Genomic DNA, 229,947 nt, shown 5'->3' on the forward strand with positions numbered 1-229,947 from the left:
TACTTCGCTGCCAGCACCGGCTGATAAGCGCGTAATTGCGCTAACGCATTCTGCAATGCCTGCTGTACCTGCGGCATGGCTTCCAGTTCCATCACGCTTTTCTCGCGCAATTGCTCGCCCGTCAGTTTCAAATCATCCAGCTTCAGGTATTTGAATTCAAAGATAAAATCTTTCAGGGTGGCGTAATGGCGCATACTGGGGCGGATAATCATCACCAGATCGGAATAACGCCGTTGCAGTGCGGTTTCCGAATCCATGATGTACCAAGTGTCGTTGAACAGCAGGGTTAGGAAAGCCGTTTTTACCGTCAGTTCATTGCTCCAGCAGTAATCACGGTTGCTGAACACGGCAAAGTATTTGCTCTCCATGAAATCTGCCAGCGGCTGCAAATTGGCGGTCTGGTAAAACTTTTCCGCTAGGCTTTCTGCTAACTGGTCATCCTGCGGGCGCGGCAAAGCATGGCGTTTCAAGCGTTCCACATACAAACCACGGATGACCAAATTCGGTACGCCCAGTACTAGCTTGCCTAATTCGCCAATGTCGCGGATGGTCAGTACGCCGAAAAAGTACAGTAATGAAAGCATATAGCGGCTGTCTTGTTGCACTTCCCGCAGTTTTTCTACACCAAACTGGTTTTCCAGTTCCTGCAACATGACAGGGTGTTCGTCATTCATAATCTGGTCAATGATGCTATGCCCGTTGGGTAATGCCGCCATGTAGCGGATACGCCCCGCATCCATTGCCAGATTGCCATCCAGAATCTTGCGGGGTGGTTCACATTCCTGTTGGTAGTGGCGCAGAAAATAGAAACACAGCGTTGGGTTATACATCAACGGGCGTTCGGTACGGTGGCAAAAGCGGTAGCCATTGTAAAACTGCCGCAGGGTTTCTAACACGCTAGCTTGTTCGGTTTGATCCTGCCCACATTCCGTCAATACTTGTGCGACCAAGGGGGTCAGTTCTTCCTGTGTCAAGCCGCACAATTCATTGAAGCGTGGTTCAAGGTAAATGCTGGTGGCGACGTTATAACCGCTGGTCATGTCACTCAATACCACCGGAGATACGCCGGTAATGAACACGCGGGAAATCTTCCCTTCGGAGGCGCTGGCTTTGATGATCTTGAACAGTGTTTTGAGAATGCCTTCGCCTTCCAATAAATCGAGGTAACGCTGTTTGTTGGCGGCATTTTGCATCAGCACGTCATTGGCGAAATTGTCGTATTCGTCGATCAGTAGGTACAGGCTGTGACCGCTGTTTTGTACTGCATTGCACAGCGATTCAAACGAAGCAATCGCGTTATCCGCATAAAGCTGTGGCGTTGCCGTGAGGTATGCTTGGTAATACGTCAGAAAGCCTTGGATAGCGATATTGACATGCGCAAATAGGTTACGTTTGATCTGCTCAATATCCCCTTGCGCCGACACTTTGGAAAAATCCCAACGCAGGATCAGGTATTGGTTGTGTTCTGGCGTAGGCTGTTGCCCAATCGCTAAATCCCCAAACAGGGTGGCGAATTCCCCCGCTGTTTTGACATCGTAATAATTTGCCAGCATCGACAACAGTAGCGATTTACCAAAACGGCGTGGACGCAGGAAAATGAGTTGCTCTCCTGCTTTTTCTATTGAGGGAATACTAGCGGTACGGTCAATGTACAGCATGTTTTGGATGCGGATACGCTGAAAGTCGCTGATGCCGTAGGGGAATTGAATCATACGTTCGTACTGCTGCTTGCCAAGAGTCGATGCTTCAAGTGTAGCATAGAGGCTGTCCCATCCCTTGTGTTAGAATCTTGGCAAACTCACGCGTAGATCAACGAACACAGGTTTAACTATGACCGAACGCACCGCCAGTGTGGCACGCAACACGCTCGAAACCCAAATCCGCATCACCATTAACCTTGATGGCACGGGCAAAGCCCGTTTCGATACGGGCATTCCTTTCCTCGAACACATGCTCGATCAAGTGGCACGCCACGGCATGATCGACCTCGACATCGAATGCAAGGGCGACCGCCACATCGACGACCACCACAGTGTCGAAGACATCGGCATTACCTTGGGGCAAGCCTTTGCGCAAGCTGTGGGCGACAAAAAAGGCATCCGCCGTTACGGGCACGCTTACGTGCCGTTGGACGAGGCATTGTCTCGCGTGGTCATCGATTTTTCCGGCAGACCGGGGCTGGAACATCAGGTGGAATACCCGCGCACCAACATTGGCGCGTTTGAAACGGATCTGTTTTACGAATTCTTTCAAGGCTTTGTGAATCACGCGCTGGTCTCGCTGCACGTCGATAACCTCAAAGGGCGCAATTCGCACCACATTGCTGAAACCGTTTTCAAAGCCTTCGGGCGGGCGCTGCGCATGGCGTTGGAACTCGACCCACGCATGGCGGGGATTATGCCATCCACCAAGGGGAGTTTGTAATGATTGGTAAATTTTATTAGTTATTTTCCACATAACGAAAAAAATAGTGCTATTATTCCGAATAAGAAACAAATTTGCGGAAATTTTTGCATGAAAAATATTAAAGATACTCTGATTCAACGTATGGCTGTCGAGTTTGGCAGTCCTTTCCTGAATGCGCTAGAGGATCGTGTTACTGCTAAATTTCAGGCATCGCTGAATTATGCCAATAGTCACTATTCACCAGAAATGCGTCCTTACGTGGTGGGCAATATGCAACATGCGCATATCGTGGATGAAGTTGTCGGAGCAGCGGTAGCTTGTGGGTTGAATGCCTTTCTTGCACCCACAAATCCGAAGGGACATCACTATGCCAAAGTAACTTCAGATAGCTTCATTTTAGGTTGTATGCGTGAACGTTCAAAAAACTGGAATACAGCTAAGCACAAGCAAGAATTGGGGAAACTGAATGAAGCGGTAGAGCCCTTCACTCTGGATATGTTTGAAGTCTCCCAGATTGGAGTAGACCCCAATAGAATTTTTGTAGTGGCAACGGTTGCCGTCAATCCGCAGCAACCTACTTTACCCTATGTTATGTTTGCAGTACCTTTTTCTGATTTGAAGAATTTTCACATGCGGGCAAGTTTGGATGAAATACGGGTTGCCTGTCATGGCAATACGTTGTCACCAGCAGATTTAGAGCCCTTACCATTCCTGAAAAAGCGTCTTGGTGACATTGAGGGTGGCAACACTGCCGGGTAAGCTGTGGGAGGAATGATGATATGCGTATCGGTGTAGCAGGTTTTCAAAGCCAGCGGTTAGTACAGGCACGTACTGTGAGGGGTTTAACCCAAACTGCTCTCAGTGCCATTAGTGGCTGTTCCAATGCGTCCCTGTCCAAGTGGGAAAGGGGGGAGCAACTTCCAGAGCTTGCTGCACTGGAAAAGGTGGCGGCTGCGTTGGGAATGCCGACGGCGTGGTTTCTTAAACCCCTGCCTGACTATGGGGATACCAGCTATTTCTTCCGCTCTAGCATTGCGCTGACCAAAGAAGCCAGAAATGTTGCTGAAGGTCGTTTGAAATGGGCATACGAACTCTCACAGGTAATACAAGAATGGGTGGGCTGGCCTACGCTCAATTTGCCCGATTCTTTGTCCCGCAAGGAAGCACTTTCCCTGACAGATGAGGAAATCGAAGCACTTGCCGTTACTTGTCGCCAGCACTGGCATTTGGGTTTGGGGCCAATTGACGATGTTATCCGTATTGTTGAAGGTTCGGGCGTTCTGACTGTGCGTGAGCCATTAGGGTATATCAAAATGGATGGTGTATCCCATTGGTTTGAACCAGAAGGTCGCCCTTACATTTTCATTGCGGCAGATAAGGCAAGTGCCGTGCGCAATCGCTTTGATGTCGCTCATGAATTGGGACATCTCATTATGCACCATTATTTGACCCCAGCCGATAACACCCGTTTGTATCACGAGTTGGAGCGCCAAGCTCACTTGTTCGCTAGCGCGTTCCTGATGCCAGCCGACAGTATTTCGGTAGAATTGGCTTGCCCTACATTGGATACCTTGCTGGTGCTGAAACGGCGTTGGAAAACGTCTATTGCAGCTATGATCATGCGGGCAAAATCCCTCAATTTGTTGGATGATGCTTATACTACCCGCCTGTGGAAAAACTACAGTGCCAGAGGTTGGAAACGTAGTGAGCCATTGGATGATGAACTGCAACCAGAATTACCACGCCTGCTGCCACGCGCCATTAAACTGCTGCTGGAAGAAGGTGGATTTAGCAAGGCGCAACTATTAAGTACCATTGGTTTGCCTGCGTCTGATGTGGAAGCCTTATGCCAGTTGTCGGAAGGTTATCTGCGTGAGAATTTTGGCGCGATTATCCAGCTCAATATACCAACATTGCGTAAGCGAGATCATCTGTCTGGCAATCGCAGTACAAGTACTCGCAGTGATACGTCAAATGTTATTTCGATGCCTGTCCGATAAAGGTATATTTATGGCTAAATCATGCTTGAAGAGAATAGTTAATGCAAACCATCACGATTATTGACTACAACATGGGCAATTTGCACTCGGTGGAACGTGCCGTTGCCCACGCCGCAGGCACTAATGCTAACGTCGTCATCAGCGCTGACCCCGATGTGATCGTCAAAGCTGACCGCGTGGTATTTCCGGGGCAAGGCGCGGCGCGTGACTGTATGCGCGAACTCGAAACCCGTGGCATGGCGGAAGTGGTGCGCGAAGTCATCCGCACCAAACCGTTCCTCGGTATTTGCATGGGAATGCAGGTATTGATGCAACATTCTGAAGAAAACGGTGGGATCGAATGCCTCGGTTTGTACGAAGGCAATGTGCGCTATTTCGGTACAGTACATCAGGAAATCGGCGTGCGCTTGAAGATTCCGCAAATGGGGTGGAATCAAATTTGGCAGCAGGTAGAACACCCGCTGTGGAAGGGCATTGCCGACGGTTCTCGCTTCTATTTCGTGCACAGCTATTACGTTGAACCCGTCACCCCCGATTTGATTGCGGGGGCGACGGAATACGGTATCAGCTACGCCTCGGCGCTGGCTAAGGACAATGTGTTTGCGATTCAGGCACACCCGGAAAAATCGGCGGACGATGGCCTGAAGTTGCTGGAAAACTTTGTCAATTGGCAGGTTTAGGGCTTGCCGCTTGCTGTTCTTGCTGCAATTGTAACTGCCACTGCTGGGCAGATTCGCGGATAGCGTTTTCCTCCGTGGTGGCGGCTCTGCCGTAGTACGCGGCGGCTTCGGCAAGATCTTTTTCGATACCCCAGCCGTTATGGTATGCCCGCCCTAGCCACAATTCTGCACCCTTATCGCCTGCCTTGCTTTCGGCTTGCAGAAACTCAACACAACTTTTTTGCCGTGCTAAGTCATTGCTGCTCAAACTGGCGCTGATGCTGTCAAGCGAGGGGATTTCACCCACGGTACTGCAAGTGGGGGCAGCGGCTGGCGCTGGTATGGGCGGTGCTAACGGTTGCGGTGTTGCCTGTGCAATGGGGGCGACTGCTGCCGTTGGTGTGGCAGGTTTAACAACCGTGGTTTTTTGGGCAAACCAGCCAAACGAAAATAAGTAGCTGCCGATGAGAATGGCAAACAGTGCGGCAATAATTAGGATTTGGGTGATCCAGAAACGGTCGAGTTTCACGGCGTCTCCTTGGCTTTGGGCATGATCAGGACATCACCCATTTCTAGCAAGTTGGGGTTGGGGATGCGGTGTTTATTGAGTTCCCACAGGGTTTTCCAAGCGGTCGCTGTGCTCAGTTTCGCGGCAGCAATTTTGCCGAGCGTATCACCGGATTGGATGGTGTAGGTATTGCTACCTTCCGGTACTTCCTTGGATATTTTGAAGGGTAAATAGTGTTTGATCAATTCTGCATACTCACTGGATTCCTTGATTTTCAGGAGTGCTGTGTTGACAGCAGTACGCATGTCATCGTTACCTTGTTTTATACCAATGGCGTAGGTGCTGTCATTCAGGTTGAAGGCGGCAATTTGCAAACTACTGCTAAATGGCTTGATTTCTTCAACTGTAAAGGGGTAATCGTAAATAATGGCATCGACATCCCGTTTTTCCAAATGATGAAACCAGCCGACACCTTCGTAAGTCACGAGGGCTTTTTTGTCGGGAATATTGTCGTTGATCCACTTAATAACAGCAGGGTCTTCGTAAGCGCCGATGGTCTTACCGCGTAGCTGTTTGATGTTTTTGATCCGGCTACCACGCGGCACAATCAGGCATTGCCCGAAATCCAGATAGCTCGCTGACCATGCGATCCCCTCAATGGAATCATCAGGGATGTAGCCGCCCATCACCATGTCAGCCTTACCTTCAACGGCTAAACTAGGCAGCTTAGAATAATCATCTTCAACCGCTTTCACGGTTGGAATGCCTAGCTCTTTGGCAACTAGTAGCGCCAAATGGTAATCGAAGCCGTCTTCTTTGCCTTCCTCATTGACCCAATACATAGGCGGAAAATCCGGTTCTACCGCTACACGTAGCACACCTGCTTTTTTTGCAGCCGCCAATACGTTGCCGGATTCGGTGGACTGGGCGGTTGCAGTAGGGGAGGTTGGTGGCAGTGGCGGTGGTACAGCAGCCGTTAATTCGGTGGCAAAACACAATAGTGCGACACTGCAAGACCAGATAACTTTCCGCATACCGAACTCCCGTTTGTTATTACTCGTTGACACGTTGAGATTATAAGGTGAATGCTCGTCGGCTCGGTGTTGACAAGATAAAAGGTCGATTTATCGGGGTGAGGTGATGGCGTTCACTATACTCAAAGGAACAGCGCGTTTTAGCGGAGGTTTCGGGCGGGCAGATTGCGGCATATTCAGAACAACACCTTCTTGCCCAATGGGAGACCCATCAGGTTAGATACAATCCAGAATGGTATCAGGGTCATTCATTAACTCTTCTTGAATTAAATACTCCCCTAACAGGTCTGGCTGAAGGTAACTGAACAGTCCCCCCTTACCCAAACGCACTAAATTTGCGACACTCCCCCGATGACCCAACAACTGAAAGACCACAGCCTCAAACAGCTTAACAGCCAGTACCTTGCCAAGCTCACGCCGGAGGAACTGCTGCACCTGTCGACCAAGTTGTTGCATGACCTGAAAGAAGCGCGGGAACAGATCAACCAAAACTCCAACAACTCCTCCAAACCACCCAGCAGCGGTTTCCCGTGGGAAACGTCACCCAAAACGGTGGCTTTGCCCGAAACAGAAGGGGTGGGTGCAGCCAGAGGAAAGCCAACCCCGGAACCAGAAGCTGTGGCGGGCACAAAGCCAGCCCAACCAGCCAAACGCAAAGCGGGTAAACAACCCGGCGCACCGGGTTATGGTCGGGTATGGCATCCGCCCATCAATGCAGACGAACACCATTACCCCAGCCGATGTGAAGCCTGTGGCAGGTCCCTGGATGCGGCTGTCTCCCGTATTTATACCGCCTATGACAGTGTGGACATCCAGTTTGGCACGGATGGGAACCCCGGACTGACCGTCATCACCACCCGCCACCACCTTCACGATAGCGTATGCACCTGCGGTCATGTGAGCCGCCATATCCCGCATCGCCAAGCTCCCGACCCGTTATACCCGGAGGTTGATGTGGGCGAGTGGCGGCTGATTGGGGGCAATCTGGCGGCACTTATTGTCCACCTACGGCTGCGCTCACGCTTGTCACTGCGTGGCACACAAGAACTGTTGCGGGAGGTGTTGGGCATTCCCCTAAGTGTCGGGGTGTTGCAGCAATGTTTTGAGGAAGCAGCCGCGAGTGCTTCTCCATTGGAAGATGCCTTGGTGGAAGGGCTGTTGGCAGAAGCCACCGCTGACGGCGGGGTGCTGTATATTGATGAAACCTCTTGGAAAGAGCGTGGCGAAGCCCTGTGGCTATGGACATTCGTCACCACCCTCAGCGTTTGTTTCTACGTAGGGCAGCGCACCATTGAAATGCTCGACAACGTGATTAGCCCCCACTTTGGGGGCTGGCTGATGAGTGATGGCTATGCCGCTTACCGCCACCACCCCAAACGCTTGCGTTGCTGGGCGCACCTGATCCGCAAAGCCCGTGGGCTGGCAGAATCACTGGACAAAGACGGGCGGACGTTTGGCAACTTCACCCTCGCTTGGCTGAGGGTATTACAGGACGACATTTACGCTTGGCGGGCAGCAGGCGGCACGGTGGGGACGCAAACCGACGTGATCCGTCAACGCCATCAGGCAAAACTCCTGGAATTCAGGGCATTATGCTTGATCCATGCCGTATCTGCCCATGACAAGACGGCGGCACTGGCGAAAGAGTTCATCAATGATTGGGATGCCATTTTCCGAATCCTTGACCACCCGTGGCTTCCCTTGACCAATAATGAGGCTGAGCGGGCGTTGCGCCATTGGGTGATCCTGCGCAAAACCAACCATGGCACAAAGAGTGCTACGGGGAGCCGTGCGTTTGCCATGCTGGCCAGCATCATCGGTACTTGCCGCAAACGTGGACAGTCTGCCTTGGCTTATCTTGCCAGTGTTATTACCGCTGCCCGCGCTGGCTTTGCCCTGCCCGCTTTACCGCAAGGGGTGGGGATGTGATCAATTACGGCTGAAGAGGCTCAATATAATTACAGGGCTGATTTTCATCGACAGCAGTAGCCTGATGGCAGGGGTAGATACCGTGTAGCAAATCTATGATTGCCCGTCGTTCGTGGTATTTGCTTTCCATTAAAAGCGGGATATTACTCAAAATTCGTTCGGCACTTTGTTTGTCGGGTACGCCACCGATCAGTGTTATTTTCGCCATCGCTGTCCCAATGGCTTTGTGGAGACTTTTGGGCAGCATCTGCTCGTAAGCCTGTCTCTCCCAAAAGTGCCGTTCACGGTTTAGGATGACCTCTAAAATGCTTTGGAGTCCTTGACTGGCTTGCTTACCATCAACATTGATCAATGCCTGCATATGCAATAATAAGACACGCTCAAAATGTTCGGCTTGAATATCCGCAGGCATGTCTAGTGCAGGATCACATTGCAAACGTTGGGCAAAGTGTTTTGATGCAAGCAGGAAGGATTCCTCCCGATCCCTCAGCCTCAAAAATAATGGGCGCAACACGATCCAAGAGGTCGCTTGCCCCATCAGTAAGTCACCGACACTTTGCCCCGCTTGTTTGAGGATACTCCACCAGTCTGCTGCTGCTCTTGCCAACAAGACCACCCGAACCTTGGTGTTTACCCGTAATGCGGCGGCGAGCAACATCAACACTTCATTTCGACGGGTTTCAGCATAGTCGATTACAATGAATGCTGGTGTTTCCAGCATTGCCAGCCAATCAAAACGTTTCTGTCCCTCTCCTTCTGTTGTGCCATGGCGTAGAAAACCGGTTGCCCAGTGGTACTGTTTTTTTAGTTGTTGGCACTGTTCACTCGCCAAGCGGGTTTTACCCATGCCGCCGGCACCCGTATAAAGTCGTACTGCCACTGGGTTATCATCCAGACACCATGTCATCAAGTCATTCAGTTCCTGTTCCCGCTGGTGGAAGGGCACAATAGCGTATTCGGCTTTTAGCAATGCGCCCGGTGGTGAATAGTGAGCATTCCATTGCAATGGAGTGGGATAGATGAGTTCCGGGAAGATGGGAGGCAGTAACGCTTCATAATTACTCAAACCTAAAAATTCTGCCAATGTCATGGCCTTGTTTTTATCCAGTTTGATGCCATTCCAAGCATTCTTAGGCGTCGTTGGTTCTGTTGTAATGTCAGAAGGTTGAGCGATATGACGTATAAACTCCCTTTCAAACGCAGGCAAGCCCTTCATTCCACGGCTTGCTGCGAGCTGCCTTACTTTCAGAGCATCCAGTGTGACACTGCGTTCACGTTTACGGACACTTGCCTTAGCCGTTGTATCAGGCATCATCTCTCTCCGGTTCTGTGAACAAAGTTTGATTCCATCACTGCCAACTGTTGAGACAATTCAGCAATCTCAGCCGTATTATCCATATTACCCAGTACCTCCCTTAATCTTTTTGCCGTTTGCAGAAAATTCGGATCATCCGCCTCAAACTGAGCCTTGCACAAAGTCTGCAACATCAGCAATAAATCATCATAACCTTCTTCTGTTTCCTCAATAATTTGCCATTGCCATGATAATGCCTGCTGTAAACTGCTGATAGCCAAATCGGCTTGCCCACAAGCGTGAGCCATACTCCCCCGGTTAAGCAAAGCCAATGCCTGATTGGTACGCATGTTCAAGGTTAAAGGTTCTGGCAACTCACCATAGAGTTTGACAGCTTGATTGGCACTATGCAGTGCTTGTGTGGTGGATTCGCTGGCTTGCAAAAATCCCAAATTAGTCCATGCATCAGCAAGATCAATTTTATAGGCAGGTACTTCATCAAGCGGTAATGCTTCCAACAGTGCAATGGCTTTTTGTGCTGCTAGGATGGCTTCAGCATTACGTCCGATCCGGTTTAATAGGGTAGACTGGAGATTAAGCAGATCTGCCATACGTTGCCCGTCAATCTGTGCATATTGCTGGGCATGGGCAATGATTTTATCGGCCCAATTCAAGGCAATATCGTATTGTTCTGACTCAATCAAGGATGAAAGGCGCACTTTGGCAACTTGGTGGTAGGCTGGTGGGTGTGCTTCTTTCAGATAAGCGGGACTACTATCCCAATAAGCAAGTGCTTCATCTGCACTGGCTAACGCTGCCGGATAATTTTCCAGTTGCTCATAAATCGCCGCCAATGTACCTAAAGTAACCGCTAAATCAGTGTGGAAGACATCATCGTTTATTGTTAGACGGCGGTAGAGGCGAATACAGGTAGTGATACTCCTTTGCGCTCTGAAAATGTCACCACTTTGCATTCTGGCGTTGCTTAAGGTATTTAATGCCATTGCTACATTGGCAGTATTGCCGGGTAGGTTACGGTAAAGGCATAGTGTGCGGTGGGCATCACGGATTGCTTCATCGTGACGGAACAAGGCCAGATAAACTTCGATGCGGTTATTCAAGGTAGCCGCTAGATTTGTGGTGAAACGGGCGGGAAATTGCCTGAAAAGGGGTTCTAGTATGGCTACGGCTTGATCCATTTTTTGTTGGGCAGCATCTAGCTTCCCAATAGTCAGATCTACAATCCCCATATTACTCAACAAATTACTATAATGGCTGGCAAATGCATGGGGGCGATACTGATAAAGCTTGGTGAGTTCATTAAGGGCTTCGGTGGAGGCAGCTTCAGCCGCTTCCTGATTTCCTAAACGGCCTTCCAGCATCGCGAGGGTTTCCAGTGTATCAATATGTTCAAGTCCATATCTGTCCTTAGCATGGTTTGACAAATCACGGATAATGATCAAGTTATCGCGTAGCAGGTCAGTAGCTATATCAAGCTGGTCTATCTGCTCATAACACCCAGCCAAATTGTGTAAAATGCGGTGTTGGAGATAGATGTGTTCCATGGATGGGTTAGCAATTTGCTTGATGAAATAGTCTGCTTTAGCACCTGCATCAATGGCCTCACTGATGCGTTCCTGCATCTTGTAATAAGAGCTCAGCACTAATAAAACGTTGGCATATTGAGCAATATGTCCGGCGGGATCAGTTTCGTACAATAATCGGTAGCCTGTGGTCACTTCCTGTTGTACCAACAGGGCATCCTCCATCTGTCCAACGTGCATCAGGCATTCTGAAAGGCCGAACAGACTTTGCAAAAATTGGGTATCCAGTACGTCCATACCATTACGTTGGTATAAACAGGCGCTCTCAAACGCGTGGGCTAAGGCTGTTGAACGTTCGCCTATATCTGCTAAAGCGGCAGCATAAGTGCCAGTTGTTTCCGCGATTAATGCCCAATCATCGGGGTGCTTTGCTTTTGCCAGTTCCGCCGCCCGTTTGGCAATGACTGTATGAACTTCACGTAGAGAAATCGTATTGGCAGGCAGCGATTCGTAAAGTTCCAATAGCAAATCATCGTTGGGGGAGTTGGTTAGGTACTCCGCTATGATTTGTCCAATGGGATCGCCTGTTTCCTGAGCGACCGCTAATGCAGGTAACAGGCACGAATCACCGTATTTTCCAAAGAATAAGCGTAAATAGGCGACATTATCCGAGTTGGTTTCACAAATGCGCGTAAGCCTAGTGAGGGCAGTTGTTAATTCATGGTGCAAGCTTTTCACAAATATCTAATTAAACCAAATAGTCAAGCTCTCAAGCGAAAGAAAAGGTTAATATTATCGAAGATAATATTAACCTTAATGCATGATCAATGCCTACCACTATCGCCTTGGTAAGTATCATGATAAATCATACCTTGTGTGAGTATACAAGTTGTAACCTTAAAATGGTTATCTAGCATTATCTGCATATCGTCGTATTTCCGTTAGGACTAATGACATCATGGCAATCTTGTTTTCCGATTGATCCACTACATCCTGTAATGAATAAAAAACAATATATTAATAAAATAAATTTAGCTTTCATATTTGCTCTCCAAAAACAATAACTATTTCGATGCAGCATCGGTTGTTGGATTATTCGCGGCACTTATTAACATACCAGCCAGTCCAATCGCCATAATAATTCCACCTAGTCCATCCATCATTTTTGAAGGTGGTTCTAGATTAGTCGTAGTGGTACTGCTACCATCTTTCCCTGTTGTTACTACAGCTTGAGTGCTGCACCCATAATTACAGACCATCATTGAAAGAATGATAGCAGTTGAAATAAATTTTTTCATAAAACATCTCTATTATAAAAATTCGATGAATTTGTCGTATAGTATTTCCGACAAATAGCCCTATGGTTTTTTTGTAAAATATAATAAAACGAAGATGAAAGACTTAAAAATTAAGGTTTGTAGTACCCAATAATTTTAAGTTCTGCGGCTGCCTTCTCTATCGTTGTAGAACTTGCCCGACGTTCAGTCTTTTTGCCTTTAGTAAAATTGGTCTCTGTAATTCTAATTGCACCCGTATCAGCAGAATGGCATCCTTCTACTACAGCAACATGACCATGGACATCAAAACTAGTGCTATCAATAATAGCTACCGAACCTGCTGAACAGGTCTGGTTATTTATAATTTTCTTTTTACTTGCCCAGTCAGTTAATCCAGTAGGCAATGAAGGTACGCGACCTCTTGCATAAGCAACACACTGACTAGCATCATTTCCAAGAACTTTTGTGGTAATTTCAGCTTCAACAGTTGTTGCAGTAAGCAATGCGGGAATAATAAGATATAGCGATTTCACGAGTTTCATTATCATCACTTTAAAAATTAATTTAGCCAAACAATATTCATTTAAATACTTGATTATTAATAACATTAATAAAGAAAAAATAATATGGAACGTGCTATTTTCAAGTATTTAATGATTAAATAACAACTTATTTACCACTTCAATGTGTGATTAATTTATTGTCTGTTGGTTAATATAAACTGAACTGATGAGAAGTCTAGTGTGGAAATTTTCACATAGTGAGTGACTATAAATTGACCTATAATAAAAGGTATGATGGGATTTGGCTTACGCGAAACGAGAGCTACTTTAACTGATCGAGAATATTCAATAACCCAACAAGGTACAGCAACTTGTCTTTGGTTATTTTGCCCAGTCTGTTACGCATTCCGTCCAGTATGTTGGTGGCGTAGAAGTAGCTGATGTCCGTTGAGTCTTGGATATTCTTGAATGGCTTGCCTGAGGCAAGGTAACGGAGCACGACGATCTCTTTAGACTTCAGGCTGGCGAGCAGGGGAAGAATGAATTTGTGCGGGAGACTGGCATCCGCAAAGTTAATGTCATGGAACAGTTTGGTGCAATGGATCAGTGTATCCAGGCGTTCCTGTTTGAGTACCTGAAAGGCATGATCTTTTTCTGAACTGACAATACTCGCTCCGGCTGCACCACGTTCATCGAACATGGTTGGGATGGAGATAGCGTTGATGATGCCGTAATCTTCCCGGGCAAGCTGGATCAGGTGCTTTTCATCTGGGTTGAGTTGGGCTTGTGTCTCATGCTCTCGCCAGTCCATTGGCTGGATATCGCCTCCCAAAACCTTTCTAACGGTGAAATCCTGTTGATCCAGTCGCTCGGCTTCATAATGTTGTAGAAATTCTGTCGAATAAGTCGCCGTATGGAGAAAAATGGCAGGTATATCTGTGAATGCTTCCCACTGAGCGCGAGCGGCGAAAGTGTAGGTTGCTCCTTCAAACCCCAGCAATTGCAGGTATTTTTCATAAATCTGAAAACGCTCTTCAAGCGTGTTGGTAGCATATAGTTCTGCGATATAGTTGCCTAAAAGGGCATGATCAACACTCATGAATGACACTCTCGCGTATGGGAAAAGGGCGGCAGGATTCCTGCCTACCGCCACACTACATCAAGTTAGGTTGTGGTTAACCGTTCTTACGTAACACCAAAAAATTTAGCCCTCCCCGAAAGTGCCGTTGATGACATTCTTCGACGCGAAAGCCTAGCTGTTGAACTTGACTGACTAGATCACCCATGCTGATGAAGTGGGCTTGGGGGTTTGTTGCCAGTTTCAAGTTATAAGCCTTGTAAGCTTCAAAATCAGGGTGTGCCAGCAGTTCTTTCCAAGCATCCCGTGCCAGTTCCGCCAGTTCCAATTTCCTGTTGGGGGTAGCCAACACAAAAACTGCGCCGGGGGCTAATATCGTGAAAACATGTGTCAGCACTGCCACGGGATCAGACCATGAGTAATAGCTTTGAATGGAAACCCCTGAGGTAAATTGTCGGTTATCCACATCCTCTATTTTGCCATGGCGAATAGTGAAAGCAGGGCATTGCAGGTTGTTTAGAATCCAACGAGCCATTGATACCATTTCTTCAGCATAATCCACCCCTGTATAAGACACTACCCGCTCTTCATCTAGTAACAATGGGGCAATCTTTGCACTACCACAACCGCAGTCTATTACATCCCCTGATAAATGCAAACAGGCTTCACGATAGACTTCCAATTGCATGGAAGTAGTGACGGATGCAAATAATCGGGCATAGTTATCCCATTCTTGCATGAGATAAGGTGGTTGGTTGGTTAATGTCGGTGTGTTCATATTCAAATCTCCCCCCAAAATTTGAGGAATGTTGGAATAACTTTCTGTACACGGCATTCCAGCAAGGAAAAGCGGTAACCTGTCCCATAGGTGAAGCCAATGTCATCCAGCAAGATGTTGGCCCCGGCTGTTTTTTGATACAGGCTGACGTTCTTGTCACGGATGATGAAGATCAGCGAATCAATCCCATACCCTGCTGCAATCTCATAGTAGGTGTAAAAATAGGCAGGCAAGATGCCGCGAGCCTCACGGGTAATGGTAAACTTGCTGGATTCAGCGACTACCAATCCCTGTTGGCGCAATTTGTCGATTGCTGGCTTGACGATCTCATCGGCCGGAAGCCCAAATGGACCATCAAACGCAATCCGCCCGGTGCTGGTCAATTCTCCCGCCTGATTTTGGCTATACAACACACAAGCTGTGCCATCATAAGCATCATCCTTAAAATGCGTGACACCCGGATAAAGTTTGCTGTACTCCGCTTCTCTGAGTTTCCATACTGCCTTGAATTCTGCCTCAGTAGTGGCGATTTTCAGGCGTTCTGGCACTTGCGAAAGTGCCAGTTCTGTCATCATTACTTGCATCTGGATCTCCTTGAACTAGTAGGTGATCCCAAGCGCTTGGTCTCTGTTTCATTGCATATGCTGGGGTCAGTATGCATTTCTAGAAACGGTCTGTGAGGACAGATAAGCAGTCGTTAAGTCAGATAAGAAGAAAGATCATAGACATGGTGCATCAGACATAAGGGATAATATGCCTGATGGTAATCGGAATGTTGGTGGGAATTTTATGTAGGAAAATAGTAATAACTGCCAACACAAGGAGACGGGTTTCCACGGGGTAACGTAATCCACGGGTGGCGGGCTTGCCGTGGCAAATGCTGAGGTCGATGGTGATACGACGGTTGTGTGCATTCATTCGCAGTCCCTCAGGTACTTTTCAAAAAGCATATCACAATGCCCAGTGGCTCATACGCATAGCACTAAATTGACTTCCTCCCCTCCCTAAAGGAAGGGGATTCCTAATTCATCGAGAACCGGACGAATACACCGAAATGCACGCGCCACTGACATTCTCTCCAAAGGCTAACACCGCCAGTCCGGCGGCTAAAATATTGCGGGCAGCGTTTACGTCACGGTCGTGGATTGCCTTGCATTCAGGGCATTCCCAGACACGTACTGCCAATAGCAAACGATCAACTACACATCCACAACCACTGCACCGCTTACTGGAAGGGAAGAACCTGCCGATTTCGACATATGTTCTTCCCGCCCAGCTTGCTTTGTATGCGAGTTGGCGGGTGAATTCCCCCCAACTTGCATCGGCAATGTGCTTGGCTAATGTTGGATTCTTAATCATGTTCTTCACGGCGAGGTTTTCGGCGCAAACCACTTGGTTCTCGTTAATCAGTTTGCGGGACAGCTTGTGCAAGTTGTCCGAACGGCAATCGGCGATTTTCGCGTGAATACGGGCAACCTTGCGTTTGGCTTTCAGCCGGTTCTTGCTGCCGAGTTTCTTCTTGGCAAGACGACGTTGGTATTTCGCCAGTTTAGCCGCGTATTCTGCGGTATGGCGGGGATTGCCGGATTTAAAACCGTCAGAAGTGACGAACAAATCCTTAATACCCACATCAATGCCCACCTTTTTATCGGTAACGGGCAACAACGTGGAGTCGAATTCACACAGGCAAGACACGAAGTAGCGCCCTGCATGATCTTTGGAAACGGTGATGGTGGTTGGGTCAGACGGAAGCGGCTGACTCAATTTAATCGCCAATGGCTGAGCACACTTCGCCAGCTTCAATTCACCGTTCTTAAAGGTAAACGCGCGGTAAGTGAATTCGGCTGATTGGCGGTGCTTTTTGGATTTAAAGATGGGATATTTCGCACGACCTTCAAAGAAGTTTTTGAACGCGGTTTGCTGATTTCGCAAGCATTGTTGCAGCGGGACACTAGAAACATCGTTTAGAAACAGGGACTCAGGCAGTTTTTTGATGGCAGTCAATCGAGCGTTTGCGCCCATGTAACCAATTTTTTCTTGAGTCTGATCATAAGCATCCGTGCGGTAACGCAAAATGCTGTTGTACACGTAGCGCACACAACCAAAGGTTTGTGCCAGCAATTTTTCTTGTTGCTGGTCGGGATAAAACCTGAACTTGTAGGCGCGTTTCGTTTGCATGGCTCTCAGTATAGTTGATGCGGTGAGTTATGCGTGTTTAACCAAGATAGCTTAACGAAAGAGGAGCGAGAAGAGGGTCGGCTACCGCCGACGCACTATCCCTCCCCGACCTAAAGGACGGGGTATCTCGCGCAAGATGGATGAAACGCCACGCTGCCAATCCTACGCACTGTCACCAAATCCGTTTGCCCGCAAGTGGGCTATCTGCCACCGACGTAAATATCCAAGTTTGCGAGTGCGGTTGGAGCGTGCCACAATGATCATGTACCTCGTTAGCGGAGAAATCTCATGCAATTGACGTTCGATATTCCAGAAAAATTCTTTGCTTATCAAACACCCAAAGAGCTTATACGCCTCCTCAAACTGAATACGGCGATTGATCTTTATCGGCGCGGCAAACTCTCGGCTGGTGCTGCTGCTGAATTCGTTGGCGACCTTGACCGTTATGAATTCCTCTACGAATGCCGCCAACGTGGGATTGAGCCACAAACCTACGACAATGTTGAAGAACTGCAAGCTGAAATCGACAACATTCACGCCGCTCGCTGCTGAGGCAAATGCACATCGACCACGATTTCCGAATAAGGCGTAAACACCTTGCCCTGTGCATCGCGCTCAATTGCCAGCCACTCCATCAAACGTTCCACATCGTTATGCACATTCTTGTAATCGCGCTGCAAGGTGCGGGCAAGTTCGGCAATGCTCATCGCGCAGTGTTCGCGCAACGTTGCCAACATGTGTTTACCCCGCCCTACGCATGAACGATCAAGCTATCCCTCGTCAGTTCGATGAAACGCGCGTCCGCAAAAGCCGCCTCGATTTTCCCCAGGTTGTTCAGGAATAAGGTTTTCAGCTCATCGTTGTGGATGTTGCCTGTTGATACCAACAGCAACTTCCACGGCTGATCTTTTAACCAGAATGAATCCACGAAATCAGCATCTTTGGTGACAACAATTCGCTCTTCTGCAAGCGAAAGGTCGTTGATGAACTGATCAGTCGTTCGATTTGCTTGCGGTAAGCCCAAGGTATGGCGCGTATCGTAACCTGCGTCCTTAAGCTGGATTGCCAACTTGCGTGGCAAATGTGCATCGACCAGAAACTTCATGCTGCCAATGCCATTTCAATGCGCTTAACTTGGGAAAGACGGGCGGCATACGCCAGCACTGCCAGCAAATCCTCGCGTTCCAAGTCTTCGTAGTCATCCAGAATCTCATCGAGACTCATGCCCGCGCTGAATAGCTCCAACATGGTTTCCACAGGGTAACGTAACCCACGGATGGTTGGTTTGCCGTGGCAAATGCTGGGGTCTATGGTGATACGGTTGTGTGCATTCATTCGCTGTCCCTCAGGTGCTTTTCAAAAAGCATATCACTTGGATGTGTAACATGATGGATATAAAATACACTAACCCATCCTATCCAAACGAGTATTGTTGAATGGCTCATTTGTATGAAATGCAAAATATACCTTCTGTCGACCAGTATGTCGTTGGACTCACAAAAATCCAGTCATCAATAACTGACTTGCACATCAAAGCCTTTCAAGCCCATTACCAAGCACCCAATTATTCAGCAACAGCCAAACAGATTGCGTTTTGGGCTGGCATTTCTGGTGGACACACTCAAATCAATTTGCTTTACGGTAAACTGGGACACAAGCTTTGCGACGAATTGGGTATCAAACCTGATCTGCGCCCTGATAGCACTCATCGTTGGTGGTCAGTCTGGTCATCAGGATGGCAAACACCTAAGGGATTTATCTGGAAACTTCTTCCACCAGCAGCGGAAGCATTTGAACAATTGGGCTGGGTTGAAACGGCAGTCTTTGCTTCTACGGATGAAGTCATTTCCAATGAAATCTTGCTTGAAGGTGGCTTATACCGCATAGCAGTAAACGCCTATGAACGCAACCCAAAAGCGCGTCGCCAGTGCATTGCTGCACATGGGACAACTTGCTGTCTTTGTGGCTTTAATTTTGGCAATATCTACGGCAAAGCTGCTGAAGGTTACATTCATGTTCACCATGTACGCCCACTCTCTGAAATCAAGGCTCAATACACCATCAATCCTGTCAAAGACTTACGACCTGTCTGCCCCAACTGCCATGCCGTTTTGCACATGCGTAGCCCCGCATATAGCATCAATGAAGTGAAAGTGATGCTAAGTCATTCAGAATCAAAAGGATAGCAGGAATCCCTGCTCATCCCTCTCACCCACAACAACTACAATTCCTCTTATACTTCTCCATCTTCCCAATCCCCGGATTAAACGTATTGGTTGGATCGAGCTTTTTGTAAAACTCCCGCAAGCCACTTTCCGCCTCATACAAATGCCCGACATTATGCTCCGCCGGATACTTCGCCCCCCGCGCATCCAGCAACGCCAACATCGCCTTTTTCACCGCATGGGCATCCGCACCCTTTTTCAAAATGTAATCCTGATGGAAAACATGGCACATGAAATGCCCGTAATACAACGTATGTTCAATCTGGCTACTAACATGCTCCGGCAACTGTTCCACCCAATCCGCATCATTGCGCCGCAAGGCAATATCCAACGCCAACATCTCGCCAACCCGATCACTGAACAAAGTCTGGTAACGGATCGCAGCACCCGCCGCCGCAAACCGCTGCAAGAAAGCCTTACTCGCCTCCTGCGGCGTACACTCAAAATACGCGCCCGCATTGCCCGCATCCGCAAAGAATTCCGGCAAAAACGCCTGCGCCTCGGCAATCCCGCCCTCACTCATTTTCAGAATCAAGTGATGCTCATAACGGTCACGGAACTCCAGCAAACGATCCGGTAAATGCTGCGGAAACAAACGGCTTGCCCCCTGCATCACCCGATCACTCAAATATTTCGGCAACAATGGCAGCTTATTTAAGGTCGCATCGGTACGCCCCTTGTACGCAAACAGTTTGGGCATCACATCCGTCCCCAACTTCTCAATCGTCAGAAACGTATCCTTGCCGTACTTTTCCGCAATATTGAAAATGTCGCGGTGCATGTATTCGCCCACTTCCGGCACATTCGCAAACTGGCTGAGGATGTGCCGACGCAAGCGCGTCAACACCTGCGGGTCATTCGTGCCGATGTAAAACGCTTGTTCCTGCTGCACCATCGGAAACGTATCCAACCGCACCGCAAACACCGCCAATTTTCCCGCGCACCCGCTGGCTTCAAACAAACGGCTTTCATCGGCATTGAAACGCGCCGGTGTCGCCGCATCCACATCGCGCAACCGCGCCACGTAGTCGCGAGCCGATGCCAGCTTACCGCCGTCATCCACCCCGTCTTTCGCAAAATCGCCAGACTCCAGCCGCGTAATCATCTCCTCCGGCGACTCGCCCAACGCAATCCCCAAATGGTTAACCATTTCCAGCTTGCCCTGTTCATTCACCCGCGCAAACAACGCCATTTCGGTGTAAGCAGGGCCACGCTTGACCAGCGCCCCACCCGAATTATTCGCCACCCCGCCAACAATCGACGCGCCCAGACACGACGAGCCGATCACCGAATGCGGCGCACGCTTCAACGGCTTGAGCAACTTTTCCAGCTTGTGCAACGTCGCACCGGGGAAACTCAACACCTGTTCACCGCCATTCAGCAGCACCAGATCGTCCATTGCCAGCGTATTGATCACCACCACCTCACGGTCGTAATCGTCCCCGCTGGGGGTCGAGCCTTCGGTCAGACCAGTCTTCGCCGCCTGCATAATGATGATGGTATTTGCCTCGACACAGGTTTGTAACACTTGCCACAAATGCAACAGCGTTTGCGGAAACACCACCGCCAAGGCCGTGCCACAGCCCGACCGGAAGCCGCTGCGGTAGTACTCGGTTTTACGTGGGTTGGTGGCAATGTTGGCTTCACCAACAATTTCGGCTAATTGCTGCACGAGTGCATGGCTGGGCATTAAGTTTCTCCTCTCGATAATCCTGCTTACTGGTCTTACCAAATTATCACGAATTTAGGTGGTAACGCTATAAAATCATTGACAATCCGTCAGTGCTGCCCATAGTATCGCAAAACTGGTAAGTTGGTAATACCAAATGACCCGTTTCGGAGGAGATTTTACCGCTAAGCTCGTTCTCTATGGAGGAGACCCCCTATGCAAACTTGGGCGCAAGTCTATGACCCGCTAGGCAATATCTGGCTGTCCAGCCTGATTGCTTTGATTCCTATCGCTTTTTTCTTCATGGCACTCACTGTATTGCGCATGAAAGGGCATATCGCTGGCACGATTACCGTGGTGCTGGCGTTGGCAGTTGCCATACTGTTCTACCAAATGCCTGTACCGATGGCGTTGGCATCTGCCGGATATGGCTTCCTGTATGGCTTGTGGCCGATTGCATGGATCATCATTACTGCGGTTTTCCTTTACAAAATCACCGTAAAAACGGGGCAGTTTGATATTGTCCGCAGCTCGGTGCTATCGGTAACGGAAGACCAACGTCTGCAAATGTTGCTGGTCGGCTTTGCTTTCGGCGCGTTCTTGGAAGGTGCGGCAGGCTTTGGTGCACCCGTTGCGATTACCGCCGCGTTGCTGGTTGGTTTAGGCTTTAACCCGCTGTATGCCGCCGGTTTGTGTTTGATTGCGAATACCGCTCCGGTAGCATTTGGTGCAATGGGTATTCCCATCACCGTGGCTGGGCAAGTCACTGGGCTTGATCCATTCCACATTGGGCAAATGGCAGGTCGTCAATTGCCGTTGCTCTCAGTCATCGTGCCGTTCTGGTTGGTGGCGATTATGGATGGCTGGCGCGGTATCAAAGAAACCTACCCGGCGATTTTGGTGGCAGGCGTTACCTTCGCTGTGACCCAATTCCTGACGGCTAATTACATTGGGCCTGAACTGCCGGACATCACCTCTGCGATCGTGAGCTTGATCAGCTTGACCCTGTTCCTGAAAGTGTGGAAGCCGAAAAACATCTTCCGTTTCCCCGGTCAAGAACGCACCAAAGCGCAACAAAAAGCTGAACCAATCCATTCCGCTGGCGCAATCATCAAAGCGTGGTCGCCGTTCGTTATCCTCACCGTGATGGTGACGATTTGGAGCTTGAAACCCTTTAAAGCAATGTTCGGTAAAGACGGCATGTTGGAAAGCTGGGTATTCAAATTCTCCATTCCTTACCTCGACAAACTCGTCACCAAAATGCCGCCGATTGTTGCCGAAGCCAAGCCCTATGAGGCGATGTACAAGTTTGACTGGTTCTCCGCGACGGGTACTGCCATCCTGATTGCTGCCATTATTACCCTGTTCGTCTTGCGCATGAAACCGCTGGAAGGGCTGCGTACTTTTGGCGAAACCATCAGCGAATTGAAACACCCGATCTACACCATCGGCATGGTATTGGCATTTGCGTTCATTGCTAACTACTCCGGCTTGTCTGCAACCTTGGCGTTGCTGTTGGCGGGTACTGGCGCAATGTTCACCTTCTTCTCACCGTTCTTGGGCTGGTTGGGTGTGTTCCTGACAGGTTCAGATACGTCATCCAACGCGCTATTCTGTAGTTTGCAGGCGAATACCGCGCATCAAATCGGCGTGCAAGACACCTTGCTGGTAGCAGCGAATACCACGGGTGGCGTAACCGGCAAGATGATTTCACCGCAATCCATCGCGGTCGCGTGCGCAGCAACCGGGTTGGTGGGCAGAGAGTCGGATCTGTTCCGCTTTACGCTCAAACACAGTCTGATGTTTGCAACCATCGTGGGTATTATCACTACGCTGCAAGCGTATGTGTTCCCGTGGATGATCCCTTGATTGGGTGATTAAAACCCCCTACACTCGGTCTTATCAAAATTGGTAAGACCAGAGTGCATGAAGAAGACCAGACTTTCCGACCAGATTGCCGAGCAACTCGAAACCATGATTGCTACGCAGGGACTCAAACACGGGGATCGTTTACCCGCCGAACGCCAATTGGCTGAACAATTGGAGGTATCACGCCCGTCGTTGCGTGAAGCCATCCAGAAATTGATCAGCAAGGGCTTGCTGGTCAGTCGTGCTGGTGGTGGGACGTTTGTGCAACAAGCTACCCAAAATCATTGCGCCGATCCGTTGGTGGCACTGTTTCGTGATAACCCCGAATACCGTTTCGACGTGCTGGAAATCCGCCACGCGCTGGAAGGCAATGCCGCGTGGTATGCCGCGTTGCGGGCGACGGATGAGGATAAAGCCAATATCCGCGCCCATTTCGAGCAGATGATTGCGCTGCATGGCAGTGATGACCCGATGGACGAAGCGCGTGCCGATGCGGCGTTTCACTTATCCATCGTCGAAGCCTCGCACAATCTGGTACTGCTGCACGTCATGCGTGGCTTGTTTGAACTGCTGCAAAACAGCATTTCGCACAATCTGGATAAGCTCTACACCATTCCACGGGTGTTTGAGCCGCTCAAAGACCAGCACCGTGAACTGATGGAAGCCGTGGTTGCCAGTGACCCCGAACGCGCCCGTAAAGCTGCGCAAGAACATCTGGCTTTTGTGGAAGATTCCCTCAAAGACATCGACGCTGACGAAGCCCGCAAGGTGCGTTCGCTGCGTCACCTAACACTCGTTGGAAGGTAGGCTCTAATGGCAACAAAACCCGATACCATCTACTTCTTTGGCACTTGCCTCGTCGACCTGATGTACCCGCAAGCGGGTGTGTCGGCGATGCAATTGATCCAACGTGCGGGGGTGAAAGTCATTTTCCCACCCGCACAAACCTGTTGCGGACAACCCGCCTGGAACTCCGGCTACCGCGACGAAGCGCGTAGCGTGGCACGGGCGCAACTCGCGCTATTCCCCAAACCCATTCCCATCGTGATTCCGTCAGGCTCGTGTGCGGGCATGATGAAAGTGCATTACCCCGAATTGTTCGCAGGGCAGCCTGACGAAGCGCAAGCGGCGGATGTCGCCAGTCGCGTGTACGAACTCACCGAATTCCTCGTCGATGTGTTGCACATTGAACTGCACGATTTGGGCGAACCTGTGACAGTGGCGGTACACACCTCCTGTTCTGCCCGCCGTGAAATGGGCGTTGCCGACAAAATCGAATCCTTGCTGGGGCAACTCAGCAATGTGCAACGGGTAGAACATGCCCGCAAGCTGGAATGCTGCGGTTTCGGTGGCACGTTTGCAGTGAAAGAACCGGAAATTTCCGCCGCGATGGTGCTGGATAAAGTGACCCACATCCGCAATACCGGCGTGGATCGTTTGATCAGTCAGGAATGCGGTTGCTTGATGAATATTGGCGGGGCAATGGCAAAGCAGGGGGATGCGATTCCACACCAGCACATTGCCGAATTTTTGTGGGAAAGAACCGGAGGGAACGCAGCATGAGCAGCGAATTCCGCAATACTGTCCGCGCTAACCTCGCCAAGCCCGAAGTCCGCGCCAATTTCTACCGCGCGATGGATGGATTGATGACGCGTCGCCTCGACCAATTCCCCGACAAAGCCGAACTGGAACGCTTGCGCACCCAAAGCATGGCAATCCGCGCCAATGCCTTGAGCAAATTGCCGGAATTGCTGGAAACCCTCGAAGCCAACCTGACCCGCAATGGCATTCAGGTGCATTGGGCTGAAACCACTGACCAAGCTAACCAAATCGTGCTGTCGATTTTGCAAAAGCATAACGCCAAGTCGATTATCAAAGGCAAGTCGATGGTGTCGGAAGAAATGGGCTTAAACCATTTCCTCGAAGCCTTGGGCATTGAAGCCTTGGAATCGGATTTGGGTGAATTCATTATCCAGCTCGATCACGAAGCGCCATCGCACATTATCATGCCCGCGATTCACAAAAACCGCATACAGATTGCCAAGCTGTTCCACGAAAAATTCCCCGACATTCCCTACACCGAAGACGTGGATGAGCTGACGCAAACCGCTCGACGTATTTTGCGCGACAAGTTTTATGCCGCACCCGTGGGGCTTTCCGGCGTGAACTTCATGGTGGCGGAAACCGGCACGTTATGTTTGGTGGAAAACGAAGGCAATGGGCGGATGTCGACCACCGCGCCGTCGGTGCATATCGCGGTCACGGGCATTGAAAAAGTCGTGGAAAGCCTGAGCGATGTGCCGCCACTGTTGAGCATTTTGACGCGCTCGGCGACGGGGCAACCGATTACCACTTACTTCAATATGATTTCCGGCCCGCGTAAGCCGGGGGAAAAGGATGGTCCCGAAGAGGTGCATCTGGTGTTGCTGGATAATGGGCGTTCCAATATTTACAGTGACCCAGAATTGCTGGCGACGCTGCGTTGCATTCGGTGCGGGGCGTGTATTAACCATTGCCCAGTGTATGTGCGCATTGGTGGGCATAGTTATGGCACGGTGTATCCGGGGCCGATTGGTTCGATTTTAGAACCGCAAAAAGCCGGGTTGGATGTGCATGGCGAATTGGCGCAAGCCTCAACCTTGTGCGGCGCGTGTAGCGAAGTTTGCCCGGTACGCATTCCGATTCCGAGTATTCTCAACCGCTTGCGTTATGACGGGGTGCGCAGGGATACCGCCAATACCAACACCGTGGGTTCGGGTAAACGCCGTACTTTGAGTGAAGCAGCGACATGGAAAACCTGGGCGTGGGCAGCAACGCATCCGACGATTTACCACGCCGGTTCGACGCTGGCGACGCGCTTCAAAGGCATGTTACCGACCAATTTGGGCGCGTGGACGACGGTACGTAGTGCGCCAAAATTGGCAGAATCCACCTTGCACCAACAGGCAAAAAATCTGGGAGTCGACCATGAGTAATACTGCACGCGCCAATATTCTCGCTCGTTTGCGCGAACCGCAACGCCCGGAGTGCGGCTTTAGCGAACGCGATTACCTGAGCCGTTACGATTGGGATACGGCGGAACGGGTACGCCGCTTTACCGAACGCATGGTCGCAGTACGCGCCGAAGTGCATCACACCACACCCGAAACGTGGCTGGATGTGGTCAGTCAGGTGTGTGCAGCCAAGGGTTTGAATAACCTGTTGGTTTCGCCGGAAACCGTGCTGGGTAAACAGCTTCACGCACAAGCCGAACGCTTTCCCACCCTCAAAACCTACGACCATCCAATTGAAAGCTGGAAACAGGAGCTGTTTTACGGGATAGATGCGGCGTTTACGGGCACGTATGGCGGGATTGCGGAAACGGGAACGCTGATCGTGATGCCGAGTGCGGATGAGCCGCGTTTGATGTCGCTGGTTCCTCCCGTGCATATTGCGGTTCTGGAAGTGGCGAAGCTCTACACCACGTTTGCGGAGGCTGTGCAGGCGCAAGGCTGGGTGCAAGCGGGAATGCCAACCAATGCGTTGCTGATTTCGGGGCCGTCGAAGTCGGCGGATATTGAGCAGACGTTGGCGTATGGTGTGCATGGGCCGAAGGAGCTGGTGGTGATCTTGGTGTGAATCCTGATTCCCCCTTTATCCTAAAAGATTAAAGGGGGAATCATTTTTTATTTTTCAATATATTGTTCAAGTTTCTTTGTTACAGTGTTGGCGTCCATGAAAATATCAGCTAAGGGAAAAGTAAATCCCATCCCTTTCAGTCCTCCTCCTACATCTTCCCATTCGCCAGTATTAATATTTTCATCATCTATCTCTCCAGATGCATCCCATAATGTTTCAAATGACTCTTTCGAAGATTTGATAGGTTTGAAGGCATAAACACCTACATAAGCATCACCAAACGGCAGAGAAACTGGATCAGGAACTCCTTTTACATTTAATGCTTTTAAATTATCTTTCGAAAAATTATCATCTGTAATTAATGCAAAAGATAAACCTAAGTCATGAATGGATGATTTATCTCCAGAGGTTTTCCAATAAATGTGTGACGATGTAAATAGTGGAACAAAATCCCAGGCCCACTTACTACGTAATTGATCACATCCCCACCCCTTGCGGTAAAGCGGGCAGGGCAAAGCCAGCGCGGGCAGCGGTAATAACACTGGCAAGATAAGCCAAGGCAGACTGTCCACGTTTGCGGCAAGTACCGATGATGCTGGCCAGCATGGCAAACGCACGGCTCCCCGTAGCACTCTTTGTGCCATGGTTGGTTTTGCGCAGGATCACCCAATGGCGCAACGCCCGCTCAGCCTCATTATTGGTCAAGGGAAGCCACGGGTGGTCAAGGATTCGGAAAATGGCATCCCAATCATTGATGAACTCTTTCGCCAGTGCCGCCGTCTTGTCATGGGCAGATACGGCATGGATCAAGCATAATGCCCTGAATTCCAGGAGTTTTGCCTGATGGCGTTGACGGATCACGTCGGTTTGCGTCCCCACCGTGCCGCCTGCTGCCCGCCAAGCGTAAATGTCGTCCTGTAATACCCTCAGCCAAGCGAGGGTGAAGTTGCCAAACGTCCGCCCGTCTTTGTCCAGTGATTCTGCCAGCCCACGGGCTTTGCGGATCAGGTGCGCCCAGCAACGCAAGCGTTTGGGGTGGTGGCGGTAAGCGGCATAGCCATCACTCATCAGCCAGCCCCCAAAGTGGGGGCTAATCACGTTGTCGAGCATTTCAATGGTGCGCTGCCCTACGTAGAAACAAACGCTGAGGGTGGTGACGAATGTCCATAGCCACAGGGCTTCGCCACGCTCTTTCCAAGAGGTTTCATCAATATACAGCACCCCGCCGTCAGCGGTGGCTTCTGCCAACAGCCCTTCCACCAAGGCATCTTCCAATGGAGAAGCACTCGCGGCTGCTTCCTCAAAACATTGCTGCAACACCCCGACACTTAGGGGAATGCCCAACACCTCCCGCAACAGTTCTTGTGTGCCACGCAGTGACAAGCGTGAGCGCAGCCGTAGGTGGACAATAAGTGCCGCCAGATTGCCCCCAATCAGCCGCCACTCGCCCACATCAACCTCCGGGTATAACGGGTCGGGAGCTTGGCGATGCGGGATATGGCGGCTCACATGACCGCAGGTGCATACGCTATCGTGAAGGTGGTGGCGGGTGGTGATGACGGTCAGTCCGGGGTTCCCATCCGTGCCAAACTGGATGTCCACACTGTCATAGGCGGTATAAATACGGGAGACAGCCGCATCCAGGGACCTGCCACAGGCTTCACATCGGCTGGGGTAATGGTGTTCGTCTGCATTGATGGGCGGATGCCATACCCGACCATAACCCGGTGCGCCGGGTTGTTTACCCGCTTTGCGTTTGGCTGGTTGGGCTGGCTTTGTGCCCGCCACAGCTTCTGGTTCCGGGGTTGGCTTTCCTCTGGCTGCACCCACCCCTTCTGTTTCGGGCAAAGCCACCGTTTTGGGTGACGTTTCCCACGGGAAACCGCTGCTGGGTGGTTTGGAGGAGTTGTTGGAGTTTTGGTTGATCTGTTCCCGCGCTTCTTTCAGGTCATGCAACAACTTGGTCGACAGGTGCAGCAGTTCCTCCGGCGTGAGCTTGGCAAGGTACTGGCTGTTAAGCTGTTTGAGGCTGTGGTCTTTCAGTTGTTGGGTCATCGGGGGAGTGTCGCAAATTTAGTGCGTTTGGGTAAGGGGGGACTGTTCAGTTACCTTACTACTAGGTCGAGTTTTCTTTGTACATACCCTATCTGTATTCAATGGCCCCCAATGAATAAAATTACTACAGCCAAAATTATTGGCTACAGAATCAAATATTGGCAAGATTCTTTGGTAAAAAGCTACCGAAATGCGATGGGCATTTTGTATCTGATTAACGAGTAGTTCAGCATCTTCTTGGGTTATTTCCGCCATAAATCAATCCTTAGCTTGCTTTGTATCGCAGCTTTAAATAAAGGGTAAAAACAATTGTCAACTTGTTTATCTTCAGCTTTTTTTATGCTGAGTGAAGTTGACTGCATTTTTGATATATTTAGTTTGGCTTGTTTTGCCATCTTCAACATATCGGAGAACGGCCTTGGTCTTTCTGTTAGTCCGAATAATGCAAGTGAGCTTAACCAGTCTATATAAACTCGACTATCCCGACTTGTTGTATTGTCGTGCAAAATTGCAATTCCATGTTGCAATGTCTCCCAACTCAAACTCTTAAGTGAAATTAAAATCTCTTCGTCTGCATATTCTTGCTCTACTTCTTGCAATATGGATTGGTTTATTTTCGAGTTACCACCTAAAGAAATAAAGTATATCTTTTCAGGCTTATCCCACTCGTCATCCTTAAGTAGAGCGGTAATTTCATTACGCCATTGGTCAGGATTTTGCTGTCCAGCGAAAGGCGGCTTTACTTCAATCAATATTAATGCATTTTCATAACTGATGATTACATCAGGTTCAACATGTCTACGTTCTTTAATTCCTTTTAACTTTGACCAAAATATGGTTTCTTGGTAATCCCCTAATTCATCCACATGTTCTTTGGGTAAAAATATATTGAGAAAGTCTCGTTCCCCTTGTTCTGATAAATAGGGAAAACGCCCAAAAATAGTGGCCGTTAACAAGTCTTCACGTTGACGAAAAACTTCACGCCAACTTTGATCTTCACCATCAATTGAAATTCGCCCTGCTTTACCATGTAGAACGGCGGCTAACATAATAATTCCTTATGATTTGCCATGAGGTATATTGATTGATTTGTGGACAAAAATCAATCTTAAACGAAGCTGGTAGTGAAATGCCTAATCAGAGGTTTGATCTAGCCCAGCAAACCCGGACACCCCAAGAAGTGAGTACACTATACTCGACACTTGAGGTAAAAGATGAAACCAAGCAAACCAACAACCAAGCCTTACACACGGCGTTCCGCAAGCTACAAAGATGAAGCTCTGAAATTGGCGGATCGAATCGGTTACGCGGAAGCAGCCCGTCAACTTACAACCGTAACCGCTTACACAGTACCTTGGGCTATCTCAGCCCGTTGGACTTTAAAGCACAATTCCTCACAAGTTGAGGTGTCCGGGTTTAATGGGCTAGATCAGTTTCTGACGTATTTGACTTCCTCCCCTCCCTGAAGGAAGGGGATTCCTAATTCATCGAGAACAGGACGAATACACCGAAATGCACGCGCCACTGACATTCTCTCCAAAGGCTAACACCGCCAGTCCGGCGGCTAAAATATTGCGGGCAGCGTTTACGTCACGGTCATGGATTACCTTGCATTCAGGGCATTCCCAGACACGTACTGCCAGCGGCAAGCGATTGACGACGAATCCACAGCCACTGCACTGCTTGGTGGAAGGAAAGAACCTGCCGATTTCGACATACGTTCTGCCCGCCCAATTGGCTTTGTACGCGAGTTGGCGGGTGAATTCTCCCCAACTTGCATCCGCAATGTGCTTGGCTAATGTTGGGTTTTTAATCATGTTTTTCACGGCGAGGTTTTCAGCGCAAACCACTTGGTTCTCGTTAATCAGTTTGCGGGACAGCTTGTGCAAGTTGTCCGAGCGGCAATCGGCGATTTTCGCGTAACTGAACAGTCCCCCCTTACCCAAACGCACTAAATTTGCGACACTCCCCCGATGACCCAACAACTGAAAGACCACAGCCTCAAACAGCTTAACAGCCAGTACCTTGCCAAGCTCACGCCGGAGGAACTGCTGCACCTGTCGACCAAGTTGTTGCATGACCTGAAAGAAGCGCGGGAACAGATCAACCAAAACTCCAACAACTCCTCCAAACCACCCAGCAGCGGTTTCCCGTGGGAAACGTCACCCAAAACGGTGGCTTTGCCCGAAACAGAAGGGGTGGGTGCAGCCAGAGGAAAGCCAACCCCGGAACCAGAAGCTGTGGCGGGCACAAAGCCAGCCCAACCAGCCAAACGCAAAGCGGGTAAACAACCCGGCGCACCGGGTTATGGTCGGGTATGGCATCCGCCCATCAATGCAGACGAACACCATTACCCCAGCCGATGTGAAGCCTGTGGCAGGTCCCTGGATGCGGCTGTCTCCCGTATTTATACCGCCTATGACAGTGTGGACATCCAGTTTGGCACGGATGGGAACCCCGGACTGACCGTCATCACCACCCGCCACCACCTTCACGATAGCGTATGCACCTGCGGTCATGTGAGCCGCCATATCCCGCATCGCCAAGCTCCCGACCCGTTATACCCGGAGGTTGATGTGGGCGAGTGGCGGCTGATTGGGGGCAATCTGGCGGCACTTATTGTCCACCTACGGCTGCGCTCACGCTTGTCACTGCGTGGCACACAAGAACTGTTGCGGGAGGTGTTGGGCATTCCCCTAAGTGTCGGGGTGTTGCAGCAATGTTTTGAGGAAGCAGCCGCGAGTGCTTCTCCATTGGAAGATGCCTTGGTGGAAGGGCTGTTGGCAGAAGCCACCGCTGACGGCGGGGTGCTGTATATTGATGAAACCTCTTGGAAAGAGCGTGGCGAAGCCCTGTGGCTATGGACATTCGTCACCACCCTCAGCGTTTGTTTCTACGTAGGGCAGCGCACCATTGAAATGCTCGACAACGTGATTAGCCCCCACTTTGGGGGCTGGCTGATGAGTGATGGCTATGCCGCTTACCGCCACCACCCCAAACGCTTGCGTTGCTGGGCGCACCTGATCCGCAAAGCCCGTGGGCTGGCAGAATCACTGGACAAAGACGGGCGGACGTTTGGCAACTTCACCCTCGCTTGGCTGAGGGTATTACAGGACGACATTTACGCTTGGCGGGCAGCAGGCGGCACGGTGGGGACGCAAACCGACGTGATCCGTCAACGCCATCAGGCAAAACTCCTGGAATTCAGGGCATTATGCTTGATCCATGCCGTATCTGCCCATGACAAGACGGCGGCACTGGCGAAAGAGTTCATCAATGATTGGGATGCCATTTTCCGAATCCTTGACCACCCGTGGCTTCCCTTGACCAATAATGAGGCTGAGCGGGCGTTGCGCCATTGGGTGATCCTGCGCAAAACCAACCATGGCACAAAGAGTGCTACGGGGAGCCGTGCGTTTGCCATGCTGGCCAGCATCATCGGTACTTGCCGCAAACGTGGACAGTCTGCCTTGGCTTATCTTGCCAGTGTTATTACCGCTGCCCGCGCTGGCTTTGCCCTGCCCGCTTTACCGCAAGGGGTGGGGATGTGATCAATTACATTTTCGCGTGAATACGGGCAACCTTGCGTTTGGCTTTCAGCCGATTCTTGCTACCAAGTTTCTTCTTGGCAAGACGACGTTGGTATTTCGCAAGTTTAGCCGCGTATTCTGCGGTATGGCGGGGATTGCCGGATTTAAAACCGTCAGAGGTGACGAACAAATCCTTGATGCCCACGTCGATACCCACTTTTTTATCGGTGACGGGCAGCAACGTGGCATCACATTCACACAGGCAAGACACAAAATAGCGCCCTGCCTGATCTTTGGAAACGGTAATGGTGGTGGGGTCAGCGGGAAGCGGCTGACTCCATTTAATCCATCTCCTTATACACAAGTTCCCAAGCTGATGTAAGATAAGCAATTTACACCCATGAACTGGTCATCTAGCGAACTCACCGATCTTGATTTGGGAGACAAGCGCCTCGAAACACGCGCAGCCCATATTCTCAACGCCATGCTAAAAGTGCCCCAATCCAGTATCCCCAAGGCTTGCCAGAGTTGGTCAAGCACCTTGGCGACGTACCGTTTCTTCTGGAATGAAGCGGTGAGCCATGATGCTTTGATGGCATCCCACTTTGAAGCGACAGAGTGCCGAATTCGTCAACAAGACTCGCGGATTATCCTGTGTATTCAAGATACGACCGAACTGGACTTCAATGGACAGGAAACCGAGGGCTTGGGGCGGTTATCCTACGATAAGCAACGCGGGATGTACCTGCATCCGACCTTGTGTATTACCCCAGAACGTTTGCCGTTGGGCATCACCGATACGTGGATGTGGTCACGGGGATTGAGCAAAGCGGCCGACCAAGCCAACCCCAGCATCAAAGAAAGCCGTCGTTGGATTGAAGGGTATGAACGGGTAGCCGAACTGGCGGCACGCTGCCCTGAACACCGCTTCATCTATGCTGGCGACCGTGAAAGCGACTTTTACGACTTGCTCCAACGGGCGCAAGCCTTGAATTACCCGGCTGACCTGCTGATACGGGCGCAACATAACCGTGCATTAGGAGATGACCTCAAACTGTGGGATGCCATTGAGCAACAACAGGCGTTGACCCGTATCACCTTTACCAAACCGCGCAAGCAGGGTGAAAAGCCCCGCAAAGTGGTACAAGAAATCAAGGTGTTACGTTATACCTTGCGTCCCAAGAGTCAGCATCCGATGCTATTGACCTTGGTTCAAGCCAAAGAAATTAACCCACCCGCCGGAAAATCGCCCCTCATTTGGCGTTTAGTCACCAACCGTTGTGTGGAAACAGCCGATGCTGCCTGTGAACTTATCGACTGGTATCGAGCGCGTTGGGAAATCGAAATGTTTTTTGATGTCCTGAAAGTTGGCTGTCGCGTCGAAAAACTGCAACTGGAGACCAAAGAGCGCATCGAAAAAGCCCTCGCGCTCTACATCATGGTGGCTTGGCGGATTATGTTTCTGATGCGGTTGGGGCGTACCTGCCCAGAACTTCCGGCTGATCTGGTGTTTGACCCGCTGGAATGGAAAGTATCCTTCCGGCTCGGCAAAAAAGCACTACCCGATGGCATACCTACCCTCAATCAAGTGATCCGCAATCTGGCAGAACTGGGTGGCTTTTTGGGCAGAAAATCCGATGGCGAACCGGGGGCTAAAAGTATCTGGTTGGGCTATTCACGAGTGCTGGACTGTATTTATGGTATTCAGATGGCTAGTGAGTTGGGAATGGATTGATTTGTGTATAAGGAGATGCATTTAATCGCCAATGGCTGCTCACACTTTGCCAGCTTCAGTTCATCGTTTTTAAAGGTGAATGCTCGGTAAGTGAATTCAGCCGACTGGTGGTGTTTTTTGGATTTAAAAACAGGGTATTTCGCCCGACCTTCAAAGAAATTTTTGAACGCGGTTTGCTGGTTTCGCAAACATTGTTGCAGCGGAACACTGGAAACGTCGTTCAGAAACAGGGACTCAGGCAGTTTTTTGATGGCAGTCAATCGGGCGTTTGCGCCCGTGTAACCAATTTTTTCCTGAGTCTGAGAATAGGCATCGGTGCGGTAACGCAAGATGCTGTTGTACACGTAGCGCACACAACCGAAGGTTTGCGCTAGCAGTTTTTCTTGTTGCTGGTCGGGGTAAAACCTGAACTTGTAGGCGCGTTTCGTTTGCATGGCTCTCAGTATAGTTGATGCGGTGAGTTATGCGTGTTTAACCAAGATAGCTTAACGAAAGAGGAGCGAGAAGAGGGTCGGCTAGCGCCGACGCGCTATCCCTCCCCGACCTAAAGGACGGGGTATCTCGCGCAAGATGGATGAAAATACCAAGTGGTGATATTAATCTGAGGGATGCGTTACTATTGTGCGTATGAAACCCTTGCTCCTCATCCTGTTATATGGTCTATTGATCTTTTCAACGGCGAATACTCCGGCTGTTGAGCAAGCCTCGTTCACCACCAGTATTGTTCTGACCCAATCAGAACAAACATGGCTCGAACAACGCCAAGGCGCCCCCCTACGCTACTGCTTCAGCCCCGTCTGGAAACCCTATGATTTCTTTGAGGATGGCAAGCATAAAGGCATTTTTGCCGATTACGTGCACCTTTTTTCCAAACGGTTGAATATCCCTGTGCAGCCAGTGTTGAGCAGCACTTGGGGCGAAGCCTTGCAGTTTGTTCGCGAAGGCAAGTGCGATTTCCTTTCTGGAGCAGTCAAAACCCCAGAGCGTGAAGATTTTTTGTTCTTCACTATGCCCTATTATCAAACGGCGCATGTTTTGCTCGCTAAATCCGGTCGACCGTTTGTCCAGTCGCTGGCGGATATTGCGGATCAAAAAATCGTTATTCCGACCAGAGGGGCAATTGGGACACAGTTACGCCAAAATTACCCAAATACCACCTTTATTGAAGCGGAAACCCCTGATGAGCTGTTTGCAATGGTTGAAAACGGTAAGGCTTATGCTGGGGTTGCTTCGTTTGCGCATGGCATCCAGATTATCCAGCAGGGGCTGTATAACTTAAAAATCATCGGCAAACTCGATTACGATTACCCCATTTCGGTTGCGGTGCGTAAGGATTCCCCGCCATTGCTGGGCATTATGCAAAAAGCCGTCGATTCCCTCACACAAGCCGATCACGATGCTATCAAGCTTAATTGGAATTCGGTCTATGTGGTTGAAACGACGGATTATTCCTTGCTGTGGAAACTCGTTATCGGCGCAAGCCTGATTTTGCTGGGTAGCATTTACTGGAACCGTAAACTGACCCGTTTGAATACGGTGCTTCAACAAGCCAAGGAAGCCGCAGAACGCGCCAATCAGATCAAAAGCGAGTTTCTGGCAAATATGAGCCATGAAATTCGCACGCCCATGAATGCGATGATCGGCTTGGGGTATCTGCTACAACAAACGGATTTGACCGCGCAACAAGACGATTACCTGAACAAAATGCAGTCATCTTCTAAGATGTTGCTGGGCATTATCGACGATATTCTGGATGTGGCGAAAATCGAAGTGGGTAAGCTCGAATTGCATTCCACCGCCTTTCGGCTCAGTAATGTGTTGCAACAAATGACGTATTTGTTTGAAGAGCAGGCGCGGCAAAAAGGCTTGGAATTTCAGATTCAAGTCGCCGAGGATGTGCCCACCTGCTTGGTTGGCGACCCACAACGCCTCGCACAGATTTTGTTGAATCTGGTGAGTAACGCAATCAAATTCACCGAAGCGGGCGAGATTTGTATTAGCATTGCATGCTTAGCGCCTGTTGATGGGAAATCCCGCCTGCAATTCAGTGTGGCAGATACCGGTATTGGCATTAGCGTGGCGCAACAGGCAAAGCTATTTCAACCATTTTCACAGGCAGATAGTTCCTTGTCCCGACGGCACGGTGGGAGCGGTTTGGGGCTGGTGATTAGCCAATCGTTGGCGCGGCTGATGGGCGGCAATATTACGCTGGAAAGCCAAGTGGGGCAGGGCAGCACGTTTATGTTTACCGTCGCGTTCACTGCTTGCATGGATCACACGCCTGCCAACCCCGCCGCTACGGCAGTTGCGGGCATCTTTAACACCGTGCAAGTGTTGCTGGTGGAAGATGACCCGATGAACCAGATGGTGGCGGGTGAATTATTGAAGCGATTAGGCGTGACGGTCACGGTGGCGAATAACGGCATCGAAGCCCTTGAAGCCTTGGGGAAAACCGCTTTCCACTTGATATTTATGGATATTCAAATGCCGAAGATGGATGGTTACGAAGCCGTTCGGCTGATTCGTCAACAGCATGAATGGCATCATTTGCCCATTATTGCCATGACTGCCCACGCCATTTCCACGGAACGGGATAAGTGCCTTGCAGCGGGGATGAATGATTACCTGACCAAACCCATTGACCCCGCCGGGTTGGCGGCGATGTTGGCGAAGTGGGTGGTGGTGTTGGGTCTGCCCCATGCTTAAAACGGGGCAGCCCATTAACCTTCGCGTTAGCTCTTCGTCCCACCAAACTTCCCAAATATATCCATCCACTGCTTAAACACATCCGCATTTCCTGCCACGCCTGGCTTGAAAAATGCCATAGGGTCGAAGCCTTCCACGCCATCCTGCATTTTCTTCAGCATTTGTGCCATGACTTCGCGGTTGAATTCCTGCACATCTGGCAAGCCCATCACGCGGCGCAGTTCTTCGGGGGTCATCTCGACGTTTACGGTGATATTCATACGTTACTCCCTTGGTTGCAATGTACTCATTCTGCCATAAATCCGTTAATCGCGTTTAGATTGCCTATACTCTATAAAACGCTTGCAAAGGAAACGGGCATCCATGACTGATACACCTCCACCGGCGGACGATCCTGCGCCACCTCCACCCTTGAGCATCGGTAAACGCTTACAGGCTTGGGTCTTGCATTCCCTCGATTTTATGCGGCTGCTGACTGAGCGCCTGATGGGATTTTTGCGGCTTTTCGCTACGTTGGGGCTGTTCTTGATGGTGCTTTTTGTCGTCGTTAAAGCGGTGGATAGCGCCAATTTGGTCTTGGTGAAAGCGTTCACCGTGCCACAAAGCATGAGCGCTAGCCACACTGACGCAGGGCGTATTATCGCCAATGCCCTCAAGCAAGAATTGTTGCTGGCGGAAAACGACATTTACGCCACCGTCAAACGCACCAGCCGCAATGGCAAAGTCAATATCGAAGCAGTGACCGGCAATAACGAAGACTATTTACTCGGCTCAAGCATTAAACTGCCCGAAACCGGCATTTCCATCAACGACGTGGTGGAATTCATCGGCAGCATCTTTGGGCGACGCAATATCACCGGCTCGGTCTACCAAGATCAAGGCAAGCTGTTCCTGCAAGTCGAACTTGATGGACGCATTTTCCACTTCGAGCGCAAGCTGGATGACCACGACCCCAAAGCCCTCAATATGGATTTGATTCGCGATATGCTACGTGAAAGCCGCACGCAATTGCTGAGTGTTGCTTCCGAAAGTCATAATCTGTACTTTTATTGCACGGGCGAGGCGGCTTCGTTGGAACACCCCGATAGCCAATTGAGCGAATGGTTCGACTACTGTTCGCGCTTGCAAAGCAGCCAAGTGACCCCCGAAACCCTCGAAACCCTGTTGCGCGACCTGCATTCCGCCCACGCCCGCCAATTGGCGAATGGCAATGACACCTTGAGGCATATTTTGGCGCAAACCATCGGCAGTGCCTTGGATAAAACCCGCTTGCTCTGCCCCGATTACCCCACCACCAAGGTCTGTAAAGCACCAACGTTGCCAGAAGTGGCGCAAATGTCGCTGAAATTGCCCGAACCGATGATTGCCGCCGCTGCACCGTCGTTGTACCCCGAATTGCCGGATGCACGGGCGTTTGAGCCGGAAACGCTGTCAATGCGCAGTATGATTCGGGTTGAACCCATGACTTATGATGTCGTTGAACCATTGGTGGAATTGCCATCGGTCAGGGCGTTGCAAGCGCAATGTGCTAGTCACGCGGCTGCTAAGCCGCAGGAAATACTGGCATCTAACCGTACTGAAAGCGATGCGACGCTGCTGTTCAACAATAATCGCCCAATTCAAGCCGTGGAAAAATACGCGCAAGCCATAGAGCAGAATTGCGGCAATGTGTTTGCGTGGGCCAATTTGGGCGTATTACTGGTATCCACTGAGCCGCCGTTACGCAGTGTGGATGAGGCGCAATTGGCACTGGAAATGGCTGTCAAATTGAACGATAAAATCGACTGGATTCAAAACAATCTTTGCATTGCCCGCGCATGGCTTGCACCCTTGGAATCGGTAGAAAAGATGATCAGCGATGAGGCTTGTACGACTGCACGCGGCTTGAACCCTGCCAATAAAGTCATTCTCGACAAGCAGTTTTATCTCGCGGTGGCGGATCGTTATCTCGTGGAAGGGCAATACGCGCAGGCGGCGAGTACGTATCAAATCGCCGTCAGTGCGGATCGCAAGCGCGATTGCAATACCAGCAAAGTCATCGACAAACTGGCGCTACTGGAAGCCGAGCATGGGGTAGCGGGGGCGAAGGCGGCAGCTTGCACGATTTTGCAAGATGCCGTGGCGTTGCCGGGAGGGAAAATTAGCGCGTGTGAGGCGAAACTAGCAGCGTTTCAGTGCCCGTGATCAGCCCTATCCTGTCCTTCTGCATGCCTCAGACTGGTTGTAACGGAGAACCAACTAATTTCCCTAGTACATCTGCTAAGCGTATGCCTGCCCAATCCCAATGGCGTTGAAAAGTGTATTGGGATTGTCCTTTTTTGCTCAAATGTTCACCCAGTCGGACAATATGCGGCGGCGGGTCAGTCAGGGTGAATTGTTGAATTTCATCAAAGAGGAGCGCTTCCATCAAAAAATAATAAGCAGGTAATAGGCTTTCAATGGGATGGGTGTAATAAAAAGGGCGCACTTGCTCAATGGCATAAATACTCTGGTATTGCTCAGGAAAATATTGTTTAGTCAGGGCTTGGTAAATATCGGGGGTTTTGCTTATACCGTCTGGTTCAAGACCAAACTGTAGGGCAATTTTTCGGTTAAATTCTTCCGCCGTTTGGTTAATGATGTCCATGCGTTCCTTGGCAAGTGAGGAGTTCCTATTGCCAGAGCAAGAAATATACCGTTTATTGACACCTGCTTGTTCAAATAGCAGGTACATGAGATCTTCACTCGTCCTACCACAACGTTCATAGAAGGGGTGTAAGAGTGCAAAATAGTATTGTGCAAAGCTAACAAGATTACAGATAGAGCTGTCATCTACGCTGGATAATAGTTCACTAACTTTGCGGGTATAGGCTGACAGTAACACTTGTAAGTTGCCTGAACGCGGCGCATTGAACCTGAAGTCTCCAAACCCGGCAGGGATGTCTCTAATTTCACCGGCAATGCGTGTTACCCGTTCCAACATTAAGCGACGGGTTTGAGAGGGGTAAAGCATGATGGCTTCATTGCCTGCCATCCCCAAAAAATGAATACAGCGAAGCTGGTCGATAAAAGATTGTGAGTACTGACTCACAATTTGCGGTACGAGTACATGAAAACGGTCAGATAAGTAGTGATCCTGCTCCGTCACGGATGTATGGGAATAATGGTTTTCTCCCGTGATGTAATCGTTTGACTGGTAAGAAAACTGGCTAGTAAATGCGTAAGTACTTCTGACATCACATTGCTGTAACCAAGTGACTGCTGTTTGCTCTGAAAATTGTCCTAACAGTTTGCTAAAGAAACAGTTAGCTGACACTAATACGTCCGTATACGGGCTAGTGTCTAAGAAGAAATGTGTCCAAAAATCGCGAATAGTTAGCCTATCATCGGCCGTGTTTTGTTCCATGGAGTGATCCCTCTAGTGATGTTCTTTTTGGTATTTTGCGCCGCAGTTGATACGCGCATCACGATTATAGAGGGGGTGTTGTTTTTTTTATGCCTTACTTCACTCAAAATGACAAATTTATTACATTTGATTAAAAATAGCTCAATTAGTCAGCAGTTCTTGTCATTTTCTCGAAATTGTCAACCATGACAGCAGCGAACCATCATGATACGTATCAAAGTTAATGGTTACATTTTGCTTGTTTATTCTGCTAATTAGTGGCAAGTTGTTACAATTCCTTCTTGATTTGTCCTTTGGCAACCACAGCTATGCTCTGGTTGCTTTTTTTGTGTTTTGGTTAATTGTTGGGGATCTGTGTGATTACATGGCAATAACGAATGTTTGTACTTGTCCGCGTTGTGTGTCGGCGGCACGACGTGTCCGTATCGGTTTTTGGCGGCGTTTGTTTTCAGGGGGAAAAGCGTATTACCGTTGTTATAACTGCGGACATCGCTTTTGGGCAAAAGGTTAACGACGATTGTTCACGGGTAAGAAGTTTGTATGACGAAACAACGTAAAGAGCGTGGGCAAATGCTTTTTGATGACGACCAACTGGTGCAGATGTCCGAAGAGATCGCGGCATTGCTGGTGAAACATTTGCCCGATGGCAAAATGGTAGCGTTAAGTGGCGAAGCGGCACGGATGAAAAGTGAAACTTGTGTGCAGATTTTTGGCTCTAACTCCGAGGGTGAGGCGGTATTCTCCATCAATGTGGTCTTCCGTCGTCCACCACCCCGCCATTTAAACGTGAAGTGTTTTACGCCTCGTGATGGTTAAGCATTAGTCATGTATGTGCAATACCGTATCTACTTCCAGAATGATTCTGTAATGGTATCTTTGAATAGCACCTTGGTGGAATTATTGGCGTTGCAGCTAGGGAAATATCCGCGTTCTGCGGAGGCTAAAGTTGCGGTGCAACGTTGGTTAGGGGCGGCGGTGCGGAAGCAGTTTGGGCATCTGGTTAGTAGAGATGATCCGGTTGAGGATTGGGCGCGGCTATGTCTTTCTGAAGCCGTGTTGGGGAAAAGGTACTAACAAGTTGGGTAAGAAGGCATCCAGCGTGGATGCCTTCCGTGGTCAATATTAATCCAAGCCTTGGCTGCTCAAGTAGTCTTCGTAAGTGCCACGGTAATCCACAATCGTGCCGTCGCCTTTCATGTCGAAAATGCGCGTGGCGAGTGAGCCAACGAACACCCGGTCATGCGACACGAACATCAGTGTGCCGTCGTAACGATCCAGACCGCCATTGAGGGATTCGATGGATTCCATGTCCAAGTGATTGGTGGGTTCGTCCATCAGCATAACGTTGGTGCGGGAAAGCATCATTTTGCCGAAAATCATCCGGCCTTTTTCACCACCGGAAAGTACCCGCACCGGCTTTTTCACGGTGTCACCGCCGAACAGCAAACGCCCTAAGGTGCCACGGTTTTGGGTTTCGGCATCTTCGCCTTCGTAGCCGCTTTTGCGCACGAAATCTGCCATCCAATCGGTGAGGCTGATGTCGCTTTTGAAGTCATCTTCGTGGTCTTGCTCGTAGCTGGAAATACGCACTTTTTCAGCCCACTTAATGCTGCCTTTTTGTGGCTGCAATTTGCCTTCCAGCAGTTTGAGCAAGGTGGTTTTACCCACGCCGTTTTCACCGATAATACCGACTTTTTCACCCGCTTCAATGGCGAAAGTGAAGTTGTTGATCAGCGGTTTTTCCATGCCTTCGTAGCCAAAAGTGAGGTTGTTGACCTCGACGGCGAAACGATGCAGGCGTTCTTTTTCGTCATACTCGAAGCGAATCCACGGGTATTGGCGGCTGGATGGTTTGATGTCTTCCGGCTTGAGTTTGTCGATCAGCTTACGACGACTGGTGGCTTGCTTGGCTTTGGATTTATTCGCAGAGAAGCGGCGCACAAAGTCTTGCAACTCCAGAATGCGGTCTTTGGCTTTGGCATTGGCATTGGCTTGACGTTCACGCGCTTGGGTAGAGGCTTCCATGAAGTCGTCGTAGTTGCCGGAGTAAATCTGGATTTTGCCGAAGTCCAAATCCGCTGTATGCGTACACACTTGGTTCAAAAAGTGGCGGTCATGCGAGATGATGATCATGGTGGAATTGCGGTTATTGAGCGTTTCTTCCAACCAGCGGATGGTATTGATGTCGAGGTTGTTGGTTGGTTCGTCCAGCAACAAAATGTCGGGGTTGGCGAACAAGGCTTGGCACAGCAACACCCGCAATTTCCAGCCGGGGGCGACTTGGCTCATCGGACCATTGTGCTGTTCGATGGGTATGCCGACCGCCATCAGCAACTCGCCCGCACGCGATTCGGCGGTGTAGCCATCCATTTCCGCGAATTGGCCTTCGAGTTCCGCCGCTTTCATATAATCGTCTTCGGTCGCTTCCATATCGGCGTAAATCGCGTCCTTGGCGGACATGACTTTCCACATTTCTTCGTGCCCCATCAGCACCACATCCAGCACGCGCACGTCTTCAAAACCGAACTGGTCTTGACGCAAATAGGCGATGCGTTCGTGCGGGTCTTTGGAAACGTTACCCGCTGTTGGCTCTAATTGCCCGCAGAGAATTTTCATGAAGGTGGATTTGCCGGAGCCATTTGCCCCGATCAAGCCATAGCGGTTGCCGTCGCCGAATTTGACGGAAACGTTATCGAATAGCGGTTTAGCACCGAACTGAATGGTGACATTGGCAGCAACTAGCACTGGGAATCCTCTTGAAATCTGATGTGGTGTGATGGGGTGCTACTGTAGCACTTTTGGCGTTCCTAAAACATGTTCAGAGGGGCATTAAGTATCGACCAAGGCTAAATCGACTCATGCCTGCCGCGCTTTCTTCACCATTCCATGCTGCGGGTCATAGCCCCACACCGCCAGCAGGAAAAACAGGATAAGAGCGCCCAATACGACCAAGGAAGAGAGGAGGTTAAACTGACCATAAAGGGCGAAACGGATCATTTCCACTGCATGGGTAAACGGGTTGAACTGTGCCAGCGTATGCACGATGACTGCTCCCGATTCCTGCAATTTCCATAACGGATACAAAGCAGTGGAAAGAAAAAACATCGGGAAAATCACGAAATTCATCGTCCCCGCAAAATTTTCGAGTTGGCGTACAGAAACCGACAACAGCAGCCCCAACGCGCCCAACATCAACCCCGCTAGAATCAACGTCGGTAGCGCATACAACCATCCCGACCACGGAATGTCGACCTTGAACACCGCACACAACGCCAAAAACGCATAGGCTTGCAACACCGACAACACCGTTCCCGCCACCAGCTTGCTCAACAGCAAAAACCAGCGCGGTTGCGGTGCAATCAACAACAGGCGCATCAGCCCCATTTCGCGGTCATACACCATTGCCAGCGACGACTGCATCCCGTTGAACAGCAGCACCATCCCCAACAAACCGGGCACGACGTACACCTGATACTCGATGTACGTGTCGTAAGGCGGGATAATCGACACGCCGAAAATGTTTTGGAATCCGGCAGCGAACACCATCAGCCATAAAGCCGGACGCACCAGCGCCGACAGCAAACGTCCGCGTTGATGCCAGAACTTAATCGTTTCGCGCTGACTGATTGCCAGCATTGCAGGCCAATGCCTTGTGGTTGCCATCACCGCCTCCCGTTGATTTGCTAATCCTTGATACCGCAAACGGGGTGGTTTAGCTACCAACTTTTTACCAACCTAACCGGGCGGGGCGCTTACTTTTCCACTGCCGTCACCAGCACTTCAAACGCCCGCTCCACCCGATTGCCCGCTTCATCCACCACCACCAAACGGTGCTTACCTGCCGTGGGTTGCACCGCCTGCTGATGAAACGTTTGGGTCGTGCCCAGAAACTGGTTATCCAAATGCCAATACAGCAAGGTTTCGGGGTGCGCAGGCACGGCACGAAACACCGTTTCCCCCAACTTGCCATCCAGTTCACGCGGTAAATAAATCTGCGTATTGTCTTGCGGATAAACCACGCTCAGAGCTTCACCTTGCCCGCTATCACTGCCCTGACAATCCGCCCGCCACGGCGGTAATGGCTGGTAATCCGCATGAAATTGCTGGTAATAATCCGCCTGATCCGGCGGCAGCACAAACCAGTTGCGGGTTTGCATAGCCGCCACGGCTTCGCACTCGCTGGTAACGCGCCATTGCCCCGTCGTGTCCAGATGAATGCGTTGGTGGTAAGGTGTAATCCGTGCAAAGTGGCTACTCAGCGGCACGGATACCGTCTTGGTATCGCACGCACCATTGCTCAAGTAACCATCATCGCGGCACACCTCCACCTGCGTCATTTGCCAATCCGGGCGTTGAAACCAACCACGATTCGACGGCAACAAACTGAAGGTATTGAACAAAATCGGTGCGGCACTTTGCGTTCCGGTCAAACCTGCCCGTCCCACCCCATCGGCATTGCCGACCCACACGCCCACGGTGTAATCCGGGGTTGTGCCAATCGCCCACGCATCGCGTTGCCCGTAACTCGTGCCGGTTTTCCACGCCACTTTGCGGCTGCTGCTGAATTTTTCCCAGTAACCGTCATCGCCGGGGCGAGCGACTTGCAGCAATGAATCCAGTGTCAGCCATGCAGTAGCCGTGGAAAGCGTGGCAATCCGCGAGCTATTGGCAGGCTGGATTTGCAACATCCGCCCCTGTTGCCAGAAGGTTTGTTGATGTTGCTGATCTTGCGCCGCACGGTTGGCGAGGTTGGCGTAAGCCACGCTCAAATCCCACAGCGAGGTTTCTGCTCCACCTAGAATCAGGCTTAAGCCGTAATCCCGCGCTGAACGCTGCACATGGCTAAACCCCAGTTGGCGCAATTGCATCAAAAATGGTTCGACCCCGCGCACACTGAGCATATTTACCAGCGGAATATTCAGCGACCGTGCCAACGCTTCCCGCGCACTCACCGCGCCGTGGTAATGGCGGTTGTAATTCTGCGGGGTAAAACCGCTGTAATTGACCGGTACATCCGCCACCAACGAATCCGGCACGATCAGCCCTTGCTCAACCATGTCCGCAAACAACAACGGTTTCAGGGTGCTGCCGCTACTGCGCGGACGCTGGATCATATCAATCGCATGACCTTGCTCACGCCGCGTCTCCATCGGGCGATTACCGACATACGCCTTCACCGCAAAGGTACGGTTATCCAGCACCAGAATTGCCAGATTTTGCACACCTTCCAGTGCCAATTGTTCGCCGCTACGTTGCGCCAGCGTGTTGAGTTGCTGCTGCAATCCTGCATCCAACGTGGTACGGAAACGTTGTCCGTCGGGGTGTTGCGCTGCCAAGGTATCCAGCAAATGTGGTGCAAGGCGTGGTAACAAATGCGGCGATTCGGGCAAGGGTTCGGCAATGGCGAGGTCGTATTCCAGCTTCGACAGCACGTTCTGGGCAAACAGCAAACCCAGCAAGCGGTTACGTTTTGCCAGCAAACGTTCGCGGTTGCGTCCGGGGTGAATCAGCGCGGGGTTGTTGGGCAATACTGCCAGCATCGCGCTTTCCGCCCACGACAACTGTTCAGGGCTACGTGCAAAGTAACGCCAAGCTGCTGCTTCCAAGCCAACCACATTGCCACCGAAAGGGGCGTGGCTGGCGTAACGTTTGAGGATGTCATCTTTACTGTAACGGGTTTCCAACCGCCATGCCCGCAGCAGTTCTACCGCTTTTTCAGGCAAGGTACGCGGTGGATTGCCGCGTGAGAGGCGGATGACTTGCATACTCAAGGTGCTTGCGCCGCTGACGACGCGCTGTTCACGCAGGTTGTCGTAAGTGGCACGAGCAAGGGCGAGGAAGTCCACACCGCTATGGTTGCGGAAACGCTTGTCTTCAAACTGGATCAGGGCGGTGGCGAATTTGTCTGGCACGCTTTCGAGTTCGGGGAAACGCCATTGCCCATCGGCGGCAATGTGCGCACTGAGCAGCTTGCCGTCACGATCTAGCAGCAAGTGCGAGTGGGTAGTGGTGAAGAGCGTGGGGGGGAGGCTAAAGAACCACCACCAACCCACGAATGCCAAGCATAGGAGGGGGATGATCCCCCTCAATACCCATTTCAGTTCGTCGCCTCCGGCGCAGCCGCAACCGGCACAACCTTCATAATCTTCACCGCCAAACCCGCCGTCCGCGCCCGCACCGCAGGCTGATACATCGCTTCACCGCTAATCGCCGGGAAGTAGAACTCGCCCAAGAACGCGGCATTGAGTTTGACCTTGACAGTTTTGGTTTCACCCGCTGCCAGATCGAAATAGCTCAATACGCGATCGTCGCGCACGTCCTGATAGCTTAACCCGGTGGGATTGCTAGCAACAGGTGGTGTGGGAGCAGCCGGTGCAGGTGGTGCGGCTTCTTCACCTTCACCATCCGTAGCCTCCTCTGTTTGGGCAGGAGGCGTTGGCTCAGGCGCAGTTTCGGTCACGGTTGTGCCGATTTCCACGCCGGATGGCAGCAAGGTGGACAATGCTACATGTTTAAGCGCTGCCGTCCCGCTGTTGGTGATGTTGACGTTCAGGTCGTAGTCTTGGCCTTGCTGCAACTTCAGTGCTTCTGTCAACGGGGTAGCGCTATCCCACACTCTGTTGCCTTGCTTGTCGAGCAGTTCGGCTTGCAGGGTCATGCCTTGTGCTTCCGCCTGTTCGTTGCCTGCCGGAGCAGTGCCGCGCTGGGTCACGCTGGCGTAAAGTTTGCGGTCGCCATCATTGTGCAGGGCAAGCTGGAACGCTGCATCTTGCGCATTCAGCAATTGACTGAGCAACGGTTGGGCGCTGTTCAGCGGTGTCGCTGTGCCTTGGTCGAGCGTGTATTGCACCGCCAACGGTTGCTGGCTGCTGCTGAGGTAATGCGCTACCGACAGCAATGCCCAACTCAGATCGTGGGTATTGTGGGCAGTGCCTGTACCCAGTTCAGCGGCGATTTGTTGCACCACCAATTCCGCATCCTGCACTTTTTTCAGTGCCAGCAAGGTTTCCAGTTGCAAACCGAGTTGCCCCAGTTTTTGGCTGAAGGTTTGCTCGGAAAGCGCGGTGTTCAGCTCAGTCGCGACCAAACCTTGGGTGGTTTGTTGCGCGGCTTCGGCTTGGCCTGCCAGCAAATACCCGGCGGCGAGTAACCAGCGGGCTTGCGGATTGGCCTTGCCGGATTCGCGCAACCGGTTCATTGCGCCCAATTGCGGTTTGCCTGCAACTGCCAGCACGTACAAGCGGTAGGCTTGGGTGGAACTGGTGTCTTCGCCGCTGCCTGCCGTCCAGTCTTGCGCTTGTTTTGCCTGATACGCTTGCCATGCCGTCAGCAAACCGAGTGGCACGCTGTAGCCTTGCTTTTGCGCTTCAATCAGGAAATGCCCGGCGTAAATGCTCGCCCAATCGTTAGCTTCGGTCGAACCCGGCCAGTACATCAAATTGCCATTGCTGCTTTGGAAATCACCCAGTTTGGTGATGGCACGTTTGATGTGGTGTTCCACCTGTTGCTGGCGTTCGGGGTCGAGCTTGAGCAACTTGGGTAAATACAACTGCGGGAATACCGCTGAGGTAGTTTGCTCCAAACAGCCGTGCGGGTAGTTCACCAAGTAATCCAGATGTTGCGCCAGATTCAGGTTGGGTAGGCTCGAAAGCTCCAACGTGCTTTGGTTTGTACCCACCATGCCATGCGGCGTGATGGTTTCTTTCCAGTCGGCTTTCGGTTCGAGCGTGGTATTGACCGTGCGCAGGCTTGGCAAGTTCGGGGCTTGTACCGCTAAGTTCACTTCGTGGCTGCTGCTGAGTTTGCCGCTGGTAGCGGTGAATTTCAGCTTGCCTTGCATTGGCTTGTCGCCTGCTTTGAGGAACAGCGTCACGACTTTTTCGCCGGTTTGCGTGAACGGCACGGTGAGCGCGGGGCCAACGCTAGCAAATGCGCCATCCGCTTCCAGTTTCACCTCCACTGATTTCACCGCTGGGTCGGACACGAACAGGGTTAACGGCACTTCGATACGCTCACCGACTTTCAAGGTGCGCGGCAAGGACGACAGCAACATCAACGGTTGGCGCACGAACACGGGCTGTTCCGCCTTGCCGTAAGCCAGACCATCGGAGGCAACCGCCATAATGCGTACCGCACCAAGGTAAGACGGCAGCTCAACGCTGTGTTCCTTGGTTTGCCCTGCGTCCAGATGGAACGCGCCGAGAAAACGTACCACGGGCGGGAAGCGTTTCGGCTTGTTGGCGGCATCGTCAATTTGCGCTTCGTCGCCACCACCGATGGCGAGAATGCGTTCCAGATTACCGCTGTATGCACCGATTACGCTGTCGAACAAGTCCCACGTTTTGATCCCCAACGCTTCCTTGCGGTAGAACGCCTTGTGCAAATCGGGGGCTTCAAAGCGGGTCAATCCCAGCAAGCCTTCATCCACCACGGCAAGGGTGTAATCCATCGCACGCCCAGATTGCTCAGTGATACTGAAGGTTTGGGTGCTTTCCGGCTGCCATTCTTCCGCCGCTTTCACGACAGGTTGCAACTTGGTTGAAGGGTCTTCCACTGTGAGCGGAATAATGCCGTACAAACGGATCGGGCGGTCATTCTGCTTGTTCTGGTGCGCTTGCAACAAAGTTACGCTGACGTAGGCGTTCGGTGCCATGTTCGCGGTAATCGGCAGCGGGATTTGGGTACGTTGCCCATTAAAGTCAATCCAGCGTTGTTCCAGAATCTGGCTGCTGGTTTCAACGGTGAACAAGGCACGTCCGGCTTGTGCTTCCGGCAATTGGATTTGCGCGGTTTCGCCGACCTGATAGCTGGTTTTGTCGCTGCTGAAACGCAACATCGCAGCAGCACCGCTGCCATCTTCTTGTGCACGACCAGCCCAACCAGGCCAATCCACATACAAGGTTTTGCCGGTGCAATGTTTGCCCTGCAAGTCGCAAGCGCGGATCAAATAACGACCCCATTCCGGGTATTTGATCTGGAATTTCCACTCGCCCTTGCCGTTAGTGGTGCTGACGATGGATTGCTGCAATTTGCTGCTGTGGCTGGAATCGGCGTATTCAGCCAACGAATCCGGGGTTTTATCCCACCACCATTTCCACTCGATTTTGTAGAGGGTGACTTCGACCTGCGGCAAAGATACTTCCTGCCCGTCGGCATTGAGGCTACCGATGGAAACGGTGTGTTCGGTGTCGGTCAGCAACATGTCGCGTTCAGCATCACCCTTGGGCAGTTTGATACCGACGTAATGTTCAAACGGGTGGTAGTCGATTTCCTGTTTGCTGATGCTGAAACCGCCGCCTTCTTCATGCACTCGGCTGGTAAACCACGCGCTTAACATGCCCGATGCAGGTTGTTCCGGTTGGAAGCGCTTGCTGAAACGTAGGTAGCCTTGTTCATCCAGATAGCCTTCCAGCAATTGCTGTTCCGCGCTGTCGAGTTTGCGGGTTGGGTCATCAAAAGCGTAATCGGCAAAACGGGTAAATTCGGTGGTTTTTTCGCGCAATTTCACACTGACATCCGCTTTCAGCTTGCTGGCAGTGCCACCGTGTAACCATTGCCCGAACAGGGTGGCTTCGGGTAAATCGCGGTAGCCATGCAATGCGGTGACACCGTAATTCAGATCCACTTTCAAGCGATTGGGGCGCACGGTTTCGATTTTCAGGGTTTTGTCGAAGGTGCTGCTGCCAAGTACCGCTTTCACCAGCCAATCGCCCGTCGGGTCGCTTTCTGCTATTTTCAGGGTGAAGGGGTAAAACGCGCCCGTGGGCTGTTTGTTGGTGACGGTTTGCTTGAGTTTGCCGGTCGGATCAAACAGTTGCACCGTGACCGGATGGTTAGGCGGCAAGGTTTTGGCGCGGTCTTGCAAGACGAACGTGAGGTGGATGTCATCGCCGGGTCGCCATACGCCACGTTCGCCGTACAGCACGCCTTTCAAGCCTTTTTGCACGGTTTCGCCGCCGACATCGAACTGGCTGGTTTCGAGCGCGGTATTGGCATTGAGTTTGAGGTAAGCGCGATCACCGGCTTTTTCCGCGACCAGTAAGAAACTGGTGTTAGGGCTATCGAGTTCGGCGAAACCATCCCCGCCTGTGGTAGTGCTCGCGAGTGTTTGCCCTTGGAAATTGCGCAGCGTCAGGTTAACACCCGTAGCCGCTTCGGCAGTGCGCAGGTCGGTCGCGATGACGTGCACTTTACCGTTGCCGTCCTGCTTGGCGATCAGACCGAGGTTGCTGGCAATGAAGTTGTGGGTGGCTTTTACGTCTTCGCTGTTGGAAAAATAGCTGTCGTTGCACGCATCGTTGCGCTTGTCCCAGTCGTAATCTTCGCTGTCGATGGCGTATTCCTCAATGCCATCCCAGCCGCTGGTTTGTGTGCCATCATCGTCTTCGGCACTGGTGAGCGGCTTGTCGGTGATTTGCGGGGCAGGTGTGCCCGCAGGACACGGATAGGTGGAATGGCGGCGGTCTACCGACAGTTCCAGCCGATACAGCGTGCCGGGTTTGGTTTTGAATAAGTCGGTGGCATCAATGCTGTAACGGTTCCACTGCGACGGGTTAGCAGCGGTGAGTGGAATGGTTTTGCGCCAGATATGCCGCCCGACCCGTTCCATTTCGCGGTCGCCATCCAGGCCGTTGACTTGCAGGAATTGCTCGACGTTTTCGGGGAAGACCTCCATCGCGGTGATTTGCACGGCATTCACACCGCGTGCTTCCAGCGGAATGGTCATGCTTTGATTTTCTGGCAGGATGCTGCCTTTGCCGACAAAACGCACTGCCGGTTTGGGTGTGCCGAGGGTGATGGCTTGTTCGGTGCGTGCCGCGAGAGTGCCCAAAGGTGCGGAGGCGGCTTTGATGCCTGCTTGCAGGATGAGTTTGTGTTCGCCCGGTTCGAGTTCGCCGGTGGGGTAAACCAGCAGGCGATTGCCGACGATTTGGGTGCTGACTTCGCCGCTGCCCAGTTGTACCAAGCCTTTCAGGTCTTGCTGGGTGTCGAGTGCGTCGGAAAAGCTGATGCTGATGTGCGGCTTGCCTTCTGCGTCTTCGCTCAGGGTGTCGATGCGGGTAATGCTGAAAGTTTGCTGGCTGGGAATGGGGATGTCTTTCGCACCACTACTGTTCTCGCCTTGCACGTTTAGGCTTTTGCCATCCCAAGCCAGATGCAAATCCGTGCCGAAGGTTTCACGCGGGATGGCGTTGACGCTGAAGCGGTGTTCCGTGCCTTTATCGTTGTGTTCCCACGTTAGCGTCAGTGGTTTTTGCTGAGAACTGGCTTGTAGGATTTTTTCCAGCATGTCTGATGCGACGTAATCAGAGGTGAATACCGTGCCTGCTAGGCGCATTTGCGTGGGGTGGTCGGGGAGCGGTTCTAAGCCTTCGGTTTGTACATCCAGTTCCAATGCGGTGGTTTTGAAGGCGAATTCGATGGGTTGGGTGTCAGCGGGGATATTCAGCAAGCCATCTGGTTTCACAATCAGCGTGTAGGCTTGCCCAGAAGTCAGCGGTGCATCCGGCACAAACACGATACTGCTGGTGGTGTCGAATTGCGCTTTGCCTGCGGCATCCGGCGACAGCTTCAGATAGGCAGCGGCACTGCTGCCCACTTTGTCATCGCTGATCACGGGCTGGCGGAAACCGATGGTCAGCGGCTGATTGCGCGGCTGTATGCTCGGTGGGCGCAGGCTGAACAGTTCGGTGAGCAAGCGGGTGCGGTCTTGCGCGGTAGCATCGGGTTTTGCCGCTGTCGGATGCGGCGGTGTATCGGCATCGCAGCCGCTCAGATTGACCGCCCCAGCAAGGAGCAGCAACAGGCATAAGGCACGTAACAGGCGTGGAAGCGTAGTCATAATGATTCCCGGCAAGTTATAAATTTATTTATGACTGCTATTCTAACTCAACCGCTACCCTTGCGGTAAGACAAATCTGTACTGGGGTTTGAAACAGTAAGCCAGAAACTTCCACAAACTTGTACTAAACTATCCAAAATGGATAAGTTAATCACGATCAGCGAAGCAGCAGAACGGTTAGACATCAGCCCGACGACCTTACGGCGTTGGGAGGAGTCCGGCAAACTGATACCGGAACGGACACAAGGCAACCAACGCCGCTACCGCCTTTCACACATTGAACCCGCCCCGCCCCTGCGCCATAAATATCTACACAAATCCCCCCGATTATCAAGAAATCGGGGGATGATTTCAAAAAAAGCCTTCAAGGTGTTGATAAGCGCCTATCCAGCCGTTACCAGCGCTTGGTTATGCCACCATGTCGCCGTGCAGCAATGGCACTTTCGCCGCCTTGTCACTGCGCTGCAAACTACCCCACAAGAACGTCGCGGGCAAACCCAACGACACCGACACAATCGGCGCGGTCAGGTCGCGTTCGTCCCGATCCTGATGCAGTGCCAATACGCTACCCACCGGATAACGGTTGATCAGGCAAGCATCCGGCTGGAATGCGGGAAAACCTGCCGTCAGTGCTGCGGCTTGCGCTAAGCTGTGGAAATCCGCTGGCATCGCAGGCTAGGCTTGCCCATTTAGCGGGTCGGTGGTGCTGTAGCGGTAGCCTTTGCGGTCGGTGATCCAGCCCGCCGTGCCGCAGTTGGTCATCGCCACCGACATCGTGTAGCCGCCGGGTGTTTGCATCTGCCGGAACGGGGCTTGGGCTGCAATGGCGTGGATGCCTGCCAGCAAGCGGTGTTGAAGAGGTCGAAGTTCATGGGGGGATTTTAACCGTTAAAGCACAACATTGATATTGTACGCCAATATTCGTACAATAAGAAAAATCACCACCAAAGTCATCCATGAACTTTAAAGATGCGAAGCGGAAAGTCATTGAGTGCCTGAATACAGGCAATATCCGGCATGAAGCCAGAAACAACATTGACATCAAGAACCTGCTGATAACGGGGGCAGTAACACCCACTGAAGTCGCCTCCATTTTGGGACGCAGCAGAGGCAATGAACACTTAGCCAGCCCCCATCATTTTGATGCCAGTGTTGAAGTCCACATCGTGAAAACCCAACATGCCGGGCAAGGTTGGTACATCAAATGGTATTTCCTAGAACCGGATAGCGTCTTCATCAGTGTCCACCACCAATAACGGCAGTAACAGTATGAAAATTCTCAAAGTTGGCGATAAAGCCAAAGCAGCTTGCGAAACCTGCCAAGCCTTTACCGGCATTACGTACCAGTTGCGTGATGTGCCGTTCAGCGATGGTAGCGGCCTCACCAAAAATATTCTGGCGGGTGTCTGCGATGTATGCGGCGCGGTGACGGTCATCCCCCACCAATCCACGCCTGCCATTTGTAGTACGCTGGAACGGCAACGCAAGGCGGTCGAAAGCCGTTTGCCTGCCCACATGCTCGACATCCTGAATCTGGTCAGTGTTGAAGTCGGCGGTAATGCTGCACTTGTGCCGCAAATTGTGAAGTTTTACCTCCACGCCCTTTCCAACCACACCCTATCTCCCGTTGGGCTTGGGCATTATCTTTCCACAGACTTGGCATCCGGCAAGGCAGAAAAACGTCTATCCTTGAAAGGTCGGTATGTCGCTGCTGACATCGAAGCACTCAAACAATTGACATCCCTGCCTAGCACAACCGATGTGGTCAAAAGTGTCGTGCTGAAAATCAACGACGACATCCTCGTGCAGCACAAGGAAGAATCCATCCGCTACTTGAGCAATCTGGTAGCGGCAGCAGCCTGATGCCAAGCGCAAGGTAAAATCAGCCCTCACATGATTGATCACCAAAAATTCCAGTCCCTAGTCAAGCAGCTTTACACGACCGTTAAGGCGTTGAATGAATCCGTCGCCTCGACAGACCGTTTACCCAGAATCGCCGCAGAAAAAAGCACAATAACCTAAAGATCGTACAACACAATAACCTAATAATAGTATAGCATGATAACCTAAAGATTGTCTGTCACAGTCCGCGAGTACCCCATGTCCCCAGCCGACAAACTGGCACAATCCCTGAGTGCCTTGAAAGCCTTGCAAGACCAACAGCGCGTTGGCATCCAAAGCAACGAGCTAACCCGCACCCACCGCGAACGCCTGCTGCAACAGGGTTTCCTGCGCGAAGTCATGAAGGGCTGGTTCATCCCCACCCGCCCGGATGAACGCCAAGGTGAAAGCACTTCTTGGTACGCATCCTTCTGGGGTTTCTGTCACGATTATCTAAATACCCGCTTTGGCACTGAATGGTGTTTGGGCGCAGAACAATCCATCAGCCTGCACGTTGGCAACTGGACAATTCCCCGGCAATTGCTGGTACGTTCCCCCAAGGCAGGCAATAAGCCGACAGCACTCTTGCATGGCACATCATTGCTGGATTTGCGCTTGGATATTCCCGCCCCTGCATACATCCAAACCCTTGACGGTATTCGCGTTATGCGGCTGGAAGTGGCACTCATCCAATGCTTACCGCGCCAGTTCAGCAGCAATCCGATTGAAATGCGGGCAGCGTTGGCGATGTTGCCCGATGCGTCCAACCTGTTACGGCATTTGCTAGAAGGCGGTAATAGTATCGTGGCGGGGCGTTTGGCTGGTGCATTCCGCAATATCGGACGGGATGCCATCGCTGATAATCTGCTTGCCACCCTACGCAGCGCGGGTTACAGCGTCAGCGAGCAAGACCCATTTGCGGATAGGCCGACGTTACCTTTGCAAAGCCGCAGCCATTCCCCTTATGTCAACCGCCTGCGCATGATGTGGCAGCAATACCGCCAGCCTGTCATCGAGCATTTCAACGTTACCCCCAATCCAGTCACGGATGCGACAAGTTACTTGCAACACGTCGAAGAGGTGTATCTAACGGATGCATACAATTCCCTCTCCATCGAAGGCTATCGAGTCAATACCCAACTGATTGAACAGGTACGTAGCGGGCAATGGAATCCGCAAACCAATCCCGCCGACCGCGAACATCTGGATGCGATGGCGGCGCGTGGTTACTGGCAAGCCTTTCAAGCGGTCAAACACAGCGTTGCCAAGGTATTGCAAGGCGAAAACGCAGGTACGGTTGCCAGCCACGATCTCGATACGTGGTATCGGGAACTGTTTGCCCCCAGCGTTACCGCCGGTATCCTGAGCGCCGTCAATCTGGCAGGCTACCGCAATCACCCCGTTTACATCCGCCATTCCCAACACGTCCCACCCAACCACGAAGCGGTACGCGAACTCCTGCCCGCCTTGTTTGAACTCATGGAAAATGAACCCGAACCCGCCGTGAATGTGGTGCTGTCACACTTTTTCTTTGTCTACATCCACCCGTATATGGATGGCAACGGACGCTGCGGGCGTTTCCTGATGAATCTCATGATGGCAGCAGGCGGCTACCCGTGGACTGTCGTCCCATTGGCAAAGCGCGACGAGTACATGGATGCGTTGGAGCAAGCCAGTGTCGGGCAAAACATTGTGCCATTTACTCGCTTCATCGCGGAGTTAGCAGCAGCTTGAGTTGATGACAAGCAAATAAAATACTGGCTAACCCAACATCACGCCAACTGCTGCAATTGCTCCACCAGCAAGCGCAATCCCACCACTTCCACACCCTCGCCAATCGGGTAGCGTTCGTTGCCCGGATACACCAACAAACGTTTGGCAGGTTGCAGGTCTTCACACGCCTGATAAAACCCACGGCGCGGCTTGGCTGTGGCAGAGCGTTTGATTTCGATAGCCCACAAACCTTGCCCCGCAATATCCAGCAACAGATCAACTTCTGCCCCCGCACTGCTGCGGTAAAAACCCGATGTGGTGTTAAAGGGTGCAGTATTCAACAGGTTTTCCATGCAAAAACCTTCCCAACTGTTACCCACCACGGGATGCCCCAACAAGGTATCGACATCGTGGATACCCAGCAAGGCATGAACCAGACCACTGTCACGGATATACACCTTGGGGGATTTCACCAAACGCTTGCCTACGTTGCTATGCCAAGGCAACACCCGTCTTACCAGCAGCAAATCGACCAATAAATCGAGATAGCGACTCACGGTTTTGGTATCCACCATCAGGTTTTTACCCAACTGCGACACGTTGAGCATTCCACCTTGGTTATGTGCCAGCATTGTCCAGAAACGCCGCAAGGTTTCCGCCGGAATGCGTGTGCCGTAAGAGGGAATATCCCGTTCAAGGTAAGTGCTGATCAGGTTTTGCCGCCACACGACACTTTGCCGGTCATTCACTGCCAGAAAACTGGTGGGGAAACCGCCGCGTACCCACAGCACATCCTGCGCGGCAGGCGGTGTTTCAATCACCTGAAACGGCGGCAATTCCAGATACGCAATCCGCCCCGCGAGGCTTTCACCCGATTGCCGCAGCAAATCACCGGAGGCAGACCCCAGCAACAAGAAGCGTCCGTGATGCAGCCCTTTTTTCCTGCCGCGATCAATCAGGCTGCGTAACGGCTGGAACAGTTCTGGCAAACGTTGCACTTCATCCAGAATCACCAGTTTGTCTTCGTGCTGACTCAAATAGGCTTCGGGATCAAGCAACTTATTGCGGTCAGTCGGGCTTTCCAAATCAAGGTAAAGGCAGGATTCACGCTGTGCGCACAGCACTTCCGCCAGCGTCGTCTTACCGGCCTGACGCGGCCCCAGTAAGGCTACGGCGGGAAACTGTGCCAAATGTTCAACAAGGTGTGGGTATAGCTGTCGAGTAATCATCTGCAAATTATGGAACATACTCCCCAATTTGCAAGGTTAAATTTAGCGTTTCGCCCTTGATTACTGCGGAAAGTGTTCCACATGGATTTCAGCAGTGCGCCCGAAATAGAGAACGCGCCGACCAATAAAGGAAACCAGATAACCCGCACAGCCGTATCCCGTGACGCGCTGATTGAAGTCGATATAGGTGTAATCAGGCGGATTGAGCTGCGCCCATTTGATCGTGGCGACGATGCCAGCCGGGTCAAATTCAGCCGCGACTGCGCCTTCCTCATGCGGATTATTCAGCACGAGGCTTTCACCGTTAGGCAGGTAATAAGTCCGCGTATTGCTGCGGTAGTCGACCAAATAGCTATCGAAACCGGCCTCTATCAAGCTGCCCACGCTTGCGGGGAAGCTCATCGTGTCGTCATAGGCGGCATTCAGGCAATGTTGGGCAATTGTTATCTGTTGCGAGTCCATCGCACGCTCCTTTGGAATGGTTGGGGGTGATCGGGTCAGTTTCAGTCGGTGGGCACGTCAGTCAGCCCGCGCCGCTCGATGATTTTCCGCAGCAGGCGTTCGAGTTCGTTGCGTTCACTGTCTTCTAGAACCCCGAAGAAGGCGTTGTCATTGTCGTCGGCAAGTGCGGCGAGTCGGGGAATCAGGCTGCGTCCCTCCGGTTTCAGTGCCAAGGTTTGGGCGCGTTTGTCAGCGGGGTTGGCTTTACGTTCCACGAGGTTTTTTTCGATCAAGCGGTCAGCCAGTTTGGTGATTGCGCCCTTGGTCATGCCCATCCGCTCGGCAAGCAAGGTGGGGGGCAGGCTGTCGAAATCATACAGGATGCGCATGAATACCCATTCGGCAACCGTTACGCCCTCTGTTTCTAGTTTGCGGCTGAAGCTGTATGAAACCGCATTTGATACTGTTCTCAGCCAGTAGCCTAAATGCGTTTCGAGGTTCGAGAGGGATGTGTCGCTGCTCATGTTGACTCCTGATAGTTGACGAGGAAACTACATTGATATTGTTTCCGCGTCAACTACATAAACACGAATGCGGGCGTTATTAGTGAGTGTTTTTTACTAACTTATGATAGAGTTTCAGGCAATTCGTCAAACATTGGCGACAACCCAACACACGCCATACCAATCATAACAACACGCGACTGACCCTATGCTGGTTTCGGCGCAGTAGGGCGGTAGCGTGTCAGCGATTCCTTGTATGGCATCGGTGTATGTACGGCAGGCGTGAATTAGAAGACAGCAACGACAATCCCAGACTAGGCGGAACGCTAGGCAAACCATATAGGCAATCTCTGCTTATTGGTTAAGTGGAAGCTGTATATTCTGATATTTATGAACGCCGTATAACGAGTACATTAGCAATATAGTCTTTCTTCGATGTAGTACTACAGTGCAAAAATCAACGCATGGCATTGATTTTCAATAATTAATTGGATTTTCATTTGTAGTGATACATCAGAGAAATACTATACCAAGCAGGCTATAGCCATTTCACACAATCCAAGAGGGATGACTTATGAAAAAATTTGAAAGCGTAGAAGACGTTGCACAGGCATTGGGTGATGGTGGTCCCTTCAGACCTGACACCCATTTTGAAACGGTTGAACAAGTCGTTGATGCTCTAGTTGAACTTGGCAATACAGATAAAGTGTTTGTCCGCCATGACGAGCATTTGGGATTAAAGAGCGATTTGTCGGAGAAATTCCTTGCATCTTCACTAAACGCCATCGATAACCCAGAATTTGAACAAGATATTGAAGCGGTTCTTGATCAAGCCAATACCATCATTCCCTTGTCTGAAAGAGAGTTATCAGAAGACGACATCGAAGAGATAAGAGAGGACAAAATCTCAAGGGGAGAAGACATTGACGATTAAGCCTCTTTGTCATCGAGCCAATTGTTAACCCTGCGCTCAACACGGACGCTGCGCATAAAGCCGCGCAGCGCCGGTTAGCTCTACGTTATATTCAATACAAACTTAAAGCAACTTAATTTAAAAAGGACTATTTTATGGATTTCTTATCAGCAACAGTACTATCTGGAATTACTTATGATATTTTAAAAAATGGTCTTGCTTTAAATGTAGAACATATAAAAGAAAGACTTAAGGGATGGGTTGGGGTAGAAGTTATTACACCTCAACTTTCTACAGAACTAAATAAGCTAAACCTTACTAAAGAAATGAGTGAAATTGCAATTGAGAAGCACATAAGCCAATCAAGTATTTTGCTAGAATTACTTTCGTCAATCAAAAGAGAAGAAAGTAAAAACATCATTGTCCAGCATCACACTGGAAGCGGTGATAACATTGGCAGAGACAAGATCATTAAGTAATTAAAACTATGAATAAAGCGTTATCAAAAGAACTCCAAACACATACTGGGAATGGGGACAATTGTAGAGACAAATATATATATAATCTACCGAAATCACACCCAAGTAATCTTTTAGAGCCATTAAGAAACGCAGAAGTAACTCTTGACAACGATAACGAAATGATGAATTTTGTAGAGGAGCTGGCCGATTATTTAAATGACTTTCCCGAAAGAAATGTAATAGGACTAGAAAATAAGCTAAAACAAGCAAATATGGATTCCCTATACGACGAAGCTGCAATCTTAAAAGAAAGATTTGCAAAAAAACTATATCGTGGACAACTATCTCATAATTCACAATACTTATATGCTCAATCTTTGGCATTAATTAATACTTACTTCGCCCACAAAATAAAACCTTTATTAAATGAAGGAGCACCAAAGTCAATAATTGAAAAAGAGCTTTTAGATGAAGTTTTCATTCCAGTGTTAAATAATATAACAAAAGTTGATATAACTATAAACATAGATCACGTCAGAGGTATGTTATATTTTTTAACAGGAAAATGTCATATTAAATGGAGCTGATTAACAAGTGCTTGTCTACCACCCATGTTTTGATGCAAACCATTGTGCATACCGTTTTTTGCATCTACTTTATAGCTCAGAAGCAGATAGCTTTGAATGGGATATATTAAGAATAGCGGACTTTTATTATGTATTCCCTCATTTAATAAAATATATAAAACCTATGCCAAAAAGTTTGGCGGGAGGAAAAAAATATTTTAGCGAAATTAATCCGCCATATGAAGCCATTCCAAATCCAAAACGGCTGTTGTTTGACTTGCAGGATATTCAAAACTCTACTATTGCATCTTTGGTATCAAAACAAATAATAAAAAAAGAGATGTTTAGCTATGGCGTGGTTAGTTTAAATACTGACAATATTCCAAAATCATTAATAGAAAGTTTTCATGAAAACCCAATAAGCAGCTTAGAGTGGTTTAAATTTTTTTCAAAAGGAATAGCTCTTGTTGATTTAAATGGTAAAAATGGTTTTAAGTCAAGAACTGGATTATTAGAGTATAGATATGATCAATAATTATAGTTTCATCTTTCTAAATAGACTGGTGGTGTTGAAAAATAACACCTCTGTATATGATCAGTTTTTTTATCAAGGAATCAATATAATCAGGGGTGATAATGGAACTGGAAAATCTACTATCATGGATTTGATCTATTATGGTTTGGGCGCTGAGTTATCAGAGTGGACAGCCGAACCATTATCTTGTGACAAAGTGTTTTTAGAAGTTTCTTGCAATACGGGAATTTATACTTTATCCAGAGAAATTGAGCAAACTGGAAAGTCTCCTATGCTTATATGCGAAGGAGATTATTTGTCATCAACTAAGACAGAAAATCAATGGCTTAAATATCTTAATCGTCGCTCAGATGAAAGGCATAGTTATTCTCAGCAGCTTTTTGATATGATGAATCTCCCTCAGCATAAAAATAATGACAGTGCTAATTTAACAATTCATCAAATCTTAAGATTGATGTATTTGGATCAGATAACAGCACCAACTAAAATACTTAGATATGATACAAACTATGATAATGCTAATATAAGACAAGCAATAGGAGAGTATCTTTTAGGGCTGGATGACTTAGATATTCATGAGTTAAGACAACAATTAATAGAATTAGAAAGAGATTTTTCTAAAATTGAGGGAGAGCTTAAAGCTATTTATAAGTTATTGAGTAAAGGACAACAGGATTTTACTGCTGATAAGCTACACGCTGAGATATTGGCTGTGGAATCTGAAATATATCAATCTTTACAAAAAAAAGAAGAAATTAGATTTAAAACAAAAAAAGAACTTGATGACATGCAAAAAGAACAAGCTAAACTTATATTAATGGAGATCAATAAATGCACTGAAAAATTAGAAAATCTTCATGTTCAATCATCATTTCTTAGTAATGAGATAATTGATTCAACTTTATTTCTGCAATCAATAGATTACCGTATAAAGTCACTTCTAGAATCAAAAATAACTAATGAATCGCTAGGTAGTCTTAACTTTAAATATTGCCCTGCTTGTCTCACCAAGATTGAAACTATTCGACAGGACGATATATGTGGTTTATGCAAATCACCTAAAAACGAGGATTCAACTAAAAAATCTTATCTCCATATGTTAAATGAATTAAACTTCCAAAAGAGAGAAAGTGAAAAAATCTTACAGTCCAATAAAAACCTTCTTGATGAGATTAAAACAAAAATACCTGAACTTGAAAATTTACTTAGTATGTCAAAACTAAATTATAAAGATTATTTGCAATCTAATTCTGCAATGGAATCACAAATAGCTGAAATATCAAATAGAATAGGATTTCTAGAGTCAAAGCATCAAAACTTAAAAGAGCGCTTAGAATTTTTTGCCAACATTGAAGCCTTAATAAAAGAAAAGCAACAGTTAGTTGTGAAAATATCAGAGGTTAAAGATGCTTTAGCGGCAAAAAAAGAAAAAACAAAAAATCGACTTCTTGAAGTTTGCTCACAATTAGAAACAACCACTATGAATATAGTTAAAATGGATTTGGGATTTGAAAAAGATTTTGAAAATCCCGAAGAATTTGAGTTTAGTTTCCCCAGAGATACAATGTGGTTGAATGGGAAGTCAAAATTTTCAGCAAGTTCAATGGTGCTATTGAAAAACTCTTTTAGATTAGCGACTCTAGTAGAGTCAACAAAAGATATAAACTATAGATTTCCACGTTTTCTATTAATAGATAACATTGAAGATAAGGGAATGATGCCTAGTCGTAGCCATAATTTTCAAAATATTATGGTGGAAATGTGTGAAGAACTAGAAAATCCATATCAATTAATATACACAACATCAATGATTTCACCAAAACTAGAAGGTGGTAATTATTGCAGAGGAATATTCTATAAAAAAGGAACTCATACGCTAGAGCTAAATAAAATATAACGAGCACATTGACGACGGATGCGGTGACAGCCCGCGACTCCGCCCATTCGACTCCCCGCCGCGCCAGTCATATTGACGTTGCCCCACCAAGCCTTGGCACTGCACCTTAACCCGCCATTTTCCCACCCCCCGCCATCATCCCCAACGGCACTGCCCACAACTTCACCCCATCACTCTCCCCAAACGGCAACACCCGTTCCCCGCCATACAACACCATCCCCTGTACCACCCGCCCCGGATTCTCTCCGATAAAGTAGCTGATATGCCGGAAATCCGCCGGGGTCACACTATGCGCCGCCTTCACCTCCAGCAGCACCAGCCCTTTGCCGTTATCCAGCACGAAGTCGATTTCCTTGCCATCACTGGTGCGGTAAAAGCTCAAATCCACTGGCTGCGCCGCGTAAGTATTCGCCTTCACCAATTCACTCAACACAAACGTTTCATACACCGCACCGCGCTGGCTGGATTGCTGTAAATCCTCCGCGCTACTGAGCTTGAGCAAATGGCACAAAATGCCGCTATCCAGCATGAACACCTTGGGCATTTTCATCAGCCGTTTCGCCGCATGGTTAAACCACGGTTTGAGCAACGCAATCTGGTAAGTGTGCTTGAGGATGCCGAGGTAACTATCCAGCGTTTTGTTATCAAGCTGGCAATCCCGCGCCAGATCAGCCTTGTTGAGCAGATTAGCACTGCGCAACGCCAGCGACAGGTACAAGCGCATAAAGCTGTCGAGATTGCGGATATTGCCCATATCGTGCAAATCGCGCTCAATATACGTGCGAATATACGAACTGAACCACAACATGCGCGTTTTAGCGTGTGCAATCGTCTGCACTTCGGGAAACCCACCCTTGAGCAAATGCGGCACAATATCCGTCACTTGCGCCACCGCCGGAAATGCCGCGCCAGAAAACACATGGTCGATGAAATTGAAGCGTTGCCCGATAATCTCGCTGAGGTTAAAGGCATACAAATCCACAATCCCAATGCGCCCCGCCAGCGAATCGGAAATGTCGCGGAAACCCTGCAAACTGCTCGAACCCGTCAGCACAAACCGCCCCGGCGTGCGGTCAAGGTCAATCTGTTCCTTGATGGCAACAAACAACTCCGGCACACGTTGCACCTCATCAATCACCACCGGCTTGGGCAGGCTGAGCACAAACCCTTTCGGGTCAGCCTTGGCGCTTTGGTAAGTGGCGATGTCATCCAGCGTGACGTAGTGTTCAATCCCCAACTGCAACGCCAGCGTGGATTTGCCCACTTGCCGTGCACCCGTGATCAGCAAGGACGGGAAATGCGCCAGATAGGCTTGTACGTCAGTAAGCGTTCACGCCGTCTGTAGCGGGTTAGAAGCTAACGGTTGAGCCAAAGGGAAGCGCACCGAGACAGACTTATGAGCCAAGCCTTGTGAGCAAATGTCCCGCATCAATATCGCCATATTCATCCCCAATTGACGTGCCGTCCCCAGCACGGTCATCACCGTTGGACGGAATCTGTCACCTTGTGCCGACTGGCTGGCAAAGCTGGTTTTCCGCCATTGCACATACGGCCTGATCACCCGCTCGGCACGGTTATTGGTGAGGGGAATGCGACTATCCTTGAGGAAAGTCCAACACATCGCCTCATCCTTGAGCAAATGCTTGCATTGGTTGGTGGTGCGTTTGCAATTCTCCAATGCCAAGCCTTTGTTGAGCGTGGCTTGGAAGCTGCGGCGCAAGCGGAGTATCCGCCGTTGGTAGCGAGCGGCTTCATCGGGTTGTTGTTGCCAGCGGTGATGGGTGCGGACGGTGGTATAGGCGAGTAACAACAGGCGTTTGCCCACGCTTCCCCCTTCGCCGCAACGCCCCGCCATTTTGCGGAAGTGGCGGATCAAATGCGCCCAACACAGTTGCCGCCGTTCGGGTGGGACGTTGCCGTAACCACTGAAGTGGTCGGTGACCAGATAGCCAGTAAAGCTGCCCAACAAGGCATCGGCGGCGGCCTTGCCGCGTGAGTAATGGGTCATGAAGTAACTCACGCTATGGTCAGCCAATGCCCATAACCAGTAAGTGTTCGTACCGCGATAATGGCGGGTTTCATCGGCGTGGCATACCGCTTGTCCGCGTACATACTGACCTACTTGACGGTATAGCGGCCCCATCCACGGAATGGCTTTGCCTTGCGCCTTGCTGATAGCCCCAGTGCTAAAACGCACGTGGCACATTTCCCACAACAGAACCTGGATCTGGCGCATGGATAGGCGGAACTGACCACTCAAAATCACCACCCAGGCGATCACGCCTGCACCCATTTGACCGCTCGGCACCCAATCCGGCCACTGGCTGTGGTGCTTGATGCCGCAGGATTGGCAAACACCCTGATAAAACTGGTGTTCCGTCACGTCCGGTGGCGGCGGTGGAGCAATATCCGTGACCTGATGGCGGTAAGGGTTTCCCCAATCAATCGCCACTGCCCCACCACAGGAACAGGTGCTTTCAGGGAAATACTGTTCGGTACGGGTCACTTGTTCGGGAGGATATAACGCCCGTTCGTGACGCGGATGCCCCGGTTGCCCACCGTGTGGGCGGCTACTCCCCTTGCGTTTGGGACGCAACGCCCGTTGTTCCGGGCTGTCGGAGGACGGCGCTTTGGAACTGTTACGCGAACTGCTGCCGAATTTGGCAACCAGTTCTTCCAGTTGTTTTTGCAGCATTTCGACTTGTTGCTCCAGCACCGCCACCCGTGCCACTTGCTTCTCCAACTCAGTTATCCGTTCCTGTTGGCGCACGATCACCTGATGCGCTTCATCCAGTGTCGTGGGTAAGGTAGGAACGGCGGCTAACAAGGGGTAAATGACTCGCTGTTGGGATGGGGTGAATTTACTACAAGTTCGCTGGAATGCCTAATAGAGGGCGTGAACGCTTACTGTACGTCAGCAGCAATGTTGCGGTTTAACATGGGCTATTCCTGTAAATCTAAGGATCGTAATCCATGAATTTACAGGAATAGCCTTGTATCTATCAACCTCGTTGCAAACGCCGCGCCACTAAGCCGCCGAGCAGGAGCAATATCATCCAGTCTGTAGCACCCGCCCCCCCACTACTACTCGTATTGGCGGCTGCTGTACTGCTGTTATTCGCAGGGTTCGCCGCATCGTACACCTCAAATTGCGTACCGCTATCGAGTTCTACCCCCGGCATTAGCTGAATCGCCTTGATTTCAACGGTTTGACCCCATAAATCCGTAATCCGAAAATCGTAAGGCCCGCTACCCAAGCCGCTGGGCGCAACAAAGTAATTGTGTGACTCCCGCGCCACGCTCGTGTAGGCATTGCTAGAACCGGAGAGGCGAGCTTCCAGTTTTGCAATCGGATAGCGGTGGTCGCGCACCTGCACCGCCGTCCACCATTGACTGGAACTTCCCTCAAAATAGAGCTTGAGATTGCCCGCTTGATCGTTAGCCACATACTGCCAACGGATCGGAATGATACCGGTGGCAAGATTAGCAATCTGCGCAAAGGCATCCTGATCGAGATCCACGTTGCCGGGCGCACATTCAGGGCACTGATCATCCACACGCACCGTGACGCTCAGCCCCGTATCATTGTTGGTTACTTTGATGAAACCCCCACAAGCTGCCGAATTGGCATAGTCGGTTGCATTCATCGCCGCCGTTAGGGTGGTAGTGGAAACAGGCAAACTGCAATTGCCCCCGCCGCTATAGTCATAGAAAGTCCCTTTACCGGTGTGCGTACTACTGTCGGCATAGGCACTGCTGCCGGAAACCAGTAGCATCACAGCGCAACCGATGCGAATAAAATAGTGACAGATCGTCATCTTCATGGTTAATAATTCCGCTATAACTGTGTTATGGGAAGTATAGCCAAGGGTCGCGCCATTGCCTAAAGACAAGGCTGTTTTAACCAAACAATTGCCCAACCTTTTTCCAACCTGCTCTTCGTTAAGCTGTTTTCCAGTACCCACCATAGCGTAGGAGGCAGTGGTGGGTTTCACCCTACATCATTGCTTTAGCTGGAGAGGAGAATCCATCCATGAAACAAGAGCGTTCATTCCGTAAGGTATTACTTGCGCTAGCCGTCGGCTGTGCGTTTAGCACCGCTGCCATCGCCGCCGTTACCGACCAAGACATTTCTGACGATGCCAAAACCACGGCGGATGTCGTGAGCTATGGTATGGGTTTGCAAGGTCAACGTTTCAGCCCACTGGATAAGCTGAATGCGGATACCGTGAAAAACCTCACCCCCGCGTTCGTGTTGTCCTACGGCGACGAAAAGCAACGCGGTCAGGAAGCCCAACCGCTGGTTCATAACGGTAAAATCTTCGTCACCGCATCCTATTCCCGCGTCTTCGCTGCTGATGCCAAAACCGGCGAAGAAATCTGGCAATACGACCACCGCTTGCCCGAAGGCATTATGCCGTGCTGCGACGTGGTAAACCGTGGCGGTGCGTTGTACGACAACTTGTTCATCTTCTCTACCCTCGACGCGCAATTGGTTGCCCTTGACCAAGACACCGGCAAAGTCGTGTGGAAAGAAAAAATGGAAGACTTCAAAGCGGGTTATTCCAATACTGCCGCCCCTATCGTGGTGAAAGGCATGGTCATTACCGGCGTTTCCGGTGGTGAGTTTGGCGTAGTGGGCAAAGTCGAAGCACGTGATGCCAAAACCGGCAAACTGATCTGGTCACGCCCGACCGTTGAAGGTCACATGGGTACACTCGACGGCAAAGACAACGGTATTACCGGCGAAACCAACAAATCTTGGCCGGGTGACTTGTGGAAAACCGGCGGTGCGGCAACGTGGTTAGGCGGTACTTACGACGCTGAAACCGACAGCCTGTTCTTCGGCACGGGCAATCCTTCGCCTTGGAACTCGCATTTGCGCCCCGGCGATAACCTGTACTCCTCCTCCGTTCTCGCCATCAATCCGGCGGATGGCAAAATCAAATGGCACTACCAGTGGACACCGCACGACGGTTGGGACTTTGACGGCGTAAACGAATTCGTCTCCTTCGACCTGAAAAAAGACGATGGCACGGTCGTCAAAGCGGGTGGTCATGCTGACCGTAACGGCTTCTTTTATGTCTTGGATCGCACCAACGGCAAACTCATCAATGCCACTCCATTCGTCAACAAAATTACGTGGGCAAAAGGCATTGACCTGAAAACCGGTCGCCCTGAATACGATGACACCAACCGTCCGGGTGCACCGGGCAGCGCCGAAAAAGGCACATCCGTCTTCTCCGCGCCTTCCTTCCTCGGCGGCAAAAACTGGATGCCAATGGCCTACAACCCCGGCACAGATCTGTTCTACGTCCCCGCCAACGAATGGGGCATGGACATCTGGAACGAGCCCATCAGCTACAAAAAAGGCGCGGCTTACTTAGGCGCTGGTTTCACTATCAAACCGTTGAACGACGACTACATCGGCGCATTACGGGCGATGGATCCGAAAACCGGCAAAATCGTTTGGGAAGCCAAAAACAAAGCCCCACTCTGGGGCGGCGTGCTGACCACGGCGGGCAATCTGGTGTTCACGGGTACACCCGAAGGCTACCTGAAAGCCTTTGATGCCAAGACAGGCGCAGAACTGTGGAAATTCCAGACAGGTTCGGGCGTGGTCGGTTGCCCAGTGACTTGGGAACAAGACGGCGAACAGTTCGTTGCCGTGCCATCCGGTTGGGGTGGTGCTGTACCACTCTGGGGTGGCGAAGTGGCTAAAAGCGTCAAAAACTTGAATCAAGGCGGTAGCCTCTGGGTCTTTAAACTGCCCAAAACCACTTCTTAATCCTCGACAGCGCGGGTGGGGTGGTCGATCCCCCCACTCGCTCAACATGGGGCTTTTCATAGATCGAAGGTATGTAATATGCAAATCTCAACACGCTCTTTTTCCGCTGCACTGGCAGCTTTAACACTGATGACGGCTAGCCACGCATTTGCTCACGGTGACGTTACCCCACAAGCCATTGATATTACGGGGATTGATCCTATTAAAGACAGCGCGACGTGGGTAGACACCAACCCGTATTCCGGTAACGAAAGAGCCGCTGAAATCGGGAAACACGCTTTTGCCCAAAACTGCGCCCGTTGCCACGGCATTGATGCTGTTTCGGGCGGCATTGCGCCAGACTTACGCGAGAAATTACCGTTAGGCGCAGAAGGCGATGAAATTTTCAAAGAACGCATGGTGAACGGCGCAGTACGTAATGGCGTCACCTACATGCCCAAATTTGACGGCATTGTGGCACAAGAAGGTCTGTGGGCAATCCGTACTTGGTTAGAAACCGTTTCAGTGGACGCGCCGCCTAAAGAGGTTGCCAAAACCGAAGAAGCCAAACCTGCTGAACCCGCGAAAATAGAAGAAAAGAAATAGTATTTGTACCCCCTCGTTTAGAGGGGCTTTTCACGAAGAGGAGGATGAACTGTGAAATTAACCACTTGCTGTTCCGTGGCGCTCACCGCGCTCTTACTGGCCAACCCGCTGTACGCAGGCTCGCTGGAAGAAGTCAAAGCCAAAGGCGTGTTAAGCGTTTCCCTGTACAAAGAGTTTCCCCCGTATTCATCCGTGATTGACGGCAAACAGCAAGGTGTGGACGTTGCCATTGCCGAAGCCTTGGCGCAAAAGCTCGATGTGAAAAGCGACATCCGCCTAGTCGGTGCAGATGAAAACGTCGAAGATGATTTACGCAATAACGTCTGGAAAGGTCACTACCTCGGCGGTGGTGTTACCGACGTGATGCTGCACATGCCCTACGACAATGCGTTTTCCGAAAAAGTGGATAAGGTCAAATTCGTCGCCCCCTATCAACTGGAGCAAGTCACGTTTGCCTTTGATACCAATAAAGTCGGCAAGCAACCCACCCTCGCCAACTTCACCAGCGAGCCGATTGGGGTTGAAATCGACACCCTCAGTGACTTTTACCTGCTGGAAGCCATGCAAGGGCAAATCAGCAAAAATATCCGCCATTTCCCTAACCTGACCCAAGCCGCTGAAGCCCTCAAAAAAGGCGAAATCTCCGGCATTATGGGGCCGCGTGGCGAACTCGAAGGCATTTTGAGCGCCCGCCCAGCTAATATCCAGATTCAAGGCTTGATCACCCCCGGTTTAGCCCGCAACAACTGGGCAATGGGTGTCGCGGTCAAAGCTGTTAATGAAGACCTTGCTAAAGCCGTGGATGGTGCAATGGCTGAAATGGTCAAAGATGGCACAGTCAAAACGATTTTCGAGCAACACAAGTTAACCTACAACCCAGCGGCAGAACCCCCTACTGCCACCGCCACAACGCCTGAAGCAACCCCTGCGCCCACAGCGCAGAAGTGAGGCTTTATGCTCAACTATGGTGGATGGTTAGTCGGTTGCCTGCTTTGTCAGGTAGCAGTCGCAGCCGAACCTGACCCGCTCAATTCCCCGCAATGGGAAGCGATGCACACGCGCTTCCTCAACGGCGAGCCATACACGTTTGATAGCAAGGTCAAGGTGGAAGCCCCACCGGAGGCGGAAGATTCCCTCAATGTCCCCATCGCCTTGCGGGTGACGGACTTGCCGGATATACAGGAAATGCGCGTGTTTGCGGATCTCAATCCGCTGCCGCATGTGCTGAACTTTCGCCCCAAAACCGTTCCCCCCAACCTCGCATTCCGCATGAAATTGCAACAAGGTAGCCCGGTGCGCGTTGCGGTAAAAACGGCGGATGGGATGTGGCATGTCGGCGGCACGTATGTGGAAGCAGCAGGCGGCGGTTGCACCTTACCCAGCGTCGGCACCTCCAGCGGTGACTGGAGCAAAACCTTAGGGCAAGTCTCCGCCAACGTGTGGCAACGTCCCGACAATAACCGCCTGCGCATCCGCGTCATGCACCCGATGGATACGGGTTTAGCAAGCGGCATTCCCACGTTCCACATCGAAAACCTCAACGTGAAAGACGCGCAAGGTACGCTGCTAGCCGAACTTGACCTGTATGAACCGATCAGCGAAAACCCCATGCTGAGTCTGGATGTCGGCAAAATCACCACCTTCACACTGGAAGGGCGCGACAATAATGGTAACAAGATTGCGGCGGAGGTAGCGCCATGAAACGTTGGTTATGCGCCGCTTTCTTCATCAGTAACGCCGTCTTTGCCGACGACTTCGCCTACCCCATGCAACCACAACAAGTTGCCACTGATACCTACGTCATCGAAGGCAAAACCGAAGATTTTTCCAAGAAAAATGGCGGTTTCATCGTCAATACCGGCTTCATTGTGACGGCGGATGGCGTGGTGGTCATTGATACCGGCGTATCACGGCGATTTGGCGAACAACAGCGTGCCGCGATTGAAAAGCTCACGGGTAAAAAAGTCGTGCGCGTTTACATTACCCATCACCACCCCGACCACTTTTTGGGGAATCAAACGTATACTGACGTGCCGATTTACGCCCTGCCTGCCACCCGCGATGGCATTAAAGCGGAAGGCGAAATGTTCAGCGGCAATATGTACCGCATGGTCGGCGATTGGATGCGCGATACCCGCGTAACGCCCCCCACTCAGGATGCCAAAGCGGGTAAGGAAACCATCGGCAGACATGAGTTGGAAGTGCTGGCCTTGCAAGGTCATACCGCTGGCGATCTGGCGCTGTTCGACCACACCACGGGCGTGCTGTTTTCCGGCGATTTGGTATTTAATAACCGCGCTGCCACCACCCCGCACGCGACGTTAACAACGTGGTTGACAACACTGGATAGCTTGCAAGCTTTATCCTTCAAAACACTCGTGCCAGGGCATGGCAACGTCGCCAGCGATACCGCCCCGATTGCGCAGACCCGTGCGTATTTGCAATGGCTGCAAACCACGCTCAAGGATGCCGCCGCAAACGGGCTGGATATGCTGGAAGTGATGCAAACGCCGATCCCCGCCGATTTCCAGTCAGTGGCATTGGTGCAAAATGAATTACGGCGCTCGGTCAGCCATCTGTACCCGGCGCTGGAACAAGCAAACCTGAAACCGGCGAAGCAGGCAGAATGAAGTGGGGCAACCTCCTCCTCCCGTTCTGTTGTCTTTGCTTGTCTGCCTGTCAGCCGGATTTAGGCTTAGCTGACTGCGAACGAACCCCCGATATGCCGACGGGGTTGAAAATGGCGCATTATCGGGGCGCAACCCCGGCTTGTGTTCCCAATGGCATTACGCTGAAGGTGACAGCGCTGCAAACCTTGCTGCAACGTCCTGAAGCACCCGTGTTGATTGATGTGTGGGCGATTTTATTGCGCCAAGAAGCCGGTTTCCCCAGCGTTTGGCTACCCAACGAAGTGCATGAAAGTTTACCGAATGCGGTGTGGTTGCCGAATGTGGGATATGGGGAGTTAACGCCGGAAATTGAAACCTACTTGCAAACCAACTTGCAACGTTTGAGCAGCGGTGACAAACACAAACCGCTGGTGTTTTTTTGCGTGGCGGATTGCTGGATGTCGTGGAATACCGTGCAGCGGGTGCGCAGCTATGGCTATACGCAGGTTTACTGGTTCAAAGATGGTACGGATGGTTGGTCGGAAGCGGGGCTGCCGTTGGTCACGGTCAGCCCTGTGGATATGGATTAAAACTTACACTGGCTGTCGCGCTCGTCGAAGCCTAGCGTGTCGAGATTATTGGTTTGATGTAAGAAACCTTCCAGCGGGGCGCGATCTACCACCCAGTTATGCGTCGAGAGCAGTAAGGGCTGACGTAATTGGTGATCCCACGGGCGGAAACTGCTGGCGTTGCCTTTTGCGCCATCCAGCGTGGTATCGGGTGCAGTCAGAAAATCCCGCAACTTGACAAAATCCGCCCCATTGGTTTGTTGTACCGCTGTGGCAATCGCCTTGACTGCCATCCACGCCGCCCAATCGGGATCACTCATACGGCGCTCAGCTTTTTTCTCGAAACGCTTCTCGACTTGTGGTGCACCGTGGCGTTCCCATGCCCAGTTCCACGCCAGTGCATTCAAGCCTTCCGAACCTATCACCGGACGTGGCAACAGGGTTTGGTAAGCGGCATTGCGGGCAAATTCGCCGTGACTGTCGGCAATGTACACCACGTCGTAATCTTCATCCCCGGTCAGCAGCGCAATATTGTTCTTGTCGCGTTCACGCGGGTCATTGCCCAATACAAACGGACGTTTGGCAACAATTTCTGCGCCGTAACGCTTGGCAGCCCGCTCAAAGGCAGCAGTCAGTAACTTGTCTTCAGGCGCTTCGCCTTCCAACACCAACACCTGTTTCCACTTGTGTGCGACCAAGTATTGCACCAAGGCATCGGCTTGCATGGCGTGATTGGGCAAGGTGTGAAACACGACCGCCTGACACTGCGCCTGACGCAAACTGTCATCGGGGGCGGAGACATTGAAAAACACTACGTCTTTACCTTTGAAGGCGCTGGCAACTTCGCTCAACGTGGCAGCAGGCAAATCGCTGAGGATAAAGCGCACACCTTTGGCTTGCAGGGTTTCCACCTGTTTGATCAGTTCCGCTGCGGTGGCGGCTTCGGCGGATTCGAGGGCAAATTCGACACCGGCATTTTGTCCGTGGAATTTCACTTCCTTGAGCGCCACTTCTGCCCCCTCATACGGACGACCCAAGGCTTGCCCTAGGAATTGCGCGGTCATGTGCTTGTCGTCGTAACGCGGGTCATCGCTTTGCTGCATATACCCAATGCTGAGGGTTTGCGCGGCATACACGGGCAAGCTGGTGCAACCGACCCACAGACACACCAGCCAAGTGCAGCAACGCCTAATCATCAACCACCACCATGTAAGGCACACGCCCAACCGGAACAGATTTAGTCACTTTACGGTCTGCGACATTAACGATGGACACGTCATCGCTCAAGCCATTCGCCACGAACAGCAGCGATTCATCCTTGTTCAAGGCCGCATTCCACGCACGTTCGCCGACCAGAATGTAATCCTCGACCTTGCGGGAAGCCACATCGACCACCGCCACGCGATTTGCCCGCCCGATGGTGACGAAGGCGGTTTTGCCATCACGGGTCATGCTGATGCCGACGGGGGTAATGTCTTCCTTGCGGAAACCTTCGGGGGCAAAAGTGATTTTTTCTTTGATGGTATGGTCGGCGAGGTTGATGATGCTGATGGATGCATCCAGTTCGCTCGTGACCCACAGTTCTTGATTATCAGGCGTGGTAGCAAAGCGGCGCGGACGTTCACCCACCACAATATTGGCTTTCACCGCTTGGCTAGCAATGTCGACCACATGCACGGTATTGGCGACTTCGGAGGTGACATACACGCTTTTGCCGTCATGACTGGTGAGGACACCTTCGGGTTCTTCACCGATTTCGACTTCCTTGAGCATTTTTTTGCTGGCAACGTCGAGAATCCCCAGCGCACCGTCGTCTTCGAGGGAGATGAACATTTGTTTGCCATCCTGACTGAAATCGAAGGCTTCGGGGTCTTCGACATCCTCAATCTTGTCGATGACTTCGAGCTTGGCAACGTCGATCACGTCGATGCTGGCACCTTCACCGCAGGCGGCGTACAGCAACGTTTTATCGGGGTTGAATTGCAAGTGACGTGGGCGCTTGGAAGTTTTAATGTCTTTAACTTTTGCAAAGGTTTTGCCATCCAGCACGGTGACAATGTGGTCGTTTTCACTGCTGACGAAGGCGTAGCCAGTGTCTTTGGCGAAGGCGGGGCTGGCGACCAATAAGCTGAGCGACAGCAAGGGCAGGGCGAATAATAGTGGGAAAAAGGGTTTCACGATGTCCTCCTCATCAATGAAGCTTTAGGCTTATTGTAGGCGGAGGCTGGTTGGAAAAAGGTTGGTTGGGTATAAAGGAATCAGGTACAGCAGGCTGGGGCACGCTAAAACTCCAGCTTGTAGCCCACCCCGTAGATGGATTTGATGAATTCGCATTCCGGCATAATGCTCTGGAGCTTGCGGCGCAGGTTCTTGATATGGCTATCCACCGCACGATCCGTTACCTCGCGGCGGTCATCATACAAACGATCCAGCAATTGCGCCCGCGAATAGACTCTGGCAGGGTTAGCATACAGGTGTTCCAGCAGACGGAATTCGACTGGGGTCAAGTCCAGTTTATGTCCGTTAAGGTGAGCTTCCATGCGCTCGGTATTCATTTCAATGCCACTACTGGCGGCTTGTTCCAGCAATGGTCGATCCATGCGCCGCAGCAGATTTTTTACCCGTGCGACCAGTTCACGTGGGCTGTAGGGTTTGCAAACATAATCATCCGCTCCCAGCTCCAGCCCCAAAAGACGGTCGATTTCGTCTACCCGTGCGGTTGCCATGATCACTGGTGTGTTGGTAAAGGTACGCAATTCATGAAAAATATCGATGCCATCCCGCCCCGGCAACATCAGGTCAAGAATGATCAAGTCGGGGGAATACGCCCGCACCCACGGTATGACCTTGGTTCCATGATCCAGCCAGTGTGAACGCAATCCCATCTGTTCCAGATACTCACCCACTACTTGTGCCAGCTTTGGCTCGTCTTCCACCAGTAGAATGCATTTATTGGCAAAATCAGTCATGACCCTTTCCGAATTAAAAAAGTGTGTTTCTCCATACTTCCTCCACAAAGTGATTTTAAATTAGCCATCAACGCGATTTGTTCACCTGAGAGGAGACTTCATGAATACCTTGAAAACGCCAATAACGTTGCTGCTACTGGGTTGCGCCCTGACAGCTTGCGGTGGTTCCTCCACCAGTACCAGTACCACGACGACGGACACAACCGCGACGGACACAACCACCAACAGTGGATCAACCTTAACCGTCACCACCAACTACGATCAAGTAGTTTCAGAAGGTACTAATGTCACCCTCGTTGCCACTGCTTCTGACAGTAGCGCAACCTATGCTTGGACACAAACGACCGGAACCGCCGTAACGTTGGGCAGCGCTAATACTTCGGTACTCAGTTTTGCAGCACCCAGTGTAGCAACCACCACCACGTTAACCTTTAAAGTCACCGCGAGTACCGCTACAGGAACAAGTTCAAAGGATGTTAACGTAGAAGTCTGGAAACCACTCAGCACTACGGATTCAACAGCGTTGGGTGATTTCTCCGGCAAGTCTGGCTGGTCATGTACCGAAGATCCGCGTGATACTGGTTATACCTCCAGCGTTACCCGCAGCGAATCAACGGATACGATTAGCTATACCATCAATGCCATACCCGCCCATGCCGTTGGAACCTTCCCCAATGCAGGCAACCCCAACACCCTAACACCGCAAACCTTTTCGTTCAAAATTCCGCGTTCCCCGCAAAAACAAAGCACTCCAACTGACGTGAAAAACTTTGGTTTCACGCTGGATGGCGTTACCTTCGATCGTAATACCGCCGAATGTTACAACAATGAAACGGCGTGTAACTGGCGTTATGAAGCGATTACGCCCGGTATTGCCAGCGGGAAGTTTCAGTGGAGCTGGCTGGGGACGGATTGCAATAACGGTCATGTGCAACCTACCGGCAACTACCATTACCACGGTCTACCCGAAAGCTTGATCAACAAATTGGGCGATACGGGCAAGAAAATGACACAAGTTGGCTATGCCGCCGATGGTTTCCCCATCTACGCGCGTTGGGGTTACAGCAATCCACTGGATACCAGCAGTGCATTGAAAAAAGTGACCGGCAGTTATGAACTCAAATCCGGTACGCGTCCCAGTGGCCCCGGCGGCACTTATGACGGCACATTCATTCAGGACTGGCAATACGTGGCAGGCTCCGGCGACCTAGATGATTGTAACGGGCGTTTTGGCATCACCCCCGAATACCCAGCGGGTACTTACCATTACTACTTGACCGACGATTACCCTTACATCCCGGATTGTGTGTACGGAACCCCAGATAGCAGTACGACTGGCGGTGCAGGCGGCCCACCGCCACCGCTGTAATCAACCACTAGCAGGATTTATCGGTATGAAACGATTGAATAAGGTGGTGGCTACGGCTGCCGCCAGCTTACTGCTGCTGTCCACAACGCCAGTGATGGCGCACGGCGGTCACAACAACCTGATCCAGTTACGCGCCGAGGTAACCCGTTTGCATCTGGAAACGCATCTGGATGCCGCCACGCTGAGCAGTTTCGATGAAAACAAGGATGGGCAACTCACCCAAACCGAATTCGATACGCAACTGCCCGCCATCAAGCAATGGTTGCAAACGTATTTCAGTGTTCGCAACGAAGCGGGGGAATTGCTAACGCCCAGCTTATTTGATTTGCCAGTATCAGAAAGCGAACCGGGGAAAAGCGGCGAAACACGTATTAGCCATGTCCACATGGTGCAACAATACGCATGGTCGCTTGCGCCCACGCTGAAAGTCACGCTCAAACCGTTTGAACAAGGCAAACGCTTGCTGCTATTTAAAGAAGGCGGCTTTTTCATGCGACCGCTGGATAACGAGCCACTGGAACTGACGGTCAGCGCCCCGGCGCAATAAGACCGCATTCCTCATCGGTCATGCCTGAGTTTTCGACTCAGGCAGACTCCGCCGGAAACGCCACCTCAATCAACAATCCACCCAGTGGCGAATGTCTCGCTTGAATCGTGCCGCCGTGGGCTTCCACGTTATTTTTGCAGATCGATAAACCCAACCCAGAACCACCCAAAGCACGGCTGCGCGACTTATCCACCCGGAACAGACGTTCAAACAAGCGGGGTAAAGCCGTATCTGGCACGCTCGGCGCACTGTCCTGAATCATGACCGTTACCTTGTCGCCTTGTTGCTGTGCAAGTATTTCCACTTCTCCGCCTGCATCGGTATAGCGGTAACTGTTGCCCAGCAAATTAGCAAACAACTGGTAAAGACGATCGGCATCACCTTGTATCCACAGCGCTTGTTGCGGATCGAAGCGAGTCGTCAAGCCAATATGCTTTTCTTGCAAACGTGTTTTCGCGCCTAATGCCACCTCCGTCAGTACCGCCGTGAGGTCAACGGATTCAGTTGCCAAATTCAGTTCGGCACTGTCGGACAATGCAAGCTGGTGTAAATCTTCCACCAGTTTGCCCATCGCCAGCACATCGACATGCAGCGACTGGATGCGTTCTAGCGTCGGCTGGCGAATGCCGTCCAGCAGTGCCTCAATTTCACTGCGCAAAATGGCGATCGGGGTACGTAATTCGTGGGAAATATCCGCAATCCATTGCTGACGCAGGGTTTCATTGTGCTGCAAGGCTTCCGACAACGTATTGAAGGCTTGCGCCAAGCGCCCCAGCTCATCCTGTGTGCTCACCTCGATGCGAGTGTCAAATTTGCCCGTGGTCAAGGCTTGCGCTCCTTGGGTCAAGGAATGCACCGGGCGGAGCAAATGCCTGACCAATACCAGTGCCAGCATAAACGATAATCCAGCAGCAAACAGGGCGATCAGGTAGAGGTTGCGTAATTGCTGATTCAAAAAAGTGCCCGCTAAATCATTGGGAATCATGCGACCTTGGCGTACATGCAACCAACCCACCGTTTTACCGGACACATGAATGACAACTGCCGTCAGGATGCCTTTGTCGCCGGGACGCGAGGCTAGATTATGGGGATTACCGATGATTAGTTGTTGATCGGCATCTAACAAGTTCAAGCGCGTACTCAACGGGCGTGGTAGCGGTTTGCCCCGCTCCGGTGATTCCATGTGAATAAATTCAGAGCTGCTCGGTGGTCGGGGAGGTGGGGGAGGCGGTTCACCAATACTTGCCAACAATCGACCCCATTGCTGAGGAGTGTCACGGATGAAATCCCAATTGCTATGGGCAGCAAATTCTTCACTTAATTTATTCGCCAGTTCCTGTACCTTGTCCAGTTCCCCCGCACGATGGTAGTCGGCGAAACCGCTACGGAAGCTCCAGTTCATGAAGACCACCATGACCAGCACCACCATGATGGTCGCGAGTAACATCGCGAGGAATAGTTTGGAAAAAATGTTCATCCGCATTGCAACGCACCTCCTGCCCGCAGGATACACGCGAAATGGGTAGAAAATGTGGAGGAGGGTACGGTTTTTGGGAACGCGACAGATTTGGAACTACCGTTTCTTCTCAGCTTTACAAACTACCGTATTTCTTCGCAAACACCACCGATGGTTCGCCGCTGCGGTTATAAAAATGCAGCGTATTACCCACTTGCTGTACACTCCCCGCGCGTTGCAAAGTACGAATATAACTTCCTTCCCAGTTCCCCACATTGACCGTAGGCCCGCCCGGTGTCGTCGGCAATACGCGGCAAACGGCTTTACCCTTCTCAACGCCCGTCATCATAAAGCCGGTATGCCCGACCCGCTTAAAGTTTGTGGTGTAATCATTGCAACCGGATGAACCACTCAAAGCATCTTCCCCGACTTTCAAATTGATCTCCAATTCCGGCGGCACTTCCGTACCGTAAATGGAAAGCAACCGCCATTCACTGCCCAACAAGGACGGGCCACCGCTGTTCAGTGGGCATGTTCCGCTAGCAGATTCAGCCGCAGCTAAACCTGTACTAGCCAGCACTATTGCTACCCACAGTACAGAACCGCTTAATAAATTAAATAAATTACTCGTAACAAATGATCGTTTCATGCGTTTTTTTTTCCTGAGTTAAAGACGTTAAGCAGCCACTTGTTGCACTTTGTCGTGGAGAATCGCCCTGCCTTGACTCAACAGCGTGTCGATTTCAATGTGGATAAAACGCCCCAAAATCGCTTTATTCAAACCCGAAGCACGGCTGATCGCCTCCTGCTGGGTCATGATGAAACTTTCCACAATCAGACTGCACACGGTTGCTTGTAGCTTCTGGAAAACCTGAATCACGGCTAATGCCTCGGCGGGTGGGAATTCTTCCAGCAGGTGGGTCTGAATATAGTTAATCATCCACGCCCACATACCTAACATCGCGGGATTGGGGATGTTATGTTTGACATGTACAATGCCAATCAATGCCTGCCACGCCCAATAATGCTCATCAAAATGCCCTCCCGTGGTCACTTGATACCATTGCCGTAAGGTGTTTTCCCGCATGGCTCGATCTTTAGGGTTGATATGCTGTTGCGTTGCCGCATCACTGTATATCAGATCGTAAAATCCCTTGATCAGCGGTGCTTCGCATTGCTTGAAAAACCCTTGGTAGCGTTGGAGCAAGACCCCATCTGCCGCTGTAGGTATTAATATTGCTGGAATAGTTTCTAGAATGCGCTGCGTCATGTCTGTTAAATTCATTGCTAGGTTTCCGTTTTGTTATTGCCCTAAGACATCAATGTTTAAAACGCGCTAAGTTCAGCCGTTTTATCTTCCAATACTTGTTGCGCGGGAATGAGATTATTCAAACCAAACTCCTGAATCAGTTGGCGCGTCATCGGCAACAATTGCGCCGCTTGCTCAAGGTCATTGGTTTGCAATGCCACTCTGACTTGACGCAAATGCGCCGCCGTAATTTCCTGCCCTAACCGCGCCACTTGGGGATGCTGTGGCGCTTGCGCACGCAATTGCCGTGCAAAATGCAATGCACCGTCACTCGCACCTAAGTTCCCCACCTCCATCGCCGCGTAAGCACGTTGAATCAGTTCATCTATACCGCTGTACTCGGCGGCTATCGGTGGTGGTGTGGTTTCTGGTATCACCACCGGTTCAGCAATCACAGGCTCAGGGACGGGCGGCGACACGACTTTACTGACAGGCGGCGGTACTACTTTTTTCTCAAGCACCACCGCCACCGGACGTTGCTGCTCAATAGGAGACGCATCTAACGCAACGGCTGGTGTCGCTTGATCCAATTGCGTTACCGCTACGGTCATCACCGCCGTGCTAGGCAAAGACGCCAAGACCACCCTTGGCGCAGCAAGTTGTGCCGTGGGTGGTGGTGGCGGCGTCACCGTATTTAATTTCATCACCGCATTACCTGCCACCGCTGTAAACACCCCAAACAAGGTCAATAACCCCCCCGTCATCAAGGCTTGCCCTAGATGCTTGCGCGGCATGAGTTGATGGTGCGTGGCACGTTTTTCCAATGCCTGAATTTCTGGAGCAAATGCTGTAGCTAACAGGTAAAGGCTTGCTTTTCCGGCACATAACAACAGCGCTGGATCAATCTGTGCATCCAGATAACCTTGCTTCACCAACGGGTTAATCTGCTGACGCGTCAGGCGATAACAGCGCTGCGGTATCTCGGATTGACTCAGTAAACTCTGTAATTCCCAGCTATCCGGGCTTTGCAAGACAAAGTAAGCCAATTCCTCGTCTTGACCATACGCCAAGGTTTCCAAGACCCACGGCATCCCCACGCGTTGGTAAGTCTTGCACATGTGTTGAAACATCGTATCCAAAGACCACGTAGCAGTCGTTGTCGGCAGCACATGAATCAAGACGCGTGACTCTAAGCCTTGGTGTTTAACTTGTTCTAGATCACGCCCTCGGTAGACTTTTCCTGCTGCTGATACCGCAATACACCCCAATAAAGCATAACGGTTACTCAGGATAAGATGCTTACCTGAATGATTCAAAGCCCCCATACCACGACTCCATTTCTTCAAAAAAATACCGAACGGCAAAAACAATCAGAATAAATAACCCGTAACGATCGTGTCGCCAACCCTAGAAATATTACTTAACACCCCACGTGTAGCAGCAGCATACTAAACCGATTCACCTTGAAACCAAGTAAGAACGCCCTGTTACCCGTAACATCACAAGGATTTTAGGGCGAAAATATCGCCTATATTCTGGATAAACACACTCGAAAAAAATTACCCAATCAAATGAAAAATAAGTATAAATAGGGTTAACTCTAAACATTCGTGACCAAGCGTTACAATTCTGACGTTGTTGGAGATGTTGCATCCATGCAACTATTAGTAATTAATGACTTAGTAACATTGCAGAAGGACTGAGCTGTTTTTTTATTAAGAAGAAAAGGGATTTTATGGTCGAAAAAGATTTTATCGAAAAAGAGCTAGAACAAATATTAGCCAGCCGATTATTGGAGAGCAAAAAACAAGCATGTAATTTCCTAACGTACACCGTGACAGAAACGTTAGCCGGACGTGGCGAAAAAATTACACAATACGCTATCGCGATTGACGCACTCGGTAAGCCAACAGATTTTTGTCCAACCGAAAGCCCAGCGGTACGGGTGGAGGCGGGGCGTGTGCGCAAATTATTGGAAGCGTATTACGCCAGTGAAGGGCAACACAGCAAAGTCAAAATCGTCTTACCCAGTGGCAGTTACCAGCCGGTGTTTGAATATGGCACGCCTGCGCCCCCCACCACCGTGCAGTCGTTTGAGCCAAAAAGCATCCAATCACTCGGCCCTAAAGTACACATTAGCTATCAAGATACCGCGCTGATCCGCGATCCTGCCTTACGCGGCTTGGTCTACAATATGCGCTCGATTTTACCCATGACACTGGGTAATTTCCGCGAAGTGCGCATCGCTTTAGCACGCGCTAGCGCTGGCAAACACCCGCAAACCGATGTCCTTGCTTCCGCATGGCGGCGGCATCAGGCAGAATTTCTGCTGCAATGCACCGCAGAAGTCACCGAAACCGGTTTCGCGCTGCGTTTCGTCCTATTGCACACCCTTACACGCGAAGAAGTCTGGTCTGAAAATGCTCACTTGCCCCTGCATCATACCCAGCAAACCTTGGAAGCCATTTTCAGCCAATTGATACAGGAAACGTTTAGCCTGCATCGCGGAGTAGCAATGGCTTACTGGAGTCGTTACTGGAAAAATCGTGACATCATCCCTAGCCACTACCAAGTGTTGGTGGAACATGTCGCCTTTATTCAGGAAACAGCGGGGGATACCAATCTCCAAGCGTTTTTGGAGGCTTGCCAAACTCGCACGCAACGTTACCACGATGATGCTTTAGCACACCTGCATTACGCCGTGCTGTGCTTGTATGCCTACATGCTCGGCGATACCAGTACCCCGCTGGAAACGCAATGGCATCGCCTCGCCTTACGCGCCTTAGAACTCAACCCCGGTAATGCCTTGGCACACAGCATTTTCGCGCTGGAATGTTTCCACCGAGGCGATCACGAAATGGGGCAGGTGGAAATCGAAACTGCCCGCCAAGTGAATCCCCATGATGCAACGGGCGGGCATCTCATGGCAGTTGGACTCTGTGCGCTACGCCAATGGGAATTGGCGTTTACCCTGATGCGCGATATTGCAGGGCTGGAATCCAGTTATCCCGACCCGCGCCGCACGATTCCCTGCCTGTTTTATTTCAGACGCGGCGAATTTGCCCGCATTGCCAGCGCTACCCCGCAATTCACCGAGTTAGGCGGCTGGGAAACCTTTGGCAAGCTGGCGAATCATTGCCGTACTGACGATTGCAAAGGCTGTATCCAGACCCTCAGCCAAGCCGTGGATAAGGTAAGCCCACAAACCACCTCGCTACCCAACAACAGCGCTTGGGCAAGTGTGCAACAACGTTTACCCCCATCTAGCAGCGCTCGGTTAAACGATTTAGCCCTGCACAACACCGCATTACAATAACAGGGAGCAACATTCGGGCGGGAATGGCTGGATGCTGGCGCCGCCTCTCCGTATACTTTAAGCCCCCAGTTGTTGAGATGACGCATGAAAGACGCAATTATTGTCGGTGGTGGCATTTTAGGTATGCTGACAGCCCGTTCCCTGCACGAGGCGGGCTTAAAAGTCATGATCATCGACCAAGGCGAATTGGGTAAGGAATCCACATGGGCGGGTGGTGGTATTCTGTCGCCATTGTACCCGTGGCGTTACCCTGCGGCGATTTCGCAACTGGCGCAATACGGACAGCAACACTACCCCACCTTATGCGCCACGGTGCGCGAAGAAACCGGCATTGACCCGCAATGGATACGTTCCGGCTTGGTGTTTACGGGTGATCAAGACTATGCCGTTGCACAAGCATGGGCAACGCAGTGGGGCTACGATTTGCAGCACCTCACCTCCGCTCAAGCCATGCACACCTGTGAACCACGACTGGCAGCAACCTTCCACAACGGGCTATTTATGCCCGACATCGCGCAAATGCGTAACCCGCGCATTGCCGACTCCCTGCGCACCAGTTTGCGCTTGCTCCCGATTGAAATTGCCGAACATTACCCCGTATCGGGCATAGAAGTGACCAACGGACGTGTCACGGGTGTGTCGATGGGCAATGAAGTGTTTCATGCGAATAACGTCATCCTCACCACGGGCGCATGGACAGGGCTGTTCCCCGAAATGCAGGCGTTAAACGTGAATGTACGCCCGGTATTGGGGCAAATGATTCTGTTCCGAGGCGCAAAAGGCTTGCTGAAACGCATTGTGCTGCACGACGGTACGTACCTGATTCCGCGTCAAGATGGTCGGATTCTGTGCGGCTCGACCTTGGAAATGCGCGGCTTCGACAAACAAACCACCACGGAAGCGTATGAAGCGTTGCGGGAAAAAGCGTACCAGATGATGCCCGCGTTACGTGACTTGCCGATCAATAACCATTGGGCAGGCTTGCGCCCCGGTTCGCCGGACGGTGTGCCGTATATTGACCAACACCCTGACATTGCGGGCTTGTATGTGAATGCAGGGCATTACCGCTACGGGGTCACGATGGGGCTGGCTTCAGTACACCTGCTGACGGATATGCTATTAGGCAACACTCTCCGTATTGATCCAAAGCCCTACCGTTTGGATGCAGTGCGTGTGCCCACCGCAGAATTTAGATAAACATCAAAATATTAGAAAATACTAACCTAGATCAAGGACGACTTAATTTGCTGTTTTGGCATTGATTTTTCGCAATTTTTCCTCTGAGGATTCGGACTATTCTGATCATAAGAACAGAGTAGATACACAACATGCAAGAGGAGAGAGTTCATGAAAACGTCAACTGCATTGATCACTGGCACTTTGTTGGGCGCTGTATTGACAGGCGTTGCTACATGGGTCGTTATGCCTAAACTGATGATTAATACCCACGAAAGCCGATTAGGTTTTGAGGAAACCGTCGCTGCTTTACAAACGGCGGCAACGGGGAAGAAATGGCTCGTTCCCAAAATTTATGACATGCAGGCTAGCTTGCACAAGGAAGGCTATACTGACATGGGTAAGATTTCCATCTTGTCACTGTGTCAGCCTGAGTATGCGTACAACATCCTCAAAAACGACAGTGATAAATTTGTGACCGCCGTAATGCCTTGCCGGATGGGAGTTTATGAAACCAAGGAAGGTAAAATCATGATTTCCGGCATGAATATGGGATTGATGAGTAAAATGTTTGGCGGCAATATCGCTACCGTGATGGGTGGGGTTGCCGACGAAGAAGCTGAAATGCTCGCCCAAGTGATCAAATAGTCAAGCTGACTGACGGGTGTGTGGTTTACGCGGTGCGCCGCACTAGCCACACACCCAACATAGTCAAACCCATTCCAAACCATTGAAGCAAGGTTAACCATTCATCAAACAGCAACCACGCAATCAGCGTCGTGACTGCCGGAGTCAAATAAAACAAGCTGGTAACATTGGTCGCGCCTTGGTGTCGAATCAACAGGTTAAGCAAGCTGATCGCACCCAGTGACAGCACCACCACCAACCATCCCAACGCGAACATGAAATCGCCCGTCCACTCAATTCGCCATTCACCGATCACGGGTACAAGCAACGCCGTCACGAGTAACGACGGCACAAACTGCACCACCGACCCCGTGCGCAAGTCAAAATGCGAGCAAAAGCGCTTTTGGTACAACGTTCCAAACGTTATGCCGAGCAATGCACATAACGCCGGAATCACCGCTTCCCAACCAAAGCTATGCGCAGCCCCCACACTGGCTTTTTCCGCGAGCACGAGAATAATACCTAGCAAACCCGTCGCAATCCCGACCCACTGGTAGCGCCGCACCGTTTCGCCCAGCAAAATCCCCGCCAACAGTGCCGTCAGCAACGGCTGCAATCCCACGATCAAACTGGTCAAGCCAGCGGGCAAGCCGTGGCTAATCGCCACAAACACACCACCCAAATACGTTGCTTGCAACAGCAAACCCGCCACCATCAAATGGAATAATTGCTTAGGATTGGTTTCCCAAACGGCTTTGCCCGCCCACGCCAAGGCAGAAAGGGCGGCAATCACCAGCACGTAACGTGCCACCAGAAACGCCAGAGGATCGGCATACGGCAGCCCGTATTTTGCACCGATAAAGCCCGTACTCCACAGCAAGACAAACAGGGCTGGAAACGCGCCCAGCAAACGCGGTGGCAGTACCATGCGATTCCTGATTTTAGAGTACGGACAAATCAGCAACGCGCAGGAACAGCCCACGCAAGCGATTCAGCAACGCCAACCGGTTGTTTTTTAAATCCACATCATCCGCCATGACCATGACATCATCAAAGAACTTGTCCACGGGTTCGCGCAATTCCGCCAATGACAGCAAAGCGGCTTCGTATTGACCCGCAGCAAATAACGGTATCACCTTGTTTTCCTGATATTGCACGGCACTGGCTAATGCTTGTTCTGCCTCAAGTTGCAACAAGGTCGGGTTTACGCTGTCCGGCAAACTGCCTTCGACCTTTTTCAAGATATTGCCAATACGCTTGTTGGCAGCCGCAAGGCTTTCAGCAGCCGTCAATTGGCGGAACGCAGCCACCGCTTTCACACGACGATCAAAATCCAACGGCTGGGTCAGCTTGAGGGAGGCAACCGCTTCCACCAATTCCGCACCAATGCCCTGCTCATGATAGTAAGCCCGCAAGCGTTCGAGGATATAATCCAAGGCTGCTTGCGTATCCGGCTTGCTACCGAGGTGCGGAGTTAAACCGTCAGCGGCTTTATCCAGTAGCTCTGCCAAATCCAGCGGCAATTGCAGCTCAATCAGGATACGCAACACGCCCAAGGCCGCACGGCGCAATCCGAACGGGTCTTTTGCCCCCGTGGGTTTTTGCCCGATGCCGAAAATGCCGGTGAGGGTATCCAGCCGTTCCGCCAATGCCAGAATGCGTCCGGTAGCGGTGGAGGGCAGTTCGTCACCCGCAAAGCGCGGCATGTATTGCTCTTCCATCGCGCTGGCAACTTCCGCCGCTTCACCGTCATGGTTGGCGTAGTAGCGCCCCATCGTGCCTTGCAATTCGGTGAATTCAAACACCATGCTGGTCACGAGGTCGCACTTACCGAGTTGTGCGGCGCGGATGGCTAAGGCTTCATCGCCGCCCATGCGTTTAGCAATGTCTGCTGCCAGCAGTGCGACGCGCTCGGACTTGTCGTACAACGTGCCAAGTTTTTGCTGGAATACCATTTTCTTGAGCTGTTCACGGCGACTTTCCAACGAGGTCTTTTTGTCTTGCGTCCAGAAGAATTCGGCATCGCTGAAGCGCGGGCGAATCACGCGCTCATTCCCCGTGGAAATTTGCGCAACATCGCGGCTTTCGATATTGGCAACGGTGATGAAATTTGGCATCAGTTTGCCCGCCGCATCCACCAGCGCGAAGTATTTCTGGTTGTCCTGCATGGTGGAAATCAAGGCTTCCTGCGGCACGTCGAGGAAGCGTTCCTCAAAACGTCCTGCGACGGGGACAGGCCATTCGACCAAGCCAGTGACTTCATCCAGCAGCTCTTGCGGCATAATGGCTGTGCCGCCGAGTTCGGCAGCAAGCGCTTCAACTTTAGTCTTGATCATGTCACGACGCGCTTCAAACCGAGCGACCACATACGCATCACCCAGTTGCACGGCGTAATCGGCTGGCGTGGTAATCGCCACAGCAGCAGGCGCGTGGAAGCGGTGTCCACGGGTTTCGCGTCCCGTTTTGACACCAAGAATAGTCGTGTTGATTACCTCACCATCCGCCAACATCACGATCCAGTGGATAGGTCGCACGAATTCCGCCGTGCCGCTGCCCCACCGCATCCGCTTCGGAATAGGCAATGCTGCGAGGGCTTTTTCAACAATAGCGGGGAACAACGCTGTGGTTTGTTGCCCGATTTGTTGCTGGCGGAAGACTAACCAGCCGCCTTTGTCAGTCTCAATTTGTTGCAAGTCAGCAAACGTTACGCCGCACGAGCGTGCGAAACCTTCTGCCGCTTTGCTAGGATTGCCATCTTTATCAAACGCTGCGGCTAATGCTGGCCCTTTGCGTTCAATGATTTGGCTGGCCTGCTGTGTTGGAACTCGCTTCAACCATACCGCCAAACGGCGCGGGGTGGCGTAGGGGAATAGGTACTCGACCGTTAACCCTGCCTCACGTAATTCAATAAGAATGGCATCCGTAAAAGCTTCAGACAGTTTTTTAAGGGCTTTAGGGGGCAACTCTTCAGTGCCAATTTCTATTAAAAAATCTTGCAACATTATTTTTCTCCTGCGGACAGCATCGGGAAGCCCAAGGCTTCACGGACGTTGTAATAGGCTTCAGCAATCGCACGCGACAAGGTACGCACTCGCAAAATGAACCGCTGGCGTTCGGTCACAGAAATGGCTTTACGCGCATCCAACAAGTTGAAGGTGTGCGAGGCTTTGAGCATTTGTTCGTAAGCAGGCAAGGGCAATCCGGCTTCGATCAGGCGTTGGCTTTCGCGTTCGCACACGTCAAAGGTGTGGAACAGCTCTTCAACATTAGCGTGTTCAAAGTTGTAAGTGGATTGCTCGACTTCGTTCTGGTGGTAAACGTTGCCATAAGTGACGACACCTTGCGGGCCTTTTGTCCACACTAGGTCGTAGACGCTTTGCACGTTCTGCATGTACATCGCGAGGCGTTCCAGACCGTAGGTGATTTCACCGCTGACGGGCTTGCAATCCAAGCCGCCGACTTGCTGGAAGTAGGTAAACTGGGTGACTTCCATACCGTTCAACCACACTTCCCAACCCAAGCCCCATGCGCCCAGCGTTGGCGATTCCCAGTTGTCTTCGACGAAGCGGATGTCATGTACCAGCGGGTCGAAACCGAGCATTTGCAGCGAACCGAGATAGAGTTCTTGAATGTTATCGGGTGACGGTTTCAGCAAGACCTGAAACTGGTAATAGTGTTGCAGCCGGTTGGGATTTTCGCCGTAACGCCCATCGGTTGGGCGACGCGACGGTTGCACGTATGCCGCACGCCACGGCTCAGGGCCGATGGAGCGCAGGAAGGTCGCGGGGTGGAACGTGCCCGCGCCCATTTCCATGTCATACGGTTGCATGATGACGCAGCCCTGTTGCGCCCAGTAATCTTGCAGAGCCAGAATCAGCCCCTGAAAGGTAGAAAGGTCATAGTTAGCCATAACTTACTTGCTTTACGTTTATGCCTGAAAGGGGGCAAGTATACTGCAAGCTGCTGCTGCATTCAGCACTCTAACCGAATGTGCGGTAGGAAATTGAAAACGAAAGGGGGGAATGTCCCATGCCTCGCTCTAGCCCACCTCCATCACCCAATCATCCACACTCTTAATCTCACTGCTGAAATTGATGCCAATCAGTACTTTCGGGCGCGGATCATCGCGAAATGCACCTGCATAATCGCGGCGTTTAATCTGTTCCATCGCCACTTGCGCGGTCTTATCCAGCTTGAATTCGAGAATGTAAATATGCGTTGCCGTCTTCACCACGCAATCGACCCGCCCGTTATTCTCATTCACCTCTGCCTCGGCGTATTGCCCCAAATAAAAGAAGGTCAGGTAAATCAAGCTGTGGTAGTACGCCTCGCGGTCTTTAATGAAAATTTGGTAAGGGATTTTCTTGAACATGGTTTTAATGACTTCAATCAGTGCTGGCATGTCGTTATCGTCGAAGGCATCACTGAGTTGCACCACCATCGGCGTAGTGTAGGCTGGCTCAACATGCGCCCATTCTGCCATCAGGAAAATCAGCATGGCATTGCGCACTTCGCGGTTGGGGTAGTCCAGCCAATACATGCCGCGCTTGTCTTTGCTTTGCAGGGTCAAATAGCCCGTCTGGAACATCACAGGAATCAGTTGCAAGGTTTCCAGATCGTAATTACCTAGCATTAATTCATCGACTTTAAATTTATCGAGTCGATAGACTTTATCGCGGTGCATCAACTTGGGGAGGAACGTGGGTGTGCCGGATTCAAACCAGAAATTACGGAAATCCCCGTTAGCAAACAGGTTCAGCACCGAAAAAGGGTTGTAGAGCGAGGTTTGTAAATCCCACGTATAGCCGTTGTACCAATACCGAATTTTTTCCAGTAATTCGGAGCGGCTGAGTTGGCAGTATTGTTCCAATTCGGGCATATACGGCGCGAAATAATGCTCTAACTCTTGCTGGGTGTATCCCGTCAAGGTAGCAAAACGGCGGTGCATGGTTAAATCCGCCAGATTATTCAGGTCAGAAAAAATTGACACGCGGCTGAACTTTGACACACCCGTAATCAGCAAAAACTCCAAATGGGGGGCGCTGTCTTTCAGCACCGAATAGAAGGTTTTCATCACCTGTTGGTTGGCTTTGGCTTGCGGAATATCGTCGAGGTAGTCGATCAGTGGCTTGTCGTATTCGTCGATCAGTAGCACGACTTTACCATCACGGGTAGCCAGTTGACGGAGCAATTCACGGAACTGACGGTCAATTTCACCGGGTGGCAGTGTTAGCCCCCATTGCAAGGCAAGGGCTTGCAATTCGGCAGCAATCGCTGCTTCCAACCCCATCGTGCGGTAGCCCATGTTGGCAAACGATAGGTGGATGACCGGATGTACCTTGCCCCAATCCCACTGACCCGCAGCAATCCACAAGCCGTCGAACAGAGCGCGATTGCCTTGGTAAATTTCCTTGATGGTGGAGAGCAGCAACGATTTTCCGAAACGGCGCGGGCGCGACAGGAAGAAGTATTTGCCCGTCGTGATTAATTGGTGGATAGCTTCGGTTTTGTCCACATACAAGCAATCGCGGCTACGAAGTTCGGAAAAGGTTTGGATACCGACGGGTAAGCGTTGCAACATGGCGATGCTCTGTTTTCAGTGACGATGTGCCAATGATAGCATGAGCGCAAATAGCGTATACTACGCCTTCCCCCAACCACACAGTGACCACCATGACCCGACAATACCGCGCCGTTTCCCTCATCTCCGGCGGACTGGATTCCATGCTTGCCACCAAAGCGGTGCTGGAACAAGGCATCCATGTCGAAGGGATCAACTTCTACACCGGCTTTTGTGTGGAAGGTCATACCCACGCCATCCGTAAGCAGCACAGCGACAAGCCCAAGCGCAATAATTCGCTGTGGGTCGCGGAACAGCTCGGTATCAAACTGCACATCGTCGATATTGTCGAAGAATACAAAGACGTGGTGCTCAACCCCAAATACGGCTACGGCGCGAATATGAACCCCTGCCTCGACTGCAAGATTTTCATGGTGAAAAAAGCCCATGAATGGATTCAGCAAAAAGGCTTCGATTTCATCATCACTGGCGAAGTCGTCGGGCAACGCCCGATGTCGCAACGTGCTAAAACCATGCCGATCATTGCCGCCGAATCGGGCGCAGAAGACTTGCTGTTGCGCCCGCTGTCTGCCCACAACTTGCCACCCAGCAAAGCCGAACGCGAAGGTTGGGTCAACCGAGAACAGCTTTACGGTTTCAGCGGACGCAGCCGCAAGCCACAAATGGCATTAGCCGCACAATGGGGTATCGAAGAATACGCTCAACCCGCTGGCGGCTGCTGCTTCCTCACCGATGCGAATTACACTGACAAGCTCAAGGATTTGTGGGCGCATCGCCCCAGCCGCGACTACGAACTTGACGATATTATGTTGCTGAAAATCGGACGGCATATCCGCCCGCACCCGCATTTCAAAATGATCGTGTCCCGCGAAGAAGGCGAAACCAATTTCCTCGAAGGCTACAAAAACCAATTTACGTGGATCAAAACCGCCAGCCATTCCGGGCCCTTAACGATTTTGGATGGCGACGCGATGACGGATGACGATTTGCTGTTAGCCGCACAAATTTCAGCGCGTTACAGCCAAGGCAAACACGCACCAGAAGTGGTGTGCAAAGTGGCACGTCCAGGTGAAGATTTCCGTGAAATCACCGTTGCGCCGTTTGGGGAAATACCGAAAGAGTGGCTGCTGTAGGGGCAATCCCCCGTGATTGCCCTCTTCGTTGATTGCCCGCATCGTTTGAAGAGGGCAGACACGGGGGTCTGCCCCTACCCACCTGTAGCACTCATGTGGCGGAAAATCATCGGTTGCGCGGCGTGTAGGTTGAATTCATGCCCTTGCGGTTTAATGTCCATCGACTGAAGCAAGGCTTCGCGTACCCGTGCATCGTCAGTCGGGTTGGCACGTAACACCCGGCGTAAATCCAGCGAATGCTCTTGCCCCAAACATAACAGCAAACGCCCTTCCGCCGTGACGCGCACGCGGTTGCAGGTATCACAAAAGTTATGGCTGTGCGGCGAAATAAAGCCGACGCGGTAAGCACTACCGTCGCGCTGGAAATAGCGAGCGGGGCCGCCGGTTTGCTCCGCGACTTCCGCCAACTCCATGCCCGTGCGCAAATCCTGTAAAATCTCGTCGCTGGAATAGAAGGCTTCGGCGCGGTCGTGGTCGCCGATGACACCCAGCGGCATTTCTTCGATAAAGGTGATATCCATGCCGCGTGCGTGGGCGAAATTCACCAAATCCAGCACTTCGTCGTGGTTACGGTGTTTCAAAATCACCGCATTGAGTTTGACGCGCTGAAAACCTGCTGCCAATGCCGCGTCAATGCCTTCCAGCACTTTACGGATGTCGCCCAAACGGGTAAGGGCATGGAAACGCTCAGGCTTGAGGGTATCGAGGCTGATATTGATGCGGGTCACGCCTGCCGCTTTTAAATCCTTGGCGTAGCGGGCTAATTGCGTGCCATTGGTGGTCAGGGTCAGATCACGCAAGCCTTGCAATTGCCCCAAATCTTGGAACAGCTTGAGGATATTGCGGCGTACCAGCGGTTCGCCGCCCGTAATGCGGATTTTATCCACCCCCATTGCGACGAAGGCTTTGCCCAGCCGGAACATTTCTTCCAGCGTCAGCAATTGTTCGCGTGGTACAAACGTCATGTCTTCGGACATACAATACACGCAGCGCAAATCGCAACGGTCGGTGACAGAAAGGCGCACGTAAGTGACTTGCCGTCCAAAACGGTCAATCAATAGGTTAGAGTTTGGATTGCTTGCTATCATGAGACTGTTTTACCAATTTGGCGTAGGAGTCACAATAACCATGAAGGACAATAGGTTGTTAGACCAAGGCAATATTACGGGTGTGGTGCTGGCAGGCGGACAAGGCAGCCGCATGGGTGGACAAGATAAAGGCTTGTTGGAACTGCACGGCCGTCCCTTGATGGCACAATTACTGGCAGCCCTACGCCCGCAAGTCGATGCACTACTCATCAGCGCCAATCGCAATCAAGCCCATTACCAGCAATACCAATGCCCGGTCATCAGCGACACCCTGAGTGGTTATCAAGGCCCTTTAGCCGGATTTGCCGCAGCGATGCAGGTCGCCACCACAGCGTATATTCTCACGATTCCCTGCGATTGCCTTGAGGTTGCACCGGATACGGCAAAACGTTTGCTGGCAGCCTTGCAACGCGAACAAGCTGACATCGCCGTGGCGCACGATGGCGAACGCTTACAACCCGTACACGCCTTGATTCCGGTGAACTTATTACCCAGCCTGCAAGCCTTCCTCGCCAAGGGCGACCGTAAGATCGACCTGTGGTATGCACAACACCGCATGGCAAGCGTTGATTTTGCCGATTGCCGCCGTATGTTCCGTAATATCAATACCCCAACACAAAAAGCGGACATAGAGAGAGCTTCCGCCTTCTCTGTTCCCCCGCCCAGCCTCGGTATCTGCGCATGGAGCGGGACGGGCAAAACTACCTTACTGGCTAACCTTATCCCCCACCTGAAACAAGCTGGTCTGCGCTTGACCGTCATTAAGCACGGGCATCACCAACTGGAACTGGATACCCCCGGCAAAGACACCTACCGCTTCCGTGAAGCAGGGGCAGATCAAGTATTGCTGGTATCCCGCAAACGCATGGCGATGATGCAGGAATGCAAAACCCAGCACGAACCCGAATTGGTGGATGCACTGCGCTTTGTTAACCGCGATTGCGCCGATTTAGTGCTGGTAGAAGGCTTTAAACACACCGCGATTCCCAAGATCGAAGTGCATCGCCCTAGCCTTGGCAAGCCGTTGCTATACCCCACTGACCCCAGTGTCATAGCGCTGGCAACGGATGATTTAGCGCTGGATGTACCGCCACACCTCACCAAGCTCAACCTCAATCAGCCGCAAGCGATAGCGGCATTTATTGTAGCGTGGCTGCAAAAACCTCCTTCCACAACCCAGCCCCCCACCAGTTTGTCGATGGCGGCAGCCCGCACCCGCATCCTCGACAGCGTGCAGCCGTTGACGGCAGCACTCAAACGCCCGTTACGCGATGCACTAGGGCAAGTGTTGGCGGAAGCAGTAATTTCGCCACACAATGTACCCAATCACACCAATTCGGCAATGGATGGCTATGCCTTGCGGGGCGTGGATTTGCCGACGGATACGCCTCGTGATTACCGTGTGATCGGCACAGCATTTGCGGGGGGAAATACATTGGCAGGCGAATGTGGGGCGGGCGAATGTGTACGCATTATGACGGGGGCAGTCATGCCAGCGGGAACAGATACCGTGGTCATGCAGGAGCAAGTGACGGTGGGCGCGACAGGTGACGTGCGTATCGACACCGGGCATCGGGCGGGGCAAAACGTGCGCCATGCCGGTGAAGACATTGCCCAAGGCAGCAGCGTGTTACCTGCCGGACGACGCATCACACCCGCTGATTTAGGCGTGCTGGCATCGCTAGGTATCAATGAACTCAGCGTGAAACGCCCGTTGCGTGTGGCATTTTTTTCCACAGGTGACGAATTACGCTCGCTCGGCGAAACCTTGGCAGAAGGGCAAATCTACGACAGTAACCGTTACGCCTTGTACGGTTTATTAAAGCAGCTCAACGTTGAATTGCTCGACATGGGCGTGGTGCGCGACGATCCCGCCACGCTGGAAGCAGCCTTGCTGCAAGCAGCAGACATTGCCGATGTGGTGCTGACATCCGGCGGTGTATCGGTAGGTGAGGCGGATCATATCAAAGGCATTTTGGCAAAGCTGGGGCAAATTCATTTCTGGAAAATCGCCATCAAACCGGGGCGACCGCTCGCTTTTGGCACATTGGGTAAGGCGCAGTTTTTTGGCTTGCCGGGTAATCCGGTAGCGGTGATGGTAACGTTTTTACAATTTGTCCAGCCCGCCTTATTGAAAATGGCGGGGGAAGCCGTGAGCGAACCATTGCTGCTGGATGCGGTGTGTTTAAGCCGCCTGAAAAAGCAACTGGGACGTACCGAATTCCAACGCGGCACGGTACGTCAGGAGGGCGGCAAACTGGTGGTGGATAAAGCAGGCGCTCAAGGCTCAGGGATTCTCAGCTCCATGAGCAGAGGCAATTGCCTGATTGTCTTACCGGAAGAAGCCGCCACGATTGAACCGGGGGATGTGGTGCAAGTGCAGATATTCGGCTGGTAACAATAGAGGTGTATTAGAGGTGTATTTCCTGTTTCAAACCCCTCTTTCCCCCCCTCGGCACAAAGCAGGGGAAACTTCTTGCGTAAACAGCTAAACTGGTGAGGCAATCTGTGCAAGCAATTAGCAAATGGAGTGAGAATGGCTTTTGGCAAACTGACGATTGACTGGCGCAGTACCTTAGCGGCAGTGTGGCGTTCCAACCGCCATTTCCTGAAACCCATCAGGAATGTGGACTTGGTAAACCCCGATACCCTGCAAGGTATCGATGAACAGCGCGATGCATTATTTCGCAATACCGAACATTTCTTGCGTGGCAAACCCGCCAGCCACGCCCTATTGTGGGGTGCGCGAGGGGTAGGCAAGTCTTCCCTGATCAAAGCGGTGTTGACCCGTTACCACACCTACGGCTTGCGCATGATCCAAATTTCTAAGGATGATCTCGGCGTATTGGTCGATATTACTGATGAAATCGTGGATTCGCATCACCGTTTTATTATCTATTGTGACGACCTTACCTTTGATGAAGCCTCCGGTGACTACCGCACCTTGAAAAGCATTATGGAAGGCACGCTGGAAAAGCCGCCCGAAAATGTGCTGATTTACGCCACCTCCAACTGCCGCAGCAGCGTACTACAGGAACGTGGCAGCGATAGAGCCGCGCAAGCAGTGGACAACTCCACGGAAGATAAGCGCCAATTAGTCGACCGCTTTGGTCTATCCTTACCTTTCCACCCCATGAATCAAGACACTTATCTGGAGATAGTGGACAAGTTATTCAAAGGGCGTGTACAAGATGCAGAGCTGTTACACCAAGAAGCCACTGCTTTTGCGAGTGAACGGGGTGGCAATAGCGGGCGCACCGCGCGGCATTTCTTTAACCACTGCCAAACAGGCTTGAACTGAAGCGGCAGACTTAACCCCAATAACGGATACGGCATGATGTTACCCCCAAAACACTCCGTCACAGTATTCACCGCTTTGCTGCTCGTTGGGCTAAGCGGGTGCGCTAGCACCGCTAGCAAAGACGAACCGAGCACAACGCAAAGCAGCATTGCGGCAACAGAAGCGAAGCCAGAAGCGGCGACGACGACCAGCACCTCAACAGCAGCTACGACACCCGTCATCACTGCTGCGCCAGCACCTGCGACAACTGAAGCGGCAGCACCCGCGCTGTCCCAGAATGAGCTGAACAAACAAGTGTGGGATGCCGCCCAAGCCGGTGATGCGGCGACAGTCAGCGCCCTGTTACAACAAGGTGCAGATGCGAACACCGCTACCGCATCCGGCGAAACCGCCTTGCACGCTGCTGTGGCAGCAGGCTCATTACCCGCAGTGATGCAATTGGTCGACAAAGGGGCGAATGTTAACGCCGCCACCGCGTCCGGCTGGACACCGTTGCACCATGCAGCGCGTTTCGGGCGTGCTGATGCCGCCAATTACTTGCTGAAACAAGGTGCAAACCCCAAAGCCGTCACCCTTGGCACACCCTCCAAAACCCCAGTACAAATGGCGATGGATAAAGGTGACATACGCACAGCGCGTATCTTAGGCTATTAATATTCACGTATTTTGAGGATATACCATGAAATGGACAACCCCCTTACTCACCCTGTCGCTGTTACTCAGTGTGGGTGCGTGTACTCAAGAAACCCAAAACAAAATTGGGCGCGAACTGAATAACTGGACAGGTGTAAACGGCGTGCTCGAAGTGTACGCTGGTGAAAAATTGGTACGGCGTTTCATCAAAGTCGACAAATTGACCACCGCTGCTGGCATAACGTCTGGTGGTGATCGCCCTTACCGCTTCGGTTACGGCATTATGGACGCTAACCTGAATGGCGTGGTCGATGCGGGCGAGAAGAAAGTCTACTTTGAATTCAGTGACTATTCGACCTCCTATGTCTTCTTTGAAAACCCCGCATGAGCAGGGTATGCAGGGGCAGTTACGGAGAGTCACTATGCTACCCATACGGTTAAGTACCAGTCTTTTGTTACTGCCGCTGCTACTCAATGGCTGCGGCGCGGATGATGTGGGTGCGCCCCCAGCGCCCAGCCAACAGCAGAGTAAAGCCCCAACCCTTAGCCATTACCTCATCACCGAAAAAGCGGCGGGTGCGGTGCAATTGGGCATGTTATCCGCCGATATTCTGACCGTTTTGCCCGGTGTCACCGCCATGTCAGAAAAAGATGCAGAAGGCATTGAATGGATGACGCTTAGCCAAAACGGGGAAAAGCTCATGAATATTATGCTGGATCGTAATAGCCATGCGGCGAATTTGATCCGCATTATTAGCCCCCGTTTTGCCACGGAGCAAGGTGTCAAAGTCGGTGAAAACCTGCAAAGCGTCGGTGAAAAACTTGGCGGCTTAACCGACATTCAGTGGACGGTAGGCGAATCGCGTGAATTTGCGACATTCACGAATATGCCGCCCAGCATGATCATTCAAGTCGTAGGCAAGGAAGGTAATGCTGGCATTTACCCCAATGGCGAAACCATCACCACCGTGGCGGATGCGTCTGCACGGGTGCATTCCATTTGGCTCATGGAAGACTAACGCAACACCTCACTTCTTTTTAGCGCGTGGATGCGCCTTGTCGTACACACTCGCAAGATGCTGAAAATCCAAATGCGTGTAAATCTGGGTTGTGCTGATGTCAGCATGACCCAGCATTTCTTGTACCGCACGTAAATCCCCCGACGATTCCAACACATGGCTGGCAAACGAATGGCGCAATTTGTGCGGGTGAACGTGCTGCTCCAAGCCTTGCTGCAAGCGCCAATGATTCAAGCGGAACTGCACGCTGCGCGGGTGTAAGCGCGTGCCACGTTTGCTGACAAACAAGGCGGTTTCACCGTGTGCGGCTAAACTGACGCGCTGCTGCATCCACGTCTGTAACGCCGCTAACGCCTGCCGCCCCACGGGGACGTAACGTTCCTTATTACCTTTGCCGGTGACGCGCACTTGTTGCTGATATGTATCCACATCATGAAGATCCAACCCCACCAATTCTGCCAGACGCAAGCCGGAGGAGTACAGTAATTCCATCAAGGCACGGTCACGCACTGCCAGCACGTCATCCGCTGTAATCGTTAGCAAGCGTTCGATGGTTTCTGCATCCAGCGTATCGGGCAGTTTGCGGGCGTGTTTGGGGGATTGCACATCCACTACCGGATTGTTTTCAACCAGATTTTCGCGCAACAAAAAGCGGTAAAAGCGCCGGATCGACGACAATTTGCGTTGCAGGCTTTTGCCCGACAAACCTTTGCGGTGTAAATGGCTGATCCACTGGCGCACTTGCCCTGTTTGCACCGTCAACACCGCAGGCTCAACAGGTGCGACCTCACCGCCTTGCTTATCCAGTGGTTTGTTCAACCACGCGATAAAGTCGTTTAAATCGTGTTCATAACTGCTCACAGTGCGCGGGGAATAGCGTTTTTCACTAAATAAATGGTGGTGGTAACGGGCAAGAATTAGCTCCAATTCACGCACCCATTTCCAGTGTATGCAGCGGCGGTTCAAGGTAACGCGCCAATGCCCGCGCCACCAACCCCCCCAGTTGCCCAATGAATAACGTACCCATGCCGGGGTAAAAACGCGCTTCATTCTCACTGCCTAGCGCCAATACACCGATTTCACGCGCCTCGTACAAGGGAATCAGCACAGCGGATTTGATCGACGCGCCTTCTTCCCCAAACAAAAATATTTGTTGACGCGGACGCAGCCGCCCGCACACCGGCTGGCGCTTACGGAACAAGGTCGCGAGTTGTTTGAGTGATTTATCATCGGGGTCAATGAAATGCAGCCCATCTCGTGCCCGCCCACGCCCAATCAAGCGCAATACCACGTTATCGGCTTTGAAATCGCCGCGCAGCATATTGTTACACGTCCCCACCACGTCATCCAAACTGTCACAGGTCATCAGCTCCAACGCCAGATGGTGCAAACGGGTAATCACATGCTCGCTATCCCGCGCCGCTTTCAGCATCTCGCTTTGACGGCTTTCTAACTCACGGAGTTTATCACGTTGCCGTTGTATCAGACGTTCCAGCAAGGAAACCGCCTCACCCGTGTGTGGGTGTGGAATACTCAACACATCCAGCACTTCTTCATGCTCACGGAAAAAATCGGGGTGTGCGCGTAACCACTCGGCAACCTGTGCAGCGCTGATGTTCTGGCTCGCTTGTCCGTCTGGTGTGTTCATAGTGTGAGTGTTCCCCTGAATACCGTTGCTGTCGGACCCGTCATCCTAACGGGCTGCCCTTCACCTTGCCACCGAATCTGCAAATCACCACCGGGCAAGCTCACTGTGACCTGCTCATCCAGCAACCCTTGCAATCTGCCCGCGACGACTGCCGCACACGCACCTGTGCCGCACGCTTGAGTTTCGCCGCAGCCGCGCTCAAACACCCGTAATCGGATGTGGTCACGTCCGATTACCTGCATAAAACCCACGTTAACCCGCTTCGGAAATGCCGGATGCGACTCCAACGCCGCGCCCAAGGTTGACACCGGTGCGCTCTCCACATCGGGTACTTGCAACACCGCATGAGGGTTGCCCATCGACACCGCTGCAAGGGCTACACTTGTCGTGTGCGTTTCCAGAGTATAGAGCGTTTGGCGCTGCGCGGAAATGAAAGGAATCTGTGCAGGTTCAAGCACAGGTACACCCATATCCACCGTCACTTGCCCATCCGCTTGAATTTGTAACACGATACGCCCACTCGCGGTGACGACCGGAATCGTGGTGTGTTGGGTCAAGCCTTGATCATACACGAAACGCGCAAAACAGCGTGCGCCATTGCCACACTGTTCCACCTCGCTGCCATCGGCATTGAAAATTCGGTAGCGGAATTCCGCATCCGCCCCGTCATAGGCTTCCACCAGCAGCAATTGATCGCAGCCCACCCCAAGGTGGCGATCAGCGATGTGGCGGATCTGGGCGGTGCTCAAATCAACGCACTGATTGATGCCATCTAACACCACAAAATCATTGCCCAAACCGTGCATTTTCGTGAAATTAAGTGCGCTACTTACCATGCCGTGTATCCTATTACTGAAAGGATATTAGTATACAAAGATATAGCGATACAGCAATTTTGGTGGTATGTTACTGGACTCATTTTTTGGATCGCTATCACATTAATCGTAAGATCAGGAGAGGAAATATGTCTGATTTTAAACAAGAACTGGACGCGCGTGGCTTAAATTGCCCACTACCCATTCTTCGTACTAAAAAAGCCATTAACGGCTTAGCTTCTGGCGAAATTCTGAAGGTCATCGCCACTGACCCAGGTTCCGTCAAAGACATGGAAGCATTCTGCAAGCAAACTGGCAATGAAATGGTCAGCTCCAGCGAAGCAGGCGGTGATTACACTTTCATGATCAAGAAAGGTTAATCTCCGACTGGGGCGGATGCTTACATTCGCCCCATCGTAATCCCCCCGTATCGTCTAATGAATACTGATCCCAAATTTAACAAACTCCGCGCCGAACTCGAATCCCGTCAGAATCGCCACCTCTACCGTCGCCCGCGCATCGCTGATTCCCCACAACAACCGCATAGGCAGATAGATGGCAAAGCGTTGCTAACGTTTTGCAGCAATGATTATCTGGGTCTTGCCAACCATCCCGCTGTTATCCGTGCGTTTCAACAAGCCGCTAATGAATACGGTGTGGGCAGTGGTGCAGCGCATTTAGTCAACGGGCATTCTCGTCCCCACCAGCAACTCGAAGAAGCCTTGGCAATATTCGTAGGGCGTGAGCGTGCTTTGCTGTTTTCCACGGGTTACATGGCAAATCTGGGCGTGGTGAATGCGCTGCTAACAGGGCGTAATGATGTGGTGTATGCCGACCGTTTGAACCATGCCTCGTTGGTCGATGCGAGCTTGTTATCCGGCGCGAAACTGATCCGTTACCCGCACAATGACACCACCAGCCTCGGCAAACGCTTACTGGCACAAGCCGACAATGCTAGCACCCAACTGATTCTCACCGATGGCGTATTCAGCATGGATGGCGATATTGCGCCTCTCAACAAACTCGCGACGATGGCACAGCACCACGACGCATGGCTAATGGTGGATGATGCACATGGGTTTGGTGTTTTGGGCAATACGGGCGCGGGTTTGGTGGAAGCGCAAGGCTTAACGCCAACCGATGTACCGATTCTGATGGCAACCTTGGGGAAAGCACTGGGCACGGCAGGCGCATTCGTTGCCGGAAGCCATGATCTGATCGAATACTTGATTCAAACCGCCCGCACGTTTATTTACACCACCGCGCAACCGCCTGCTATCGCTGCCGCGACACTGGCAAGCTTGCAATTGGTGCAAACCGAAAGCTGGCGGCGCGAACACTTGCAGGCATTGATTCAACAATTTCGTCAGGGGGCTGCGCAACTCGGCTTGCCGCTGATGGCATCGGCTACCGCGATTCAACCGATTCTGGTCGGCAGCAGCGCGCAAGCGTTGGCGATCAGCCGTCAGTTGGAAGAGCGCGGACTATTGGTCACAGCCATCCGCCCCCCCACCGTACCCGACGGCACGGCACGCTTGCGGGTAACATTATCGGCAGCGCATACCCCCACCGATGTGGAACAATTGCTTACTGCACTGGCACAGATTTGGACGTAAACGTTCCCAACTGCTCCAAAAATACCGTCGCATAAGACCCCGGCGGCAAGGTAAACGCCAAGCGTAAGGTGGTTTCATCCAGCACCTCAAACCCAACCTCACCGACTTGGATGCGTAAGGCACGGCGTTCTTGCTTCAACCCCTGCTTTTCCAGCCCCGCACAGAAAATCGGAAAGCGTGCGGTTTGTTCTGCTTCTAGCTCACGCGCCGCATCGCGGGTATCCAACTCACCTCTGCCCCACAATGCGCCCGTCGGGTGGATTGCTAGCGCAGCTAAACGCGGCTCAAGCGTCGCATCCGCGACATCATCCGCAAACCACGCATTGCCGCCCTCGAACATGAACACATCGCCCGCCACGCGCTGATGCCACGTTCCCGCCTTCACGCGTTCCGCCAGAATATTGTTGAACATCCACGAACGCGCCGCCGACAGATACAAGCTACGTTGAGTCCGCTGCTTCGGCGCAACACCGTCCGCAAACCAGCGTTCGGCTTTGCGCAAATTGCCAAAGTTATGCCCGAAACGCTGTTCGCCGTAGTAATTGGGAATGCCTTGCTGGGTAATTTGCTGACACAGGCTTTGCGCCGCTGCGAAATCCCCCGTGCAATTCCGCAAGGTCAGGCTGAAACGGTTGCCACTCAACGCACCTCGCCGCAGCTTTTTGTCATGGCGTTGTTGCGCGAGGATTTCGATTTCCGGCGGTAACGCGGCAAAATCGGGGTCATCCTTCCCCGGCAATTGCAGGCTAAACCATTGCGTCGTTACCGCGTGGCGATCTTTCAGCCCGGCGTAACTCACGTCTTTGCCGGAAATACCCGCGCAACGCGCCAGTTGGTTGCCGACCCAATCGGTGTTCGCGAGGGTTTTGCGCACTTGCAGCCACAGGTGTTCACCTGTGCCAGACAGCTCAAAATCCATCAGCTCATCCACGATAAAGTCTTCGGGTAAGACACGAAAATGCCCCGTTAACGGCGCGGCGTAGGCGGCGGGAAAGCCGCTGGTATCAAAGGTAGTTGGGTTCATGTACGAACTATACCAGCCATAACGCCAAGGACAACAGCACACCGTGCAATACCGCGCTGCCAATCGTCATTTTAATCGCTGGTTCGAGCTTAGGCGGTGTGTGCGCGTGTTCCACCAATTGCAAACCAGCTCGCAATGCAATCCCCAACGGCAAGGCACTCAGCAACGCCATTGGTGGCAATACATCCAGCATGACCCACGCTACCAGTAACAGCGTTGCCAGCAAGACTGCCGCCACATAAACCTTCGCCGCAGCATCCGCCCCAAAACGCACCACCCAATGATGCTTACCGCTGGCAGCATCGGCTTCGCGGTCGGGAAACTGGTTAATCAGCAAAATATTCATGATTAACAATGACAAAGGCAAACTGATTACGACCGGATACCACGCCAACGAACCCGTTTGCACAAACCACGCGCCCAGCGGGGTTAACACGCCAAAGCTCACCGCAATGGTGGGTTCACCCAAGCCTCGGCTATTCAAATTCAACGGCGGCGCGGAATAGCCCCAACCAATCAGCAAGCCCGCCACGCCAATCCACAGCAAATCCATACCGCTTTGCCATGCCAAGCCAATGCCAATCAGCATCGCCACCGCCAGCAACCATGCACCGAATACCAATATTTCACCTGCGCTCAATACGCCGTTCTGGATAAAGCGACTGCCGCCGGTAAACGGAAACAAGCGTTGGGTATTGCGCCGATCTGTACCGTTTTGCTCGTCGTAGTAATCGTTCAGCACATTCATGCCTGCGTGTACCAGCATGACCGCCAGCACTGTCCACGCCAGTAACCCGCCGTGCAAGGCATAGCCTTGCGCCCAAGCTGCCGCCGTGCCCACCACCGCCGGTACAACACTTGCCGCCAGAAACGCGGGGCGGGTGGCTAACCAATAACAGCGCACTGGGGTATGCAGCAGACGTTCATTCGGTTCTTCTACCATCATTTTCTTCCACCTTTGTCGACAAAATAAGATATTTTTGCGTAATCATTGCTATTTAAAGCCAAGATTGTCTACAATCTTGGCACGTGTTAGATAATTACACGTCGTAATTCAGTCTGCATGAGGAACACCCCAAGGTGTGCAGGCTGCATGTTATTTTTTGGAGGAGAGATTGTATATGAAACTTTTACACACGGTTGTAGGCACTGCCCTGTTCGCATTAACCCTGAATGTCTTTGCCGCTGATGCCGCCCCTGCCATGGGCACAGAAGCCGAAGCGCAAGCCATGAGCGAAAAAGCCTTAGCCGAAGTCGACAAGAGCGGCGAAGCAGCGTTTGACACGTTTGCTAAAGCGGACGGCGGTTTCCAAGACAAAGATCTGTATGTCTTCTGTATGGATCTGGAAGGCAAAATGCTGTCCCACCCGAAAAAGCCTGAACTGGTTGGCAAAAACCTGCTCGATTTCGATAAATACGGCGACAAACTGTTCCAGAACATGGTTGCTACCGCGAAATCGGCTGAAGGTAAGGGCTGGGTTGATTACAAATGGCCTTATCCCGTCACTGAGGAACTGAAAGCCAAGAAAAGCTACGTGATCAAAAATACCAAAGGCTTCTTCTGTGGCGTGGGCGCATACGCTGCTGAAGCCGCCGCTCCGGCTGCCGCCGCTCCAGCCCCTGCTGCTAAGTAAGGATTGATTTTCTCAATCTGATATTAAGGTTACAGTGCGATTTGCCTGTAACCTTTTTTTTGTGAAAATGCCTGACATTGCGTAAGCCCATAGCCGCTCGGCGCGGATTTCCGTTATTATCCTCGCCATGAAATACCATGACCTACGCGACTTTATCCAGCAACTGGAAAAAATGGGTGAACTGAAACGGATTACCGTCGAAGTTGACCCCTATCTGGAAATGACCGAAATCGCCGACCGCGTGCTGCGTGCGGGCGGCCCCGCCTTGCTGTTTGAAAATCCCAAAGGACATAACACGCCCGTACTTGCCAATCTGTTTGGCACGCCGCGCCGCGTGGCGTTGGGGATGGGTGAACAATCCACCGATGCCTTGCGTGAAGTCGGTAAATTGCTGGCATTGCTCAAGCAGCCTGATCCGCCGAAAGGCTTTAAGGATGCGCTGAATGCGCTGCCGATTTTCCGCAAAGTGCTGGATATGGCACCGAAAGTGGTCAGCAAAGCGGCGTGTCAGCAAGTCGTGGTGGAAGGCGATAAAGTGGATTTAAGCAAGCTGCCGATTCAGCATTGCTGGCCGGGGGATGCCGCCCCGCTGATTACGTGGGGCTTGGTGATTACCAAAGGCCCGAATCAGAAACGCCAGAATCTGGGAATTTATCGCCAACAAGTGTTGGGCAAGAATCGTGTGATTATGCGCTGGTTGTCGCATCGCGGCGGGGCGTTGGATTTTCGCGAGTTTCAGCAAACGAATCCGGGTAAGCCGTTTCCCGTAGCGGTGGCGATTGGCACTGACCCGGCAACGATTTTGGGGGCAGTCACGCCAGTGCCGGATTCGTTGTCGGAGTATGCGTTTGCGGGGTTGTTGCGCGGTTCGCGGACGGAGTTGGTGCAAGCGATAGGGGTGGATTTGCAAGTGCCTGCCTCGGCGGAGTTTGTGCTGGAAGGTTTCATTTACCCTGATGATATGGCTCCCGAAGGGCCTTATGGCGACCATACCGGCTATTACAATGAGATTGATAGCTTCCCGGTGTTTACCATTGAGCGTATTACGCATCGCAAAGACCCGATTTACCACAGCACGTATACGGGGCGACCGCCAGATGAACCGGCGATTCTGGGCTTGGCGTTGAATGAAGTGTTCGTGCCGATTTTGCAGAAGCAGTTTCCTGAGATTGTGGATTTTTACCTGCCGCCGGAAGGCTGTTCGTATCGCATGGCGGTGGTGAGCATCAAGAAGCAATACCCCGGTCACGCCAAGCGGGTGATGATGGGGGTTTGGTCGTTCCTGCGCCAGTTCATGTACACCAAGTTCATTATCGTGGTGGATGATGATGTGAATACGCGCAAGTGGGAGGATGTGATCTGGGCAATGACCACGCGCATGGATCCAGCACGGGATACCACGTTGATTGAGCATACGCCGATTGATTATCTGGATTTTGCCTCGCCCGTGTCAGGGCTGGGGTCGAAGATGGGGATGGATGCGACCAATAAATGGCCGGGGGAAACCACGCGGGAATGGGGTACGCCGATTGTGATGGATGCGGCGGTGAAATCCCGCGTGGATGGGATGTGGAAAAAACTACAAATTTTCGAAGAAATTCTATGAGGGCTCAGGCAAAGGATTTGGATCTCCAGGCTTTTCCGGGTCAAGATTAGGATTAGGATTAACATGAGGTGGCGGTGGCGGTGGCGGTGGCGGTGGCGGTGGCGGTGGCGGTGGCGGTGGCGGACTAGGCTCAGGCTGCCGAACTGGCGTAGGTTCTTCTTCCGGCTTCCATGGTTCAGGAATAGGACATATATCCGGCTCAGGAGATGGAGGGAGTCTGTCAAATAAACTGTGTAACAAATTTTCATAGGGCGGAGAGCGGGACGCGCTCTTCGCCGAACATCAGTAAAAAGGTCTGCAAAGCAGGCTTCCAGTGGTGGATAACCGACCACTTTTGCGAGGCTTCGCGCACCGCCAAATACAGGCTTTTGAGGGCTGAACTGTCACTGGGGAAGATGCGCCGATTGCGGGTGAACTTGCGCAAACTCATGTTCAGGGACTCAATCGCATTGGTGGTGTAAATCACCTTGCGGATTTCGGGTTGGAACTGGAAGAAGGGGATGACATTCGCCCAGTTGCCGCGCCATAGACGCACGACCGCTTTGTATTTGTCGCCCCATTCAGTCTCCAGTGCTTCCAGTTCGCGTTCCGCTTCTTCAGCGGTACTGGATTGGTAAATGCGTTTGAGGGCTGCCACCACACCTTTGGTGTCTTTGGCAGTGACGTAGCGCAAGCTGGCGCGAACCATGTGTACCATGCACAACTGGGTCAATGTTTTGGGGAAGACGGCATTGACCGCTTCCGGCAAGCCGTTTAAGCCATCCATGCAAGCCACATAGATGTCCTGCACGCCCCGGTGGCGTAGTTCAGTCAACACCGACAGCCAGAACTTCGCCCCTTCATTTTCTGCTAACCAGATGCCCAACACGTCCTTTTCACCGCGTAGGTTGACCGCCAGCACCACATGCGCCGCTTTGTTGATGACCTGCTTATCTTGTTGAACTTTAACGATAATCCCATCAAGCCAGACAATCGGGTAGATGTTGTCTAATGCCCGTGATTGCCAAGCTTTGGCTTCGCCTTGGACGGCTTCAGTCACTTCGCTAATCAGCGTGTGCGAGATGTCGACCCCGTACAGCCGTTTAACCGTGTCTTCAATGTCGCGGGTGGTCATGCCTTTGGCATACAGTGTCAGGATGTGTTCTTCCATCCCTGCCAGCCGTATCTGGCGTTTCTGCACCAGCTTTGGCTCAAAGCTGCCGTCACGGTCACGCGGTGTTTCCACCTGCAACTCGCCAAACTCGCCTTTGATGGTCTTGTTGCCTTTACCGTTGCGGGTGTTGCTGCGCCGTTGCCCTATATCGCTACGCTCACCCTTGTCGTATTTCAGGTGCGCGTCCAGTTCGGCTTCGAGGCTGCGGTTGATCATCCGTTGCAGGAGCTGGCTGTAAAGGTTCTTTACATCAGCAGGCGTTTTGCAATCGGTTAATAGCTCATCCATCAGGACGGGATTCAGGGGTTCCATGTGACTGCTCCTTGGCGGGTGTTTCCGCTGTTATATAGCAGTTACACAGTTCAGTTTACAGTCTCGATGGAGGCCACGAATCAGGAAGTGTAAGGAAAGTAATCATACTAAATTCTCCCATCATAAATTAATGAGTCTGCCAAACAAACCCAATCGCTTAGCAAATCTCCCACAAGGTTGGGGGCGAGTGGTCCCATGTTACAGGGCGAGCGCACCACCACTGGAAGCCTGCTTTGCAGACTTTTTTACTGATGTTCGGCGAAGAGCGCGTTCCGCTTTCCGCCCTATGAAAATTTGTTACACTGTTTACTTAATGCGTATCAATAGTACGTACAATGATGTCCTTCGCTATCGTAATAACAATAAGTAAGTAACTTTCCAGTGTCGACATCATATCCTTTTGTCCAAACTATTTTACCAAGGGGATCGAAGTAAGTTTGGCCTTCTATCTTTCCGTGATTGTAAAGATTGTAATAAGACCAAAGCCCAACCTTTTTCTCATAATCAAAAGTTCCTTCCATCTCCAAGCCACCGTGAAAATAATATCTAACATAAGGTCCGTTAACCACATTATCAGCGAAGCTTCCCTTCTCATACATGATGGAACCTTCTGAATGATACGTGACAAATGGGCCATGTCTTTTGCCTTTCGAATACATATATTCTTCATCTAAATGACCATCTTTGTAGTAAGAACGTACAATCCCATGCAGCAGGTCATCATTATATGGAGCAATCCATTGATAGTGATACCCTAATTCTGAATTAGACCAGCGAACCTCAAGCCTTTGCTTTTCATTATTTTCATAATATCTTAACTCTCTCAACTTTCCATCTTCATACCACTCTTTATATTCTCCTTCAGCAGTTGATTTCCTATCTTCTTCAATATACTTATCAAAACGTTGGAGTGATTGGTTCCGATTCCTCCACCAAGCCAAATGACCCATTACTAAATCACCATTATCAGGATGTAGATATCTCTGACAACTAATGTCTGAGAGAGTACCTGTATCAGAATACCAAGTCACAATCATAGTACCCCCACTACCAGCGTCTGCATATTTAGTTTTAATGGTCTTATAATAGGTATCTTCCGGATAATCACGAACTTTTTCCCACTTTGGTGGTGGTGGAAGACGACCACTCAACTTTACTCCATTTATAACCGCATCAACCACACAATCATAAAGGTAAGGTAATTCAATAGCACTTGCATCTTTAAGAGAATCATTTCTTATTTTAACAATTATAGTGTCCGTACTAACCACACTATCATTACCTTGGACAGTAAGATTGAAACCCACTGTTGTATCTTCGTCTACCTCTGGCGTCGTAATAAGTGGAAAGAGAGTGTCACTCTGCGACAAGTCAACATATTGCCCACTTGTTTGCGTCCAAACAATAGATTTTATATTTGCATAGTCGGTAGTGCTAAGTTTACTTTTTAAAATGCCAACACTCCCCTCTGCAATAACTTGGCTATATACTGAATTCGATACATCATGTTTTATTAAAACATTAACACTAGCATGGCTAGTGACACTTTTATCATCCATTACTTCCAACGCAAAAGTTAATGTTTCATCTGCTGCCACATAAGGCGAAATAAACTTCACACTATTACCTGTCGGATCAGTTAAGGCAACATTCATACCACCAGTTTGTGTCCAGAGATAACCAGAAATACTGCCATCTGAGTCTTTGCTGGCACTGCCATCGAGTGTGACCAGTGTGTTTTCGTTAACTGTTTGGTCTCCTCCAGGGTTAGCAACAGGCGGGATATTGACCACAGCATTTTTCACTTGGACGCTGACCGTATCCTTGGCGGTAGCATTCTGGTTATCCGTGACGGTGAGTTCAAACGTGAGCGTAGTGTCGGCGGCGACATCGGGGGCTGTGAAGGTGGGTTTCGCAGTGTCTGCACCTGTCAAGGTGACAGTGGGTGAACCAGCAGTCTGTTTCCATTCGTATTTGACGAGGTTGCCGTCGCTGTCAGTGCTACCAGTACCATCTAGCGTAACTTGGGTGTTCTCATTCGCTTCTTTATCATTGCCAGCATTGGCTCCCGGTGGGATATTAGTAGCTACATTGTTAATTACCACCACGACTGTATCAGTAGCCATTGCCCCGTTGTTGTCTGTTACTGTCAAATCAAAAGCTAATGTCGCTGACGCAAGTGTATCCCCTACCAACTCCGGCGCAGTGAACGTAGGCTTGGCTGTATTCGCACCTGAAAGCGTGGCTACGATGCCCAATGGCTGCTTTCGCTGCATCCAGCGATAACTGACGATACTGCCGTCACTATCTTTACTGCCACTGCCATCCAGCGTAACCGACATCTTTTCATTTACAGCCTGATCTGCACCTGCATTGGCTGTTGGAGAAACGTTCGGCGGTTTAGCGCTGACAGTAATGCTGACTGTCGCTGCTTTAGAAATACCCTTATTGCTATCTTTAGCAGTAAACGTAAAACTGTCTGCACCCACATAGCCTTTCTTCGGCGTGAATGTAACGGTATTACCACTTTTTACTGCCACTGTGCCACCCTTTTTACTTTTACTAGGCACGTAGGTTAATGGATCACCCTCTACATCTGACCCCATAAGCGTAATGTCTACTTTCGTATCTTGAAGAGTAGTGGCAATGCCCTTTTGAACAACAGGCACGTCATTAACCGCTTTCACCACAATATCAACGGTGGCAGGGACAGAATCCAGCAGCCCATCATTGGTTTTGAAGGTAAAACGGTCAGGAGTAGAAGCTGTATTGAAGTAGTTGGCACTGGGAGTGTAGGTGGCTTTGCTACCAACCAGCGTAACTGTGCCATAAGTGGGTTGGTTAACAATAGCGTAAGTGAGTTTTTTCTTTTCTAGATCTTTGCCTTTTAGAGTAATGCTGGTCTTCGTATCCTCTTTTCCTATAATCGTAGCAGAGGTTGCAGTCGGAGGATTATTGATAACGGCTGCTTGAGCACATAAGTTAAGCGATAGCAGCAATACCGCACTGACAAGCCCCGTGTTTATGTGATAGAAACACGGCAATAACTTACCCCTGTTGAATCGTGACATCATAATGCCCCCAAATATACAAAACTAATAGAAATAAAGCCCATCACCGATGGTGATGACTCATTCATACTCTCAAATTATTGTAACTTACTCATAAAATAAACAAATAACCAAATAGTCTAACGTTTGTCTATGACTTCCAACTCAACGGCTAAGGCTTATATCGGGTTAAATTTCTCCCATGCGAGCAACAAGCCGCACTGCCTCCGTCCGGTTATGCACCTGTAACGCCCGCAAAATAGCACTGACATGCAGCTTGACCGTACCACCTGAGCAATTCAGCCGGTTAGCGATGGATTTGTTGGGCAGCCCTTGGGTCATAAGATGCAAAATTTCCGTTTGGCGCGGTGTCAGAGAGAAATGTACCCCCATTGCCGGGGTTGTCACCACGGTATTGCAGACAGTCGCTGTTGTTTCCCCCCTCAGAAGCGATGGTGAGATATAGATCTCGTCCGCCAGAATCAGGTGCATGGCATTCCGCACTTCTCCCGCCCCGGCAGACTTGGCTATGTAACCATTTGCTCCTTGCCCGATAAGGGCTTTTGCTCTCGCGGTATCATCCCAACAGGACATCACGACAAATTTGCTGTCCGGTGACACCTCACGTAAAGCGTGTAGCCAAGCCACACCTTCTGTTTTAGATACAGGAATATCCAACACGATCAGATCGAAATGGACGTACATATCCAGCATCCCCAGTGCTTCAGCTACGTTGTCAGCCTCAAACACCGCAACTCCCGGATACATCGCTTCAAGGTGCATTGCTAGTGCCTCCCGAAACAATGGCTGTTCATCCACAATCAACATACGCATCATAACCTTGCCTCGCTCAAAGTAATTTAACCCTCTTATCGAAGTATAAGATGATGGGAATATACCTAGACAAAGGGAATAGACAACTTATGCGGAATTTTTATGATTTTTTGATATAAAGCATCATTTATCATGATAATAAGCGGGTGAAGATGGGGGGAAACCACGCGGGATTGGGGTAGGCACTAACCTTTTTTTGAAACAGGCTTAAGGTATTGTCCTAATTTACTTGACCATTACAACACGCTATCCGTAATGACCGCTTATGCAAGAGGCGGATTTTCCGCCTCTTGCCGCTGTGCTGCCTGATGCCAGCGAGCCTATTCGGTGACTACAAGAATGCTTGATCCATAAGACTTCGGACATCCGCGTGGGCCTCGGCTGCAATAAATCGGCATGTACCCGATGTCATTGGTCAATAAACTGGACTTGAGTGCCAAATCTGGGCGGCTTTGTGCTTGATAACCAATCTTAATGCCAGGTGTCTTATAAAGGGGGTAGCGGTACTCTATTGTCTTGATTTTCTCCTCTGGCACCTCTAGCTTTTTGGGGACAAGCTTGTTCCACAGATTTACCACTGGTTTGACCACCAGTTTTGTGACCACTTCATTGACCTTGGCATAGGCACCGACCTCACCCGCCAGCATCACCGCTTGCCAGTCCAATTCCAGTTTAGGGGGTAGCCCTGACAGCAGTTCACTGGCCGTCACGCTAGCCCGTAAAGGCATGTCAACATGCATGTAATTGAGCACCCCGTACCCACCCATTTCAGCCAGACCTGGCATTTCGGCACCTGCCCTGGCGTTCAGGTTCAGGGCGTAAGAGGTGTTGAGTTTGCCCTGCAATTTTGCATCTGCCGTCACACCCGTGGACTTGACACTCAGTTGGTCGGTCAAGGAACCCTCCGTATTGACGTTCATCTCCCCGCCTACACCGGCACTAAAGCTGATGCTGACTGCCCCAACAGGAATGGTGATGGGCGGGGTTTCCAGAGTCTGCGCAAGGTTGGCTAACGGTTTGTTCCAGCTTAAGTTGGAACCGGCAGGGCTAAGCTCCTTTTCTTGTTTCCTGACAATGTTGGCCAGCAAGCCCAGTTCACTCTTGAAAGCAGAGCCTTTGACCGCGCTCTGCATTGCTGTGAGTTGGGAATTGATGTTGTCCACTTCCTGGTTGAGTTTGGCGGCTGTCTCTGCCGCACTGTGCTTGACAACAGAGAAATACTTTTTGTCAACCTGTTCAGGGATTGTCCATACCTTGGATTGCTGGCTGAGGTTGACAATATTGAAAGGGTTGCCCAGGATATACGAGGAAACTGTCAACTGCGCTAACGATTCTCCTGACATGCGCAACATACCCATCGCCTCAGTATTCAGCGAAAACATGCTGCGGTCACCAAACTGCCTGTCCCAAGTGAAGCAGACACCTTTGTTCCAGCCTTGGCCAGCGTCAATGGTAGGACACACGCCGATCGTGGTGTTGGGGTCTTGGTAATGTAGCCCCCGTTCTGCTTCGCTTAAGTATTGCTCAAATTGCCGACGTTGTTTTTCAAGGTTATGTTGCAAGCTGATGGGCGGTGGCAGATTGATGATGAGATGGCCTTGCGTGTCTGGTCCCTCAAAGCTTGGCTGCAATGGGGTAAAGCCTTGAAGTTTCTCTGGGTCGTTCAGGTACTTGTTGTACTCGTCCTGATAATAGGAGAGTTTATCCTCAAACTCATTCATCAGTTTATCTGCGTATTGTGGGGCTGTCATCTGTGCCACGCACAGCGGGTCAGAGACTTTGTAAACCACTCTTCCCCCAGCGCCCTTGATCACCTGGTCTATAGCTTGGTAGCCCGTTGGGCAAGTCTTGGTTACCTTGTCATAAGTTGGTTCTTTCTTGTGGCAGTAAGCTGTGCCTAATGTCTCCAGTTCCTGAGGGGTGGTGGCAGAGTACAATTTGATGCTGCTAGGTTCTAGGATGGGCGAATGGAAATCCCCCCAGATCTGGCAACTGCCTGTGCTGCTCAGCTTTTCCATATTGGCGCTGCAATAAGTCAGGCCATTCTTTTGGGAACGCCCCGCACAGAAACTGACTCTATCCCAAACTTTGACTTCAATGCTAAACGGACCTATCTCGTCAGTTTTCCCTCTCCGAATACCCTTAATCTTCACGTTAGGGTAAAAGCCTAAATCTTCCGTACTGGGTACTCCTGACAAGGTTCCGTCAACTTCACTAAACTTTGCCCATTTTGGCTTTTCTTCAATAGAAAAGGTAATGTTACTTGCTTCACCATTGATAATTGGTTTGAATTTATATTCAACGCCCATCTCGGCAGTTGAATTAATAAGCCCTGAATGAACAAATGCAAAGTTATCCGGCACTCCATCCAGACTAAAAAACTCGTTAGGATCAGCGTTTTTCTCCACCGTAATAAGAACGCCATCCTTAGCAGTATTCCCCTCATTATCTGTAACTGTTAATTTAAACAGCAACTGAGTCGATTGAAGACCTATAAGTTTTGGGGCAATGAAAGTAGGTGTTGCAGTTGTCGCTCCTGATAATAACACCGCTATTCCCAACGGATGTTTCTCTTGAACCCATTGGTAACTGGAAATATTGCCTTTACTTGCCCGTGCATCCAGTGTAACCAAGACATCTTCTTTTACTATCTGAGCAGAACCTGCACTAGCTATTGGTAAAGTGTTATTCTCGGGAGAAGCATTAACAACATCCATCGTCGCAACAACAATATTATCCCGTAGCGGTGTATTGACCGCCACATCACTATTGCATTCCCCTCCCACCATCAATGCCGCACAAATAACCATCAAGCCATATCGAACATAATGATGGAAAAAGCCTACCAAGCGTTTTTTGTCGCATTGAAATAAAATCATACAATACCTTCCTATAGGTTAAAATGACAACCATCGAATCATTAAGAACCATCAGCTTTACAAATCAGCCCAGTTGACAATGCGAGTCTTTTCATACGCACCATCACCATTTTCATCTGTATTCAGCACAAAGGTTGTCGATGATGTTGGTAACACTTGGGCTTTGGTATTATTAGCGCCGTTCATGATTAATTCCCCCGCGTGAATACTACCAATAGTAAAATAAAGTGGCTGTAAGACTTTTGGTGTGATATATCCATAATTACCGATATATATTCGCCCATCCATTTCTGTAATTGAACCTTGTTCCCTATTTCCTGCGCCAAGCTGCTGTAGATTAACCTTAAGGATTTCTACATTTTTTTCCTTAACATAGGTGTTCTGATTTTTGGATAGTTTGACTCCTGTTATGTTAAGAGAGGCAGAACCGTTATATACGTCGATTATTTTATCAATCGGATTAACCACAGTAACGTCGATATTATCCGTTTCAGTTAACGTTTTGGGCGGACCATAAGTTTCGACACGAGTAAAACCACTGCTGCCATTGATTATTGCGCTTTCACTTTGGCATTGGTCATAAGTGTATTGGGATAGATAGGTCGTAGCTAAACCATCGTCTGATACACTTTCTTTGGCAGTCCGACTAATTTTTCCGCTTATCTGACAATTTGCAGTGTCGGAAAACATCAATGGCGTATTCATCAATAATACTATAGGCGTTACTTCAAGTGCGTTAGACGACATAACTCTTCCTAACTTCAAGAAATCAAGTGCCGCCGCTTCGGTCAACGTAGCTAGTTCACGCTTCCCTGTATAAAGGGGATTCAATGGTGTGGTGTCAGTATTTACCACCACGGTTGGTTCGGGTGTAACGGTGGACGTGGTATTGCCACTGGGATCTATCGGGTCTGAAACGTTACTACCGCCACCGCCACATCCGGTAATAACCACCATGCTCATAGCTAACAACGTGTAACCACCATGCCGACGACATACTGTAACAAGCGGTTGTTTTGTTCCTTGAAATGAAAACATGATACTTACTCCTTAGTTATCCACTACCGATTCACTTAAGCCGACTTGGCGATATCAATACTATCAATCGTCATTTTCAATTGATCATCACCCTCCCGTGTTGCGAATATACTCAATGCAAAAGAATACTCTCTGTTGCCCTGTGCCTGAGGAATTGGAATCTTTATTTCATCTTCAATTAACATTTGGTACACTCCTTCTTCGCTCTTTGTCTTTATGGCAATAATCTCTTGAGTAAAACATTCAATCTTGCTAAGGAAAGTCACGAATGCTTTTGCCGTTTCTGAGGTTTTATCTAAATAATATTTAATGATGATAGAAATCTCATTCGATGGATTATCTATGGTAAAGCTGTAGGTTGTCGTCTTGAAAGCAGAGTGCAGCTTATTTTGTTGTTCAGTTCAATACTGAAATCGCCGAATAACAAGCTAATCGCCATACTATTTGGCGATATAGTTGCTACTGGAGGGTGAAAAGACGCACTCATTATCGGCGATAGAACCGGAAATAATGACTTGACCTCTTGACTCATACTATTACTCCTAATATTTTACTGTTTGACAATAATTAAAATTATCACTTAAGAATGCATCTAGTAGACATTATTCCAAACACCCAGATTGTTGATAAATTTAATAGTTTCCAGGTATAATGAATGGCATTTGATCATTGTTAGTTATTTGATCGATTTTTAATTTATTACCTGTAAAAGCTTCAAAAATTGCATGAGCAGCGACGCTAGCAAGCCAATATAAGTGTTCATTGTCATTTCGACCTTGCATAAATCCTAGTTCTAATAAATGGGCGACTGGTTTTGTTTCTCGTATCCAGCCAAGTTTTCCATCCTCGGATTCTGTATCTGGGCGACACCAAGAGTGTTTATGAGCGTCATGAGAAATAAAAGACTGGCGAATGAATTCACCTACTTTTTTACTTTCATTCGAGACTCCATAATAAATACCACAACGTTTAGAAGCATCATCCATATCAAGACCAGTAGCAGAATCCCTATGTATTTCTAATATCCAAGCATCCCCATAGTTAAATCGTTTGTTAACCCAATTTATAGAATCTCCAAGATCCTGAGAATGAGGAGATACTCTCACGTCAATATTAGATTTTTTAAGAATGCTAGCAATTTCATTAGTGATGCTTATCGTTTGTGGTGCTTGTGCATGACTACCATCGACTGCACCCGGATCTCCATCTCCATGACCAGCAGTTAGTACAATAATGTTTGGCTTTTGCAAAATTGGTAATATTGATGTTTTCATTTTAAATACTCCTTGATTTTTTCTATCTTAAGAAAAAAGTAATAATCATATAAAAATACTCAATTTTATATGGAGGTACTATCTAAAAACTGTTTGTGATCTACAAAATTTTCTGGATACTATTTACTTATTATCAAAGAAAACATTAAATCACTCATATCTATCACCTTTATTAAAAATAACGAGAAAATAATTTTTCCTTAGGCACTTAATTACAATCTTTGACAGGATTTATTTTACCGCTACCGCAAGAAGTATCTTCATAATTTTTAAGATCGGATAGACAGCCTGTCCAGTATGCTTTTTCCCAGAACCATGCTTTTATCTCGCAGGGTCCTCGCCCCTCAATCATTGTCGGTGGGATAGACATGTCTTCTATCCCAACTGTTGTACATCCATTAAATAGAGAAGATGATATAACTATTAATAGTATAATCCTTTGATTGGAAAAACGTTTCATTAAAAACTCCATTTTCACACCTCATTACATTTTAGAACAATGTTTTGAAAAACATACCAAGTAATTATAACCGAACTTTATCTCCAAATTTTTTTGCTAAATTTTGCAATGCAATGGCATTATCATTCGTGCTTTTATGCTTGTTTTCAATCAACAGTTTTCGAGCTGCAATACGAAACTCTTTTATATCGAAGTTATATAAATACTCATCGCCTTTTAATTTAGAAAAGATTTTCTGTCGATTGTCAATAGTGAAAGGTAGCGACTCCTTATTAACGATATATTCAACAGGCAAGTAGCGATAAGTACTGTCTGAAAAAGATAATATCCAAAGATTTCCATCCCCTGGATTTCCACCAATACGTAGCGGTTTAAGATGAATATCACAAGGCTGACCATTTTCCCTGACGTTACCATAGATTTTTCCAGAAATAAGTCCTGTCAGTGATATGAAGTGTTGGCTTCTTGTTTGTATTATATTATTACTAATCTCTATATTACATATAAGTCCATCACTACAGAATATCCCTTGCAGATAACCATTAGAACGAATATGGTTACCAGTAATTTTTATGTCGCTTATTTCAGCGGCAGCGTACTGAATATTTTGAATATGCGGATCACTAGGAATTATTTGAACTCCATCTCTATGACCTACATTTACCCATCCATCTAAATTATCAATGATAGTACAGTTTGATACGTTACAACCATTCGCTTTTACAACAATACCATCATTTTGGTAATGACTCACCCATAAGTGATTCATCATTTCTCCGCTTGATTTTAGTTCATATGCTGGATCAGGAGGTGGAATATACTCTTTAGAAAATACTCTGCTAATTGTCGTCATTTTTAACACTTCCTTTACTTTAAAATGAGAAACATCTGTAAAAACCGATTTGCTCATGTTTTTCTAAATTTTTATTTTGAAAATGCTGCAATGCAACTATCGAGTTCGGCGATTTTTTCTTTTTCGCTAGGCTCACTAGGTGTACTTCTTCTAGCAGATGTATCTCTGATATTCTGCGCATCCCTTTCTTTTTTTATTTCAGATAAAGCACTTTCAATAACTTTTAGATCAGGCTCTGCTAATTGAACATCGTTTTGAAGTATATTTAGTTTTCTATGTACCTGATAAATTTTTGCATTTAAGAGCTTATAGGAGAGTGACCGAGTCTGCTCTTGTGACTCTAAGTAATCATACATACAGGCCATAGCATCGGACGCTTTAGCATAATTTACAGATTGAACTTCAAAATTATAGCGTGTGTTAGGTATATCAATCAAATTCCCAATAAGACTACCCGCTGCTGCACCTTTCGCTTCTCCAGAAAACCCGGCTAATAGACCTGCAAGCGCTAAACTCAAACGTGCATCATTAATTTTGAACTGATTTTTTTTATTTCACTTGATTTAAATAGGTATAAATCGGAATACTTCTTCATGTTTTTAATAGCTCCCGCTTCATCAATAGCTTCTTGTAATTCCTCATCATCAATAATAGTTGGATAATAACTGGCGCAGCCTGATACAATTAAAATCACAAAAAACATAAAAATCCTTTTTACGTAAAACATTGGACTTTCCTTTTAATCTCATGAATAACTGAAGCTAAGATATCAAGTTTAAAATAAGAAAAAATAAAACACCCTATATAGTCATAATATGGATCCTTTCTAAAAAATATCTAACCCTGCTATCACCTAAATAATCAGGCTAAGGTTTTCACTCATTTTCTGAGCGTAACTCATTAAATTTTCAAGATTGAAATTCACGAAAATTTAGATTCATATATTTAGCTTCAATAATAGTTATGTAATAAAATATTTTGAATATCACAAAGGTCTAATGGATTATATATGTCTTATTAGTTATTAGTTATTAGTTATTAGTTATTAGTTATTAGTTATTAGTTATTAGTTATTAGTTATTAGTTATTAGTTATTAGTTATTATAAAAATTTGAAATCCAGTACTGTTACTTTCACTCCTCTCCACCTCAAACCCAAACCCATTCCTCTCACACTCCCCCAACACAAACCCTAGCCCCAACCCATGCCCATTCACCTTAAAACTCTGCCCACTCCCCCGCATCACCGCTTCAATCTGCTCCGCCGTCATTCCCACCCCATTATCTTTCACCGCAATAACTATCTGATTACCCAAGATTTCAGCCGTAACCCTAACCTCGCCCCCCGACTGATCCCCGAACCGCTCTTCCACCGCCTCCAACGCATTCTTCACCAAGTTATGAATAATCAGATAAGTCGCCCCGGTGCGTTCTTCAAAACGGTACTGTGCCGCCTCCGCCGGGAACATCACCGACAACGCCACTTGCGGGTAGGATTGCCCATGCCCTATTAATAAACGCACGTCGTCTTGCAATTCCGCCAGCGAAAGCGTGCGGGTAGTCGCTAGCTTGTTGCCTATCCCATCCAATATCAAATGGGTCACTTGGGTCATATACCCCAAGGCTTTTTCCAAGCGGTCTATGTCTTTAGGCATAGCCACCGGGGAATAGCGCAAGTTATCCACCGACATGTTGGCAATGCCAATCAGGTTATTCATTTCATGGGTAACAACGCGGACAGAATGTCCAACAGCAGCATCGCGCTGCAAAGACTGTGCTTCGCGTTCAATCAAAGTGCAGTGCAATTGCGCCGTAAACAATTCCTGCAATTCAGCGTGTAACGCGTGACCAAACCTAAAAAATAATGCCGCCAACCCCACATAGCCCAGCAACCAATACCCGGAGGGAATAGCGCTGCAAAAGACCCCACCCAGTAAAAATACCACCGTTATCAGGATCATGGGCAAGATCACTTGCACCAACAAACGGTAATAATGCCGCCGTAAATAAGCATTCCACGCCTCATCCTGAATCGGTGGTTGTACCTGCATGAATCCTCACTGGGTCAAGTTACAACACCCCTAAACGTGTCGCGGCCTGCACCGCTTCTGTCCGATTACGCGCATGGAGGGTGCGTAAAATCGCACTCACGTGCAATTTTACCGTGCCATCCGAACAATGCAGACGGCTAGCAATGGTTTTATTGGGCAACCCTTCCGCCATCAAGCGCATGACTTCGCGTTGACGCGGGGTCAAACCGCTGTTATCGGTCGGTGGGGCTTTCGTTTCAGCACGTTGGCGCACCTCGGCTAACATCGACGGCGAAATATAAATTTCACCCGCCAAAATCAAATGCAAAGCGTTTTTGACATCGCCTACGCCCGCTGATTTAGCGATATAACCCCGCGCACCCTTGGCAAGGGCTTGATTCATCATCTCTGAATTGTCCGAACCGGACATAATGACAATCGGTGTCTCCACCGCAACGCTGGCGTGCAACGTCTCTAAGCCCGCCACACCGCTTTGTCCCGGTAAAAAAACATCCAACATAATCAAATCGAACGGCGCATATTGACGCACCACACCTTCGGCTTCTTCCACCGAACCAACTTCAAATACCGCAGCACTGGGGTAAAAGCGTTCGAGCAGACTGCCTAACGCTTCACGAAATAACGGGTGATCATCCACAATCAAAATACGCATGATTAAGCCCCTTGACACACTTCTCACAACACTCAAAAGGTATGCCTAATAGTATAGATATTTAGGGGTAAAATTCGACAACAGATGTAACCTTTAATAGATTTTTTGATGACAATTTGACTTATCGCAGCATTTTTAGGCGTTTGCTATACTATTCCGCAACACCCCAACCCCCGCCACCTCACATTCCACCACATCCCCCGGCAACAAATACTCCGGCGGTTCACGCACAAACCCCACGCCACTCGGCGTACCCGTCGCAATCACATCGCCCGCCTCCAACGTCATCCCCCGCGACAACCATTCAATAATCGTTGCCACATCAAAAATCATATTACGCGTACTCGAAGCCTGTTTCGTCACCCCATTCACCCGACAGGCAATTGCCAACGCCTGCGGATCAGCAATCTCATCCGCCGTCACAATCCACGGCCCCATCGGGCAACCGCCGTCGATGCTTTTGCCCAGAAAATACTGTTTGTGGTTCAACTGAATATCCCGCGCACTCACGTCATTAATCACCGTGTAACCAAACACATGCGCCAACGCATTCTCACGGCTGATCTTTTTACCGCCCTTGCCCAACACCACCCCCAGTTCCGCCTCCCAATCCAATTGCGAGCACGTATCAGGGTCAAACGGAATCATCGCCTCATGCCCAATCACACTGGTCGGGCATTTAGTAAACACAATCGGGTATTGCGGCGCTTTGCCGGTGCGCCCGATTTGGTTTGCGGTTTCTTGCGCATGTTCCAGATAATTCAGCCCCAAACACATCACGTTTTTACGCGGACGCGGAATCGGTGCAAGCAAGGTCACGTCCGCCAATGGCACACGCATTGCCGCCGTCAAAGTGTTACGCACCGCCGGTAAGTCGATCCCGCTGTCGATCAACGCCAGCATATCGCGCCACACGGGTTGATCAAACGCCGCATCCAACGCCGGAAGCAGGGCAATTTCCGCCTCGACAATGCCGACAAAACGCTGGTTCTGATACTGACAACTGATTAATTTCATGGATTTAGACCAAAAGTGTGGGTGAAGTAGCGGAAATAATAACAATCGCAGGTACAATGCCGCCATCCTTTTTATAACAGCACGGAACACACAGTCTCATGGACATTGCCATTTTATTTGGCTTGATCTTATTAAACGGCTTTTTTGCCATGTCAGAAATGGCACTGGTCGCCGCCCGCAAAGCCCGCCTCCAAAACCTTGCTCAGCAAGGTGACAAAGCCGCCGCTACCGCCCTGCGTTTGGGCGAAGACCCCACCTATTTTATGTCAGCGGTACAAATCGGCATTACTTCCATCGGCGTATTAAACGGTATCGTCGGGGAAGCCGCCCTCAGCCCACCCTTCAGCACTTGGCTGCAAAGCTGGGGCATGACCGCAGAGATTGCCACTCCACTAGCCACTGTACTGGTCGTGGTCAGCATCACTTATTTCTCTATCGTATTTGGTGAACTCGCCCCCAAGCGCATCGGGCAAATCAGCCCCGAAGCGATTGCGCGTTTCGTGGCTCGCCCCATGTTCATGCTCGCCATTATTGCCAAACCGTTTGTATTGCTGCTATCCGGTTCGACCCGTTTACTCCTGAAACTCTTGGGCATCAAAGATGACGGCAATGGCGGTGTCACCGAAGAAGACATCCACCTATTACTCAGCGAAGGCTCGGACGCAGGCGTGATCGAACACCAAGAACACCAAATGGTACGCAATGTCTTCCGCTTGGATGATCGTCAAATCGCCTCGTTCATGATTCCACGCAACGACGTCGTGTTTCTGGATGCCAACAAATCGCTGGAAGACAACCTCAGCCAAGTGGAAGCGCACCGTTACACACGTTTTCCCGTGGTGCGTGGCAACTGGGAAGAAGTGCTCGGCATCGTCAGCACCAGCCACTTACTGAATCAGATGTTGCGCGGCGAACAGCCCAGCCTCACCGAAAACCTCAAACCTGCCGTGTTCGTGCCCGAATCGCTTACCGGCATGGAATTGCTGGAAAACTTCAAAGATTCCGGCGGACAAATGGTGTTCATTATCGACGAATACGGTGAAGTGCAAGGCATTGTCACCCTGCACGACATGATGGAAGCGATTACCGGCGAATTCAAACCGCAGCATCAGGACGATGCGTGGGCAGTACAACGTGACGATGGCAGTTGGTTGCTGGATGGTTTGATTCCTGTACCCGAACTCAAAGACCGCTTAGGCTTACGCACTGTCCCCGAAGAAGACAAAGGGCGTTACCACACCCTCAGCGGCATGTTGATGCTGATTTTAGGGCGCTTACCGCAAACCGCCGACCATTGCGACTGGGAAGGCTGGCGGCTGGAAGTGGTGGATATGGACGGCACACGCATCGACAAAGTGCTTGCCTATGCGGTAGTGCCGGAGATAAATGCTCTGTCAGGCGATTAAACCGCTAATGCCGTCAACCATCAGCTTGCAACCCGTGATGAACAGAAACACGTAAGCCACTTGGAAAAACTGCTTTTCCGGCACACGGTGATGCAGTTTGTAACCCAACCAAATGCCAAACGCCGCAATCGGCAGCAACAATACGGACGTACCCACATTCGCGCTGTTGAACTGCCCCAAGGCGGCGTAAGGAATCAGCTTCACGTAATTCACGATAGTAAAAAACAGCACCGTGGTCGCCTGATACACCGTTTTATCTAACTTTTGCGGCAATAGGTAAATATTCACCGGGGGGCCGCCCGCATGAGCCACAAAACTGGTGAACCCCGCAATGCTGCCCCAAACTAGCCCCGATTTTGCCCCCGGCTTGCCTATCGCAAAGCGTTGGAACGGCTTAAACCAATAATTCAGCGCAAACCCGACCGCAATCAGCCCCACCAACAAGCGCACATCGCTGGCACGAAAATACTTGAAGGTGAACGCACCGATCACAATACCAAGAATGGCAGCAGGCAACAATTGCTGAAGGTGCGCCCACGACCAGCGCCGCCAGAAGGCTTTCAGCGCCATCAAATCCATCACGCACAGAATCGGCAATAAAATCGCCGCCGCTTGCGCGGGTGGCATGGAGAGCGCCATTAATGGCACGCCCAACACACCCAAACCGCCGCCCATGCCACCTTTGGAGATGCCCACAATCAACAAGGCAAGCACCGCCATCGCCAAGGCGAAACCGTCAAACAGGAACGTGATTAACGACACGGCTGATACGCTCCATTCGGCCAACACGGCGATGACAACGATTCGCCCAAATTCGCCGCCTGCAAGCGTTCCCGCACTTCCAACAAACGGCTCACCAAACCTTCTTCCACCGCTGCGTAAGCTGCCGAATCCACTTGGCGTTTCACCACAATCCCCAACAATTCGGTGATCGCATTGCCGACCGAATTCTGCGAAATCGTCACCACCAAGCGCCCCTTGTCGTCACGGAACATGATTTGTTTGTACGCCGGTCGCCAGCGAATATCGTTAGCAAACTGCGGATCTTGAATCACTTTTTCACGCAAATCCCGTGCAACGCGCACAAAACGCTGGTTACCCAGCAGTACGTCGTCAATTTGATTGGCGAAATTGGCATTATCCGGCACACGCACTTCGCCCGTTGCCACCATCGAGAAAAAGGTGCGGTAAAAATCCAAAAAGCCGCGTAACACTTGCTCGTATTCGTACCAGAAATACTGATCTTGCAAGCGTTCTGCGCCGCCAATGACTTCCCAGCATGGCAAGCCTTGCGGATAGCCCGTCAATTGCAGCGATGCAGCTTCGGTGGGGAGCAGCTTAAGGATTTGCAAATCCAATACTTCCAAAAACTTGCCGTAAGCCTCGCTCAATTGGCGCAAAAACAGGGTGTTATGTCCACTGTCGGTGAGGTTGGGGTTATTCGCATCCGCTTCCTTGGCGTCGCGCAATTGCGCCATCGGGAATACCATAAAGTGGTTGTGAATCATGCGGATGCTGGGGACACCCGGCTTGTTCAAAGGCCAAGTCGAATCGAGACTCGCCTCCCCGCACAAAATCAGGTGTTCAGCGGGGTCGGGGTATTTCTCAAACATGTAATCGCAGATGATTTGCGTCATCTTCGACCAGACCTTTTTTTCTTGACGCTTCATCTGGTCACGGCGCACCGGGCGACCGAGCGGATCAAGAATACGGCGGGAGGAATCCAAAATAATCGAGGTGTCGAATTCCACGCTATGCCCGACCAGCTTACGGTACAACAGCAAGTCTTCGGGGGTGCGGAATAGCCCATTTTCCTCTGCCAGATTTTTCAGGTTGGCGGGGCTATTGAAGAATTCCACCTGCGTCATGCCATCAGGCACTTTCAGGGACATTTGCGGGCAAGGTGTGGCGATTTCACGAGGCGTTGTTTTCATGGGTGCTGCATCACTGTCGTTATAGGAAAAGTCGGGTATGTTTTAACCCGAACGGAACAGGTATACAAGCAGCAAAGCAAACACCGCAATCAAAAACCAACCGCCTAATTCTTCCCAAAGCATCTTGAGAAAACTGGGTTTGGGTGCAGCTTTTTTCTGCTCTGTTTTGGTATTAATAGCTTTGAGCAATTCATCTTTGACCTGTTGGTGCAAATCTTCGTGCATACCGGGTACAGGTCGCGCATCGACCAACGTCGTGACCATGTGTTCTTTGATCCCCTCTTTAAGACCCGCGTACATGCCTTCCTCACGCCCCTGTTTCAAACCTGTACCGAAACCTGTTTTAAAACCTTCTGCGCGACCACGCTCTAAGCCTAGCCGGTAAGCAAACCATGCGACTACCAGCGCAACTGCTGCAAATACAACACTCATGGAACACGACTTCCTCATCAGACATAGGACACAACGCAGGGGTATTCTGCCACCTCAGAATAGTAGCAAAGTCTCAGCGGATGCCAGATTCTTTTGCTGACGTGCGTGCATTCCCGATGATTGGCTCTACGCTGACTTGTGCTAAACTGACACGCACTTTTTTTGAGACTGAAAACGAGAGTTCGACATGGCCGGTCATAGTAAATGGGCAAACATCAAGCATCAAAAAGCCTCCGCTGATAAGAAGCGCGGCAAAATCTGGACGAAAATCATCCGCGAAATCACCGTCGCCGCACGCGAAGGCAAAACCTCCGACCCCAACGCCAATCCGCGCTTGCGCCTCGCCGTGGATAAAGGTTTGAGTGCCAATATGACACGCGACACCATCGAAAAAGCCTGCAAACGCGGCGCGGGCGAAACGAATACGGACAACTACGTGGAAGTGCGCTACGAAGGTTATGGCCCCGGTGGTATTGCAGTGATCGTCGAAACCATGACCGATAACGTCAACCGTACCGTGGGCGAAGTGCGCCACGCGCTCACCAAACACGGCGGCAACCTCGGCACCAACGGCTCAGTAGCGTTCCAATTCAAGAAAATCGGCGTGATGAATTTCGCTCCCGGTCTGGATGAAGAAAAGCTCATGGAAGCCGCCCTCGAAGCCGGTGCAGACGACATTCAGATGGACGACGATGGTTCGGCTGAAATCGTGACTACGCCCGAAGATTTTGCGGCGGTCAAAACAGCCCTGATTGCAGCAGGTTTCACGCCGGATCACGATGAAGTCACCATGCGTGCTGACAACCTCACCGCCGTCGAAGGTGATACGGCATCTAAGCTATTGAAAATGATCGACATGCTCGAAGACTTGGACGACGTGCAAGAAGTCTTCACCAATGCCGACTTCAACGATACCGATTTAGCGGCGCATGGTTAAGTGACCACACGCCGTATTCTAGGCATTGACCCCGGTTCACGGATCACGGGAATCGGGATTATCGATACGGATGGGCGACGCAATCAGCACGTTTTCAGCACATGCTTGCGCTTAGGCGATGCATCTTTTCCCGAACGGCTAGGGACAATTTTCAGCGAACTCAGCCGCATTATTCGCGAATACCAACCGCTGGAAATGGCGATTGAAAGCGTATTCGTCTCCAACAACCCCGCATCGGCACTCAAATTGGGGCAAGCGCGGGGTGCGGCGATTTGCGCGGGGGTGATAGCCGGATTGCCCGTTGCCGAATACAGCCCCAAAGAAGTCAAACAAGCCACTGTAGGCAAGGGCGGCGCAGATAAAGCCCAAGTGCAACACATGGTCAAGCTGCTGCTCAGTTTGCAAGGACGTTTACAGGTCGATACAGCGGATGCGCTGGCGGTGGCATTGTGCCATGCTCATGCGAGCCATTTGCAACATCGTCTGAGGAGTACCGTAGCATGATCGGATTATTACGCGGCAAACTGCTAATCAAACAACCACCGGATTTAATGCTGGACGTAAACGGCGTGGGCTACGAAGTCCAAGCCTCGATGACCACCTTTTACGACCTGCCAGAATTACACGCGGAAGTCACCCTCTACACCCATTTCGTGGTGCGCGAAGATGCGCAATTGCTGTACGGCTTTAGCTCACAAACCGAACGTGAACTCTTCCGTCACTTGCTCAAAGTGAATGGTGTGGGGCCGAAGATGGCGCTGGCGATTGTGTCAGGGATGAACCCACTTGAATTCAACCAAGTGATTCACGCCGCTGACATTGCCCGCTTGAGCCGCATCCCCGGTGTTGGCAAGAAAACCGCTGAACGCTTGGTGATTGAGTTGCGCGATCGTTTACCCAAATCGGATGGGTACGAAGCGGGGACAAGCACTCACGCCGCCCCTGCCTTGCCGAGCGTATCTGCTAGCGATGAAGCGATAAATGCACTGCTGGCATTGGGTTACAAACCCGCGCAAGCCAGTCAAATGATTGCCGCTTACGAAGATCAGGGCTTGAGTGTCGAAGACATGATCCGCCAAGCGCTTCGCGCCAGTCTGAAATAATCCCGCGATTGTCACCTGACACCCGCGTGTCATGCGTAAAGTGTCAAACCTGTCACATTTTGACAGGTTTAGCGCCTGCCACAACTTGCCATTTATCCCGCAAATCCACCTTATAATCAGTAAAATGAATGACTTGCGTTTTTAAACGTGGGTTGGCACGCACGTTGCAATATCACTTACACAGACTGAGACGGCAAAGACTAGAAGGTCTGGAAAGGGACGACAACAATAATAAGAAAGGGTTAAGGAAAGCATTTACCAGCAAGCCCCAAGAGACAGTGAGCAGGCATAAACATGAATAACAATAAAGCGCCTGCCATGTTTCGACTTCTCTAACCCTCTACCGATAAGGCGGGGGGTATTTATTAGAAGTTCGGTGTTTTGAACAACAATAATAATAAGCTAATAATAATAACATTTGCCCGTGTTGACTGCCCCCGCTCGTCGGGGGTTTCGTTTTTTAGGCGCTTTTAGCTACCGTCCGTCGTTTTCTCTTCTTGCTTGGCGCTATTCCACGCCGCATCCATCTGCGCCATTGTCGCTTCCTCTAAAGTAATCCCCACGGCTGTCAACATTGCCTCGACGCGCTGGAAACGCCGTTCAAACTTTTTATTCGATAAACGTAAGGCATTTTCGGCATTCACGCCCAGCAAACGCGCTAAATTGGTGACGCTCATCAACACATCACCCACTTCTTCCTCAATCCGACTGTGGGATTCGCCTTTCGCAACCGCCTCCACCACTTCGTCCAACTCTTCCTGAATTTTGGGAAGCACTTGCTGCCAATGTTCCCAATCAAACCCGACCCCAGCTGCACGGCGTTGCAGTTTTTGGCTGCGCCGTAGGGCTGGCATTGCTACCGGAATTCCGGCAAAGAAGCCGATTTCGGTGGATTTAGTGCCGCGCTCAGTCTGCTTAATCGCATCCCACGCCTGTTTTTGCGCACGCTCATCGGTATAGACGGTATCACCGAAAACGTGCGGATGCCGTCGGATCATTTTGCGGGAAATACCTGCTGCGACCGTATCAAAGTCGAATAAACCTTGCTCACTGGCAATTTGTGCCATGAAAACAATCTGGAACAGTAAGTCGCCCAGCTCGTCACACAGTGCCGCCGCATCGTGCTTGTCTACTGCGTCAGCCACTTCGTACACCTCTTCCAAGGTGTAGGGCAAAATCGTTTGCCAAGTCTGCTGAATATCCCATGAACAACCGTGCGCTGGATCACGCAAGCGCATCATAATATTAAGCAATTCCGTTATCGGTAGGTGACTTGATCCGTTTTTGCCTTGCATAGCATTTCCCTGTGGCGTATTGTGCGTTCGTCGTGCAATATACACACTTGTGGTATGAATGCTACGCTCAAACATAAAGCAAAATTGAATTTTCAATCTCAAAACCTAGACTTGAAGGAGATCACTATGACTCTGAAACAAATCGCAGGCATTACCTTTGCCGCTCTGATGATCACCGCTGCGGGTGTTCACGCCGAAGACATGAAAATCGTCAAAAATGGCGATGGCGTTGCTGTCAAAAATAGCTTTGGCGAATGTGTCAAAGCTGTATACGGCTTCGAGCCAGAAGGCTGTGAAGCAGCACCAGAAGCAAAACCAGAAGCCAAACCAGCGCCAACACCGCGTGCCGCGCCACGCGTAGCACCGCGTGCTCCCGTCGTACCTAAAGTGAAAGCAAAAGGTAACTACAAAGGCGCAGTGAATATGGATCCAGCTTCACGTAACGCAATGCAACGTTACAAAAAATAAACCCAACCAACTAGCCAGCCACTTGCTGGATTGTTGTGGGTTAAGCAAGCCCTTCTGCCGTTGGTAGGAGGGCTTTCATTTTTTCAGCAAAAGAAAAATTCTTCTTAGAGATAGGCACTTAACACGAAAATAACCTATAATCGTAGCCGTTGTTGTATTTTTAAGACACTATAAGGAGATCACTCATGACTCTAAAGAAAATGACAAGCATTGGTGTAACGGCTCTGATGGCAGCACTGATGACTACCGCTACGTATGCAGAAGATGGCAAGTACGTCCAAAACAGTGAAGGCAAAGCCGTTAAAAACAGTGCTGACGAGTGTGTAAAAGCACAATTCGGCAGTATGCCAGAAGGCTGTGAAGCAGCGCCTGAACCAGCACCTGCTCCCGCACCAGCACCTCCACCGCCAAAACCAGCGCCAGCGCCTAAGCCGATTCAGCAAATGACCCTGAATTCTGACGCTAACTTTGACTTCGACAAAGCCGTTCTGAAACCAGCAGGCAAAGCCAATCTGGATCAGTTCTTAGCAGGCTTAGCCGGTGCAAAAGTCACGGGCATTAACGTTGTTGGTCACACGGATAGCATCGGTTCTGATGCTTACAACCAAACGTTGTCTGAAAAGCGTGCAGCAGCCGTTGCCGACTATCTGGTCAGCAAAGGTGTTCCAGCCGCCGCTATTAAAGCAGCCGGTAAAGGCGAAGCTCAACCCATCGCTGACAATGGTAGCAAAGCAGGTCGTGCGACTAACCGTCGTACTGAAGTAGTAGCGCACGGTTCACGCAGCGCTCGCTAAGCCATGCCGCAGCAAGGATGCTAGAAAAAAGCTGGGTTCGCCCGGCTTTTTTTTGGGGGTTTCTATCCACATATGGAGTATTTCATTCACTGCTAATATTCAGCTAAGATTGCAGCCTTTATTTTGGTCGTGGAGACAGATAGTTATGTCAATCAAAGTGGCTGTACCCAAGGAAACCGCCGAGGGCGAGCGCCGGGTTGCCATCGAATCCAGCGTCATTGCCAAACTCAGTAAATTAGGCGCTGAAGTCCTCGTTGAAACGGGCGCAGGCGATGCGGCGCACATTCCAGATGCTGCCTTTACTGGCGCAACCATTGTGTCATCGACCCGCGATCTTTATCAGCAAGCCGACATCGTGTTGAAAGTGCAACCACCTTCCGCCGCTGAAATTGCCCAATTAAAAGAGGGCAGCGTGCTAATCGGCATGTTGCAACCTTACCAATCCCCGGAACGGATTGCGGCACTCAATGCCAAAAACATCACCAGCTTTGCGATGGAACTCATCCCACGGATTTCGCGGGCGCAGTCAATGGACGTGCTGTCTTCGCAAGCCGCTATCGCTGGTTACAAAGCTGCGATCATGGGTGCTGACCTTGCACCACGCTTTTTCCCCATGCTGACCACAGCGGCAGGCACAATTCGCCCCTCCAAAGTCATTATCATTGGCGTGGGCGTGGCGGGTTTGCAAGCGATTGCTACTGCACGCCGTTTAGGAGCGGTGGTTGAAGCGTATGACGTGCGTTCTGCCACCAAGGAACAAGTGCAATCACTCGGCGCAAAATTCATCGAACTAGGCATTACCGCAGAAGGGACGGGGGGCTATGCTCGCGAACTCACGGCAGAAGAAAAACAGCAACAGCAAGAAGCCTTGGCAAAACACATTGCTACCGCTGACGTGTTGATTACCACTGCGGCTGTACCGGGTCGCCCCTCCCCGAAAATCATTCCCGAATCCACGGTTGACGGCATGAAATCCGGCGCGGTGATTATCGACTTGGCAGCGGAAGGCGGCGGTAACTGCACCCTGACGCAACCGGGCAAAACCATCGTGCATAACGGTGTGACCATTCACGCGCCACTCAATGTACCCAGCCAAGTGCCAGTACACGCCTCCGAAATGTACGCCAAAAACCTGCTCAATTTCCTCACCCCGATGTTGAAAGGCGGCACTTATGCCCCCGATTTCAGTGACGAAGTGATTGCAGGCGCGTTACTCACGCACGAGGGCAAGATCATGAACGCAGCCATTCGCCAACTGGTTGAAGGAGCATAACAATGGACGGTTTTATTGCAATTTACATCTTCATCCTCGCCGGATTCGTCGGCTATGAAGTGATTTCCAAAGTGCCAGTGATTCTGCACACCCCGCTAATGTCAGGTTCAAACTTCGTTCACGGTATCGTTTTGGTCGGTGCAATGGTCGTGTTAGGTCAGGCGGAAGGCTTTATGGAACAACTGGTCGGTTTCATCGCGGTGGTGCTGGCAGCGGGTAACGCGGTCGGCGGTTACGTTGTGACTGAGCGGATGCTGGAAATGTTTAAAAGCAGCAAAGGGGGCAAATAATCATGAACCTGTTTGTTGAAATCTTTTATCTGGCAGCCGCTGTGCTGTTCATTCTCGGTTTGAAGCAAATGGCTTCGCCTGTCACTGCGCGGCGCGGGATCGTGTGGGCGGGCATCGGCATGGTGCTGGCAACGCTCATCACCTTTGTCCACCCACACGTTAACAGCAACTATTTGCTGATTATTATCGGTATCGCGGTCGGCGGTGGCATTGCGTGGAAAACCGGCAAAGAAGTCGCGATGACTGACATGCCGCAAATGATTGCGCTCTACAACGGCATGGGCGGCGGTGCAGCGGCAGCGATTGCAGCAGTCGAATTGATCAAGCACGAGCCGATGGATGGCACGGTGCAATTGCTAGCGGTATTTGGCGCGTTGATTGGGGCGGTGGCGTTCTCTGGTTCGTTGATTGCGTTTGGCAAGTTGCAAGGTATCAAGCAATTGCGCGGTGCGTTCCGTTTCCACAATCAGCAACGCATTAACGCCGGTTTGTTTATCGTGGTGGCGTGGATGGGGCTGGGCATTGCAACCAGCGGCATGGATTACGGCATGTTTACGCTGTTCTTGTTCTTCGCGCTGGCGTTGGCGTTTGGCGTGATGATGACCTTGCCGATTGGTGGCGCGGATATGCCGGTGGTGATTTCGCTCTACAACGCCTTCACTGGGCTTGCGGTTGGTTTTGAAGGTTATGTGCTGGACAACCCTGCAATGATGATTGCGGGCATTGTGGTGGGTTCTGCGGGTACGTTGCTGACGCAATTGATGGCAAAAGCGATGAACCGCCCAATTACCAACGTGCTGTTTAGCAATTTCGGCGAAACCACGGGTGAAGCGCAAGAAGTGACAGGTTCGATGAAGGCGATTGAATCTCCTGACGCTGCCATCATGATGGCGTTCGCGGAAAAGGTCATTATTATCCCCGGTTACGGCATGGCGGTGGCGCAAGCGCAGCACAAGATCTGGGAAATGACCAAGCAATTGCAAGAGCGCGGCGTGACTGTGAAATTTGCGATTCACCCTGTGGCAGGACGGATGCCGGGACACATGAACGTGTTGTTGGCGGAAGCTGGCGTGCCGTATGACATCATCTACGATCTGGACGAGATCAACGAAGAGTTCAAAACGGCGGATGTAGCACTGGTCATTGGTGCGAACGACGTGGTGAATCCGATTGCGCGGACTGACCCGAACAGCCCGATTTATGGAATGCCGATTTTGAATGCAGATTACGCTAAGAACGTAATCGTGGTGAAACGTGGTCAAGGTGCGGGTTTCTCTGGGATCGAGAACCACCTGTTCTTCGCTGACAACTGCCGGATGCTGTATGGCGATGGGCAAGTAGTGGCGAGTGAATTGATTGCGAATATGAAAGAACTCTGAGGGAGAGCCCCTTTATCCTTCTTTCGCGTAAAACCTCGTCCTTCAGGGCGAGGATGCAGAGCGAGGGCGGCATTGCCGCCCCTCTCTTAGCCGTATTTTCCTGCCCAAACTGGGTTGGATTCGCTACCGCAACAGCCGCGAGGTGTTGGGTGAGTTGCAAACCCAACAAGCGAAACTCGCCAAGTATCAACGGCGTATGGCGCACAAACAGAAGTTCAGCAACAACTGGAAAAAGGCGAAAGCCAAGGTTAAAAAACCCCACACCCAAATCGCCAATGCCCGCCGCGATTTCCTGCACAAAGCAACGACCACGATCAGCCAAAACCACGCGCTCGTATTCGTCGAAGATTTGCAGGTAAGCAATATGTGCCGATCAGCGGCAGGTGCAGGAGAAAATCCCGGCAAGAACGTGGCGGCAAAGTCTGGCTTAAACAAAGCGATTCTCGACCAAGGCTGGGGTGAATTCCGGCGGCAACTCGACTACAAACTGGCATGGAATGGCGGTATGTTATTCGCCGTTCCACCGCATTACACCAGCCAAGAATGCCCCAAATGTCACCACACATCAGCGGATAACCGCCAAACACAAGCGCGATTTGTGTGCGTGAAGTGTCACTATGAAAATCACGCCGATCATGTCGGCGCGATCAATGTTAAAGAGCGGGGACACCGCTTGTTAGCCTGTGGAGATGCGGTATTAAGCCGCTCGATGAAGCAGGAACTCGCCGAAGTAAGTCAGCTATTTAGCTGAATGCAGTAGGAATCCCCTTCCTTTAGGGAGGGGAGGATGTCAACATGACCTTGGTTAGGAGATTGTAAGTCTGACTTACAATTTGCATCAGTGTTTGTCTCCACCCACGACAGTGCTACAATCTCACGCCTTAATTAGCGGGTTTAGACGGAGTTTGTGATGTTAAAGGTAGGTTTTGTCGGTTGGCGCGGCATGGTCGGATCAGTTCTGATGGAGCGGATGCGTGCTGAAAACGACTTCCAAGGCTTTGAGCCAGTGTTTTTCACCACCTCGCAGTCCGGCAAGCCCGGCCCTGACGTAGGCATGGGTGCAAAGCCGCTCGAAGATGCCATGAATATCGACAAGCTGGCGGAAATGGACATTATCCTCTCGTGCCAAGGCGGCGATTACACCAACGCAGTGTACGCACCACTTCGCGCTCGCTGGAACGGCTACTGGATTGACGCAGCCTCCACCCTGCGCATGGCAGACGACGCGATCATCGTGCTCGACCCCGTAAACCGCAACGTCATCGACGCAGGCTTGCAAAGCGGCATTAAAAACTACATCGGCGGCAACTGCACCGTTTCTCTGATGCTGATGGCCTTGGGCGGTTTGTTTGAAAAGGGCTTGGTCGAATGGATTACATCCATGACTTACCAAGCCGCTTCCGGTGCAGGCGCGAAAAACATGCGCGAACTGCTGACTCAAATGGGCGAACTCAACGGTGAAGTCGGTGATTTGCTGGCAGACCCCGCTTCTGCAATTCTCGACATTGACACTAAAGTTACCGCGAAACTCAACGATGGCACACTCTCCACCGCGAACTTCGGCGCACCACTGGCGGGTAGCCTGATCCCGTGGATCGACAAGTTGTGGGAAAACGGTCAAACCAAGGAAGAGTGGAAAGGCATTGCCGAAACCAACAAAATCCTCGGCAAAACCGCTGCGAACCTCATCCCCGTGGATGGGCAGTGCGTGCGGATCGGCGCAATGCGTTGCCATTCGCAAGGCTTCACCATCAAGCTCAAGCAAGATTTGCCGCTGGCGGAAATCGAAAGCATCATTGCTAGCCACAACGAGTGGGTCAAAGTCATTCCGAATGACAAAGAATCCACCTTGCGCGGTCTGACCCCTGTCCAAGCGTCTGGCACGTTAACCGTCCCCGTCGGACGGATTCGTAAGATGAATCTGGGCCCAGAATACCTCACTGCGTTCACGGTCGGTGACCAATTGCTGTGGGGTGCGGCAGAACCTGTGCGTCGTATGTTGAAAATTACATTGGCGCATTTAAACTAAGCTAGACTGTGCTGACTAGGGGAGGTTAGGTTAGGAGCCAGCTTCCCCTAGTGTTCGCTTGTTCCGCAACCTAGTGCAAACCCTGTGCCATCAATCGGTTGCTCCATGCGAAATATCAAGTAATTGGGTAATAATATCCCCTAGAATTCAAAAGCATACTAAACGCTAGAACGCCGCTATCACAGGAGGACACCCCCATGATTTCATACATGGAATTACACGAACAAAACCACAAAATTACCGAACTCTCGAATGTGTTGAGTTACCTGATTAACGAACGCTCGATGTGCGACACTGAAGTGTCGTGCGAACTGTTTTTCCGCTACGTCAGCATGGTGAAAGACCATTTGGAAACCGAAGAGCGCGAGCTGTATCAATTGCTACTCATGGATGATGATAACGATGTGCGCAATACCGGACGCAAATTCCTGTCCGGTTCGGGCGAAATCAAGCGTGTGTTTGGGCAATACTTGAAACGCTGGTGCAAGGGCAAGGAACTGCGCATCCGCGACCATGACGCGTTTGTGCGCGATACCCGCGAGATTTTCGGCTTGGTGATTCGCCGCATTGACGACGAAACCGTGCATTTATACCCAACACTGCTGGAGTGTGGGCATATTCCGCGAACAGCTCTCGCTGCTTAATCGCTTGTCCACTTAAACGACAGTGCGCCAATCACCAAAAACACTGCCGACATCAGCACCAGCACCCCTAAATGCCCGCTAATGTCGGCAAGGTTTGCCCCATCCAACATAATCGCGCGTGCTGCCGTTAGCATGTGCGTCAGCGGTGACAACTGACTCACCCATTGCATCACAGGATTCGTGCCTTCCATCGAAAACCACACGCCTGACAATACCATCATCGGCCACGTCAACAGGTTGAGCAAACCACCCGCCAATTCCTCACTGCTCACGCGTGCCGCGACTAACAAGCTCAAGGTAATCAGGGTGAACGCGCCCACCATCAACACCAGCAACAAATGCCAATAACTGCCTTCCACCGTGAAGTGCATGAATAAATTCGTGCCAGTAAACACAATCGTGGTCGCAAGTGTAATCAGCGATAAGCGCGATAAGACTTGCGCCAGCAAGAACTCGGTGGCGCTCAACGGGGTGGCATTCAAGCGTTTCAAATAGCCACTTTTGCGGTAACGCACGATCACAAACCCCACCCCGAACAAGCAGCTAAACATCACGTTCATCCCCAAAATGCCAGGGACGACCCAATCGACGTAGCGGATTTCTTCACCTTGTACGCTTTGTTTTGCCAAGGTTGTGCCGCCGCTGCCTTGCAACAGTTTTTCCAGCACATAGCCGTTTTGTGAATCGCTATTGATCCAGTAATGCTGTTGCCCTGCTCGCAAATCCAGCAGCATGTCGGTTTGATGCCGCCCGACTTTGCGCACGCTGGCTTCGACGGTTGTGGCTGGCACGCTGTAAAAGTCGATGTGTTGGGTTTGCAGGAAGGGGTGTAAGGCGGCGTTTGGCGCAACGGTGGCACTGACGTTATCGGCGATTACGCCCACTTTGAACAGCGGTTTGCCTTCGCCCGAAAACACGAAAGCTAACCCAAACACCAACGCCACGGGCAGGATGAAATTCCAACCGAGGGCGGAACGGTCACGCACATATTCTAAACAGCGGGCGTAAAACGTAGCCCAGATACGTTGCATCATGCGCGTAACTCCTTGCCGGTGAGTTCGATAAACAAGTCTTCGAGGGTGCGAGGGCGGACTTGCAAACCCGCCAGTGATGCGCCGTGTTGGATGAGTTGCGCCAGTGTGCCGTTCACGTCGGGGGTAATGATTTCGATTGTACCGGTGACTTTATCCAGATAACGGTGCGGGATGGTTTTGGCAGCATCTGGGAAATCGCGTTCCGGCAATTCAATGATCACGTCTTGGAAATGCGTGGCAAGCAGTGCGTCGGGCGAGCCGTGGGCGATGATTTTGCCGTGATCCATAATGGCGATTTCGTCGCAGAGGTTGTATGCCTCTTCCATGTAATGCGTGGTAAGCAACACGGTTTTGTGGCGGGCTTTGATGCTGTTGACCAGTTCCCAGAAATTCAGGCGGGCTTGCGGGTCGAGTCCAGTGGTGGGTTCGTCGAGGAATACCACGTCGGGGTCATTCACCAAGGCGAGGGCGAGCAACATGCGTTGGCGTTGCCCGCCGGAGAGTTTGCTGGCATCGCGGTCGAGGTATTCCTGCAAGCGGCAAATCTCAATCAGCTCTTCCAGCGGCAAGCCTTTGGGGTAAAGGCTGCTGAAAAACTTCAGGTTTTCGCGTACCGTGAGGAAATCTTGCAGGGCGGTGGATTGGAATTGGATGCCTGCTTCTTGGCGGAAACGTGCGCCTTGCAGCTCGCCTTTGTAGCGAATTTCGCCAGAAGTAGGCTTGGTAATGCCTTCGAGCATTTCGATGGTGGTGGTCTTGCCCGCGCCATTAGGCCCTAGCAGCCCAAAGCAAATGCCTTGTGGCACGGTAAAGTCGATGCCATTGACGGCATTCACGCCGGGGTAGTGTTTGTGCAAGTTGCGCACGTCGAGAATAGGTTGTGCCATGATTGCCTGTTCCTTGGGGATTAATGAGTGGCAGTATGCTGTAATTTCCACAGCAAACCCATTCCCACCACCATGACTACTGCTGCCATCAACAAGCCGCCTTGGTAACTGCCGGTGGCTTCTGCGATATAACCCGTGGCGGCGGGGGCGATGATTTGCGCCACGCCGTAACTCAAGGTCAAGCGTGCCATTGCTTTGGCAGGGTTAGCGGGGTAATGCCGCCCGATGATCGTCAGGGTGAGGCTGACAATACCGATAAAGGTTGCGCCATACAATGCCGAGCTGAACACCGCCGCCGCTGCATTGCTGGAGAGGGCAGGCAATACAATCGCGACGATTTGCCCCGCAAACGCGAGTTGCAAGGCTGGCATATCGCCGATGCGCCGCGACACCCGATCCCATACGAAACACGCGGGTGTTGCGGCGATACCGACCAATACCCACACCCAACTGCCCCAACCCGCCAATGCCGGAATCTTTTCCACCATTGCCACGGTGAAGGTGGCACTGACCACAAAGCCAACGCCAGCGCAGAAGTACATGGCAATCATCAAGGTTAACCATTGGCGCGAAGGGGGTGCATGTGAGGTGGTTTGCTGGTTAGTGGTTGCTGCGGGTTCAGGCAACCATAACCACGCGGGAATGAACAATAACGCCGCCAATGCACTCAAGGTTAGCCATTGTTGCGCCCAATCGAGCGCCACGGCTGTCATGGCGACTGCGACTAAGCCCGATACCAGAATGCCACCGCCTAAGCCACCGAAGTGAATGCCTAGCTCTGGGCGATGCCCGTTACGCATTAACCAGTTCAGCATTAAGCCCGAACCGATCAGCAAACCTGCCGCACTGCTCAAGCCTGCGATGTAACGCAATAGCGACCACACCACCATGTCTTGCGTGAATGCCATGCCTGCAATGCTCAATACACCGATGATTAAGCCAGCGCGGTAGAGTTGGTATTTGGTGTGCAAGCTGCTGATGGAGGCGGCGAGCAATGCACCGCTCATGTAGCCCATGTAGTTGAAGGTGGCGAGCCAGCCGCCTGCGACTTCGGTGAGCCATGTTTCTGAGCGCATCACGGGCAGTAGCGGCGTGTAGGCAAACCGCGCCAGCCCTACTGTGAGAATCAGGCTGCAAATGCCTGCCAGCAATACTTTTCTTGTGTCCATCGAACGCAGCATACCCGCACCTTAGTCGTTATCGGCGAGCGGGGATTATAGCGCTGCTAAACGATCCAATGCCCGATAACTGAGGGCTTCGGTTAAATGCGCGGTGCGAATGTCAGCGCTTTCGGCTAAATCGGCAATGGTTCGCGCCACTTTTAGAATGCGGTGATACGCGCGGGCGGATAATTTAAACCGTTCCATCGCCGCATTTAGCAATTTCTGGTCTTTTTCCACCAATATGCAATGGTGTTCGACATCGCGTCCACTTAACGCATTGTTGATTTTGCCTTGGCGGGCGTGTTGACGGGCGCGGGCAGCTTCGACACGTTGGCGCACGGTCGCGCTGGTTTCGCCGTGTTTGAGGGATTGCAAATCGTCCTGCCGCACGCGTGGGACTTCGATTTGCAGGTCGATGCGGTCGAGAAACGGCGCGGAAATGCGGCTGCGGTGTTTGCGCTGGCGTTCGGGCGTGCATTCACAATTGTCACGCAAATCGCAGGCACGTCCTTGCGGACAAGGGTTCATCGCCGCGACGAGTTGGAATTTGGCAGGGTAGGTGGCTTGGCGAGCGGCACGGGACAGGGTGATCTTGCCGGTTTCCAACGGTTCGCGCAGCACATCCAGTACGGTGCGGTCGAATTCGGTGAGTTCGTCGAGGAATAGAATGCCGTGGTGTGCGAGGGAAATTTCCCCCGGTTTGACTTGTGAGCCACCGCCGACCAATGCCACGCCGGACGAGGTGTGGTGCGGTTCGCGTACTTGGCGTTGCCCCCAGCGGCTGGCTTCAAAACCGTGGTGACTGATCGAGGCAATGGCGGCAGATTCTAACGCTTCGTCTTCGGAGAGTGGCGGCAAAATCGTGGCAAGGCGATTGGCGAGCATGGTTTTGCCTGTTCCCGGCGGCCCCACCATCAGCAAATTGTGACCGCCCGCAGCGGCAATTTCCAGCGCACGGCGTGCCATGAATTGCCCTTTGACATCGCTGAGATCGAACGGATAGGTGGTTTCAGCGGTTTCGACGGCTTGTTCCCAACGCACCAGCGGGGCGCTGCCGTGCAAGTGTTCGACCACTTCGCTGAGGGTATTGGCGGCGAAGACCTTTAAGCCTTTGATCAAGCTGGCTTCGGCGGCATTGTCTTGCGGCACGATCAGCGCACGTCCGGCTTGCAGCGCAGCGAAAGCGGTGGGTAACACGCCGCGCACCGGGCGCAATTGCCCGCCTAACGATAATTCACCGATGAATTCGTAGCCTTGCAACACGTCGTGGGGCAATTGCTCACTCGCCGCCAACATGCCAATCGCAATCGGCAAATCAAAGCGCCCGCCATCTTTGGGAATATCCGCAGGTGCTAGGTTGATGGTGACGCGCCGCAGCGGAAAGTTGAATTCGGAATTGGTCATGGCGGCTTTGACGCGATCACGGCTTTCTTTCACCGCTGTTTCGGGCAAACCGACGATGGAAACACCGGGAAGACCATTGGCGAGATGCACTTCGACGCTGACCAGTGGTGCATCCAACCCGTTGTTGGTACGGCTGTAAACGATGGCTAGGCTCATATTATTTTTCTGATGGTGGGGCTTGAAGGGCTTAATTCTGCGTTTTTTGTCCGATGCGCTCAAACAAACACGACAAAAGGCGAAGGGGTTGCAGTTGTCCGCCGAAAGCCTCCGTTGAGAGCGTTGCGCCTAGGGTTGTTGGCAGACTGCCCTTACCATTAGCAGCATTTAATCATGCAAATAACGGGTGGCGTATGGACGGGATCACACTGGCTTCGTGGGAAGATAATTGGGATGCGTGGGTACAGAAATACATTGCAGCGGGGACGCGCAGCAAGGAAATTGATTTGGTGGTGGAGCAGTTATCAGCCGATATTTTTCACTTCCCGCTGTTCACCAACGCGTTTTGCGAGGAAATCATTCAGAGCGCGGATCAGCAAGGCAAATGGTCAACGGATCGCCATAATTTCTACCCGACCACCGATGTGTTGCTGCGCGATTTGGGGCTGGATGCGATGTATCACAAAGTGTTGGAAGAATTCTGCCATCCTGTGGCTCGGCAACGCTGGCGTTTAGAAGGCAAACGTTGGCTGGAAACGATGGCGGAAGAGAGTTTCATGGCACGTTATCGGGCGGAAGATCAGCAATTGCTCTCGATTCATCAAGATTTTGGCGATTATACGTTCACTGTGGGCTTGAATACCGATTTTGAGGGGGGTGGAACGTGGTTTCCACGTCAGCAAGTGTTGGGCAATCCGAAGAACGGCTATTGCACGTTGTTCCCCTGCATTACCCATCCGCACGGTGGTCGCCCGACCACGAAGGGTACGCGTTACATCTTGGTATCGTTCTGTCGGCGGCGGAATTTGTATGTGGAGTGAGAAAACGGTAAGTCTATTGAAAATAGAAAATTGAATGAATGCAGTGATTAGAGGGATATTGTTGTATAGTTATATTGTGCATACAATTAGGATGTAAGATGAAGATTGACTATGACCCGAAAAAGAACGCTTGGAACATTGCACACAGGGATTTACCGTTTGATTTGGTTGAGCATGTTGACTGGGATACGGCGCTAATCAGGGAAGATACCCGCCACGATTACCCCGAACAGCGTTACATCATGCTGGCTTGCTTGAATGGTAGCCTGCATGTTGTGTGTTTCACCCCGATTGAAGACGGTATACGAGTAATCAGTTTCAGGAAGGCAGACAAACCAGAGAGGCGCAATTATGAACGACAATACCACCCGTGTTGAACACCTGACAGATGACAGCGGCGAAGTACGCGAACTGACGGCGGCGGATATAGCGGGATTCCGTCCCATTGGCGATGTGTTGCCAGCACTGGCTCACATCATCCAGAAACGTGGTAAGCAAAAAGCACCAACTAAAGAGCGGATTACTATCCGGTTATCCTCTGAAGTGGTGGAGTATTTCAGGGAAAGCGGCGACGGTTGGCAGTCAAGGCTAGATGAAGCGCTGAAAGGCTATATTGCTGGCCATCGAAAAGCGGCATGATTACCAGCATCAAAAGTGTCTGAATTTATTGGCGCACCCGGCTGGAATCGAACCAGCGACCCTCGGCTTCGGAGGCCGATACTCTATCCCCTGAGCTACGGGTGCATTGTGAAAGCGCATCATACCCAACCCTTGCCCCTGAGTCTATCGTCGCTTTAGTGTCATGCAGCGTGTTTTTTAGTATGATTCAAGTCAACTTTTCGTAAGCGACACATAGCGAATATTAGTATTTGTGAATATAATCTGTCGGTTTACGATTTTCTAATGCTTAGATTCACAGATTGTCGGGCAGCTACCGCCCAATCTACAGGAGGATAAAGTGGCTCACTCTACACACAAAGACCCCATGGCCAAGCCAGTATTGATTGGCGGGCTTGCACTAGTCGGCACTGCGGTTGCAGTGTTGGTTATGAATTTATTCAGCACGATTGAGAAAAACTCTATCAAAGGTGTTGAAGACACAACGATGCGAGCAGCGGCGACCGAGGTCAACTTGAAACCGATTGGTTCTGTCAATGCTGTTGACAAATCTATCGTCAAAGAAGCGCGTTCTGGCGAAGCGGTGTATACCGCTGTTTGTACGTCTTGCCACGCGGCTGGTGTATTGGGTGCACCGAAAATTGATGATAAAGCCGCATGGGCACCGCGTATCGCACAAGGCTTAGATGGCTTGATGAAGAACGCGACTAACGGTATTCGTTCCATGCCTGCGCGTGGCGGTGATCCAACTATCACTGACGAAGAGCTGACTAACGCGATTGTGTACATGACAGGCAAAGCCGGTCACGACCTATCCAGTCAAGCAAAAGGTGGCGCTGCCCCAGCGGGTGATGCTGCGAAAGCTGCGCCTGCTGCTGCTCCAGCCGCCGATGCTGCGAAAGCTGCGCCTGCTGCTGATCCAGCCGCCGATGCTGCGAAAGCTGCGCCTGCTGCTGCTCCAGTAGCCGATGCTGCAAAAGCCGCCCCTGCTGCTCCAGTAGCCGATGCTGCAAAAGCCGCCCCTGCTGCTGCTCCAGTAGCCGATGCTGCAAAAGCTGCTGCACCCACCGCTGCGGTTGACGGTGAAAAAGTTTACAAAGGCATTTGCTTCTCTTGCCACGACGTGGGTGTTGCAGGTTCACCGAAACTGGGTGATAAGGCCGTATGGGCACCGCGTATTGCAACAGGCAATGACGCGTTGTACAACAGTGCGCTGAACGGCAAAAATGTCATGCCAGCAAAAGGCGGCAATTCTGCGTTGTCTGAAGCGGAAGTGAAAGCCGCCGTTGACTATATCGTTGGCAAATCCAAGTAATACAGTTGGCTCAATGATGTAAAGGAAGGCGCATAGTGCGCCTTTCTTTTTTGCGACACACTCGATAGCGGGTAAGATGCTCGCATGAAAATACCTAGCACCCCATCCGTTTACACATGGCAAGAATTGTTTCAGCAAATGCTGCGGCATCGCAAGGAGCTGGTGATTGCCAACCTCGTCGCTATTTTTGCGGTACTGATTAGCGTACCCATCCCGCTCTTGATTCCGCTACTCGTCGATGAAGTTTTGCTCGATAAACCGGGCTGGTTAGTCGCGTGGATGAATGATGTGTTTCCCACGGCTTGGCATGGCGCGGTGTTATACATCGCCTTCATCACCGTGTTAACGGTCTTCATGCGGCTCGTGGGGTTGGTGGCGGGTGTTTGGCAAAACCGCGAATTCACCCTGATCAGCAAGGAACTCACCTATAGCATCCGTCGCCGTTTGCTGGGTCACATCGAAACGGTGACAATGACCGAATACGAAACCCTCGGCAGCGGTACGGTCAGTTCGCGCTTAGTGGTTGATGTGGAAACCATTGACAGTTTTCTCGGCATTAGCATCAGCAAATTCATCGTGGCGATTCTTACCTTGATCGGGGTGACGGTGGTATTGCTGTGGTTACACTGGCAATTGGCATTATTCATTTTGCTGCTGAATCCCTTGGTGATTATGCTGACCACCAAGCTCGGCAGTTACGTCAAGGACTTGAAGAAACAGGAAAACAGCGCGTTTGAATTATTTCAGCAAGCGTTGACGGAAACCTTGGATACGATTCAACAAATCCGTGCGAGCAATCGTGCCAGTAGTTTTTTCGGACGCGTCACCGAACACGCGCAAGCGGTCAAACGCCACGCAGGGCAATTTTCTTGGCGCAGCGATGCGGCGAATCGGCTGTCGTTCACCGTATTTATTGCTGGATTCGATCTGTTCCGTGCCGTCAGTATGTTGATGGTGGTGTTTTCGGATTTGAGCATCGGTGAAATGTTCGCGGTGTTCAGTTACCTGTGGTTCATGATGGGGCCAGTGCAGGAAGTGTTGGCGATTCAATACGGTTGGTACGGGGCGCGGGCGGCATTGCAGCGTATCAATATCTTGCTGGCAATGCAGCCAGAGCCGCACTATCCGCACACACACAACCCGTTTGCAGGCAAAACCACGGTGAGCGTGTGGGCGGAAAACATTACGTTTGCTTACGGCGATAAGCCCCCCGTGCTGTGCAATGTGAATCTGACGATTAAAGCGGGGCAGAAGATTGCGTTGGTTGGGGCAAGCGGTGGCGGTAAATCCACCTTCGTGCAAGTGTTATTAGGGCTTTACCAACCGCAGCAAGGGCAGCTCTATTTCGACGACGTGCCTGTTACAGAAATCGGCTTGGATGTGGTGCGCGAACACGTCGCCACGGTGTTGCAACAACCCGCGCTGTTCAACGATACGGTACGCGCTAACCTAACGCTGGGGCGCGAAGCGTCGGATGTGCAATTGTGGGAAGCGTTACGCATTGCGCAATTGGACGACACCATCCGTGAGCAAGCACAGGGTTTGGAAACGATTGTTGGGCGGGCTGGAATGCGTTTATCCGGTGGGCAACGCCAACGCTTGGCGATTGCGCGGATGATTTTATCCAACCCCAGTGTGGTGATTTTGGATGAAGCAACCTCGGCGCTGGATACCGCCACGGAGCAAAAGCTACACGCGGCAATGAGCGAATTCTTGGCGGGGCGTACTACCCTGATCGTGGCACACCGCTTGAGTGCGGTGCGCCAAGCTGATCACATTTTCGTGTTCGAGGACGGTGGCATCAGCGAACAGGGGAGTCATCAGGAATTGCTGGAACAGGATGGTCTGTATCGGAAGCTATACGGCTAGGGGGACTGCCAGCGGTCAGTGCATACCAGTCGAAGTGGCGCGTGGCTAACATCAGCAACGCGAGTACCACGAAGATCAGCACACTGCCCATCAGTAGCGCGTTTTCCTCTGCCTGCAAGATGACATACAGCAGCGTGTATAACCCCGCCAAGCCTGCGCCCAGCATTAGCCCCAATTGACGGCTGTGTAATATTGCTCCGAAGTACAGCGTCAGCAAACTGGTGCTGGCGAGTGCTGCCACCGTATACGCTTTCAGAAAATCGACGTGTTCCGACAACGAAATCAGCAGCAGGTAGAACACCAGCAACGCAAAGCCGACCAGCGTGTATTGCACCGGATGTACCCGCAGCTTTTTCAGCAATTCAAACAAAATCAGCACCACAAAGGTCAGCACAATGAACAGTGCAGCGTATTTAATGCTGCGTTCGGATTGCTGATACACATCCACCGGCTGGATTAGCTCGAAACCGACGGCGCGATCCAGCAAGCCCGCACATTCGCCTTTGCGGCATTGCTCCAGTGCGCCGCTGACGTTGTAGGAAAACGAGGACGCTTTCCAGTGGGCATTGAAGCCGGTAGCGCTGACTTCGCGGGTTTCGGGGAGTAATTCGCCGCTGAAGCTGGGGTGCGGCCAGTTGGCGGCGAGTTGTACCGCGCTGTTTTCGGCGAGTAGGGCGAAATTCATCGAGCGCATTCCGCGTAATTCTAGATCAAAAGCAAACGCCAGTTGGCTGGCTTGGGTGGTGTCGATGTCGGGGAGGAGGGCGTGCATCCCCGCACTGGCGCTACCGGGAAGGTTGTTGCCCGGTTTGAAAGCGAGGCTGGCACCGTTCCATTGCAGGGTCGGTGGAGTGGCAATGCCGCGCTGGTCGCGTACCATGACGGAGAGTTGTGGTTTTTCCCAGCGGATTTTTTTGTCCTTGGTGGCGGCGATCAGGTCGAGCAGGGGGTGGGTGTTGAAGTTGCCTTTGACTTGCAAGCCGCTGCTGTACACCGGCACGTCGTAAATGCCCCGGTAGCGCAAGGAAGATTGCAGCTTGCTGGCAATGTCGAGTTGGTTGGGGATCAGGTAGAGCGCGTCGGTTTCGGTGACTTCGCGCAGGACTTCGCGTTCCTTGCCGTTGGGGTCTTTGACCTGCTCGGTGACGTTGTAGCTGAGTTGATAGGGGATGGTAAGCAAGGGGCCTGCGAGGGTTTGCATCCCCGGCCAGCTTTGTTCGATGCTGCTGTAGGCTTGTTGCCGCCAACTGGTGCGTTCGCCGACCAGCCCGAGCATGAAGGCTTGCGGGATGAGCAACAATAAGATCAGGAAGGCGATGAGGGCGAGCTTGAGGTAAAAGCGCTGGTTCGGCATAAACAGTTCCTTATTCTAGTGACGGATTGCTTGCCATGATAAAGAACGGTAATGGAGGATTGATGGGGGCGGTGTGGAAAAGCGGTGGAGGTGGGTGCAGGTTTGGTGCAGAGGCTTCCCTAATCCTCACCCATGCAAGTGGGATATGGAACTCTACACCGCTTGTCGGTAATCTCTGCCCCAAAACCACCCACAGTTAGCACACCAAAGAGAGCCGCCCCACATGAACATGGAACAATCCTTGGGTTTGGGTAAGTTACGCCCAGACACTGATGCCGAACGCCGCCGCTTACAGCTTTACATCAACCTCAAGCTTTCCTCCACCGGGCAACCCGCCTCCCATGCCGGAGACAACGAATTCCTTTCCATCGCTGACGATTTGCTCGCCAGTTACCGCGAAAAAAACCGTCTATTAGCAGGCTACCTTTGCCCCGCCGACCAGCGTATTCAAGATTTCCTCGACAGCTACCTCGCGGATTGTGGTGCGGAAAAAGTACGCCTGCCCGGTAATAGCATTGTCCTCGACCGCTACGGGGTGGCGCGGGAACTCTCGCTGCCTTCTGACGGCGATGCATTCAAATCCGACATCGTATCGAGCTACCGCATTAAGCAAGGCATTTTGCACAACCCCGCGAATGACCGCCGCACCACCAAAGGCTCGTTCCACATTGCCGAAGGTGGCTTGCCGATTCCCGGTGATAAAAAGGCCGTGCCGAAAATAGCGTATGCGCGGATGTTGCAACACGCTCTCAATCCGCCGGACGACTTGCTGGCACTACCTTTTACCGCCAATGAAGAACACAAAGCACGTCTGTTCGTATCGCTATTATTGCGCCCCGTAGTCTGCCCGGAAATTCCCGGTAGCGAAGCCGAAAAAAGCATGGAAATCCGCTTTTTTGCCCCCGGCAATCTGGTCAGCAACCTCGATTTCGTCGAAAGCATTTTCGGCAATGCAGGCAACCCCTACCTACCCAAACACGATGCCGCGCTTGACGTAGAACATTGGACAGGGCATACCGGCTGCGTGATTCTTGCCCCGCACTTGACCCGCTTGACCAAGCAAGAACTCGGTTTGCCGCACTACGATCAAGCCACGGAACGCCAGCGCAAAGACGGTATGTGCTGGAAAGAGGAAGGTGAGCGTTACAACGACGGCAGTGCTTTCAAAATTGTGGCACGCGACAAACGCGGCGTGATTGTCACCATCCTCGCCGACAACTATTACGGCTATTGCAAGAAAGAAGTCAAAACCCAGATCAGCTATTCCGCCAACCTGTTCGGGCTGGCTGAAGAAGAACACGCAGGCGGTGCACTCGCCTTCCAACGCCGCAACCACGGTGAAGAATACGGCACGGATAGCCGCACCCGCAAACGCCCCGACGTTTACAATTTCGACAGCATGGTGGCGCAATTTGGCGCGGTAATGGACGTGCAGCCCGAAGGCTACGCCATCGACAAAGCCCACCCCGACGTGATCTATTTGCCGCTCGACATCCGCATGGATTTGCGCACCCAAAGCATCCGCTGGAAAAATGCTACGGGCGAACACAGCCTCAAATTGCGCCCCAATAAAGTCTATATGCAGCCCAACGGCTACAAGACCGAAATGCAGAAACACCCCTCGGCTCCAAGCTGGCGGATTATCGGCACGGATGCGGAAGGCACGTTCTGCCACAAGCCTTGCACCGTATCCGGCGGCGGCAAGTCAGAAATTTCCAAATCGTTGAATGATGCGGTGATTTACGGCCCGGTATTCGTGCAAGATTTCGAGACGGATATGGATCAAGTCGCGGCGATTTTCGACTACGATTACAGCACCCGCTTCAAGCCCGAATGTGCAGACGAAGACCGTGACCCTTCCCGTCAACCGCTCAGCGAAGAACGCAGCCTTGGCTCGGTGATTAAGCTGTTTACCCCATCACCCAGCCATACCGATGCCTACAATGCGTGGCTGTCGGCAATTCCGGCGCGGATTTTGTCGCAAGCTTTCATCATCAAGCGCATGTATAAACCGGAATGGGGCAAGGATTGGCGCAAGCATTTCTCGGTGGACGTGATCAACGGAATGCCGGGGAACGCGCTTAAACACAACGGACGCGACTTGGTGGCGTCGTATTTGCGGGTCGGTTTGGGCAAAGGCGGCAACTGGCGCACCTACAAAGTCCGCCAAGATTTCATCGCCACCGAAAAAGTGCAGATGGAAGACGACATTAGCGCGTCGGTAGTGGTGAGCGCGGACAAGTTGCCCAACCGTTCGCCGAAATCCTCCAACCCTAGCGTCAAATTGGTGAAAAACTGCGAATATCGCCTGTTCCAACGCCCTGATGAAGCGATTCATCGCGGTTTCGACAAGCAAACTGAGTTCGACATGGCACAACCGGGCAACTTCATTGCCAATTTCGAGCCGCTCAAGGGCGATAACCTCACCGAAATCGTTGAGGATGTGGTCGAGTTCCAGAAATACACCGCGCCAATGGCGAATTTGCTGCAAGCCGCACATGAATCCGGCGAATACGTAGTGTCCTCCGCCAACCCGCGTTTGGTGAATGGCAAGCCCAGCGAGAACCCGCGTTACCTGCAAATTCGCCCTGACTTGCAGCAGCCGATGCGCAAATACATCGCGGAAATGGGGGCGCGTTTCCTGCGGCGCGTGCCGTTGGATCAGCCGTTGATGACACCGGTGGATGCGGTGCTGACCGGGCGGCGCAACAATCCGCCGGGCAAAGGCATCCGTCCGTTGGCGGTGTTCAACCCGATCCATTATCAGGAATTGCCGGAACTGTTTATGGATTTCATCTGTAGCGTGACCGGCAAATCGCCCTCTACCACAGGGGCGGGCAGTGAAGGTGCGTTGACCAAAGCACCGTTCAACGCTTTGCGCACCACGGCGGATCTGAATAATGCGCTGGTGTCGTTCATGATCAGCGGCTATGCAGGTTTTTCCAGCGCGGCAGGCTATATCGGCGCGAATTTGCGCGTTGACCACGACATCAGTTTGCTGATTCCCGAAATTTGGTCACGGCTGCGCGAAAACGAGCGCGATCCGGCGTATTTGATCGAACACGGTTATCTGGAAGCCTTGAGTGATTTCGAGCATCACGGGCAATGGGTGCAGGCCAGCCGCTTGGGGTATCGGATTACTGACCGCTTTGTTGCCACCTTCATGGGCAAAATCTTCGACAATCCGGCGGTGGTATTCGGCGAAGACATCCTCAAACCCGAAACGCAAGGCATGGATGTGTTTGTGGATGGGGTGAATAATATTGTCGAAGCGCAGCAACAAGTGGCGCAGGCGTATTTGGATGATGGCAGTATTGAGGATGCTTGCCCGCCGCTGAAAGCCTTGCTGCATATCATGGCAACGGGACAGTACGAGGGTAGGGATGCGCATCATCCCGACATTCGCGCATTGTTTACCCGCGAGGCGTTGCTGGCATCCGACTGGTATCAGCAACGGTTGGAAACCAAGCAACAGCGCGATGCGGCATTGTGGGAACGCCATTGCGCGTATCTGCAAGCGTTCCTTGCCAAGGAAACCCATCAGGATGTGGCGGAACGGCTGGATATTGCCGGACGGTTGCAACAGGCGCAGGACAAGTTGGCGCGGATTCGCACGGCGGGGTATCTGGAGAGCTTGCGCGGCACGATTGGGGCGGATTTGTTGTAGCCGCTCACACCAATACTTGGCGGGTTTCCTTGAAAAAACGCATGATTTGCCGTTCTAGTTTGGGGCCAATCATCACGGCGGGGCGTTGCCCATTCGGGCAAGCCAAACGTGGGGTTGTACCAAACAGGCGGCAAATCAGCGGGCGTTCTGCGTACACTTGGCAACCGTTTGTGCCAAGGTGTGGGCAACGCCACTCAGCGAGCGCGGCATCGTGTTCTGCCTCGCTTTTTTCCGGCAAGCGTGCCATTTCTTCGCTGGACGTGGTGGTGGGGCCGCAGCAATCGTGACAGCCGGGGACGCACGCAAAGGTCGGAATGTGTTGGCGGAAATAGCGGATTTTTTGGTCGTTATCGGTCACGGTGCTACTTCCATCACCCAATCATCCACACTTTTCAACTCGCTGCTGAAATTAATGCCGACCAGCACTTTCGGGCGCGGGTCGTCGCGGAATGCACCTGCATAATCGCGTCCTTTAATTTGTGCCATTGCCACTTGTGCCGTTTTATCTAGCTTGAATTCGAGAATGTAAATATGCGTGGGAGTCTTTACCACGCAATCCACCCGCCCGTTATTCTCGTTCACTTCTGCCTGGGCGAATTGCCCCAAATAAAAGAAGGTCAGGTAAATCAAGCTGTGGTAATACGCCTCGCGATCTTTAATGAAAATCTGATAGGGGATTTTCTTGAACACCGTTTTCATGACCTCAATCACTGCCGGTACGTCATTATCATCAAACGCATCATTGAGTTGTGCCACCATTGGCGTGGCATAGGCTGGCTCGACATGCGCCCATTCCGACATCAGGAAAATCAGCATGGAACGGCGGACTTCACGGTTGGGGTAGTCCAGCCAGTACATGCCGTGCTTGTCTTGGCTTTGCAGGGTCAGATAGCCCGTTTGGAACATCACCGGAATCAATTGCAAGGTTTCCAGATCGTAATTACCCAGCATTAATTCATCGACTTTGAATTTATCCAGCCGATAGACCTTATCGCGGTGCATTAGCTTGGGCAAAAACGTGGGCGTGCCCGATTCAAACCAGAAATTGCGGAAGGCTTGCGCTTGGAAAAAGCTCAAAATCGAATACGGGTTGTAAACCGAGGATTCTAAATCCCACCGATAGCCGTTATACCAATAACGTAATTGACCGAGTAATGTTTCACGATCAACCTTCAAACGCTTTTGCACGGCGGGCATGTAGGGTTCAAAATACTGCTCTAATTCGGTTTGTGTGTAGCCCAACAAGGTGGCCGCACTGTAGTCCATCGTCAGGTCGAACAGGTTATTTAAATCGGAAAAAATCGACACGCGGCTGAATTTCGATACACCCGTGATCAGCAAAAACTCCAGATGCGGGTCACTGTCTTTGAGTACCGAGTAAAAGGTTTTCATCACCTGTTGGTTGGCTTTGGCTTGCGGAATATCGTCGAGGTAGTCGATCAGCGGTTTGTCGTATTCGTCGATGAGCAGTACGACGTTGCCGTGTTGTTTGGCGAGTTTTTCCAGCAATTCGGCGAAGATGCGGGCAATGCTACCGCTGTTATCCGAGTGGATACCGTAATCGTTGGCAAGGCTTTGTAATTGCAAGCGAATAGCCGCATCCAATCCCAAGTCGCGGTAGCCCATACTGGCAAATGATAGATGAATGACTGGATGTACCTTGCCCCAATCCCACTGATCCGCAATCCACAAGCCGTCGAACAAGGCACGATTACCTTGGTAAATTTCCTTGATGGTGGAAAGCAGCAACGATTTGCCAAAGCGGCGCGGACGCGACAGGAAAAAGTATTTCCCCAGCGTGATTAAGTGGTGGATCGCTTCGGTTTTATCCACATACAAGCAGTCACGGCTGCGAAGTTCGGAAAAGGTTTGGATACCAACAGGTAGGCGTTGCAACATGGCGATGCTCTATTTTCAGTGGTGATAGGTTTAGGATAGCACGGTAGCATTTGGTTAAGTTCCCATGATACACCTTGGACTATAATGCTCACCTTCCTATCATGGAGCTTTTATTCTGATGGCGCGTAAGATGAGTTTCAAAGACCTGTTGAAAAAGCCGCTGATTTTGTTCAGTGGGTCTTATGGTGTCGATAGCTTTGTGATGTTTGAAGGCGATATTCTCGTGCATCAGCAATACGATACGTGGGGTAAAGTCTTGGTGGTGGATCACGACGGACAACGAGTGTTGTCGTTTGATTCTCTCTACGAACAAAGCCGCATGGATTTGCATCACCCCAATAGATTGGTACACGATTACACACGGGCGATGTTGTTAGGACTGGCGTTGGGTGAGCCTGCGCATGTCACGGTGTTTGGTTTAGGCGGTGGATGTTTAGTGCGGGCGGCGCACAGTATTAACCCCGAATTGCACATCCAAGCGGTGGAGTTACGCGCTGCCGTGGCGGGAATCGCGCAAGATTATTTTGGTATCCCCACCTCGGAACGCATTGCTATCGCCGTCGCTGACGGGCGCGATTACATTGTGGAGCAACCCAGCGCGTCCACCGACCTGATTTTCGCGGATATGTACCACGCGATTCGTGCCGACCCGTTTCAGATGCAACAGAAATTTTTCCACGAAAGCCGCCGCGTGCTCTCGCCTGATGGCTGGCTGGTGATCAATTGTCACGAATTACCGCCTGCCGACAGTTTCTTTTTTCGCAGCCTTAAACAGTATTTCAAGGTGCTGCTGGTGTGTACCGTACCGGGCGGTAACTACGTGTTTTATGCCGGAAAGTCAGGGCTGAATCGCCCGCAGGCACTGTTTGAGGCAGACATCGCCGCCTTTGAATTGAAAACACGTACCCAGTTGGCTTTTCTGTTGGAAAATTTTGCACCTGTCCCCTGATGCGCGTGAAATGCCGTACAATCGGGGGCAACATCGTCACGACATCCCGTCATGGCAGCAAGGAATCACGATACATGGAACAAGCACTCGCGCCGGAACAGGCTTCCCCCACTTTTGCTGACTTCGCGCTCGCCGCACCGCTGTTGCAAGCCGCGCAAAAAATGGGCTTCGTGCAACCCCGCCCCGTGCAGTTAGCGGCGATTCCTCGCGCCATGACGCGTCGCGATTTGCTGGTCAGTGCCGAAACGGGCAGTGGCAAAACCGCCGCGTTTTTGCTGCCGACTCTGCACCATTTACTGGCAAATCCGTCTGAGTATTTTGGTACGCGGGCATTGGTACTTGTGCCGACCCGCGAATTGGCGAAGCAAATTCACCAGCAATGCCTGCAATTGGCGGAATTCACGTCGCTAAAAGTAGGGCTGATTACGGGCGGGGCAGATTTTCGCGTGCAGCAAAACATGCTGCTCAACAATGCCGAAATCGTGATTGCCACGCCGGGGCGTGTGCTGGAATTGATGGCAGCGCAAACCCCGGAGTTTTCGCGTCTGGAAGTGCTGATCCTCGACGAAGCTGACCGGATGCTGGAAATGGGCTTCAGCCAAGAGTTGGAAACCATTGCGGCGGCGTGTAATCCAGAGCGTCAAACGTTGTTATTTTCTGCCACGCTTCAGCAATATGGCATGATCAAAATCGCCGAGAAGCTGCTGCGTGAACCGGAAATGTTGCGCCTGAATACGCTGCAAGACGAGCATGAAAACCTTGAGCAACAGGTGATTATTGCCGACGATGCTGTGCACAAACAACGCTTGCTGGCGTGGTTGCTGCTGAATGAAACGTTTGAGAAAGCGGTGGTTTTCACCAATAGTCGGGCGCGTGCGGATAGTTTGGTCGGTGGTTTGCAAGCCAAAGGCGTGCGTTGCGGCGTATTGCACGGCGATATGGATCAGAAAGAGCGCAACCGTATTATGGCGTTTTTCCGTGATGGCACGATTAAAGCCTTGATTGCGACTGACCTTGCGGCGCGAGGTTTGGATATTGCGGGCGTGGAGTTGGTGATCAATGTGGATGTGCCGCGCACGGGCGTGCATTACATCCATCGTATTGGGCGTACCGGGCGTGGCGATGCGAAGGGCACGGCAATTACCCTCGTGCAAAGTTCCGAATGGAATTTAATGGTGAATATTGAGCGGTTTTTGAAACAGCGTTTCAATCGGCGTACCATCGAAGGCTTGGTAGGCACGTACACCGGCCCTCAAAAACTCAAAGCCTCCGGCAAAGCGGCAGGCAGTAAAAAGAAAAAACTTGCCAAGAAAGCTGCGGCAGCTAAGAAAAGCACCAATGGCAACAAAGGTAAAAAGCGTTAAGTTATGAATATCAATGCCAGCATTGTTGATCAACGCCTTACGGGTATCCTCAAGGAGCATGTTGGCTTGCTTGAGCCTATCGTCGGTAAAGATGAGAGCAAGCAACGTTCGCTGGCGTTTGTCTTATTGTGCGTGAGTACTGCGTTGGAGCTGCCACTGGATGCGGCGGCGGAATTACTGACGGAGGGCGGTAACGATGTCGGGGTCGATGCGTTGCACTTTAGTGATGTGGACGATGGCGAGTTTACCGTCACTCTGTTTCAAGGCAAGTACAAACACAAAGATTTGCAAGGCACAGCCAACTTTCCTGAAAACGGTGTGAAACATGCGCTTCAAACCGTGGCGACCTTGTTTGATCCCGATAAACAGGTATTGATGAATCCGCGTATTAAGCCGCGTATTGAAGAAATTCGTTCATTGATTCGGGATGGTTATATTCCGAATGTGCGGGTGGTGTTGTGCAATAACGGTGCACGTTGGACGCAGGCTGCGGACAATTGGATAACACAATCTGGCTATACGGCTGATCAAGTGCAATGGGTACATATCAATCACGATGAGATTATCGCGGTATTGCAGCGTAAGAAATCGGTGGATGACAGTATTCAATTGCATGGCAAAGCGATTATTGAAGATTTTAACTTTCGACGGGTGTTAATTAGCAAAGTACCGATTACTGAAATTGCGGCACTGTTTGAACGGCATCATGATTTATTGCTGGAACGCAATATTCGCCGTTATTTGGGGATGCGAAATAATCGGGTGAATGCTGCGATTCACGAAACCTTGCAAGATGCGAGTAAGCGTGAAAATTTCTATTTTTTCAATAATGGCATTACCATGATTTGCCGTAAGTTTCGGCATAATGCCTTGCAAGGTGAAAACTTTCAGGTGCGGGTTGAGGGGATTCAGGTCATCAATGGTGGGCAGACGTGCAAAACCATCCAACAGACTTTGAAGGGTTTACCGCATGAAGAGTTTAGCAATATCTATGTGTTATTGCGGCTGTATGAGCTGGCGGAAGACGATCACGAGTTGGTGAACGATATTACCTATGCGACCAATAGCCAGAATCCGGTGGATTTGCGGGATTTACGTTCCAACGATGCTATCCAGAAGCAATTGGAAATAGGCATGGCGGAGTTGGGCTATACTTATAAACGCCAGCGCGATGATACGGGTTCAGGTGCGAACATTATCACTAGCAGTATGGTGGCTGAGGCGGTGTTAGCGATTTGGCGGCAGAAACCGCATCAGGCGAAGTTCTTGCGTGGTGAACACTTCGGGAAGTTGTATCACACCATCTTTGATGATTTGAATGCTGCCGAAGCGATTTTGGCGGTATTGATATTTCGCTTTGTGGAAGCTGAACGCAAAAAGCGTGCAGGTCAAGCAGGTGCTCCTAAATTCTTACCTTATGCATCACATTATATTGCAATGATTATAGGTGCAGTGATAATGAGGGCATGTCTAAATATAGATCATCGAAACTTAGCTGAAGTTATTAATGCCCTCAACAATCAGCAGAAGGATATTTGGTTTGAAGCTATCACTTCAATAAAAATTTCGCTTGAAATGTTATACGGTGTGCGCGTAATTTCATTGCAACAACTTTCGGCTACATTTCGCCGTGGTGATCTTTTGGATGGTATTTTCAAAGAAATTTCAAAAAAAGAAGGAGAGCGTTAATGCAACAGTATCATCTAGGTTCTATTAGTGACAACGATATATTTCAGCATGTTAAACACACGGTGCTAAAATATCGCTTCCAGATTGACCTTGCTGACTTTAACAGCAACTTATGATTTCACCTTGTAATCAAAGTATTGACGCTAATCTATTGGCTGATATTGCATCGGTGTCAAAGTCGACGCTAGCGTCATGGGAAAAAAATGGAAAAATAACGCCCATTTACAATGCCTTGGGCGATAAAAAATATTTACTTGAGCAATTGAGAGATTTTGCGCCTATCCAAGCTATGTTAAATTCTACGTGGGACGCAGAAGCACAAGTGAAACCTCTACGGGATTTTTCTTCGATTGAACTGTTTGCCGGAGCAGGTGGTTTGGCGATTGGCTTGGAGCAAGCAGGTTTTAAAGCATTGGCGTTGAATGAACTAGACAAACATGCTTGTGACACGTTAAGAAAGAATCGTCCACATTGGAATGTAGTGCAAGGCGATGTATGTGGTATCGACTTCACAGCCTTTAAGGGTGTTGATTTTTTATCAGGCGGTTTTCCCTGTCAGGCTTTTTCGTATGCGGGCAATCAATTGGGATTTGAAGATACGCGCGGTACATTGTTTTTTGAATTTGCACGCGCTATCAAGGAGTGCCAGCCCCGCGTATTTTTGGGTGAGAATGTTAGAGGATTGTTGGAACACGATAATGGTAAGACTATTGCGGCTATTAAATCGGTGATTGCGGATTTAGGTTATACGTTAATTGAACCGCACGTGTTAAAAGCTATCTTTTATAAAGTGCCTCAGAAACGTGAGCGTTTAATGCTGGTCGGAATTCGTAATGATTTACTGCCTAATGCGGCATTTAAATGGCCTTCTCCCTATAAGCGCATTTTTACATTGAAAGATGCGTTGCAAGCAGGTGAGTTGTATCCCGATGATGTGCCTGTTTCTGAAGGGCAAAAATACCCAAAACGTAAGGCGGAAATTCTTAAATTAGTGCCACAGGGTGGGTATTGGCGTGATTTACCTGATGAGTTACAGCGTGAATATATGCAGGGTAGTTACTTTCTCGGTGGTGGTAAAATGGGTATGGCGCGGCGTTTAGCGTGGAATGCGCCGAGCCTCACCTTGACATGCAGCCCTGCACAAAAACAAACAGAACGCTGTCATCCTGAAGAGCATCGTCCGTTGACGGTGAGAGAATATGCACGCATTCAGACATTTCCCGATGCTTGGCATTTTTCTGGTCCAGTCACCAGTCAATATAAGCAAATTGGTAATGCTGTACCTGTTAATTTAGCATGGGCGATAGGCAGAAGCCTGATTGCATTATTAAATAGTATTGAAGCTGAGAATCTCGTATGACCAAACCCCTCAATATCCCCATCATCAAAGTTCCGCCCACCGCGTTGATCGAGTCCATGAACCCGCATTACACGCCCGAACAAAAAGCGGTGGTCAAAGACAAAATCAAACGCCTGCTCAAAGAGCAAGACGCTGTGTTGGTTGCCCACTATTACGTCGAGCGCGATTTGCAGGAATTGGCGGAAGAAACCGGCGGTTACGTCTCCGACTCGTTGGATATGGCGAAATTCGGCAATGAACACCCCGCGAAAACCTTGATCGTGGCGGGCGTGCGTTTCATGGGCGAAACCGCGAAGATTCTGAACCCCGAAAAGCGCGTGCTAATGCCAACGTTGGAAGCGGAATGTTCGCTGGATTTGGAATGCCCTGCCGACCAATTTATCCCCTTCTGTGACGAACATCCCGACCGTACCGTGGTGGTGTATTCCAACACCAGCGCGGAAGTGAAAGCGCGTGCCGATTACGTTGTCACCTCCAGCATTGCGGTGGATTTGGTGACGTGGCTGGATGAGCAGGGCAAGAAAATCCTTTGGGCACCCGATAAGCATTTAGGGCGTTATATCCAGCGCCTCACGGGTGCGGATATGTTGCTGTGGCAAGCGGCTTGCGTGGTGCATGACGAATTCAAATCCCGCGCTCTGGGTGAGCTGATCGAGAAATACCCCGATGCGGGCATTCTGGTTCACCCCGAATCGCCGGAAGAAATCATTAAGTTGGCGGATGCGGTCGGCTCGACGTCGCAACTGATCAAGGCGGCACAAACCTTGCCGCAGCAGCGTTTTATCGTGGCAACCGACAGCGGTATTTTCTACAAGATGCAGCAAGCCGCACCGGGCAAGGAGTTCATTGCTGCGCCGACAATGGGCGAAGGCGCAACCTGTCGTAGTTGTGCGCATTGCCCGTGGATGGCGATGAACGGTTTGCACAATTTGCTGCAAGTGTTGGAAACCGGCAATAACGAGATTTTTGTCGATGAGGAAATCCGCGTGAAGGCATTAACGTCGACGCAGCGGATGTTGGATTTCGCAAAAATGCGCAAAGGAGGCTGATTATGTTCAAAGCATTATTACTGAGCCAAGTCGAAGGTAAAACCCACGCGGAAGTACGCCGCCTTGACGTTGCTGACTTGCCGGAAGGTGAGGTGTTGGTCGACGTTGCCTATTCCTCGCTCAACTACAAAGACGGTTTGGCAGTCACAGGTACGGGCAAAATTATCCGCAAATTTCCGATGATTCCGGGGATTGATTTTGCGGGAACAGTGGCGGAATCGGCTTCTGAGCGTTTCAAACCGGGTGATCAGGTGATCCTCACGGGCTGGGGTGTAGGCGAACGTTACTGGGGTGGCTTTGCGCAGAAAGCTCGCGTGAAAGCGGATTGGCTGGTGCCGATGCCTACGGGATTGGATGCGAAGCAAGCGATGATTATTGGCACGGCGGGCTTTACCGCGATGTTGTGCGTGATGGCGTTGGAAGAGGCGGGCGTGACACCCGCTTCCGGCAAAGTGGTGGTGACAGGTGCTGCGGGTGGTGTGGGCAGCGTGTCCGTATTGCTATTGTCGCAACTCGGCTATCACGTTGTGGCGGTGTCGGGTCGTCCTGAGACGCAAGATTTTCTGACGGGTTTGGGTGCAAAAGAATTCATTTCGCGTGAAGAAATGAGCCGCCCCGCTAATCCGTTGGAAAGCCAGAACTGGGCAGGTGCAGTGGATGTGGTGGGCGGCAGTACCTTGGCGCGGGTGCTGGCAGAAATGCAGTACGGTGGTGCGGTGGCAGCGTGCGGTTTGGCAGGTGGTTTCGAGTTGAATACCACGGTGATGCCGTTTATTTTGCGTAATGTGAGTTTGCGCGGGGTGGATTCGGTGAGTTGCCCGCAGGAACGGCGCGTGAAGGTGTGGGAACGTCTTGCTGCTGCGATGCCACCGAGTGCGTATGCCGAGCTGGGTTGCGCGATTGCGTTGGAGGAAGTGCCGCAAGCGGCTAAAGATATTCTGGCAGGGCGGATTCAGGGGCGGTTGTTGGTTAATTTGAATTTGTAAGGTAACGGAAAAATCTGCATGAAAGCTGTCCACTTCACCTTCGCCCCGTCCGCGCTGGAATGCCGCGACGCGCTGTCTGCCATTGTGCAAATCGGCGACACGTTGTGGGTTGCCAACGACGAAAGCATTCATCTGGAACGCCTCAGCTACCAAGGCTCGGAGGCGGATGGTAATCCGCTGTACGCCGCGCATACCCGCTTTGCTTTGCACGATTATTTGTCATTGCCGGTCGCGGCGGATGCAGACGATAACGAAGTCGATGTGGAAGGCTTGGCGTACCACGACGGTTATTTGTGGGTGGTGGGTTCGCACAGCCTCAAGCGCAAGAAGCCGCAGTCGGACAAATCCACCGAAAAAGGTATTGAACGGCTGGTGAGGATTGTGCCTGACCCGAACCGTTACCTGATTGCCCGCATTCCGCTGAACGCGGTTGATGGCGTTCCAACACTGCAAGCATCCGGCGCACAGTTGCCGCTGCACACCAACGGCAATGCGCTGATGGAAGCTTTGCACGATGACCCACACTTGAAGCCTTTCCTGAAAATCCCCGGCAAAGATAACGGCTTTGATGTGGAAGGTCTGGCGGTGATTGGCAAGCGACTGTTCCTCGGTTTGCGCGGGCCAGTATTACGCGGCTGGGCGGTGTTGTTGGAAATCGAGTGTGTGGAAGATGACGGCGATCCCACCGTGCTAAAACTGGCGCGTATCGGCGAGGAGGATCGTCCCTACCGCAAGCATTTCCTGCAACTGGATGGTTTGGGAATCCGCGATTTGTGCGTGCAAGGTGAGGATTTGCTGATCTTGGCAGGGCCGACCATGAGTCTGGATGGCCCGGTACGGGTTTACCGTTGGCAGGGCGGGGCTAAGCCGGATGCGGAAAGCCTGATTCCCCGTGTTGTGCTGGAGGTGGTGGCGGACATTCCGCACGGTCATGGGAATGATCACGCTGAGGGGTTGTGTTTATTCACGCAAGGTAACGACGCAACCGCGTTGTTGGTGGTATATGACAATGCAGCAGCAGGGCGTAAGCGTGGGGAGGATGGGGTGTTGGGGGATGTGTTTACGATTTTGAGGCATGGTATATGAAAGCACAACACCTTTTAGCATGGATGGTGACGACCCTGTTGAGCAGTTTCACTTGGGCAAATGACTCGTTTCAGAACCAGCACCCGCCCATTACCTCCAATATTCAGCTACAGTCGCAGGCCGTGCAGGTCTACACCTTATCGGATGGGCGTTTCCACGCGGAAATCAATTATCAGGATCAGGCCAACGCTACCCGCACGTTCACTTTTGAAGGCAGCAAGGAAGAAATCCGTCAGCAACTGGCGCAAGTGGACTTGCCGGAAGAGCGCAAGCAGGCCGTGTTGCAGGCACTGGAAATGAGGCCGGATGCCTTGTTTGGTAATGTTTTTGGCAACGGTTTTCCGTTTGGTCATTCACCGTTCGGTGGTAAAGATCCGTTCGATGATCCGTTTTTCAAAAACAGCCCGTTGAATGATGAATTCTTCCAGCAGTTTTTTCAGGATTTACCGTCATTTGGCGCTATACCAGACCTGAAACCCGATGGACAACAAGCTGCACCACCTGAGATTACGTTGCCCGCTCCTGAAAAACCGGTAGAACCTGATGCGACCCAGAATAGGGAAAGATTGGGAAGCGAGATGGATGGTTTTCTGCAAAGTTCTGTGTATAAACATGGGGTTGACCAATCTGGAATATAATTCCAGTTTGGTCGAGTTTGCGGGAGTTGAGCAAGGATAACGCAACCTGTTTTCTACCTTGCCCGTAATTCCTTGAATTGTTCCAGCAGCAAATGGTATTCCTCAGGGATGTCATCCAGCTCCAGCAAGCCGATAAGCTGACCGTCTTTTGTCACCGGGAGATGGTGGAAACCGCCCGTTTGCATGACTTCCAGCGCGTTTGCCAGACTGCTGCCAGCGTCAATGGTGATGGGGGTTTTGGTCATGACCATCGCAACAGCGGTCTCGTCCACATGGAGGTCGATACCCAGACAGCGGCGGATCACGTCCCGCTCACTTAAAATGCCTACCAGTTGTTGCTGATCAAAGACCACCAGTGCCCCAACGTAAGCGTTCACGCCCTCTATTAGGCATTCCAGCGAACTTGTAGTAAATTCACCCCATCCCAACAGCGAGTCATTTACCCCTTGTTAGCCGCCGTTCCTACCTTACCCACGACACTGGATGAAGCGCATCAGGTGATCGTGCGCCAACAGGAACGGATAACTGAGTTGGAGAAGCAAGTGGCACGGGTGGCGGTGCTGGAGCAACAAGTCGAAATGCTGCAAAAACAACTGGAAGAACTGGTTGCCAAATTCGGCAGCAGTTCGCGTAACAGTTCCAAAGCGCCGTCCTCCGACAGCCCGGAACAACGGGCGTTGCGTCCCAAACGCAAGGGGAGTAGCCGCCCACACGGTGGGCAACCGGGGCATCCGCGTCACGAACGGGCGTTATATCCTCCCGAACAAGTGACCCGTACCGAACAGTATTTCCCTGAAAGCACCTGTTCCTGTGGTGGGGCAGTGGCGATTGATTGGGGAAACCCTTACCGCCATCAGGTCACGGATATTGCTCCACCGCCGCCACCGGACGTGACGGAACACCAGTTTTATCAGGGTGTTTGCCAATCCTGCGGCATCAAGCACCACAGCCAGTGGCCGGATTGGGTGCCGAGCGGTCAAATGGGTGCAGGCGTGATCGCCTGGGTGGTGATTTTGAGTGGTCAGTTCCGCCTATCCATGCGCCAGATCCAGGTTCTGTTGTGGGAAATGTGCCACGTGCGTTTTAGCACTGGGGCTATCAGCAAGGCGCAAGGCAAAGCCATTCCGTGGATGGGGCCGCTATACCGTCAAGTAGGTCAGTATGTACGCGGACAAGCGGTATGCCACGCCGATGAAACCCGCCATTATCGCGGTACGAACACTTACTGGTTATGGGCATTGGCTGACCATAGCGTGAGTTACTTCATGACCCATTACTCACGCGGCAAGGCCGCCGCCGATGCCTTGTTGGGCAGCTTTACTGGCTATCTGGTCACCGACCACTTCAGTGGTTACGGCAACGTCCCACCCGAACGGCGGCAACTGTGTTGGGCGCATTTGATCCGCCACTTCCGCAAAATGGCGGGGCGTTGCGGCGAAGGGGGAAGCGTGGGCAAACGCCTGTTGTTACTCGCCTATACCACCGTCCGCACCCATCACCGCTGGCAACAACAACCCGATGAAGCCGCTCGCTACCAACGGCGGATACTCCGCTTGCGCCGCAGCTTCCAAGCCACGCTCAACAAAGGCTTGGCATTGGAGAATTGCAAACGCACCACCAACCAATGCAAGCATTTGCTCAAGGATGAGGCGATGTGTTGGACTTTCCTCAAGGATAGTCGCATTCCCCTCACCAATAACCGTGCCGAGCGGGTGATCAGGCCGTATGTGCAATGGCGGAAAACCAGCTTTGCCAGCCAGTCGGCACAAGGTGACAGATTCCGTCCAACGGTGATGACCGTGCTGGGGACGGCACGTCAATTGGGGATGAATATGGCGATATTGATGCGGGACATTTGCTCACAAGGCTTGGCTCATAAGTCTGTCTCGGTGCGCTTCCCTTTGGCTCAACCGTTAGCTTCTAACCCGCTACAGACGGCGTGAACGCTTACTGCCCCAACATTCAGTTCACACATGCGTTTGCACGCTTCACGGATAGTTGCGTTGAACTGCACGTGCCCCGGCAGTTTTCCATCAATAAGTTTCTCTACGCTGGAAATGATCATATAAGCCTTTGAATTGATGACTGTTTCACGAAATTGAAACAATATTTTAGCATAAAGTAAGGGTTATTTTTGCCAGTTTCAGACGCAAAGTAATGGATAAATCAGCTCACTTTCGACACAAAGTAAACCATAACGGGGGGATAGTAACGGATAAAAAAACGCCCGCCGATGAGGAGACCGGCAGGCGTAAACACATGGCTCAATGAAAGCGAAACACTATTCGCCATTCGGAATCATCAACACCGGCACTTTGCTATGCTGCGTCACCGTCCGCGCCGTTGACCCCAGCATGGTATGCCCACCCGCATGGCGGGTATGTGTGCCAATCACGATCAAATCCACCCCGTGCGTTTCCGCATAATGGTTGATCACATCCGCCGGATTGCCCGCGCTGACGGCAATTTTGTCGATCAGTGCATCCTTATCCTTGCAGATGTCATCCTCTTCAGAGCAGTAGTTTTTCAGGCGTTCGCGCATGGTTTCGATCACCTGATTCATGCTGTCCTGCTCAATGTCATGCACTTCCTTGTCGGGCAAGTACATTGACAAAATCGCCTGCCCGGTCATGCCAATTGGCGCAACCGCGTGCAACATGATGATCTTCGCCTGATGGATACGCGCCAAATTGACTGCTTGCCGAAATACGGGGCGCATGTGCGTGCCCAAGTTGGTGGCATACAAAATGGTTTTAAACGGTTTTACTTCAGTCATTGTTCCTACTCCCTACAACATGCCCATCATGCGCGGCAACCACAGGCTGAGCGCCGGTACATACGTCACCAATGCCAAGAAGCCCAGCATGGTCAGTAACCAAGGCCAAACCGCAATGGTCAGCTCGGTAATGCCCATTTTGGTAATCCCCGACGCGACATAGAGGTTCAAGCCCACGGGCGGATGACACATCCCCACCTCCATATTCACTACCATCAAGATGCCAAAATGGATCGGATCAATGCCCAGCTTGATTGCCATGGGGAACAGGATCGGTGCAAAAATCAAGGTGATACTGGACGGTTCCATGAAGTTACCCGCCATCAGCAACAGTACGTTCACCGCCAATAGGAAGATAATCGGCCCCAAGCCTTGCGCCAACATCCACTCCGCCAAGGTTTGCGGGATTTGCTCATTGGTCATAATGAACGAGAACATGACCGCGTTGGTGATGATGTACAGCAACATTGCCGACATGCTGGCAGAGTTCAGCAATACTTTCGGCACATCCTTCAAGCCCATGTCCTTGTATACGAACACCGCCACGACGAAGGCATACACCGCACTCATGGCCGCCGCTTCAGTCGGGGTAAAGATACCGGAGTAAATCCCGCCCATGACTACCACGATCAGCAACAAGCCCCACATCGAATCGCGGAAAGCCTTAATCCGTACTGCCACAGTCGCTTTGGGTTGACGCGGGTAATTGTTTTTCCGCGCCCGATACCACGTCGTTAACCCCAAAAACATTGCCAGCAAGAAACCGGGGACGACACCCGCCATGAACAACGCACCCACCGAGGTATTGGTTGCCACCGCATACATCACCATCACGATGGAGGGCGGAATCAAAATCCCCAACGCCCCAGAGGTGGTAATAACACCAGCGCCAAATTGCTTGGGGAAACCCGCTTTCACCATCGCAGGCAATAAAATCGAGCCAATCGCTACCACGGTTGCAGGGCTAGAACCCGATACTGCCGCAAACAAGGCGCAAGCCAAGACACCTGCCAAGCCCAAGCCGCCGTACCAATGTCCCACCATCGACGAGGCAAAGAAAATCATGCGTTTCGCCACCCCGCCATGCGTGAGGAAGTTACCCGCCAAGATAAAAAACGGAATTGCCATGATCTCGAACTTCTCAATGCCCGTGAACAGCTTTAACGCCACCGCCTCAATCGGCACAGAGGTCATGGTAAACAAAAAGGTCAATACCGTCAGACCGAGCGCGATGGAAATCGGCATCCCTGTCAGCATCAGCATCATTAACAAGCCAAAAATGATTAGTGCGCTCATGGTTTTTGCTCCACGATAGGGAAGGGTTCAACGTCATCCAGCCCTTCGACATGACCGTGGTCATGGTGGGGCAAGTCGCCCGTGCGCCAGAAATTCGCCAGCACTTGCATAAACCGGAACGACATTAACGACGAACCCAGCGGCACTGCCAGATACACGATCCACGTTGGCCATTCCAAATCAGGGGTAGTAGGGCCTTCGTAATGACTGCCCGCATCCATGCCCAACGCATTCAGGGCAACATACGCCAGCCCGTTTTCCCAGACCATGCGAGCGCCCAGAATAGCAACGATGCCGGTAAACAGAATGCCAGCGGATAATGCTACCGTGGTCATACGACGACGGTTGTCAGGGTTCAAGCGATTAACCAGCACATCCACCCCAACGTGAATGCCTTGACGCACGCCGTAAGCCGCGCCGAATTTCGCCATCCACACGAACAGGATGATGCACAACTCCTGCGCCCAGCTCATGTGAATACTGAGTAAAAAATCTTGGAAAGCACCCAGCGGTAAGCCGGAAGCGTAACGGTGAACCACCGCAATAAAAATGATCAGCGTCGCTACGCCAATCAACGCGGTAATGAAAATTTCTTCCAGATGATCGAGCCACTTCATACATTCCTCCTCCAAAATGTATTGGGGGGAGAGTGTTTGCTCCTCTCCCCGCGCCTTCCACTTATTTAGAAGGATCAAACCCAGTGGCTTTGTAAATGGAGTCGATCAGGTCTTTGCCCATGCGATCTGCCATTTCCGCGTGAACGGGTGCAAGTGCTTTCTGCATTGCTTTCACTTCGTCTTCAGTCGGGGTATAGACTTCAGTTTTACCAGAGGCTTTCACGGCTTCCAGTGCCTTGTCATTTTCTTCCTTGGCGATTTGGTTGGCGAAATCGGTGGATTCTTTCATTGCTTCATCCAAGCCTTTGCGCACGTCTTCCGGCAGTTTTTCCCAGAAATCTTTGTTCGCAATGACCGCGTAACCCAAGTAACCGTGGTTGGTGACGGTTGCGTTCTTCTGCACTTCGTGCATTTTTTGGGTGAACAGGTTGGATGGTGGGTTTTCAGTACCGTCAACAACGCCGGTTTGTAGGGCTTGGTAAGTTTCGGAGAATGGCATGACTTGTGGGTTTGCGCCCAAGGCACGCATTTCCGCTTCCAGTACTTTGGAAGATTGGATACGCATTTTCAAGCCTTTGTAATCATCCGGGGTTTTCAGTGGTTTGTTGGCGCTCATCACCTTGAAACCGTTATCCCAGTACGCCAAGCCTTTTACGCCTTTGGCTTCCAGTTTGGTCAGCAAGCCAGCACCAATCTCGCCTTGGGTAACTTTGTGCAGGTCGTCGTAGTTGCGGAACAGGTAAGGCAGGTCGAATACTTCAAACTCTTTCACGCCCAATGGACCAAATTTTGCCAGTGACGGCGCGAGCATTTGTACAGCACCCATTTGCAGGGCTTCCATTTCTTCTTTGTCTTTGTAGAGCGTGCTGTTGGGGTAAACTTCAACTTTGACTGCGCCTTTGGTTTTTTCTTCCGCCAGTGTTTTGAACTTGTCAGCCGCTTTGCCTTTAGGGGTATCGGGTGCAACTACGTGGCTGAACTTGATGACGATCGGGTCAGCAGCGTAGCTGTACATGCTGGACAGGCCGAGAACAACAGCGGTAGTCAGGGTCAGTAAGGTCTTTTTCATCTCTCTCTCCAAAGAATTGCGGTTAAACACGGTTTCAGTATTGGAAGAAACGTGCCAACTCTCCCTATTTTGCCAATAAAGATTTAAACTTTTTTAAAAACAATGGCTTAATAAAAATTTTCGCATTGCACAAAAGTCAGGTAATATCAGATAGACGGCGGTATTCCGCCAGAATGCCATTGGTCGGGCGGCGGATTTCCGCCACCTAACGGCGTTTCTGACAAGACACCCCGTTTTTCCCAGAAATACAAAACACTTACGCATCATTCAGTTAGCAAGAAAATGACAAGTTAGCCCAATATCGGCACGATTCTTCCATAAGTGTCGGGGCTACGTTTCGATAATTGCTTTAGGATAACCACCGCTATGAAAGACGAATTAGACCAAGCCGCACTCGACTACCACCGCTTCCCGCAACCGGGCAAACTCGAAGTCACCCCCACCAAAAACATGGCGAACCAGCGCGATTTAGCACTGGCGTATTCCCCCGGTGTGGCGGCAGCCAGCCTTGCGATTGCGGCTGACCCTGCTTGTGCGGCGGATTACACCAGCCGTGGCAATCTGGTAGCGGTCATTTCCAACGGCACGGCGGTGCTGGGCTTAGGTTCGATTGGCGCACTCGCTTCCAAACCCGTCATGGAAGGTAAGGCGGTATTGTTCAAGAAATTCGCAGGTGTAAATGCCTTCGACATTGAAATGGACACGCTCGACGTTGACCGTTTAGTGGATGCGATCAGCTTACTCGAACCGACCTTCGGCGGTATTAACCTCGAAGATATTAAAGCGCCGGAATGTTTTGAGGTGGAAAAACGCCTGAAAGCGATGATGAAAATTCCGGTGTTCCACGACGACCAGCATGGCACGGCGATTTGCGTGGCAGCAGCAATCCGTAACGGTTTGCGCGTCGCGGGTAAGAATATCGAAGACGTGAAGTTGGTGTGTTCTGGCGCGGGTGCGGCGGCGATTGCCTGCATGAATTTGCTGGTCGAAATGGGTTTAAAGAAAGACAATATCATTGTTAACGACCGTTTCGGCATTATCTACAAAGGTCGGGTCGAAGAAATGAACCCGTACAATGCTGCCTACGCCATCGACACCGATGCCCGCACGCTGGATGATGTGATGGACGGCGTGGATGTTTTCCTCGGTTTGTCCGCGCCACGTGTGCTGAAACAGCACCACGTTAAGGTGATGGCGGAAAACCCCCTTATCCTTGCGCTCGCCAACCCTGAGCCAGAAATCCGCCCCGAACTGATTTACGAAGTGCGTTCTGACGCGATTGTTGCCACCGGACGCAGCGATTATCCGAATCAGGTGAACAACGTGCTGTGCTTCCCGTTCCTGTTCCGGGGTGCGTTGGATGTGGGTGCCACCGAAATTAATGAGGCGATGAAAATCGCGGTGGTCGAAGCGATTGGCGACCTTGCCATGCGCGAAGCCTCTGACGTGGTGGTCTCGGCGTATGGTGGCGCGGAATTCCACTTCGGGCGCGACTACCTGATTCCCAAGCCATTCGACCCGCGCCTAATGACGATTATTCCGCCGCGTGTTGCCAGAGCCGCAATGGAAAGCGGGGTCGCCACTCGTCCGATTACCGATTTCGAGGCGTATGAACGCCAACTGGAAAGCTTCGTGTTCCGCTCCGGCATGACCATGAAGCCGGTGTTTGAAAAAGCCAAGCGCAACCCGCAACGCATCGTGTTTGCCGAAGGTGAATCGCAGCGTGTCATCAATGCCGTGCAGCAGTTGGTGGACGATGGCATTTGCAAACCGATCTTGCTGGGCAATCCTGAGCTGATCCAACGCAATATCGAAGCTTACGATCTGCGCCTGAAAATCGGTGAAAACATTACCGTGGTTGACCCGCGCAATAATCCTGATTACGAACGTCATGTGGAAGAGCATTACGCCGCGATGTGCCGCAAGGGTGTAACGCCGACCTATAGCCGTCGCGTCATGACAGCACGTACCACGCAAATTGCAGCGGTGATGGTGCGTTGTGGCGATGCTGACGCGATGATTTGCGGGGTGGAAGGCAATTTCATTTCGCACCTGCATTATGTGCGTGATTTGATTGGGGCGCGTCCCGGTTTGAGCGATGTCGCGGCGGTCACGATGCTGATTTTGAAGCAAGGTACGTATTTCCTCACCGATACGCATGTCGGGGATGATCCAACGGCGGAGCAGCTTGCGGATAATACGGCGTTAGCGGCGGAATTGGTGGCAGGGTTTGGGTTTGAACCAAAAGCCGCGTTGCTGTCGCATTCCAATTTCGGCAGCCGCATGAATGTGCATTCCGCTAAAATGCGCCGCACGCTGGAAATCTTGCGTGAAAAGCACCCCGATTTGCTGGTGGAAGGTGAAATGCACGCGGATGCAGCGTTATCGCAAGAAGTCCGTGATCGCATGTTCAAAGGCGCGGCGTTTGAAGGCGAAGCGAATTTGTTGGTGTGCCCTGACCTGAATTCGGCGAATATCGCTTATAACATGACCAAAATGTTGGCGGATGGCTTACCCGTGGGGCCGATGTTGGTAGGGACAAATTACCCCGCGCATATCCTTACCGAAAGCACCACGGTGCGCGGTATCGTGAACATGGCAGCGTTTGCGAGTGTTGAGGCAATGGCTCGCAAGGTGTAAGGTTTGCTAACAAACTCAACCTAAGGAACGGCTATGAAAATTCTCGGCACGTTGGCATTTTGCCTTGCTACTTTGTGTGCTTGCACGCCACCGACAGATAATACCGCGCTTACGCGTGCTACCGTGCGCGGTACGACGGTGCAACCTGATCCGGTTGAAGCGAAAATCCGCAGCCTTGAAAAAGCGGGTCAATTGAAGGTGTTAAGCGTGCGCGAATCGTTCCCGCCGCAATTCGATCTAGAAGGTGCAGCCCCAGCGATTGCGGAAGTGCAGGCATTGAGCGGCGCAAAATAGGGAAGAGGGCGACCGGCTGGTCGCCCTAACTCAATTCCGCAAACGTTAGCCCGTATTTTTGCAAATACACCCGTAGTCGGTGCGAATCGTTCGCGCTGGCGCGTTGCGTGCGACTGATGTTGAATAGGGTGCGTCCTGCATCCGCCAAACTTTTAGCAGCGCGGCATACGCGGATGACTTCCGCCAATTGCACGCGGTCGAAATGATCAATGTTGGCAAGCACATCGTCCGCCACAACTTCGCATAGCACGCTATCAGGATCGTTCCCGCTCGTCACGCTTTGGAAACTACCCCAATCGTAGCGCAAGCGGCGAATCTCTTCCGTCACGCTTTCTTCGGTAATGCGCCCGCCATTTGCCAACGTTGCCATGCGTGTGATGCTGGAATTGAGGTCGCGGAAATTCGCCCGCCACGTCGCTGCTGGAGTGTGCGCAAACGCGAGGTATTGTTCGCGTGCCGCTTTGTTGAAGCTGACTTTGTGCCCGACTTTGCGGGTGAATTGCTGCAATTCGTATTCGATATTCGCCTCCAAATCTTCGAGGCGGTGGCGCAAACCGGGGAGTTCATACGTCCACAAGTTGATGCGTGCCAGTAAGTCTTCGCGGAGTTTGCCATCACGTACCCGTTGGAACAGGTCGCGGTTGGTTCCGGCAATCAACTGGAAATCGCTGCTGGTTTCCTTGTCGCTGCCGAAGGGGGTGAATACTTTGTCTTCGATGGCGCGTAACAACATTGCTTGTTCGTCCAGCCCCAGTTCGCCGATTTCATCCAGAAACAGCAAACCTTTGTCGGCTTCACGCAGCAAGCCGCTGCGGGCGGTGAGTGCGCCGGTGAACGCGCCTTTCACATGCCCGAACAGTGCGGACATGGCATTGTCGCCGCGCAAGGTGGCGCAGTTGACTTCCACCAGTTTGCCGCTGACTTGCCCACGCTGCTTTTTCAGTTCGTAAATGCGTTTGGCGAGGCGTGATTTGCCCACACCGGTTGCTCCGGTGAGCAAGATCGGCGCGGCGGAGCGGATGGAGACTTGTTCGAGTTGCGCAATCAGCGCGTTGAAGGCGGGGTTGCGGGTGTCGATGCCGCCTTTCAGGTAGGCGATGCCTGCTTGGGCTTCGCGCTCGAAGCGGCTGGCGATTTGGTCGTAGCGTGATAGGTCGAGGTCGATGATTTGATACGTGCCTTGCACGCCTTCCGCACTCGGCGAGGTTTGTAGCAATTTGCCGGGGATGTAATTGGCTTCGGTGAGCAGGAACAGGCAGATTTGCGCAACGTGCGAACCCGTGGTGATGTGCACGTAGTAGCGTTGTTGCTCCGGGTCGAAACGTTGCTGGCGGGTGAATTCGTGGAGCTGGTTATAGACTTGCTCGAAGTCCCACGGGTTGGCGTAGTCGACCACGTAGGGGGTGATGCGGGCGTGCGGCGCAAGATCGCGCATGTCACGCAGGGTAACGGCAGCAAGCTCCACTTCGTCGAGGTGATGGATGAGGATGAATTCATCCACCGGAAATTCCGGGTGCATGAGGATGCTGACCGACGGTCGCCAGCGCGAGTGGCGGCGTTTGCCTAAGCCCTGCTGGTCAAGGCGCGAACCGAGGATGCTGATGACGGTGGTTTTCATGGTGCGTTTCCTGCCTGTGATCCAAGTAAAGCATCCAACCGATTCACCAGATAAAACGGAATATTCAACAATTGGAACGAGCGGCTTTGCCCATTGGACTTGGCTTCTAGCTTATCGATCGAGGGTTTGGCTGAACTGATGCGTACCGCACGTTCGGATTGCTTCTTGACCACAAATGATTGCAGCGATTTGATTGTACCGCTGCTGCCAGCCTTCACTTCCACCGGAATAATTTCGTTGCCGTGGGTGTAGAGGAAATCAACTTCTGCTTGACCTTCGGCTTTGGGCGGTTGCCAGTAATACAGTTCCGGGTTGATGTAGGCGGGTTTGGCATACAGCAATTGTTGCCCGACAAATTGTTCGGCCAGTGTGCCACGCCCTGCCATTTCCAGCGGAGCTTGCAGGATGTTTTGGGCTGGAATGCCTTGTGCTGCCAGCAATAAGCCGATGTCGATAAACAGAAATTTGCTGATGCGAATTTTGGTTTCTGCACCTAATGGCACGGCATCCGCCTGGCTGTGCAGCACGCGGTAAAACAGGCGGGCAGCAATAAAATGTTCAATCGCGGTATTCAACTGGCGGTTGTCTCCGCTACTGGTGGCGGCGAGTTCATTGGCTTGTTTGTGGGAAAATTGTTGCCCGACTTGCCCCAGTATGCCGTTGAAAAAAGTGTTCAACGTCAGCGCGGTTTGCGAACCCCGGTATTTGGCAAAATCATCACGGTAAGTTTGCAGCAATGCGCTCTGGTATTTGAGGATGTCGGCATGGCTGAAACCCGTATCCAGCCCCAACTGCACGCAATGCGGCATTCCGCCCGTGAGGGTGTAACGACGCACCAGCCCCAGCAATTTTTCGTGCAAGCTGTTGGGAATCAGGTGCATATTGCTGGCAGTGAGCATGTCTAGGGCACGTAATTTCTTGTCTGCACCGATGGCTTGCAGAAACTCATCGAAACGTAATGCGCCCATGAAATACGGCTCGATACGCCCTACCGGGCTGGGTAGCTGGTAGTCATTCAACACTTGATCGAGTAATGAGCCAGTGAGGATGACCGCGAGATTGGGCATGTCTTCCCAGAAATAGCGCAAGCAGGCGTAGGCGGCGGGGGTGGCTTGCGCTTCGTCCAGAAACAGGATCATGGGTTTGTCGGGGGTTATTTGTTCCCCGGTGATCAGGGCGACATTGAATAGCAGTTCATCGAGTTGGTAGCGCCGGAACAGGGTTTCGAGTTCGGCATGGCGTTCTAGGTTGATTTCAATGACGGGAATGCCTAGTTGTGCTCCCGCCAGACGCACGGCGGTGGTTTTCCCCACTTGGCGTGCACCACGGATCACCAGCGGCTTGCGTTGGGGTTGCTGATACCAGCGGATAATGTCGGTGACGGCTTGACGATGGAACATGATAATGCACTCCTTGCATTAAAGTGTAACATCTTAATGCAAGGAGTGTATTAAAGTGTGTGATTCTATGCGGTCACCGCCAGCACCGCTGCCGCGCTGAAATCTGCTGCCACTTGCCGCTGTTCCGTCAGCAAGGTTTCCAGCGTGTCGCACAACGCCATCAATTCATCGACTTGCGCTACGATGCGGTGTTGCTCTTCCAGTGGGGGGAGTAGAATCGTGTAATCTTTTAACGCTTTTCCAGTGAAATGTTTTATGGTTGCGCCCGTGTAATATTCCGCTAAACGTCCGCTCTCAACATCTGTTCTTAGGCATAAAAGTGCATATTGATTGAAAAGCTCATCATAGCAGCGGAAACGGTGCAGTGCTTTTTGAATCACGATTGGTTCACCGTTCCAAATAGCAGCGCGTCCAGCTTCGCCGCCTTCACAAATAACCAAATCACCGGGCAATAGGGTGATTTTTGGTAATTCATGCTCTTCTACTTTCATTTCTAACAAATCATCTAATTCAAACCGATACCATTGAACATTTGTATTGCGTAGGTATTTTACTGCTGTGCCAGAGTTTTTGGCTTGGTCTAGCATTTTTCCTAGCCGATTATCTCCGAGACTTGCAAAAGAATGCCATTGCCAGTGAGTAGCATCGCTATCGGTTAATTTGCCTTTAAGCCCTAATTCCCTGATGAGTTGGCGCAATTTCGCTATGTTTTCGAGTGCTACGGTGCGGTCTTTCAGTTTGCCGCGCCGCATCTCGCTGGGTAGCGGTAGGTTTGTGCCGTACAGGGTGTTGAAATGGGTGGCGATGCGTTGCCACGCATTTCCCCCCCTCCCTAACCCTCCCCCCGCAAGGGGGTGAGGGGACAAGAGTTCAGCGTTTTCCTGAGCATCTTCGCTCCCTTCACCCCTTGCGGGGGAAGGGCTGGGGATGGGGGTCTTCGTCACTGCCTGAACCGCCGCAGTATTCGCCTCCAGCAAATTACGCGCCTGATCATCCTGTTGCGCTTCGAGCTGATCACACAACGCCATCAACTCATCGACCTTCGCCACAATCCGCTGCTGCTCTTCTAGTGGTGGTAATGCAACGACGATTGGGTATACTTTTCTTCCTGATATAACTGGTTGAGCTGTAGCACTATCGTTTTCGTTCAGATTCTTACTCTTCAGTAGCCAAGATAGAAAAACCAAATCAATATTTTCTTCTGAGAAATATGTAATAAAAGCATTATCCGTAATCCATGCTTTATCGGGTGTAATATGTATCGACCCACAATAAAATCCGACTCTACCAATCACCAATGTTGGTTTGAAAATATTTGACTGATCATGGTATCCCGTTATTCCATTTCCACCAAAAACAGGAATTTCTCCTTTTGGATTCATCTGAGATGATGTAAGATTTTTTCCTGAGGAAATAGACAGAATACTTGCTAACCTTACCCACACCCATTTCTCCGGTAACTCAAATAGCTTTTCGTCATCAGCAATCATTGGTAATGGTTTTTCTTTTTTTATTTTTCCTGTTTTGATTAGCTGTTCTCTTTCGGCGGCGATTTTTTCAAGCGACGCTGATGCAGGTTCGTCGTTGGGATCTTGCGGGACGAGTTTGCCTTGTACTGCGAGTTGCAGGATGAGGGCGCGAAGGTTGGCGATGCCATTCGGCGCACGCGCAAACAGCGGAAACTGCGCCACAAAAGCCGCAAGATCAAAGGGAGCAAGCTCTGGAGAGTGAGGGGTATTCTTCATACTGTCTTCCCACTCAACGCCGCCGCCAACACTGCCTGCAACTGCCCCAACGTCGCTTCAATCTCGGTCTGCAACGCCCCATGCCGCGCCAACAACGCATCAGGGTCGCCCAAGGTCGATGCCTTAACGTGCGGATTCGGGCTGTCGAGGTTGTAAATCGGCCAGTAAATCCCATCCGCCTTGGCTCGCGCCTGCTTTTCCGCCTCCAACGCCTGCTCACGCTCAAGCTGATACTGCTCAATTTGCGTATTCAACGCCGCCTTGCCGTCAGCATCCGCGTCTTTCAGCTGCGCTTTCAGTTCCTTGATGGCGTGCGCCAGATTACTAACCAGCAAACGTTGTGCCTTGGCTTCATCGTTATACGGTTTGGCTTCCGACTGTTTGTCGGCTTTCAGCGTGCCGAATGGTACTTTCCATGCCTGCGCATTTTCCACGCGCCCTTCACGTTGCGCACCACCCCACCATGCGGCACACGCCGCAAACTCTTCTACCCGCAGCGGACGGGTTTTGTTATACGCCTTCACCCCCGGCGGCAACTGCATTTCGTAGTACCAAATATCTCGGGTCGGCTCGCCCTTCTCCAAAAACAGCAAGTTGGTTTTGATGCTGGTATACGGCGCAAATACCGAATTCGGCAAGCGCACCACGGTATGCAGGTTGCAATCGCGCAGCAGCATTTCCTTGATCTTGGCTTTCACGCCCTCGCCAAACAGCGTGCCATCCGGCAATACCAGCGCCGCCCGCCCTTTATCTTTGAGGATATGCACAATCAATTGCAGGAACAGGTCAGCGGTTTCGCGGGTCTGCATATCGTCATGAAAGTTCTTTTCAATGCCGTCCTCTTCCATGCCCCCAAACGGCGGATTGGTCAGCACCACGTCAAAGCGTTCCGTCGGTTTCCAGTAATCGCGTTTCCGTGCCAGCGTGTTGTCACGCATAATTTGATCAGGAACTTCAATACCGTGAAAAAACATATTGGTAGTACACAGCAAATGCGGCAGCGGCTTTTTTTCCACCCCGAAAATCTGGCGTTGCAAGGTGCGATGAGCGGTGGCATCACCCTTAACCTCATGGCGGTTCACATGCTCGATGGTGCAAGTCAAAAAGCCACCCGTACCACACGCGGGGTCAATCACCCGTTCGCCCAGCTTGGGGTTAGTCATTTGCACCATGAATTCGGTCACGGAACGCGGGGTATAAAATTCGCCCGCATTGCCCGCGCTTTGCAGGTCTTTGAGCAAGGTTTCGTAGAAATCGCCAAATGCATGACGGTCATCCAGACTTTCTAGCTCCAGCTCGTTGAGCTTGTTGATGACAGCCCGCAACAACGTGCCGTTTTTCATGTAATTGTAGGAATCTTCCATCACCTTTTTGACCACGAAGCCACGCGGATTCTTCTCACGGGTCGCAGGCAGGCTTTTCAGGGTAGGAAACAAAGTATCGTTGACGAATGTCAGCAAGGCTTCGCCAGTCTTTGGATTCTGTTTTTCTTCGCCTGTATCTGGGTCTGTAATGGTTGTCGCTGCCCAAGCACCCCAACGCAATTTCGCAGGCAAGGCGGGTTGGTAGTCGTTGCTTTCCGCCTCTAAATCCAGTTCCTGCTCGTCAAAGATGCGCAGGAACAGCAACCACGCCATTTGCCCTAAGCGTTGGGCATCGCCGTCAACACCGGCATCCTTGCGCATAATGTCTTGAATGGATTTAACAATCGTACTGATCGACATGGCATTCCTTGTTTGGGGGGCAAATCAAGGCGCGATAATAGCACTTTTGGGGCAGTGCTTCGGTGTTGCTAAAACGGCGTGCGCCAGCGTAGCCCCGGATAACGGCTAAAACCTCGATCAGTCGTGATCCATTCACATCCTGACTCAATCGCTAATGCAGCATGATAGGCATCAGGAATCAGGTTGCCTTTCGCATTCGCCGTTTCACACAAGGTTTGGAAAATACTCCAATGCCGCGTTCCCGGTGTAACGACGGTGCAATTAGGTTGCTGGCGGATTGCGGTGATGAAATCCAGCGCGTCTTCCAAAGAACTCGGCGGGTTAAAAATTTTCGGATGAGTCACGATACGCAAAAAACCACTCAAAACCAGCTCCGATACCGCAAAGTTGGCATCTGAATTGATCACGTCTTCCAGCCATTGCAAGTAAGCGGCATGGTTGATGGCATCTTCGCGGTGGGCGTAAACCAATACATTCACATCACACAGCAGCATCAGTCAGCCTCCATCAAATCTAACAGCGCCGCATTGCTATCCAGATCAACCCCACGATGGATACCCTGACCTTGCACGGTCTTCAGCCTTACCCGAATCCGGTTTTTCTGCATGGGGCGAGCCATCAGCTTTTCACGCAGGGCTTCTTCTATCAGTGCAGTAAAGGTTCTACCGCTGGCGAGTGCATATTGCCGCGCCATTTCGTGTAGGTGATTATCCAGTTGAATGGTCGTTCTCATGTGCCAATACCTCATTAAGCATCAATATGCTAAGTATCTGCATCACAACATCAGCACGTCAAGTGCTTGCATACAATTGCTGCTCCAGCACTTGCAGGGCTTCGTCGTATTTGGCGCGTCCGCCGAAGGCTTGCATGATCTGACGCGGTGTACCCAGTTGTTTGATCGGCTCTTGTTGAAGCGCCTCAATAGCCTCAAGGCTTTCCACGCCTTGCTCGACGTATTTATCCAGCAAGGCTGCCAGCACTTTGGCGGCTTGTTCACCGTAGCGGGTAAACACATCACGCTTTTTGACTTGCAAGGCACGATCACGGCGCGTCAGCGGCGGCTGGTCATAGACCACATGGCAAATCAGGTCGAAGGCATCCAGCTCTTTACCGACCTTGTTTTCCAGTTCATCCCAGATAACGCCGTGGGCTTGCAGTTCGGCAATAATGGCGCGTTTGCGTTCGGCTGCGTTCCAGTGTTTCAGGAAAGCATCCAGATTGCGGTAATGTTTACTCACGGCTTGGCGGGTGTAATCACGAATGGATTCCGTCACCAGCCCGTCTTTGCCGTAATACTGGGTGCGTTCTAGCACGACTTCAACGGATTCGCCCTCGATGTAATATTTCACGCGTGGCTGGGGCGGCTTAGGGTCAACGACTGTGCCGTTGTCGTTATCGTCAGGTGGTGTTGGGTCTGTATCATCGAGATCGGTTTCATCGGGATCAAGCGTACCATCATCCTCACCGCTAGGGGTGTAAACCCGGACAGGTTCACCATCAAACGCATCATCCTTAAAGTTTTGGGTCGCGCCCTTGAAGTCGATAATCGTGAACCATGTTTTGCCGTAATCCTCATCAATGCGCGTACCCCGCCCGATGACCTGTTTGAACTTGGTCATGGATTCGATGCGCTGATCCAGCACAATCAGCTTGCAGGTTTTGGCATCCACGCCGGTACTCATCAACTCCGAGGTGGTGGCGATGACCGGATAGGGTGAGCCTGAATCAATGAAATACGACAACTGCGCCTTGCCTTCGGCATTGTCGCCCGTGATTTGCATGATGTAGCGTTCATCTTCCGCCACTTTGTCACCATTGAGGTTTTCCAGTGCCAGCTTCATGCGATTGGCATGATCGACATCGGCGCAAAACACGATGGTTTTATCCATGCGGTTGGTGGCTTTGAGGTGCTGGGTGATGATGCGGGCAACGGCTTGGGTACGTTTCTCAACCACCAGCGAACGGTCAAAATCCCGCTGGTTAAAAGTACGCGCTTCAATCACCTTGCCGTATTTGTCTTTTTCACCGGACTTGGGTGTCCAGCCTTCTTTATCAAGGTCAAAATCAATTCGCACCACTTTGTAGGGCGCAAGAAAGCCGTCATCAATGCCCTGTTTGAGCGAGTAAGTGTAAATCGGCTCACCAAAATAATAGCTATTGGAAACGGTAGTGGTTTCCTTGGGTGTTGCCGTTAAGCCTAAGTGTGTCGCACCGGAAAAATAGTCCAGAATCTCACGCCATGCGGAATCTTCCGCCGCACTGCCACGGTGGCATTCATCAATCACAATCAGGTCAAAAAAGTTGGGCAGGAATTGCTTGTAAATCTTTTTGGCTTCGTCGTTGCCAGTGATGGCTTGATACAGCGACAAATACACCTCGTAATGTGTTTCCACCTTGCGGTCTTCGATCTTAGTCATGGTCGTGCCGAATGGTCGGAAATCGTTGTTCTTGGTTTGATCCACCAGAATATTGCGGTCAGCCAGAAACAGGATGCGCTGTTTGCGCCCTGCTTTCCACAAGCGCCAAATGATCTGAAACGCGGTAAAGGTTTTACCCGTGCCGGTTGCCATCACCAGCAACACGCGATTTTTGCCTTGGGCGATGGCCTCAATGGTCTTGTTGATGGCTTGCATCTGGTAATAACGCGGGGCTTTGCCGCTGCCATCGTCGTAGTAATCTTGCCCCAGCAGGGCTTGCTGGTCGGGTTGGTAGTCTTTCCAGCGACACAGCTTTTCCCACAAAACGCTTGGGGTGGGAAATTGGTCGAGTGTCAGTTCAGTATTGGGCTGTTCCAGATTGGTTTTGTCATGAAAGATAAAGCCATCACCGTTGGAGGTGAATACGAACGGCACATCCAGCATCTGCGCATAAGCTCGCCCTTGATCTTGCCCCGCGCCGATGCTTTTGGTGTTCTTCTTGGCTTCAATAATCGCCAGCGGAATATTGGGTTTGTAAAACAGGGCGAAGTCGGCACGTTGCGGTTTACCACGGCTGCTGACTTGCCCGCGCACATGAACCTTGCCAGCCGTCAGTGGGAATTGCTGGAAAACCTGTGTCATCACATCCCACCCCGCTTTGTGCAAGGCGGGGATGATGTATTTGGTTTCCATGTCAGTTTCGGATTGTTGCCGCTTGTCCATGAGTAGCCCTAACTCGTGTACGGTTGAAGATGTGGCTAATATAACATCGACAGATTATTGGGTATAAAAAATATTACAGGGTAATAGGCAACACGGGATTTAGGCAACTTCCACCAAACAATCATAAAACGTCGCTGCATTCCCCAAGTCGGTGAGGGCTTGGCTGGCAACTTCATTGCAGTTTTTGCCATCGCGCCCCATTTTTTTCCACCAGATCGAATACGCCATCACCACGCCGGGGCGGATGCGCTCAGTGATTACCGCTTTTACCTGAAATTCACCACGCTCATTGAAGACCCGCAGGTCTTGTCCTTCCTGAATACCACGTTGGGCAGCATCCACAGGATGAATTTCAAGGGTTGGTTCTGTTTTTTTGGTACGCAGACTATCCACATTCACAAAGCTGGTGTTGAGGAAATGCCGGTCAGGTGGGCTGATTAGCATCAGCGGGAAACGTGCCGCCAAGGCGGGGTTGCTTTGTGGCGATTCATACGGTGGCAAATAATCCGGGAGCGGGTCTAAGCCCAATGCCGCCAGTTCGCTGGAAGCAAATTCACAACGCCCCGATGGAGTGGGGAAACCACCCTTAGCAAACGGTGCATCGGCTACCGCGAGCTTCTGCCAACCTTGGGTTTGCAGCGTTTCCCATGCCATATCACGGGTGTGGGCGTGATCCCAATGGAAGGCTTGCTTGGCAATGGTCATATCATCTGCCTGCAAGCACGCATCCGTTAGCCCCATGCGGGCCGCTATCAGGCGGAAGATTTCAGCATTCGGCTTGCCGCCGTCAGTAGCGGGGTGGTACGGGTCGCCTTCCACCTTAATGGCTCGCCCTGCTGTATTCACCGTCACCAACATTTTCACCAAGAACGGTATAAAAACCAACAAGGTTTGCTGAGTGGAAGTGTGATGCTATATACGTCAGGCACACCCACGTTGCCCAGAGGTTTACAGTTTTCGTAGTAATCGATAGCAGACATACCACCACTGACAGATAGTCCCCAAGTATCTACAATGAAACGTGCGCCTTGAATTTCAGGCTCAACTTCTGGGTAATAGCTACAAGAAACAGCCTCCAACCCCAATACCGTTCGTAGGCGCTGCATTTTATTCTTTGCTGCCATGTCGTCGTCTGTCCAGATTACTTGCGCTCCCGTTTTTTCACTCAGGTGGAAAGCTTTTCCGTCATCAGTGATCTCCATGATATTAGGGAACGTCTTACACATGTTTTTGAGTTCTTCAAAACGTTCGTAGTGACTAGTGAAATATTGTGAGACCTTTTCATCGGGGGGATGACCAATAAAAAAGTCGCACCCGGTGAGGTTTAAAAGAGAGAGCCAGAGCACTAACCAATGGGAAATGCGGGAGTGATAGGCCATTATTAGTTTTTGCGCTCTTGTTCATGATAAAAATTCCAGCCATCTAGAATGTCGGCAGCATCCCCAGCATTATCAAACCATTCATAACCAGCGTGGGTGAGATACTCAGCTTCCTCGGCATCTTCAGAAGAAACATCAGTGACTTGATCCAAAATCTTATCTAGAACAGGCGTATTGATGGGATTTCCATCCTGTAGGAAGTGTTGAACTAATCCAGCACCGGCCATTGATTCTGCTAATGTAAAATCATTGGCGGCGGCAACATAACCAAAGTGGAAATTACCGAAGCGTTGCAACATGTTTTGACCACCAATCATGTCTTGGTTTTTGCTGGCTAGCTTATCATTTTTGTAATCCCATTTACCCGTAGGGCCAACGGCAAGTACAAAGTCTATCGGGTTCATGTCTCTCGCTTCTTTAGCATTTCGGAGAAGATTGATGCTGCCATTTTTTTGTGTACCAGCCTGTAGAAAATCTTGGAAGCCATTTGTTTGCAGCAAATCTTGGATCGGTGGAACACAAGTTTTACGGATACTACCCTCCATCGTCATTCTTGTTGCTGAATGCGATCAGTGATGCACGATGCAAGTCCAAAGGTGTTAGCTTTGTAAGGTGAATTTTTCGATAAAGTGCAAGTTTTGGGTTCCATCCCTGAGTATCCTGTTGGCTAATAGATGTATATTCAGGTTATGCCAAAATGTCGGTGTAGCCCTATCCAACCGTACTATTGGTTGAGATATGTCGATAAATGGCAATGGAAGTGAAAAATCTTCTAGCTCTGTACACGACAATTTTTTCTGTAGCTCTGTAAGTGTTTGATTTTTTGTTGTAGGTATAAACCTTGAAGAATGATAAATCAGTGAGTTACAAGCGGTCAGAATTTTTTGTCGTGTACAGAGAAAAAATATTACGGGGTAATGGGCAACATGGAATTTAGGCAACTTCCACCAAACAATCATAAAACGTCGCTGCATTCCCCAAGTCCGTGAGGGCTTGGCTGGCAACTTCATTGCAGTTTTTGCCATCGCGCCCCATTTTTTTCCACCAGATCGAATACGCCATCACCACGCCGGGGCGGATGCGCTCAGTGATTACCGCTTTTACCTGAAATTCACCACGCTCATTGAAGACTCGCAGGTCTTGTCCTTCCTGAATACCACGTTGGGCAGCATCCACAGGATGAATTTCAAGGTTGGATAGCCGGATTACTGAGCAAGATGTAACGGTGTCCATACGATTTGTGGATGTCGCCATGCTCCAATTGCGTAGTGGCGGGTAACAAACCCCTGCACCATAGGTGGTACGCATCCCGGCAGCACCTGCACTGGCACAAATGGTGCGGTCTAGCCGTGACCCACCCAGTTTATTGAACAAGCGTGCGGCCATGCCTTCACTTTGCACATAGCCCATGGTTCCGCCATAGCTATACGGCACAATGGCTTCGGGTGCGCGTTGGGCAATAGCTTGGAGGCGGGAGGCAATTTCATCCAATGCCTCATCCCACGTAATACGGACAAATTTGCCTTCACCCTTGTTACCCATCCGGCGCATCGGGTACAGCAAACGGTCTTTGTGGTAGGTGCGTTCGGTATAGCGCGTGACCTTGGTGCACAATACGCCGTCAGTAGCGGGTTGGTTCGGGTCACCTTCCACCTTAATCGCCCGCCCTGCCTCATTCACCGTTACTAACATAGCGCAGGTATCCGGGCAATCGTGGGGGCAAGCAACACGGACGACAGTAGACATAGCAGCACCTAAGGTTAAATCCAATTGCCACCAGCTTAAACAATCAGCTTTAGTACTGCAATTCGTTAGCAAGCCGTCCTAATGCGGTCATGTTAGCGGCAACGCCGTCTTATCCACCACCCGCCGCAACACAAAGCTGGAATGCACCCCGCTCACCCCCGGAATGCGCGTAATGCGGTTGAGCAGCAATGCCTGATACGCATCCATATCCTTCACCACCACCTTGAGCTGGTAATCGGCGGATTGCCCGGTGATCAGTAGGCATTCGAGTATTTCGGGAATGTCGGCGATGCGGGCTTCAAAGGTGTCGAAACGTTCCGGCGTGTGCTGATCCATCGAGATGTGGATTAACGCCATCAGCGACAGACCGAGCTTTTTCGCATCCAGCAACGCCCGATAGCCGGTGATGAAGCCTGCTTCTTGCAACAGCCGTACCCGCCGCAAACAGGGCGAAGGCGACAGCCCAATGCGGTCAGCTAAATCTTGGTTGCTGATACAGCCATTGTCTTGCAGCACTTGCAGGATGTGCCAGTCGTAGCGGTCGAGTTGCATGATTATTCCATTATTAATTTGATTTAAGCAATTTACTGCCAATACGATAGGTTTTTATCCCTCAAAACGCAATCGCCTGCCACGCCGTTTCTTTTAAACTAACCGCATTAACTACTAGAGCAGCGTGCCATGTTGAAACAGCCTTCCACCAAATATAAGCCGTTCCTGCCCGTCGCATTGGTTGACCGCCAATGGCCGAGCCGTACCATCACCCAGCCGCCAATTTGGATGAGTACCGATTTGCGCGACGGCAATCAGGCGCTGTTCGAGCCGATGAATGTTGAGCGCAAAATGCGCATGTTCCACACCCTCTGCGACATCGGTTTCAAGGAAATCGAAGTGGCGTTTCCTTCCGCGTCGCAAACCGATTTTGATTTTGTGCGCGAGTTGATCGAAGGCAAACACATTCCCGCCGATGTCACCATCGAAGTGTTGACGCAAGCGCGGGAACACTTGATTCGGCGCACGATGGAGTCCTTACGCGGCGCACGGCGGGCGATTGTGCATGTCTACAACGCCACCTCCCAGCCATTCCGCGACACCGTGTTTGGCATGAGCAAGGCGGATGTGTTGGGTATGGCAGTGTCAGCGGTGGAATTGATCAAGCACTTAGCCGCCGACCAGCCGGAAACCGAGTGGGTCTTGGAATACAGCCCCGAAACCTTCAGCGCCACCGAATTGGAGTTTGCCCGCGAAGTATGCGATGCCGTGACCGCTGCATGGGGGGCGACACCCGACAGACCCGTGATCCTCAACTTGCCCGCGACGGTCGAAATGGCAACGCCGAATGTGTACGCCGACCAGATTGAATGGATGCACCGCCAGCTTGCCCGTCGCGACAGCGTGATCCTCAGCGTGCATCCGCACAATGACCGTGGCACAGCCGTTGCCGCCGCTGAATTAGCGTTGTTGGCGGGTGCAGATCGGGTCGAAGGTTGCTTGTTCGGCAGCGGCGAACGCACTGGCAACGTTGACATCGTGACCTTGGCATTAAACCTCTACACCCAAGGCATTGCGCCCGGTTTGGACTTTTCCGACATCAATGCGGTGGCGCGGACGGCGGAATATTGCACGCAACTGCCGATCCACCCACGCCACCCGTATGTGGGCGATTTGGTGTTTACCGCGTTTTCCGGCTCGCATCAGGATGCGATCAAGAAAGGCTTGGCGGTGCAAACGGCGGAGTCGTTCTGGAATGTGCCGTACTTGCCGATTGACCCGGCGGATGTGGGGCGCAGTTACGATTCAGTGATTCGCGTTAACAGCCAGTCGGGCAAAGGTGGCATTGCGTACTTGCTGGAAAGTGCTTACGGCATTGTGATGCCGCGCCGCTTGCAGGTCGAGTTTTCCAGCGTGGTGAAAGACCACACCGACCAACACGGCTGCGAAGTGAACGCCAGCGACATCTGGGGCATTTTTGCCGCGACGTATTTGGATACTGCCAAGCCCGTGCGCTATTGCGAACACCATTTGTTTGAACAGGGTAATGCGCAAGGCATCCGCTTAGTGATTGAGCGCGATGGCATTCAGCACGAATTGACGGGTACGGGCAATGGGCCGATTGATGCGGCAGTTCATGCCTTGCAAGGGGCGGGCATTCGGGTGCAAGTGCGTAGTTACGAGGAGCGTTCTATTGGTGCAAGCATTGATGCGGGTGACGCGCAAGCCTGTGCCTTCATCGAATTGCGGCAGGCGGGCGCGGGTAGTGCTGAATGTTACGGCGTGGGGATTGACGGCAATATTATTACCGCGTCCATCAAAGCGTTGGTCAGCGGGGTGAATCGGTTGGTAGATGAAGGGTGTTAACCAACGATGTCTATTTGTACGTCAGCAGTACCATTGAGGAGCAACCCTAAATGCTCTGCGGCGGCTTGCGAAACATCCACGATACGACCCGGTTTGGATGGGCCACGATCATTGACGCGAACAATGACGAATTGCCCCGTTTGTAAGTTAGTAACACGAATGCGTGTACCGAAAGGTAGATTAGGGTGCGCAGCAGTCATGGCATACATATCGTAGGTTTCACCACTAGAGGTTGGACGACCGTGATATTGAATGCCGTAATAAGAGGCTTTGCCGATGTTCTGCGAGCGGTTGGTCGGTTCTGGGGTCGGCTGATAAACGGCTTGAGGTTTTTCGTAAATGTCGTAGTGCTGCACGTTACTCACTTGGTAAACAAGGTAATCAGCACTGGCGACACTACCAAACAGTTGAAAGAGAATAAAGATGCATCCAATGGAATGTAATAAGTAATTGATTAATTTATTTTTTTTCATTTGGCTTCTCTCTTCTTGTGTGTTTGTTATTTGATGACTCCATATTTTCATAAAGCAGATTAATAGAAACGCCCCCCATAGACAGGCGCAAAAATGAGGGTGATGACCGTAACCGACGGTTATTATCAGCAGACAATCGGTAGAAAAAAAGCCGCGAATGACGGACGAAAGGAGCTACCTATCTGTCGAATAGGCATTCAAGACATATGCTTATATGTTTGTCTTATAGATGATATGATTATTGGCTAAAAAGAGTCGCTGTCAGTGGCTTTAACATTGCAGTGTGTGTATAAATATATAATAACAAGGGGGGGGTGATAATGTTAGCTGATACTTTTTTCATTGATTCGGTACGGTCAGGGCGGTCGTTCTTATTGATCTGTACAATGGCTAGCGGGGCAACATGGGCTGCTGAGGGTACGTATAACTGCCTTCCGATGAAGAGCAGTTCTAGTTCAACGGATGCTATGTATTTTGAACAGTTTCGTTCCAACCCGTTGACGGCTTCTCCACCCACTGTTCCTTCTGTCAACATGCCGAGCACTACCGACAATTTTTACATCGTGCAAAAGGGTGATACCTTGTACGCGATCATGCGTAAATCGGGCGTTCCTATCGAGAACCTGATCGTTCTTAACCAACTTTCATCTCTCAATAACCTGAAAGAAGGTCAGCCCCTGAAACTACCTGATCTAGCCAATATAGCGTCGCCACTGAAGCAGTCTGAAGTCAGCTCTGCTCAACCCTTGATGTTGCCGAGGGAAGTGACTTCGCCCGCCAATATGGGTTCATCATCAGGAGCGGTGGTGGATCGGTACGTGGTGAGGGTGGGTGACACGCTTTATGCCATTTCTCGCCAAACAGGCGTTAGCATCGAGCGTCTGGTTTCTCTCAATCAGTTGGCAACTTCCAATAGTATTAGCGCGGGGCAGCAGTTGAGGTTACGTTAGCCACCCGCTCGTTACCTATTCAAGCAGGCATGTGTTTGCGGACCAACGTGGCAAACGAGCCGGGGTTGCGCGAACAAATATGCACTTTGCCACGCCCACTAAAGCGCAACACTACGCCTTCACCACTGGTGACGCTGTTAACCAGATTGCCGAACATACCGCCTAAACCGCCGCCGGAACTGCTGGTGGTGACGGAAATTTCGTAGTGCAAGGTGCTGTCCCAACACACCACATGGGCGTTATCAATGGTGAGGTCTTTGCCCGGTTCAACGTCCAGCGAGAACATAGCACCAAAACCGGATACCACCACTTGCCCTGTTCCCGAGGTTTCCATGACGAAAAAGCCGCCGGATTGCGCGAATAAGGCATTGCCAACGCTTTGGGTGCGCACTTTCATTTCTGTACCGGAGGTGGCGGCGACGAATGCGCCATCATTCAGCAAGTATTGGCGTGCACCTACGTCGATAATTTCCATGCCACCGGGTAGCGCAGGGGAAAGCAGGCAGTCGCCTGCGCCGCGCGTTGCTTCGATGTGTTGCTGAAAGAGTGATTCGCCGTTGGTGAAGCGCCGCATCAAGGCACTGCCTAACCCGCCAGTCATGCGCCCTTTTAACTCAAGGTTGGCCTCCATCATCACCATTGCGCCGGATTCGCAATAAATCTTGTCGCCTTTCTGCATGGCAACGTGGAGGAATGGGTCAACTTCGCCAGTGATGGTAAATACGGTCATGGTTATGCTCTCCGTTTGAAGGTGTTGCTTACCAACGATAAGCAGCACCTGCGTACCCGCCCCACACCGTGCTGCTGTCGATGATTGGGCTGTCCGCAATGGCGCTACCATAGCCGTTGGCGCTCACGCTGCCCACCAAGGTCAGGCGGCGGCTGAGCGGCTTTTCCATTTTAACGCCAACTTTTAGCGCAAGTGAATCATCTGCCTGATAGGCGGGGCGCCCCGCTTTGGCTTCAGCCGCATCCACGCCCACGTAGTAGTCGGTGAGGTCGGCAGAAAGCCATTGCAATTCCGCATACGGGCGCAGGTTGAGCGGTGTGTCGGGGTGATGGGTGTAGCGCAATTTAGCTTGAGCGCCTTTGTGGGCAACCATGTCTTGGGCGAGATCGGCGTTGACCACTCCGGTAGCCAGTTTCCATGCGCCGCCCACACGTAAGTTGAGGGCTTGATCCAGTTCTACCATGTCTTGCAATACCGCACTGTCGCCGCGTTTGGCATCCCAATCATCCACCCCCGCGCCGAGGTAAAACTCGCGGGTTGGGGTGGCACTGAATGACCATGCGGGGCCGATCAGGTCAAAGCCGTTTTCTTTGATGATCACGGGTTTGACACCGATTTGCGTATCACCACCCACGAAGGGGGATTGGGTGGCGGTAGCGGCAAGCCCGACATTCCACTGACGCGGTTCAGCGTTGGCAGGTGTTTGGACGGTTGCTAAGAGAGCGAGTGCGGCACACAATGCGTTCTTCATGTCATATCCCCCGGTTCAAGTTTAATGAAATCCAGCAGTACTGATCTGATCTTATCCATGCTCCAGCAACAACTTGGTTCGGGCATTGCGATTGCGCGTGTCGACGCTACCAGCGGCGGCTGTATCAACCAAACCAGTACGGTAACACTTGCCGATGATAGTCGCTATTTCCTCAAAGTAAATCAGGGTAGTTTGCTGGAAATGTTCGCGGCGGAAGCGGATGGGCTGCACGCGATCCGTGCGAGTTCCAGCCTTCATGCCCCTGAACCGCTGGGTTACGGGGTGCAAGGTCAACAAGCGTATCTGTTGCTGGAATATTTGCCGCTGCAAGAACACGGTGATCAGCAACAAGCGGGGGCGCAACTCGCAGCGCTGCACCTTCATACTGCTGCGCAACACGGCTGGTTTCGCAGCAATACCATCGGCGCAAGCCCGCAGCGCAATACTCAAACGCACGACTGGGTGGAATTTTGGCAACAAGAACGGCTGGGGTTTCAGCTCGAACGGGCGCGGCGTAACGGCTATCCGCCGCGTTCTTATGAGCAAGGTTTGCGCTTGAAAGAGGGTATCGGCGCATTGTTTACCGATTATCAGCCCGTGGCGTCGTTGTTGCACGGCGATTTGTGGGGTGGGAATTTGGCGTATTTGCCGGATGGCAGCCCAGTGGTTTACGACCCAGCCGTGTATTACGGCGACCGCGAAACCGACCTTGCGATGAGTGAGCTGTTTGGTGGGTTTGGGGTGGATTTTTACGCGGCGTATAACGCGGCTTGGGCGTTGGATTCGGGCTATGCGGTGCGTAAAACGCTGTATAACCTGTACCACATTCTGAACCACTTCAACCTGTTTGGCAGCGGTTATGGGGAGCAGGCGGCGCGGATGACGGAGAAACTGTTGGCGGAAATCTAAAGCGATAGATTTCTATCTACAAAAATAGAAATCTACCAACCACATAAAAATGCAGCATGTATAATAGTATTATTTTTCAATTATCTAGGTGCTATTTTTCCATTGGCACATCCCTTGCAGTATTGTCAGTGTAAGCAACGACAATACTGCAAGGAACACACCATGAGCACTACCGCCACTCCCTACGAAGTCCTCCATGAAGAAGGTCACGTGCCTGTTAAATCTTGGACAAAAGGTGTGCCTTTCGACGACAACTCCAAAAAGCAATTGCTGAACATTGCGCAGATGCCGTTTATTCACCAGTGGGTGGCGGCGATGCCGGATGTGCATCTGGGCAAAGGTGCAACGATTGGCAGCGTGATTCCGACCGTGGGGGCGATTATTCCGGCGGCGGTGGGCGTGGATTTGGGCTGCGGGATGATGGCGGCGAAAACCACCTTGACCGCATCCGACTTGCCCGATTCGTTGGAGGCAATGCGTAGCAAAATTGAGAAAGTTGTTCCGCATGGGCGCGTGGCGATTCGTGGTAAACGCGATACCGGCAGTTGGGGTGATCCGCCGGACGATGTGCTGGAAAAATGGTTGGCGTTGAGTGCGGGTTTCCAGCGGTTGTGCGAGAAGCACCCGTTCCTGAAAAACACCAATAACTTGAAGCATTTGGGGACGCTGGGTACGGGCAACCATTTCATCGAGGTGTGTCTGGATGAAACCCAAACCGTGTGGGTGATGTTGCACAGCGGGTCACGCGGGGTGGGCAATGCCATCGGTACGCACTTTATCGAGCAGGCGAAAAAGGATATGGAACGCTATTTCATCCATCTGCCGGATAAGGATTTGGCGTACATCCCCGAAGGTAGCCCGCATTTCCGCGACTACGTGGAGGCGGTGGCGTGGGCGCAGGATTTCGCGCAAGCCAACCGCGAGCTGATGATGGCGCGTACTTTGCAGGCGATCCGCGAGGTGTTGCCGATCCCGTTCACGGCGGACGTGGAGGCGGTGAATTGCCACCACAACTACATCAGCCGCGAACACCATTACGGCAAGGATGTGTGGGTGACGCGCAAAGGCGCGGTGAGTGCGCAACAAGGTCAGCTTGGGATTATTCCGGGCAGCATGGGGGCGAAATCGTTCATCGTGCGCGGGCTGGGTAATGCCGAAAGTTTTTGCAGTTGTAGCCACGGCGCGGGGCGCGTGATGTCGCGAACTGAGGCCAAACGCCGCGTGTCGCTGGAGGAGCATAAACGCGCTGTCGCGGGGGTGGAATGCCGTGTGGATGAAAGCGTGATCGACGAAACGCCGTCGGCTTACAAGCCGATTGATAAGGTAATGGCGGCGCAGAGTGATTTGGTGGAAGTGCTGCATACGCTCAAGCAGGTGGTGTGTGTGAAGGGTTAATTCAAAAAATTCTGAAAGTAAGGAGTTAGATAATGACTGAAAAATTGATGATAGAGCAGAAAGATGATCTCTTACTTCAAAGCTCTATGACGTATTCTTTGTTAGCTGAGTTACATAATCATGGATTTGTAAAATCCGATTATTTCGAAAAAATGAACTTTGGAACTCCGTGGTTTAAGTCTCACTTACAGAAAATGGGTGTGGGTAATAAGGGGTTCGTCATGATCGCCCTCTATTCAATGTTGGTTCTTCCGAAGGAGGTTATGCAGAATACTTACCCGACAGAATACGAAAACATTCGTGAGTTTGTAAAAAAAAATGCACGAAATATCACCTCAACTTATAAGAGTGATATTCAAAATGTAGATTTTATTCGGCATATCAGAAATGCGGTTGCTCATGCAAACGTGGAAGTCAGATCAAATGACGTGATTATTTTTTATGACAAAAATTCTCATAAAGAAGAGTTTAAGTGTGAATTCCCCATCGACAAACTGGGGGAACTATTGAATAAACTTCAATCTATTCACTTTAAATATATTAACCTCACATACACCTAGGAAAAACTGCTTAATACTACCTCTCCAACCGTAAAATACCACTCACTACCCAATCGCTGAGGTAAAAGTTGGTTTGCTGAATCACCATCGTATAGGGCTTGATTGCTGAAATCAGCCCTTTTTCCTTGGCACACAACAATCGCGCAATGTCTTCAATTCCGCTTCAAGTTCGCCGGGGTCGTAGTTAACCACCGGAATATCGCGTTTCGCGCATTCTTCGTAAAAGCGGTAACGATCTATGCCTGCAAACTCACAAGCAGCGGATATTCCCGCTGCATGAAACAGGGCAATACCCATCTCCTTATACACAAATCAATCCATTCCCAACTCACTAGCCATCTGAATACCATAAATACAGTCCAGCACTCGTGAATAGCCCAACCAGATACTTTTAGCCCCCGGTTCGCCATCGGATTTTCTGCCCAAAAAGCCACCCAGTTCTGCCAGATTGCGGATCACTTGATTGAGGGTAGGTATGCCATCGGGTAGTGCTTTTTTGCCGAGCCGGAAGGATACTTTCCATTCCAGCGGGTCAAACACCAGATCAGCCGGAAGTTCTGGGCAGGTACGCCCCAACCGCATCAGAAACATAATCCGCCAAGCCACCATGATGTAGAGCGCGAGGGCTTTTTCGATGCGCTCTTTGGTCTCCAGTTGCAGTTTTTCGACGCGACAGCCAACTTTCAGGACATCAAAAAACATTTCGATTTCCCAACGCGCTCGATACCAGTCGATAAGTTCACAGGCAGCATCGGCTGTTTCCACACAACGGTTGGTGACTAAACGCCAAATGAGGGGCGATTTTCCGGCGGGTGGGTTAATTTCTTTGGCTTGAACCAAGGTCAATAGCATCGGATGCTGACTCTTGGGACGCAAGGTATAACGTAACACCTTGATTTCTTGTACCACTTTGCGGGGCTTTTCACCCTGCTTGCGCGGTTTGGTAAAGGTGATACGGGTCAACGCCTGTTGTTGCTCAATGGCATCCCACAGTTTGAGGTCATCTCCTAATGCACGGTTATGTTGCGCCCGTATCAGCAGGTCAGCCGGGTAATTCAAGGCTTGCGCCCGTTGGAGCAAGTCGTAAAAGTCGCTTTCACGGTCGCCAGCATAGATGAAGCGGTGTTCAGGGCAGCGTGCCGCCAGTTCGGCTACCCGTTCATACCCTTCAATCCAACGACGGCTTTCTTTGATGCTGGGGTTGGCTTGGTCGGCCGCTTTGCTCAATCCCCGTGACCACATCCACGTATCGGTGATGCCCAACGGCAAACGTTCTGGGGTAATACACAAGGTCGGATGCAGGTACATCCCGCGTTGCTTATCGTAGGATAACCGCCCCAAGCCCTCGGTTTCCTGTCCATTGAAGTCCAGTTCGGTCGTATCTTGAATACACAGGATAATCCGCGAGTCTTGTTGACGAATTCGGCACTCTGTCGCTTCAAAGTGGGATGCCATCAAAGCATCATGGCTCACCGCTTCATTCCAGAAGAAACGGTACGTCGCCAAGGTGCTTGACCAACTCTGGCAAGCCTTGGGGATACTGGATTGGGGCACTTTTAGCATGGCGTTGAGAATATGGGCTGCGCGTGTTTCGAGGCGCTTGTCTCCCAAATCAAGATCGGTGAGTTCGCTAGATGACCAGTTCATGGGTGTAAATTGCTTATCTTACATCAGCTTGGGAACTTGTGTATAAGGAGATGGGCAATACCCGCTTCCAGCTTGATTTGCTTTTCCAGTTCGGGAAGCGTGCTGTGCCCCAAGTCTTCGGGTATCTCCAGTATAATTTGCATGTTGAACACCTGTATTTGCGTTTCCATACTCCATCATAACGTGAGATTTCCGCATGACCTACCAAGAATTCTACGCCCACATCGACTGCCGTTTCCCCTATCACGACACCGCCGCATGGCAGCAACTCATTGCGCAATCGCTGGAAATCGGTGGCGATGCGCCGTTTCTGGTGTTGCATGAAATTTGCCGCTTGCCTACATCCGTCACCCTAAATCTTGAGCAGCACTTGGCGATGTATGCCTACTGGAAAGTGGCGTTTTCTCACCCCATGCAAGACATCGTTGAACCCCGCATCATACCCGTATGTTCCAGCAAGCAGCTTGTCTGCTGCTGAATGCTATCCCGCAAGTTTGCTGCAAACTCCTGTTCTGCCGATGTTTTCAATACACACGCCGCCCACACGCGGGGCAATTGTTCCACGACCTGCTTGCACATGGCGATCAGTGTTGCCTGCACCAGTGAGCGCGACAGACCACAACTCGCGGCAAAATCTGCCAATTGAAAGGCGGAGATACGAGTATCTAAGTCATCCCCCAACGCCATCGCCAGTTCCTGCTGGTATTCGGGATACACCGCGATATTGATCAGATCGTAGCAAGGTGCAGGTTCGATACCGTTTTTGCCGACGAAAAAGCTGATGTTTTTACCGTGAGCATCCCAGTTGCTGATGATGAGGTTGAACAATACCCATGCCAACAAGGTTTTACGCGCTAGGGCGGGTGAATGGCATTGGTCACAGAAGGCGAATAAACGCGGCAGGCTTGCACCCTCGCGGATATTGGCTACGTCGCGGCTGTTGCCGAAATTGCGTTCGTATTTGTATTCGGGCGGTAAATCCAAGGCTTGGCAGCCGTCGATCAAATGGCGGCGCAATACCGTATCGCCTTGGCGTTTGCGGTCGAAGCGTGTCACCAGCAAAGCACGATGTTGCCCAAAACGCCGCAATTCCACTTCAGCAACGTTTAAGCCAATGGCTTTGGCAAGCTGCATCAACAAGTATTCATTCAGCACCACATGGTTCTGGTTAGCGGGTTCAAACTTTAGAATATGGGTCGAGCATAACTTACCTTCACCAAAAGCTAACTCGCCTTGCGTATCGGCTAACACGTTGATTTTATGTTGTACGCCTGCGACGGATAGGCGCGGCTTGCTATCCCAGACGATCAGGTTGCGGGTGGGTAAGTTATTGAGGCGTTCCTGCAATTCGGTGGGGGCGATGTTGCGTAAGCTGGTCGGTGTCGATGGGGCGTTTTCAGGCAGAAATTGCAATGCGCCGGGGGTATCTGCACCTAATGCGCGGATGATGCCAAAGGTGTTGGCACGGCTTAGTTGCTGGTGTTCCAGCAGGGTGTCGAAGCCTTGACCTTCTGGCAGCAAGTTGCGTAAGAAGCGTTGCATTGTTGGATGGCTTCCTGCTGAAGTGAGCGGTAAGTGTGGCGAAATCGCAAAGCCGTTTGCCTGCCATGCGGCAGTGTATGCCAGCGTTAATTGCCCCTGTGCGTCGGTTTGTAGAAAACCGATGGGTTGTTCCCCAAAGCAAACTTGTAGGCGGTGTTCAAACCCAGTCATCGCTCTCGCCCTCCGTCCACGTTTCCACGGTTAGTGTGATGCCTAGCCCGTTTAACACTTGCAGTAATGTGCCGAGTTGTGCGCCGTGGTGTCCGCGCTCCAGCTTGCTTAGGGTATCTTTGGCAACGCCGAGTAAGGCGGCGGCATCGTCAATGCGTAAGCCTGATTGAGTGCGTTTGGCGCGGATGAATTGCCCTAGCAGTTCGGGGGTGAGTGCGCCGGATTGCTGGGGCGTGGGAAGTGGTGTGAGCGGTCTTGCCATGGTGCGTTACCATTATTCCTGCTATGCAAGGAATAATAGCGTATCGCGAGTAATATGCAAGGTTGTTCCTGCTAACGCAGGAATAAATAGAAAGATAGGGCTTTTATCTTTTTAAGGCGTAACCAACGACAAGCAAGGAAAATACCATGAGCACTACCGCCACTTCCTATGAAGTCCTCCACGAAGCAGGCCACGCGCCTGTTAAGGCGTAGACTAAAGGCGTGCCTTTTGACGACAACTCCAAAAAGCAATTGCTGAACATTGCGCAGATGCCATTTATTCACCAGTGGGTGGCGGCGATGCCGGATGTGCATTTGGGAAAAGGTGCGACGATTGGCAGCGTGATTCCGACCGTGGGGGCGATTATTCCGGCGGCGGTGGACGTGGATTTGGGTTGCGGGATGATGGCGGCGAAAACCACCTTGACCGCAGCCGACTTGCCCGATTCGTTGGAGGTGTTGCCGACCCCGTTTACGGCGGACGTGGAGGCGGTGAATTGCCACCACAACTACATCAGCCGCGAACACCATTACGGCAAGGATGTGTGGGTGACGCGCAAAGGCGCGGTGAGTGCGCAAAAAGGTCAGCTTGGGATTATTCCGGGCAGCATGGGGGCGAAATCGTTCATCGTGCGCGGGCTGGGTAATGCCGAAAGTTTTTGCAGTTGCAGCCACGGCGCGGGGCGCGTGATGTCGCGTACTGAGGCGAAACGCCGCGTGTCGCTGGATGAGCATAAACGCGCCGTTGCGGGGGTGGAATGCCGTGTGGATGAAAGCGTGATCGACGAAACGCCGTCGGCTTACAAGCCGATTGATAAGGTGATGGCGGCGCAGAGTGATTTGGTGGAAGTGCTGCATACGTTGAAGCAAGTAGTGTGTGTGAAGGGGTAAAAATCATTCTCCCCGACCTTTGAGGAGGGGAGAATATCAGCTCAAATTAACTCGTTGATAGGTAAGTAACTATCCCAAAGTTATCGTGTCTAATGCCAACCATCTATAAATTTCTTTGGTTTAAGATGGGTAATTATCGCGTCATCCACCATTCATACAGCATCATTAAACTCCCCGTTACAAATCCAAAAAACATACCAAAAAGAATATCTATTAACACTTTGTACTCATTAAAGTGCCATGTAAAAACCCCGGTAACTAACCAAACTAAGAGTGGCGCAACTAAGTTGCCAAAAAACATTATGACTCCATATGCACCAGCGAAGAGGAAACAAACTTTCAGCCATATTTTTAATTTAAATCGACATGATAATGTCTGCTTATTATTTTTTAAGGCTCAATATGTGTTTCAGGGTCTTATCGCAGCAGCAGTGAAAGCAAGGAATGTAGGGCTGCTTGCCCCCGTTTCCTGAGGTTGTGCAAATACTCAAAGAGCGCAAGGTAACACGGCAGCTTTTCTTGTGAGATGCCCCGATGTGGGCGTAACCATGAGCGCAACAGTGACCAAAAACCTTCCATCGTGTTGACGTGAACTTCATGGAAACCGTCACCATCTTCATCACGGGCATATTCGCCTGCACCATGATTGACGGTTTTGTGGGCATAACCCCATGCCTCCAACCGGCTGTAAATGTTGTACTCATCGGTGTACACCAGTGTGCTTGCCGTCACCGTTTCCAAAATCAGCGGCTTGATCGTCACTTGTTTCACATTCGCCAGCATACGGATCATGACTTCCCCCGAACGCTGGATCATGCCGAAGATGGGTGGTTTGTCCTTTTCCAGTGTCCCACGTCCCGGCGCACCTTTCAGGGCGCGGCGGCGGCCTTCACGCCCTGCATCCGCTACAGCTTCGGGATTTCCCTTGTGTCCGGCTTTGACGTAGAGTTCATCAAACTCAACATTCCCAGACAGGCTTACTGGCGTTTTTTTTCTCGACACCACGCCGTAACTGTTCCGTCATCGCCTGAATATCATCCTTGTTCAACCCCAATTCGCGGGCGATTTGTTGGTTGGACAGATTCAACGACATCAGGTACAGGCACAACACCCACACCTTCAGCGGCTGGTGGTGACCTTCAAACACCGTCCCCGTCAGATCATCAAAACGCTTTTGGCAATCCTTACACTGGTAACGTTGGCGTTCCTGCTGGGTGTCATTCTTGCCTCGACGGATTGTTTCCTGTGAACCGCAGTGCGGACAAATCACCCCATTAGGCCAACGCAGGGAACGGACTTGCTCGAAACAGGCGGCATCACTGGTCAGGCTGGAAATACTGATGAGCGAGGTCATGAAGCCTCTCCTTGGTTATCGGAAATGGCTAACTTTACCGCTGTCCGTGACGTTTGCAATGCCAAGAAAGACAAGACCCTGAAACACATATTGAGCCTTTTTTAATTCACCTCTGGATTTAATCGTCATTATTATTGCCACGTTGAGATTGAACATGATCTTTGAAAAAATCACCGGAAATTTCTTGAATTATGTAACCACCTCAATCTACACTTTGATCTTTTGGCAGATAAAACTCAACTTGTTTAGTTGAAGCTTCAATAGGCAATCCCTCTTCGTTTGAAATTTGGTCGCCATCAACTTTACATTGAAACGTATACTTTCCTTCATGCAGGTTATGTTTCATCGCTAACAAACCTATTGAGGTTTCAAAACCAAAAAACTCCCCTGGCAATAACCTAATAAAATAGTTCTCTTTTAAATGGGCTGTAATATGTAATTTTATCATGTTGTTAGTGGTGTTAACTTTCTTCCTCTGTTCATTGATCAACTCACACTTTGTTTTTTTGAAAAGCACTATTCCCTCCACCCCAAAAGCCTCTCTATTGATCAGTAGGTCAATATTGCCTGAATTTAATAAACTGAACAATATAGATTGTCCATCTCCTTGTCGTTGAGATAGTTTCATTTCAAATTCAAAATCTATTTGAGGTCCATTCTCTGCAAGACCAGCACTAGTGGATTGAGAAAAAAATAACGGAAGAAATGCTACGAATATATAAAATATACTTCTATTCATTTCCTATAGATTCCTTTGCTGACTTTATCTTGATAACTGGAAGGCAATTGATTGTAATAAAGCCCCCTGTATGTATCTCCCATAAGCCTATTTACATAGCTTTTATCATAATCTTCAGGCTTACTGCCCAGTTCCTTAACCATCTGAATTTGAGCATCATAAGCTTCAACTTCATTGAGTGCATTCCCGATTTTATCTGCATAGTTTATTCCATCAGAAAATTGCCTTGCATGGATCGTTTCATGATGAATAATAGAAGCTAGCTTATACTCAGCAATACTCTTTACCATATTAATATCAATTTTTATTTCTACCTTTCCACCATGACCAAATACGGCATACGCGCCATCAATACCACCCTCCACCGCCCGCATTGGATTTAATATCATATTTTGTCTTTTTACTCGGATCAATTTCCGTTTGATGTAACTGTCGATTAAAGTGATCCGCCGTACCCGCGACGTTTGCGGCAAGCAACGGATCTTTGCCCAGCACCGCAGCGGATGCCGCCGCCGCCAACACCGCTGCATTTTCCGACTGAAAGTATTCACCCGCCACACTGCCTGCCAAGCCGCCCACTGCGCCACTGATACCATCGCCATTAGCCACAGTACCCGCCGCAAAACCCAACGCGGTATGGGCGAGTTTGTGGGTAACATTATTCAGCTTGCCCTCGCTGTACAAATCCCCAATCTTATTTGCCCCGATTTGGCTGACGATAGTGGCAGCCGTGGCTTTGAGGCTGGATTTGAGCTGATCATCAAAATCCCCACCTTCAACCACCGTGCTGACCGTGGCGCGGGTCAAGCCATCCAGTGCGTGTTTTTGAAGCTGTTGCGCCACGCTGATTTTGGTCGCGTCACCCGCCAGATTGAGGCTGTTGCTGAGTTTGCTCGATAGTCCTGCGCCGATAACCGCGCTGGCAAGTGATTTGATATTGCCCTCATCCACCGCCTTGACAACATCACGGGCGGTGATGACCGTGTTCACTACAGACGCAACGGGAGCTAGCGGTGTGAACTGTGCGATTTGTGCCACGGTACGGACAATGGGGTTATCCAGTACCTTGTCGGTAAATTTATCAATGACTTTTCCCAAACCATGCCGATCTCTGGACGGGTCAAACGCCCCATTTTTATTGTTGTCTGCGCCTGCCGTATGACCAGAGCGGGTATTTTCCTCAATCGCATCCAGCAAATCAGTGCCGGAAACGTTATAGGTTTTTCCTTGCGTCACTTGGAAGTCTTGGCGGACGGCTTTTTGAAAATCTGCCTGAGTGGTTTCAAACAGCTCACTCGGCAGTGCTTTCAGGATAGTCAGCGTGCTTTTCTTGGTTTGCGCGACGATTTCTCCCTTCGGATTGTAAGCCTCGCGATAAGGTTGCAAGGCTTGATTGATTTGGTCGAGACGCGCTTTAACGGCTGGCGTTTGATGCTGTGGTTGTAACTGGGCGTGGGGTTAATACCTTTTATCATTCTAAATTCATTCTTTGAACAATCGCACTTGAATAATCCTTCAGAAAAACTTAGACGAACGCGGGAAGAACGTTTCAAGGCAAGGGATGAACGGATGATCTATCGGTATAAGCGGCGTGGGCGCAGGATTTCGCACAAGCCAACCGCGAGCTGATGATGGCGCGTACTTTGCAGGCGATCCGCGAGGTGTTGCCGATCCCGTTCACGGCGGACGTGGAGGCGGTGAATTGCCACCACAACTACATCAGCCGCGAACACCATTACGGCAAGGATGTGTGGGTAACGCGCAAAGGCGCGGTGAGTGCGCAAAAAGGTCAGCTTGGGATTATTCCGGGCAGCATGGGGGCAAAATCGTTCATCGTGCGCGGGCTGGGTAATGAGGAAAGTTTTTGCAGTTGCAGCCACGGCGCGGGGCGCGTGATGTCGCGTACTGAGGCGAAACGCCGCGTGTCGCTGGAGGAGCATAAACGCGCCGTCGCCGGGGTGGAATGCCGCGTGGATGAAAGCGTGATTGATGAAACGCCGTCGGCTTACAAGCCGATTGATAAGGTAATGGCGGCGCAGAGTGATTTGGTGGAAGTGCTGCATACGCTCAAGCAGGTGGTGTGTGTGAAGGGGGGAAAATCATTCGCCCCCATGTCACTGAGATATGGGGGAAATTAGGAAAACTCGGCAATATGATCCGCTATAGCCAACGCCAAAGAATCAAACCATTCACATCTGTCTTGAGGATCTCCATCAAGAAACAACTCCAGAAACTGTCTACTGAACTGTTGATCATCACGATTTTCCCTAAAAAAATCAGCACTATGCACACAGTACATACTCAACTCATCGTATTTTCATATACGCTTTGCCTTGTAACCATGGTAAGCGTTCACGCCGTCTGTAGCGGGTTAGAAGCTAACGGTTGAGCCAAAGGGAAGCGCACCGAGACAGACTTATGAGCCAAGCCTTGTGAGCAAATGTCCCGCATCAATATCGCCATATTCATCCCCAATTGACGTGCCGTCCCCAGCACGGTCATCACCGTTGGACGGAATCTGTCACCTTGTGCCGACTGGCTGGCAAAGCTGGTTTTCCGCCATTGCACATACGGCCTGATCACCCGCTCGGCACGGTTATTGGTGAGGGGAATGCGACTATCCTTGAGGAAAGTCCAACACATCGCCTCATCCTTGAGCAAATGCTTGCATTGGTTGGTGGTGCGTTTGCAATTCTCCAATGCCAAGCCTTTGTTGAGCGTGGCTTGGAAGCTGCGGCGCAAGCGGAGTATCCGCCGTTGGTAGCGAGCGGCTTCATCGGGTTGTTGTTGCCAGCGGTGATGGGTGCGGACGGTGGTATAGGCGAGTAACAACAGGCGTTTGCCCACGCTTCCCCCTTCGCCGCAACGCCCCGCCATTTTGCGGAAGTGGCGGATCAAATGCGCCCAACACAGTTGCCGCCGTTCGGGTGGGACGTTGCCGTAACCACTGAAGTGGTCGGTGACCAGATAGCCAGTAAAGCTGCCCAACAAGGCATCGGCGGCGGCCTTGCCGCGTGAGTAATGGGTCATGAAGTAACTCACGCTATGGTCAGCCAATGCCCATAACCAGTAAGTGTTCGTACCGCGATAATGGCGGGTTTCATCGGCGTGGCATACCGCTTGTCCGCGTACATACTGACCTACTTGACGGTATAGCGGCCCCATCCACGGAATGGCTTTGCCTTGCGCCTTGCTGATAGCCCCAGTGCTAAAACGCACGTGGCACATTTCCCACAACAGAACCTGGATCTGGCGCATGGATAGGCGGAACTGACCACTCAAAATCACCACCCAGGCGATCACGCCTGCACCCATTTGACCGCTCGGCACCCAATCCGGCCACTGGCTGTGGTGCTTGATGCCGCAGGATTGGCAAACACCCTGATAAAACTGGTGTTCCGTCACGTCCGGTGGCGGCGGTGGAGCAATATCCGTGACCTGATGGCGGTAAGGGTTTCCCCAATCAATCGCCACTGCCCCACCACAGGAACAGGTGCTTTCAGGGAAATACTGTTCGGTACGGGTCACTTGTTCGGGAGGATATAACGCCCGTTCGTGACGCGGATGCCCCGGTTGCCCACCGTGTGGGCGGCTACTCCCCTTGCGTTTGGGACGCAACGCCCGTTGTTCCGGGCTGTCGGAGGACGGCGCTTTGGAACTGTTACGCGAACTGCTGCCGAATTTGGCAACCAGTTCTTCCAGTTGTTTTTGCAGCATTTCGACTTGTTGCTCCAGCACCGCTACCCGTGCCGCTTGCTTCTCCAACTCGGTTATCCGTTCCTGTTGGCGCACGATCACCTGATGCGCTTCATCCAGTGTCGTGGGTAAGGTAGGAACGGCGGCTAACAAGGGGTAAATGACTCGCTGTTGGGATGGGGTGAATTTACTACAAGTTCGCTGGAATGCCTAATAGAGGGCGTGAACGCTTACTAACCATGAGTGGATAAACAGTTATTTCAACTTGATATGGATGAATGCAACGGATAAATTATCCGCATAGTATGCGGTGATCAGTCTTTCATTATCTACAAAGGCTTTTCCTGGAAAAGTTGGCTCTGATCCAGGAATTTTTATGGCTTTTATATCTCGTATTGGTGAACCAAACCTTCTTTCAAAATCTTCAAGTACGAAGAGATTGCTATACCTGCCTTTTATATTATCTTTTGCAGACAAGTATTTCTCATAATTCATCAAGAAAATACGAAAACCTGAAACGATTCCCGTGTCATTTTTCGATTGAAAATAAATGCCATCTTCGGGAAGCTCCACAAATTCATTACCTTCTGTTTTTTCATATGAAATCAATCTGCTGCTGGCTCTTATCTCCTGAAGAACATCTATAATCTTTCGACCAATATAATTATTCAGCTCCATAAGGTATCCCTAATTCATTAAACGTTCGTTGATTATATTCATGTATTCTAAGGAAAATTATCTCAGCCAAAATGGTTTGCCATCTAACTCATCATACTCCTTCAAAGGACGTTTCTCTTCCATCATGAGATAAATAGTGTCTGTTGGTATAATTTTAACTGGCTGGTAAATTTTAAAAGTGTTGTAAAACGATTTTGCAGAAGAAACTGCTCGATAAAAACTATCAAAAAATTTAGAAAAAACATCTGCCAACGTACTTAGCTCATGATTGAGTAGCGTCTTTTCAGCATTACCTACGATGTTTCTGTCCCATTCAACTGCATTACTTGGTATTTGCTTGAATGCCTCATTAACTCTATGCATGAGAGCAAGCGCCTGATCCAATTCATCAAACTTCAAATATCGCTTATACAACCTGTCTGTAAGCAAACTCCAATCCATATCTTTATTGTCAAATGCTGGATAAGCACTGATGCAATCAAAAAACAACTTCATATCTGAAGCAGAACCAAGCACATATATTGTGTGACCGCCATGAAAGCCTATCTTTTTCATTACCCCTCCGTTTACCAGATTATTTTTAATAGATAAATCTTGTTTTTATTTTATCATTATTGTCGATAATTATAACAAGTTTTCTCCAATCTCCTCCTGTGTGACTTTGCATTAAACTATGCAATTCAAAGACCAATTTCGAAGTCTCATCTATATCATCGTTTAGTAAAAAATATTTCTTCTCATCTTTTACTTCACATGAAAAAGTTGACTCTACTGACCATGATTTTCCTTCTTGCTCGAAGTCAAAAACACACTCCAATCTTTCGTAATCACTTGTTGCACTAAAGTACATAATTTGACTTAAACGATTTAATATTTGAACTTGTGATTCTATAGTCATAGTTACTTGCTCGATTCATTATTAAATGACTTACGTTTTGGAATATTGTTTATACTATATTCAATAACTAAGGAATCTGGTCTTGCTGATGTATTATCATTTCTGTTAAATTTAACAGTTACAGCGCCGACTCTATCTCCATTACTGAACGAGCTTCTGATTTCATTTTCCCATTTTTTATACATCGAGTTATTAAAGTTAGCATCCTGAGGAAACAAGTTGAATCGATCGCAAGTTCCTCCTAAAGAACAAGCTTGAATATGTCCGCCTACATCCGTAGATATTCCCTCCTTACCCGCAGCAGTTTGGCGACTATCCCTAACGCCTGTTAACAACATGGGATTGAAAGTAATTTCATCAACATAGCCACTCGCATTAGTTTTAAACTCAGTACCATTGTCAAGTTTAACATGAGTATTTGCTGGCGGACTATTTAATACTTCATATTCAGATGTGCCTTTAACTGCATTAGAAGTTTTTACCTCTATAATCGGTATTTCAGCCCTTCTTTGTGTCGATTCTGTTTTATTGGATTTTAAAACATCCCTCGCATCTTCTGCCATATTTTTTACAACAGATTTACCAACACCTTTAACCCCAGTGTAATCGGTGACGGTATTGGCTGCCGCTGCTACAGCAAGGATAGCAGCAACTTCGTTAGCATCGCTATCACCATAGATACCTTCCAACCCTAACCAGTCATAAGCGCCATTCCTGGCGGTCTTCTGGTCATTCCATAACCCGTTAAGATCATGTTGCACGGTTTGATAACCCTGTTGGATGGTTTGTTTAGCTAATTCATCCGGGGTAATGGCTAAGGTTTCCTCATCACGGTGTTTGTCCTGTTCCTTCAACCCATCAATAACGCTTTGAGGGTCAGCGATAACGGCCTTTACTATTTGTAGTGCTTCATCCGAACCTTGTGCAAGGTAGGTTTTGAGATTGTCAGCATTGATCGGCTTGGTGCGGACGTCCGCCGGAATGGCGCGGTTGAGGAAAGTGGCATTTTGCTTGGCTGCATCTGCATAAATGCCAGAGCGCCAGTAGTCATTATCTTGAGTGAAAACAGTGCGTTGGATGTTGCTGTCATCAGTGAATGTTCCGATTGCCTTGCTACTGGCAAGGGTTTGTCTGAAGTTGTTGCGCTACGCTGATTTTAGTCGCATCCCCTGCCAGATTGAGGCTATTGCTGAGCTTGTTTGATAGCCCCGCACCGATGACTGTGCTGGCAAGTGATTTGATATTGCCCTCATCCACTGCCTTAACAACATCTCGTGCAGTAATAACCGTGTTGACCACGGAGGCGACAGGCGCTAGCGGGGTGAACTGAGCAACTTGTGCCACCGTGCGGACAATGGGATTATCCAGCACTTTATCGGTGAACTTATCAACAACCTTGCCCAAACCATGACGATCTCTGGATGGGTCAAACGCGCCATTTTTATTATTGTCTGCACCTGCCGTATGACCAGAACGGGTATTTTCTTCAATCGCATCCAGTAAATCAGTGCCAGAAACGTTATAGGTTTTGCTTTGTGTCACCTTGAAGTCTTGGCGAACAGCTTTTTGAAAATCAGCCTGATTGGTTTCAAACAGATCAGCCGGTAACGCTTCCCGAATAGTAAGCGTGCTCTTCTTGGTTTGCGCGACGACTTCTCCCTTAGGATTGTAAGCCTCGCGATAGCGCTGCAATTCCTGATTGATTTGGTCGAGACGCGCTTTGACCACCGGAATGTGATGCTGCGGTTGTAACTGGGCGTATTCATCGAACAATGCTTGCATGTCCGATGTTTTGAGCTTCTGTGTATCAGGATTGCTTTGTTGTCGCGGCTGAATTGGCGCTATTGCGGCATTGAAGAGCATTGCAGCTTGTTGATTTGCCGTCGTGGTTGCTCTGGAACTGCCAAAGTTGGCTGGCGAAGGGTTGGGGTTAATACCTTTTATCATTCTAAATTCATTCCTTGAACAATCGCACTTGAATAATCCTTCAGAAAAACTTAGACGAACGCGGGAAGAACGTTTCAAGGCAAGGGATGAACGGATGATCTATCGGTATAAGCGGCGTGGGCGCAGGATTTCGCGCAAGCCAACCGCGAGCTGATGATGGCGCGTACTTTGCAGGCGATCCGCGAGGTGTTGCCGATCCCGTTCACGGCGGACGTGGAGGCGGTGAATTGCCACCACAACTACATCAGCCGCGAACACCATGACGGCAAGGATGTGTGGGTGACGCGCAAAGGGGCGGTGAGTGCGCAAAAAGGTCAGCTTGGGATTATTCCAGGCAGCATGGGGGCGAAATCGTTCATCGTTCGGGGCTTGGGTAATGCCGAAAGTTTTTGCAGTTGCAGCCACGGCGCGGGGCGCGTGATGTCGCGTACTGAGGCGAAACGCCGCGTGTCGCTGGATGAGCATAAACGCGCCGTCGCCGGGGTGGAATGCCGCGTGGATGAAAGCGTGATTGATGAAACGCCGTCGGCTTACAAGCCGATTGATAAGGTAATGGCGGCGCAGAGTGATTTGGTGGAAGTGCTGCATACGCTCAAGCAGGTGGTGTGTGTGAAGGGGTGAAAATCATTCGCCCCCATGTCACTGAGATATGGGGGAAATTAGGAAAACTCGGCAATATGATCCGCTATAGCCAACGCCAAAGAATCAAACCATTCACATCTGTCTTGAGGATCTCCATCAAGAAACAACTCCAGAAACTGTCTACTGAACTGTTGATCATCACGATTTTCCCTAAAAAAATCAGCACTATGCACACAGTACATACCAGTATGCAAATTCTTCAAGCAGGTATAACGAATAGCACAGTGACTATCCTGCCGCCACCATACAAAATGTTCTTCATAAAGATTCATTAATTTCACCAAAGATTAAACTACTGAGGAATCCATCGCCCTGAATTCACGCGTCCCTCTGTATTTGAACGAGGGTTCTTGAATTGTGTAACAATCTCACCATGTTCATCGACGATGACGACTCTATCACCCGCGACGTAAACTGTATGACCTCTATCCGCATCAATGTACTGTCGTCCCTCTCGGATTACTTTGTTTGCATCTCCCACACTTCTATGTGAATCATGCTGACCTTCTTCATATCGTTCTTGTCCATGCCCTGTTCGCTTTATGTTTTTTACAACAGACTCTCCAATACCCTTAACCCCAGTGTAGTCGGTGACGGTATTAGCTGCCGCTGCAACAGCAAGGATAGCAGCAACTTCGTTAGCATCGCTATCGCCGTAAATATCTTCCAACCCTAACCAGTCATAAGCGCCATTCGTGGCGGTCTTCTGGTCATTCCATAACCCGTTAAGGTCATGTTGCACGGTTTGATAGCCTTGTTGGATTCTTTGTTTGGCAAATTCATCTGGGGCAGTGGATAAGGCTTCCTCGTAAGTTTGCTTGGCCTGTTCCTTCAACCCATCAATAACGCTTTGAGGGTCAGCGATAACGGCCTTTACTATTTGTAGTGCTTCATCCGAACCTTGTGCAAGGTAGGTTTTGAGATTGTCAGCATTGATCGGCTTGGTGCGGACGTCCGCCGGAATGGCGCGGTTGAGGAAAGTGGCATTTTGCTTGGCTGCATCTGCATAAATGCCAGAGCGCCAGTAGTCATTATCTTGAGTGAAAACAGTGCATTGGATGTTGCTGTCATCAGTGAATGTTCCGATTGCCTTGCTACTGGCAAGGGTTTGTCTGAAGTTGTTGCGCTACGCTGATTTTAGTCGCATCCCCTGCCAGATTGAGGCTATTGCTGAGCTTATTTGATAGCCCCGCACCGATGACTGTGCTGGCAAGTGATTTGATATTGCCCTCATCCACCGATTTAAGCATTCTAAATTCGTTTATTGAATAATCCTTCAAAAAAATGTAGGCGAATGCGGGCAAAACGTTTTGAGACAAGGGATGGACGGACGATTTGTTGATGTAAGCGGTAGTATGGGTAATGACATCTAGCGACGAACCCACCGCCGATTTGCTGACGCAGCGGATGCAAATCCACGAAAATAACGCGTGGATGTTGCGTAGCATGTTGGAGTGATACGCGCCGTCACTTGTTTTCTGAATGCATGGCTCATGTTGTCATAGCAGATGCTGCTCCATTGGTTGCCTTGGCACAACTCAATGGGTTGCAACAGCACAACCAAGCCCGAATTGTTTAAAAAGAGAATTTATAATCAGTCGGGTCTTAACTGCTATCGAAGTCAGGAAAATTGCAGGAGTTAGATCCGCTTATTGTTCACATTCATGCATTGATTGATCATCATCAAGGCGAACATAAGCTGAATCAACCATCACTGGATATTCTTCGATTTCCTCAATATCAGGAATATAAAGGCGCACCAAATCATTTCCAATAGTGATGCCATACCCATCATTATTAATGATGTAGGGTATTTTTTCTTCATCTAATTGCTTGCCCAATAATGGCCAACTTGTATGCAGAAGATAAATTCCATTAATGACCACATCCGCTTGATTTTGATAACGGAACACCTCAAACCCTATAAGGGTGTCTTTATCTTGATAGTAAAGGTGTAGACCAATATTTTTTACATCATCTGTGGGGATAGTTGAATAGGATGGGCTTTTTACAAAAGTTTCTACATCTCTAGCAATCAATGCTCTAACTTCTGTACGAGTAAGACCTTTTTCAAGCAGAATAAACTGATCTCCAATCTTTAATTGAGGGTATATCGATTCCATCATCTTCTAAAATCCTCAGGGTTAAGTGTTCGGGCGTATTCAAGCATCTCCTCAATGGCTGGGTCATATTTGTTACCAAATTTACTGCGAATATCATCAATATCCATCTGAATGGCATCCATTAGCTTGCCTTGTTGCAGTAATGCTTGTTGTCTTGATCGGTAAGCTAGGGCGCTAGCACTAGAGCCAGAACTTTCGGTTCGTTGGTGATCCGCAGGATCCATTTTAATCGCAGTCCCATCTGCTGAGCTGATTCGAGAGCCTTTATAGCAATTTTTAGCTGGGCAATGGTGTGAATCCATACCGTCGTTTGTGGGTTTGCTGGTATCCTTGTGCGCACCACCTAAAACTCTGTTGATCTCGGATTTCCCAATACCTTTAACCCCAGTGTAGTCGGTGACGGTATTAGCTGCCGCTGCAACAGCAAGGATAGCAGCAACTTCGTTAGCATCGCTATCACCATAGATACCTTCCAACCCTAACCAGTCATAAGCGCCATTCCTGGCGGTCTTCTGGTCATTCCATAACCCGTTAAGGTCATGTTGCACGGTTTGATAGCCTTGTTGGATTCTTTGTTTGGCAAATTCATCTGGGGCAGTGGATAAGGCTTCCTCGTAAGTTTGCTTGGCCTGTTCCTTCAACCCATCAATAACGCTTTGAGGGTCAGCGATAACGGCCTTTACTATTTGTAGTGCTTCATCCGAACCTTGTGCAAGGTAGGTTTTGAGATTGTCAGCATTGATCGGCTTGGTGCGGACGTCCGCCGGAATGGCGCGGTTGAGGAAAGTGGCATTTTGCTTGGCTGCATCTGCATAAATGCCAGAGCGCCAGTAGTCATTATCTTGAGTGAAAACAGTGCGTTGGATGTTTCTGTCATCAGTGAATGTTCCGATTGCCTTGCTACTGGCAAGGGTTTGTCTGAAGTTGTTGCGCTACGCTGATTTTAGTCGCATCCCCTGCCAGATTGAGGCTATTGCTGAGCTTGTTTGATAGCCCCGCACCGATGACTGTGCTGGCAAGTGATTTGATATTGCCCTCATCCACTGCCTTAACAACATCTCGTGCAGTAATAACCGTGTTGACCACGGAGGCGACAGGCGCTAGCGGGGTGAACTGGGCAATTTGTGCCACAGTGCGGACAATAGGATTATCCAGCATTTTATCGGTGAACTTATCAACAACCTTGCCCAAACCATGCCGATCTCTGGACGGGTCAAATGCTCCATTTTTGTTATTGTCTGCACCTGCCGTATGACCAGAACGGGTATTTTCTTCAATCGCATCCAGTAAATCAGTGCCAGAAACGTTATAGGTTTTGCTTTGCGTCACCTTGAAATCTTGGCGGACGGCTTTTTGAAAATCAGCCTGATTGGTTTCAAACAGATCAGCCGGTAACGCCTCCCGAATAGTAAGCGTGCTTTTCTTGGTTTGCGCAACGACTTCCCCCTTAGGGTTGTAAGCCTCGCGATAGCGCTGCAATTCCTGATTGATTTGGTCGAGACGCGCTTTGACCACCGGAATGTGATGCTGCGGTTGTAACTGGGCGTGGGGTTAATACCTTTAATCATCCTAAATTCATTTCTTGAACAATCGCACTTGAATAATCCTTCAGAAAAACTTAGACGAACGCGGGAAGAACGTTTCAAGGCAAGGGATGAACGGATGATCTATCGGTATAAGCGGCGTGGGCGCAGGATTTCGCGCAAGCCAACCGCGAGGTGATGATGGCGCGTACTTTGCAGGCGATCCGCGAGGTGTTGCCGATCCCGTTTACGGCGGATGTGGAGGCGGTTGCCACCACAACTACATCAGCCGCGAACACCATGACGGCAAGGATGTGTGGGTGACGCGCAAAGGCGCAAAAAGGTCAGCTTGGGATTATTCCGGGCAGCATGGGGGCGAAATCCTTCATCGTGCGCGGGCTGGGTAATGCCGAAAGTTTTTGCAGTTGCAGCCACGGCGCGGGGCGCGTGATGTCGCGTACTGAGGCGAAACGCCGCGTGTCGCTGGATGAGCATAAACGCGCCGTCGCCGGAGTGGAATGCCGTGTGGATGAGGCGGTGATTGATGAAACCCCGTCGGCTTACAAGCCGATTGATAAGGTGATGGCGGCGCAGAGTGATTTGGTGGAAGTGCTGCATACGTTGAAGCAGGTGGTGTGTGTGAAGGGGTGAGTAACGGCAGATACGCCAGCAATCCGCGAATCTGGCATGATCAGGAAGATGGAGCGTATCACCATCTTTCTGAATTAATTTAGGACTTACGCATTTACCTTAGATTCACATATCCGCGATAGCATCCAGCTCAGCAGTACGCTCGCTCGTCATGCGAATTTTGCAGGTTTTTGCGCGATTTTCCATGCCATTGGCTAGATTGGCAGTCATTGCTTCTACGGTGCATTGAGCATCGCGCATTTTTATCCAGCCCAATTGCATATTTTTAAGATCAGCCTCAACATTTCTGTCTTTCATTTTTTTCTTAAGAGCCTGGAAAGAGCCATTTAACTCCTGATCTGTTTGAGTTAGGCACTGACTGAACTCGCCGTCAGTTTGGAAACTATCAGATTTAGCCATCTCTCCACAGGGCAAGCCCGTTCCGGCAATAGCGTAACCTGAGAAAGCAAATATTGATGTGGCTAAAAGGAAGTATTTTTTCATATAAAAATCCTTATTCAATGGAAAATATAATGATGGATGAGGTGATGGTATCAATTACATGTGACACAACTGTGTTATATATTAATACAGGAAGGAATACTAGCCACTTTAGGGTGTGCAAGAAAACGCACCGTCCGCTTGCAAGCCGATGGCGGCGCAGCGCGATTTGGTGGAGATTGTGCATACGCTGAAGCAGGTGGTGTGTGTGAAGGGGTGATGCTAAGTTTGCCGTCCTATAAAACCGGAATGCCCCAATAATGGGGCATGTGCTCTAACTGTCTCCCCCTCAGAATATAAAAAATGGTGGAGGAGTCCGGGATTGCTCTTTTTCTGATGTTTTAGCATCAAAGTAATCATACAATATCAGTTTGTATAAAAAGGAGTCAAGTGGATGACTACATTGTTGTCTTGGGTGGGCATTGATACACATGGAGCTGCTTCAGTTTATATTGCTAGTGATAGCCGTATATCTTGGGGGTGTTCTCAGCAGTGGGATGTAGGCAGAAAGGTATTTGCATCTAAAACAAGCCCTAAAATATTTGGTTATTGTGGAGATGTTTCTTTCCCTATACAAATTTTAGGACAGTTAGTTGAGTTGATTGATACGGGTTGTTTATTTGAGAAAAATGATTCATATTGGTAGTATAACAAGCATTAATAATGTTGAATGGAGAAATATTCTATTTGAGCGGTGCTGCGGTCATACAATGAAAATTCTAGGAAAAGCACAACGCCAGCCAAAATTGATGCATATTGAAGAACCAAATTAATCATGAATTGCGCAAATATGCCAACTCTGCTTCGAGTTCGCCGGGGTCGTAGTTAACCACTGGAATATCGCGTTTAGCGCATTCTTCGTAAAAGCGGTAGCGGTCTATGTCTGCAAACTCACAAGCGCGTCCAGAAGATATTTTTCCTGCATGAAACAGTGCAATGCCCGCTTCCAGCTTGATTTGCTTTTCCAGTTCAGGAAGCGTGCTGTGCCCCAAGTCTTCGGGTATCTCCAGTATAATTTGCATGTTGAACACCTGTATTTGCGTTTCCATACTCCATCATAACGTGAGATTTCCGCATGACCTACCAAGAATTCTACGCCCACATCGACTGCCGTTTCCCCTATCACGACACAGCCGCATGGCAGCAACTCATTGCGCAATCGCTGGAAATCGGTGGCGATGCGCCGTTTCTGGTGCTGCATGAAATTTGCCGCTTGCCTACATCCGTTACCCTGAATCTTGAGCAACACTTGGCGATGTATGCTTACTGGAAAGTGGCGTTTTCTCACCCCATGCAAGACATCGTTGAACCCGCGAGTTTGGCATTGATTCAACGACAGTTTTTGAGCGATGCGGAAGTTATTCACATCATGGAGCAATTGCGTGCTTACCCCCAGCAATATTCTGCGCTGCAAGTGGCATTGTCTGCGTGTGCTGATGAGCAGGGTTTGGTCGATGCGAAATACGAGGAAATTGTCAGTGAGTGGCAGCGGTAGGCATTCACTGAATCGCGTGCGAGCGGGTGAGGTTTAGTTGTCAATATCGCACGGATACAACGTGATAAACATACCCATCCCCAAAGCGCTCATGCGACTCAGAGTTGCATTGGTCAGCTCATTCCTGACCCGTGCCCCATCACCGCATTGATAACCAATGTCCAAAGTTTTGCTCATGCAAGCATCCCAAAGAGCACGGGCTGGAGCATCCAGTGCTTCGATAGCATCAAGCATGAGCACAATAGTCAGCTCAGGTTGGCGCAGGTGCAATGCCTCGTCAGCCACTTCATTGATTTCCAAGGTTGCGTACCATTTGCCGTCATCGCCAACCCCCGCGTGCAATGTATAAAAGCCACTGGTTTCCAATGCCTGCACCAAAAGCGTCAAATCCTGCTCGGCAATCAGGTCAAGGTCTGTGTTGAGATAGCGTGCTACTTCTTTCATGAAAATAGATTCCTATCTTTATAGATATGAAATTCCATTGCCTCGTTCTCCTCTTGAATCAGCATATCAAATAAAAACGTTAATTATCAAAAAACTTGGCACACCTCTTGCGAGACAACTGACGACTTTCGTTACTTGTGGAGTAGGTTCAACCGCCTGCCTGACGCGCCCACCGCTGGTGTACCCGCGTATCTGTTTCTGAAGTCCCAAACGCAGCTATAGCTCAGTGGTAGAGCAACCGAGAGATCGGTGGTCATGGGTTCGACTCCCATTAGCTGCTCCTTACCATAGCTCGTTGGGTAGAGCACTTGAGTTGTTGACATCCTCCCCTCCCTAAAGGAAGGGGATTCCTACTGCATTCAGCCAGATAGCTGACTTACTTCGGTGAGTTCCTGCTTCACAGAGCGGCGTAATGCCACATCTCCACAGGCTAACAAGCGGTGCCCCCGCTCTAAAACATTGACCGCCCCGACCACATCGGCGTGGTTTTCATAGTCACATTCCACACACGCAAAGCGAGCTTGGGTTTGGCGGTTAGCGGCTGACACATGACCGCAACACGGGCAGGTTTGGCTGGTATGGTGCGGTGGCACGGCAAACAGTATCCCGCCGTTCCATGCCGTTTTGTAATCCAGTTGCCGCCGAAATTCGCCCCAGCCTTGATCGAGGATCGCCTTGTTTAAGCCAGATTTGGCTGCAACGTTTTTGCCGGGATTTTCTGCCGTACCTGCCGCTGACTTGGACATATTCCGTACCTGCAAATCTTCGATGAACACGAGCGCGTGGTTTTGGCTAATCGTGGTCGTCGCTTTGTGCAGGAAATCACGGCGGGCATTGGCTATTTGTGTATGCGTTTTTTGAACTTTGGCTTTGGCTTTTTTCCAGTTGTTGCTGAATTTCTGCTTGTGTGTCATGCGCCGTTGGTATTTGGCGAGCTTGGCTTGTTGGATTTTAAAGCTGTTGAGCGGGGCAATATAGCTGCCATCCGAGAACGTGGCAAAACGGGCTATGCCCAAGTCAATACCAATGCTTCGGCTGCACTCAGCACCAGTAGCCGTAGTAGACACAGATTGTTCCACTTCCCGCTGGGTTTGGATGCTGATGTACCACTTGCCGCTTTTGCCGGAAACGGTGACATTGCGCAATTCCCCCAACGCCTCACGGCTGTTGCGGTAGCGTATCCAGCCCAGTTTGGGCAGGAAAATACGGTTGTTACCTTGGTCAAGCTTGATTTGTTTGGGATCAGGGTAGCGGAAACTGTCACCGCTACCCCTGCGTTTGAAACGCGGAAAATCAGCGCGTTTGGCAAAGAAATGTTGGTAAGCTTTGTCGAGATCTTTCAGCGCATGTTGCAGCGGATGAATGGGAGAATCCTTCAACCACGGGGTCTCTGTGCCATTACGCCATGCCGTCAGGTATTTTGCCATTGCCACGTAACCGATGAATTTTTTACCTGCTTCATGATTCGCTTGCTGCAACGCTAACGCCTTGTTGTAAACAAATCGGCACGAACCCGCATAACGGCGCAGATTGCGCTGTTGTCCACCGTCTGGCTTGAGTTCGTATTTGAAGGCTTGGAGTCGTTGCATTTTCTGGAGTGTAGCCAACAATCGCATGGATGAGAGTGGATTTATGTGCTAAACGGTGTTGCTTGGCAGATTAACCTGCGAACATAGGCTGCTTCGCCACCCGCGCTATCCTCCCCGCCCTGAAGGACGAGGTTTGTCGCGCAATCTGATCAAGCCGCCTGCGCAACGGGGCGCGTGCTGGCAAAGTCAGCGCAGCATCGAAGTCCGTAAGCTCGACATCAGCACCGATTACAAGCTGCCCAAAGCCTTGGCAAGCCAGTTGCTGACCGCAAAAGATGCCACCTTACGGGCGGCGGCGTTAAACGCGCTGGTGATGGCTACCATCCCCGAAGGTCACACCGGCTTTCTGGAAGTCGACGGCGAACAGCGCGAAATACTGACAGCAGGTACGCACGTTTGGTGGCAATTCAACCACACGATCAAGGTCACGCAACTCGATTGCCGCCTGCAAAACATGGAAGTCAACGGTCAGGAAATCCTCACCAAAGACCGCGTAGGCTTGCGCATCAATCTTTCCGCCATGTGGCAGATTGTTGATCCGCAGCAAGTCAAAACGGCACTGGCAGACCACAAGGACTACCTGTACCGCGAGCTGCAACTGGCGTTACGTGCCGTGGTTTCCACCCAAACGCTGGACGAATTGCTGGCAGACAAAAACCTGCTGAACCAATCCATCCAGCAAACGGTCGCGGAAAAAGCAGCGGCTTACGGCATCGACCTGAAAACCGTCGGAGCGCGTGACATCGTATTGCCCGGTGACATGAAGGCGATTCTGGCGCAAGTTGTCGAAGCCGAAAAACGCGCTGAAGCCAACCTGATCCGCCGCCGCGAAGAAACGCAGGAAACCCGTTCCCTGCACAACACCGCCAAGGTCATGGAAGGCAACCCGGTCTTGCTGCGCCTGAAAGAGCTGGAAATCTTGGAGAAGATCACCGGACGCATCAGCACCCTGAACGTCTACGGCGGTCTGGATGGCGTCATGAACGATCTGGTCAAGCTGACCGACAAATGTAAGGCATAATGCCCTCAACGTGACCATGAGATTACCCTCATGGTCACCTTTAAACACGGATATTGTATGAAACTAAACTTTTATGAGTTATTAACGAAGGATCAGAACTTTTGCTCCGCGTTAGGGAAAACTGTTTTGGCGGCTGGGCGATTAGAGAGTACTTTGAAATCATACTTGCTCAGCACGTTATTTAATATCGACAAAATTAATAGACAAACCATGGTAAAACAAAGTAAATTCCTCAGCCTCATTCTGCGCCACCAGCCAGAGAAAATCGGTTTGATATTGGACGAAGCAGGTTGGGTGTCCGTGAGCGAATTACTCGCACAATTAGCTGCGCACGGTCGCGGCATGAGCATGGAAGAACTGGAATATGTCGTTGTCACCAATGACAAACAACGTTTCAGTTTCAACGCAGACAAAACCCACATCCGTGCCAATCAAGGGCATTCCCTGCAAACACTCGATTTAGGTTTGCAGCCTGTTGAGCCGCCCGAAATCCTGTATCACGGTACGGTGGAACGCTTTCTGGAGTCGATTTTGCCAACGGGGTTGGAAAAACGTTCGCGCCAGCATGTGCATTTGTCCGCCGATATAGACACCGCGCACAAGGTTGGTAGTCGTCATGGTAAGCCTGTCATTCTGAAAGTGGCGGCAGGACAAATGCAGCGTAATGGGTGTGTTTTTTTTCGCTCAGATAATGGCGTATGGCTGACAGACCACGTACCGATAGTTTACCTTTCAATAAACAGCTAAAAAAACAAGACTAGTAGCCACATGACACTGAAAAAACTCCTCGCCAATCTTGGCAAAATAACCGTTGCGATCATGATTGTCTTTGGTGGTTTCGCTATTTGGGTCAATCATGCGGAACAGTCAGCTTTAACCCAAGCTACTAACTTTTGTAGCAACATCAGCATAGGTCAGCAGGTTGATGCGATTTTGGAGCAGGCATGGGCAGTTGGCGCGGATAAGCGGCATACACGTTGGGTTACGGGCGAAGCAGGGAAAGCCGACTGGCTACCTGTCACGTTCATTGGTGCGGGCGTATTTTCTCGCCATTTTTGCTCCATTGACGCACAGGACGGTATTGTCATCACCAAACAAGTAAAATTCATGGACTAAATTCTAAATTAAGGAGAAACACAGATGACCTTCATCATGGTCGACATCGAAGCCGATGGCCCAATCCCCGGCGATTACTCCATGGTCAGTTTCGGCGCGGTGATCGTCGAACCCGGCTTACACCGCACCTTCTACGGGCAACTCCAACCGATTTCCGAATGCTGGATTCCCGAAGCGCTTGCCGTCAGTGGTCACAGCCGCGAGGAAACGCTTACGTTTGACGAGCCAACACAAGTGATGCAACGCTTTGCCGATTGGCTCAAGCGCGAAGTCAAAAGCCGTCCGCATTTCATCGCCGATAATAACGGCTTCGACTGGTCGTTCATCAACTGGTATTTCCACCACTTTCTGGGCGCCAACCCATTTGGCTACAGCTCCACCAATCTTGGCTCACTGTACAAAGGCGTGGTGCGGGATATGTTTCAGAATTTTAAGCACTTGCGTAAAACGGCACACGACCACCACCCGGTGAATGATGCGAAGGGGAATGCCGAAGCGTTGTTAGCCATAAAAGCGCAATACGGTTTAAAACTGCCAAGTTAATGACAGACGTTTTACAACTGCCAACGAACTTCCTCGCGCCCTTGCGCCTGCAAAAACGCATTCGCCCGCGAAAATGGCTTACTACCAAAAAATCCCCGCCGTGCCGACAACGGCGATGGATGGGCGCTTTGCAAAATCAAATGGCGCGAAGCATCAATCAACCCCACCTTTTTCTGCGCGTGACCACCCCACAGTACAAACACCACGGGCTGTGCTTGCTGGTTAACCGCTTGAATCACCGCATCGGTAAAACGTTCCCAGCCCTGTTTCTGGTGACTACCGGCTTGACCTGCTTCCACCGATAGCACGGTATTCAGTAATAACACGCCCTGATCCGCCCACGCTTGCAAGCAACCCGTATGGCTATTATCCACGCCCACATCAGTGAGCAATTCCTTAACAATATTCTGCAAGGAACGCGGCAACGGTTTCACCTCCGGCAATACCGAAAACGCCAAGCCATGCGCGTGCCCGACAGTCGGGTACGGGTCTTGCCCCAAAATCACCACCTTGACCTTATCCAGCGCGGTGGCTTGCAAGGCATTGAAACGCATGGCGGCGGGGGGTAGGAGGGTTTTCCCCGTTGCTGCTTCGTGTGCAAGGAAGTCCTGCAAGATTTGCCAGTACGGTTGCGCCAATTCAGCGGCGAGGGCTTCCTGCCATGTTGTATCCATATTACTCATCTTTCTCACGTTGTAACCACAGGTTTAGCCCCGCCGTTATTCCCATTGCCAGCAGCGCCCCTACGCTTGCCAGCAACATATCTTTGTGCGCATCCCATACATCGCCTTGTGTGCCGAGGTAAGCCATGCCCAGTTCGCCGCCGAAGGCTTCCGCCGCCAACCATTCCACTAGCTCATACAGCATGGCAGTGGACATGGTGACATCCAGCGGCAGAAAATAGCTCCAAAAACCCTTTACCCACGCCACACGGATAAACAGTTCCCGCAGCGGATACGCCAGCAATAAGCCATGCAGGAAATGCACCAACCGATCGAAATGGTTACGCTCGAACTCCAGCGCTTCATTCAAGGAATAGCCAAACGCCGCCCGCCACCATCGGTCATACGGCACTTCGGCATAAGTGTAGTGCGACCCGACTTCATGTAGGCATAGGAAACTGAAGATCAGCGTGTAGGACAGGCGCGACAAAGGCAATGACTTGCGGGTACTCAGCAATAGGATCAGCGCCGCCACCGTGAGGACGTTTTCCAACATCCAGTCAGCGCGGTACAGAGGCGCAATACCCAGCGCCACTGCCCACACTAAAAATATTCCCAGCAACAATAAGAACCAAGTACGCTGTGTCATCGTGTTTGTTCTAGGGTTGGGAGGTTGGGGAATAGCTAGTGAAATTCCGCCAATTCTTTGATATGCGCCGTGACCGCTCGCCCCAGTGGTGACAATTCATAACCGCCTTCTAAGCACGATACCAAGCGTCCGCCTGCAAATTCTTTGGCGATTTGGCAGAGTTCTTTGGTGATCCAGACGTAATCGCGCTCGACCAGATTAAAGCCGCCCATGTCGTCTTCCAAATGCGAATCGAATCCGGCGGAAATCATCACCAATTCTGGCTTGAACTCCCGCATAGCCGGTAACCAATGGGTTTGTACCGCTTCACGCCATGCTGCCCCACCTGTCCCGGCGGGTAGGGCGAGGTTGTAGATGTTCGGCACATTCGTATCTGCGCCCGTGAACGGATAAAACGGGTGCTGGAACGATGAACAGAACATCACCTTGTCATTGCCACTGAAGATTTCTTCCGTGCCATCGCCGTGATGTACGTCGAAGTCAATGATGGCAATGCGGTCAATGCCATACACATCAATAGCATATGCCGCGCCGACCGCTACGTTATTGAAGATACAGAAACCTGCCGCTTGGCTGCGCCCCGCGTGATGACCGGGGGGGCGAATCGCGCAAAACGTGTGTTTATGCGAACCCGCCATGACCAAATCCACCGCCATGACTACCGCACCCGCTGCGTGTAACGCGGCATCGAGTGTATGCGGATTCATGCCGGTATCACCGTCGAGCATGGCATGACCTTCAGTGGGTGACGTGGCAAACACGCGCTCCACGTACTCGGCATCGTGCACGCGCAACAGGTGTTCACGTTCCGCGCAATGCGAATCGTAATGGCGTGAAATCCAATCCACACCTGACATGATCATGCGGTTGTTAATGGCATCCAAACGCTCCGCGCATTCGGGATGATACGGTGAGCCATTATCATGCAAATGGCAATGAGAGTGAGTAATTACGGCAACGGTCATGTTCTTTTCACAAAAATAGGCGTAGAATATGTTGCAATGCAGCAAAGGGCGTAAATTTCGTTTCCCTTTTGCCTCTCGTCATCATAGAGGTTTTGGCTATGAGCCACCATTACTTAAATCAACTATTCGCCCCGCACAGTGTCGCGGTTTTTGGCGCAACTGAGCGCGAAAAGTCCGTTGGTGCACTGGTCTTCCAGAATTTACTGTCCGCCGGTTTCAAAGGCGCACTGTATCCCATCAACCCCAAGTACACCGAGATTCAAGGTCAACCAGCTTATCCGAATTTGGCAGCATTAAACAAGCCAGTCGATTTAGCCGTGGTTGCCACGCCTGCTGCCACTGTGCCGGGTATTATTCGCCAATGCGGTGAACACGGTGTCAAGGGTGTGGTGATTGTGTCGGCTGGTTTTGCCGAAGCAGGTAATCGCGGGCGACGCTTGCAACAAAACATTACCGAGATTGCACGCCAATACGGCATCCACATTATTGGTCCCAATTGTCTGGGGATTATGCGCCCTTCGGTGGGTTTGAATGCCACCTTTACGCGTAATCAAGCCCAACCCGGCAATCTGGCATTGGTGTCACAATCCGGCGCGATGTGTACGGCGGTGTTGGATTGGGCAGCCTCGCAAGGTATCGGTTTTTCTACCGTGATTACCTTGGGTGATACGGCGGACGTGGATTTCGGCGATGCCTTGGATTTTCTGGCGCTTGACCCGAAAACCGATAGCATTTTGCTGTACGTGGAAGGTATCCACGATGCACGCGGTTTTATGAGTGGTTTGCGCACTGCCTCGCGCATGAAACCGGTTATCGTGCTGAAAGCAGGGCGTTACGAAGAAGGTTCGCGGGCAGTTATGTCGCATACCGGCGCGATTGTCGGCGGCGATGATGCTTTCGATGCCGCGTTGGAACGTGCTGGTGTGGTGCGGGTGAATACCATTGTGCAATTATTTGCCGCTGCCCAAATCTTGTCATCAGGTATCCGCGTGCAACGTGATCGCTTGCTTATTATTACCAATGGCGGTGGTCCCGGTGTAATGGCAACGGATCGCGCTGTGGAAATGGGTTTGCGCATGGCGGAACTTGCGCCGAATACGCTGGCAGAGTTGAACAAAGTGTTGCCGTTTACGTGGTCGCATGGCAATCCGGTCGACATTCTCGGTGATGCTGACCCCGAACGTTACATTGCTGCGCTGAAACTTTGTATGCAGGATGATAATCTCGACGGCATTCTCGTCATGCTCACCCCGCAAGCGATGACTGACCCCGCTGGTGTGGCGCAAGCGGTGGTTAACCTGTGTGAAACCAATAAAAAAGGCAAGCATTGCAAACCAGTGTTGACTTGTTGGATGGGTGAAGAACAGGTGGCTAGCGGTCGCAAAATTCTCGCCGAAGCGGGTGTGCCGCATTTCCGCACGCCGGAATCAGCGGTGGAAGCGTTTGCGTACCTCACCCAATACCGTAGCAATCAGAAGTTGCTCATGCAAGTCCCGCCCTCGGTGAAGGAACAAAAAACCGAACCGGACGTGGATGGCGCACGGTTGATTATTGAAAGTGTGCTGGCAGAAGGGAGGCGTTCGCTGTCTACCACGGAATCGCGTGCGATTCTTGCCGCGTTCCGTATTCCTGCCATGCCGACGGTGTTGGTGCGCAGCCCGTCTGAAGCATTAGTGGCGGCGGAATCGCTGGGCTATCCGGTGGTGCTAAAAATCAGTTCCCCCGACATTCAGCACAAATCCGATGTGGATGGCGTGCGCCTCAACGTTGCCAGTGCCCATGCGGTACGCAGTGTCTATCAGGAATTGTTGGAAGCGACGCGCCGCAGTATGCCCGAAGCGCGTATCGACGGTGTGACGGTGGAAAGCATGTACCACAGCACCTCCTCTCGTGAATTGATGATTGGGGTGGTGCGTGATCCGGTGTTTGGTCCGGTGATCAGCTTTGGCATGGGGGGCACCTCAGTGGAGATCCACCGTGACCGCGCGGTTGCCTTGCCACCGCTCAACGATTACATGATTAAGAAAACCGTGTGCCGCACGCGTGTGGCGCGTTTGCTGGGGCAGTTCCGCAATATGCCGTCGATTAATTTCGAGGCATTGTGGAAGGTGATGCAACGCGTCTCCGAGATGGTGTGCGAATTGCCCGAAATCATGGAAATGGACATCAACCCGTTGATGGCGGATGTCAACGGCGTGATTGCGGTGGATGCGCGTTTCATCATCAATTACCCGCCCACGACGGCGCGGCGCTATGATCACATGGCCATTCACCCTTACCCGAATGACTTGGTGAAGCGTCAGCAATTGCCAGATGGTACAGATATTATTATTCGCCCCATTCGCCCCGAAGATGCGGAGATGGAGCAAGAATTCGTGCGCAACCTGTCGAAAGAATCGCGGTATATGCGGTTCATGCAGGCATTGCGTGAACTCACGCCTGACATGCTGGTGCGTCTTACGCAAATTGATTATGACCGTGAAATGGCGTTTTTGGCGCTGACAAGGCAAGATGGTAAGGAAGTCGAGATGGGCGTGGCACGTTACGCCATTAATCCTGATAAGAGCAGTTGCGAATTCGCACTGGTGATTGGCGATGGATGGCAAAATCGTGGCTTGGGCGGCTTGATGATGCAAACCTTGATTGATACGGCGCGTGCTAAAGGTTTGCGCACGATTGAAGGTGAAGTATTGCCGCATAATAACGGGATGCTCAAACTGATGCAGCGTTTGGGTTTTGCTCGCCATCAGGATGGCTTGGATGATGGTGTGGTGGTGGTCACTAAACGCTTAGGAGATTCGTGTTGCTAATGGAAAATATCCCTGCATCGGCAGTGCCGGTGGTCATGGTGTTGGCGGGGCACGACCCCAGCGGTGGTGCGGGCATTCAAGCGGATAGCGAGGCGATTGCCAGTCAAGGTTGCCATGCGACGACGGTGATTACGTGCTTGACGGTGCAAGATACCTGCAATGTACACCGCATTGAGCCAGTCATTGATTACCTGATTGAGCAGCAAGCCGAGGCGCTACTGGCAGACATGCCGATAGCGGCGTTTAAGATCGGTTTGCTGGGCAGTGTGGCGGCGGTGGAGGCGGTGCACCGCGTCCTGTTGCAAGCGCCGGATGTACCCGTGATTCTTGATCCGATACTGGCGGCGGGTGGCGGTAAAAACCTTTCCACGGATGTGTTGATTGAGGCGATTCGGGAATACTTGCTGCCGCTGACGACGCTGCTCACGCCGAATGTGCCGGAAGCACTAGGGTTGGCGCTGAGTGGCTCGACGTTTGACGAACAGGCATTTTCCTTGCTGGATCAGGGTTGCGAGTACGTGCTGCTGACGGGGACGCACGCTCAAACGGAGCGGGTTGAAAATGCGCTCTACGGTGACGGTAAACGCTTGCGTACTTGGTTGTGGGAACGCTTGCCGGAAACCTACCACGGTTCGGGGTGTACGCTGGCTTCGGCGTGTGCGGCGAATCTGGCGAAAGGCATGGACATCAGCAAAGCCGTGGCAGCAGCGCAGGCGTATACGTGGGGCAGCTTGCAAGCGGGGCGTAAGATCGGGCGCGGGCAGTGGATGCCCGATCGGTTTTATTGGAAGCAGGCTTGATGCAAGGACTCTACGTCATCACCGATGGCTCAACCGGCGACACACTGTTGAGCAAAGTCGAACAAGCCTTACGCGGCGGTGCGGCTATCGTCCAATACCGCGATAAAACCACCGATCAAGTACGGCGCGAACAGGAAGCGGCGGCTTTGCGCTCCCTCTGTCAACAGCATAACGCGCTTTTCATCATCAACGATGACGTAGCGCTAGCAAAAGCCGTGCAAGCCGACGGCGTACACGTTGGGCGCGACGATTCCGCGCTGAGTGCCGCCCGACAGGCTTTAGGCAAAGCCACGCTCATCGGCGTGTCCTGCTACAACCGTTTGGAATTGGCGCTGGATGCGGCAGCACAGGGCGCGGATTACATTGCCTTCGGGAGCTTTTTCCCTTCCCCCACCAAGCCGAATGCACCTCGTGCGACGTTGGCGTTGTTGCAAATGGCTCGTCAACAGCTCCGCTTACCGATTTGCACGATTGGCGGGATTACCTTAGACACAGCACCCAGCCTGCTCGCCAACGGTGCGGATATGCTGGCGGTGATCACCGATGTTTTCAATAGCCCGGCTATTGCGCAGCAGGCGGCTCGCTATCAGGCATTGGTTCTGGCTCAGGTTCGGGGGATGCCGCATCCGGTGTAACCATTGGCTCGCCGTACAGCATTTGCAGACCTTCTTGCAAGATGGCTTGTGTCTCGGCGGATAGCTTTGCTTGCTTGAGTTGTTTTTCTACTTGCTGGCGCAGTGCCACGTTTTGTTTCAATTTCTTCAGTAATAGATCCCCGCCCATTGATGCGCCCAATAACAAGGCGATTTGTTCGGTGGGATTGGTGCTGTCCACGACGCGCTGGTAATAGGTGTCGACGGCTTGCGTACCGTGTTTTAGTACTTCAATCGCATAAGCCTGATTGCCGTATTCGTATAGGTTGTAACGGTCTTGCAGCGTGGGTTGGGTTAAGCTGCTTGTAAGGTATTGCAGTAAGAGTTGCTGATGTTGTTGGGGGAGCGGGTTGGTCTCTGTCGTATTGACAACGGTGTTACTCAGTGCGGATAAGAGGCTCTGGCGTTGTGCCGTACTCATAGGGGTTGAACTCATGTCACGTAGCAAGCCAGTTAGGTCGGCATTCGCGTCGGTCAGTTGTATTTGTTGCAGGCGGTAGTTGAAGTATTGCTCCAGTGGCAGCACGGCGCGAACCATCTCCAGTTGCTGTTGGAGTTGCAGGGCAGAAACCAGCCCGTACTGATCGTGCGACATGGTTTGGTAGGTATTCAAATAAGCATTGAGTACGTCGGGGTCGGCTTCTTGCGCGAAGTGTTCTTCCAAAAATTGCAGAATACGTTGCTGGCGCGGGGTGGCGCGGCGTAATAGTGTGGTTGAGGACGGCTGGTTAGGGTCAGAATACGTGGTTTCAGGGGGTAATAAAATCATATAAGCGAGATTAGCCCGTGCGCTGCCACTGATCGCGCTGTTATTCAAGGTCAAGAGCATTTCTTCAAATAGTGCATTGTCGAGTGCGCCGCTGATCATGCTGAGTGCCATATTGCTGGTACTTTCTTCCAGTCCGAGTAATAAGACTTGTTGCCAGACAAAGGTGTGCGTGCGATTTTTGGCGAGGCTTTCGGCTTTGCGCAATTGGGTGTCAAATTGTTGTGATAAGGCATCAATACGCGGCTGATAGGTTTGTGTCATTAGCTCATCGGACGCTAAGCTGGAATCAGCGGTGATCATGTTGGAGAGTTGCTGTTGTAGGTGGTGCAGTTCCTGCATGGTGGTGGCGAGTTCATCCAGCAGGGTATCCAGTGCGGCAGTGTTTACATGATCCGTGGGTAGGCGTGTTGCTGGGGCAGGCGGTGGCGGTGTGGTGGTTTGAATGCCCGTGGTAACGGCAGTGGAGGCTGGATTATTGGGCTGATTATGGCGCGATGGCATGGCTGAAGCGGCAATCGGGGCGGTGGGTTTACTGTTCCAGTAAACCGTGAGGATAACGATGCTTGCAATCAAGCTGAAACCGAGTTTGTAACTGTTCAAGTACACGCCTCTCGCGTAAGATTACGAGTCTTTCCCGTTATATCGCCAACTCTCTGCCAAGGATGCCAGCCGTGACCCGTTCCGAAACCCTGTTTGAACAAGCTAAACACACCATTCCCGGTGGTGTTAATTCCCCTGTCCGTGCCTTCCGTAGCGTAGGCGGAACGCCGCGTTTTATTGCCCGTGCGCGGGGTGCGTATATGTGGGATGCAGATGGCAATCGCCTGATTGATTATGTCGGTTCTTGGGGGCCAATGGTAGCCGGTCATGCGCACCCCGAAGTGGTCGCAGCGGTGCAAGCAGCCGCAGTGGATGGCTTGAGCTACGGCGCACCCACTGAACTCGAAATTACGATGGCAGAAAAGATTTGCGAAATCATGCCGTCGATTGAAATGGTGCGCATGACCAGTTCCGGCACGGAAGCCACTATGTCGGCGATTCGCTTGGCGCGGGGTTTCACGGGGCGCAATTATTTGGTCAAGTTTGAAGGCGGCTATCATGGGCACGGTGACTCGTTACTGGTAAAAGCAGGTTCAGGCGCATTGACGTTTGGGCAACCTAGTTCCCCTGGTGTGCCAGCAGAATTGGCACAATTCACCTTAACGCTGGATTACAATAATAGTGCACAAGTGCGCGAAGTATTTGCGGCGCGTGGGCATGAAATTGCCTGTATTATTGTTGAACCCGTGTCTGGCAATATGAATTGTATTCCGCCGGTAGATGGTTTCCTTGAAACCTTGCGCGAGGTGTGTGACCAATCCGGTGCGCTGTTGATTTTCGATGAAGTTATGACTGGCTTCCGCGTGGCATTGGGCGGGGCGCAAGCGGTGTATTCGATCAAACCTGATTTGACCACGTTGGGGAAAATCATTGGTGGTGGGATGCCTGTGGGTGCATTTGGTGGCAGACGCGACATTATGGTGCATTTGTCACCACTCGGTGCGGTGTATCAGGCGGGCACATTGTCCGGCAACCCCATTGCGATGACGGCGGGTTTGAAGATGTTGGAGATCATTTCTCGCGCTGATTTTTATGCGGAATTGACCAGCAAAACCTCCTACTTGCTGGAGGGCTTGCAAGATGCCGCTGATGCAGCAGGCGTGGCGTTTATGACCCAGCAAGTGGGCGGTATGTTTGGCTTGTTCTTCACTGCTGAAGCACGGATTGATACCTACGCACAGGTGACGGCGTGTAATGTGGCGCAATTCAACCGCTTCTTCCACGGTATGCTGGAGCATGGCGTGTATCTTGCACCATCCGCTTACGAAGCAGGGTTTGTGTCGAATGCGCACAGCCAAGCCGATCTCGATGAAACCATCGCCATTGCTAAAGATGTGTTTGCGAGCCTCTAAGCTGCAAGGAATGCCCTAGTGCTGTTACAACGCCTTCTTCTGTTAGCGACCCTATGGGTCGCTGCGCCCGTTTGGGCAGAAAACACATCGTCTACGATTTATTCCGATGTGGAGCAATCGGTGTATCAGGTGCGGGTCATTAACCAGCAAACCGGCAAAAAGAATGCGATTGGTTCGGCGTTTGTGGTGATGGATGCCAATATTATTGCCACGAATTACCATGTGGTCAGCACGTATATCAATAATCCCGAAGGCGATTTTGCGCTGGACTATTTGTCGACATCGGGTGAAACAGGGCCATTGGAATTGTTGGCAGTTGATGTGATTCATGACCTTGCAGTGCTCAAAGCCGATAAACCGTTGGGCAAACCGTTGCAGATTGTGCCTGTGCCACCAAAAGGGGCACGCTTGTATTCGCTCGGCAATCCGATGGATAAGGGCTTTTCCATTGTGGAAGGCACGAATAACGGGGTAATGAAATCCAGCGATGACAGTAATATTTTATTTTCCGGTAGCCTCAACCCCGGTATGAGCGGCGGCCCTACCTTGAACGATAACAAGGAGGTGGTGGGCGTGAATGTGGCGACTTCTGGGAATGGCATGAGCTATTTAGTGCCAGCGGAACACTTGAGTACAATGCTGGAGCACCTCCAGCAGGCTGATTTTAAAGCGAATGACGCTGTTTCCCAGCAAATTACCGAGCAATTACGCAACCATGCGGATAAGTACGCGCAGCGTTTGCAAACCATGCAATGGAAGATTGAGCGCACGGGCAGTTTCATGGTGCCCACCGACATCGAGGGCACGACTCGTTGTTGGGATAATAGTGAGCAACCTAGCCCCGATGATTTAATGCGTTCTTATTTCACGCAATGTGGCAATGAGAGCAGCATTTATTTGGATGAGGGGCTGGAAGTCGGCACGTTATCCTACGAATACATTTGGTTTGATGCGGATAAGCTGATACCAGCGCGGTTTTACCGCCAATACGAAATCAAAAATGTCAGTGTTTCAGCCAGCGAAGCGGGTAAGCAGGATGTGACGAATTGGAACTGTTTTACCGATTTCACCGTGGTGGCGGAACAGGAATTCAAGATGACGGTATGCCGCCGCGATTACCATCACTACGCAGGCTTAAGTGATTTGTTGGTGACGGCAGCGTTGGTTGGGCATCCTAAGCAGGGGATGTTGTTCAATTTGGATATGACGGGCACGACTTTTGCGAGTGGTATGGCACTGTTGCAACGTATGTTGGGGGATTTCAAATGGCAACCATGATATTGGAGATCCAAGCGCGGGGTTTACATCACTACCAACGTTTGGAGCGTTTTCCGGTAAGGGTTGGGCGGGCGTTGGATAATGATGTGATTCTCTCGGATACCTCGGTATCAGCGCATCACTTGCGTTTGGAACAGGATGAGGCAGGGCAGGTGTTTATTCAAAACCTGTCGAGCGAAAACGGTACGCGCTTGAATGGGCACTCTTTGGGGAAAGAAGCCGCATTAGCGCCGATTCCTAGCCAATTGTTATTGGGAAATCGGCGCTTACGCTTGGTCTCGGTGGAGACACCGGTAGAAAATACTTACATGAGTCGCTGTAGCAGCGTGTTTGCGCCGCTGTGCAAGCCGCGTTGGGCGCTGTCATTGTTGTTGTTGACCGTGGTGGCGTTGTTGGGGAACGATTACCTCGCGATCGCTTTGCAAAAAGAGCCGTTGTTTTACGTGAGCGGTTTGTTGCCGAGCTTGTTGTGGTTATTGTTTTGGGCATTACTGGTCGGTGGGATGACACGTTTGCTGACGCACCGTTGGGACTTTGCGCCCGCGTTGAGTGTGGTGTCGTTGTTTACGTTGATACCGTTGATTTTGCAGGAAATGGGTGGTTGGCTGGATTATTTCTTCACCTCGGATAAACCGTCGACGTGGCTATTGGTGGGCGGTGTCGATTTTTTGCTGCTGCCGGTGTTGTTGTATACGTATTTGCACTGGGTGTTGAGCCAGAAACGCTTGCCCGCGTTGGGGATTGCCTTGGTATTGAGCGCGTTACCGCTGGGGATTCGCGCTATTAGCTTGCTGGATCAGGTAACGCTGGAGAATGAATTTTCCAGCGAACCGTATTACAACCAGACTTTGAGTTCGTTAAATATTCACGCCAATGCTGCGCTGCCACTGGATGAATATGTGCAAAAAGCCACGGCAGCGCTGCCGCCTCAAAGGTCGCCATAACGCTGTTGCAGCAAGGCTAACGCGCTGATACTCGCGGTTTCGGCGCGTAAGATACGCGGTCCTAGCGAGACGGGCAGCACACCGGCTTGCACACAGGTCGTGACTTCCGCATCGGTGAAGCCGCCTTCGGGGCCAATCATGAGGGAGACTGGCATCGGTAAATCCATTGGCAAGGCATTAATGCGTGGGAAATCACCGGGGGCGAGAATCAAGCGTGTGCCTGCAAAAGGTGTTGTCAGCCAGCGTTCCAGCGTTAAGGGTGTTTGTACGGTAGGCATTCGGGTACGCCCCGATTGTTCGCACGCCGCCACGACAATCCCCTCCCAGTGCTGCAATTTTTTATCCACTTGCTCTTTGCCGATGCGGACGACGCTGCGTTGTGTGATTAGCGGCTGGATGGTGTTTGCACCGAGTTCCACCGCTTTTTGCAGGGCAAAATCCATCTTGTCGGGTTTGATCACCGCTTGTATGAGGGTGAGGTGGATGGGGGATTCGGTATCAATCGCGGCAAAGCTGTCAATTTGGACGGATGCGCTACGTTTGCTGACGTTGCTTATCTGTGCGAAATATTCGCCGCCTTCACCGTTGAATAGGATGAGTGGTTCGCCCACGCCTAAGCGCAACACTTGGATAGCGTGGCGAAACGTCGTGTCGGGTAAGACGCATTCTTGCCCGACTGCGCAAGGTTGCGGCACATAAAAACGCGGGACGCGCATTAGTCTGCCAACCCAATGTTTTTCCAAATACTCATGGTGGGTTCAACCCGATTCATGGTGTAGAAGTGCAGCCCCGGTGCACCCGTTTCCAGCAAGTTTTCACACAGCAAGCTGATGAATTCCTCGCCGAATTTCGCGATGGATTCCACATCATCCGCATAGGTTTCCAGTTGCTTGCGCAACCAGCGCGGAATTTCTGCGCCGCACATATCCGAAAAACGCGCCAATTGTGAATAATTGGTGATCGGCATAATGCCGGGGACGATGGGGATTTCCACGCCTTTTTTCACGCATTCATCCACAAAATGCCAGTACGCATCGGCATTGAAGAAGTATTGGGTAATCGCACTGTTCGCGCCTGCATTCACCTTGCGTACAAAGTTGTCGATGTCGACTTTGAGGTTAGGCGCTTGCGGGTGCATTTCGGGGTAAGCCGCCACTTCGATATTGAAATGGTCGCCGGTTTCCTTGCGGATGAATTCCACCAGTTCATTGGCGTAGCGGAACTGCCCCAAGTCGCGTGAACCGGATGGCAAATCACCGCGTAAAGCGACAATGTGCTTGATGCCGTTATTGCGGTAGGTGTCCAGAATCTCGCGGATTTGTTCAGCACTTGAACCCACACACGACAAGTGTGGCGCGGCTTCAATGCCCGAATCGCGTTGGATTTCCAGCACGGTATTGAGCGTATTCGCTTGTGTTGAGCCGCCCGCGCCGTAAGTGACCGAAAAGAAACGTGGGTTTAATGCCGCTAATTCGTTGCGTACTGCGCGTAGGTTTTCCGCGCCCTTGTCGGTTTTGGGCGGGAAAAACTCGAAGCTGAAAATTAGATCATCGTGATGATGATCGTGTTGATGGTCGTCAGTCATGATTGTGTCTCACCAAGCGGTCACTGAACCGCTTTAATTGGGATTGAAAGCGTTGGTAAAGTGAGGTGGGGGCTTGTGCTTGTAACGGCTGCGCTTCGCGGATTTTGTCCAGCAGCGCGTCGTAAACAAACAAGTTTTGAAAGTCCACCTGCAAGCCTTGCAACACCAGCAACTTGGCGACAGGCAGGTAATCGCCACCGCGCCAGTATAAATAATAGGGCAGGGCATAAGGCATGACCTTGCCCAAATTCACTAAAGAATCCGTTGCCGCGACCCGTTCCAGCAAGCCTTGCGGCTGTGCCAAATCAATGTCGAACAGGGTTTGCAATGCCGTTTCGATTTCAGCAATGACTGTCGCTTCAACCGGCAGCTCCATCTGGCAGGTGTAGGTGTGGTAGTTGAGCCAATGCCCCAATAGCACCCGTGCATCTGCGACGGTTTGGCTGGTTTTGCGTTGATAGTAATCGCGAATACGCGGCGTTGCCCAGACGTGGTTTGCCAGCGTAACAGGGTGATCAGCCAGTACACACACTTGCGTCATCCCGAATGGCTCGATGTGACACCATGCGAAACCGGCTTGGCTTGCCAAATCCGCCAATTTTTCCGGCGACAGCAAAAAATAATGCGCTCCCGGTGACAAAGCGGCGAGTAACTCACCCGCTGGCGTTTGCAGATTTAATGCGCCAGCCCTCGGTGTGGTTAATAGCAGGATACCATCGGGTGTCAGCGAGCGCTTGATTTCTTGCAGAAAAGCCAACGGGTCAGGCACATGCTCCAGCACTTCGGTGGCGTAAATGAAGTCAAATGGCTGATCGTGAATGCTAGTCGCTTCATGCAAATACTGCGGCAGAATCGGTATTTCTAGCAGCCGCGAACCCATGACCCCGTAGGCGGAAGGTTCTAAGCCTATGACCGTCTCGGCATTCCACTGTGTCCGGCAATAATCGAGTGTGACCCCAGCATTGCAGCCGATTTCTAACACGGAACGGAATTGCGCAAACGGCAAGCGTTCCAACAGGCTCACTTTCCAGTCTAGCCCGCCTACGATTTCTAAGTAATGGTAGATGTAGTAGGGGAAATCCGGGTCTTGCAGAATAATCTGGGTATCAGGATACGGCACGAGAAAACGTTCCATATTCGGAAACCACGCACTGCCACAGTCGCCACACTTCGCCACATCCATGACACCCAAATCGGTTGCCCAATGCGCAACGGTCAGAATGAGGTGATTGTGGTGAGTATTGCCACAGACCCGACAGGCATCCGTGGTGATAGGACGCGGGTTGTACCAAACGACCCGATCAGTTTGCATGGTGATTGCCCTTAACCCTAACAAAAATGTCGGGCTAAAGCACGACCTACAGCAATCCCGTAGGTCGGACTTCAGTCCGACAACACATCCAATTCTAGCTAATCTTAATAACGGTAATGGTCAGCCTTGTAAGGCCCTTCCACTGCAACGTTAATGTAATCCGCCTGCGTTTGGCTCAAGGTGCTGAGTTGCGCATTGAGGGTTTTCAACTGCAAGCGAGCCACTTTTTCGTCCAAATGCTTCGGCAGGATGTAGATGCCCAAGGGGTATTTGCCGGAATCGCGTTCTGCCCACAGTTCGATTTGCGCAATGGTTTGGTTCGCAAAGGAAGATGACATGACGTAAGACGGATGACCTGTCGCAC

222 protein-coding genes, 2 tRNA genes and 7 pseudogenes (2 of these 231 only partly in view) are annotated in these 229,947 nt (G+C 51.0%); 102 read left to right on the forward strand and 129 right to left on the reverse strand.

The annotated features are described in order from the left end of the window. Positions 1–1,712, reverse strand: partial view of an AAA family ATPase gene (locus J1836_RS06325; protein WP_207250243.1) — the 5' portion only. 100 nt of this gene lie to the left of the window's left edge; the window shows 1,712 of its 1,812 coding nt (coding positions 1–1,712); the start codon lies at positions 1,710–1,712; its stop codon lies off the left edge, out of view. A gap of 118 nt (positions 1,713–1,830) precedes the next feature. Here J1836_RS06325 and hisB point away from each other — a divergent pair, with 118 nt between their 5' ends. From hisB to hisH, 4 genes are all read left to right on the forward strand, one after another. Next, entirely contained in the window at positions 1,831–2,424 is a 594-nt protein-coding gene (hisB, locus tag J1836_RS06330) for an imidazoleglycerol-phosphate dehydratase HisB (RefSeq protein WP_207250244.1), read from the forward strand. Positions 2,425–2,514: 90 nt separating this feature from the next. Beyond that, positions 2,515–3,165 carry a hypothetical protein gene (locus J1836_RS06335; protein ID WP_207250245.1) on the forward strand — a complete coding sequence of 217 codons (651 nt, stop codon included), beginning with the start codon at positions 2,515–2,517 and terminating at the stop codon, positions 3,163–3,165. A gap of 20 nt (positions 3,166–3,185) precedes the next feature. Further along, positions 3,186–4,406, forward strand: a complete 1,221-nt coding sequence (locus J1836_RS06340; RefSeq protein WP_207250246.1) for a helix-turn-helix domain-containing protein — start codon at positions 3,186–3,188, stop codon at positions 4,404–4,406. Between the two features lie 41 nt (positions 4,407–4,447). Continuing rightward, the gene (gene hisH / locus J1836_RS06345; protein ID WP_207250247.1) at positions 4,448–5,086 is read left to right on the forward strand and encodes an imidazole glycerol phosphate synthase subunit HisH; all 639 of its coding nucleotides are present in this window, start codon (positions 4,448–4,450) and stop codon (positions 5,084–5,086) included. Here hisH and J1836_RS06350 read toward each other — a convergent pair. Beyond that, the gene (locus tag J1836_RS06350; protein ID WP_207250248.1) at positions 5,070–5,594 is read right to left on the reverse strand and encodes an SEL1-like repeat protein; all 525 of its coding nucleotides are present in this window, start codon (positions 5,592–5,594) and stop codon (positions 5,070–5,072) included. The two genes, hisH and J1836_RS06350, sit on opposite strands and share 17 nt — an antisense overlap. Continuing rightward, a complete protein-coding gene (locus J1836_RS06355) occupies positions 5,591–6,607 on the reverse strand; it encodes a transporter substrate-binding domain-containing protein (protein ID WP_207250249.1) in 1,017 nt (338 codons plus the stop codon). The genes J1836_RS06350 and J1836_RS06355 overlap by 4 nt, the downstream gene beginning before the upstream one ends. Before the next feature lie 351 nt (positions 6,608–6,958). Here J1836_RS06355 and tnpC (J1836_RS06360) point away from each other — a divergent pair, with 351 nt between their 5' ends. Further along, positions 6,959–8,536 (forward strand): IS66 family transposase, encoded by a 1,578-nt coding sequence (tnpC, locus tag J1836_RS06360; protein ID WP_242632653.1) that lies wholly within the window; start codon positions 6,959–6,961, stop codon positions 8,534–8,536. Positions 8,537–8,540: 4 nt separating this feature from the next. Here tnpC (J1836_RS06360) and J1836_RS06365 read toward each other — a convergent pair whose 3' ends face one another. The 9 genes from J1836_RS06365 to J1836_RS06405 form a co-directional block, all read right to left on the reverse strand. Beyond that, positions 8,541–9,851 carry a hypothetical protein gene (locus J1836_RS06365; RefSeq protein WP_207250250.1) on the reverse strand — a complete coding sequence of 437 codons (1,311 nt, stop codon included), beginning with the start codon at positions 9,849–9,851 and terminating at the stop codon, positions 8,541–8,543. After that, positions 9,848–12,112: a tetratricopeptide repeat protein gene (locus J1836_RS06370; protein ID WP_207250251.1), complete on the reverse strand. Its 2,265-nt coding sequence runs from the start codon at positions 12,110–12,112 to the stop codon at positions 9,848–9,850. Before J1836_RS06370 ends, J1836_RS06365 begins: the two co-directional genes overlap by 4 nt. A gap of 326 nt (positions 12,113–12,438) precedes the next feature. Next, on the reverse strand, positions 12,439–12,672 hold the full coding sequence (locus tag J1836_RS06375; RefSeq protein ID WP_207250252.1) for a YgdI/YgdR family lipoprotein: 234 nt from the start codon (positions 12,670–12,672) through the stop codon (positions 12,439–12,441). A gap of 110 nt (positions 12,673–12,782) precedes the next feature. Further along, positions 12,783–13,223: a CHAP domain-containing protein gene (locus J1836_RS06380; protein WP_207250253.1), complete on the reverse strand. Its 441-nt coding sequence runs from the start codon at positions 13,221–13,223 to the stop codon at positions 12,783–12,785. A 253-nt stretch (positions 13,224–13,476) separates the two neighbouring features. Continuing rightward, positions 13,477–14,253: an autoinducer binding domain-containing protein gene (locus J1836_RS06385; RefSeq protein ID WP_207250254.1), complete on the reverse strand. Its 777-nt coding sequence runs from the start codon at positions 14,251–14,253 to the stop codon at positions 13,477–13,479. Between the two features lie 76 nt (positions 14,254–14,329). Then, complete coding sequence (locus tag J1836_RS06390; protein ID WP_207250255.1) at positions 14,330–15,067, reverse strand: class I SAM-dependent methyltransferase; 738 nt, start codon at positions 15,065–15,067, stop codon at positions 14,330–14,332. After that, positions 15,013–15,594 carry an N-acyl amino acid synthase FeeM domain-containing protein gene (locus tag J1836_RS06395; RefSeq protein ID WP_207250256.1) on the reverse strand — a complete coding sequence of 194 codons (582 nt, stop codon included), beginning with the start codon at positions 15,592–15,594 and terminating at the stop codon, positions 15,013–15,015. Before J1836_RS06395 ends, J1836_RS06390 begins: the two co-directional genes overlap by 55 nt. Positions 15,595–15,745: 151 nt before the next feature. Then, a complete protein-coding gene (locus J1836_RS06400) occupies positions 15,746–15,928 on the reverse strand; it encodes a DUF433 domain-containing protein (RefSeq protein ID WP_207250257.1) in 183 nt (60 codons plus the stop codon). 108 nt (positions 15,929–16,036) lie between these two features. After that, positions 16,037–17,188: an RNA-guided endonuclease InsQ/TnpB family protein gene (locus J1836_RS06405; protein WP_207250258.1), complete on the reverse strand. Its 1,152-nt coding sequence runs from the start codon at positions 17,186–17,188 to the stop codon at positions 16,037–16,039. A gap of 288 nt (positions 17,189–17,476) precedes the next feature. On the opposite strand from J1836_RS06405, the gene J1836_RS06410 reads away from it, so the two are divergent. Continuing rightward, positions 17,477–17,740, forward strand: a complete 264-nt coding sequence (locus J1836_RS06410) for a UPF0175 family protein (RefSeq protein ID WP_207250259.1) — start codon at positions 17,477–17,479, stop codon at positions 17,738–17,740. Here the strand turns inward: J1836_RS06410 and J1836_RS06415 are convergent. Genes J1836_RS06415 through J1836_RS06425 form a run of 3 tightly spaced genes read right to left on the reverse strand, consistent with a single transcriptional unit; the run spans position 17,722 to position 18,523 of the window. Beyond that, positions 17,722–17,925 (reverse strand): HVO_A0114 family putative DNA-binding protein, encoded by a 204-nt coding sequence (locus J1836_RS06415; protein ID WP_207250260.1) that lies wholly within the window; start codon positions 17,923–17,925, stop codon positions 17,722–17,724. The genes J1836_RS06410 and J1836_RS06415 overlap by 19 nt on opposite strands. Before the next feature lie 14 nt (positions 17,926–17,939). After that, a complete protein-coding gene (locus J1836_RS06420; RefSeq protein ID WP_207250261.1) occupies positions 17,940–18,293 on the reverse strand; it encodes a DUF5615 family PIN-like protein in 354 nt (117 codons plus the stop codon). Continuing rightward, positions 18,290–18,523, reverse strand: coding sequence for a DUF433 domain-containing protein (locus J1836_RS06425; RefSeq protein WP_207250262.1), 234 nt, complete (start codon positions 18,521–18,523; stop codon positions 18,290–18,292). Before J1836_RS06425 ends, J1836_RS06420 begins: the two co-directional genes overlap by 4 nt. Before the next feature lie 101 nt (positions 18,524–18,624). Here J1836_RS06425 and J1836_RS06430 point away from each other — a divergent pair, with 101 nt between their 5' ends. Further along, on the forward strand, positions 18,625–19,374 hold the full coding sequence (locus J1836_RS06430; RefSeq protein ID WP_207250263.1) for an HNH endonuclease: 750 nt from the start codon (positions 18,625–18,627) through the stop codon (positions 19,372–19,374). A 22-nt stretch (positions 19,375–19,396) separates the two neighbouring features. Here J1836_RS06430 and dld read toward each other — a convergent pair whose 3' ends face one another. After that, positions 19,397–21,103: a D-lactate dehydrogenase gene (gene dld / locus J1836_RS06435; RefSeq protein ID WP_207250264.1), complete on the reverse strand. Its 1,707-nt coding sequence runs from the start codon at positions 21,101–21,103 to the stop codon at positions 19,397–19,399. Positions 21,104–21,298: 195 nt separating this feature from the next. Between dld and lldP the strand changes: the two genes are divergently transcribed. From lldP to J1836_RS06460, 5 genes are read left to right on the forward strand one after another with little or no spacing between them, the layout of a single operon-like run. After that, positions 21,299–22,951 carry an L-lactate permease gene (lldP, locus tag J1836_RS06440; protein WP_207250265.1) on the forward strand — a complete coding sequence of 551 codons (1,653 nt, stop codon included), beginning with the start codon at positions 21,299–21,301 and terminating at the stop codon, positions 22,949–22,951. Between the two features lie 57 nt (positions 22,952–23,008). Continuing rightward, positions 23,009–23,758: a transcriptional regulator LldR gene (lldR, locus tag J1836_RS06445; protein ID WP_207250266.1), complete on the forward strand. Its 750-nt coding sequence runs from the start codon at positions 23,009–23,011 to the stop codon at positions 23,756–23,758. 6 nt (positions 23,759–23,764) lie between these two features. Continuing rightward, positions 23,765–24,514, forward strand: coding sequence for a (Fe-S)-binding protein (locus J1836_RS06450; protein WP_207250267.1), 750 nt, complete (start codon positions 23,765–23,767; stop codon positions 24,512–24,514). Further along, the gene (locus J1836_RS06455; protein ID WP_207250268.1) at positions 24,511–25,926 is read left to right on the forward strand and encodes a LutB/LldF family L-lactate oxidation iron-sulfur protein; all 1,416 of its coding nucleotides are present in this window, start codon (positions 24,511–24,513) and stop codon (positions 25,924–25,926) included. The genes J1836_RS06450 and J1836_RS06455 overlap by 4 nt, the downstream gene beginning before the upstream one ends. Next, entirely contained in the window at positions 25,919–26,569 is a 651-nt protein-coding gene (locus J1836_RS06460; protein ID WP_207250269.1) for a LutC/YkgG family protein, read from the forward strand. Before J1836_RS06455 ends, J1836_RS06460 begins: the two co-directional genes overlap by 8 nt. Positions 26,570–26,616: 47 nt before the next feature. On the opposite strand, the gene J1836_RS06465 is transcribed toward J1836_RS06460, so the two are convergent. The 4 genes from J1836_RS06465 to J1836_RS06480 all read right to left on the reverse strand — a co-directional run bounded on the left by J1836_RS06465 (position 26,617) and on the right by J1836_RS06480 (position 30,570). Beyond that, a complete protein-coding gene (locus J1836_RS06465; protein WP_207250270.1) occupies positions 26,617–27,111 on the reverse strand; it encodes a hypothetical protein in 495 nt (164 codons plus the stop codon). Further along, on the reverse strand, positions 27,047–28,624 hold the full coding sequence (gene tnpC, locus J1836_RS06470; RefSeq protein ID WP_242632653.1) for an IS66 family transposase: 1,578 nt from the start codon (positions 28,622–28,624) through the stop codon (positions 27,047–27,049). Before tnpC (J1836_RS06470) ends, J1836_RS06465 begins: the two co-directional genes overlap by 65 nt. A gap of 242 nt (positions 28,625–28,866) precedes the next feature. Then, complete coding sequence (locus J1836_RS06475; RefSeq protein WP_207250271.1) at positions 28,867–29,673, reverse strand: hypothetical protein; 807 nt, start codon at positions 29,671–29,673, stop codon at positions 28,867–28,869. A 435-nt stretch (positions 29,674–30,108) separates the two neighbouring features. After that, a complete protein-coding gene (locus J1836_RS06480; protein WP_242632747.1) occupies positions 30,109–30,570 on the reverse strand; it encodes an RNA-guided endonuclease TnpB family protein in 462 nt (153 codons plus the stop codon). A gap of 27 nt (positions 30,571–30,597) precedes the next feature. Here J1836_RS06480 and tnpC (J1836_RS06485) point away from each other — a divergent pair, with 27 nt between their 5' ends. Further along, positions 30,598–32,175, forward strand: coding sequence for an IS66 family transposase (gene tnpC, locus J1836_RS06485; protein ID WP_242632653.1), 1,578 nt, complete (start codon positions 30,598–30,600; stop codon positions 32,173–32,175). A gap of 4 nt (positions 32,176–32,179) precedes the next feature. Here the strand turns inward: tnpC (J1836_RS06485) and J1836_RS06490 are convergent, their stop codons facing one another. Continuing rightward, complete coding sequence (locus J1836_RS06490; RefSeq protein WP_242632748.1) at positions 32,180–32,518, reverse strand: RNA-guided endonuclease InsQ/TnpB family protein; 339 nt, start codon at positions 32,516–32,518, stop codon at positions 32,180–32,182. Between the two features lie 36 nt (positions 32,519–32,554). Between J1836_RS06490 and J1836_RS06495 the strand changes: the two genes are divergently transcribed. Next, complete coding sequence (locus J1836_RS06495) at positions 32,555–33,889, forward strand: IS4 family transposase (RefSeq protein ID WP_207249434.1); 1,335 nt, start codon at positions 32,555–32,557, stop codon at positions 33,887–33,889. On the opposite strand, the gene J1836_RS06500 is transcribed toward J1836_RS06495, so the two are convergent. Next, positions 33,859–34,323 (reverse strand): RNA-guided endonuclease InsQ/TnpB family protein, encoded by a 465-nt coding sequence (locus tag J1836_RS06500; RefSeq protein WP_242632749.1) that lies wholly within the window; start codon positions 34,321–34,323, stop codon positions 33,859–33,861. The genes J1836_RS06495 and J1836_RS06500 overlap by 31 nt on opposite strands. A 193-nt stretch (positions 34,324–34,516) precedes the next feature. Here J1836_RS06500 and J1836_RS06505 point away from each other — a divergent pair, with 193 nt between their 5' ends. Next, complete coding sequence (locus J1836_RS06505; RefSeq protein WP_207250272.1) at positions 34,517–36,595, forward strand: response regulator; 2,079 nt, start codon at positions 34,517–34,519, stop codon at positions 36,593–36,595. Between the two features lie 26 nt (positions 36,596–36,621). Here J1836_RS06505 and J1836_RS06510 read toward each other — a convergent pair whose 3' ends face one another. Then, on the reverse strand, positions 36,622–36,855 hold the full coding sequence (locus J1836_RS06510) for a DUF6489 family protein (protein WP_207250273.1): 234 nt from the start codon (positions 36,853–36,855) through the stop codon (positions 36,622–36,624). A gap of 103 nt (positions 36,856–36,958) precedes the next feature. Here J1836_RS06510 and J1836_RS06515 point away from each other — a divergent pair, with 103 nt between their 5' ends. Then, the gene (locus J1836_RS06515) at positions 36,959–38,779 is read left to right on the forward strand and encodes a tetratricopeptide repeat protein (protein WP_207250274.1); all 1,821 of its coding nucleotides are present in this window, start codon (positions 36,959–36,961) and stop codon (positions 38,777–38,779) included. Positions 38,780–38,807: 28 nt separating this feature from the next. Here J1836_RS06515 and J1836_RS06520 read toward each other — a convergent pair whose 3' ends face one another. Beyond that, a complete protein-coding gene (locus tag J1836_RS06520; protein WP_207250275.1) occupies positions 38,808–39,980 on the reverse strand; it encodes a hypothetical protein in 1,173 nt (390 codons plus the stop codon). Between the two features lie 540 nt (positions 39,981–40,520). Between J1836_RS06520 and J1836_RS06525 the strand changes: the two genes are divergently transcribed. Then, a complete protein-coding gene (locus J1836_RS06525) occupies positions 40,521–40,796 on the forward strand; it encodes a hypothetical protein (RefSeq protein ID WP_207250276.1) in 276 nt (91 codons plus the stop codon). 51 nt (positions 40,797–40,847) lie between these two features. Continuing rightward, positions 40,848–41,054 (forward strand): hypothetical protein, encoded by a 207-nt coding sequence (locus J1836_RS06530; protein WP_207250277.1) that lies wholly within the window; start codon positions 40,848–40,850, stop codon positions 41,052–41,054. Between the two features lie 48 nt (positions 41,055–41,102). Here the strand turns inward: J1836_RS06530 and J1836_RS06535 are convergent, their stop codons facing one another. The 4 genes from J1836_RS06535 to J1836_RS06550 all read right to left on the reverse strand — a co-directional run bounded on the left by J1836_RS06535 (position 41,103) and on the right by J1836_RS06550 (position 51,822). Further along, positions 41,103–42,725, reverse strand: coding sequence for an ABC-F family ATPase (locus tag J1836_RS06535; RefSeq protein WP_207250278.1), 1,623 nt, complete (start codon positions 42,723–42,725; stop codon positions 41,103–41,105). Positions 42,726–42,836: 111 nt separating this feature from the next. Further along, positions 42,837–43,643: a lanthanide ABC transporter permease protein PedC gene (pedC, locus tag J1836_RS06540; RefSeq protein ID WP_207250279.1), complete on the reverse strand. Its 807-nt coding sequence runs from the start codon at positions 43,641–43,643 to the stop codon at positions 42,837–42,839. An 89-nt stretch (positions 43,644–43,732) separates the two neighbouring features. Next, positions 43,733–46,069: a penicillin-binding protein 1C gene (gene pbpC, locus J1836_RS06545; RefSeq protein WP_372447666.1), complete on the reverse strand. Its 2,337-nt coding sequence runs from the start codon at positions 46,067–46,069 to the stop codon at positions 43,733–43,735. Positions 46,070–46,077: 8 nt separating this feature from the next. Continuing rightward, the gene (locus J1836_RS06550) at positions 46,078–51,822 is read right to left on the reverse strand and encodes an alpha-2-macroglobulin family protein (protein WP_207250280.1); all 5,745 of its coding nucleotides are present in this window, start codon (positions 51,820–51,822) and stop codon (positions 46,078–46,080) included. A gap of 138 nt (positions 51,823–51,960) precedes the next feature. On the opposite strand from J1836_RS06550, the pseudogene J1836_RS21765 reads away from it, so the two are divergent. Then, positions 51,961–52,092: pseudogene (locus J1836_RS21765) on the forward strand (MerR family DNA-binding transcriptional regulator); the annotation flags it as partial. Between the two features lie 138 nt (positions 52,093–52,230). Here the strand turns inward: J1836_RS21765 and J1836_RS06560 are convergent. Next, a pseudogene (locus tag J1836_RS06560) lies at positions 52,231–52,668 on the reverse strand (alpha-ketoglutarate-dependent dioxygenase AlkB). 110 nt (positions 52,669–52,778) lie between these two features. On the opposite strand from J1836_RS06560, the gene J1836_RS06570 reads away from it, so the two are divergent. The 3 genes from J1836_RS06570 (at position 52,779) to J1836_RS06580 (ending at position 55,437) form a co-directional block, all read left to right on the forward strand. Continuing rightward, positions 52,779–53,078, forward strand: coding sequence for a hypothetical protein (locus J1836_RS06570; protein ID WP_207250283.1), 300 nt, complete (start codon positions 52,779–52,781; stop codon positions 53,076–53,078). Between the two features lie 13 nt (positions 53,079–53,091). Beyond that, the gene (locus J1836_RS06575) at positions 53,092–53,685 is read left to right on the forward strand and encodes a hypothetical protein (protein ID WP_207250284.1); all 594 of its coding nucleotides are present in this window, start codon (positions 53,092–53,094) and stop codon (positions 53,683–53,685) included. A gap of 237 nt (positions 53,686–53,922) precedes the next feature. Continuing rightward, positions 53,923–55,437: a Fic family protein gene (locus tag J1836_RS06580; RefSeq protein ID WP_207250285.1), complete on the forward strand. Its 1,515-nt coding sequence runs from the start codon at positions 53,923–53,925 to the stop codon at positions 55,435–55,437. Between the two features lie 38 nt (positions 55,438–55,475). Here the strand turns inward: J1836_RS06580 and J1836_RS06585 are convergent, their stop codons facing one another. Genes J1836_RS06585 through J1836_RS06595 form a run of 3 tightly spaced genes read right to left on the reverse strand, consistent with a single transcriptional unit; the run spans position 55,476 to position 57,610 of the window. Beyond that, on the reverse strand, positions 55,476–56,663 hold the full coding sequence (locus J1836_RS06585; protein ID WP_242632751.1) for an ATP-binding protein: 1,188 nt from the start codon (positions 56,661–56,663) through the stop codon (positions 55,476–55,478). Positions 56,664–56,705: 42 nt separating this feature from the next. Beyond that, a complete protein-coding gene (locus J1836_RS06590; protein ID WP_207250286.1) occupies positions 56,706–57,107 on the reverse strand; it encodes a DUF1398 domain-containing protein in 402 nt (133 codons plus the stop codon). A gap of 41 nt (positions 57,108–57,148) precedes the next feature. After that, entirely contained in the window at positions 57,149–57,610 is a 462-nt protein-coding gene (locus J1836_RS06595) for a MarR family winged helix-turn-helix transcriptional regulator (protein ID WP_207250287.1), read from the reverse strand. A 553-nt stretch (positions 57,611–58,163) separates the two neighbouring features. Here J1836_RS06595 and J1836_RS06600 point away from each other — a divergent pair. The 5 genes from J1836_RS06600 (at position 58,164) to J1836_RS06620 (ending at position 61,961) form a co-directional block, all read left to right on the forward strand. Further along, positions 58,164–58,523 (forward strand): hypothetical protein, encoded by a 360-nt coding sequence (locus J1836_RS06600; RefSeq protein WP_207250288.1) that lies wholly within the window; start codon positions 58,164–58,166, stop codon positions 58,521–58,523. Between the two features lie 134 nt (positions 58,524–58,657). Continuing rightward, positions 58,658–58,981: a GapS6a family protein gene (gene gapS6a, locus J1836_RS06605; protein WP_207250289.1), complete on the forward strand. Its 324-nt coding sequence runs from the start codon at positions 58,658–58,660 to the stop codon at positions 58,979–58,981. 8 nt (positions 58,982–58,989) lie between these two features. Beyond that, positions 58,990–59,550, forward strand: a complete 561-nt coding sequence (locus tag J1836_RS06610; RefSeq protein ID WP_207250290.1) for an ABC-three component system protein — start codon at positions 58,990–58,992, stop codon at positions 59,548–59,550. A 7-nt stretch (positions 59,551–59,557) separates the two neighbouring features. Beyond that, positions 59,558–60,064, forward strand: a complete 507-nt coding sequence (locus J1836_RS06615) for an ABC-three component system middle component 5 (protein WP_207250291.1) — start codon at positions 59,558–59,560, stop codon at positions 60,062–60,064. After that, positions 60,054–61,961, forward strand: coding sequence for an AAA family ATPase (locus tag J1836_RS06620; protein ID WP_207250292.1), 1,908 nt, complete (start codon positions 60,054–60,056; stop codon positions 61,959–61,961). Before J1836_RS06615 ends, J1836_RS06620 begins: the two co-directional genes overlap by 11 nt. A 106-nt stretch (positions 61,962–62,067) precedes the next feature. Here J1836_RS06620 and J1836_RS06625 read toward each other — a convergent pair whose 3' ends face one another. The 3 genes from J1836_RS06625 to J1836_RS06635 all read right to left on the reverse strand — a co-directional run bounded on the left by J1836_RS06625 (position 62,068) and on the right by J1836_RS06635 (position 65,785). Further along, entirely contained in the window at positions 62,068–63,249 is a 1,182-nt protein-coding gene (locus tag J1836_RS06625) for an ATP-binding protein (RefSeq protein ID WP_207250293.1), read from the reverse strand. A 42-nt stretch (positions 63,250–63,291) separates the two neighbouring features. Beyond that, entirely contained in the window at positions 63,292–64,788 is a 1,497-nt protein-coding gene (tnpC, locus tag J1836_RS06630; protein ID WP_207250294.1) for an IS66 family transposase, read from the reverse strand. A 175-nt stretch (positions 64,789–64,963) separates the two neighbouring features. Beyond that, positions 64,964–65,785: an expansin EXLX1 family cellulose-binding protein gene (locus tag J1836_RS06635; protein WP_207250295.1), complete on the reverse strand. Its 822-nt coding sequence runs from the start codon at positions 65,783–65,785 to the stop codon at positions 64,964–64,966. A gap of 209 nt (positions 65,786–65,994) precedes the next feature. Here J1836_RS06635 and J1836_RS06640 point away from each other — a divergent pair, with 209 nt between their 5' ends. The 6 genes from J1836_RS06640 (at position 65,995) to J1836_RS06665 (ending at position 71,533) form a co-directional block, all read left to right on the forward strand. After that, positions 65,995–67,749: a methanol/ethanol family PQQ-dependent dehydrogenase gene (locus J1836_RS06640; RefSeq protein ID WP_207250296.1), complete on the forward strand. Its 1,755-nt coding sequence runs from the start codon at positions 65,995–65,997 to the stop codon at positions 67,747–67,749. A 78-nt stretch (positions 67,750–67,827) separates the two neighbouring features. Further along, entirely contained in the window at positions 67,828–68,334 is a 507-nt protein-coding gene (pedF, locus tag J1836_RS06645) for a cytochrome c-550 PedF (protein ID WP_207250297.1), read from the forward strand. 51 nt (positions 68,335–68,385) lie between these two features. After that, the gene (locus J1836_RS06650; protein ID WP_207250298.1) at positions 68,386–69,282 is read left to right on the forward strand and encodes a substrate-binding periplasmic protein; all 897 of its coding nucleotides are present in this window, start codon (positions 68,386–68,388) and stop codon (positions 69,280–69,282) included. 6 nt (positions 69,283–69,288) lie between these two features. After that, positions 69,289–70,035 (forward strand): quinoprotein dehydrogenase-associated SoxYZ-like carrier, encoded by a 747-nt coding sequence (locus J1836_RS06655; protein ID WP_207250299.1) that lies wholly within the window; start codon positions 69,289–69,291, stop codon positions 70,033–70,035. Further along, the gene (locus J1836_RS06660; protein ID WP_207250300.1) at positions 70,032–70,964 is read left to right on the forward strand and encodes a quinoprotein relay system zinc metallohydrolase 1; all 933 of its coding nucleotides are present in this window, start codon (positions 70,032–70,034) and stop codon (positions 70,962–70,964) included. Before J1836_RS06655 ends, J1836_RS06660 begins: the two co-directional genes overlap by 4 nt. 92 nt (positions 70,965–71,056) lie before the next feature. Then, complete coding sequence (locus tag J1836_RS06665; RefSeq protein WP_242632752.1) at positions 71,057–71,533, forward strand: rhodanese-like domain-containing protein; 477 nt, start codon at positions 71,057–71,059, stop codon at positions 71,531–71,533. Here the strand turns inward: J1836_RS06665 and pedA1 are convergent. The 3 genes from pedA1 to J1836_RS06680 all read right to left on the reverse strand — a co-directional run bounded on the left by pedA1 (position 71,530) and on the right by J1836_RS06680 (position 74,481). Beyond that, entirely contained in the window at positions 71,530–72,708 is a 1,179-nt protein-coding gene (pedA1, locus tag J1836_RS06670) for a lanthanide ABC transporter ABC transporter substrate-binding protein PedA1 (RefSeq protein WP_207250302.1), read from the reverse strand. The genes J1836_RS06665 and pedA1 overlap by 4 nt on opposite strands. Beyond that, positions 72,701–73,690, reverse strand: coding sequence for a PQQ-dependent catabolism-associated beta-propeller protein (locus tag J1836_RS06675; RefSeq protein WP_207250303.1), 990 nt, complete (start codon positions 73,688–73,690; stop codon positions 72,701–72,703). The genes pedA1 and J1836_RS06675 overlap by 8 nt, the downstream gene beginning before the upstream one ends. Before the next feature lie 104 nt (positions 73,691–73,794). Then, the gene (locus tag J1836_RS06680; RefSeq protein ID WP_207250304.1) at positions 73,795–74,481 is read right to left on the reverse strand and encodes a response regulator; all 687 of its coding nucleotides are present in this window, start codon (positions 74,479–74,481) and stop codon (positions 73,795–73,797) included. 100 nt (positions 74,482–74,581) lie between these two features. On the opposite strand from J1836_RS06680, the gene J1836_RS06685 reads away from it, so the two are divergent. After that, entirely contained in the window at positions 74,582–75,850 is a 1,269-nt protein-coding gene (locus J1836_RS06685) for a YHYH protein (protein WP_207250305.1), read from the forward strand. Between the two features lie 25 nt (positions 75,851–75,875). Further along, a complete protein-coding gene (locus tag J1836_RS06690) occupies positions 75,876–76,397 on the forward strand; it encodes a hypothetical protein (RefSeq protein WP_207250306.1) in 522 nt (173 codons plus the stop codon). 37 nt (positions 76,398–76,434) lie between these two features. On the opposite strand, the gene J1836_RS06695 is transcribed toward J1836_RS06690, so the two are convergent. From J1836_RS06695 to J1836_RS06710, 4 genes are all read right to left on the reverse strand, one after another. After that, complete coding sequence (locus J1836_RS06695) at positions 76,435–77,880, reverse strand: ATP-binding protein (RefSeq protein WP_207250307.1); 1,446 nt, start codon at positions 77,878–77,880, stop codon at positions 76,435–76,437. A 109-nt stretch (positions 77,881–77,989) separates the two neighbouring features. Then, positions 77,990–78,502, reverse strand: coding sequence for an META domain-containing protein (locus tag J1836_RS06700; protein WP_207250308.1), 513 nt, complete (start codon positions 78,500–78,502; stop codon positions 77,990–77,992). Positions 78,503–78,529: 27 nt separating this feature from the next. Then, entirely contained in the window at positions 78,530–79,138 is a 609-nt protein-coding gene (locus J1836_RS06705) for a protoglobin domain-containing protein (RefSeq protein WP_207250309.1), read from the reverse strand. Between the two features lie 41 nt (positions 79,139–79,179). After that, the gene (locus J1836_RS06710) at positions 79,180–80,427 is read right to left on the reverse strand and encodes a hypothetical protein (protein ID WP_207250310.1); all 1,248 of its coding nucleotides are present in this window, start codon (positions 80,425–80,427) and stop codon (positions 79,180–79,182) included. 410 nt (positions 80,428–80,837) lie between these two features. Between J1836_RS06710 and J1836_RS06715 the strand changes: the two genes are divergently transcribed. The 3 genes from J1836_RS06715 (at position 80,838) to J1836_RS06725 (ending at position 84,242) form a co-directional block, all read left to right on the forward strand. Further along, positions 80,838–82,418: a tetratricopeptide repeat protein gene (locus J1836_RS06715; protein WP_207250311.1), complete on the forward strand. Its 1,581-nt coding sequence runs from the start codon at positions 80,838–80,840 to the stop codon at positions 82,416–82,418. An 84-nt stretch (positions 82,419–82,502) separates the two neighbouring features. Beyond that, the gene (thiO, locus tag J1836_RS06720) at positions 82,503–83,615 is read left to right on the forward strand and encodes a glycine oxidase ThiO (RefSeq protein WP_207250312.1); all 1,113 of its coding nucleotides are present in this window, start codon (positions 82,503–82,505) and stop codon (positions 83,613–83,615) included. A 150-nt stretch (positions 83,616–83,765) separates the two neighbouring features. Then, positions 83,766–84,242 (forward strand): DUF302 domain-containing protein, encoded by a 477-nt coding sequence (locus J1836_RS06725; protein WP_207250313.1) that lies wholly within the window; start codon positions 83,766–83,768, stop codon positions 84,240–84,242. A gap of 25 nt (positions 84,243–84,267) precedes the next feature. Here the strand turns inward: J1836_RS06725 and J1836_RS06730 are convergent, their stop codons facing one another. From J1836_RS06730 to J1836_RS06745, 4 genes are all read right to left on the reverse strand, one after another. After that, positions 84,268–85,149: a DMT family transporter gene (locus J1836_RS06730; protein ID WP_207250314.1), complete on the reverse strand. Its 882-nt coding sequence runs from the start codon at positions 85,147–85,149 to the stop codon at positions 84,268–84,270. A 13-nt stretch (positions 85,150–85,162) separates the two neighbouring features. Continuing rightward, complete coding sequence (glyS, locus tag J1836_RS06735) at positions 85,163–87,223, reverse strand: glycine--tRNA ligase subunit beta (RefSeq protein ID WP_242632753.1); 2,061 nt, start codon at positions 87,221–87,223, stop codon at positions 85,163–85,165. After that, positions 87,223–88,131, reverse strand: a complete 909-nt coding sequence (gene glyQ / locus J1836_RS06740; RefSeq protein ID WP_093066954.1) for a glycine--tRNA ligase subunit alpha — start codon at positions 88,129–88,131, stop codon at positions 87,223–87,225. The genes glyS and glyQ overlap by 1 nt, the downstream gene beginning before the upstream one ends. Before the next feature lie 129 nt (positions 88,132–88,260). Next, positions 88,261–89,802, reverse strand: coding sequence for a PD-(D/E)XK nuclease domain-containing ATP-binding protein (locus J1836_RS06745; protein ID WP_207250315.1), 1,542 nt, complete (start codon positions 89,800–89,802; stop codon positions 88,261–88,263). Between the two features lie 92 nt (positions 89,803–89,894). Between J1836_RS06745 and J1836_RS06750 the strand changes: the two genes are divergently transcribed. Next, positions 89,895–90,935, forward strand: a complete 1,041-nt coding sequence (locus J1836_RS06750; RefSeq protein ID WP_207250316.1) for a tRNA (5-methylaminomethyl-2-thiouridylate)-methyltransferase — start codon at positions 89,895–89,897, stop codon at positions 90,933–90,935. 74 nt (positions 90,936–91,009) lie between these two features. Here J1836_RS06750 and moaA read toward each other — a convergent pair whose 3' ends face one another. Beyond that, complete coding sequence (moaA, locus tag J1836_RS06755) at positions 91,010–92,023, reverse strand: GTP 3',8-cyclase MoaA (protein ID WP_207250317.1); 1,014 nt, start codon at positions 92,021–92,023, stop codon at positions 91,010–91,012. A gap of 40 nt (positions 92,024–92,063) precedes the next feature. On the opposite strand from moaA, the gene J1836_RS06760 reads away from it, so the two are divergent. The 5 genes from J1836_RS06760 (at position 92,064) to J1836_RS06780 (ending at position 96,976) form a co-directional block, all read left to right on the forward strand. Further along, on the forward strand, positions 92,064–94,421 hold the full coding sequence (locus J1836_RS06760) for a bifunctional molybdopterin-guanine dinucleotide biosynthesis adaptor protein MobB/molybdopterin molybdotransferase MoeA (protein ID WP_207250318.1): 2,358 nt from the start codon (positions 92,064–92,066) through the stop codon (positions 94,419–94,421). 138 nt (positions 94,422–94,559) lie between these two features. Continuing rightward, the gene (locus tag J1836_RS06765; RefSeq protein WP_207250319.1) at positions 94,560–95,324 is read left to right on the forward strand and encodes an ATP-binding protein; all 765 of its coding nucleotides are present in this window, start codon (positions 94,560–94,562) and stop codon (positions 95,322–95,324) included. A gap of 33 nt (positions 95,325–95,357) precedes the next feature. Beyond that, entirely contained in the window at positions 95,358–95,978 is a 621-nt protein-coding gene (locus J1836_RS06770) for an ankyrin repeat domain-containing protein (RefSeq protein ID WP_207250320.1), read from the forward strand. Between the two features lie 25 nt (positions 95,979–96,003). Next, positions 96,004–96,345: a hypothetical protein gene (locus J1836_RS06775; RefSeq protein ID WP_207250321.1), complete on the forward strand. Its 342-nt coding sequence runs from the start codon at positions 96,004–96,006 to the stop codon at positions 96,343–96,345. Between the two features lie 34 nt (positions 96,346–96,379). Further along, positions 96,380–96,976, forward strand: coding sequence for a hypothetical protein (locus J1836_RS06780; protein WP_207250322.1), 597 nt, complete (start codon positions 96,380–96,382; stop codon positions 96,974–96,976). Between the two features lie 9 nt (positions 96,977–96,985). Here the strand turns inward: J1836_RS06780 and xerC are convergent, their stop codons facing one another. The 3 genes from xerC to dapF are packed head-to-tail and all read right to left on the reverse strand — an operon-like array spanning position 96,986 to position 99,460. Further along, positions 96,986–97,912 (reverse strand): tyrosine recombinase XerC, encoded by a 927-nt coding sequence (gene xerC / locus J1836_RS06785; protein ID WP_242632831.1) that lies wholly within the window; start codon positions 97,910–97,912, stop codon positions 96,986–96,988. Then, positions 97,905–98,624, reverse strand: coding sequence for a DUF484 family protein (locus J1836_RS06790; protein WP_242632754.1), 720 nt, complete (start codon positions 98,622–98,624; stop codon positions 97,905–97,907). Before J1836_RS06790 ends, xerC begins: the two co-directional genes overlap by 8 nt. Then, positions 98,621–99,460, reverse strand: coding sequence for a diaminopimelate epimerase (dapF, locus tag J1836_RS06795; protein WP_207250324.1), 840 nt, complete (start codon positions 99,458–99,460; stop codon positions 98,621–98,623). The genes J1836_RS06790 and dapF overlap by 4 nt, the downstream gene beginning before the upstream one ends. Positions 99,461–99,588: 128 nt before the next feature. On the opposite strand from dapF, the gene J1836_RS06800 reads away from it, so the two are divergent. Then, positions 99,589–99,819, forward strand: a complete 231-nt coding sequence (locus J1836_RS06800) for a sulfurtransferase TusA family protein (protein ID WP_207250325.1) — start codon at positions 99,589–99,591, stop codon at positions 99,817–99,819. 57 nt (positions 99,820–99,876) lie between these two features. Then, entirely contained in the window at positions 99,877–101,055 is a 1,179-nt protein-coding gene (gene bioF / locus J1836_RS06805) for an 8-amino-7-oxononanoate synthase (protein ID WP_207250326.1), read from the forward strand. Here the strand turns inward: bioF and truD are convergent. Both truD and J1836_RS06815 read right to left on the reverse strand, forming a co-directional pair. Beyond that, a complete protein-coding gene (gene truD / locus J1836_RS06810; protein WP_207250327.1) occupies positions 101,027–102,079 on the reverse strand; it encodes a tRNA pseudouridine(13) synthase TruD in 1,053 nt (350 codons plus the stop codon). The genes bioF and truD overlap by 29 nt on opposite strands. 7 nt (positions 102,080–102,086) lie before the next feature. Continuing rightward, positions 102,087–103,025, reverse strand: a complete 939-nt coding sequence (locus J1836_RS06815; RefSeq protein WP_242632755.1) for a prenyltransferase — start codon at positions 103,023–103,025, stop codon at positions 102,087–102,089. Between the two features lie 175 nt (positions 103,026–103,200). Here J1836_RS06815 and J1836_RS06820 point away from each other — a divergent pair, with 175 nt between their 5' ends. Next, positions 103,201–103,713, forward strand: a complete 513-nt coding sequence (locus J1836_RS06820) for a cache domain-containing protein (protein WP_207250328.1) — start codon at positions 103,201–103,203, stop codon at positions 103,711–103,713. Positions 103,714–103,840: 127 nt separating this feature from the next. Further along, positions 103,841–105,319, forward strand: a complete 1,479-nt coding sequence (gene ubiD / locus J1836_RS06825; protein WP_207250329.1) for a 4-hydroxy-3-polyprenylbenzoate decarboxylase — start codon at positions 103,841–103,843, stop codon at positions 105,317–105,319. A gap of 244 nt (positions 105,320–105,563) precedes the next feature. Here ubiD and J1836_RS06830 read toward each other — a convergent pair whose 3' ends face one another. From J1836_RS06830 to J1836_RS06895, 14 genes are all read right to left on the reverse strand, one after another. After that, complete coding sequence (locus tag J1836_RS06830; protein WP_207249428.1) at positions 105,564–106,784, reverse strand: IS256 family transposase; 1,221 nt, start codon at positions 106,782–106,784, stop codon at positions 105,564–105,566. 320 nt (positions 106,785–107,104) lie between these two features. Next, the gene (locus J1836_RS06835) at positions 107,105–109,858 is read right to left on the reverse strand and encodes a PKD domain-containing protein (RefSeq protein WP_207250330.1); all 2,754 of its coding nucleotides are present in this window, start codon (positions 109,856–109,858) and stop codon (positions 107,105–107,107) included. A gap of 165 nt (positions 109,859–110,023) precedes the next feature. Continuing rightward, positions 110,024–110,671, reverse strand: a complete 648-nt coding sequence (locus J1836_RS06840) for a LuxR C-terminal-related transcriptional regulator (protein ID WP_207250331.1) — start codon at positions 110,669–110,671, stop codon at positions 110,024–110,026. Positions 110,672–110,988: 317 nt separating this feature from the next. After that, positions 110,989–113,547, reverse strand: a complete 2,559-nt coding sequence (locus J1836_RS06845; protein ID WP_207250332.1) for a PKD domain-containing protein — start codon at positions 113,545–113,547, stop codon at positions 110,989–110,991. Between the two features lie 57 nt (positions 113,548–113,604). After that, on the reverse strand, positions 113,605–114,585 hold the full coding sequence (locus J1836_RS06850; protein WP_207250333.1) for a hypothetical protein: 981 nt from the start codon (positions 114,583–114,585) through the stop codon (positions 113,605–113,607). 35 nt (positions 114,586–114,620) lie between these two features. After that, the gene (locus J1836_RS06855) at positions 114,621–114,770 is read right to left on the reverse strand and encodes a hypothetical protein (protein ID WP_207250334.1); all 150 of its coding nucleotides are present in this window, start codon (positions 114,768–114,770) and stop codon (positions 114,621–114,623) included. A gap of 447 nt (positions 114,771–115,217) precedes the next feature. Then, the gene (locus J1836_RS06860; protein ID WP_207250335.1) at positions 115,218–115,859 is read right to left on the reverse strand and encodes an N-acetylmuramoyl-L-alanine amidase; all 642 of its coding nucleotides are present in this window, start codon (positions 115,857–115,859) and stop codon (positions 115,218–115,220) included. Between the two features lie 208 nt (positions 115,860–116,067). Next, complete coding sequence (locus J1836_RS06865) at positions 116,068–116,319, reverse strand: hypothetical protein (RefSeq protein ID WP_207250336.1); 252 nt, start codon at positions 116,317–116,319, stop codon at positions 116,068–116,070. Positions 116,320–116,383: 64 nt separating this feature from the next. Beyond that, positions 116,384–117,229 (reverse strand): hypothetical protein, encoded by an 846-nt coding sequence (locus tag J1836_RS06870; protein ID WP_207250337.1) that lies wholly within the window; start codon positions 117,227–117,229, stop codon positions 116,384–116,386. A gap of 14 nt (positions 117,230–117,243) precedes the next feature. Continuing rightward, the gene (locus J1836_RS06875; RefSeq protein ID WP_207250338.1) at positions 117,244–117,690 is read right to left on the reverse strand and encodes a hypothetical protein; all 447 of its coding nucleotides are present in this window, start codon (positions 117,688–117,690) and stop codon (positions 117,244–117,246) included. Next, on the reverse strand, positions 117,687–117,899 hold the full coding sequence (locus J1836_RS06880) for a hypothetical protein (RefSeq protein WP_207250339.1): 213 nt from the start codon (positions 117,897–117,899) through the stop codon (positions 117,687–117,689). The genes J1836_RS06875 and J1836_RS06880 overlap by 4 nt, the downstream gene beginning before the upstream one ends. Before the next feature lie 360 nt (positions 117,900–118,259). Beyond that, positions 118,260–119,222 carry a sensor histidine kinase gene (locus tag J1836_RS06885; RefSeq protein ID WP_207250340.1) on the reverse strand — a complete coding sequence of 321 codons (963 nt, stop codon included), beginning with the start codon at positions 119,220–119,222 and terminating at the stop codon, positions 118,260–118,262. A 19-nt stretch (positions 119,223–119,241) separates the two neighbouring features. After that, positions 119,242–119,874 carry a response regulator gene (locus J1836_RS06890; protein ID WP_207250341.1) on the reverse strand — a complete coding sequence of 211 codons (633 nt, stop codon included), beginning with the start codon at positions 119,872–119,874 and terminating at the stop codon, positions 119,242–119,244. A gap of 135 nt (positions 119,875–120,009) precedes the next feature. Continuing rightward, the gene (locus J1836_RS06895; protein ID WP_207250342.1) at positions 120,010–120,891 is read right to left on the reverse strand and encodes a fumarylacetoacetate hydrolase family protein; all 882 of its coding nucleotides are present in this window, start codon (positions 120,889–120,891) and stop codon (positions 120,010–120,012) included. Positions 120,892–120,989: 98 nt separating this feature from the next. Between J1836_RS06895 and J1836_RS06900 the strand changes: the two genes are divergently transcribed. Continuing rightward, positions 120,990–122,297 (forward strand): hemolysin family protein, encoded by a 1,308-nt coding sequence (locus tag J1836_RS06900; protein ID WP_207250343.1) that lies wholly within the window; start codon positions 120,990–120,992, stop codon positions 122,295–122,297. Here J1836_RS06900 and J1836_RS06905 read toward each other — a convergent pair. The 3 genes from J1836_RS06905 to J1836_RS06915 are packed head-to-tail and all read right to left on the reverse strand — an operon-like array spanning position 122,286 to position 124,663. Beyond that, positions 122,286–123,059 carry a sulfite exporter TauE/SafE family protein gene (locus tag J1836_RS06905; protein WP_242632756.1) on the reverse strand — a complete coding sequence of 258 codons (774 nt, stop codon included), beginning with the start codon at positions 123,057–123,059 and terminating at the stop codon, positions 122,286–122,288. The two genes, J1836_RS06900 and J1836_RS06905, sit on opposite strands and share 12 nt — an antisense overlap. Then, a complete protein-coding gene (locus J1836_RS06910; RefSeq protein WP_207250344.1) occupies positions 123,050–124,231 on the reverse strand; it encodes a hypothetical protein in 1,182 nt (393 codons plus the stop codon). The genes J1836_RS06905 and J1836_RS06910 overlap by 10 nt, the downstream gene beginning before the upstream one ends. Positions 124,232–124,273: 42 nt before the next feature. Beyond that, positions 124,274–124,663 carry a FliH/SctL family protein gene (locus J1836_RS06915; RefSeq protein ID WP_207250345.1) on the reverse strand — a complete coding sequence of 130 codons (390 nt, stop codon included), beginning with the start codon at positions 124,661–124,663 and terminating at the stop codon, positions 124,274–124,276. 187 nt (positions 124,664–124,850) lie between these two features. Between J1836_RS06915 and J1836_RS06920 the strand changes: the two genes are divergently transcribed. The 3 genes from J1836_RS06920 to ruvA are packed head-to-tail and all read left to right on the forward strand — an operon-like array spanning position 124,851 to position 126,703. Then, on the forward strand, positions 124,851–125,600 hold the full coding sequence (locus tag J1836_RS06920) for a YebC/PmpR family DNA-binding transcriptional regulator (protein ID WP_207250346.1): 750 nt from the start codon (positions 124,851–124,853) through the stop codon (positions 125,598–125,600). Next, positions 125,601–126,104 (forward strand): crossover junction endodeoxyribonuclease RuvC, encoded by a 504-nt coding sequence (ruvC, locus tag J1836_RS06925; RefSeq protein WP_207250347.1) that lies wholly within the window; start codon positions 125,601–125,603, stop codon positions 126,102–126,104. Next, positions 126,101–126,703 carry a Holliday junction branch migration protein RuvA gene (gene ruvA, locus J1836_RS06930; protein ID WP_207250348.1) on the forward strand — a complete coding sequence of 201 codons (603 nt, stop codon included), beginning with the start codon at positions 126,101–126,103 and terminating at the stop codon, positions 126,701–126,703. Before ruvC ends, ruvA begins: the two co-directional genes overlap by 4 nt. 470 nt (positions 126,704–127,173) lie before the next feature. On the opposite strand, the gene mazG is transcribed toward ruvA, so the two are convergent. Beyond that, positions 127,174–127,998, reverse strand: a complete 825-nt coding sequence (gene mazG / locus J1836_RS06935; RefSeq protein WP_207250349.1) for a nucleoside triphosphate pyrophosphohydrolase — start codon at positions 127,996–127,998, stop codon at positions 127,174–127,176. A gap of 126 nt (positions 127,999–128,124) precedes the next feature. Between mazG and J1836_RS06940 the strand changes: the two genes are divergently transcribed. The 8 genes from J1836_RS06940 to J1836_RS06975 all read left to right on the forward strand — a co-directional run bounded on the left by J1836_RS06940 (position 128,125) and on the right by J1836_RS06975 (position 134,875). Further along, positions 128,125–128,466 (forward strand): hypothetical protein, encoded by a 342-nt coding sequence (locus J1836_RS06940; RefSeq protein ID WP_207250350.1) that lies wholly within the window; start codon positions 128,125–128,127, stop codon positions 128,464–128,466. A gap of 185 nt (positions 128,467–128,651) precedes the next feature. Then, positions 128,652–129,260 (forward strand): OmpA family protein, encoded by a 609-nt coding sequence (locus J1836_RS21770; RefSeq protein WP_207250351.1) that lies wholly within the window; start codon positions 128,652–128,654, stop codon positions 129,258–129,260. Positions 129,261–129,405: 145 nt separating this feature from the next. Next, on the forward strand, positions 129,406–130,533 hold the full coding sequence (locus J1836_RS06950) for a Re/Si-specific NAD(P)(+) transhydrogenase subunit alpha (RefSeq protein WP_207250352.1): 1,128 nt from the start codon (positions 129,406–129,408) through the stop codon (positions 130,531–130,533). Positions 130,534–130,535: 2 nt separating this feature from the next. Continuing rightward, positions 130,536–130,823 carry an NAD(P) transhydrogenase subunit alpha part 2 gene (locus tag J1836_RS06955; RefSeq protein WP_207250353.1) on the forward strand — a complete coding sequence of 96 codons (288 nt, stop codon included), beginning with the start codon at positions 130,536–130,538 and terminating at the stop codon, positions 130,821–130,823. 2 nt (positions 130,824–130,825) lie between these two features. Continuing rightward, positions 130,826–132,202 (forward strand): NAD(P)(+) transhydrogenase (Re/Si-specific) subunit beta, encoded by a 1,377-nt coding sequence (locus tag J1836_RS06960; RefSeq protein WP_207250354.1) that lies wholly within the window; start codon positions 130,826–130,828, stop codon positions 132,200–132,202. A 154-nt stretch (positions 132,203–132,356) separates the two neighbouring features. Beyond that, positions 132,357–132,953: an RNA-guided endonuclease InsQ/TnpB family protein gene (locus J1836_RS06965; RefSeq protein WP_207250355.1), complete on the forward strand. Its 597-nt coding sequence runs from the start codon at positions 132,357–132,359 to the stop codon at positions 132,951–132,953. Positions 132,954–133,112: 159 nt separating this feature from the next. Continuing rightward, positions 133,113–134,231, forward strand: a complete 1,119-nt coding sequence (asd, locus tag J1836_RS06970; RefSeq protein ID WP_207250356.1) for an aspartate-semialdehyde dehydrogenase — start codon at positions 133,113–133,115, stop codon at positions 134,229–134,231. A gap of 197 nt (positions 134,232–134,428) precedes the next feature. After that, entirely contained in the window at positions 134,429–134,875 is a 447-nt protein-coding gene (locus J1836_RS06975) for a hypothetical protein (RefSeq protein WP_207250357.1), read from the forward strand. Here the strand turns inward: J1836_RS06975 and J1836_RS06980 are convergent. The 4 genes from J1836_RS06980 to J1836_RS06995 are packed head-to-tail and all read right to left on the reverse strand — an operon-like array spanning position 134,872 to position 139,519. Next, positions 134,872–135,909: an ABC transporter permease gene (locus J1836_RS06980; RefSeq protein WP_207250358.1), complete on the reverse strand. Its 1,038-nt coding sequence runs from the start codon at positions 135,907–135,909 to the stop codon at positions 134,872–134,874. The genes J1836_RS06975 and J1836_RS06980 overlap by 4 nt on opposite strands. Continuing rightward, positions 135,906–136,796 carry an ABC transporter ATP-binding protein gene (locus tag J1836_RS06985; RefSeq protein WP_207250359.1) on the reverse strand — a complete coding sequence of 297 codons (891 nt, stop codon included), beginning with the start codon at positions 136,794–136,796 and terminating at the stop codon, positions 135,906–135,908. The genes J1836_RS06980 and J1836_RS06985 overlap by 4 nt, the downstream gene beginning before the upstream one ends. A 20-nt stretch (positions 136,797–136,816) precedes the next feature. Next, the gene (locus J1836_RS06990) at positions 136,817–137,965 is read right to left on the reverse strand and encodes a YbfB/YjiJ family MFS transporter (protein WP_242632758.1); all 1,149 of its coding nucleotides are present in this window, start codon (positions 137,963–137,965) and stop codon (positions 136,817–136,819) included. A 45-nt stretch (positions 137,966–138,010) separates the two neighbouring features. Beyond that, on the reverse strand, positions 138,011–139,519 hold the full coding sequence (locus J1836_RS06995; protein WP_207250361.1) for a YifB family Mg chelatase-like AAA ATPase: 1,509 nt from the start codon (positions 139,517–139,519) through the stop codon (positions 138,011–138,013). A gap of 194 nt (positions 139,520–139,713) precedes the next feature. On the opposite strand from J1836_RS06995, the gene J1836_RS07000 reads away from it, so the two are divergent. The 3 genes from J1836_RS07000 to J1836_RS07010 all read left to right on the forward strand — a co-directional run bounded on the left by J1836_RS07000 (position 139,714) and on the right by J1836_RS07010 (position 140,979). Continuing rightward, on the forward strand, positions 139,714–140,340 hold the full coding sequence (locus J1836_RS07000; RefSeq protein WP_207250362.1) for a 2OG-Fe(II) oxygenase family protein: 627 nt from the start codon (positions 139,714–139,716) through the stop codon (positions 140,338–140,340). 98 nt (positions 140,341–140,438) lie between these two features. Then, complete coding sequence (locus J1836_RS07005) at positions 140,439–140,717, forward strand: BrnT family toxin (RefSeq protein WP_207250363.1); 279 nt, start codon at positions 140,439–140,441, stop codon at positions 140,715–140,717. Further along, positions 140,692–140,979, forward strand: a complete 288-nt coding sequence (locus J1836_RS07010; protein ID WP_207250364.1) for a BrnA antitoxin family protein — start codon at positions 140,692–140,694, stop codon at positions 140,977–140,979. Before J1836_RS07005 ends, J1836_RS07010 begins: the two co-directional genes overlap by 26 nt. Before the next feature lie 29 nt (positions 140,980–141,008). On the opposite strand, the gene J1836_RS07015 is transcribed toward J1836_RS07010, so the two are convergent. Continuing rightward, positions 141,009–141,084, reverse strand: a tRNA-Arg gene (locus J1836_RS07015). Positions 141,085–141,298: 214 nt separating this feature from the next. Here J1836_RS07015 and J1836_RS07020 point away from each other — a divergent pair. Beyond that, positions 141,299–142,273 (forward strand): c-type cytochrome, encoded by a 975-nt coding sequence (locus J1836_RS07020; RefSeq protein WP_242632759.1) that lies wholly within the window; start codon positions 141,299–141,301, stop codon positions 142,271–142,273. An 84-nt stretch (positions 142,274–142,357) separates the two neighbouring features. Further along, complete coding sequence (locus J1836_RS07025; RefSeq protein WP_207250365.1) at positions 142,358–144,142, forward strand: ABC transporter ATP-binding protein; 1,785 nt, start codon at positions 142,358–142,360, stop codon at positions 144,140–144,142. On the opposite strand, the gene creD is transcribed toward J1836_RS07025, so the two are convergent. Beyond that, positions 144,075–145,496, reverse strand: a complete 1,422-nt coding sequence (creD, locus tag J1836_RS07030; RefSeq protein WP_207250366.1) for a cell envelope integrity protein CreD — start codon at positions 145,494–145,496, stop codon at positions 144,075–144,077. The two genes, J1836_RS07025 and creD, sit on opposite strands and share 68 nt — an antisense overlap. Before the next feature lie 223 nt (positions 145,497–145,719). On the opposite strand from creD, the gene J1836_RS07035 reads away from it, so the two are divergent. Beyond that, positions 145,720–149,163 carry a PPi-type phosphoenolpyruvate carboxykinase family protein gene (locus J1836_RS07035; RefSeq protein ID WP_207250367.1) on the forward strand — a complete coding sequence of 1,148 codons (3,444 nt, stop codon included), beginning with the start codon at positions 145,720–145,722 and terminating at the stop codon, positions 149,161–149,163. Positions 149,164–149,167: 4 nt separating this feature from the next. On the opposite strand, the gene J1836_RS07040 is transcribed toward J1836_RS07035, so the two are convergent. Further along, entirely contained in the window at positions 149,168–149,521 is a 354-nt protein-coding gene (locus tag J1836_RS07040) for a YkgJ family cysteine cluster protein (RefSeq protein ID WP_207250368.1), read from the reverse strand. Then, a complete protein-coding gene (locus tag J1836_RS07045; protein WP_207250369.1) occupies positions 149,518–151,062 on the reverse strand; it encodes a PD-(D/E)XK nuclease domain-containing ATP-binding protein in 1,545 nt (514 codons plus the stop codon). The genes J1836_RS07040 and J1836_RS07045 overlap by 4 nt, the downstream gene beginning before the upstream one ends. A gap of 130 nt (positions 151,063–151,192) precedes the next feature. On the opposite strand from J1836_RS07045, the gene J1836_RS07050 reads away from it, so the two are divergent. From J1836_RS07050 to J1836_RS07085, 8 genes are all read left to right on the forward strand, one after another. Continuing rightward, positions 151,193–152,011 (forward strand): spermidine synthase, encoded by an 819-nt coding sequence (locus J1836_RS07050; protein ID WP_207250370.1) that lies wholly within the window; start codon positions 151,193–151,195, stop codon positions 152,009–152,011. 74 nt (positions 152,012–152,085) lie between these two features. Continuing rightward, a complete protein-coding gene (locus tag J1836_RS07055; RefSeq protein ID WP_207250371.1) occupies positions 152,086–153,375 on the forward strand; it encodes a DEAD/DEAH box helicase in 1,290 nt (429 codons plus the stop codon). Between the two features lie 3 nt (positions 153,376–153,378). Then, positions 153,379–155,064 carry an AIPR family protein gene (locus tag J1836_RS07060; RefSeq protein ID WP_207250372.1) on the forward strand — a complete coding sequence of 562 codons (1,686 nt, stop codon included), beginning with the start codon at positions 153,379–153,381 and terminating at the stop codon, positions 155,062–155,064. 112 nt (positions 155,065–155,176) lie between these two features. Next, complete coding sequence (locus J1836_RS07065; RefSeq protein WP_207250373.1) at positions 155,177–156,424, forward strand: DNA cytosine methyltransferase; 1,248 nt, start codon at positions 155,177–155,179, stop codon at positions 156,422–156,424. Positions 156,425–156,480: 56 nt separating this feature from the next. Continuing rightward, a complete protein-coding gene (gene nadA, locus J1836_RS07070; RefSeq protein ID WP_242632832.1) occupies positions 156,481–157,473 on the forward strand; it encodes a quinolinate synthase NadA in 993 nt (330 codons plus the stop codon). A 2-nt stretch (positions 157,474–157,475) separates the two neighbouring features. Continuing rightward, positions 157,476–158,459 carry an acrylyl-CoA reductase (NADPH) gene (gene acuI, locus J1836_RS07075; protein WP_207250375.1) on the forward strand — a complete coding sequence of 328 codons (984 nt, stop codon included), beginning with the start codon at positions 157,476–157,478 and terminating at the stop codon, positions 158,457–158,459. Between the two features lie 18 nt (positions 158,460–158,477). Then, a complete protein-coding gene (locus tag J1836_RS07080; protein WP_207250376.1) occupies positions 158,478–159,545 on the forward strand; it encodes a DUF3616 domain-containing protein in 1,068 nt (355 codons plus the stop codon). Then, positions 159,542–160,183: a hypothetical protein gene (locus tag J1836_RS07085; protein WP_207250377.1), complete on the forward strand. Its 642-nt coding sequence runs from the start codon at positions 159,542–159,544 to the stop codon at positions 160,181–160,183. The genes J1836_RS07080 and J1836_RS07085 overlap by 4 nt, the downstream gene beginning before the upstream one ends. A 53-nt stretch (positions 160,184–160,236) precedes the next feature. On the opposite strand, the gene J1836_RS07090 is transcribed toward J1836_RS07085, so the two are convergent. Continuing rightward, complete coding sequence (locus J1836_RS07090) at positions 160,237–160,560, reverse strand: CBS domain-containing protein (RefSeq protein ID WP_207250378.1); 324 nt, start codon at positions 160,558–160,560, stop codon at positions 160,237–160,239. A gap of 69 nt (positions 160,561–160,629) precedes the next feature. Here J1836_RS07090 and tnpC (J1836_RS07095) point away from each other — a divergent pair, with 69 nt between their 5' ends. Further along, positions 160,630–162,126, forward strand: a complete 1,497-nt coding sequence (gene tnpC / locus J1836_RS07095) for an IS66 family transposase (RefSeq protein WP_207250294.1) — start codon at positions 160,630–160,632, stop codon at positions 162,124–162,126. A 338-nt stretch (positions 162,127–162,464) separates the two neighbouring features. Here the strand turns inward: tnpC (J1836_RS07095) and J1836_RS07100 are convergent, their stop codons facing one another. The 4 genes from J1836_RS07100 to J1836_RS07115 form a co-directional block, all read right to left on the reverse strand. Then, positions 162,465–162,959 carry a universal stress protein gene (locus tag J1836_RS07100; RefSeq protein WP_207250379.1) on the reverse strand — a complete coding sequence of 165 codons (495 nt, stop codon included), beginning with the start codon at positions 162,957–162,959 and terminating at the stop codon, positions 162,465–162,467. A 12-nt stretch (positions 162,960–162,971) separates the two neighbouring features. Then, on the reverse strand, positions 162,972–164,255 hold the full coding sequence (locus J1836_RS07105) for a TRAP transporter large permease (RefSeq protein ID WP_207250380.1): 1,284 nt from the start codon (positions 164,253–164,255) through the stop codon (positions 162,972–162,974). Beyond that, positions 164,252–164,872, reverse strand: coding sequence for a TRAP transporter small permease (locus J1836_RS07110; protein ID WP_207250381.1), 621 nt, complete (start codon positions 164,870–164,872; stop codon positions 164,252–164,254). The genes J1836_RS07105 and J1836_RS07110 overlap by 4 nt, the downstream gene beginning before the upstream one ends. 61 nt (positions 164,873–164,933) lie before the next feature. Beyond that, complete coding sequence (locus J1836_RS07115) at positions 164,934–165,941, reverse strand: TRAP transporter substrate-binding protein (protein ID WP_207250382.1); 1,008 nt, start codon at positions 165,939–165,941, stop codon at positions 164,934–164,936. Between the two features lie 366 nt (positions 165,942–166,307). Here J1836_RS07115 and J1836_RS07120 point away from each other — a divergent pair, with 366 nt between their 5' ends. Continuing rightward, positions 166,308–168,581 carry an NADP-dependent malic enzyme gene (locus J1836_RS07120; protein WP_207250383.1) on the forward strand — a complete coding sequence of 758 codons (2,274 nt, stop codon included), beginning with the start codon at positions 166,308–166,310 and terminating at the stop codon, positions 168,579–168,581. A gap of 33 nt (positions 168,582–168,614) precedes the next feature. Then, a complete protein-coding gene (locus J1836_RS07125; RefSeq protein ID WP_207250384.1) occupies positions 168,615–168,875 on the forward strand; it encodes a hypothetical protein in 261 nt (86 codons plus the stop codon). A 25-nt stretch (positions 168,876–168,900) separates the two neighbouring features. Here the strand turns inward: J1836_RS07125 and rtcR are convergent, their stop codons facing one another. From rtcR to J1836_RS07185, 12 genes are all read right to left on the reverse strand, one after another. Next, positions 168,901–170,493, reverse strand: a complete 1,593-nt coding sequence (rtcR, locus tag J1836_RS07130; RefSeq protein WP_207250385.1) for an RNA repair transcriptional activator RtcR — start codon at positions 170,491–170,493, stop codon at positions 168,901–168,903. After that, complete coding sequence (locus tag J1836_RS07135) at positions 170,490–171,893, reverse strand: ATP-binding protein (RefSeq protein WP_207250386.1); 1,404 nt, start codon at positions 171,891–171,893, stop codon at positions 170,490–170,492. Before J1836_RS07135 ends, rtcR begins: the two co-directional genes overlap by 4 nt. Positions 171,894–171,958: 65 nt before the next feature. Next, complete coding sequence (locus J1836_RS07140; protein ID WP_207250387.1) at positions 171,959–173,638, reverse strand: restriction endonuclease subunit S; 1,680 nt, start codon at positions 173,636–173,638, stop codon at positions 171,959–171,961. Then, positions 173,635–175,362: a class I SAM-dependent DNA methyltransferase gene (locus J1836_RS07145; RefSeq protein WP_207250388.1), complete on the reverse strand. Its 1,728-nt coding sequence runs from the start codon at positions 175,360–175,362 to the stop codon at positions 173,635–173,637. Before J1836_RS07145 ends, J1836_RS07140 begins: the two co-directional genes overlap by 4 nt. 68 nt (positions 175,363–175,430) lie before the next feature. Then, positions 175,431–175,856: a type II toxin-antitoxin system VapC family toxin gene (locus J1836_RS07150; RefSeq protein ID WP_207250389.1), complete on the reverse strand. Its 426-nt coding sequence runs from the start codon at positions 175,854–175,856 to the stop codon at positions 175,431–175,433. Further along, the gene (locus J1836_RS07155; protein WP_207250390.1) at positions 175,856–176,095 is read right to left on the reverse strand and encodes a CopG family transcriptional regulator; all 240 of its coding nucleotides are present in this window, start codon (positions 176,093–176,095) and stop codon (positions 175,856–175,858) included. Before J1836_RS07155 ends, J1836_RS07150 begins: the two co-directional genes overlap by 1 nt. 58 nt (positions 176,096–176,153) lie before the next feature. Beyond that, positions 176,154–178,502 carry an EcoAI/FtnUII family type I restriction enzme subunit R gene (gene hsdR, locus J1836_RS07160; RefSeq protein WP_207250391.1) on the reverse strand — a complete coding sequence of 783 codons (2,349 nt, stop codon included), beginning with the start codon at positions 178,500–178,502 and terminating at the stop codon, positions 176,154–176,156. Between the two features lie 99 nt (positions 178,503–178,601). Continuing rightward, entirely contained in the window at positions 178,602–179,390 is a 789-nt protein-coding gene (locus J1836_RS07165) for a molybdopterin dinucleotide binding domain-containing protein (protein WP_242632760.1), read from the reverse strand. Next, a complete protein-coding gene (locus J1836_RS07170; RefSeq protein WP_207250392.1) occupies positions 179,363–179,881 on the reverse strand; it encodes a hypothetical protein in 519 nt (172 codons plus the stop codon). The genes J1836_RS07165 and J1836_RS07170 overlap by 28 nt, the downstream gene beginning before the upstream one ends. A gap of 2 nt (positions 179,882–179,883) precedes the next feature. Continuing rightward, complete coding sequence (locus J1836_RS07175) at positions 179,884–180,426, reverse strand: polymorphic toxin type 44 domain-containing protein (RefSeq protein ID WP_207250393.1); 543 nt, start codon at positions 180,424–180,426, stop codon at positions 179,884–179,886. A gap of 388 nt (positions 180,427–180,814) precedes the next feature. Beyond that, complete coding sequence (locus J1836_RS07180) at positions 180,815–181,627, reverse strand: molybdopterin dinucleotide binding domain-containing protein (protein ID WP_207250394.1); 813 nt, start codon at positions 181,625–181,627, stop codon at positions 180,815–180,817. A gap of 87 nt (positions 181,628–181,714) precedes the next feature. Continuing rightward, positions 181,715–182,179: an Lrp/AsnC family transcriptional regulator gene (locus J1836_RS07185; protein WP_372447668.1), complete on the reverse strand. Its 465-nt coding sequence runs from the start codon at positions 182,177–182,179 to the stop codon at positions 181,715–181,717. A gap of 129 nt (positions 182,180–182,308) precedes the next feature. On the opposite strand from J1836_RS07185, the gene leuA reads away from it, so the two are divergent. After that, positions 182,309–183,985 (forward strand): 2-isopropylmalate synthase, encoded by a 1,677-nt coding sequence (leuA, locus tag J1836_RS07190; RefSeq protein ID WP_207250395.1) that lies wholly within the window; start codon positions 182,309–182,311, stop codon positions 183,983–183,985. Here the strand turns inward: leuA and J1836_RS07195 are convergent. Next, positions 183,982–184,458: a septal ring lytic transglycosylase RlpA family protein gene (locus J1836_RS07195; protein ID WP_207250396.1), complete on the reverse strand. Its 477-nt coding sequence runs from the start codon at positions 184,456–184,458 to the stop codon at positions 183,982–183,984. The genes leuA and J1836_RS07195 overlap by 4 nt on opposite strands. Positions 184,459–184,895: 437 nt before the next feature. Between J1836_RS07195 and J1836_RS07200 the strand changes: the two genes are divergently transcribed. Continuing rightward, positions 184,896–185,408 carry a LysM peptidoglycan-binding domain-containing protein gene (locus J1836_RS07200; RefSeq protein ID WP_207250397.1) on the forward strand — a complete coding sequence of 171 codons (513 nt, stop codon included), beginning with the start codon at positions 184,896–184,898 and terminating at the stop codon, positions 185,406–185,408. A gap of 19 nt (positions 185,409–185,427) precedes the next feature. Here J1836_RS07200 and J1836_RS07205 read toward each other — a convergent pair whose 3' ends face one another. Together J1836_RS07205 and J1836_RS07210 are read right to left on the reverse strand one after the other, a co-directional pair. Beyond that, positions 185,428–186,138 carry a TIGR00266 family protein gene (locus tag J1836_RS07205; RefSeq protein WP_207250398.1) on the reverse strand — a complete coding sequence of 237 codons (711 nt, stop codon included), beginning with the start codon at positions 186,136–186,138 and terminating at the stop codon, positions 185,428–185,430. Positions 186,139–186,166: 28 nt separating this feature from the next. Next, positions 186,167–186,889, reverse strand: coding sequence for a MipA/OmpV family protein (locus tag J1836_RS07210; protein WP_207250399.1), 723 nt, complete (start codon positions 186,887–186,889; stop codon positions 186,167–186,169). 24 nt (positions 186,890–186,913) lie between these two features. Between J1836_RS07210 and J1836_RS07215 the strand changes: the two genes are divergently transcribed. The 3 genes from J1836_RS07215 (at position 186,914) to J1836_RS07225 (ending at position 189,753) form a co-directional block, all read left to right on the forward strand. Beyond that, complete coding sequence (locus J1836_RS07215) at positions 186,914–187,798, forward strand: fructosamine kinase family protein (RefSeq protein ID WP_207250400.1); 885 nt, start codon at positions 186,914–186,916, stop codon at positions 187,796–187,798. A gap of 162 nt (positions 187,799–187,960) precedes the next feature. Beyond that, entirely contained in the window at positions 187,961–189,193 is a 1,233-nt protein-coding gene (locus tag J1836_RS07220) for an RtcB family protein (RefSeq protein WP_207250401.1), read from the forward strand. 32 nt (positions 189,194–189,225) lie between these two features. After that, the gene (locus tag J1836_RS07225) at positions 189,226–189,753 is read left to right on the forward strand and encodes a HEPN family nuclease (protein ID WP_207250402.1); all 528 of its coding nucleotides are present in this window, start codon (positions 189,226–189,228) and stop codon (positions 189,751–189,753) included. A 111-nt stretch (positions 189,754–189,864) separates the two neighbouring features. Here the strand turns inward: J1836_RS07225 and J1836_RS07235 are convergent, their stop codons facing one another. Both J1836_RS07235 and J1836_RS07240 read right to left on the reverse strand, forming a co-directional pair. Continuing rightward, on the reverse strand, positions 189,865–190,050 hold the full coding sequence (locus J1836_RS07235) for a UPF0175 family protein (RefSeq protein ID WP_207250404.1): 186 nt from the start codon (positions 190,048–190,050) through the stop codon (positions 189,865–189,867). Between the two features lie 15 nt (positions 190,051–190,065). Further along, positions 190,066–191,400, reverse strand: coding sequence for an IS4 family transposase (locus J1836_RS07240; RefSeq protein ID WP_207249434.1), 1,335 nt, complete (start codon positions 191,398–191,400; stop codon positions 190,066–190,068). 196 nt (positions 191,401–191,596) lie between these two features. Here J1836_RS07240 and J1836_RS07245 point away from each other — a divergent pair, with 196 nt between their 5' ends. Then, complete coding sequence (locus tag J1836_RS07245; RefSeq protein WP_207250405.1) at positions 191,597–191,878, forward strand: hypothetical protein; 282 nt, start codon at positions 191,597–191,599, stop codon at positions 191,876–191,878. On the opposite strand, the gene J1836_RS07250 is transcribed toward J1836_RS07245, so the two are convergent. Next, a complete protein-coding gene (locus J1836_RS07250) occupies positions 191,806–193,113 on the reverse strand; it encodes a HipA domain-containing protein (protein ID WP_207250406.1) in 1,308 nt (435 codons plus the stop codon). The genes J1836_RS07245 and J1836_RS07250 overlap by 73 nt on opposite strands. Then, positions 193,100–193,375, reverse strand: coding sequence for a helix-turn-helix domain-containing protein (locus J1836_RS07255; RefSeq protein WP_207250407.1), 276 nt, complete (start codon positions 193,373–193,375; stop codon positions 193,100–193,102). Before J1836_RS07255 ends, J1836_RS07250 begins: the two co-directional genes overlap by 14 nt. A 221-nt stretch (positions 193,376–193,596) precedes the next feature. On the opposite strand from J1836_RS07255, the gene J1836_RS07260 reads away from it, so the two are divergent. After that, positions 193,597–194,265 carry an RtcB family protein gene (locus J1836_RS07260; RefSeq protein ID WP_242632761.1) on the forward strand — a complete coding sequence of 223 codons (669 nt, stop codon included), beginning with the start codon at positions 193,597–193,599 and terminating at the stop codon, positions 194,263–194,265. 417 nt (positions 194,266–194,682) lie between these two features. Here J1836_RS07260 and J1836_RS22060 read toward each other — a convergent pair. From J1836_RS22060 to J1836_RS07280, 4 genes and pseudogenes are all read right to left on the reverse strand, one after another. After that, a pseudogene (locus J1836_RS22060) lies at positions 194,683–195,619 on the reverse strand (IS1595 family transposase). Positions 195,620–195,821: 202 nt separating this feature from the next. Further along, entirely contained in the window at positions 195,822–196,358 is a 537-nt protein-coding gene (locus tag J1836_RS07270; protein ID WP_207250408.1) for a hypothetical protein, read from the reverse strand. Continuing rightward, complete coding sequence (locus J1836_RS07275; RefSeq protein WP_207250409.1) at positions 196,355–196,747, reverse strand: hypothetical protein; 393 nt, start codon at positions 196,745–196,747, stop codon at positions 196,355–196,357. The genes J1836_RS07270 and J1836_RS07275 overlap by 4 nt, the downstream gene beginning before the upstream one ends. Further along, positions 196,707–197,744 (reverse strand): DUF637 domain-containing protein, encoded by a 1,038-nt coding sequence (locus J1836_RS07280; protein WP_207250410.1) that lies wholly within the window; start codon positions 197,742–197,744, stop codon positions 196,707–196,709. Before J1836_RS07280 ends, J1836_RS07275 begins: the two co-directional genes overlap by 41 nt. Before the next feature lie 215 nt (positions 197,745–197,959). Between J1836_RS07280 and J1836_RS07285 the strand changes: the two are divergent. Next, positions 197,960–198,496: pseudogene (locus J1836_RS07285) on the forward strand (RtcB family protein); the annotation flags it as partial. Between the two features lie 214 nt (positions 198,497–198,710). Here the strand turns inward: J1836_RS07285 and tnpC (J1836_RS07290) are convergent. The 6 genes from tnpC (J1836_RS07290) to J1836_RS07315 form a co-directional block, all read right to left on the reverse strand. Next, positions 198,711–200,207 carry an IS66 family transposase gene (gene tnpC / locus J1836_RS07290; RefSeq protein WP_207250411.1) on the reverse strand — a complete coding sequence of 499 codons (1,497 nt, stop codon included), beginning with the start codon at positions 200,205–200,207 and terminating at the stop codon, positions 198,711–198,713. A gap of 102 nt (positions 200,208–200,309) precedes the next feature. Continuing rightward, positions 200,310–200,732, reverse strand: a complete 423-nt coding sequence (locus J1836_RS07295; RefSeq protein ID WP_207250412.1) for a hypothetical protein — start codon at positions 200,730–200,732, stop codon at positions 200,310–200,312. A gap of 57 nt (positions 200,733–200,789) precedes the next feature. Next, complete coding sequence (locus J1836_RS07300) at positions 200,790–201,287, reverse strand: hypothetical protein (RefSeq protein ID WP_207250413.1); 498 nt, start codon at positions 201,285–201,287, stop codon at positions 200,790–200,792. 25 nt (positions 201,288–201,312) lie between these two features. Beyond that, a complete protein-coding gene (locus tag J1836_RS07305; protein ID WP_207250414.1) occupies positions 201,313–201,630 on the reverse strand; it encodes a hypothetical protein in 318 nt (105 codons plus the stop codon). Positions 201,631–201,632: 2 nt separating this feature from the next. Further along, positions 201,633–202,484 carry a DNA/RNA non-specific endonuclease gene (locus J1836_RS07310; RefSeq protein ID WP_207250415.1) on the reverse strand — a complete coding sequence of 284 codons (852 nt, stop codon included), beginning with the start codon at positions 202,482–202,484 and terminating at the stop codon, positions 201,633–201,635. 259 nt (positions 202,485–202,743) lie between these two features. Continuing rightward, the gene (locus tag J1836_RS07315; RefSeq protein WP_207250416.1) at positions 202,744–203,577 is read right to left on the reverse strand and encodes a hypothetical protein; all 834 of its coding nucleotides are present in this window, start codon (positions 203,575–203,577) and stop codon (positions 202,744–202,746) included. A 126-nt stretch (positions 203,578–203,703) separates the two neighbouring features. Here J1836_RS07315 and J1836_RS07320 point away from each other — a divergent pair. Next, a pseudogene (locus J1836_RS07320) lies at positions 203,704–204,198 on the forward strand (RtcB family protein); the annotation flags it as partial. Positions 204,199–204,511: 313 nt separating this feature from the next. Here the strand turns inward: J1836_RS07320 and J1836_RS07325 are convergent. Together J1836_RS07325 and J1836_RS07330 are read right to left on the reverse strand one after the other, a co-directional pair. Continuing rightward, complete coding sequence (locus J1836_RS07325; RefSeq protein ID WP_207250417.1) at positions 204,512–205,054, reverse strand: hypothetical protein; 543 nt, start codon at positions 205,052–205,054, stop codon at positions 204,512–204,514. 259 nt (positions 205,055–205,313) lie between these two features. Then, positions 205,314–205,469, reverse strand: coding sequence for a hypothetical protein (locus tag J1836_RS07330; protein WP_207250418.1), 156 nt, complete (start codon positions 205,467–205,469; stop codon positions 205,314–205,316). Between the two features lie 124 nt (positions 205,470–205,593). Here J1836_RS07330 and J1836_RS07335 point away from each other — a divergent pair. Beyond that, positions 205,594–205,677 (forward strand): annotated as a pseudogene (locus tag J1836_RS07335) (DNA starvation/stationary phase protection protein); the annotation flags it as partial. Between the two features lie 191 nt (positions 205,678–205,868). On the opposite strand, the gene J1836_RS07340 reads toward J1836_RS07335, so the two are convergent. The 3 genes from J1836_RS07340 to J1836_RS07350 all read right to left on the reverse strand — a co-directional run bounded on the left by J1836_RS07340 (position 205,869) and on the right by J1836_RS07350 (position 207,857). Continuing rightward, positions 205,869–206,345 carry a hypothetical protein gene (locus tag J1836_RS07340; RefSeq protein ID WP_207250419.1) on the reverse strand — a complete coding sequence of 159 codons (477 nt, stop codon included), beginning with the start codon at positions 206,343–206,345 and terminating at the stop codon, positions 205,869–205,871. Further along, complete coding sequence (locus tag J1836_RS07345; RefSeq protein ID WP_207250420.1) at positions 206,342–206,983, reverse strand: hypothetical protein; 642 nt, start codon at positions 206,981–206,983, stop codon at positions 206,342–206,344. The genes J1836_RS07340 and J1836_RS07345 overlap by 4 nt, the downstream gene beginning before the upstream one ends. Positions 206,984–207,242: 259 nt before the next feature. After that, positions 207,243–207,857 carry a hypothetical protein gene (locus J1836_RS07350; protein WP_207250421.1) on the reverse strand — a complete coding sequence of 205 codons (615 nt, stop codon included), beginning with the start codon at positions 207,855–207,857 and terminating at the stop codon, positions 207,243–207,245. Positions 207,858–208,063: 206 nt separating this feature from the next. On the opposite strand from J1836_RS07350, the gene J1836_RS21975 reads away from it, so the two are divergent. Then, positions 208,064–208,189, forward strand: coding sequence for a hypothetical protein (locus J1836_RS21975; protein ID WP_372447679.1), 126 nt, complete (start codon positions 208,064–208,066; stop codon positions 208,187–208,189). Beyond that, positions 208,186–208,516, forward strand: a pseudogene (locus J1836_RS07355) (RtcB family protein). The gene J1836_RS21975 and the pseudogene J1836_RS07355 overlap by 4 nt, the downstream one beginning before the upstream one ends. A 105-nt stretch (positions 208,517–208,621) precedes the next feature. Here J1836_RS07355 and J1836_RS07360 read toward each other — a convergent pair. Next, positions 208,622–208,999: a lysozyme inhibitor LprI family protein gene (locus J1836_RS07360; protein WP_207250422.1), complete on the reverse strand. Its 378-nt coding sequence runs from the start codon at positions 208,997–208,999 to the stop codon at positions 208,622–208,624. Positions 209,000–209,390: 391 nt separating this feature from the next. On the opposite strand from J1836_RS07360, the gene J1836_RS07365 reads away from it, so the two are divergent. After that, complete coding sequence (locus J1836_RS07365; protein WP_207250423.1) at positions 209,391–209,642, forward strand: hypothetical protein; 252 nt, start codon at positions 209,391–209,393, stop codon at positions 209,640–209,642. 127 nt (positions 209,643–209,769) lie between these two features. On the opposite strand, the gene J1836_RS07370 is transcribed toward J1836_RS07365, so the two are convergent. Further along, on the reverse strand, positions 209,770–210,018 hold the full coding sequence (locus tag J1836_RS07370; protein ID WP_207250424.1) for a UPF0175 family protein: 249 nt from the start codon (positions 210,016–210,018) through the stop codon (positions 209,770–209,772). 53 nt (positions 210,019–210,071) lie between these two features. Here J1836_RS07370 and J1836_RS07375 point away from each other — a divergent pair, with 53 nt between their 5' ends. Continuing rightward, a complete protein-coding gene (locus J1836_RS07375; RefSeq protein WP_207250425.1) occupies positions 210,072–210,491 on the forward strand; it encodes a hypothetical protein in 420 nt (139 codons plus the stop codon). 33 nt (positions 210,492–210,524) lie between these two features. Here the strand turns inward: J1836_RS07375 and J1836_RS07380 are convergent, their stop codons facing one another. After that, a complete protein-coding gene (locus J1836_RS07380) occupies positions 210,525–210,935 on the reverse strand; it encodes a hypothetical protein (protein ID WP_207250426.1) in 411 nt (136 codons plus the stop codon). Positions 210,936–211,147: 212 nt separating this feature from the next. Here J1836_RS07380 and J1836_RS07385 point away from each other — a divergent pair. Further along, positions 211,148–211,215: transfer RNA gene (locus J1836_RS07385), tRNA-OTHER, on the forward strand. A gap of 79 nt (positions 211,216–211,294) precedes the next feature. Here the strand turns inward: J1836_RS07385 and J1836_RS07390 are convergent. Continuing rightward, positions 211,295–212,524 (reverse strand): RNA-guided endonuclease InsQ/TnpB family protein, encoded by a 1,230-nt coding sequence (locus tag J1836_RS07390; RefSeq protein WP_207250427.1) that lies wholly within the window; start codon positions 212,522–212,524, stop codon positions 211,295–211,297. Positions 212,525–212,657: 133 nt separating this feature from the next. Here J1836_RS07390 and J1836_RS07395 point away from each other — a divergent pair, with 133 nt between their 5' ends. The 4 genes from J1836_RS07395 (at position 212,658) to J1836_RS07410 (ending at position 215,204) form a co-directional block, all read left to right on the forward strand. Further along, a complete protein-coding gene (locus tag J1836_RS07395; RefSeq protein WP_207250428.1) occupies positions 212,658–213,545 on the forward strand; it encodes a slipin family protein in 888 nt (295 codons plus the stop codon). 210 nt (positions 213,546–213,755) lie between these two features. Beyond that, a complete protein-coding gene (locus tag J1836_RS07400; RefSeq protein WP_207250429.1) occupies positions 213,756–214,292 on the forward strand; it encodes an RNA 2'-phosphotransferase in 537 nt (178 codons plus the stop codon). A 21-nt stretch (positions 214,293–214,313) separates the two neighbouring features. Next, the gene (locus tag J1836_RS07405) at positions 214,314–214,661 is read left to right on the forward strand and encodes a hypothetical protein (protein WP_207250430.1); all 348 of its coding nucleotides are present in this window, start codon (positions 214,314–214,316) and stop codon (positions 214,659–214,661) included. A gap of 24 nt (positions 214,662–214,685) precedes the next feature. After that, complete coding sequence (locus tag J1836_RS07410; RefSeq protein ID WP_207250431.1) at positions 214,686–215,204, forward strand: 3'-5' exonuclease; 519 nt, start codon at positions 214,686–214,688, stop codon at positions 215,202–215,204. Positions 215,205–215,215: 11 nt separating this feature from the next. On the opposite strand, the gene ung is transcribed toward J1836_RS07410, so the two are convergent. From ung to J1836_RS07425, 3 genes are read right to left on the reverse strand one after another with little or no spacing between them, the layout of a single operon-like run. Then, the gene (gene ung, locus J1836_RS07415) at positions 215,216–215,887 is read right to left on the reverse strand and encodes a uracil-DNA glycosylase (protein WP_207250432.1); all 672 of its coding nucleotides are present in this window, start codon (positions 215,885–215,887) and stop codon (positions 215,216–215,218) included. After that, positions 215,880–216,515 (reverse strand): DUF2238 domain-containing protein, encoded by a 636-nt coding sequence (locus tag J1836_RS07420; protein ID WP_207250433.1) that lies wholly within the window; start codon positions 216,513–216,515, stop codon positions 215,880–215,882. Before J1836_RS07420 ends, ung begins: the two co-directional genes overlap by 8 nt. A gap of 35 nt (positions 216,516–216,550) precedes the next feature. Beyond that, a complete protein-coding gene (locus J1836_RS07425) occupies positions 216,551–217,480 on the reverse strand; it encodes a histone deacetylase family protein (RefSeq protein WP_207250434.1) in 930 nt (309 codons plus the stop codon). Positions 217,481–217,578: 98 nt separating this feature from the next. Here J1836_RS07425 and J1836_RS07430 point away from each other — a divergent pair, with 98 nt between their 5' ends. The 3 genes from J1836_RS07430 to thiE are packed head-to-tail and all read left to right on the forward strand — an operon-like array spanning position 217,579 to position 221,725. Further along, positions 217,579–220,290 (forward strand): bifunctional acetate--CoA ligase family protein/GNAT family N-acetyltransferase, encoded by a 2,712-nt coding sequence (locus tag J1836_RS07430; protein ID WP_207250435.1) that lies wholly within the window; start codon positions 217,579–217,581, stop codon positions 220,288–220,290. After that, positions 220,290–221,090, forward strand: coding sequence for a bifunctional hydroxymethylpyrimidine kinase/phosphomethylpyrimidine kinase (gene thiD, locus J1836_RS07435; RefSeq protein WP_242632762.1), 801 nt, complete (start codon positions 220,290–220,292; stop codon positions 221,088–221,090). The genes J1836_RS07430 and thiD overlap by 1 nt, the downstream gene beginning before the upstream one ends. Next, positions 221,090–221,725, forward strand: coding sequence for a thiamine phosphate synthase (gene thiE, locus J1836_RS07440; protein WP_207250436.1), 636 nt, complete (start codon positions 221,090–221,092; stop codon positions 221,723–221,725). The genes thiD and thiE overlap by 1 nt, the downstream gene beginning before the upstream one ends. On the opposite strand, the gene J1836_RS07445 is transcribed toward thiE, so the two are convergent. Beyond that, entirely contained in the window at positions 221,652–223,112 is a 1,461-nt protein-coding gene (locus J1836_RS07445; RefSeq protein ID WP_207250437.1) for a hypothetical protein, read from the reverse strand. The genes thiE and J1836_RS07445 overlap by 74 nt on opposite strands. A gap of 71 nt (positions 223,113–223,183) precedes the next feature. Between J1836_RS07445 and hemL the strand changes: the two genes are divergently transcribed. The 3 genes from hemL to J1836_RS07460 are packed head-to-tail and all read left to right on the forward strand — an operon-like array spanning position 223,184 to position 226,686. Further along, on the forward strand, positions 223,184–224,464 hold the full coding sequence (gene hemL, locus J1836_RS07450) for a glutamate-1-semialdehyde 2,1-aminomutase (RefSeq protein WP_207250438.1): 1,281 nt from the start codon (positions 223,184–223,186) through the stop codon (positions 224,462–224,464). A gap of 18 nt (positions 224,465–224,482) precedes the next feature. Further along, entirely contained in the window at positions 224,483–225,742 is a 1,260-nt protein-coding gene (locus J1836_RS07455) for a S1 family peptidase (protein WP_242632763.1), read from the forward strand. After that, the gene (locus J1836_RS07460) at positions 225,730–226,686 is read left to right on the forward strand and encodes an FHA domain-containing protein (protein ID WP_207250439.1); all 957 of its coding nucleotides are present in this window, start codon (positions 225,730–225,732) and stop codon (positions 226,684–226,686) included. The genes J1836_RS07455 and J1836_RS07460 overlap by 13 nt, the downstream gene beginning before the upstream one ends. Here J1836_RS07460 and J1836_RS07465 read toward each other — a convergent pair. From J1836_RS07465 to ahcY, 4 genes are all read right to left on the reverse strand, one after another. Continuing rightward, positions 226,671–227,402 carry a 16S rRNA (uracil(1498)-N(3))-methyltransferase gene (locus tag J1836_RS07465; RefSeq protein WP_207250440.1) on the reverse strand — a complete coding sequence of 244 codons (732 nt, stop codon included), beginning with the start codon at positions 227,400–227,402 and terminating at the stop codon, positions 226,671–226,673. The genes J1836_RS07460 and J1836_RS07465 overlap by 16 nt on opposite strands. Next, a complete protein-coding gene (gene metF, locus J1836_RS07470) occupies positions 227,402–228,271 on the reverse strand; it encodes a methylenetetrahydrofolate reductase [NAD(P)H] (protein ID WP_207250441.1) in 870 nt (289 codons plus the stop codon). Before metF ends, J1836_RS07465 begins: the two co-directional genes overlap by 1 nt. After that, a complete protein-coding gene (locus J1836_RS07475) occupies positions 228,264–229,583 on the reverse strand; it encodes a class I SAM-dependent methyltransferase (RefSeq protein ID WP_207250442.1) in 1,320 nt (439 codons plus the stop codon). Before J1836_RS07475 ends, metF begins: the two co-directional genes overlap by 8 nt. 104 nt (positions 229,584–229,687) lie before the next feature. After that, positions 229,688–229,947: the 3' portion of an adenosylhomocysteinase gene (ahcY, locus tag J1836_RS07480; protein WP_207250443.1), read on the reverse strand. It continues 1,147 nt past the right edge of the window; 260 of the gene's 1,407 nt are visible here — the last part of the coding sequence; the start codon falls outside the window, past its right edge; it ends in the stop codon at positions 229,688–229,690.

This window comes from Thiothrix fructosivorans, assembly GCF_017349355.1.
Lineage (GTDB): Bacteria > Pseudomonadota > Gammaproteobacteria > Thiotrichales > Thiotrichaceae > Thiothrix > Thiothrix fructosivorans.

Coding starts and splice junctions, on each gene's coding strand:
- hisB (WP_207250244.1), top strand. CDS start 1,831: ATGACCGAACGCACCGCCAGTGTGGCACGCAACACGCTCGAAACCCAA.
- J1836_RS06335 (WP_207250245.1), top strand. CDS start 2,515: ATGAAAAATATTAAAGATACTCTGATTCAACGTATGGCTGTCGAGTTT.
- J1836_RS06340 (WP_207250246.1), top strand. CDS start 3,186: ATGCGTATCGGTGTAGCAGGTTTTCAAAGCCAGCGGTTAGTACAGGCA.
- hisH (WP_207250247.1), top strand. CDS start 4,448: ATGCAAACCATCACGATTATTGACTACAACATGGGCAATTTGCACTCG.
- J1836_RS06355 (WP_207250249.1), bottom strand. CDS start 6,607: ATGCGGAAAGTTATCTGGTCTTGCAGTGTCGCACTATTGTGTTTTGCC.
- tnpC (WP_242632653.1), top strand. CDS start 6,959: ATGACCCAACAACTGAAAGACCACAGCCTCAAACAGCTTAACAGCCAG.
- J1836_RS06365 (WP_207250250.1), bottom strand. CDS start 9,851: ATGATGCCTGATACAACGGCTAAGGCAAGTGTCCGTAAACGTGAACGC.
- J1836_RS06375 (WP_207250252.1), bottom strand. CDS start 12,672: ATGAAAAAATTTATTTCAACTGCTATCATTCTTTCAATGATGGTCTGT.
- J1836_RS06385 (WP_207250254.1), bottom strand. CDS start 14,253: ATGAGTGTTGATCATGCCCTTTTAGGCAACTATATCGCAGAACTATAT.
- J1836_RS06390 (WP_207250255.1), bottom strand. CDS start 15,067: ATGCCGTGTACAGAAAGTTATTCCAACATTCCTCAAATTTTGGGGGGA.
- J1836_RS06395 (WP_207250256.1), bottom strand. CDS start 15,594: ATGCAAGTAATGATGACAGAACTGGCACTTTCGCAAGTGCCAGAACGC.
- J1836_RS06400 (WP_207250257.1), bottom strand. CDS start 15,928: ATGAATGCACACAACCGTCGTATCACCATCGACCTCAGCATTTGCCAC.
- J1836_RS06405 (WP_207250258.1), bottom strand. CDS start 17,188: ATGCAAACGAAACGCGCCTACAAGTTCAGGTTTTATCCCGACCAGCAA.
- J1836_RS06410 (WP_207250259.1), top strand. CDS start 17,477: ATGCAATTGACGTTCGATATTCCAGAAAAATTCTTTGCTTATCAAACA.
- J1836_RS06415 (WP_207250260.1), bottom strand. CDS start 17,925: ATGTTGGCAACGTTGCGCGAACACTGCGCGATGAGCATTGCCGAACTT.
- J1836_RS06420 (WP_207250261.1), bottom strand. CDS start 18,293: ATGAAGTTTCTGGTCGATGCACATTTGCCACGCAAGTTGGCAATCCAG.
- J1836_RS06425 (WP_207250262.1), bottom strand. CDS start 18,523: ATGAATGCACACAACCGTATCACCATAGACCCCAGCATTTGCCACGGC.
- J1836_RS06430 (WP_207250263.1), top strand. CDS start 18,625: ATGGCTCATTTGTATGAAATGCAAAATATACCTTCTGTCGACCAGTAT.
- dld (WP_207250264.1), bottom strand. CDS start 21,103: ATGCCCAGCCATGCACTCGTGCAGCAATTAGCCGAAATTGTTGGTGAA.
- lldP (WP_207250265.1), top strand. CDS start 21,299: ATGCAAACTTGGGCGCAAGTCTATGACCCGCTAGGCAATATCTGGCTG.
- lldR (WP_207250266.1), top strand. CDS start 23,009: ATGAAGAAGACCAGACTTTCCGACCAGATTGCCGAGCAACTCGAAACC.
- J1836_RS06450 (WP_207250267.1), top strand. CDS start 23,765: ATGGCAACAAAACCCGATACCATCTACTTCTTTGGCACTTGCCTCGTC.
- J1836_RS06455 (WP_207250268.1), top strand. CDS start 24,511: ATGAGCAGCGAATTCCGCAATACTGTCCGCGCTAACCTCGCCAAGCCC.
- J1836_RS06460 (WP_207250269.1), top strand. CDS start 25,919: ATGAGTAATACTGCACGCGCCAATATTCTCGCTCGTTTGCGCGAACCG.
- tnpC (WP_242632653.1), bottom strand. CDS start 28,624: ATGACCCAACAACTGAAAGACCACAGCCTCAAACAGCTTAACAGCCAG.
- J1836_RS06475 (WP_207250271.1), bottom strand. CDS start 29,673: ATGTTAGCCGCCGTTCTACATGGTAAAGCAGGGCGAATTTCAATTGAT.
- tnpC (WP_242632653.1), top strand. CDS start 30,598: ATGACCCAACAACTGAAAGACCACAGCCTCAAACAGCTTAACAGCCAG.
- J1836_RS06495 (WP_207249434.1), top strand. CDS start 32,555: ATGAACTGGTCATCTAGCGAACTCACCGATCTTGATTTGGGAGACAAG.
- J1836_RS06500 (WP_242632749.1), bottom strand. CDS start 34,323: ATGCAAACGAAACGCGCCTACAAGTTCAGGTTTTACCCCGACCAGCAA.
- J1836_RS06505 (WP_207250272.1), top strand. CDS start 34,517: ATGAAACCCTTGCTCCTCATCCTGTTATATGGTCTATTGATCTTTTCA.
- J1836_RS06510 (WP_207250273.1), bottom strand. CDS start 36,855: ATGAATATCACCGTAAACGTCGAGATGACCCCCGAAGAACTGCGCCGC.
- J1836_RS06515 (WP_207250274.1), top strand. CDS start 36,959: ATGACTGATACACCTCCACCGGCGGACGATCCTGCGCCACCTCCACCC.
- J1836_RS06520 (WP_207250275.1), bottom strand. CDS start 39,980: ATGGAACAAAACACGGCCGATGATAGGCTAACTATTCGCGATTTTTGG.
- J1836_RS06525 (WP_207250276.1), top strand. CDS start 40,521: ATGACGAAACAACGTAAAGAGCGTGGGCAAATGCTTTTTGATGACGAC.
- J1836_RS06530 (WP_207250277.1), top strand. CDS start 40,848: ATGGTATCTTTGAATAGCACCTTGGTGGAATTATTGGCGTTGCAGCTA.
- pedC (WP_207250279.1), bottom strand. CDS start 43,643: ATGGCAACCACAAGGCATTGGCCTGCAATGCTGGCAATCAGTCAGCGC.
- J1836_RS06550 (WP_207250280.1), bottom strand. CDS start 51,822: ATGACTACGCTTCCACGCCTGTTACGTGCCTTATGCCTGTTGCTGCTC.
- J1836_RS06570 (WP_207250283.1), top strand. CDS start 52,779: ATGAACTTTAAAGATGCGAAGCGGAAAGTCATTGAGTGCCTGAATACA.
- J1836_RS06575 (WP_207250284.1), top strand. CDS start 53,092: ATGAAAATTCTCAAAGTTGGCGATAAAGCCAAAGCAGCTTGCGAAACC.
- J1836_RS06580 (WP_207250285.1), top strand. CDS start 53,923: ATGTCCCCAGCCGACAAACTGGCACAATCCCTGAGTGCCTTGAAAGCC.
- J1836_RS06585 (WP_242632751.1), bottom strand. CDS start 56,663: ATGTTCCATAATTTGCAGATGATTACTCGACAGCTATACCCACACCTT.
- J1836_RS06590 (WP_207250286.1), bottom strand. CDS start 57,107: ATGGACTCGCAACAGATAACAATTGCCCAACATTGCCTGAATGCCGCC.
- J1836_RS06595 (WP_207250287.1), bottom strand. CDS start 57,610: ATGAGCAGCGACACATCCCTCTCGAACCTCGAAACGCATTTAGGCTAC.
- J1836_RS06600 (WP_207250288.1), top strand. CDS start 58,164: ATGAAAAAATTTGAAAGCGTAGAAGACGTTGCACAGGCATTGGGTGAT.
- gapS6a (WP_207250289.1), top strand. CDS start 58,658: ATGGATTTCTTATCAGCAACAGTACTATCTGGAATTACTTATGATATT.
- J1836_RS06610 (WP_207250290.1), top strand. CDS start 58,990: ATGAATAAAGCGTTATCAAAAGAACTCCAAACACATACTGGGAATGGG.
- J1836_RS06620 (WP_207250292.1), top strand. CDS start 60,054: ATGATCAATAATTATAGTTTCATCTTTCTAAATAGACTGGTGGTGTTG.
- J1836_RS06635 (WP_207250295.1), bottom strand. CDS start 65,785: ATGAAGATGACGATCTGTCACTATTTTATTCGCATCGGTTGCGCTGTG.
- J1836_RS06640 (WP_207250296.1), top strand. CDS start 65,995: ATGAAACAAGAGCGTTCATTCCGTAAGGTATTACTTGCGCTAGCCGTC.
- pedF (WP_207250297.1), top strand. CDS start 67,828: ATGCAAATCTCAACACGCTCTTTTTCCGCTGCACTGGCAGCTTTAACA.
- J1836_RS06655 (WP_207250299.1), top strand. CDS start 69,289: ATGCTCAACTATGGTGGATGGTTAGTCGGTTGCCTGCTTTGTCAGGTA.
- J1836_RS06660 (WP_207250300.1), top strand. CDS start 70,032: ATGAAACGTTGGTTATGCGCCGCTTTCTTCATCAGTAACGCCGTCTTT.
- J1836_RS06665 (WP_242632752.1), top strand. CDS start 71,057: ATGCCGACGGGGTTGAAAATGGCGCATTATCGGGGCGCAACCCCGGCT.
- pedA1 (WP_207250302.1), bottom strand. CDS start 72,708: ATGATTAGGCGTTGCTGCACTTGGCTGGTGTGTCTGTGGGTCGGTTGC.
- J1836_RS06680 (WP_207250304.1), bottom strand. CDS start 74,481: ATGACTGATTTTGCCAATAAATGCATTCTACTGGTGGAAGACGAGCCA.
- J1836_RS06685 (WP_207250305.1), top strand. CDS start 74,582: ATGAATACCTTGAAAACGCCAATAACGTTGCTGCTACTGGGTTGCGCC.
- J1836_RS06690 (WP_207250306.1), top strand. CDS start 75,876: ATGAAACGATTGAATAAGGTGGTGGCTACGGCTGCCGCCAGCTTACTG.
- J1836_RS06695 (WP_207250307.1), bottom strand. CDS start 77,880: ATGCGGATGAACATTTTTTCCAAACTATTCCTCGCGATGTTACTCGCG.
- J1836_RS06700 (WP_207250308.1), bottom strand. CDS start 78,502: ATGAAACGATCATTTGTTACGAGTAATTTATTTAATTTATTAAGCGGT.
- J1836_RS06705 (WP_207250309.1), bottom strand. CDS start 79,138: ATGAATTTAACAGACATGACGCAGCGCATTCTAGAAACTATTCCAGCA.
- J1836_RS06710 (WP_207250310.1), bottom strand. CDS start 80,427: ATGGGGGCTTTGAATCATTCAGGTAAGCATCTTATCCTGAGTAACCGT.
- J1836_RS06715 (WP_207250311.1), top strand. CDS start 80,838: ATGGTCGAAAAAGATTTTATCGAAAAAGAGCTAGAACAAATATTAGCC.
- thiO (WP_207250312.1), top strand. CDS start 82,503: ATGAAAGACGCAATTATTGTCGGTGGTGGCATTTTAGGTATGCTGACA.
- J1836_RS06725 (WP_207250313.1), top strand. CDS start 83,766: ATGAAAACGTCAACTGCATTGATCACTGGCACTTTGTTGGGCGCTGTA.
- J1836_RS06730 (WP_207250314.1), bottom strand. CDS start 85,149: ATGGTACTGCCACCGCGTTTGCTGGGCGCGTTTCCAGCCCTGTTTGTC.
- glyS (WP_242632753.1), bottom strand. CDS start 87,223: ATGTTGCAAGATTTTTTAATAGAAATTGGCACTGAAGAGTTGCCCCCT.
- glyQ (WP_093066954.1), bottom strand. CDS start 88,131: ATGGCTAACTATGACCTTTCTACCTTTCAGGGGCTGATTCTGGCTCTG.
- J1836_RS06745 (WP_207250315.1), bottom strand. CDS start 89,802: ATGTTGCAACGCTTACCCGTCGGTATCCAAACCTTTTCCGAACTTCGT.
- J1836_RS06750 (WP_207250316.1), top strand. CDS start 89,895: ATGACCCGACAATACCGCGCCGTTTCCCTCATCTCCGGCGGACTGGAT.
- moaA (WP_207250317.1), bottom strand. CDS start 92,023: ATGATAGCAAGCAATCCAAACTCTAACCTATTGATTGACCGTTTTGGA.
- J1836_RS06760 (WP_207250318.1), top strand. CDS start 92,064: ATGAAGGACAATAGGTTGTTAGACCAAGGCAATATTACGGGTGTGGTG.
- J1836_RS06765 (WP_207250319.1), top strand. CDS start 94,560: ATGGCTTTTGGCAAACTGACGATTGACTGGCGCAGTACCTTAGCGGCA.
- J1836_RS06770 (WP_207250320.1), top strand. CDS start 95,358: ATGATGTTACCCCCAAAACACTCCGTCACAGTATTCACCGCTTTGCTG.
- J1836_RS06775 (WP_207250321.1), top strand. CDS start 96,004: ATGAAATGGACAACCCCCTTACTCACCCTGTCGCTGTTACTCAGTGTG.
- J1836_RS06780 (WP_207250322.1), top strand. CDS start 96,380: ATGCTACCCATACGGTTAAGTACCAGTCTTTTGTTACTGCCGCTGCTA.
- J1836_RS06790 (WP_242632754.1), bottom strand. CDS start 98,624: ATGAACACACCAGACGGACAAGCGAGCCAGAACATCAGCGCTGCACAG.
- dapF (WP_207250324.1), bottom strand. CDS start 99,460: ATGGTAAGTAGCGCACTTAATTTCACGAAAATGCACGGTTTGGGCAAT.
- J1836_RS06800 (WP_207250325.1), top strand. CDS start 99,589: ATGTCTGATTTTAAACAAGAACTGGACGCGCGTGGCTTAAATTGCCCA.
- bioF (WP_207250326.1), top strand. CDS start 99,877: ATGAATACTGATCCCAAATTTAACAAACTCCGCGCCGAACTCGAATCC.
- truD (WP_207250327.1), bottom strand. CDS start 102,079: ATGAACCCAACTACCTTTGATACCAGCGGCTTTCCCGCCGCCTACGCC.
- J1836_RS06815 (WP_242632755.1), bottom strand. CDS start 103,025: ATGATGGTAGAAGAACCGAATGAACGTCTGCTGCATACCCCAGTGCGC.
- J1836_RS06820 (WP_207250328.1), top strand. CDS start 103,201: ATGAAACTTTTACACACGGTTGTAGGCACTGCCCTGTTCGCATTAACC.
- ubiD (WP_207250329.1), top strand. CDS start 103,841: ATGAAATACCATGACCTACGCGACTTTATCCAGCAACTGGAAAAAATG.
- J1836_RS06830 (WP_207249428.1), bottom strand. CDS start 106,784: ATGGAACCCCTGAATCCCGTCCTGATGGATGAGCTATTAACCGATTGC.
- J1836_RS06835 (WP_207250330.1), bottom strand. CDS start 109,858: ATGATGTCACGATTCAACAGGGGTAAGTTATTGCCGTGTTTCTATCAC.
- J1836_RS06840 (WP_207250331.1), bottom strand. CDS start 110,671: ATGATGCGTATGTTGATTGTGGATGAACAGCCATTGTTTCGGGAGGCA.
- J1836_RS06845 (WP_207250332.1), bottom strand. CDS start 113,547: ATGATTTTATTTCAATGCGACAAAAAACGCTTGGTAGGCTTTTTCCAT.
- J1836_RS06850 (WP_207250333.1), bottom strand. CDS start 114,585: ATGTTTTCATTTCAAGGAACAAAACAACCGCTTGTTACAGTATGTCGT.
- J1836_RS06855 (WP_207250334.1), bottom strand. CDS start 114,770: ATGTTAATTGAAGATGAAATAAAGATTCCAATTCCTCAGGCACAGGGC.
- J1836_RS06860 (WP_207250335.1), bottom strand. CDS start 115,859: ATGAAAACATCAATATTACCAATTTTGCAAAAGCCAAACATTATTGTA.
- J1836_RS06865 (WP_207250336.1), bottom strand. CDS start 116,319: ATGAAACGTTTTTCCAATCAAAGGATTATACTATTAATAGTTATATCA.
- J1836_RS06870 (WP_207250337.1), bottom strand. CDS start 117,229: ATGAGCAAATCGGTTTTTACAGATGTTTCTCATTTTAAAGTAAAGGAA.
- J1836_RS06880 (WP_207250339.1), bottom strand. CDS start 117,899: ATGTTTTACGTAAAAAGGATTTTTATGTTTTTTGTGATTTTAATTGTA.
- J1836_RS06885 (WP_207250340.1), bottom strand. CDS start 119,222: ATGCAGGTACAACCACCGATTCAGGATGAGGCGTGGAATGCTTATTTA.
- J1836_RS06890 (WP_207250341.1), bottom strand. CDS start 119,874: ATGCGTATTTTGATTGTGGATGATCACCCGTTATTTCGTGAAGCGTTA.
- J1836_RS06895 (WP_207250342.1), bottom strand. CDS start 120,891: ATGAAATTAATCAGTTGTCAGTATCAGAACCAGCGTTTTGTCGGCATT.
- J1836_RS06900 (WP_207250343.1), top strand. CDS start 120,990: ATGGACATTGCCATTTTATTTGGCTTGATCTTATTAAACGGCTTTTTT.
- J1836_RS06910 (WP_207250344.1), bottom strand. CDS start 124,231: ATGAAAACAACGCCTCGTGAAATCGCCACACCTTGCCCGCAAATGTCC.
- J1836_RS06915 (WP_207250345.1), bottom strand. CDS start 124,663: ATGAGTGTTGTATTTGCAGCAGTTGCGCTGGTAGTCGCATGGTTTGCT.
- J1836_RS06920 (WP_207250346.1), top strand. CDS start 124,851: ATGGCCGGTCATAGTAAATGGGCAAACATCAAGCATCAAAAAGCCTCC.
- ruvA (WP_207250348.1), top strand. CDS start 126,101: ATGATCGGATTATTACGCGGCAAACTGCTAATCAAACAACCACCGGAT.
- mazG (WP_207250349.1), bottom strand. CDS start 127,998: ATGCAAGGCAAAAACGGATCAAGTCACCTACCGATAACGGAATTGCTT.
- J1836_RS06940 (WP_207250350.1), top strand. CDS start 128,125: ATGACTCTGAAACAAATCGCAGGCATTACCTTTGCCGCTCTGATGATC.
- J1836_RS21770 (WP_207250351.1), top strand. CDS start 128,652: ATGACTCTAAAGAAAATGACAAGCATTGGTGTAACGGCTCTGATGGCA.
- J1836_RS06950 (WP_207250352.1), top strand. CDS start 129,406: ATGTCAATCAAAGTGGCTGTACCCAAGGAAACCGCCGAGGGCGAGCGC.
- J1836_RS06955 (WP_207250353.1), top strand. CDS start 130,536: ATGGACGGTTTTATTGCAATTTACATCTTCATCCTCGCCGGATTCGTC.
- J1836_RS06960 (WP_207250354.1), top strand. CDS start 130,826: ATGAACCTGTTTGTTGAAATCTTTTATCTGGCAGCCGCTGTGCTGTTC.
- asd (WP_207250356.1), top strand. CDS start 133,113: ATGTTAAAGGTAGGTTTTGTCGGTTGGCGCGGCATGGTCGGATCAGTT.
- J1836_RS06975 (WP_207250357.1), top strand. CDS start 134,429: ATGATTTCATACATGGAATTACACGAACAAAACCACAAAATTACCGAA.
- J1836_RS06980 (WP_207250358.1), bottom strand. CDS start 135,909: ATGATGCAACGTATCTGGGCTACGTTTTACGCCCGCTGTTTAGAATAT.
- J1836_RS06985 (WP_207250359.1), bottom strand. CDS start 136,796: ATGGCACAACCTATTCTCGACGTGCGCAACTTGCACAAACACTACCCC.
- J1836_RS06990 (WP_242632758.1), bottom strand. CDS start 137,965: ATGGACACAAGAAAAGTATTGCTGGCAGGCATTTGCAGCCTGATTCTC.
- J1836_RS06995 (WP_207250361.1), bottom strand. CDS start 139,519: ATGAGCCTAGCCATCGTTTACAGCCGTACCAACAACGGGTTGGATGCA.
- J1836_RS07000 (WP_207250362.1), top strand. CDS start 139,714: ATGGACGGGATCACACTGGCTTCGTGGGAAGATAATTGGGATGCGTGG.
- J1836_RS07005 (WP_207250363.1), top strand. CDS start 140,439: ATGAAGATTGACTATGACCCGAAAAAGAACGCTTGGAACATTGCACAC.
- J1836_RS07010 (WP_207250364.1), top strand. CDS start 140,692: ATGAACGACAATACCACCCGTGTTGAACACCTGACAGATGACAGCGGC.
- J1836_RS07025 (WP_207250365.1), top strand. CDS start 142,358: ATGAAAATACCTAGCACCCCATCCGTTTACACATGGCAAGAATTGTTT.
- creD (WP_207250366.1), bottom strand. CDS start 145,496: ATGCCGAACCAGCGCTTTTACCTCAAGCTCGCCCTCATCGCCTTCCTG.
- J1836_RS07035 (WP_207250367.1), top strand. CDS start 145,720: ATGAACATGGAACAATCCTTGGGTTTGGGTAAGTTACGCCCAGACACT.
- J1836_RS07045 (WP_207250369.1), bottom strand. CDS start 151,062: ATGTTGCAACGCCTACCTGTTGGTATCCAAACCTTTTCCGAACTTCGC.
- J1836_RS07050 (WP_207250370.1), top strand. CDS start 151,193: ATGAGTTTCAAAGACCTGTTGAAAAAGCCGCTGATTTTGTTCAGTGGG.
- J1836_RS07055 (WP_207250371.1), top strand. CDS start 152,086: ATGGAACAAGCACTCGCGCCGGAACAGGCTTCCCCCACTTTTGCTGAC.
- J1836_RS07060 (WP_207250372.1), top strand. CDS start 153,379: ATGAATATCAATGCCAGCATTGTTGATCAACGCCTTACGGGTATCCTC.
- J1836_RS07065 (WP_207250373.1), top strand. CDS start 155,177: ATGATTTCACCTTGTAATCAAAGTATTGACGCTAATCTATTGGCTGAT.
- nadA (WP_242632832.1), top strand. CDS start 156,481: ATGAACCCGCATTACACGCCCGAACAAAAAGCGGTGGTCAAAGACAAA.
- acuI (WP_207250375.1), top strand. CDS start 157,476: ATGTTCAAAGCATTATTACTGAGCCAAGTCGAAGGTAAAACCCACGCG.
- J1836_RS07080 (WP_207250376.1), top strand. CDS start 158,478: ATGAAAGCTGTCCACTTCACCTTCGCCCCGTCCGCGCTGGAATGCCGC.
- J1836_RS07085 (WP_207250377.1), top strand. CDS start 159,542: ATGAAAGCACAACACCTTTTAGCATGGATGGTGACGACCCTGTTGAGC.
- J1836_RS07100 (WP_207250379.1), bottom strand. CDS start 162,959: ATGACTGAAGTAAAACCGTTTAAAACCATTTTGTATGCCACCAACTTG.
- J1836_RS07105 (WP_207250380.1), bottom strand. CDS start 164,255: ATGAGCGCACTAATCATTTTTGGCTTGTTAATGATGCTGATGCTGACA.
- J1836_RS07110 (WP_207250381.1), bottom strand. CDS start 164,872: ATGAAGTGGCTCGATCATCTGGAAGAAATTTTCATTACCGCGTTGATT.
- J1836_RS07115 (WP_207250382.1), bottom strand. CDS start 165,941: ATGAAAAAGACCTTACTGACCCTGACTACCGCTGTTGTTCTCGGCCTG.
- J1836_RS07120 (WP_207250383.1), top strand. CDS start 166,308: ATGAAAGACGAATTAGACCAAGCCGCACTCGACTACCACCGCTTCCCG.
- J1836_RS07125 (WP_207250384.1), top strand. CDS start 168,615: ATGAAAATTCTCGGCACGTTGGCATTTTGCCTTGCTACTTTGTGTGCT.
- rtcR (WP_207250385.1), bottom strand. CDS start 170,493: ATGAAAACCACCGTCATCAGCATCCTCGGTTCGCGCCTTGACCAGCAG.
- J1836_RS07135 (WP_207250386.1), bottom strand. CDS start 171,893: ATGTTCCATCGTCAAGCCGTCACCGACATTATCCGCTGGTATCAGCAA.
- J1836_RS07140 (WP_207250387.1), bottom strand. CDS start 173,638: ATGAAGAATACCCCTCACTCTCCAGAGCTTGCTCCCTTTGATCTTGCG.
- J1836_RS07145 (WP_207250388.1), bottom strand. CDS start 175,362: ATGTCGATCAGTACGATTGTTAAATCCATTCAAGACATTATGCGCAAG.
- J1836_RS07150 (WP_207250389.1), bottom strand. CDS start 175,856: ATGCTGCTGTGTGATGTGAATGTATTGGTTTACGCCCACCGCGAAGAT.
- J1836_RS07155 (WP_207250390.1), bottom strand. CDS start 176,095: ATGAGAACGACCATTCAACTGGATAATCACCTACACGAAATGGCGCGG.
- hsdR (WP_207250391.1), bottom strand. CDS start 178,502: ATGGACAAGCGGCAACAATCCGAAACTGACATGGAAACCAAATACATC.
- J1836_RS07170 (WP_207250392.1), bottom strand. CDS start 179,881: ATGGCCTATCACTCCCGCATTTCCCATTGGTTAGTGCTCTGGCTCTCT.
- J1836_RS07175 (WP_207250393.1), bottom strand. CDS start 180,426: ATGGAGGGTAGTATCCGTAAAACTTGTGTTCCACCGATCCAAGATTTG.
- J1836_RS07180 (WP_207250394.1), bottom strand. CDS start 181,627: ATGTCTACTGTCGTCCGTGTTGCTTGCCCCCACGATTGCCCGGATACC.
- J1836_RS07185 (WP_372447668.1), bottom strand. CDS start 182,179: ATGCAACTCGACCGCTACGACTGGCACATCCTGCAAGTGCTGCAAGAC.
- leuA (WP_207250395.1), top strand. CDS start 182,309: ATGTTGAAACAGCCTTCCACCAAATATAAGCCGTTCCTGCCCGTCGCA.
- J1836_RS07195 (WP_207250396.1), bottom strand. CDS start 184,458: ATGAAAAAAAATAAATTAATCAATTACTTATTACATTCCATTGGATGC.
- J1836_RS07200 (WP_207250397.1), top strand. CDS start 184,896: ATGAAGAGCAGTTCTAGTTCAACGGATGCTATGTATTTTGAACAGTTT.
- J1836_RS07205 (WP_207250398.1), bottom strand. CDS start 186,138: ATGACCGTATTTACCATCACTGGCGAAGTTGACCCATTCCTCCACGTT.
- J1836_RS07210 (WP_207250399.1), bottom strand. CDS start 186,889: ATGAAGAACGCATTGTGTGCCGCACTCGCTCTCTTAGCAACCGTCCAA.
- J1836_RS07215 (WP_207250400.1), top strand. CDS start 186,914: ATGAAATCCAGCAGTACTGATCTGATCTTATCCATGCTCCAGCAACAA.
- J1836_RS07220 (WP_207250401.1), top strand. CDS start 187,961: ATGAGCACTACCGCCACTCCCTACGAAGTCCTCCATGAAGAAGGTCAC.
- J1836_RS07225 (WP_207250402.1), top strand. CDS start 189,226: ATGACTGAAAAATTGATGATAGAGCAGAAAGATGATCTCTTACTTCAA.
- J1836_RS07235 (WP_207250404.1), bottom strand. CDS start 190,050: ATGGGTATTGCCCTGTTTCATGCAGCGGGAATATCCGCTGCTTGTGAG.
- J1836_RS07240 (WP_207249434.1), bottom strand. CDS start 191,400: ATGAACTGGTCATCTAGCGAACTCACCGATCTTGATTTGGGAGACAAG.
- J1836_RS07245 (WP_207250405.1), top strand. CDS start 191,597: ATGACCTACCAAGAATTCTACGCCCACATCGACTGCCGTTTCCCCTAT.
- J1836_RS07250 (WP_207250406.1), bottom strand. CDS start 193,113: ATGACTGGGTTTGAACACCGCCTACAAGTTTGCTTTGGGGAACAACCC.
- J1836_RS07255 (WP_207250407.1), bottom strand. CDS start 193,375: ATGGCAAGACCGCTCACACCACTTCCCACGCCCCAGCAATCCGGCGCA.
- J1836_RS07270 (WP_207250408.1), bottom strand. CDS start 196,358: ATGAATAGAAGTATATTTTATATATTCGTAGCATTTCTTCCGTTATTT.
- J1836_RS07275 (WP_207250409.1), bottom strand. CDS start 196,747: ATGATATTAAATCCAATGCGGGCGGTGGAGGGTGGTATTGATGGCGCG.
- J1836_RS07295 (WP_207250412.1), bottom strand. CDS start 200,732: ATGGAGCTGAATAATTATATTGGTCGAAAGATTATAGATGTTCTTCAG.
- J1836_RS07300 (WP_207250413.1), bottom strand. CDS start 201,287: ATGAAAAAGATAGGCTTTCATGGCGGTCACACAATATATGTGCTTGGT.
- J1836_RS07305 (WP_207250414.1), bottom strand. CDS start 201,630: ATGACTATAGAATCACAAGTTCAAATATTAAATCGTTTAAGTCAAATT.
- J1836_RS07315 (WP_207250416.1), bottom strand. CDS start 203,577: ATGATAAAAGGTATTAACCCCAACCCTTCGCCAGCCAACTTTGGCAGT.
- J1836_RS07330 (WP_207250418.1), bottom strand. CDS start 205,469: ATGCTTAAATCGGTGGATGAGGGCAATATCAAATCACTTGCCAGCACA.
- J1836_RS07340 (WP_207250419.1), bottom strand. CDS start 206,345: ATGATGGAATCGATATACCCTCAATTAAAGATTGGAGATCAGTTTATT.
- J1836_RS21975 (WP_372447679.1), top strand. CDS start 208,064: ATGATGGCGCGTACTTTGCAGGCGATCCGCGAGGTGTTGCCGATCCCG.
- J1836_RS07360 (WP_207250422.1), bottom strand. CDS start 208,999: ATGAAAAAATACTTCCTTTTAGCCACATCAATATTTGCTTTCTCAGGT.
- J1836_RS07365 (WP_207250423.1), top strand. CDS start 209,391: ATGACTACATTGTTGTCTTGGGTGGGCATTGATACACATGGAGCTGCT.
- J1836_RS07370 (WP_207250424.1), bottom strand. CDS start 210,018: ATGCAAATTATACTGGAGATACCCGAAGACTTGGGGCACAGCACGCTT.
- J1836_RS07375 (WP_207250425.1), top strand. CDS start 210,072: ATGACCTACCAAGAATTCTACGCCCACATCGACTGCCGTTTCCCCTAT.
- J1836_RS07380 (WP_207250426.1), bottom strand. CDS start 210,935: ATGAAAGAAGTAGCACGCTATCTCAACACAGACCTTGACCTGATTGCC.
- J1836_RS07390 (WP_207250427.1), bottom strand. CDS start 212,524: ATGCAACGACTCCAAGCCTTCAAATACGAACTCAAGCCAGACGGTGGA.
- J1836_RS07400 (WP_207250429.1), top strand. CDS start 213,756: ATGGTAAAACAAAGTAAATTCCTCAGCCTCATTCTGCGCCACCAGCCA.
- J1836_RS07405 (WP_207250430.1), top strand. CDS start 214,314: ATGACACTGAAAAAACTCCTCGCCAATCTTGGCAAAATAACCGTTGCG.
- J1836_RS07410 (WP_207250431.1), top strand. CDS start 214,686: ATGACCTTCATCATGGTCGACATCGAAGCCGATGGCCCAATCCCCGGC.
- ung (WP_207250432.1), bottom strand. CDS start 215,887: ATGAGTAATATGGATACAACATGGCAGGAAGCCCTCGCCGCTGAATTG.
- J1836_RS07420 (WP_207250433.1), bottom strand. CDS start 216,515: ATGACACAGCGTACTTGGTTCTTATTGTTGCTGGGAATATTTTTAGTG.
- J1836_RS07425 (WP_207250434.1), bottom strand. CDS start 217,480: ATGACCGTTGCCGTAATTACTCACTCTCATTGCCATTTGCATGATAAT.
- J1836_RS07430 (WP_207250435.1), top strand. CDS start 217,579: ATGAGCCACCATTACTTAAATCAACTATTCGCCCCGCACAGTGTCGCG.
- thiD (WP_242632762.1), top strand. CDS start 220,290: ATGGAAAATATCCCTGCATCGGCAGTGCCGGTGGTCATGGTGTTGGCG.
- thiE (WP_207250436.1), top strand. CDS start 221,090: ATGCAAGGACTCTACGTCATCACCGATGGCTCAACCGGCGACACACTG.
- J1836_RS07460 (WP_207250439.1), top strand. CDS start 225,730: ATGGCAACCATGATATTGGAGATCCAAGCGCGGGGTTTACATCACTAC.
- J1836_RS07465 (WP_207250440.1), bottom strand. CDS start 227,402: ATGCGCGTCCCGCGTTTTTATGTGCCGCAACCTTGCGCAGTCGGGCAA.
- metF (WP_207250441.1), bottom strand. CDS start 228,271: ATGACTGACGACCATCAACACGATCATCATCACGATGATCTAATTTTC.
- J1836_RS07475 (WP_207250442.1), bottom strand. CDS start 229,583: ATGCAAACTGATCGGGTCGTTTGGTACAACCCGCGTCCTATCACCACG.